The sequence below is a fragment of the Acinetobacter sp. MYb191 genome, from assembly GCF_037572605.1.
In the GTDB taxonomy this organism is placed as follows: Bacteria; Pseudomonadota; Gammaproteobacteria; order Pseudomonadales; family Moraxellaceae; genus Acinetobacter; species Acinetobacter johnsonii.
Genome location: NZ_JBBGZP010000021.1, coordinates 464,050 through 673,997 on the forward strand (window position 1 = coordinate 464,050; position 209,948 = coordinate 673,997).

Annotated in this window: 190 protein-coding genes, 9 tRNA genes and 4 pseudogenes (1 of these 203 running past the window's edge); 88 read left to right on the forward strand and 115 right to left on the reverse strand. The window is 41.8% G+C overall.

Annotation, left to right across the window (positions count from 1 at the left end):
* On the reverse strand, nucleotides 1-449 hold the 5' portion of the coding sequence (locus WH214_RS15940) for a hypothetical protein (RefSeq protein WP_339422511.1). Its footprint begins 226 nt before the window's first position; only the first 449 of its 675 coding nucleotides appear in the window; the start codon lies at nucleotides 447-449; the stop codon falls past the left edge of the window.
* 132 nt (nucleotides 450-581) lie between these two features.
* On the reverse strand, nucleotides 582-1,418 hold the full coding sequence (gene ppsR / locus WH214_RS15945; RefSeq protein ID WP_005400687.1) for a posphoenolpyruvate synthetase regulatory kinase/phosphorylase PpsR: 837 nt from the start codon (nucleotides 1,416-1,418) through the stop codon (nucleotides 582-584).
* Between the two features lie 156 nt (nucleotides 1,419-1,574).
* Between ppsR and ppsA the strand changes: the two genes are divergently transcribed.
* From ppsA to alr, 14 genes are all read left to right on the forward strand, one after another.
* Complete coding sequence (gene ppsA / locus WH214_RS15950) at nucleotides 1,575-3,953, forward strand: phosphoenolpyruvate synthase (protein WP_339422510.1); 2,379 nt, start codon at nucleotides 1,575-1,577, stop codon at nucleotides 3,951-3,953.
* 343 nt (nucleotides 3,954-4,296) lie between these two features.
* Complete coding sequence (locus tag WH214_RS15955) at nucleotides 4,297-5,064, forward strand: RDD family protein (RefSeq protein ID WP_339422509.1); 768 nt, start codon at nucleotides 4,297-4,299, stop codon at nucleotides 5,062-5,064.
* Nucleotides 5,065-5,365: 301 nt separating this feature from the next.
* Nucleotides 5,366-6,439: a ubiquinol oxidase subunit II gene (cyoA, locus tag WH214_RS15960; protein ID WP_004696450.1), complete on the forward strand. Its 1,074-nt coding sequence runs from the start codon at nucleotides 5,366-5,368 to the stop codon at nucleotides 6,437-6,439.
* A 3-nt stretch (nucleotides 6,440-6,442) separates the two neighbouring features.
* The gene (cyoB, locus tag WH214_RS15965) at nucleotides 6,443-8,431 is read left to right on the forward strand and encodes a cytochrome o ubiquinol oxidase subunit I (protein WP_004982033.1); all 1,989 of its coding nucleotides are present in this window, start codon (nucleotides 6,443-6,445) and stop codon (nucleotides 8,429-8,431) included.
* A gap of 4 nt (nucleotides 8,432-8,435) precedes the next feature.
* The gene (gene cyoC, locus WH214_RS15970; protein WP_004696446.1) at nucleotides 8,436-9,056 is read left to right on the forward strand and encodes a cytochrome o ubiquinol oxidase subunit III; all 621 of its coding nucleotides are present in this window, start codon (nucleotides 8,436-8,438) and stop codon (nucleotides 9,054-9,056) included.
* On the forward strand, nucleotides 9,053-9,382 hold the full coding sequence (locus tag WH214_RS15975; protein WP_026056475.1) for a cytochrome o ubiquinol oxidase subunit IV: 330 nt from the start codon (nucleotides 9,053-9,055) through the stop codon (nucleotides 9,380-9,382). Before cyoC ends, WH214_RS15975 begins: the two co-directional genes overlap by 4 nt.
* Nucleotides 9,383-9,392: 10 nt before the next feature.
* A complete protein-coding gene (gene cyoE / locus WH214_RS15980; RefSeq protein ID WP_339422508.1) occupies nucleotides 9,393-10,271 on the forward strand; it encodes a heme o synthase in 879 nt (292 codons plus the stop codon).
* Between the two features lie 105 nt (nucleotides 10,272-10,376).
* The gene (locus tag WH214_RS15985) at nucleotides 10,377-12,491 is read left to right on the forward strand and encodes a hypothetical protein (RefSeq protein ID WP_445206376.1); all 2,115 of its coding nucleotides are present in this window, start codon (nucleotides 10,377-10,379) and stop codon (nucleotides 12,489-12,491) included.
* Nucleotides 12,492-12,498: 7 nt separating this feature from the next.
* Nucleotides 12,499-13,254 (forward strand): DUF3142 domain-containing protein, encoded by a 756-nt coding sequence (locus WH214_RS15990; protein WP_339422506.1) that lies wholly within the window; start codon nucleotides 12,499-12,501, stop codon nucleotides 13,252-13,254.
* A 144-nt stretch (nucleotides 13,255-13,398) separates the two neighbouring features.
* On the forward strand, nucleotides 13,399-13,785 hold the full coding sequence (rpsF, locus tag WH214_RS15995; protein ID WP_004696436.1) for a 30S ribosomal protein S6: 387 nt from the start codon (nucleotides 13,399-13,401) through the stop codon (nucleotides 13,783-13,785).
* A gap of 11 nt (nucleotides 13,786-13,796) precedes the next feature.
* Entirely contained in the window at nucleotides 13,797-14,024 is a 228-nt protein-coding gene (gene rpsR / locus WH214_RS16000; RefSeq protein ID WP_004278792.1) for a 30S ribosomal protein S18, read from the forward strand.
* A gap of 9 nt (nucleotides 14,025-14,033) precedes the next feature.
* Nucleotides 14,034-14,480: a 50S ribosomal protein L9 gene (gene rplI, locus WH214_RS16005; RefSeq protein WP_004696433.1), complete on the forward strand. Its 447-nt coding sequence runs from the start codon at nucleotides 14,034-14,036 to the stop codon at nucleotides 14,478-14,480.
* Between the two features lie 271 nt (nucleotides 14,481-14,751).
* The gene (gene dnaB / locus WH214_RS16010; protein ID WP_339422505.1) at nucleotides 14,752-16,197 is read left to right on the forward strand and encodes a replicative DNA helicase; all 1,446 of its coding nucleotides are present in this window, start codon (nucleotides 14,752-14,754) and stop codon (nucleotides 16,195-16,197) included.
* Nucleotides 16,198-16,244: 47 nt separating this feature from the next.
* Nucleotides 16,245-17,315: an alanine racemase gene (gene alr, locus WH214_RS16015; RefSeq protein ID WP_339993750.1), complete on the forward strand. Its 1,071-nt coding sequence runs from the start codon at nucleotides 16,245-16,247 to the stop codon at nucleotides 17,313-17,315.
* Nucleotides 17,316-17,347: 32 nt separating this feature from the next.
* On the opposite strand, the gene WH214_RS16020 is transcribed toward alr, so the two are convergent.
* Genes WH214_RS16020 through WH214_RS16040 form a run of 5 tightly spaced genes read right to left on the reverse strand, consistent with a single transcriptional unit; the run spans nucleotide 17,348 to nucleotide 21,534 of the window.
* The gene (locus WH214_RS16020; protein ID WP_087012283.1) at nucleotides 17,348-17,773 is read right to left on the reverse strand and encodes a BLUF domain-containing protein; all 426 of its coding nucleotides are present in this window, start codon (nucleotides 17,771-17,773) and stop codon (nucleotides 17,348-17,350) included.
* Between the two features lie 47 nt (nucleotides 17,774-17,820).
* Nucleotides 17,821-18,555 carry a proteasome-type protease gene (locus WH214_RS16025; protein WP_004696423.1) on the reverse strand — a complete coding sequence of 245 codons (735 nt, stop codon included), beginning with the start codon at nucleotides 18,553-18,555 and terminating at the stop codon, nucleotides 17,821-17,823.
* Nucleotides 18,556-18,579: 24 nt separating this feature from the next.
* Nucleotides 18,580-19,359, reverse strand: a complete 780-nt coding sequence (locus WH214_RS16030) for a transglutaminase family protein (RefSeq protein WP_224468865.1) — start codon at nucleotides 19,357-19,359, stop codon at nucleotides 18,580-18,582.
* Nucleotides 19,356-19,958, reverse strand: coding sequence for an alpha-E domain-containing protein (locus tag WH214_RS16035; protein ID WP_004696419.1), 603 nt, complete (start codon nucleotides 19,956-19,958; stop codon nucleotides 19,356-19,358). Before WH214_RS16035 ends, WH214_RS16030 begins: the two co-directional genes overlap by 4 nt.
* A 25-nt stretch (nucleotides 19,959-19,983) precedes the next feature.
* Nucleotides 19,984-21,534 carry a circularly permuted type 2 ATP-grasp protein gene (locus WH214_RS16040; RefSeq protein WP_339422503.1) on the reverse strand — a complete coding sequence of 517 codons (1,551 nt, stop codon included), beginning with the start codon at nucleotides 21,532-21,534 and terminating at the stop codon, nucleotides 19,984-19,986.
* A 239-nt stretch (nucleotides 21,535-21,773) separates the two neighbouring features.
* On the opposite strand from WH214_RS16040, the gene WH214_RS16045 reads away from it, so the two are divergent.
* A complete protein-coding gene (locus WH214_RS16045; RefSeq protein WP_339422502.1) occupies nucleotides 21,774-22,775 on the forward strand; it encodes a helix-turn-helix transcriptional regulator in 1,002 nt (333 codons plus the stop codon).
* 438 nt (nucleotides 22,776-23,213) lie between these two features.
* On the opposite strand, the gene WH214_RS16050 is transcribed toward WH214_RS16045, so the two are convergent.
* Together WH214_RS16050 and mnmG are read right to left on the reverse strand one after the other, a co-directional pair.
* A complete protein-coding gene (locus WH214_RS16050) occupies nucleotides 23,214-25,022 on the reverse strand; it encodes an SEL1-like repeat protein (RefSeq protein WP_339422501.1) in 1,809 nt (602 codons plus the stop codon).
* A gap of 94 nt (nucleotides 25,023-25,116) precedes the next feature.
* Nucleotides 25,117-26,997 carry a tRNA uridine-5-carboxymethylaminomethyl(34) synthesis enzyme MnmG gene (gene mnmG / locus WH214_RS16055; RefSeq protein ID WP_062033597.1) on the reverse strand — a complete coding sequence of 627 codons (1,881 nt, stop codon included), beginning with the start codon at nucleotides 26,995-26,997 and terminating at the stop codon, nucleotides 25,117-25,119.
* 253 nt (nucleotides 26,998-27,250) lie between these two features.
* On the opposite strand from mnmG, the gene WH214_RS16060 reads away from it, so the two are divergent.
* The 8 genes from WH214_RS16060 to purD all read left to right on the forward strand — a co-directional run bounded on the left by WH214_RS16060 (nucleotide 27,251) and on the right by purD (nucleotide 35,216).
* Nucleotides 27,251-27,601 carry a hypothetical protein gene (locus tag WH214_RS16060; protein WP_004696401.1) on the forward strand — a complete coding sequence of 117 codons (351 nt, stop codon included), beginning with the start codon at nucleotides 27,251-27,253 and terminating at the stop codon, nucleotides 27,599-27,601.
* A 139-nt stretch (nucleotides 27,602-27,740) separates the two neighbouring features.
* Nucleotides 27,741-28,628, forward strand: a complete 888-nt coding sequence (locus WH214_RS16065; protein ID WP_005400669.1) for a bile acid:sodium symporter family protein — start codon at nucleotides 27,741-27,743, stop codon at nucleotides 28,626-28,628.
* A 44-nt stretch (nucleotides 28,629-28,672) separates the two neighbouring features.
* The gene (locus tag WH214_RS16070) at nucleotides 28,673-29,554 is read left to right on the forward strand and encodes a bile acid:sodium symporter family protein (RefSeq protein WP_259233281.1); all 882 of its coding nucleotides are present in this window, start codon (nucleotides 28,673-28,675) and stop codon (nucleotides 29,552-29,554) included.
* Nucleotides 29,555-29,668: 114 nt separating this feature from the next.
* Complete coding sequence (gene prmA / locus WH214_RS16075; RefSeq protein WP_184118251.1) at nucleotides 29,669-30,571, forward strand: 50S ribosomal protein L11 methyltransferase; 903 nt, start codon at nucleotides 29,669-29,671, stop codon at nucleotides 30,569-30,571.
* Nucleotides 30,572-30,589: 18 nt separating this feature from the next.
* On the forward strand, nucleotides 30,590-31,489 hold the full coding sequence (locus tag WH214_RS16080; RefSeq protein ID WP_078425886.1) for a DUF3426 domain-containing protein: 900 nt from the start codon (nucleotides 30,590-30,592) through the stop codon (nucleotides 31,487-31,489).
* A gap of 380 nt (nucleotides 31,490-31,869) precedes the next feature.
* Nucleotides 31,870-32,139 carry a DNA-binding transcriptional regulator Fis gene (gene fis, locus WH214_RS16085; RefSeq protein WP_001086304.1) on the forward strand — a complete coding sequence of 90 codons (270 nt, stop codon included), beginning with the start codon at nucleotides 31,870-31,872 and terminating at the stop codon, nucleotides 32,137-32,139.
* Between the two features lie 90 nt (nucleotides 32,140-32,229).
* Nucleotides 32,230-33,804 carry a bifunctional phosphoribosylaminoimidazolecarboxamide formyltransferase/IMP cyclohydrolase gene (gene purH / locus WH214_RS16090; protein WP_339422500.1) on the forward strand — a complete coding sequence of 525 codons (1,575 nt, stop codon included), beginning with the start codon at nucleotides 32,230-32,232 and terminating at the stop codon, nucleotides 33,802-33,804.
* A gap of 128 nt (nucleotides 33,805-33,932) precedes the next feature.
* On the forward strand, nucleotides 33,933-35,216 hold the full coding sequence (gene purD, locus WH214_RS16095; protein ID WP_339422499.1) for a phosphoribosylamine--glycine ligase: 1,284 nt from the start codon (nucleotides 33,933-33,935) through the stop codon (nucleotides 35,214-35,216).
* 40 nt (nucleotides 35,217-35,256) lie between these two features.
* Here the strand turns inward: purD and WH214_RS16100 are convergent, their stop codons facing one another.
* A complete protein-coding gene (locus tag WH214_RS16100) occupies nucleotides 35,257-36,345 on the reverse strand; it encodes an AraC family transcriptional regulator (RefSeq protein WP_339422498.1) in 1,089 nt (362 codons plus the stop codon).
* 203 nt (nucleotides 36,346-36,548) lie between these two features.
* Between WH214_RS16100 and WH214_RS16105 the strand changes: the two genes are divergently transcribed.
* The 14 genes from WH214_RS16105 (at nucleotide 36,549) to WH214_RS16170 (ending at nucleotide 55,188) form a co-directional block, all read left to right on the forward strand.
* Nucleotides 36,549-37,442, forward strand: a complete 894-nt coding sequence (locus WH214_RS16105) for a 3-hydroxyacyl-CoA dehydrogenase (RefSeq protein ID WP_339422497.1) — start codon at nucleotides 36,549-36,551, stop codon at nucleotides 37,440-37,442.
* 697 nt (nucleotides 37,443-38,139) lie between these two features.
* Nucleotides 38,140-39,012, forward strand: a complete 873-nt coding sequence (locus tag WH214_RS16110; RefSeq protein ID WP_004982088.1) for a MetQ/NlpA family ABC transporter substrate-binding protein — start codon at nucleotides 38,140-38,142, stop codon at nucleotides 39,010-39,012.
* A 73-nt stretch (nucleotides 39,013-39,085) separates the two neighbouring features.
* The gene (locus tag WH214_RS16115) at nucleotides 39,086-40,111 is read left to right on the forward strand and encodes a methionine ABC transporter ATP-binding protein (RefSeq protein WP_126037103.1); all 1,026 of its coding nucleotides are present in this window, start codon (nucleotides 39,086-39,088) and stop codon (nucleotides 40,109-40,111) included.
* Nucleotides 40,108-40,803, forward strand: a complete 696-nt coding sequence (locus WH214_RS16120; RefSeq protein WP_004696373.1) for a methionine ABC transporter permease — start codon at nucleotides 40,108-40,110, stop codon at nucleotides 40,801-40,803. Before WH214_RS16115 ends, WH214_RS16120 begins: the two co-directional genes overlap by 4 nt.
* 86 nt (nucleotides 40,804-40,889) lie before the next feature.
* A complete protein-coding gene (locus WH214_RS16125; protein ID WP_339422496.1) occupies nucleotides 40,890-41,519 on the forward strand; it encodes a hypothetical protein in 630 nt (209 codons plus the stop codon).
* Nucleotides 41,520-41,703: 184 nt separating this feature from the next.
* On the forward strand, nucleotides 41,704-45,273 hold the full coding sequence (gene dnaE, locus WH214_RS16130) for a DNA polymerase III subunit alpha (RefSeq protein WP_339422495.1): 3,570 nt from the start codon (nucleotides 41,704-41,706) through the stop codon (nucleotides 45,271-45,273).
* Between the two features lie 33 nt (nucleotides 45,274-45,306).
* Nucleotides 45,307-46,155, forward strand: coding sequence for an RNA methyltransferase (locus WH214_RS16135; RefSeq protein WP_195728086.1), 849 nt, complete (start codon nucleotides 45,307-45,309; stop codon nucleotides 46,153-46,155).
* Nucleotides 46,148-46,957 carry a serine O-acetyltransferase gene (gene cysE, locus WH214_RS16140; protein ID WP_004696365.1) on the forward strand — a complete coding sequence of 270 codons (810 nt, stop codon included), beginning with the start codon at nucleotides 46,148-46,150 and terminating at the stop codon, nucleotides 46,955-46,957. Before WH214_RS16135 ends, cysE begins: the two co-directional genes overlap by 8 nt.
* Nucleotides 46,958-47,080: 123 nt before the next feature.
* Nucleotides 47,081-47,983 (forward strand): ABUW_2363 family tetratricopeptide repeat lipoprotein, encoded by a 903-nt coding sequence (locus WH214_RS16145; protein ID WP_339422494.1) that lies wholly within the window; start codon nucleotides 47,081-47,083, stop codon nucleotides 47,981-47,983.
* A 132-nt stretch (nucleotides 47,984-48,115) separates the two neighbouring features.
* The gene (locus tag WH214_RS16150) at nucleotides 48,116-50,122 is read left to right on the forward strand and encodes an esterase/lipase family protein (protein ID WP_114836576.1); all 2,007 of its coding nucleotides are present in this window, start codon (nucleotides 48,116-48,118) and stop codon (nucleotides 50,120-50,122) included.
* Between the two features lie 252 nt (nucleotides 50,123-50,374).
* Nucleotides 50,375-53,008, forward strand: a complete 2,634-nt coding sequence (gene mutS, locus WH214_RS16155) for a DNA mismatch repair protein MutS (protein WP_339422493.1) — start codon at nucleotides 50,375-50,377, stop codon at nucleotides 53,006-53,008.
* Nucleotides 53,009-53,215: 207 nt separating this feature from the next.
* On the forward strand, nucleotides 53,216-53,539 hold the full coding sequence (gene fdxA / locus WH214_RS16160) for a ferredoxin FdxA (protein WP_004696359.1): 324 nt from the start codon (nucleotides 53,216-53,218) through the stop codon (nucleotides 53,537-53,539).
* A 132-nt stretch (nucleotides 53,540-53,671) separates the two neighbouring features.
* Nucleotides 53,672-54,391, forward strand: a complete 720-nt coding sequence (locus WH214_RS16165; protein ID WP_004982106.1) for a D-Ala-D-Ala carboxypeptidase family metallohydrolase — start codon at nucleotides 53,672-53,674, stop codon at nucleotides 54,389-54,391.
* Nucleotides 54,392-54,522: 131 nt separating this feature from the next.
* Nucleotides 54,523-55,188, forward strand: coding sequence for an O-methyltransferase (locus WH214_RS16170; protein WP_010327063.1), 666 nt, complete (start codon nucleotides 54,523-54,525; stop codon nucleotides 55,186-55,188).
* Nucleotides 55,189-55,329: 141 nt separating this feature from the next.
* Here the strand turns inward: WH214_RS16170 and WH214_RS16175 are convergent, their stop codons facing one another.
* The 23 genes from WH214_RS16175 to WH214_RS16285 all read right to left on the reverse strand — a co-directional run bounded on the left by WH214_RS16175 (nucleotide 55,330) and on the right by WH214_RS16285 (nucleotide 78,401).
* A complete protein-coding gene (locus tag WH214_RS16175) occupies nucleotides 55,330-56,172 on the reverse strand; it encodes a universal stress protein (RefSeq protein ID WP_004696353.1) in 843 nt (280 codons plus the stop codon).
* 128 nt (nucleotides 56,173-56,300) lie between these two features.
* A complete protein-coding gene (locus WH214_RS16180) occupies nucleotides 56,301-56,912 on the reverse strand; it encodes an acyltransferase (RefSeq protein WP_125273462.1) in 612 nt (203 codons plus the stop codon).
* Complete coding sequence (locus WH214_RS16185; RefSeq protein WP_339422492.1) at nucleotides 56,905-57,501, reverse strand: IMPACT family protein; 597 nt, start codon at nucleotides 57,499-57,501, stop codon at nucleotides 56,905-56,907. Before WH214_RS16185 ends, WH214_RS16180 begins: the two co-directional genes overlap by 8 nt.
* A gap of 262 nt (nucleotides 57,502-57,763) precedes the next feature.
* Nucleotides 57,764-58,510 (reverse strand): LPS export ABC transporter ATP-binding protein, encoded by a 747-nt coding sequence (lptB, locus tag WH214_RS16190; protein ID WP_004696348.1) that lies wholly within the window; start codon nucleotides 58,508-58,510, stop codon nucleotides 57,764-57,766.
* Nucleotides 58,510-59,076, reverse strand: a complete 567-nt coding sequence (gene lptA, locus WH214_RS16195; protein WP_004696346.1) for a lipopolysaccharide transport periplasmic protein LptA — start codon at nucleotides 59,074-59,076, stop codon at nucleotides 58,510-58,512. The genes lptB and lptA overlap by 1 nt, the downstream gene beginning before the upstream one ends.
* Nucleotides 59,066-59,608: an LPS export ABC transporter periplasmic protein LptC gene (gene lptC, locus WH214_RS16200; RefSeq protein WP_339422491.1), complete on the reverse strand. Its 543-nt coding sequence runs from the start codon at nucleotides 59,606-59,608 to the stop codon at nucleotides 59,066-59,068. Before lptC ends, lptA begins: the two co-directional genes overlap by 11 nt.
* Before the next feature lie 34 nt (nucleotides 59,609-59,642).
* Nucleotides 59,643-60,182, reverse strand: coding sequence for a KdsC family phosphatase (locus WH214_RS16205; RefSeq protein WP_125273464.1), 540 nt, complete (start codon nucleotides 60,180-60,182; stop codon nucleotides 59,643-59,645).
* 3 nt (nucleotides 60,183-60,185) lie between these two features.
* A complete protein-coding gene (locus WH214_RS16210) occupies nucleotides 60,186-61,163 on the reverse strand; it encodes a KpsF/GutQ family sugar-phosphate isomerase (RefSeq protein ID WP_151835936.1) in 978 nt (325 codons plus the stop codon).
* 271 nt (nucleotides 61,164-61,434) lie between these two features.
* Nucleotides 61,435-62,178 carry an adenosylcobinamide-GDP ribazoletransferase gene (locus tag WH214_RS16215; protein WP_151835937.1) on the reverse strand — a complete coding sequence of 248 codons (744 nt, stop codon included), beginning with the start codon at nucleotides 62,176-62,178 and terminating at the stop codon, nucleotides 61,435-61,437.
* Nucleotides 62,178-62,780 carry a histidine phosphatase family protein gene (locus tag WH214_RS16220; RefSeq protein WP_195728090.1) on the reverse strand — a complete coding sequence of 201 codons (603 nt, stop codon included), beginning with the start codon at nucleotides 62,778-62,780 and terminating at the stop codon, nucleotides 62,178-62,180. Before WH214_RS16220 ends, WH214_RS16215 begins: the two co-directional genes overlap by 1 nt.
* Before the next feature lie 2 nt (nucleotides 62,781-62,782).
* Complete coding sequence (gene cobT / locus WH214_RS16225) at nucleotides 62,783-63,835, reverse strand: nicotinate-nucleotide--dimethylbenzimidazole phosphoribosyltransferase (RefSeq protein ID WP_151835939.1); 1,053 nt, start codon at nucleotides 63,833-63,835, stop codon at nucleotides 62,783-62,785.
* On the reverse strand, nucleotides 63,832-64,350 hold the full coding sequence (cobU, locus tag WH214_RS16230) for a bifunctional adenosylcobinamide kinase/adenosylcobinamide-phosphate guanylyltransferase (protein ID WP_151835940.1): 519 nt from the start codon (nucleotides 64,348-64,350) through the stop codon (nucleotides 63,832-63,834). Before cobU ends, cobT begins: the two co-directional genes overlap by 4 nt.
* A complete protein-coding gene (locus WH214_RS16235; protein ID WP_195728091.1) occupies nucleotides 64,341-64,988 on the reverse strand; it encodes a 2'-5' RNA ligase family protein in 648 nt (215 codons plus the stop codon). The genes cobU and WH214_RS16235 overlap by 10 nt, the downstream gene beginning before the upstream one ends.
* Nucleotides 64,989-65,134: 146 nt before the next feature.
* A tRNA-Gly gene (locus WH214_RS16240) sits at nucleotides 65,135-65,210 on the reverse strand.
* A 64-nt stretch (nucleotides 65,211-65,274) separates the two neighbouring features.
* On the reverse strand, nucleotides 65,275-66,696 hold the full coding sequence (gene cysS, locus WH214_RS16245) for a cysteine--tRNA ligase (protein WP_004696330.1): 1,422 nt from the start codon (nucleotides 66,694-66,696) through the stop codon (nucleotides 65,275-65,277).
* Nucleotides 66,697-66,885: 189 nt separating this feature from the next.
* On the reverse strand, nucleotides 66,886-67,383 hold the full coding sequence (locus tag WH214_RS16250; RefSeq protein ID WP_339422490.1) for a molybdenum cofactor biosynthesis protein MoaE: 498 nt from the start codon (nucleotides 67,381-67,383) through the stop codon (nucleotides 66,886-66,888).
* Between the two features lies 1 nt (nucleotide 67,384).
* A complete protein-coding gene (locus WH214_RS16255; protein ID WP_339422489.1) occupies nucleotides 67,385-67,651 on the reverse strand; it encodes a MoaD/ThiS family protein in 267 nt (88 codons plus the stop codon).
* Nucleotide 67,652: 1 nt separating this feature from the next.
* Nucleotides 67,653-68,681 (reverse strand): GTP 3',8-cyclase MoaA, encoded by a 1,029-nt coding sequence (gene moaA / locus WH214_RS16260; protein ID WP_339993766.1) that lies wholly within the window; start codon nucleotides 68,679-68,681, stop codon nucleotides 67,653-67,655.
* Between the two features lie 345 nt (nucleotides 68,682-69,026).
* Nucleotides 69,027-69,653 carry a molybdenum cofactor guanylyltransferase gene (mobA, locus tag WH214_RS16265; protein ID WP_339422487.1) on the reverse strand — a complete coding sequence of 209 codons (627 nt, stop codon included), beginning with the start codon at nucleotides 69,651-69,653 and terminating at the stop codon, nucleotides 69,027-69,029.
* Nucleotides 69,650-72,442 (reverse strand): molybdopterin-dependent oxidoreductase, encoded by a 2,793-nt coding sequence (locus WH214_RS16270; RefSeq protein WP_339422486.1) that lies wholly within the window; start codon nucleotides 72,440-72,442, stop codon nucleotides 69,650-69,652. The genes mobA and WH214_RS16270 overlap by 4 nt, the downstream gene beginning before the upstream one ends.
* Before the next feature lie 291 nt (nucleotides 72,443-72,733).
* Nucleotides 72,734-74,344 carry a nitrite reductase small subunit NirD gene (gene nirD / locus WH214_RS16275; protein WP_339422984.1) on the reverse strand — a complete coding sequence of 537 codons (1,611 nt, stop codon included), beginning with the start codon at nucleotides 74,342-74,344 and terminating at the stop codon, nucleotides 72,734-72,736.
* A 95-nt stretch (nucleotides 74,345-74,439) separates the two neighbouring features.
* Complete coding sequence (nirB, locus tag WH214_RS16280) at nucleotides 74,440-76,986, reverse strand: nitrite reductase large subunit NirB (RefSeq protein WP_339422485.1); 2,547 nt, start codon at nucleotides 76,984-76,986, stop codon at nucleotides 74,440-74,442.
* Nucleotides 76,987-77,051: 65 nt separating this feature from the next.
* Nucleotides 77,052-78,401 (reverse strand): MFS transporter, encoded by a 1,350-nt coding sequence (locus WH214_RS16285; RefSeq protein WP_339993769.1) that lies wholly within the window; start codon nucleotides 78,399-78,401, stop codon nucleotides 77,052-77,054.
* Between the two features lie 612 nt (nucleotides 78,402-79,013).
* On the opposite strand from WH214_RS16285, the gene WH214_RS16290 reads away from it, so the two are divergent.
* The 3 genes from WH214_RS16290 to WH214_RS16300 all read left to right on the forward strand — a co-directional run bounded on the left by WH214_RS16290 (nucleotide 79,014) and on the right by WH214_RS16300 (nucleotide 81,149).
* Nucleotides 79,014-79,601: an ANTAR domain-containing response regulator gene (locus WH214_RS16290; protein WP_339422483.1), complete on the forward strand. Its 588-nt coding sequence runs from the start codon at nucleotides 79,014-79,016 to the stop codon at nucleotides 79,599-79,601.
* Nucleotides 79,602-79,604: 3 nt separating this feature from the next.
* Nucleotides 79,605-80,588: an ABC transporter substrate-binding protein gene (locus WH214_RS16295; protein WP_339422482.1), complete on the forward strand. Its 984-nt coding sequence runs from the start codon at nucleotides 79,605-79,607 to the stop codon at nucleotides 80,586-80,588.
* 282 nt (nucleotides 80,589-80,870) lie between these two features.
* Nucleotides 80,871-81,149, forward strand: a complete 279-nt coding sequence (locus WH214_RS16300) for a hypothetical protein (RefSeq protein WP_004696307.1) — start codon at nucleotides 80,871-80,873, stop codon at nucleotides 81,147-81,149.
* Nucleotides 81,150-81,172: 23 nt separating this feature from the next.
* Here WH214_RS16300 and WH214_RS16305 read toward each other — a convergent pair whose 3' ends face one another.
* Genes WH214_RS16305 through hrpA form a run of 3 tightly spaced genes read right to left on the reverse strand, consistent with a single transcriptional unit; the run spans nucleotide 81,173 to nucleotide 87,013 of the window.
* Entirely contained in the window at nucleotides 81,173-81,946 is a 774-nt protein-coding gene (locus tag WH214_RS16305; RefSeq protein WP_339422481.1) for a 1-acyl-sn-glycerol-3-phosphate acyltransferase, read from the reverse strand.
* 6 nt (nucleotides 81,947-81,952) lie between these two features.
* Entirely contained in the window at nucleotides 81,953-83,065 is a 1,113-nt protein-coding gene (locus WH214_RS16310) for a beta-ketoacyl-ACP synthase III (RefSeq protein ID WP_339422480.1), read from the reverse strand.
* 30 nt (nucleotides 83,066-83,095) lie between these two features.
* Nucleotides 83,096-87,013, reverse strand: coding sequence for an ATP-dependent RNA helicase HrpA (gene hrpA, locus WH214_RS16315; protein ID WP_339422479.1), 3,918 nt, complete (start codon nucleotides 87,011-87,013; stop codon nucleotides 83,096-83,098).
* A gap of 344 nt (nucleotides 87,014-87,357) precedes the next feature.
* Here hrpA and ahpC point away from each other — a divergent pair, with 344 nt between their 5' ends.
* The 3 genes from ahpC (at nucleotide 87,358) to WH214_RS16330 (ending at nucleotide 89,549) form a co-directional block, all read left to right on the forward strand.
* A complete protein-coding gene (gene ahpC / locus WH214_RS16320; protein ID WP_004982189.1) occupies nucleotides 87,358-87,921 on the forward strand; it encodes an alkyl hydroperoxide reductase subunit C in 564 nt (187 codons plus the stop codon).
* Between the two features lie 204 nt (nucleotides 87,922-88,125).
* Complete coding sequence (gene gloB, locus WH214_RS16325) at nucleotides 88,126-88,857, forward strand: hydroxyacylglutathione hydrolase (RefSeq protein ID WP_339422478.1); 732 nt, start codon at nucleotides 88,126-88,128, stop codon at nucleotides 88,855-88,857.
* 488 nt (nucleotides 88,858-89,345) lie between these two features.
* The gene (locus WH214_RS16330) at nucleotides 89,346-89,549 is read left to right on the forward strand and encodes a hypothetical protein (RefSeq protein ID WP_004696295.1); all 204 of its coding nucleotides are present in this window, start codon (nucleotides 89,346-89,348) and stop codon (nucleotides 89,547-89,549) included.
* Between the two features lie 130 nt (nucleotides 89,550-89,679).
* Here the strand turns inward: WH214_RS16330 and WH214_RS16335 are convergent.
* From WH214_RS16335 to WH214_RS16380, 10 genes are all read right to left on the reverse strand, one after another.
* A tRNA-Leu gene (locus WH214_RS16335) sits at nucleotides 89,680-89,764 on the reverse strand.
* Nucleotides 89,765-89,797: 33 nt separating this feature from the next.
* Nucleotides 89,798-89,871 (reverse strand) — tRNA-Trp (locus WH214_RS16340).
* 35 nt (nucleotides 89,872-89,906) lie between these two features.
* Nucleotides 89,907-89,991: transfer RNA gene (locus WH214_RS16345), tRNA-Leu, on the reverse strand.
* Nucleotides 89,992-90,180: 189 nt separating this feature from the next.
* Nucleotides 90,181-90,265, reverse strand: a tRNA-Leu gene (locus WH214_RS16350).
* Between the two features lie 189 nt (nucleotides 90,266-90,454).
* Nucleotides 90,455-90,539 (reverse strand) — tRNA-Leu (locus WH214_RS16355).
* Between the two features lie 189 nt (nucleotides 90,540-90,728).
* Nucleotides 90,729-90,813 (reverse strand) — tRNA-Leu (locus WH214_RS16360).
* A gap of 33 nt (nucleotides 90,814-90,846) precedes the next feature.
* Nucleotides 90,847-90,920: transfer RNA gene (locus WH214_RS16365), tRNA-Trp, on the reverse strand.
* Nucleotides 90,921-90,955: 35 nt separating this feature from the next.
* Nucleotides 90,956-91,040, reverse strand: a tRNA-Leu gene (locus WH214_RS16370).
* A gap of 107 nt (nucleotides 91,041-91,147) precedes the next feature.
* On the reverse strand, nucleotides 91,148-91,972 hold the full coding sequence (locus WH214_RS16375; RefSeq protein ID WP_339422477.1) for a protein kinase domain-containing protein: 825 nt from the start codon (nucleotides 91,970-91,972) through the stop codon (nucleotides 91,148-91,150).
* A complete protein-coding gene (locus WH214_RS16380; protein WP_259233311.1) occupies nucleotides 91,947-93,458 on the reverse strand; it encodes a DUF3336 domain-containing protein in 1,512 nt (503 codons plus the stop codon). The genes WH214_RS16375 and WH214_RS16380 overlap by 26 nt, the downstream gene beginning before the upstream one ends.
* A 204-nt stretch (nucleotides 93,459-93,662) precedes the next feature.
* Between WH214_RS16380 and WH214_RS16385 the strand changes: the two genes are divergently transcribed.
* On the forward strand, nucleotides 93,663-94,535 hold the full coding sequence (locus WH214_RS16385) for an ATP-binding protein (RefSeq protein WP_010327089.1): 873 nt from the start codon (nucleotides 93,663-93,665) through the stop codon (nucleotides 94,533-94,535).
* A 160-nt stretch (nucleotides 94,536-94,695) separates the two neighbouring features.
* Here the strand turns inward: WH214_RS16385 and WH214_RS16390 are convergent.
* Nucleotides 94,696-95,363, reverse strand: a pseudogene (locus WH214_RS16390) (isochorismatase family protein).
* A 548-nt stretch (nucleotides 95,364-95,911) separates the two neighbouring features.
* Nucleotides 95,912-96,928: a tRNA (adenosine(37)-N6)-threonylcarbamoyltransferase complex transferase subunit TsaD gene (gene tsaD / locus WH214_RS16395; protein ID WP_339993771.1), complete on the reverse strand. Its 1,017-nt coding sequence runs from the start codon at nucleotides 96,926-96,928 to the stop codon at nucleotides 95,912-95,914.
* 145 nt (nucleotides 96,929-97,073) lie between these two features.
* Between tsaD and rpsU the strand changes: the two genes are divergently transcribed.
* Both rpsU and WH214_RS16405 read left to right on the forward strand, forming a co-directional pair.
* Complete coding sequence (gene rpsU / locus WH214_RS16400) at nucleotides 97,074-97,289, forward strand: 30S ribosomal protein S21 (RefSeq protein ID WP_001136722.1); 216 nt, start codon at nucleotides 97,074-97,076, stop codon at nucleotides 97,287-97,289.
* A 33-nt stretch (nucleotides 97,290-97,322) separates the two neighbouring features.
* Complete coding sequence (locus WH214_RS16405; RefSeq protein ID WP_004982206.1) at nucleotides 97,323-97,769, forward strand: GatB/YqeY domain-containing protein; 447 nt, start codon at nucleotides 97,323-97,325, stop codon at nucleotides 97,767-97,769.
* 158 nt (nucleotides 97,770-97,927) lie between these two features.
* Here WH214_RS16405 and WH214_RS16410 read toward each other — a convergent pair whose 3' ends face one another.
* From WH214_RS16410 to WH214_RS16465, 12 genes and pseudogenes are all read right to left on the reverse strand, one after another.
* Nucleotides 97,928-99,367: a M48 family metalloprotease gene (locus tag WH214_RS16410; protein WP_339422476.1), complete on the reverse strand. Its 1,440-nt coding sequence runs from the start codon at nucleotides 99,365-99,367 to the stop codon at nucleotides 97,928-97,930.
* 84 nt (nucleotides 99,368-99,451) lie between these two features.
* Nucleotides 99,452-100,420, reverse strand: a complete 969-nt coding sequence (locus WH214_RS16415) for a 2-hydroxyacid dehydrogenase (RefSeq protein WP_339422475.1) — start codon at nucleotides 100,418-100,420, stop codon at nucleotides 99,452-99,454.
* A 2-nt stretch (nucleotides 100,421-100,422) separates the two neighbouring features.
* The gene (locus WH214_RS16420; RefSeq protein WP_339422474.1) at nucleotides 100,423-101,088 is read right to left on the reverse strand and encodes a hypothetical protein; all 666 of its coding nucleotides are present in this window, start codon (nucleotides 101,086-101,088) and stop codon (nucleotides 100,423-100,425) included.
* Between the two features lie 120 nt (nucleotides 101,089-101,208).
* Nucleotides 101,209-103,095: pseudogene (locus WH214_RS16425) on the reverse strand (M48 family metalloprotease).
* 87 nt (nucleotides 103,096-103,182) lie between these two features.
* A complete protein-coding gene (gene purF / locus WH214_RS16430; protein WP_004696272.1) occupies nucleotides 103,183-104,718 on the reverse strand; it encodes an amidophosphoribosyltransferase in 1,536 nt (511 codons plus the stop codon).
* A 24-nt stretch (nucleotides 104,719-104,742) separates the two neighbouring features.
* Nucleotides 104,743-105,327 (reverse strand): CvpA family protein, encoded by a 585-nt coding sequence (locus WH214_RS16435; protein ID WP_004696270.1) that lies wholly within the window; start codon nucleotides 105,325-105,327, stop codon nucleotides 104,743-104,745.
* Nucleotides 105,324-106,334, reverse strand: a complete 1,011-nt coding sequence (locus WH214_RS16440; protein ID WP_339422473.1) for a quinone-dependent dihydroorotate dehydrogenase — start codon at nucleotides 106,332-106,334, stop codon at nucleotides 105,324-105,326. The genes WH214_RS16435 and WH214_RS16440 overlap by 4 nt, the downstream gene beginning before the upstream one ends.
* A gap of 90 nt (nucleotides 106,335-106,424) precedes the next feature.
* Nucleotides 106,425-106,904, reverse strand: coding sequence for a type II secretion system protein GspM (gene gspM / locus WH214_RS16445; protein ID WP_062033862.1), 480 nt, complete (start codon nucleotides 106,902-106,904; stop codon nucleotides 106,425-106,427).
* Nucleotides 106,904-108,043, reverse strand: coding sequence for a type II secretion system protein GspL (gspL, locus tag WH214_RS16450; protein ID WP_339422472.1), 1,140 nt, complete (start codon nucleotides 108,041-108,043; stop codon nucleotides 106,904-106,906). Before gspL ends, gspM begins: the two co-directional genes overlap by 1 nt.
* A 29-nt stretch (nucleotides 108,044-108,072) precedes the next feature.
* Nucleotides 108,073-108,528: a phosphoglycerate mutase family protein gene (locus tag WH214_RS16455; protein ID WP_339422471.1), complete on the reverse strand. Its 456-nt coding sequence runs from the start codon at nucleotides 108,526-108,528 to the stop codon at nucleotides 108,073-108,075.
* Nucleotides 108,529-108,630: 102 nt separating this feature from the next.
* Entirely contained in the window at nucleotides 108,631-109,704 is a 1,074-nt protein-coding gene (locus WH214_RS16460; protein WP_339422470.1) for an NAD(P)H-dependent glycerol-3-phosphate dehydrogenase, read from the reverse strand.
* Between the two features lie 23 nt (nucleotides 109,705-109,727).
* A complete protein-coding gene (locus tag WH214_RS16465; RefSeq protein WP_339422469.1) occupies nucleotides 109,728-110,303 on the reverse strand; it encodes a nitroreductase family protein in 576 nt (191 codons plus the stop codon).
* A 232-nt stretch (nucleotides 110,304-110,535) separates the two neighbouring features.
* On the opposite strand from WH214_RS16465, the gene WH214_RS16470 reads away from it, so the two are divergent.
* Entirely contained in the window at nucleotides 110,536-110,916 is a 381-nt protein-coding gene (locus WH214_RS16470) for a hypothetical protein (protein WP_339422468.1), read from the forward strand.
* A 60-nt stretch (nucleotides 110,917-110,976) separates the two neighbouring features.
* On the opposite strand, the gene rhlB is transcribed toward WH214_RS16470, so the two are convergent.
* Both rhlB and WH214_RS16480 read right to left on the reverse strand, forming a co-directional pair.
* Entirely contained in the window at nucleotides 110,977-112,128 is a 1,152-nt protein-coding gene (gene rhlB / locus WH214_RS16475; RefSeq protein WP_005400612.1) for an ATP-dependent RNA helicase RhlB, read from the reverse strand.
* Nucleotides 112,129-112,225: 97 nt separating this feature from the next.
* Nucleotides 112,226-112,438: a cold-shock protein gene (locus WH214_RS16480; protein WP_004648643.1), complete on the reverse strand. Its 213-nt coding sequence runs from the start codon at nucleotides 112,436-112,438 to the stop codon at nucleotides 112,226-112,228.
* A gap of 391 nt (nucleotides 112,439-112,829) precedes the next feature.
* On the opposite strand from WH214_RS16480, the gene WH214_RS16485 reads away from it, so the two are divergent.
* The 6 genes from WH214_RS16485 (at nucleotide 112,830) to WH214_RS16510 (ending at nucleotide 116,491) form a co-directional block, all read left to right on the forward strand.
* A complete protein-coding gene (locus WH214_RS16485; RefSeq protein ID WP_004696251.1) occupies nucleotides 112,830-113,063 on the forward strand; it encodes a sulfurtransferase TusA family protein in 234 nt (77 codons plus the stop codon).
* Nucleotides 113,064-113,201: 138 nt separating this feature from the next.
* Entirely contained in the window at nucleotides 113,202-114,071 is an 870-nt protein-coding gene (rpoH, locus tag WH214_RS16490; RefSeq protein ID WP_004982243.1) for an RNA polymerase sigma factor RpoH, read from the forward strand.
* 129 nt (nucleotides 114,072-114,200) lie between these two features.
* A complete protein-coding gene (locus WH214_RS16495) occupies nucleotides 114,201-114,566 on the forward strand; it encodes a DUF423 domain-containing protein (protein WP_286406526.1) in 366 nt (121 codons plus the stop codon).
* A 19-nt stretch (nucleotides 114,567-114,585) separates the two neighbouring features.
* Entirely contained in the window at nucleotides 114,586-114,783 is a 198-nt protein-coding gene (gene thiS, locus WH214_RS16500) for a sulfur carrier protein ThiS (RefSeq protein ID WP_004696245.1), read from the forward strand.
* A gap of 12 nt (nucleotides 114,784-114,795) precedes the next feature.
* On the forward strand, nucleotides 114,796-115,581 hold the full coding sequence (locus WH214_RS16505; RefSeq protein ID WP_005400610.1) for a thiazole synthase: 786 nt from the start codon (nucleotides 114,796-114,798) through the stop codon (nucleotides 115,579-115,581).
* A gap of 184 nt (nucleotides 115,582-115,765) precedes the next feature.
* The gene (locus tag WH214_RS16510) at nucleotides 115,766-116,491 is read left to right on the forward strand and encodes a hypothetical protein (RefSeq protein WP_339422467.1); all 726 of its coding nucleotides are present in this window, start codon (nucleotides 115,766-115,768) and stop codon (nucleotides 116,489-116,491) included.
* A 40-nt stretch (nucleotides 116,492-116,531) separates the two neighbouring features.
* Here the strand turns inward: WH214_RS16510 and WH214_RS16515 are convergent, their stop codons facing one another.
* The 3 genes from WH214_RS16515 to WH214_RS16525 form a co-directional block, all read right to left on the reverse strand.
* Nucleotides 116,532-116,843, reverse strand: coding sequence for a putative quinol monooxygenase (locus tag WH214_RS16515; protein WP_339422466.1), 312 nt, complete (start codon nucleotides 116,841-116,843; stop codon nucleotides 116,532-116,534).
* Nucleotides 116,844-116,858: 15 nt separating this feature from the next.
* Nucleotides 116,859-117,440 (reverse strand): NAD(P)H-dependent oxidoreductase, encoded by a 582-nt coding sequence (locus WH214_RS16520; RefSeq protein WP_339422465.1) that lies wholly within the window; start codon nucleotides 117,438-117,440, stop codon nucleotides 116,859-116,861.
* Between the two features lie 157 nt (nucleotides 117,441-117,597).
* Complete coding sequence (locus tag WH214_RS16525) at nucleotides 117,598-118,209, reverse strand: glutathione binding-like protein (RefSeq protein ID WP_339422464.1); 612 nt, start codon at nucleotides 118,207-118,209, stop codon at nucleotides 117,598-117,600.
* A gap of 219 nt (nucleotides 118,210-118,428) precedes the next feature.
* On the opposite strand from WH214_RS16525, the gene WH214_RS16530 reads away from it, so the two are divergent.
* A complete protein-coding gene (locus tag WH214_RS16530) occupies nucleotides 118,429-119,871 on the forward strand; it encodes a SulP family inorganic anion transporter (RefSeq protein ID WP_339422463.1) in 1,443 nt (480 codons plus the stop codon).
* 60 nt (nucleotides 119,872-119,931) lie between these two features.
* Here WH214_RS16530 and WH214_RS16535 read toward each other — a convergent pair whose 3' ends face one another.
* Nucleotides 119,932-122,382 (reverse strand): ExeM/NucH family extracellular endonuclease, encoded by a 2,451-nt coding sequence (locus WH214_RS16535; protein ID WP_339422983.1) that lies wholly within the window; start codon nucleotides 122,380-122,382, stop codon nucleotides 119,932-119,934.
* 192 nt (nucleotides 122,383-122,574) lie between these two features.
* Between WH214_RS16535 and trmB the strand changes: the two genes are divergently transcribed.
* A complete protein-coding gene (trmB, locus tag WH214_RS16540) occupies nucleotides 122,575-123,291 on the forward strand; it encodes a tRNA (guanosine(46)-N7)-methyltransferase TrmB (RefSeq protein WP_005400603.1) in 717 nt (238 codons plus the stop codon).
* A gap of 54 nt (nucleotides 123,292-123,345) precedes the next feature.
* On the opposite strand, the gene WH214_RS16545 is transcribed toward trmB, so the two are convergent.
* From WH214_RS16545 to WH214_RS16575, 7 genes are all read right to left on the reverse strand, one after another.
* The gene (locus WH214_RS16545; RefSeq protein WP_339422462.1) at nucleotides 123,346-124,131 is read right to left on the reverse strand and encodes a fatty acid desaturase family protein; all 786 of its coding nucleotides are present in this window, start codon (nucleotides 124,129-124,131) and stop codon (nucleotides 123,346-123,348) included.
* Nucleotides 124,132-124,253: 122 nt separating this feature from the next.
* Complete coding sequence (locus tag WH214_RS16550; RefSeq protein ID WP_339993778.1) at nucleotides 124,254-125,027, reverse strand: Rossmann-like and DUF2520 domain-containing protein; 774 nt, start codon at nucleotides 125,025-125,027, stop codon at nucleotides 124,254-124,256.
* 90 nt (nucleotides 125,028-125,117) lie between these two features.
* Nucleotides 125,118-125,915: a thioesterase family protein gene (locus WH214_RS16555; RefSeq protein WP_339422460.1), complete on the reverse strand. Its 798-nt coding sequence runs from the start codon at nucleotides 125,913-125,915 to the stop codon at nucleotides 125,118-125,120.
* Nucleotides 125,916-125,968: 53 nt separating this feature from the next.
* Nucleotides 125,969-126,643: a class I SAM-dependent methyltransferase gene (locus WH214_RS16560; RefSeq protein ID WP_224468762.1), complete on the reverse strand. Its 675-nt coding sequence runs from the start codon at nucleotides 126,641-126,643 to the stop codon at nucleotides 125,969-125,971.
* Between the two features lie 70 nt (nucleotides 126,644-126,713).
* A complete protein-coding gene (bioB, locus tag WH214_RS16565) occupies nucleotides 126,714-127,706 on the reverse strand; it encodes a biotin synthase BioB (RefSeq protein ID WP_339422459.1) in 993 nt (330 codons plus the stop codon).
* Between the two features lie 74 nt (nucleotides 127,707-127,780).
* A complete protein-coding gene (locus WH214_RS16570) occupies nucleotides 127,781-129,469 on the reverse strand; it encodes an AMP-binding protein (protein WP_339422458.1) in 1,689 nt (562 codons plus the stop codon).
* Between the two features lie 100 nt (nucleotides 129,470-129,569).
* Entirely contained in the window at nucleotides 129,570-130,196 is a 627-nt protein-coding gene (locus tag WH214_RS16575) for a TetR/AcrR family transcriptional regulator (RefSeq protein ID WP_029575068.1), read from the reverse strand.
* Between the two features lie 148 nt (nucleotides 130,197-130,344).
* Here WH214_RS16575 and WH214_RS16580 point away from each other — a divergent pair, with 148 nt between their 5' ends.
* From WH214_RS16580 to WH214_RS16615, 8 genes are all read left to right on the forward strand, one after another.
* Nucleotides 130,345-131,517 carry an isovaleryl-CoA dehydrogenase gene (locus WH214_RS16580; protein ID WP_234304752.1) on the forward strand — a complete coding sequence of 391 codons (1,173 nt, stop codon included), beginning with the start codon at nucleotides 130,345-130,347 and terminating at the stop codon, nucleotides 131,515-131,517.
* A 36-nt stretch (nucleotides 131,518-131,553) separates the two neighbouring features.
* Complete coding sequence (locus WH214_RS16585; protein ID WP_339422457.1) at nucleotides 131,554-133,155, forward strand: carboxyl transferase domain-containing protein; 1,602 nt, start codon at nucleotides 131,554-131,556, stop codon at nucleotides 133,153-133,155.
* A 10-nt stretch (nucleotides 133,156-133,165) separates the two neighbouring features.
* Entirely contained in the window at nucleotides 133,166-133,960 is a 795-nt protein-coding gene (locus WH214_RS16590) for an enoyl-CoA hydratase/isomerase family protein (protein ID WP_339422456.1), read from the forward strand.
* 20 nt (nucleotides 133,961-133,980) lie between these two features.
* The gene (locus WH214_RS16595; protein WP_339422455.1) at nucleotides 133,981-135,972 is read left to right on the forward strand and encodes an acetyl/propionyl/methylcrotonyl-CoA carboxylase subunit alpha; all 1,992 of its coding nucleotides are present in this window, start codon (nucleotides 133,981-133,983) and stop codon (nucleotides 135,970-135,972) included.
* Nucleotides 135,973-135,986: 14 nt separating this feature from the next.
* A complete protein-coding gene (locus WH214_RS16600) occupies nucleotides 135,987-136,871 on the forward strand; it encodes a hydroxymethylglutaryl-CoA lyase (protein WP_339993803.1) in 885 nt (294 codons plus the stop codon).
* 26 nt (nucleotides 136,872-136,897) lie between these two features.
* On the forward strand, nucleotides 136,898-137,602 hold the full coding sequence (locus tag WH214_RS16605) for a CoA transferase subunit A (RefSeq protein WP_339422453.1): 705 nt from the start codon (nucleotides 136,898-136,900) through the stop codon (nucleotides 137,600-137,602).
* A gap of 3 nt (nucleotides 137,603-137,605) precedes the next feature.
* The gene (locus tag WH214_RS16610) at nucleotides 137,606-138,235 is read left to right on the forward strand and encodes a CoA transferase subunit B (protein WP_336955695.1); all 630 of its coding nucleotides are present in this window, start codon (nucleotides 137,606-137,608) and stop codon (nucleotides 138,233-138,235) included.
* A gap of 134 nt (nucleotides 138,236-138,369) precedes the next feature.
* Entirely contained in the window at nucleotides 138,370-139,779 is a 1,410-nt protein-coding gene (locus tag WH214_RS16615; protein WP_339422452.1) for a short-chain fatty acid transporter, read from the forward strand.
* A 102-nt stretch (nucleotides 139,780-139,881) separates the two neighbouring features.
* Here the strand turns inward: WH214_RS16615 and WH214_RS16620 are convergent, their stop codons facing one another.
* The 5 genes from WH214_RS16620 to WH214_RS16640 all read right to left on the reverse strand — a co-directional run bounded on the left by WH214_RS16620 (nucleotide 139,882) and on the right by WH214_RS16640 (nucleotide 145,538).
* Nucleotides 139,882-140,904 carry a DUF1311 domain-containing protein gene (locus tag WH214_RS16620; RefSeq protein WP_339422982.1) on the reverse strand — a complete coding sequence of 341 codons (1,023 nt, stop codon included), beginning with the start codon at nucleotides 140,902-140,904 and terminating at the stop codon, nucleotides 139,882-139,884.
* A 114-nt stretch (nucleotides 140,905-141,018) separates the two neighbouring features.
* Nucleotides 141,019-142,476: an OmpA family protein gene (locus WH214_RS16625; RefSeq protein ID WP_339422451.1), complete on the reverse strand. Its 1,458-nt coding sequence runs from the start codon at nucleotides 142,474-142,476 to the stop codon at nucleotides 141,019-141,021.
* Between the two features lie 160 nt (nucleotides 142,477-142,636).
* Nucleotides 142,637-143,872: a dihydroorotase gene (locus tag WH214_RS16630; protein ID WP_339993783.1), complete on the reverse strand. Its 1,236-nt coding sequence runs from the start codon at nucleotides 143,870-143,872 to the stop codon at nucleotides 142,637-142,639.
* A 10-nt stretch (nucleotides 143,873-143,882) separates the two neighbouring features.
* On the reverse strand, nucleotides 143,883-144,899 hold the full coding sequence (locus WH214_RS16635) for an aspartate carbamoyltransferase catalytic subunit (RefSeq protein WP_125281294.1): 1,017 nt from the start codon (nucleotides 144,897-144,899) through the stop codon (nucleotides 143,883-143,885).
* A gap of 285 nt (nucleotides 144,900-145,184) precedes the next feature.
* Nucleotides 145,185-145,538, reverse strand: coding sequence for a hypothetical protein (locus WH214_RS16640; RefSeq protein WP_339422449.1), 354 nt, complete (start codon nucleotides 145,536-145,538; stop codon nucleotides 145,185-145,187).
* Between the two features lie 231 nt (nucleotides 145,539-145,769).
* Between WH214_RS16640 and rlmKL the strand changes: the two genes are divergently transcribed.
* A complete protein-coding gene (gene rlmKL / locus WH214_RS16645; RefSeq protein WP_339422448.1) occupies nucleotides 145,770-147,974 on the forward strand; it encodes a bifunctional 23S rRNA (guanine(2069)-N(7))-methyltransferase RlmK/23S rRNA (guanine(2445)-N(2))-methyltransferase RlmL in 2,205 nt (734 codons plus the stop codon).
* A 122-nt stretch (nucleotides 147,975-148,096) separates the two neighbouring features.
* Here rlmKL and WH214_RS16650 read toward each other — a convergent pair whose 3' ends face one another.
* From WH214_RS16650 to WH214_RS16660, 3 genes and pseudogenes are all read right to left on the reverse strand, one after another.
* Nucleotides 148,097-149,383, reverse strand: a complete 1,287-nt coding sequence (locus WH214_RS16650; RefSeq protein ID WP_339422447.1) for a DUF945 family protein — start codon at nucleotides 149,381-149,383, stop codon at nucleotides 148,097-148,099.
* Between the two features lie 228 nt (nucleotides 149,384-149,611).
* Entirely contained in the window at nucleotides 149,612-152,191 is a 2,580-nt protein-coding gene (gene clpB, locus WH214_RS16655; RefSeq protein ID WP_087012140.1) for an ATP-dependent chaperone ClpB, read from the reverse strand.
* A 390-nt stretch (nucleotides 152,192-152,581) separates the two neighbouring features.
* Nucleotides 152,582-153,004, reverse strand: a pseudogene (locus WH214_RS16660) (OsmC family protein).
* Nucleotides 153,005-153,151: 147 nt separating this feature from the next.
* Here WH214_RS16660 and crp point away from each other — a divergent pair.
* Together crp and WH214_RS16670 are read left to right on the forward strand one after the other, a co-directional pair.
* Nucleotides 153,152-153,859 (forward strand): cAMP-activated global transcriptional regulator CRP, encoded by a 708-nt coding sequence (gene crp, locus WH214_RS16665; protein ID WP_004696183.1) that lies wholly within the window; start codon nucleotides 153,152-153,154, stop codon nucleotides 153,857-153,859.
* Nucleotides 153,860-154,044: 185 nt separating this feature from the next.
* Nucleotides 154,045-155,094 carry an NADP(H)-dependent aldo-keto reductase gene (locus tag WH214_RS16670; RefSeq protein WP_339422446.1) on the forward strand — a complete coding sequence of 350 codons (1,050 nt, stop codon included), beginning with the start codon at nucleotides 154,045-154,047 and terminating at the stop codon, nucleotides 155,092-155,094.
* A gap of 125 nt (nucleotides 155,095-155,219) precedes the next feature.
* On the opposite strand, the gene WH214_RS16675 is transcribed toward WH214_RS16670, so the two are convergent.
* From WH214_RS16675 to WH214_RS16690, 4 genes are all read right to left on the reverse strand, one after another.
* On the reverse strand, nucleotides 155,220-155,993 hold the full coding sequence (locus tag WH214_RS16675) for a M48 family metallopeptidase (protein WP_004696181.1): 774 nt from the start codon (nucleotides 155,991-155,993) through the stop codon (nucleotides 155,220-155,222).
* Nucleotides 155,994-156,179: 186 nt separating this feature from the next.
* The gene (locus WH214_RS16680; RefSeq protein WP_279693301.1) at nucleotides 156,180-156,485 is read right to left on the reverse strand and encodes a hypothetical protein; all 306 of its coding nucleotides are present in this window, start codon (nucleotides 156,483-156,485) and stop codon (nucleotides 156,180-156,182) included.
* 199 nt (nucleotides 156,486-156,684) lie between these two features.
* Nucleotides 156,685-158,004, reverse strand: coding sequence for an adenylosuccinate synthase (locus WH214_RS16685; RefSeq protein ID WP_004696178.1), 1,320 nt, complete (start codon nucleotides 158,002-158,004; stop codon nucleotides 156,685-156,687).
* A 69-nt stretch (nucleotides 158,005-158,073) separates the two neighbouring features.
* Complete coding sequence (locus tag WH214_RS16690) at nucleotides 158,074-159,240, reverse strand: ATP phosphoribosyltransferase regulatory subunit (RefSeq protein WP_339400156.1); 1,167 nt, start codon at nucleotides 159,238-159,240, stop codon at nucleotides 158,074-158,076.
* A gap of 428 nt (nucleotides 159,241-159,668) precedes the next feature.
* On the opposite strand from WH214_RS16690, the gene WH214_RS16695 reads away from it, so the two are divergent.
* A complete protein-coding gene (locus tag WH214_RS16695) occupies nucleotides 159,669-160,181 on the forward strand; it encodes a hypothetical protein (protein ID WP_336955709.1) in 513 nt (170 codons plus the stop codon).
* An 88-nt stretch (nucleotides 160,182-160,269) separates the two neighbouring features.
* Here WH214_RS16695 and WH214_RS16700 read toward each other — a convergent pair whose 3' ends face one another.
* A complete protein-coding gene (locus WH214_RS16700; RefSeq protein ID WP_125273521.1) occupies nucleotides 160,270-160,725 on the reverse strand; it encodes an Lrp/AsnC family transcriptional regulator in 456 nt (151 codons plus the stop codon).
* A gap of 163 nt (nucleotides 160,726-160,888) precedes the next feature.
* Here WH214_RS16700 and WH214_RS16705 point away from each other — a divergent pair, with 163 nt between their 5' ends.
* Both WH214_RS16705 and WH214_RS16710 read left to right on the forward strand, forming a co-directional pair.
* Complete coding sequence (locus tag WH214_RS16705; RefSeq protein WP_062033748.1) at nucleotides 160,889-161,635, forward strand: AzlC family ABC transporter permease; 747 nt, start codon at nucleotides 160,889-160,891, stop codon at nucleotides 161,633-161,635.
* Complete coding sequence (locus WH214_RS16710) at nucleotides 161,632-161,931, forward strand: AzlD family protein (protein ID WP_151836042.1); 300 nt, start codon at nucleotides 161,632-161,634, stop codon at nucleotides 161,929-161,931. The genes WH214_RS16705 and WH214_RS16710 overlap by 4 nt, the downstream gene beginning before the upstream one ends.
* A gap of 9 nt (nucleotides 161,932-161,940) precedes the next feature.
* On the opposite strand, the gene WH214_RS16715 is transcribed toward WH214_RS16710, so the two are convergent.
* Both WH214_RS16715 and WH214_RS16720 read right to left on the reverse strand, forming a co-directional pair.
* Nucleotides 161,941-162,246, reverse strand: coding sequence for a hypothetical protein (locus WH214_RS16715; protein WP_126037229.1), 306 nt, complete (start codon nucleotides 162,244-162,246; stop codon nucleotides 161,941-161,943).
* Nucleotides 162,247-162,359: 113 nt separating this feature from the next.
* Entirely contained in the window at nucleotides 162,360-163,394 is a 1,035-nt protein-coding gene (locus tag WH214_RS16720; protein WP_339422445.1) for a type I glyceraldehyde-3-phosphate dehydrogenase, read from the reverse strand.
* A 392-nt stretch (nucleotides 163,395-163,786) separates the two neighbouring features.
* Here WH214_RS16720 and alaS point away from each other — a divergent pair, with 392 nt between their 5' ends.
* The 3 genes from alaS to csrA all read left to right on the forward strand — a co-directional run bounded on the left by alaS (nucleotide 163,787) and on the right by csrA (nucleotide 168,355).
* The gene (gene alaS, locus WH214_RS16725) at nucleotides 163,787-166,480 is read left to right on the forward strand and encodes an alanine--tRNA ligase (RefSeq protein ID WP_339422444.1); all 2,694 of its coding nucleotides are present in this window, start codon (nucleotides 163,787-163,789) and stop codon (nucleotides 166,478-166,480) included.
* A gap of 66 nt (nucleotides 166,481-166,546) precedes the next feature.
* The gene (locus WH214_RS16730) at nucleotides 166,547-167,827 is read left to right on the forward strand and encodes an aspartate kinase (protein ID WP_005400573.1); all 1,281 of its coding nucleotides are present in this window, start codon (nucleotides 166,547-166,549) and stop codon (nucleotides 167,825-167,827) included.
* 273 nt (nucleotides 167,828-168,100) lie between these two features.
* Entirely contained in the window at nucleotides 168,101-168,355 is a 255-nt protein-coding gene (gene csrA, locus WH214_RS16735) for a carbon storage regulator CsrA (protein ID WP_004982340.1), read from the forward strand.
* Nucleotides 168,356-168,403: 48 nt separating this feature from the next.
* Here the strand turns inward: csrA and rnhB are convergent, their stop codons facing one another.
* The 3 genes from rnhB to WH214_RS16750 form a co-directional block, all read right to left on the reverse strand.
* Nucleotides 168,404-168,991, reverse strand: coding sequence for a ribonuclease HII (rnhB, locus tag WH214_RS16740; RefSeq protein ID WP_087012125.1), 588 nt, complete (start codon nucleotides 168,989-168,991; stop codon nucleotides 168,404-168,406).
* A 62-nt stretch (nucleotides 168,992-169,053) separates the two neighbouring features.
* Nucleotides 169,054-169,416: a hypothetical protein gene (locus WH214_RS16745; RefSeq protein ID WP_004696154.1), complete on the reverse strand. Its 363-nt coding sequence runs from the start codon at nucleotides 169,414-169,416 to the stop codon at nucleotides 169,054-169,056.
* Between the two features lie 137 nt (nucleotides 169,417-169,553).
* Nucleotides 169,554-169,931: a hypothetical protein gene (locus WH214_RS16750; RefSeq protein WP_339422443.1), complete on the reverse strand. Its 378-nt coding sequence runs from the start codon at nucleotides 169,929-169,931 to the stop codon at nucleotides 169,554-169,556.
* A 239-nt stretch (nucleotides 169,932-170,170) separates the two neighbouring features.
* On the opposite strand from WH214_RS16750, the gene WH214_RS16755 reads away from it, so the two are divergent.
* Nucleotides 170,171-170,725 carry a cytochrome b gene (locus WH214_RS16755; protein WP_445206377.1) on the forward strand — a complete coding sequence of 185 codons (555 nt, stop codon included), beginning with the start codon at nucleotides 170,171-170,173 and terminating at the stop codon, nucleotides 170,723-170,725.
* Between the two features lie 26 nt (nucleotides 170,726-170,751).
* On the opposite strand, the gene WH214_RS16760 is transcribed toward WH214_RS16755, so the two are convergent.
* The 4 genes from WH214_RS16760 to WH214_RS16775 form a co-directional block, all read right to left on the reverse strand.
* On the reverse strand, nucleotides 170,752-171,114 hold the full coding sequence (locus tag WH214_RS16760) for a hypothetical protein (RefSeq protein ID WP_339422441.1): 363 nt from the start codon (nucleotides 171,112-171,114) through the stop codon (nucleotides 170,752-170,754).
* A 54-nt stretch (nucleotides 171,115-171,168) separates the two neighbouring features.
* A complete protein-coding gene (locus WH214_RS16765) occupies nucleotides 171,169-172,170 on the reverse strand; it encodes an adenosine deaminase (protein WP_178927684.1) in 1,002 nt (333 codons plus the stop codon).
* Between the two features lie 67 nt (nucleotides 172,171-172,237).
* On the reverse strand, nucleotides 172,238-173,560 hold the full coding sequence (locus tag WH214_RS16770) for an NCS2 family permease (protein WP_004696144.1): 1,323 nt from the start codon (nucleotides 173,558-173,560) through the stop codon (nucleotides 172,238-172,240).
* A 369-nt stretch (nucleotides 173,561-173,929) separates the two neighbouring features.
* Nucleotides 173,930-174,169, reverse strand: coding sequence for a hypothetical protein (locus WH214_RS16775; RefSeq protein ID WP_228740215.1), 240 nt, complete (start codon nucleotides 174,167-174,169; stop codon nucleotides 173,930-173,932).
* 228 nt (nucleotides 174,170-174,397) lie between these two features.
* Between WH214_RS16775 and WH214_RS16780 the strand changes: the two genes are divergently transcribed.
* Nucleotides 174,398-175,825, forward strand: a complete 1,428-nt coding sequence (locus WH214_RS16780) for a cryptochrome/photolyase family protein (protein WP_339422440.1) — start codon at nucleotides 174,398-174,400, stop codon at nucleotides 175,823-175,825.
* On the opposite strand, the gene WH214_RS16785 is transcribed toward WH214_RS16780, so the two are convergent.
* Nucleotides 175,822-176,448: an HD domain-containing protein gene (locus WH214_RS16785; RefSeq protein WP_339422439.1), complete on the reverse strand. Its 627-nt coding sequence runs from the start codon at nucleotides 176,446-176,448 to the stop codon at nucleotides 175,822-175,824. The genes WH214_RS16780 and WH214_RS16785 overlap by 4 nt on opposite strands.
* Nucleotides 176,449-176,463: 15 nt before the next feature.
* Entirely contained in the window at nucleotides 176,464-177,243 is a 780-nt protein-coding gene (gene yaaA, locus WH214_RS16790) for a peroxide stress protein YaaA (protein WP_184118312.1), read from the reverse strand.
* Between the two features lie 126 nt (nucleotides 177,244-177,369).
* Between yaaA and WH214_RS16795 the strand changes: the two genes are divergently transcribed.
* Together WH214_RS16795 and WH214_RS16800 are read left to right on the forward strand one after the other, a co-directional pair.
* A complete protein-coding gene (locus WH214_RS16795) occupies nucleotides 177,370-177,999 on the forward strand; it encodes an alpha/beta hydrolase (protein WP_010327145.1) in 630 nt (209 codons plus the stop codon).
* A 392-nt stretch (nucleotides 178,000-178,391) separates the two neighbouring features.
* Nucleotides 178,392-178,832, forward strand: a complete 441-nt coding sequence (locus WH214_RS16800) for a DUF2147 domain-containing protein (RefSeq protein WP_010327146.1) — start codon at nucleotides 178,392-178,394, stop codon at nucleotides 178,830-178,832.
* A 113-nt stretch (nucleotides 178,833-178,945) separates the two neighbouring features.
* On the opposite strand, the gene WH214_RS16805 is transcribed toward WH214_RS16800, so the two are convergent.
* The 4 genes from WH214_RS16805 to pheA form a co-directional block, all read right to left on the reverse strand.
* Nucleotides 178,946-179,311, reverse strand: a complete 366-nt coding sequence (locus WH214_RS16805) for a hypothetical protein (RefSeq protein WP_178928518.1) — start codon at nucleotides 179,309-179,311, stop codon at nucleotides 178,946-178,948.
* 108 nt (nucleotides 179,312-179,419) lie between these two features.
* The gene (locus WH214_RS16810) at nucleotides 179,420-181,669 is read right to left on the reverse strand and encodes a bifunctional prephenate dehydrogenase/3-phosphoshikimate 1-carboxyvinyltransferase (protein WP_339422438.1); all 2,250 of its coding nucleotides are present in this window, start codon (nucleotides 181,667-181,669) and stop codon (nucleotides 179,420-179,422) included.
* A 3-nt stretch (nucleotides 181,670-181,672) separates the two neighbouring features.
* Nucleotides 181,673-182,764, reverse strand: a complete 1,092-nt coding sequence (hisC, locus tag WH214_RS16815) for a histidinol-phosphate transaminase (RefSeq protein ID WP_339422437.1) — start codon at nucleotides 182,762-182,764, stop codon at nucleotides 181,673-181,675.
* A gap of 67 nt (nucleotides 182,765-182,831) precedes the next feature.
* Nucleotides 182,832-183,941, reverse strand: coding sequence for a prephenate dehydratase (gene pheA, locus WH214_RS16820; protein WP_339422436.1), 1,110 nt, complete (start codon nucleotides 183,939-183,941; stop codon nucleotides 182,832-182,834).
* Nucleotides 183,942-184,397: 456 nt separating this feature from the next.
* Here pheA and WH214_RS16825 point away from each other — a divergent pair, with 456 nt between their 5' ends.
* Nucleotides 184,398-184,916 (forward strand): DJ-1/PfpI family protein, encoded by a 519-nt coding sequence (locus WH214_RS16825; protein WP_004982371.1) that lies wholly within the window; start codon nucleotides 184,398-184,400, stop codon nucleotides 184,914-184,916.
* A 49-nt stretch (nucleotides 184,917-184,965) separates the two neighbouring features.
* Here the strand turns inward: WH214_RS16825 and WH214_RS16830 are convergent, their stop codons facing one another.
* Both WH214_RS16830 and WH214_RS16835 read right to left on the reverse strand, forming a co-directional pair.
* On the reverse strand, nucleotides 184,966-186,108 hold the full coding sequence (locus WH214_RS16830; RefSeq protein WP_339422435.1) for an acyl-CoA dehydrogenase family protein: 1,143 nt from the start codon (nucleotides 186,106-186,108) through the stop codon (nucleotides 184,966-184,968).
* A gap of 144 nt (nucleotides 186,109-186,252) precedes the next feature.
* The gene (locus WH214_RS16835) at nucleotides 186,253-187,596 is read right to left on the reverse strand and encodes a dicarboxylate/amino acid:cation symporter (protein WP_087012100.1); all 1,344 of its coding nucleotides are present in this window, start codon (nucleotides 187,594-187,596) and stop codon (nucleotides 186,253-186,255) included.
* Between the two features lie 410 nt (nucleotides 187,597-188,006).
* Here WH214_RS16835 and WH214_RS16840 point away from each other — a divergent pair, with 410 nt between their 5' ends.
* Nucleotides 188,007-189,002, forward strand: a complete 996-nt coding sequence (locus WH214_RS16840; protein ID WP_279733964.1) for a glycosyl transferase family protein — start codon at nucleotides 188,007-188,009, stop codon at nucleotides 189,000-189,002.
* Nucleotides 189,003-189,030: 28 nt separating this feature from the next.
* Here WH214_RS16840 and WH214_RS16845 read toward each other — a convergent pair whose 3' ends face one another.
* The 3 genes from WH214_RS16845 to WH214_RS16855 form a co-directional block, all read right to left on the reverse strand.
* The gene (locus WH214_RS16845) at nucleotides 189,031-189,471 is read right to left on the reverse strand and encodes a hypothetical protein (RefSeq protein ID WP_339422434.1); all 441 of its coding nucleotides are present in this window, start codon (nucleotides 189,469-189,471) and stop codon (nucleotides 189,031-189,033) included.
* Nucleotides 189,472-189,564: 93 nt separating this feature from the next.
* Nucleotides 189,565-189,831, reverse strand: a complete 267-nt coding sequence (locus WH214_RS16850) for a YeaC family protein (protein WP_058869973.1) — start codon at nucleotides 189,829-189,831, stop codon at nucleotides 189,565-189,567.
* A 3-nt stretch (nucleotides 189,832-189,834) separates the two neighbouring features.
* On the reverse strand, nucleotides 189,835-190,773 hold the full coding sequence (locus tag WH214_RS16855) for an NAD(+) kinase (protein ID WP_004696112.1): 939 nt from the start codon (nucleotides 190,771-190,773) through the stop codon (nucleotides 189,835-189,837).
* Nucleotides 190,774-190,926: 153 nt separating this feature from the next.
* Here WH214_RS16855 and mrcB point away from each other — a divergent pair, with 153 nt between their 5' ends.
* Both mrcB and WH214_RS16865 read left to right on the forward strand, forming a co-directional pair.
* Nucleotides 190,927-193,323 (forward strand): penicillin-binding protein 1B, encoded by a 2,397-nt coding sequence (gene mrcB, locus WH214_RS16860; protein ID WP_339422433.1) that lies wholly within the window; start codon nucleotides 190,927-190,929, stop codon nucleotides 193,321-193,323.
* Nucleotides 193,324-193,344: 21 nt separating this feature from the next.
* Nucleotides 193,345-193,893: a tetratricopeptide repeat protein gene (locus WH214_RS16865; RefSeq protein ID WP_339422981.1), complete on the forward strand. Its 549-nt coding sequence runs from the start codon at nucleotides 193,345-193,347 to the stop codon at nucleotides 193,891-193,893.
* A 12-nt stretch (nucleotides 193,894-193,905) separates the two neighbouring features.
* Here the strand turns inward: WH214_RS16865 and WH214_RS16870 are convergent.
* Nucleotides 193,906-194,805 (reverse strand): annotated as a pseudogene (locus tag WH214_RS16870) (NUDIX domain-containing protein).
* Between the two features lie 150 nt (nucleotides 194,806-194,955).
* On the opposite strand from WH214_RS16870, the gene hemP reads away from it, so the two are divergent.
* The gene (gene hemP / locus WH214_RS16875) at nucleotides 194,956-195,123 is read left to right on the forward strand and encodes a hemin uptake protein HemP (RefSeq protein WP_339422431.1); all 168 of its coding nucleotides are present in this window, start codon (nucleotides 194,956-194,958) and stop codon (nucleotides 195,121-195,123) included.
* 122 nt (nucleotides 195,124-195,245) lie between these two features.
* On the opposite strand, the gene WH214_RS16880 is transcribed toward hemP, so the two are convergent.
* From WH214_RS16880 to WH214_RS16895, 4 genes are all read right to left on the reverse strand, one after another.
* Nucleotides 195,246-196,583: a sensor histidine kinase gene (locus WH214_RS16880; protein ID WP_339422430.1), complete on the reverse strand. Its 1,338-nt coding sequence runs from the start codon at nucleotides 196,581-196,583 to the stop codon at nucleotides 195,246-195,248.
* On the reverse strand, nucleotides 196,583-197,245 hold the full coding sequence (locus tag WH214_RS16885; protein ID WP_339422429.1) for a response regulator transcription factor: 663 nt from the start codon (nucleotides 197,243-197,245) through the stop codon (nucleotides 196,583-196,585). Before WH214_RS16885 ends, WH214_RS16880 begins: the two co-directional genes overlap by 1 nt.
* Before the next feature lie 146 nt (nucleotides 197,246-197,391).
* Nucleotides 197,392-197,754, reverse strand: coding sequence for a NirD/YgiW/YdeI family stress tolerance protein (locus WH214_RS16890; protein ID WP_125274723.1), 363 nt, complete (start codon nucleotides 197,752-197,754; stop codon nucleotides 197,392-197,394).
* A gap of 101 nt (nucleotides 197,755-197,855) precedes the next feature.
* Nucleotides 197,856-199,613: a GspE/PulE family protein gene (locus WH214_RS16895; RefSeq protein WP_078389484.1), complete on the reverse strand. Its 1,758-nt coding sequence runs from the start codon at nucleotides 199,611-199,613 to the stop codon at nucleotides 197,856-197,858.
* A 208-nt stretch (nucleotides 199,614-199,821) separates the two neighbouring features.
* Between WH214_RS16895 and WH214_RS16900 the strand changes: the two genes are divergently transcribed.
* The gene (locus tag WH214_RS16900) at nucleotides 199,822-201,078 is read left to right on the forward strand and encodes an MgtC/SapB family protein (protein WP_339422428.1); all 1,257 of its coding nucleotides are present in this window, start codon (nucleotides 199,822-199,824) and stop codon (nucleotides 201,076-201,078) included.
* Here the strand turns inward: WH214_RS16900 and tsaA are convergent.
* Nucleotides 201,075-201,794, reverse strand: coding sequence for a tRNA (N6-threonylcarbamoyladenosine(37)-N6)-methyltransferase TrmO (gene tsaA / locus WH214_RS16905; protein WP_339422427.1), 720 nt, complete (start codon nucleotides 201,792-201,794; stop codon nucleotides 201,075-201,077). The two genes, WH214_RS16900 and tsaA, sit on opposite strands and share 4 nt — an antisense overlap.
* Nucleotides 201,795-201,896: 102 nt before the next feature.
* On the opposite strand from tsaA, the gene WH214_RS16910 reads away from it, so the two are divergent.
* Together WH214_RS16910 and WH214_RS16915 are read left to right on the forward strand one after the other, a co-directional pair.
* On the forward strand, nucleotides 201,897-202,676 hold the full coding sequence (locus WH214_RS16910; RefSeq protein ID WP_004982408.1) for a ferredoxin--NADP reductase: 780 nt from the start codon (nucleotides 201,897-201,899) through the stop codon (nucleotides 202,674-202,676).
* Between the two features lie 108 nt (nucleotides 202,677-202,784).
* On the forward strand, nucleotides 202,785-203,582 hold the full coding sequence (locus WH214_RS16915; RefSeq protein ID WP_339422426.1) for a DUF2071 domain-containing protein: 798 nt from the start codon (nucleotides 202,785-202,787) through the stop codon (nucleotides 203,580-203,582).
* 391 nt (nucleotides 203,583-203,973) lie between these two features.
* On the opposite strand, the gene WH214_RS16920 is transcribed toward WH214_RS16915, so the two are convergent.
* Nucleotides 203,974-204,540 (reverse strand): TetR/AcrR family transcriptional regulator, encoded by a 567-nt coding sequence (locus WH214_RS16920; protein ID WP_339422425.1) that lies wholly within the window; start codon nucleotides 204,538-204,540, stop codon nucleotides 203,974-203,976.
* Between the two features lie 251 nt (nucleotides 204,541-204,791).
* Between WH214_RS16920 and WH214_RS16925 the strand changes: the two genes are divergently transcribed.
* Nucleotides 204,792-205,634: a hypothetical protein gene (locus WH214_RS16925; protein ID WP_339422424.1), complete on the forward strand. Its 843-nt coding sequence runs from the start codon at nucleotides 204,792-204,794 to the stop codon at nucleotides 205,632-205,634.
* 142 nt (nucleotides 205,635-205,776) lie between these two features.
* Here WH214_RS16925 and WH214_RS16930 read toward each other — a convergent pair whose 3' ends face one another.
* Nucleotides 205,777-206,415, reverse strand: coding sequence for a cation transporter (locus WH214_RS16930; protein WP_339422423.1), 639 nt, complete (start codon nucleotides 206,413-206,415; stop codon nucleotides 205,777-205,779).
* Nucleotides 206,416-206,491: 76 nt separating this feature from the next.
* Here WH214_RS16930 and WH214_RS16935 point away from each other — a divergent pair, with 76 nt between their 5' ends.
* The 3 genes from WH214_RS16935 to WH214_RS16945 all read left to right on the forward strand — a co-directional run bounded on the left by WH214_RS16935 (nucleotide 206,492) and on the right by WH214_RS16945 (nucleotide 209,043).
* The gene (locus WH214_RS16935) at nucleotides 206,492-206,920 is read left to right on the forward strand and encodes a Cd(II)/Pb(II)-responsive transcriptional regulator (RefSeq protein WP_339422422.1); all 429 of its coding nucleotides are present in this window, start codon (nucleotides 206,492-206,494) and stop codon (nucleotides 206,918-206,920) included.
* Between the two features lie 453 nt (nucleotides 206,921-207,373).
* Nucleotides 207,374-208,774 (forward strand): prephenate-dependent tRNA uridine(34) hydroxylase TrhP, encoded by a 1,401-nt coding sequence (gene trhP, locus WH214_RS16940; protein ID WP_339422421.1) that lies wholly within the window; start codon nucleotides 207,374-207,376, stop codon nucleotides 208,772-208,774.
* A gap of 14 nt (nucleotides 208,775-208,788) precedes the next feature.
* Complete coding sequence (locus tag WH214_RS16945) at nucleotides 208,789-209,043, forward strand: YfhL family 4Fe-4S dicluster ferredoxin (RefSeq protein ID WP_339422420.1); 255 nt, start codon at nucleotides 208,789-208,791, stop codon at nucleotides 209,041-209,043.
* A gap of 287 nt (nucleotides 209,044-209,330) precedes the next feature.
* Here the strand turns inward: WH214_RS16945 and WH214_RS16950 are convergent.
* Nucleotides 209,331-209,948: FAD-dependent oxidoreductase (locus tag WH214_RS16950; RefSeq protein ID WP_339993792.1), on the reverse strand; the 618-nt coding region annotated here is incomplete at its 5' end.

The following is a 209,948-nucleotide window of genomic DNA, read 5'->3' on the forward strand; positions in this document are numbered from 1 at the left end:
AAAGCTTGGGCGTGCATTTTAAAGGCTTGAATTTGATAGAGACCGTGACAACTATCGCCTTTGTAATAACTTTGAATCAGATAAATCGGCTGTGCACCCAATTTTATTTGGTCAATCTTTAAAATATAGCCTGTTTCTAAAGGCTGAAGTTTAGCGGACTTGCTCGATTTCATCTGCACATAGGATGAAAATTCACCCATAGTACCGCCACCGCCTACATCAAAGGTATAGAATTTAAGCAGTTGGTCCGGTGAGGCATTAATCTTTAGTCTAAGACTTTCAGTCAATTTAGGGAAAGAATAAGCATAACTTTCTGCATTTTCACGGATTAAATCAATCACATCATTTTCGATCTGTTGATTCACCGCATAAAAATCTAGCGCTGCATATTTTTGATCAATCGCCTGCTCAGCCTGTTGAATTGATATATTTTGCGCATATAAAGCCATATTAAAAAGAGCACAACAAAATACACCTAATAGGCATTTTGATATTATTTTCATTTGATCTAATCTGTATTTTTATATTGATCAATATTATAAAGCATCATCAATATGACGCTTTATAATGTAATGACAATATCAACCAATGCGACGTTTTAAACCCGTCATTTGCAGTACACGAGTTGAAATTTCTTCAATCGACATTTCCGAGACATTTAAGTATTTAATCCCTTCAGAGATATAAATCCCTTCAATTGCGCGAAGCTCCATTTGGCACTGGCTGAAGCTTGCATAACGGCTATTGGCTTTACGTTCAGAGCGAATAGCAACAAGACGTTCAGCATCAATCATCAAACCAAAAAGCTTCTGTTTGTGCGCGCGAAGTACCGCAGGTAAACGGTTGTCATCCAAGTCTTCCTCAGTCAATGGATAGTTTGCAACACGAATACCAAACTGTAATGACAAATAAATTGACGTCGGTGTTTTACCCGAACGTGACACCCCAATCAGAATCAGATCGGCCTTGTCATAATGGCGTGTACGTGCACCGTCATCGTTATCTAAAGCAAAATGCACCGCATCAATACGTGCTTTATAAGACTCCGAATCGGTCACCGCATGAGTCTGTCCGACTAAAGTTGTAGGCGGTGTTCCTAACTCTTCAGACAATTTACTAATAAGCCCTTCAAATACATCAAGATTTATAGCATTTGCAGTATTAATAATGTCACGCACGTACGGGTCGACTAAAGTGTCAAAAACCAGTGGCTTTTGTCCGTCTTGTTGCGCCCTTAAATTGATCTCAGCAACCACATTTGTAGCTGCTTCTTCAGAGCTAATATAAGGAATAATATGAATGTCAAAGTCAACATTTGGAAACTGCGCCAATAGCGAGTGCCCAAGGGTTTCAGCGGTAATTGCAGTACCATCAGATACAAAAAAAACACTCCGCTTAAATTGTTTACTTCCCGACATTAAAATTCTCCTCAAAAATTTGTCTTAGTGCTATATAATCTTTATAGTAAACCGATCTTACATGACTGTCGCTTAGTAAAATCAAAAAGCTAAGTAGATTTGTTATAATCTGATGCCAAGATAGTGATTAAATACTGCAAAAGTGGAGTAACAACTTTGGAAGCGCGCGTAATTGGTCTAGAAAAATTAGGGAAACACGACGTTGAACTTGTAGGTGGGAAAAACTCATCTTTAGGTGAAATGATCAGCCACCTATCAAATGCAGGTGTATCTGTACCAGGTGGCTTTGCTACTACAGCTCAAGCATATCGTGAATTTCTCGAGCAAAGTGGCCTAAACGCTAAAATCAATGCAGAGTTAAAAGTCCTCAATGTTGATGATGTAAATGCTCTTGCTGAAACAGGCGCGAAAATTCGCCAATGGATTGTAGATACTCCACTTACGGCAGAACTCGAACAAGAAGTTCGTAAAGCATTTGCAGAGCTTTCAAACGGCAACCCAGACATCGCGGTTGCCGTTCGTTCTTCTGCGACAGCAGAAGATTTACCAGATGCTTCTTTTGCAGGCCAACAAGAAACCTTCTTAAACATTCGCGGTATCGACAACATATTGATCGCGATCAAAGAAGTATTTGCATCACTGTATAACGACCGTGCAATTTCTTACCGCGTACACCAAAACTTTGCGCATGATGTTGTGGCTTTATCTGCTGGTATTCAGCGTATGGTCCGCTCTGAAATTGGTGCAGCGGGTGTAATGTTTACACTCGACACTGAATCAGGTTTCCGTGACGTAGTCTTCATCACTGCATCTTATGGTTTGGGTGAAATGGTCGTTCAAGGTGCTGTAAACCCTGACGAATTCTACCTCTCTAAACCCCTTTTAAATGCAGGCAAACACGCTGTCCTCCGTCGTAATCTGGGTTCTAAACACCAAAAAATGATTTATGGCGAAGAAGCATCTGCAGGTAAATCAGTTGTTGTGGTGGATGTTGAAAAACAAGAGCGTCAACAATTCGCATTAAACGACCACGAACTACAAGAACTTGCAAAACAAGCGCTGATTATTGAAAACCATTATGGTTCTCCAATGGACATCGAGTGGGCAAAAGATGGCGATGACGGTCAAATTTATATCGTTCAAGCGCGCCCTGAAACAGTAAAGAGCCGTGAAAACGTCGGCACCATGGAACGCTACCTTTTGAAGCAAAAAGGTACAGTCATTTGTGAAGGTCGTTCAATCGGTCAACGTATCGGTTCTGGTAAAGTACGTATTGTTACGTCTATTAAAGAAATGGACAAAGTACAAGACGGTGACGTGCTTGTATCTGACATGACTGACCCAGACTGGGAACCAGTAATGAAACGTGCGGCTGCAATTGTCACTAACCGTGGTGGTCGTACTTGTCACGCAGCGATTATTGCACGTGAATTGGGTGTTCCAGCAATCGTTGGTTGTGGTAATGCAACTGAAGTTCTAGTAGACGGTCAGGAAGTAACAGTTTCATGTGCTGAAGGTGATACAGGTTTCATCTACGAAGGTTCTTTAGATTTCGAGATTCAAACCAATTCAATCGAATCTATGCCAGAGCTTCCGTTCAAAGTGATGATGAACGTCGGCAACCCTGACCGCGCATTTGACTTTGCACAAATTCCAAATGAAGGGATTGGTCTTGCACGTCTTGAATTCATCATTAACCGTATGATCGGTGTCCACCCTAAAGCATTGTTGAACATTGACAGCTTGCCACGTGAAACTCGTGCTGCGGTCATGGCGCGTACAGCGGGTTATGCATCACCAATCGAATTCTATGTTGAAAAACTGGTTGAAGGTATTTCTACCCTTGCTGCCGCATTTGCAGACAAACCTGTGATCGTTCGTATGTCTGACTTTAAGTCAAATGAATACGCAAACTTGATCGGTGGTAAGTTATACGAACCTGAAGAAGAAAACCCAATGTTGGGCTTCCGTGGTGCAAGCCGTTATGTGTCTGACAACTTCCGTGACTGTTTCGAATTAGAGTGCCGCGCGTTGAAAAAAGCACGTGACGAAATGGGCTTAACCAACATTCAAATCATGATTCCTTTCGTACGTACTGTACATGAAGCGAAACGTGTAATTGAATTATTGGCGTTAAACGGTTTGAAACGTGGTGAAAATGGTCTGAAAGTGATTATGATGTGTGAGTTACCAACGAACGCATTATTAGCTGAACAGTTCCTTGAACACTTCGATGGCTTCTCTATTGGCTCAAACGACTTAACTCAGTTAACGCTTGGTCTAGACCGTGACTCTGGTATTGTGTCTCACCTATTTGATGAGCGTGATCCAGCCGTAAAAGCACTTCTTTCTATGGCAATTCATGCATGCCGTAAAGCAGGCAAATACGTCGGTATCTGTGGTCAAGGCCCATCAGATCACCCAGATCTTGCGCAATGGCTTATGGAACAAGGTATCGAATCTGTATCACTTAACCCTGACTCAGTATTAGACACTTGGTTCTTCCTTGCAGAAGAAAAAGTTCAAAAAGCTTAATTTTTTGATCCGATAAAAAAGACCCTTTCATGGGTCTTTTTTTATATCCACTCTTTCAACGCATCCGCATTAAAACAAGCATATTGATACAAAAATTTAGACTAAGTTTGGCATTCATCCATCAACATCTCGATTGAGAAAAGATCGCATTGCGATAAAGCTAGAAGAAGCAGCATAATCCTTGCTACACTGTCCTGCATTTTGTGTAGTTTTGGTTAATTTCAGCTTGAAATTCTCTAGACTATCCGCATGTTTTACCATAGATTTTTTATTTGTTTTTAATCTAAAAACAAATACATTTATTATTTGAATATCCCAACTTATATTTTGAGATTAAGTTTATATGCAGATTTACTTGGCACGAAATAATCAACAAGCCGGTCCATATACCTTAGAGCAATTGAATCAGATGCTCGCAAGCCAACAAGTTTTATTGACGGATTTAGTTTGGCATCAGGGTATGCCTGAATGGAAAGCTTTAGGTGAACTCACCCAAGGAAAACTGGCGTATGAACCTGTAGGTTATCAACCTCAGCCCCCTATTCCTGAGCCAATACATACGCCAAATCAATTTTCACAGCCAAACCGCACAGCGGCGAAAGTTGCTCAACCTGAACTGGCATCAATAGGCGCACGTGTCTTAGCCAAAGTCATTGATTTACTTCTTTGGCTCCCTGCCGCTGCTATTCCCTCGTTCTTTTTACAAGCAGATAAATTTGGTGAACTCACTGAAATTCAGCAAAAAATGCAAGCGGCTACTACAGCAACTCAGGCCAGTGAACTACAAGCACAACTGTTCAGTTTGATTCCTACTGAAGCATGGACCACCATGGGAATTTACCTGCTGATTATGCTCGGTATCCAGGCCTTTTTCTTAGCAAAAAATGGTCAAAGTATTGGCAAAAAAATTACCAAAATTAAAATTGTAGACGTTGAAACCAACGAAAAAGTCAGCCTTTTGCGTGTATTCACATTACGCAGCGTTGTCTTTATTGTGCTCAATATGCTGTTCATGCCGTTTATTACCATCATCGATCACGTCTTTGGTTTAACTTCAAAGCGTCAAACTTTGCACGATAAGCTGGCGAAAACCAAGGTCATTAAGCAGTAATTTGACCATATTTAAGCTGAGGTTTGGCGCACCTCAGTTTTCCGCAGTTTATTGATATTCAAAATAAATCCATAAATAAATTATAAAATTCCGAGTGAAAAAATCGGTTTTTATAACAGTCATTTAAAGCATCTTTACGTATAGCTTAGTTTGTCGATATGAGGCATAATGCCCTACAACGTAGCGGTGTCTTATGATTGAGAAGTGTTTTTAGACTTAAAAAGAAACTTTTCAATCATGCGACACTTTAATCGCTATCCCAATTTTATTAGGGAATGGGACTCTTCACCGAGGTTGTAAAATGAGACAAACGATTTTAGCTGTATTGTCTTTATCTGCGATTGCCGCGCTCTTAACTGGGTGTGGTGGTGATATGGTACTTCTAAACTCAAAAGGTCCAGTTGCACAAGGTCAATCTGACTTAATGATGACTGCGATCTATTTAATGCTATTGGTGGTTATTCCATCAGTCGTAATGGCATTATGGTTTGGTTGGAAATATCGCGCGTCGAATAAAGATGCAGACTATAAACCTACATGGGCACACTCTACTGCAATTGAAATTGTAGTTTGGGGTATTCCTGTCATTATTATTGGTATTCTGGCTTGGTTAACTTGGTGGGGTTCACACAAGTATGACCCTTACCGCCCGCTCGAATCTGATAAAGCACCTGTAAATATTCAAGTCATTGCAGAACAGTTTAAATGGATCTTCATTTACCCTGATCTTAACATTGCGACGGTTAACGAAATTCGTTTCCCTGAAAAAACTCCAGTTGCACTTAAAATTACCTCTAACTTCACGATGAACTCGTTCTTCATCCCTGCGTTAGGTGGTCAAATTTATGCAATGGCAGGCATGCAAACGCACTTGAATTTGTTAGCAGATGGAACTAGCCCAGCTGAAGGCTACCGCGGTTTCTCTTCGAACTATTCAGGCTACGGCTTCTCGCAAATGCGCTTCCGTGCTCACTCTGTAACTGACGCTCAATTCGCTGAATGGGTTGCTGCAGTTAAAGCAGGTAACGGTACAAGCATTAATCCTAAAGCTGTACAAAAAACAATTTTAGATCAAGCTGAATTTGAGTCTTTACGTGACGGTAACCGTGGTAAACACCAAATTGAAGTTTTGATTTCAAAAGCAAAAACTCCTGAAGAGAAGGCTGCTGCTGAGGCAATGAAGCCTTATCCAACTAAGCCACACCCTGTGACTTACTACTCTTCTGTAGAGGAAGGCTTGTTTAAGTCAGTCATCAGCAAATATATGAGCAACTATCACGGTGCTGATCACTCAGCGACTGCGGGTGCTCACGGGGCTGCTTCATCTGAAGCACATGCCGCTGTTGAACCTGCTTCATCAGTTGTAGGGGAATAAGACATGAGCTTCTTAGGTAAGTTAGGTCCGGACGTTATTCCGCACGATCCAATTGTACTGGTCACAGTTGCAATGATGATCTTAGGTGGTATCGCAGTTGTTGCTGGTATTACCTACTTTAAAAAATGGGGCTACTTGTGGAACGAATGGTTCACATCAGTCGACCATAAAAAAATTGGTATCATGTATCTTTTCGTATCGATCATCATGCTTTTGCGTGGTTTCGCCGATGCGATTATGATGCGTCTTCAACTGTTCCTTGCAAAAGGTGGCGGTGAAGGTTATTTACACCCAGAGCACTACGATCAGATCTTCACCGCACACGGTGTAATCATGATCTTCTTCGTAGCAATGGGTCTAGTTGTTGGCTTAATGAACATCTCTGTACCACTTCAAATTGGTGCACGTGACGTTGCCTTCCCATTATTAAACTCTCTAAGCTTCTGGCTATTTGCTGGTGCTGCAGGCTTAATGATGGCATCTCTTGCAATTGGTGAATTCGCTGCAACAGGTTGGATGGCTTATCCTCCTCTTTCAGGTATCGAATACTCTCCAGGCGTGGGTGTGGACTACTATATCTGGGCACTTCAGATTTCAGGTTTAGGTACGCTATTAACGGGTGTTAACTTCTTCGTTACCATCATTAAAATGCGCGCGCCTGGTATGTCACTTATGGACATGCCGATCTTTACTTGGACATCTTTGTGTACAGCTGTATTGATCATTGCGTCATTCCCAGTGTTAACAGCAACAATTGCGATGTTAACGCTTGACCGTTACTTCGGTTTCCACTTCTTTACAAATGACATGGGTGGTAGCCCAATGTTGTATGTAAACTTGATTTGGACATGGGGTCACCCAGAAGTTTACATCTTAGTATTACCAGCATTTGGTATTTACTCTGAAGTTGTATCAACGTTCTCTCGTAAAACGTTGTTCGGTTACAAATCAATGGTGTATGCAACAATTGCGATCACAGTACTTGCGTTCGTAGTATGGCTTCACCACTTCTTCACCATGGGTGCTGGTGCGAACGTGAATGCGTTCTTCGGTATCATGACCATGGTTATTGCGATTCCTACTGGTGTGAAAATCTTCTCTTGGTTATTCACGATGTATAAGGGTCGTATTACCTTCACTACTCCTATGTTATGGACGCTTGGCTTCCTTGTAACATTCGGTATTGGCGGTTTAACTGGTGTATTAATGGCTGTTCCACCTGCAGACTTCCTTGTACACAACTCATTGTTCTTGATTGCTCACTTCCATAACGTAATTATCGGTGGTGTGGTGTTTGGTATGTTTGCCGGCATCATTTTCTACTGGCCGAAAATGTTTGGTTGGAAGCTCAATGAAGCATGGGGTAAAGCTGCGTTCTGGTTCTGGTTCTTCGGTTTCTACTTTGCATTCATGCCACTTTATATCCTTGGTTTCATGGGTATGACTCGTCGTTTGAATACATATGACAACCCTGAATGGGATCCGTACATTGCTATTGCATTCTTCGGTTCTGTGTTAGTCGCGATTGGTATTGCATGTTTCGTTATGCAGATTGTTGTTGGTTACTTACAACGCAACGACAACCTCGACCTTACAGGCGATCCATGGGATGGTCGTACACTTGAATGGGCGACTTCGTCTCCTGCTCCGTTCTACAACTTTGCTCACCTTCCAACAATCAATGGTATTGATACGTTCTGGAATGACAAAGAGAATGGCGTAGCATATGCGAAACCTACTTCATACGAAGACATTCATATGCCAACGAATCGTGCTGCTGGTGTTGTGATTGCCATGTTCATTACTGTTATGGGCTTTGGTTTAATCTGGCATATCTGGTGGTTAGTTGTTGTGATGTTCATCGCTGCTATTATCAGCTTCATCGCATCTTCGTTTACGAAGAAAGTGGACTACTATGTTCCTGCTGCTGAAGTTGAGCGTATTGAAAATGAACGTTACGCGATTCTTGAAAAACATTTGAAGAAGGACTAAGACAATGGCTGACGTACTTCATCACGAAAACCACGGACACGATGAGCATCATCACCACGATGATACTGACATCACCGTCTTTGGTTTTTGGACTTATTTGATGAGTGACTTGATTCTATTCGGTACACTCTTCATTGCATTCGCTGTTTTAAGTAGCCATGTGCCTATGGGCACACCAAGTGCAAAAGAATTATTCGGTGAGTCTTTAGGTTTCGTTTTAACTGAAACTTTCGCTCTCTTGATCTCTTCTGTAACTTTTGGTTTTGCGGTTCTTGCTGCATACAAAAAGAACGTCAACCAAGTTTTAACTTGGTTAGCGATCACTTGGTTATTCGGTGCTTCATTCATCGGCATGGAACTATATGAGTTTAATCACTTAGTTCATGCTGGCCACGGTCCAAGCGTAAGTGCGTTTTTATCGTCGTTCTTTACTTTAGTAGGTACGCACGGTATTCACGTAACTTCAGGTTTGGTATGGATGATCATTTTGATGATTCAGATCAAGAAAAATGGTTTGACTCTTCCAAACACTCGTCGTCTTGCTTGCCTAAGCTTGTTCTGGCACTTCCTTGACATCGTTTGGATCTGTGTATTCAGCGTAGTTTACTTAATGGGAGTTCTATAATGAGTCACGATCATAACTCAGCTGGTGCTTCACACGGTAACACCAAGCAATACACGATCGGCTTTATCCTTTCAGTTATCCTGACCGTAATTCCATTCGGTATGGTAATGGCTGGTGGTTTTGGTCGCGGTATTGTTATGGCGGTTATCGCAATTACAGCGGTTGCTCAGGTTCTAGTTCAATTAGTTTACTTCTTGCACATGAACTCATCTTCAGAGCAACGTTGGAACGTGATTGCATTTATCTATACAGTACTTTGTATTGCCGTACTTCTAGTCGGCTCTGTATGGATTATGAACTACTTACACTACAACATGATGATCTAAACTGATCGTCATGTTGAAAAAGTATTTATTCCTGACTAAACCAGGAATTCTCTTTGGTAACTTCGTTACCACTCTGGGCGGCTTCTTTTTAGCCGCTCAGGGGTCTGTAGATTTCCTCCTCCTTCTCATCACTCTACTCGGTACAACACTGGTTGTTGCTTCTGGCTGTGTCGTCAACAACGTCATTGATCAAGATATTGATCAAAAGATGGAACGGACGATGAACCGTGCATTAGTTAAAAAAACCATCAGTCCTTCCGTAGCTTTGACATTTTCTGCTGCGCTCGGAATATTAGGTTTCGCCCTGCTCTGGTTCTTTGTTAATGCTTATGCCTTTGGCTTTGCTGTACTTGGTTTTGTGGTTTATGTGATTTTTTATAGTCTATGGAGCAAACGCACATCCATTCACCAAACTGTGATTGGAAGTATTTCTGGTGCTAGTCCACCAGTGATCGGCTATACAGCTGTGACCAATGAATTTGATGTTGCCGCATTGTTGCTTTTCTTAGCATATGCACTTTGGCAAATGCCTCATTCATGGGGAATTGCGGTATACCGCTTTGACGACTATAAAAATGCAGGCATTCCAATTTTACCTGTAGCACGTTCAATTTTCCGCACGAAAGTTGAAAGCTTGATTTATGTCTTGCTGTTTGCTGCGGTGTTAAATGGTTTGTATTGTTTTGGCTATACCAATATGTTTTTTCTTATCACCTTTAACGCACTCTGTGCTTATTGGGTATATTTATCAATCATTGGTTTTAAAGCTGAAAATGATCAGGTTTGGGCAAAACGCTATTTCTTATATTCAGTGATTTTAATTACTGCATTAAGTTTTAGTTTTAGTTTTAGCTACGTCTCACCTGCGCCACATTTGCCGCTGTTTTAAAAAAGATAGAGTTCTCTCTATCTTTTTTATTTCAACTTATTCAATATTTAAGTCTAGTCTTTAAATTGTTACCATAGCAGACACAACAATAACTCATGCTCTGCAATGAAAATGCCATCACAATTTTTTAAAAAATCTATTTTTATTAGTCTATTCCCTATTACTCTTGCTTATAGCACGCACAGTTTTTCTGGTTTCGATGTTTATTGCTACCCATCGACCAACATTCAAACCAATGCCTATACAGCCTGTGACAATTTGCCTGCGCTCACGCCCGCAAATGACAACCAAACCAATATGCTCTTACTTCTGAGCGACATGGGTTTGGCCAAATTGAATTTTAATCAGCCAAATACTCCGCTTTGGGAAACTGAATATAGCAATGTACCATTTGCGGCTAAAACATTGTTTCAAAGCGTAACCAATAAACGACCAAATGCCCGATTAAAACCAAACAATGAAAAGACGCCTTACCAAGAACATTGTAGTAGCCTAGACAATGGTGCGGATCAATTTACCCAGCAGGTAAAAGCCGACAAAAATCTTAGCAAAGCGGAAAAAAATTTACTGATTCAAGAAAGACAAAATATTTCAGCCTGTGACCGTGATCTTGCTCTCATCCAAATCAATCCAAACTGGTCTCTACAAGCACGTCAGTATGCGTCTTATTTAAATGCGACCATTGCCTTTTATAATAGCAACTTTTCCATAGCTACTAAAATTTACTCAGTATTAACTACGGTTGATCAGCCTTGGATCAAAGAAACATCGCAATATATGTTGATTCGTAGCAGCCTCAATGAAAGTTATCAGTCAGGTGTCGGTAAATATGGCGACTTAAAAATCGATAAAGTAGATCAGACTTTACTCAAAAATACCTATGAGCATATTACTACCTACTTCAAACGCTTTCCTGAGGGAAAATATGCAGCAAGTGCACGCGGTTTACTACGCCGTTGTTATTGGCTGAGTGGAAATACCGAACTCCTGACCAACGAACTCGCATGGCAAATCAATCATCCTGATTCTAAATACTACAATCTAGAGCTCGATAATCTAGCCTTTGAAATGGATCGCCATGTTTTTCAAAGCCGCTCATTCAATGCAAAAAATTTAAAAGATCCCTTCTTTCTGACCATTTCAGATTTAATGCAAATGCGTCAGGCAACATCAGCAGAAGATAAAGTCTTAAGCTGGTCTGAACTCAACAACCAAAAAACACTATTTAAGAGTCAGCCAGAACTGTTCCAATACCTACAAGCCAATCACTTATTCTTTGTGCAGAACAAACCAGCCGAAGCTTTAAAATATTTGCCAGAACATTCCTCTAATTCAATTAATAGTTACCTTCAACTCAGTCAAATATTGTTAAAAGGGCGTATTTTAGAAAAACTCGGACAAACTCAAAATGCGCAGCAGTATTGGGAAGGTTGGCTTAGTCGATCAAAGTCCATCGAACAGCGTGGCTTATTTGAACTGATGCTATATCCACATTATACCCAACAGCAAAGCGCGAACCTATTCATCGGTTCAGATGCTAAAATCAAACAAGCTGCATTGCAAAAAAGCTTTATTGAAAATGAAGCCAATGAAAAAAGCCTAATGCAAATTGTACAGAGCAAAGCATCAAATACAGATCAAAAAAATTTAGCTTTATATAAAACTTTGCAGAAATCATTGGTACATCAAAATTTTAAACTGTTTAATCAAGCCTTTGTACTGCTACCACAAGATGCCGCGAAGTATAAATATGACTCAGAAACATATAAAAATTATAAAAACCAACCCCCTTTCAGTGATTTCATTTGGGCAGGAACAAAAATCACGCCACAAATGCAATGCCCTGACTTATTCAGCCTGACTCAAAAACTTGAAAATTCACCTCAAGATTTAAAGCTCCGACTTTGTTTGGGAGAATATGCACGCTCGCCTCAAGGCTACAACATAAGCTATGTCACTGCTTTAGAAAAAGAAACTGCTAGCTTCCAAGGTTCAATTTTTACCCGTGGCCAAGTGTATAAAGACATCATCAAATCCAGTTCTGTACCCGATTTAAAAGCGTATGCACTTTATCGCTCAATCATGTGTTATTCACCAAGCGGGATGAATGACTGTCAGGATGCAGAAGTTGAAAAATCCACTCGTAAACAATGGTTTGACCACATTAAACGCGACTATCCAAGTACCTCTTGGGCACAATCCTTAAAGTATTACTGGTAAGACATATATGTTGAAGCAGATTTTTTCCGTTGTTATGACGCTGATCTGTATGCTGAGCATCATGGCTTGTCAGCCGAGTCAGTCAGCTTCAACATCTAGTCGGGTAAATGCCGAAGACTATGATGCATTTTGGATTTGGGGCAATATTTCATCAGCCCCTTACCTAAATGCGGCTAAAGAAATTTATGTTTTACAAGGTGAAATCCGTTTAGACTCCCAAACACGTCACTCTAAGCTCATACCGCAAGGCGTAAGCGTTTTAACGATTCCTCAGCAAAAGGTGTGGCTGGTTTTTCGTAATTATCATTTAGCCTGGCAAGGCCAAGAGCTTACACATATTTTAAAACGCGTTCAGCAATGGGAAAATGCAGGGAATCATATTCAAGGCATACAAATTGATTTCGATGCCAAAACCAAACACATTCACCAATATGCCCTATTCTTAAGTCAATTAAGAAAACAATTGCCTCAACACTATCAACTCAGTATCACGGGCTTAATGGACTGGACCAATGTCACAAATCAGGAGACTTTAAACCTCCTGAATAACACCATCGACGAGTTGGTCATTCAAACTTATCAAGGTTCAACCACCATACCCAACTATGCAGCTTATCTAAAAAAAGTTTCAGCACTGAAACTGCCTTACAAAATTGGCATTGTTCAACACGGTCAGTGGCATAAACCATCAAAGCTTGAAAATGATACAAACTTTAAAGGCTATGTCGTCTTCCTTTTACGCTCAAAACCTCAAAATAATTAGGGCTTTTTAAGAGAAGTTCTTGAATTTGGCGAGCAAAGTCTCTAAAATTCCCCCTTCGCATCTAATGCGACACAACCTTGGTTGTGACTCCTTGCTTCTAACAACTTTTTTGTTAGGGGCTGTTTAAACCGTAAGGAGCTGACAATGCGTCATTACGAAATCGTACTTTTAGTACACCCTGATCAAAGCGATCAAGTCGTTGGTATGGTAGAACGCTACCTAACTCACATCAAAGAAGCTGAAGGTCAAATTCACCGTCTTGAAGACTGGGGCCGTCGTCAATTGGCTTACCCAATCAACAAGATCCACAAAGCTCACTACATTCTTATGAATGTTGAGTGTGGTCAAACTACTCTTGATGAGTTAGAAGAATTGTTCCGTTACAACGATGCAATTATTCGTAGCCTTATCATCCGTCGTGAGAACGCTATCACTGAAGAGTCACTATTGGCTAAGAGTGCTGAAGAAAAACGTGCGCGTAAAGCTCAACGTGAAGAAGCACAACAAGCTCAAGACTCTGCTGAAGCATAAGGAGAACATCAATGGCACGTTTTTACCGTCGTCGCAAGTTCTGCCGCTTTACAGCTGAGAACGTTACGTACATCGACTACAAAGATATCGACACTTTAAAACAGTACATCACTGAAAACGGCAAGATTGTTCCTAGCCGTATTACAGGTACTAAAGCTCGTTACCAACGTCAATTAGCGCTTGCTATTAAACAAGCTCGCTACTTGTCTTTGATCCCTTACACTGACAATCATAAGTGAGGTTGAGCTGTGGATATTATCTTATTACAACGCATTAAAAACCTTGGTAAATTAGGCGATAAAGTTTCAGTTAAAGCTGGTTACGGCCGCAACTACCTTATCCCTCAAGGTCAAGCAGTAGCTGCTACTGAAGCTAACACTGCTGCTTTTGAAGCTCGTCGCGCTGAACTTGAGAAAGCTGAAGCTGATGTTTTAGCTGCTGCTCAAGCACGTGCTAGCCAATTAGACGAAGTTAACATCGTAATCACTGCGAAAGCTGGTGACGAAGGTAAACTATTCGGTTCTATCGGTACTCGTGATATCGCTGACGCGTTAACAAATGCTGGTCTTGAAGTTGACCGTGCAGAAGTTCGTTTACCGAACGGTGCACTTCGTCACACTGGCGAATTCAACATCGCAATCCAATTGCACCATGATGTTGTTGCTGAAGTTCTCGTTACTATCGTATCTGAGTAATTTCTTGCAAAAAAAAGAGCATGCTTTTGCATGCTCTTTTTTTATCTCTATGAAAAAGTAGTTTCTTCGCTCAGCTTAAACTTCATCAGTCTGCCCCGCAAAATGCCAAATTTGAATATTATGGGTTTTATCCATAAGCCTTGAATTCAGCACACAGCAGCTGCATTTTTTGATAAAGTGCATAGAGCTAAATGACTGTATTTTTTCCCAAATTTACAGTGAAATTTATCTTAGGTTATCCCTCTTACTGTATTAAAAATCAGGGCGTTATATGTCACAGGCGAATGCCACTGCTCAAAAGAGCTCATCGAAACAAGACAATAAACCGAATGAGTCAGGGCAACTGAAAGAATTCCGTACACCTCCGCATAACTTAGCATTGGAACAAGCCGTACTTGCCGCTTTAATGACGGTTGCTGAATCCTTTGAACAAGTTGGCGATGTACTGACTGAAAATGACTTTTATGCGACGCGCCATAAATATATTTTTCGTGCGATTGCGCAACTCTCCAAAGACAGCTCACCCTATGATGCGGTTTTAGTCCATGACTGGCTCACCACACAAAACCTACTCGATGCGGTTGGTGGTGAAGAGTACCTGATGCAATTGATGGCAGACTCCCCGTCTAGTTTCTATAACATGGAAACTTATGCCACCAAGATCAAAGAATTTTCAACTTTGCGTAACATGATTAAGGTCAGCTCTGAAATTTTACAAAATGCCTATGACACCAAAGGTCGTAGTGTCAGTGAAATTTTAGATTTAGCAGAAACTAATATTTTCTCGATTGCAGAGCAACATAATAATAATGCCAAAGCACAAGGCCCAAAACCGATTGCGAGTGTGACTGCAGACCTAATCACTAAACTTGATGAGCTATCGCAAATGGAAGGTAGCATCACAGGTTTAACTACAGGTTTCCTTGAACTCGACAATAAAACATCAGGCATGCAAGCGGGTGACATGATTATTGTTGCTGCCCGTCCATCAATGGGTAAAACTACACTTGCAATGAATTTAGTTGAAAGTGTCTTATTTAACAATAACCTACCCGCTCTTGTTTTTTCCATGGAGATGCCCGCCGATTCAATTGCTATGCGTTTAATTTCTTCTTGGGGGCGCGTACATCAAGGACATTTACGTTCAGGTAAAATGGATGGTGATGAATGGTCTAAAGTCACGGGTACTATTCTACAACTTCAAGATAAGCATCTATATATTGATGATTCTTCTGCGCTTCCACCTACAGAATTACGTGCACGTGCGCGCCGGATTGCAAAGCAACATGGTGGAAAACTGGGTTGTATTATGGTCGACTATTTACAGCTAATGAAAGTACCAGGCATGGGGGATAACCGTGTCGGTGAAATTGGTGAAATTTCACGAAGTTTAAAAGCACTAGCCAAAGAAATGAGTTGTCCCGTCATTGCATTGTCTCAGCTTAACCGTTCCCTCGAAAATCGTCCAAATAAACGTCCCGTGATGTCAGACTTACGTGAATCCGGTGCGATCGAACAGGACGCCGACTTAATCATGTTTATTTACCGTGACGAAGTCTATAACAAAGAGTCCAAAGAAGCGGGCACTGCCGAAATTATTATTGGTAAACAACGTAACGGCCCTATTGGTACCGTTCGACTTGCTTTTGAAGGCCAATACACCCGCTTTAGCAACTTATCCCCTGAGTTTTATGCTCAGTACGATGATGAGGAATAATTAAAACCTCATCGTCGCCCTTCCATGACCCTGTAGGAGTAATTAGGGTGCGTCAAGCAACAGTTTATATTGATAGCCAAGCGCTGCAATATAATTTAAACCGTGTCAAACAACTTGCCCCAAACGCGAAAATCGTCAGCATGGTCAAAGCCAATGCTTATGGACACGGAGTCAAAGACTGTTTAGCAGCCTTAAGTGAAACCGATGCCTTTGGCGTCGCCTGTTTAGAAGAAGCACTAGAGATTCGTGATCTCGGCTTTAAACAGCCGATCACCCTGATTGAAGGTGTTTTCTCATCAGATGAAATGCCAACCGTCATTGAGCAAAATATCGAGTGTGTGGTTCATCAGCAACAGCAAGTCGATTGGTTGATCGCACATAAAACCGCATATATCGCACAAAAGCTCAAAGTGTGGGTCAAACTCAATAGCGGTATGAACCGTTTAGGCTTTAAAGTTGCTGAAATCATTGATGTCATCAACACATTGAAAGCACAAGGCTTTACATGTGTACTGGCAATGCACTTTGCCAACGCCGATGCTGACCACCCACTCAATGAGCAACAACGTGCGCAATTCCTACACATCAAAGAAGCGTGCTCACCGATTCTAGCCTCATGTTGTAACTCAGCTGCTATTTTTAAATGGCCTGAACTTCATTTTGATTTTGTTCGTCCCGGCATCATGCTTTACGGCGCATCACCTTTTGCCTATAAAAATGCACACGACTTAGACTTAAAGCCAGTTATGACCTTCACGGCGGAAATTATTGCATTAAATACCATTCAAGCAGGTGAAGGTGTCGGCTATGGTTCGCATTTTGTCGCGAACCAAGAAACTGAACTGGCCATTGTTTCGATTGGTTATGGAGATGGCTATCCACGTGCATTTCCAAAGCAAAACCATGTTGCTATAAATGGTCAGGCAGTAGCTGTTGTGGGCCGAGTAGCAATGGATATGATTGCTATCGATGTGACGGGTTTAAACGCCGGCCTGGGTACAAAAGTTGAGCTCTGGGGTGAAAATCGCTTAGTTGACGATGTTGCGGAAGCCAATGGAACCATTGGTTATGAGCTACTTTGTCGGTTAAGCAATCGTCCTACACGTAAGCAAATCTAGCAATAAAAGCCCAAGTAGAACTTGGGCTTTTTTCAACCTAGACTCTCATCAGACTGGGCATCGTAAAGGTCTTGCAACAACTGATCAATTTGTTGTTGACTCATACTCTGCGGTTCAAATGTTGCAAAACCCATCTCACGCATTTTGGTATGTACGCTACTCATACGTTGCACATACTTCATGCCCCAAGCTCTAAAATGTGCCGCGTGAATCGTTTTCGCCTCAAAGACTTTGATATCTTTATGTCTAGGGTCTTTCAATAATTTCGACATTAATAATTCTAAAGCAGCTTCATCCCCTTCTAAGCACTGGAAATAATGCTGATCAGCATAATAAAGAACACCTGAAATATTATGTACTGCATTAAAATCACGTGCTTCGCTTAAAATGTCCCGAACATCTTGAAGAAGCTGCACCTGATCCGAAGTTGAAGTACTTGCATAGCAAATTTGCCGCATAGACTTCCCCAATTTATTGATTTCATTATTTTTAGCATCTAACACGTTTATACTAAATAGTCATCTGTCGGCTTTGCCAATTCTTGCAATCCTTTTCTTAAGGTATCCGACCATTGTTTACTAATGCTTGAAAAATACGGATCTTCTTCATCAATCCGCTTACCCACTGGAATATGTAAACTATCTCTTGTATACACCAAAGCATCTAAGGGCAAACCAACAGAAACATTGGAGCGTAAGGTTGAATCAAAAGAAATCAAACTACACTTCACCGCTTCATCTAAGGGCATGTCATACCGTAATGCACGATCTAGAATCGGCTTTCCATATTTACTTTCACCAATTTGAAAATACGGCGTATCTTTGGTCGCACAAATAAAATTCCCCTGCGGATAAATATTATAAAGTTGCATTTCTGCCCCTTTAATTTGGCCACCGACCAATAAGCTACAGTAGTAATTACTTTGTTCTTGCGTGTCTGGTGCCATATCCGCCAAGACTTTTTTCAAAGTATGCCCGACCAACTCAGCCGCTTCGAACATGGTATTGACACTATATAAATTCGGTTCTTGGCTTAACTCCAGATGATTTTTTAAATGTCCAATCACCGCTTGGGTCGTTGCTAAGTTTCCTGAGGTTTGAATCGCAATAAAGCGCTCACCCTCCACACCAAAGGTATACAGCTTTCTAAACACGGATATATGGTCTACACCTGCATTCGTACGCGTATCACTTATAAAAACCAAACCATCTTGAAGACGAAGTGCACAACAATAGGTCATAGAACATCCTTTTTCAGCTAAACCTTAACAACTTAAAACTTGTACCATGGAATGCATCGATTCCACCCCACCTTTTTCACGTACGCCACGAACGGGAGCTACATCCCAATAATCGCGCCCAATAGCTACATAGATATGTGACTGTGGTTTGAACAATTGATTACTGGTATCAAAACAATACCATGCATCATCAATATACACCTCGGCCCACGCGTGACTGGCGAGGTGTGAAGTTTCAGGCACATGCAAATACCCTGATACATAACGTACCGGTAAGCCAAGATGCTTACACATGGCAATAAAAACATGACTATGGTCCTGACATACGCCTTGCTGCCCATTGAATGCATCGATTGCCGAAGTGAGCACCGAGGTTTCGGCAGATACATAAGGAATATGCGCTAAAACGGCTTCTGACAGTTTCATCAAATTTTCCCGATTCAGCTCAGGCACATACTGATGTGCAAATGCCTTCATTTCGGCATTGCACTGGGTATTGGGCGTCGGCTGTAAAAATAAATTGGGATTCAGTCGATCTTGGATGCCATGTTCTGCCAAGCTATTAATTTCAACAATGCCCTGCGCCATTATGGTCAGCTGTTGATACGCTTCACGTTGTGAACTGGTAATCCAAATATTTTGGAAGGCATCCCGTTTTTCTTCTCGCTCTCCTGGCACACTCACATGCCAGTGACATACCTTTTGGTGTGAATTATTCGTAGGTGTCATTTTGATATATTGAATGCTATTCAGCGCCAATTCACTGTATTGATAATGCGTTTGATGATTGATCATAAGTTTCATACATCAACCTCAAACAATTGTTGAATATAATCACTAAAATGATAAAAATTCATCGCATCAGGTTGCGATTTGAGCTCTAGCCAAGCTTGTGCCAAATTTAGCCAGCCCATTTCTTTTAACAAGATGACGATGTTTTCTATTTCAACTAAAGTATTTTGTGCATCTTGTTTTAGGCGAATTTGACGGTCGAGCTGCTCAATCATTTGCCCCAAACTAAAGAATAAAAAGACATCACTGGCTTCAGACTCAAGTACATCCTGACACTCTCCAACTACATCACAAATATAGGCGGTGTTTTCAGTGGCATTTTTGATAAATTGATTCAGTTCCGCATATGCCTTTGCAGATAAAATCCCGCGCAAGTCTTGAACATTACTCTTAGCGCTTTGAAATTGCTGGTTAAATGAAGCAGGGTTGTTTGGGTTTAAAATCAGCTCATTCAGTGAGCACGCATCAAAAGCAGGCAAACAAAATGCATGCGCATAATCCATTGCAGGCTGGTCTTGGGTAAAAGGAAACTGAGCACACAAATATTGAGTACGTGTTAAATAACGCCCTAACCAAAAAATATTTTCAGCATTGGTGCTTAATAAAATCATAGTTCTACCCTCATATTTGTTTATTTTATGAATGTAAGTTTTCCACGACCCAAGTGTCTTTAATTCCTCCTCCTTGGGATGAGTTGACCACCAACGAACCTTCTTTCATCGCAACACGTGTTAAACCGCCAGGGACAATTTCGGTACGATAGGGTGAACTGAGCACAAACGGTCTAAGATCAATATGACGCTCAGAAACACCCGATTCAGTCATGGTTGGACTAACTGAAAGCTCTAAAGTAGGCTGGGCAATATATAAATGCGGCGTCGCCATGAGCTTATCTCTAAATTGCTCAATTTGGCTTTTACAGGCTTGCGGTCCAATCAGCATACCATACCCACCCGAACCTTGCGCCTCTTTGACCACTAACTGCTCAAGGTTCTCCAGTACATAAGCCAAGTCCTGCTTGTCACGGCATTGATATGTCGGAACATTTTTTAAGATAGGTTTTTCACCTAAATAAAACTGAATCATTTTATCGACATAAGGATAAATCGATTTATCATCCGCAACCCCTGTGCCTGGTGCATTCGCAATAACCACGTTATGACTCAGATAAGCGGACATCAACCCTGCGACACCTAAAGTGCTATTCGGCATAAAGCACAGCGGATCAAGATAAGCATCATCCAAACGTCGGTAAATCACATCTACTCGTTGACGGCCACGAATGGTTTTGACATAGACTTTATCATGCTCCACAAATAAATCGCGCGATGTCACCAAAGGCACATTCATTTCACGGGCTAAAAAAGCATGTTCATAATAGGCACTATTAAAACGTCCCGGTGTCAATACCACGATGAAAGGCTGATCGACATAAGCATTTTCAGCCAGGATTTGTTTAAGTAATTGTGGATATTGTTCTATGCCTAAAATATGGTTCTTCTGCATCAAATCTGGCATGAGTTTTTCACTAATCTTACGACTTTCAAGCATATAAGACACGCCCGACGGCGTTCTTAAATTATCTTCGAGCACATAAAACTCACCCTGCCCATCACGGATAATATCAATTCCACTAATTTGGCTATAAATCTGACCTTTTAAACGGTGTTCATACATATGCGGTTGATAAGCCTCATGCGTCAACACTTGCAGTTCTGGAATAATTTTCGCTTTGAGAATGTCTTGTTGATGGTAAATATCATGTAAAAATAGATTTAGAGCCCGTACACGTTGTGCAGAGCCAAGGGAAATTTTATTCCATTGTTGTTTGGCGATCACACGTGGAATTAAATCATATGGAATGGTGCGCTCAATGCCCTCAGATTCACCATATACAGTAAACGTAATACCTTCATATAAAAAATGCTGTTTGGCAATTTGGTTCAGTTCTTCGAGTTCTTCTACACTATGCTGTGACAACCAGTGCTCAATACGCGCACAAGCCTCACCCGACATCGCTTGGTCATCTGTCATTTCATTAAAGAAATTCGAGGTCATTTGATGAAACAATCCAACAGACTGGCTCGATAGACGAACATGAGAGTGAATCGGATTTAATACAGGAGAGTTAAGCTTATATCCGTCCAACATCGTATTTACATTTGTATCTTTATCTTCTTTAAACATACAAACCTCTCAATTGTTATCGATATGTAACCCATACGTAGCAATATCTATGCCATGGATTTCTAAAGATGCTTTGTTTATTAATCGATAAAAAACGCATTGCTTCAATTCTATTTCGCATTAAGTTGTGTCAAAAAATATAACTGAAAAATTTCAAGCAAAGCTTGCTTAAACGAATGAGTTTTCTTATTGTGTTCACATTCAAGTAAGTAATTTCGACTCCTATATTTTATTAAACTATGTCTATACAAGAAAAAGAAACGTCCAATAGTCTCTATCGCCAATGGCAAATTTTGTCTCGCCTTTCCACTGGAAAATGGATGGGCACTCGAGAGCTGCAAGAGATTTTACAACGTGAAGGCATCGATATTACTTTGCGAACCATTCAACGTGATTTAAACCAAATCTCTCAACGCTTTCCGATTGAAAACAATGGCGCTGTGCCTCAAGGTTGGCGTTGGCGTTCTGATGCTCCGATTCAAAGCTTACCGCACATGACCAGCTCTCAAGCGGTGACGTTTATGATGGTTGAAGAACACCTTAAACATCTTCTTCCTCCCAGCTTAATTGAAGAAATGAACCCGTGGTTTGACTTAGCACGTCGTAGCCTCTCTACTCAAAACAATGTGCGCCAATGGATTAACCGCGTACGCATTGTCCCTGCGACACAACCGCTGATTCCCCCAATTGTGGAGAAAACAGCACAGCAAGCCATCTATGAAGGACTGCTCCAAGACAAACAACTGGAATGCGTTTATCAAGGTTTAAACCAAGCGGCTGAAGCAAAAACCTATACCCTCAACCCTCTGGCACTGGTTCAAAAAGGTGCAATTATTTATCTGATTTGTACCCGCCACGACAAAACTGATATTCAAACCTTTGCACTGCACCGTTTCAAATCAGCGACGGTTTTAACCACTCGTGCCTTACACCCAGTCAATTTTGATATCGATGAATACATCGAATCGGGTGCATTAGGTTTCCGTGTAGACTTTTCAAAACCTACAGAAACCGTTGCACTTACCCTGACTATGACTGAAATAGATGCACTGTATTTGGAAGAAACCAAACTCAGTACCAATCAGGTTTTAGAACCGCTTGGAAATGGGCAAATCTTGGTTCATGCGACCGTCCCTTTTACCAATCAACTGGTGTGGTGGTTACGTAGTTTTGGGCATAAAATTAGTCATATTGAACCCAAAGAAGTTCGTGATGCAGTTAATCAGACCATCACCTACTAAAATAAAAAAAGCCCCAAGTATTCGGGGCTTTACAGTCTTTTTGGTATTAGATATTTGAATTGCTTGGGTTTCTCGTTTTCATTGCTCATCTTGGTTTAATGCCTCCCCTAAACCAAGATAAGTGCGCTGTTTTTGGTGATTGATACAAACTAGCATTGGCATGCAAGCTCTCCACTGTTAAAACGGATCGATTTCATTGTCATAGTGTTGACCTCATGTTAAGAACGTAAAATCAATTTAAAAGACGGCGATACTTTTGTGAAATAACATGATTGGCTATTTTTATCTGTTTTTATCTTAAACAACTATTTTGCTTTGTTTATCTGCCAAAACAAAAAGCAGGCCTTATGGTCAGCAGGCTTATGATTAGCCTTCTGCATTTCCAAATGCCGATCGCAAAAACCCTCCTCATCAGCAATCGTTACAAATCATCCGCGTTTATTTCTTCCAAAATTGCCACTTGCTACGTTTAGGCCGCTTGTCTTCAATACGCACTAACCCTTTGAGGGCTTCATTATTGATTCTGTCATACATTTTTAAATACTCAGGATTCAACTGCTCTCCGATATATTCAGGCGTATACGATGTACAAGGTTTTCGTAATGAGCGCTCATACCATTTTTGTGCAACGTCTAAATCGGCATTAAAATAGAGCCCTTTTTCATACAAATAGCCAATTTTACATTCCGCATATTGGTCTTTTTGATCAGCCGCTTTTTGAATCCAATATACGGCTTCTTCCAAATTTTTCTCAGTGTACAAGCCATTTAAATACCAATAACCCACTTGGTACTGTGAGGAAGCTTCTCCTTTTTGGGCATTCAGTAAAAATAGTTTGAAGAATAGTTGTTTGGCTTCATCCATATGCAGAAATGAATCAATCTTTCGGATCTGTTCATTAATCTGATCAATTGAGTAGTCCCGTGCATTTTTGAGAACGTGTTGAGCCAGTTGCAGCGGACTTTCTTCGGTAAAGGATGCGATTAATTGCATCGCATCTGCCTGCATTTCATCTATACCCTCAATGCGTGCATCCAGTACGACATTTAAATATTTTCGAGCCAATTCGAAGTCTTGCTCAACACCTCGTCCTTCTAAATACATACGACCCAAACTTAAATCTGCCGCTATGACCTGACCTGCTACTTGTTGATACAGTCCAATAGCCATATCTAAATCCAGTGGTACACCTAAACCATGCTCATACTTATCTGCTAAATTATTGATCGCAACGGGATTACCCAGATCAGCAGATTTTTGATACCAGAATACGCATTGCTCGTAGTCTTGTTGAGTCCCAATACCATCTTGATACATCCAGCCTAAATGATAATAAGCATTTGCCAAAACACCTTTTTCAGTTTCAGGTGCTTGTGACGAAATTCGATGATAAAGATAAAATGCTCGTGCCGAGTGAATCACATGTTCGCTCACCACACCATAATTTGGATAAACTGAATTGACCAAGAAACAGGTTAACCAACCAAAACGATAATAAGCCGCCAACCCCAATGTGGCTGCCCAACAACCTTGTTCAGAGGACTGCTCCAAGAGCTGCAAACTTTTTTGTAAATCTTGTTCGGTGCCATGACCTCGTGCATAACATCCCGCCAACTGATATAGCGCAATGCTATCCATTTTGGCTGCGGCTTCTCGATACCAGTTAAAACTTCCTTCCAGACTTTTTTGTAAAATTCCACCAATGAATAATTGCTGCGCTAACTGACACATCGCAGGGCTATAACCCGACTGAGCAGATTGACGTAGTAAATCAATATAGAGCTGAAACTCACGCTCTTGGTAGGCTTGATCTGCCAAATAATATTGATAAATACCCCGATATTGCTCGGCTTTACCTCGAATGAGTTGAAGGATTAACGCTCCATGTCCAGTTTCATGCTCAGAAAAATACTCAATACGTTCAATCAATCCCAAACTTTTAGACACTTGCTCCAAGGGTAGAAACCATCGTGTAATGGTATAGAGTCCCGGAACATCTTGCATTTTCACAATGTCAGAAGATGGCTCAGGATCTTCGGGGCGAACCAAAGCTCTCAGCATCTGCATAGGAGATTCAGCTTCTGGTGGCATTAAATTTACCCCAACCAGTTCTCCATCATTGGTTTTAGCAACCTCCCAAACTTTCATAATGGCTTGATCAAATTGATAAAATTCACTACTTTGATTGAGCCAGATAACCACATCACCCGCGCGAATCTCTTCTCCGCTTTTATAATGTAATGACATAATTCACCTTATTTTTTATTGTATATTTCCCCTGCACAGATTTTACCCAAAAAAAAGCCCGCATAAAGCGGACTTTTTCAATAACTTTCAAATATTAAGCAGATTTTTTCGCTTGTGCATTCTTACGGATCGTAATCATGATCAATTGCACTGCTGCAGGTGTTACCCCCGGAATACGATTTGCTTGTGCCAGTGTCTCAGGGCGTACATCTTTCAATTTTAAAGTAATTTCACGAGATAAACCTGAAACCACATCATAATTAAAATCGGCTGGAATTTTAGTTTCTTCCAAACGCTTCATTTGCGCAACGTCTTCATGCTGACGGTTAATATAACCTGCATATTTCACCGCGATTTCAATTTGATCGCCCACTTGCGCAGAGACTTCAGAACCTGTGAGTTCCGCAATTTGAGCAAAAGAAATATTCGGACGTTTTAACAAATCAATCGCAGAGCATTCTTTCGATAAATCTGCACCCGTCATTTCAACAAATTTTTTGCCCATTGGGTTGTTTGGTGCCGCCCAAAGGTGTTGTAAGCGACCTGTTTCCAGTTCAACCGCTTCCATTTTTTCACAGTAAGCTGCCCAACGCTCGTCATCCACCAAGCCCATTTCACGACCCACTGGGGTTAAACGTTGATCCGCATTGTCTTCACGTAGCATCAAACGATATTCGGCACGTGAAGTAAACATACGGTACGGTTCTTTCGTACCGAGCGTAATCAAGTCATCCACCAATACGCCCATATAGGCTTCATCACGTTTTGGTGTCCATTGCTCTTGATCCCACGCACGACGCGCAGCATTTAAGCCGGCAAGCAAGCCTTGCGCACCCGCTTCTTCATAACCTGTCGTACCATTAATCTGACCCGCAAAGTACAAGTTATTGATGGCTTTGGTTTCTAAAGTAAACTTCAACGCTTGCGGGTTGAAATAATCGTATTCGATGGCATAGCCCGGACGTAAAATGTGCGCATTTTCCATCCCGCGAATTGAACGAACCAATTCAAACTGCACATCAAACGGAAGTGAAGTTGAAATACCATTTGGATAAAGCTCATGTGTATCTAAACCTTCAGGCTCTAAGAATACTTGGTGTGAGTCTTTATCAGCAAAGCGGTGAATTTTGTCTTCAATGGATGGGCAGTAACGTGGCCCCACACCTTCAATAACACCAGTGTACATCGGTGAACGGTCTAAACCGCCGCGGATGATGTCATGGGTTTTTTCATTGGTATGTGTAATATAACAATTCACTTGTTCAGGGTGCATAGATGCATCACCCATGAATGACATAGTCGGTGATGGGAAATCACCTGGCTGTGGAATCATCACAGAAAAATCAACTGAACGCGCATCAATACGTGGTGGCGTACCTGTCTTTAAACGACCTACTGGCAAATTCAATTCACGTAAACGGTGTGCCAGTGAAATTGAAGGTGGATCACCTGCACGGCCACCGCTTGATTTTTCAAGCCCTACGTGGATTACACCACCTAAGAACGTCCCTGCGGTGAGTACAACTGTTTTCGCATCAAAGCGAATACCCGTTTGAGTTACAACACCCTTTACAGTATCACCCTCAACAATCAGGTCGTCTGCGGCTTGTTGGAAAATATCGAGATTTGCTTGGTTTTCTAAAGTGTCACGAATCGCGGCTTTATAGCGAATACGGTCTGCCTGTGCACGTGTTGCACGAACGGCTGCACCTTTACGTGAGTTTAGGATACGGAACTGAATACCACCTTTATCGGCAGCCAATGCCATTGCACCGCCCAAGGCATCAATTTCACGCACCAAATGCGATTTACCAATACCACCAATTGCTGGATTACAGCTCATCTGCCCTAAAGTCTCAATATTATGAGTTAAGAGTAAAGTCTGTCGCCCCATACGTGCCGCAGCCAATGCTGCTTCTGTACCTGCGTGACCGCCGCCGATAACAATGACATCGTAAACTTTAGGATAATGCATAGTGGTAAAGGAGATTAAAAAATGATAACGAAAGATTATAGCAAATTTTCGATTGTAAGTTGACAGATTCCGTGGAATTTATTGTATATGCGGTGCTATGCTTACTGCGCCAGCGCTAAGTTTATGTAATTTCACTTGCAGAGCAATAGCAAAAACTCAACAAAGGATGCGTTTTGTTACCTGAAAAGCCTTGTATTAATTTGATCATTTTTTATCCTATAAGTTGATCATACAACAACCAAAGGTAAGCATTATGAATAAGAAGATTCTTTTTTCATCCATTCTCTGCGGTTTATTTTTTTCGCCTTTTGTATCAGCCAACGACAAAGTTGAAAAGGTCTATGATAGTCAACGTTATCAACAAGTCTGTAAAGGCAAGTCACAAGGAACAGCGGTTAGTTTTGCCTATCGAGGCATTATTTGGAATGGTACCTGTGAACCTCAATTTTTCCCAAGCTCAAAAAATGCCAATATTCATGGTGATGAAGCTGAGTTAGCCAGCATTTGCCAAGGCGACTCAAAAGCGACATCAATCAATATCGAAGGTAAAGAAATTAAAGGCAAATGTGCCCTTGGTTTTGTAGCACCTAAACCAAGAATGTAAGCAAAAAAATCTAAAGTTCATGCTGTATTGAGGGTAAAAAATAGTCCATTTTTTACCCTTTTTTCGACCTTGTAAATTATTGAATTCTGTATACACTCAAAAAACACAAAAGATAAAAAACGAATAAAAAAGGTATTCCATGGATTCGGAATTGTTTACAGTTTTTTTGCCTTTGACTTTGGCATTGATGATGATGGGTCTTGGTTTACACCTACGCCCAGCCGATTTTTATCGCCTCACACTGCACCCCAAAGTCATTTTCATCGCGTTATTTTCACAGTTGGTGCTACTGGTGGGCATTGCCTTCCTGATTTGCCAATTTTTAAATTTAGCGCCTATTTTCGCGATTGGTTTGATGCTCGTTGCAGCCTCACCGGGCGGACCAACGTCAAATCTATTGACCTATTTATTTAAAGGTGATGTTGCGCTCAACATTACTCTCACGGCTACAAACTCCATCATTTCAACACTAACCCTGCCTTTTATTATTAATTTTTCACTGATGTACTTTCTACAAACATCACAACCCGTTGACATGCCCGCCATGAAAATGATGAAGGTATTTTTCATCACTCTACTTCCAGTCAGTATGGGCATGTTTTTACGTTATTACTTTCCAAAACTTGCCGACAGATTAAACCGCCCAATGCGTATTTTGTCTGCAAGCTGTCTTCTTTTTATCTTTTTTCTCGCACTGTACTTAGAGCGACATAATTTTGTCGAATATGTGTTTGAGATTGGGCCAGCCGTAGCTTTATTCTGCTTCTGTAGCATGTTTATTGGTTTTTTTGTGCCACATCTGGCCAATATTCCAGAAAAACAAGCCTTAACCTGCTCCTTTGAGATCACCATTCACAACACCGCACTTGCCATCACGGTTGCCTTGTCAGTCTTAGGCAACACCGCCATGGCCATTCCTGCCGGTATTTATTCTATTTTCATGTTTGTATTTGCTGCGTTATTAGGCCTATTAATCTCACGAAGAAATGACAGTTTATTTTTGAAGAAAGTGACCGCAGCTGAATAATTTCACGGTCATGATTTATATAATTTTAAGGAGAATATGTACCTATGGATTCAGGAATTATAACTATTATGTTACCCCTAGCTCTGGCCATCATCATGATTGGTTTGGGCTTAGAGTTAACCCCGAAGGATTTTGCACGCGTCAGCAAACATCCCAAAGCAGTATTGGTTGCTTTATTTTGTCAATTGGTACTTCTTGTTGGGATTGCCTTTGTAATTTGCAAAGTACTCAACTTACCGCCACTGCTTGCCGTCGGCTTAATGCTCTTAGCAGCGTCTCCAGGTGGGAGTACTGCAAATTTATTTAGCTATTTGTTTAAAGGTGATATTGCGCTCAATATTACCTTAACAGCCATTAACTCCGTTATTGCAGCGTTTACCTTGCCGCTAATTGTCAACTTTGCCATTCAGTACTTTATGCAGGATGGACAACATGTCAGTATGCAATTTAGTAAAATCTTACAGGTTTTCTCAATTATTCTTATCCCCGTCTGCATTGGTATGTTGATTCGCCACTATGCACCCTCTTTTACCAAGAAGCTGAATAAGCCATTACGTATTTTTTCTGTTGTATTTTTGGTCTTAATCATTGTTGGAGCAATAGCCAAAGAACGCGCACATATTCTGGAGTATCTGACTCAGGTCGGTTTAGCCACAATCATTTTCTGTATTTGCAGTTTAATGATTGGTTATTTTGTACCGCGACTACTGGGGATCAACAGTGCTCAAGCACGGGCTTGTGCCTTTGAAATTGGCATTCATAACAGCACCCTTGCCATGACCATTGCACTCACCGTGATGACCAGTACTACCATTGCTATGCCCGCAGCGGTATATTCTATTTTTATGTATATTTTTGCTGCCATCTTTGGGACATTACTCAACCGTTATGCCCCATCGGTTCAAACCAGTACAGAACAAGCCTAGAACAGATGTAGATCTAAGGATGCTGCGGCATCCTTTTTTATTTTGAGGAATGCTGTCGAACTGCCCCCCGTTCCGCTACAATATTTATTTATACATAAATATTAGGTTATTCCTGTGAAGTGGCTACAAATTCATATTACGGTTGATCAAGCGCAAGTCGATTTTACTGAAACCCTTTTAGAATCTTTGGGTGCAGTCAGTGTCACATTAGATGATGCAGAAAACCAAGACTTACTTGAACCACTTCCAGGTGAAACGCCACTTTGGAATAAAGTCATTGTGACGGGTATTTATGCGCAAGAAGACGATGAAGAAATTGATGTCAATGCATTAGAAACGTTTATTCGCACTCAAATGCCTGATGCACCGATGCGTAGCGAATTTCTTGAAGACCAAGAATGGGAACGTACATGGATGGATGCCTACGAACCGATTCAAATTGCAGACAAATACTGGATCGTTCCTGAATGGATGCAAGCACCAGAACCAGATGCAGTGAACATTAAACTTGATCCAGGCTTAGCTTTTGGTACGGGGAACCATGCATCTACTTTTCTTTGCCTGCAGTGGTTAGGTAAAACTGATGTTAAAGATAAAATCGTGATCGACTATGGTTGCGGTTCAGGTATTTTAGGTGTTGCTGCTCTACTTCTAGGTGCAAAAAAAGTCTATGCCACAGATATTGATCCACAAGCAATTTTAGCCACTGAACAAAATGCGGCACTCAATGGCGTGGCTGAGAACCTGTATGTCGGCTTACCAGATGAGTTCAATTTAGAGCTGGCTGACCAAAAAGCAGATGTCTTTGTAGCAAATATTTTGGCAGGCCCACTTATGATGTTAGCGCCGGAATTCGCAACTTTGGTCAAATCTGAGGGAGAGTTCGCACTTGCAGGTGTAATTGAAGAGCAAGTTTCTGATGTTTCTAGTGTTTATTCTGAGTTTTTTGATATATTAGAGGTCGAGAAACGTGATGAAAACTGGTGCCGAATCTCGGGTAAACGCCACACCCTTTAAATGAACTCTTAATACACTATGAGCGACAAACAAACCTCTTGCCCTAAATGCCTAACCATCTACAAAGTAAGTGTTGCACAACTCACTGTTGCGCAAGGTATGGTTTGTTGCCCAAAGTGTTCGATGACCTTTAATGCGCTCTCGCATTTAACCACGGGTCATACTTTTGACACAGGTGAGGAAAGATCGTCGAATCAGAATGACATGAGCATGTCTTCAAATTCAGCATTTTCCTCTCCTCGTGTAGACAGCATTCATTTTGATTTATCACAATCTGCTGCACTTTCAATGTCGACATCAAATTTGCTTGATATTTTCAACCTGAAAGTTGAGCACTCCAACATTGACCTTAAAACCTATTTAAACAATTTAAACTATTTTAGTACCGACCCGATTGGTAACTATCCTGCCATGAATTTGGCAGACAACAATCCAGCGAAACCGCAAAAAAGCCCGATGTACTATATGCTTTGGGGTGTAATTAACTTCAGCTTATTGGCTTTATTGTGTTTCCAATACTTATGGTTTAATCCACATATCCTCAATAACAGCCCCGCATTAGGTGCAACCTATAATAAAATTTGTCTCGTACTGAACTGTAGCAGCCTACAAGAACGTTACAGTCTGATCAGCATTAATAAATTAAAAGTAAAACGTGTAGACGCACAAAAAACTCAATTTTCAGGTGAACTGATCAATTATCATGACACCAGCCTTCCCCTACCAGATCTTAAGGTCATTTTAAAAGTGGATGGTGAAGTCGATTCAACCTATCAACTGCATGCAAATGAATATTTGATTGATAGTCTGGTTGGAATTAAACGAATTCCTAAAAATAGTCCATTCAAATTCAAATTTAGCCTGCCAGTAAGCCGTAAAAGCTTCAATCATTACAGTTTAGAAATAGTCCAGCCCTAAAATTTAAAAAAAATGTAAAAAAAGTGAAAAAAAATGCAGTTTTCTTGCTCACTTTTTCTTAGACAATGGTATGATACGCGCCACAAAAGCTTAGTGCTGCAATCTCCTCAGTCTTTTAATACAAATAGAACATCAGCAAAAATGCGCGTTATCGAAATATCGCGTATTGAGCAGATTTTTTTGTTTAAAAAAGGTCGGTAACAAATATTTAACTATTGTTACGCTTATATTTCGACCAACTTGGCGATATTGTGGCATGCTAAATGTACAGTTTTAGAACTAGTCGTTTTAGGATCTAAAACGAAGTTCATTTTAATTTTAGACCACTTTATATATGTCACTTTACCCAAGTGATATTTAGATTTTTCGGATTACTTCGCATGAATAGCAAATCTCCTATTTTTACTGCACAGTCTGATGTCGCTCTTCGTATTCACGTAGATCGCGCAGTTCGCCACTATTTTGCACAACTGCAAGGCGAGCAACCATCTCAGGTCTACGACATGGTGCTGGCAGAAATGGAGAAACCTCTTCTATCTGTAGTTTTAGAATATACCCGCGGTAACCAAACACGTGCTGCGGAGATTCTAGGACTTAACCGTGGAACTTTACGTAAAAAGTTAAAAGCTCACGGTTTAATGAGTGAATAAATGATAAAATGCTTGCGGCTTCCGCGGGCATTTTTTTTACCTGCTATTTTTGGCTTTTTGTTTTAATTCTTGATAACTGTGACGAAGATCATGACCATTAAACGCGCTTTAATCTCTGTTTCCGATAAAACTGGCATTGTTGAGTTCGCTCAAAACCTTGTTGCTCTAGGGGTAGAAATTTTATCTACTGGCGGTACATATAAGTTGTTAAAAGACAACAATATCGCTGTAGTTGAAGTTTCAGAGCATACTGGTTTCCCAGAAATGATGGATGGTCGTGTAAAAACGCTACACCCGAAAATTCATGGTGGTATCTTAGCTCGTCGCGGTCTAGACGAAGCTGTGATGGCTGAACACAATATCGATGCGATCGATCTTGTGGTTGTAAACCTTTATCCATTTGCTGCAACTGTAGCTAAACCAAACTGCTCACTTGCGGATGCGATTGAAAATATCGACATCGGCGGCCCAACTATGGTGCGTGCTGCTGCGAAAAACCATGCCTCTGTCGGTATTGTGGTCAATGCTACAGACTATGACACTGTTGTTGCTGAACTAAAAACAAATGGTGCTTTGTCTTACGAAACTCGTTTTGACTTAGCAGTTAAAGCATTTGAACATACAGCACAGTATGATGGCATGATTGCTTCTTACCTAGGCGCTCGCGTAGGCAAAGAAGAAGGTCAAGCAGACAAGTTTGCACGTACCTTCAATACACAATTAAATAAAGCTCAAGATTTGCGTTATGGTGAAAACCCGCATCAGTCAGCAGCATTCTATGTAGAAAGCACAGCAACTGAAGCCTCTGTTTCAACAGCGAAACAACTTCAAGGTAAAGAACTTTCTTATAATAATATTGCAGATACAGATGCCGCACTTGAATGTGTCAAATCATTTGCAAAACCTGCTTGCGTGATCGTTAAACACGCGAACCCATGTGGTGTTGCGGTGTCTTTAGATGGTATTCAAGCAGCATATGACTTGGCTTATGCAACAGATCCTGAATCAGCTTTCGGCGGCATCATTGCATTCAACCGTGAACTAGACGTTGCAACTGCACAAGCGATTGTTGACCGTCAGTTTGTGGAAGTGATCATTGCACCAAGCATTGCTGAAGGTGTGCTTGAAGTCACTGGAGCGAAGAAAAATGTTCGTGTTCTGGTTTGTGGTGAATTACCGGCACTTGATGAGCGTGCGCCACAACTTGACTATAAACGCGTCAATGGTGGTTTATTGGTTCAAGACCAAGACTTAGGTATGATCACCAAAGATGATTTAAGAGTCGTGACAAAACGCGCACCAACGGATGCTGAAGTTGATGACTTAATTTTTGCATGGAAAGTTGCGAAATACGTGAAATCAAATGCCATTGTTTATGCTAAAGGTCGTCAAACCATTGGTGTAGGTGCAGGTCAAATGAGCCGTGTTAACTCAGCGCGTATTGCTGCGATTAAAGCGGAGCATGCAGGCTTAGTGGTTGAAGGTGCTGTCATGGCCTCTGATGCATTCTTCCCATTCCGCGATGGTATTGATAATGCAGCGAAAGCAGGCATTAAATGTATTATCCAGCCGGGTGGTTCTATGCGTGATGAAGAAACTATTGCAGCAGCTGATGAAGCTGGTATTGCAATGGTCTTCACGGGCATGCGTCATTTCCGTCACTAAGTGATATATGCAGACCGTAATGACAAAGTCATACATGTGGTTTAAAACAGATTTCTAAATCTTACATAAAGTCCTCTCCTTCTTAGGCTGAGGACTTTATGTCATTTCGATTCATGGAGTATGAACCGATGAACATTTTAGTTTTGGGTAATGGCGGTCGTGAACATGCGTTGGCATGGAAAATCGCGCAAGATGAAAAAGTTGCAAAAGTTTTTGTTGCGCCAGGCAACGCAGGAACTGCAACAGAAAACAAATGTGAAAATGTTGCACTCAACATTTTAGACAATGCTGCAATTATCGACTTTGCAAAAAATAATGCAGTAGATTTGATTATTGTGGGTCCAGAAGCACCGCTGGTAAATGGTGTAGTTGATGCTTGCCGCGCGGCAGAGCTTCAAATTTGGGGCCCAACTCAATTTGCTGCCCAGCTAGAAGGCTCGAAAGCTTTTGCTAAGCACTTCTTAAAACGCCACAACATTCCTACTGCGTTCTACGATGTATTTACTGAAGTCGATGCAGCGAAAGCATTTGTTGAAAAAAATGGCGCGCCAATCGTGATCAAGGCCGATGGTCTTGCTGCGGGTAAAGGCGTGATTGTAGCCATGACCAATCAAGAAGCTTTTGATGCGATTGATGACATGTTGGCGGGCAACAAGTTTGGTGATGCTGGTTCACGTGTTGTGATTGAACAGTTCCTTGCGGGTGAAGAAGCGTCTTTCATTTGTATGATTGATGGCGACAATATTTTACCAATGGCAACTTCGCAAGATCATAAACGCATTTTTGAAGGTGACCAAGGTCCAAACACGGGTGGTATGGGTGCTTATTCACCTGCTCCAGTGGTTACAGCTGAAGTATTTGATCGTGCAATGACTGAAATTATGCGTCCAACTGTGGAAGGCATGAAAAAAGATGGTCATGTTTATACAGGCTTCTTATATGCAGGCCTCATGATTGATGAACAAGGTCAACCTCGTGTAATCGAATTTAACTGTCGTTTTGGTGACCCTGAAACACAACCGATTATGATGCGTTTAAAATCATCATTGGTCGATCTGGTTGAAGCTGGTATTGCAGGTAATCTTCCAGCAGAAGCTGAATGGGATGAACGCAAATCAATTGGTATTGTTCTTGCTGCAGAAGGCTACCCAGAAACTGTTCGTCAAGGTGACGTAATCTCTGGTCTTGGTCAATCTCCTGAAAACACAAAAATCTTCCATGCAGGCACAACAATGAGTGCTGACGGTCACATCTTGACTGCGGGTGGTCGTGTTTTATGTGTCACAGCTCTTGGCGATACCGTACTTGAAGCACAAATCAATGCTTTAGAAGTTTGTGGTCAAGTTACATTTACGGGTATGCAATATCGTACAGACATTGGTTATCGTGCTATTGCGCGTGAAAATGCTTAAAAACATTCATACCGTAAAAACCCGCTAAATGCGGGTTTTTTTATTGCAAACCGCTGCGAAGCTTTTTTAGCTGTCGCGGTGTTACACCAAACCAATTTTTACAGGCACGGCTTAATGCTGACTGCTCGGAAAAACCCAGTACAGAAGCGATTTGACTCATCGATGCTTTTGAGTCTGCTAAATATTGCAACAGCAACTGTTGTCTGAGTTTATCTCGAATCTGCTCAAAGCTGGTCCCTTCTTCATCTAATTTACGTTGTAAGCTTCGAGGATGCATCGCAAGCATATTTGCAATATCTGTTTTATTGGCCTTTGGACCCGATAAATGAATGCGTATCGCATGTCGAACACGATCACTAAATGAACCTTGATGACTCCTAAAACTCCGCTCCAGATAACTATCGACAATTTCACGTAAGCCATGATCAATACTATCTAAAGTAATATTCAACATATCTTTGTGAAAATACAAAGCTGCATGCTGTTGATCTATCATGATTTCCGCATGGAAAAACCGTTTATACACATTTAAGGGCGCAATTGGACTGTGCGGTAGTGCAACTCGGAGCGGCTGATAACGCTCACCACTCAAATAACGTAGAACCCGATGACACACAGCAAGTCCCAAATCCATGGTTTGTCGTTTACTCAAAATATGCGTAGCGTCATGGAGCTGAATATCAAAAATAAGCTCTACAATATCCGAGCTGGGTTCAAATGCATCTGTGCTAACACGATCATTGATATATAAACGTAGTGCAGAACCATGTAAAAACAGTAAATCTGAACTGTATTTAATCACTTCATGAAGTGTCGATGCACTTTGTAAGATCAGCCCAAGTACACCCAAAATGCCAATATCTTGATACTGTGAGATCCGTAAACCTAAATCGGCACAGTTGGCCTGTTGCGCACTTTCTTCTAGAAGTTGGATTAGTGCTGTATGTGAAATCCATGCATTGTCATCTTGTAATTGTGCAAGTTGAATTCCATGCTTGGCCAACAACGGCATTGGGTCGATGCCCAAATGTTGCATTACCTCTAGATAGCCACGTAGCCCTGAACTATGCACCATATCCTCATGGATATTTCTCGGGTACTCAACTGCGATCGAATCATCCTGATTCATTTCCACAATCCCTGTCTCAATACGTCAAAAAATTGACTCATTACGTCAAGTTAGCATAAAAAAGCCACGGCAGAATAGCCCTATGAGCAATTTATTTGTTCATCAATTTTACGCTTCAAACACATAAAACGCTGGCGCGAATAAATGTAGCACATGGATATGAACACTACATTTTTCATCAAGGATAAAACAAGGAATACAAAATGAATTTTAAGAATGTAACTGTTGCTGGCAGTGGTGTACTCGGTTATCAAATTGCATTTCAAACCGCTTTTCATGGCTTTAAAGTGACTGTTTACGATATTAATGATGAAGTTCTTGATAAAGCCAAAGCTAAATTTTTTGAATTATCTGAATGCTACAAACAGGAAATGAATGCTACTCAAGAGCAACTCGATAACACATTTAACAATCTAAGCTATCAATCAAACCTTGCTGAAGCAGTCAAAGATGCAGATTTGATGATTGAAGCTGTACCTGAAGATCCAGCTATCAAGCGTGAGTTTTATGAAAAACTGAGTCAAGTGGCGCCTGAAAAAACAGTCTTTGCAACCAACACTTCGACATTGTTACCAAGTCAGTTTAAAGAAGTGACTGGACGCCCTGAAAAATTCTTAGCATTGCATTTTGCCAATAGAATTTGGGCACACAATATGGCAGAAATCATGGGCCATGACTCAACTGATAAAAAAGTATTTGATGACTTAGTTGAATTTGCCAAAGCCATCGACATGTTGCCAATTCCAATTTACAAAGAACAGCCGGGTTATGTGCTTAACAGTATATTGGTACCGTATTGCATCTCTGCATTGGAACTTTGGGTGAACAAAGTTTCTGATCCAGAAACCATTGATAAAACATGGATGAAAGCCTACATCTCTCCGAAAGGGCCTTTTGCAATCATGGATATGATCGGAATTACCACCGTCTATAATGTTGCAAAACTGTATCAGGATGCCAATCCAGCCATGATCCGTATCATGGAAAAACTACAAGCTGAATTTATTGATCTAGGCCATTTAGGTATGCCTACAGGTAAAGGGTTTTATAATTACCCAAATCCAGCATATGAGTCAGCTACCTTTTTAAAGGGCTAATGGCTTGAGATATCAACCTTACTATCAGTATTTTTGATATTTCAGCCTTTCCGCATACAGCTCAAACTAAAGCATCACTCTTTTTAGTGATTGCTTTAGTTTGTTCTCACAAGCATCAAAAAATAACTAAGACTTTAAGTTGCTTTAAAAAAATAGAACATACACCTTATAATAACTATTTCTCCTATCCCCGAATGCATTAAGCCCATGCCGTTCTTTTAAGAGCGTTAGGATGACTACTCTGCATACATTAATTTTTGCACTTTATACTCGTTATATCTATTTTTTGTATTTAGTTTAGATAAAATCTTATAAAGCACAAAATTTATGCAAATTATTATTTTTAAATAGATTAATTAAAAATAATATATTGTTTTCATTATAAAATTATAAACAAAATGCAAATTACTAATCTTTAAATAAGATAAGTATTGAACTTTTATGCTCTATATCGAATATTACTTTGTTGATATGATGTGCAAAATTTAACGATTGAGCAGAGATGTTTCTAGTGAGTTAAAAAAGTTAATCTTTTCCAAAGTGAAAGTACATATTCGACTGATATCGAATTGCACACTTGCAAAACTCACATTACAGTCATATGCATCAAATCAGGAATACCTGATTTAAAATCAATTGATCTCTCTATTGTTCAGCTAAGTTAAGCCTCGTTTGGATGCTTAATCGGGAAGAAAAAATGAAAAAAATTCTAGGAATTGCGCTGGGTTTATCTGTTGTTTTAACGGGTTGTAGCAAACCTGAAGCACCTGCAACAGATGCGGCTAAAACGGATACTGCAGCAGCTGAGCAAACAGTAACCATCGCATCGACTGGTTCTGATGCTGATATTTGGCGCCACATTGCAACTTTGCCAGAAACTAAAGCAGCTGGCTTAAAGTTAGACATTAAGAACTTCACTGACTATGTTGCAATGAACACTGCTGTTGCAAACAATGAAGTCGATGTCAACGCATTCCAATCTTATGCTTACCTTGTAGCATATAACGAAGCGAACACAGCGAAGATTGCCCCTCTTTCAACGACCTACCTAGAGCCAATGGGCATCTATTCAAGCAAAGTCAAAACACTGGCTGAATTTAAAAATGGTGCTACGATTGCAATTCCAAATGATGGTGCGAACGAATCACGTGCATTGTTATTATTACAATCTGCGGGTCTTGTGAAGTTAAAAAATGACTTTGACTTCGTGAAAGGCACTTCGAAAGACATCGTTGAAAACAACAAAGCTCTCGTCATCAAGCCTATTCAAATGGCAACGGCTGTACGTGTGAAAGACGAAGTTGATGCAATTGTTTTGGGTAATACCCTTGCAATGGAAGGTGGTCTAAACGTATTGAAAGATGCGATTTACTATGAACCAATCGATCAAACCACAAAAATGAACGTAAACGTTCTTGCGGTGGCTGAAGCGCGTCAAAATGACCCTGTACTGAAAAAAGTCGGTGAGCTTTACCATGTTGCTGCAGTAGGCAAATATGTTCAAGAACATTTTGGCGGCACAAAAATTGATGTGAACAAGCCAGTAAGCTACCTTACTCAAGCTAAATAGTAATATAATCAAATCAACGAAACAGGCAAAGTCTCTTTGCCTGTTTTTTCATTTTTGTGTAGTTTTTGACGATATGATTCAATTTAAAAACATTTCAAAGCACTATCAGTTGAAGGGCCAAACCATTCCTGCACTGGACCAAATCAATTTGGACATTCCAGAAGGCAGTATTTTTGGCGTTATTGGCTATAGTGGTGCAGGTAAAAGTACCCTCATTCGTTTGATCAATTTACTTGAACGCCCAACTCAAGGCCAAGTGATTATCAATCAAAAAGACTTTACTGCATTAGATGCAAAAGCATTACGTCAAGAACGTGCAAATATTGGCATGATTTTCCAGCATTTTAATTTACTGCAAACCAAAACCGTTGCAGCCAATATTGAAATGCCCATGAAACTTTTAGGTTATAGCAAAGCTGAACGTGAAAAACGTTTGAATGAGCTACTTGAGTTTATTGATCTCAAACACAAAAAAGAAGCTTATCCAGACGAGCTCTCGGGTGGTCAAAAACAACGTGTCGGTATTGCACGCGCGCTTGCCAACCATCCTAAAATATTACTTTGTGACGAAGCGACTTCTGCACTAGATCCACAAACCACTAAGTCAGTTTTAGACTTGCTCAAAAAAATCAATCAAGAGCAAGGCATTACCATCGTCATGGTGACACATGAAATGGATGTGATCCAAAGCATCTGCTCACATGTAGCCGTAATGGAACTTGGTAAAGTAGTTGAAACTGGAAAAACAGTGGACCTGTTTAGTCGTCCGCAACATGCAACGACACAGAATTTTATTCAAACGATTTTGCATCAACAACTACCGATTAAACTTCTGAATAACCTCGAACATAAGCATCATCATAGTATTTACCGCTTACAATTTCTTGGTAACTCTGCACACGAAACCGTTATTCAAAACTTAATTAAACAGTTTGATATTAGTCTCAATATCCTGTTTGCCAACATGATTGAAATTGATGGCAATGTGATTGGACAAATGTTTGTTCAGCTCTTGGGCGATGAAAGCCTGATTGCTGAAGCGGTTGAGTTTTTAAAACAACATGGTGTGGCTGTTGAACAATCAGGAGAGCTGGCATGAGAGATTTAATTGTCCAGTGGTTAACTCAAATCACAGCGCCTTTTTGGAAAAGCTCTTTATCGATTGACCAGTTTATTACTGCATTGCAAGAAACATTTCATATGGTGTTTTTTGCAATGCTGTTTGGCTGTATTTGGGGTTTTATTCAGGCCATTATTTTATTGGTCACACGTCCTGATGGTATTTTGCCAAACAAAGCGATTTATCACAGCCTGAACCCGATTGTGAATGCCTTACGCTCTCTACCCTTTATTATTTTACTGATTGCGGTTTTACCTTTAACCAAACTCATCGTCGGTACATCGATTGGTACGTGGGCTGCGATTGTTCCGCTCACCATTTATGTCGGACCATACATTGGTCGTTTGGTGGAAACTTCATTACTGGAAGTGAATGAAGGCATTATCGAATCTGCACAAGCAATGGGTGCAACTCCGCTACAAATCATCTTCAAATTTATTCTACCTGAAGCACGCAGTTCACTGATTTTAAACTTAACCACAGCCACGATTAGCTTAATTGGTGCAACCGCGATGGCCGGTGCAGTGGGTGCAGGCGGTATTGGTGACCTTGCTATTTCTTATGGTTATCAACGTTTTGACACCAGTGTCGTGATCCTCACGGTGATTGTGCTGTTGATCATGGTGCAAATTGTACAATCCGTTGGCGATTGGCTATCTAAACTACGCTAACAAAATTAAGCTCTCAATATTGGGAGCTTTTTTTCAGGTCTAAGTTTTATATAATCTGGCAAACAAAACTTTTAAAAGCTATAACGATGAAAATAACAACTCTATTGATCAGTCTAAGTCTTTTGCCGATGCTCAGTCATGCAGCTTCAAATCCCTATAACTACGTCACCAGTGTGAAAGTGAATCAGGTTGAACTCAATGCACCCGTGTCAGCACATCAAGTCAGTCAATTACTCGCTCATCCGAATGGAAAAACCAGCAAACTATATGCCGAATGTACAGGCAACTATGAATACAGTATTACAAGTACCCAACCCAAAAGCCTAAAGTTTGAGATTTTTAACGAAGATAATCCAAAGATTCAGACTGAAAAATTCTATAAAGACAAAACGAATTTCAAACAACTCGGTCAAACCAAAGGCCGTGTTTGGCTTGACTGGAAAAGCACTCAAGCCATGAGCGAAAATATACGCGTGCAAAATATTCAGATCACACCAAATTATACTTTACAGCAGTTTAAACAAGACTTTAAATACAGTGCACAAGGTATGGCAGCATCAGTTGAAGCCCAATTTTTGCTCTTGCAGCCCAAAGAAATCAAAGCCTTTCTAAAAGAACCGCAAGACTTTGCCCCACCCTACACGGCTTATCTCAACTTTGGTTTTAAAAATGGACGGTTAAGCAGCTTTGCCATTCAGCAAGCTGTGGCCTGCTAAAGGCTTTTATGCCAAGAAACAATGCGACTGACATTGCCTTTTCTAAGTCGTTTAGAACTTACTGACAATAAAATAAACAGTCCAAACACTGTGGCCTATTAAATTTTGCCAATTCATTTGAATCGCACTCAGAATGAAGGCAGAGCATGTTAAACTATTCAGCGGTTTTTGCAGGGACTCACTTATGCACTTTGTACATCTTGGTATTCATACAGAATTTTCAATCACAGAATCAATTGTACGTATACCTGATTTAGTCAAAGCTGCTAAGGCAGAAGGTATGCCAGCCCTTGCCATTACTGACTTATCTAACTTACACGCTGCTGTAAAATTTTATGGTAAATGCTTAGATAATGGCATCAAACCGATTATGGGTTCAGAAGTTCGCTTGAACGATGCTGAACATCGCGTGACATTATTGGCGATGAGCAATGTTGGCTGGCGTAATCTAACCGAACTGGTTTCAGAAGGTTTTATCCGAGGTCAACAGCTTGATATTCCTTGCGTTGCAAAAGACTGGATTTTAGAACAAAACCATGACCTGATTGCGCTACTTGGCATGCGATCTGATGTCGGCAAAATGCTCTGTACATCGAATCCGCAAAAAGCCGAACCTTTACTCGAAGAATGGATTGCAAAATTTGGCAATCGTGTTTATTTGGCTCTATGTCGAACAGAACGCTCAGGTGAAGATGACTTCAACTATGAAGCCTTAAAACTGGCTAAAAAATACAATATTGGTGTAGTTGCGCACAATGATGTGCACTTCATGAAAGAAATCGACTTTGAAGCACACGAAGCCCGAGTCTGTATTGCCGATGGTTATGTATTAGGGGATAACCGCCGACCAAAAAATTACTCTCCAGAGCAATATTTTAAATCTGGCCAACAAATGGCGGAATTATTTGCAGATATTCCATCTGCAATTGAAAATACTTATCAGATCGCGAAGCGTTGTAACGTTACCCTGCAATTAGGTAAATACTTCCTGCCTGACTACCCTATTCCTGAAGGCCATACCATTGACACCTACTTTGCACATTTATCCAAAGAAGGTTTAGAAGAGCGTTTAGACTTTTTATATCCACCAGAAACGCGTGATGAATACTGGCCTGAAAAACGTAAAGAATACGATGATCGTTTAGAGTATGAAATTGGGACCATTCTTAAAATGGGTTTTCCGGGCTATTTCTTGATTGTCATGGACTTCATCCAATGGTCCAAAGGTAATGGCGTTCCCGTTGGTCCAGGTCGTGGTTCAGGTGCAGGTTCACTTGTTGCATACAGCTTAAAAATTACGGACTTAGATCCTCTCCCATACGGGCTACTCTTCGAACGCTTCTTAAACCCAGAACGTGTTTCAATGCCCGATTTCGACGTCGATTTCTGTATTGCTGGTCGTGATCGTGTGATTGACTATGTGGCGCGTACATACGGACGCGATGCAGTATCACAAATTGCCACTTTCGGCACCATGGCAGCCAAAGGTGCCATTCGTGACGTGGCACGTGTCTTGGGTAAATCCTATGGTTTGGCAGACCGAATCTCAAAAATGATTCCGACCAAGCCTTTAGGTCTAAGCCTTGAAGAGTCGATTGAAGCAGAGCCACAGCTTAAAGATATTGTCACCAACCCATCCAACCCAGACAATGACGATGCTGCTGAAATTTGGGAAATGGCATTAAAACTCGAAGGCATTACCCGTAACACAGGTAAACACGCAGGTGGCGTGGTCATTTCCCCAACTAAAATTACCGACTTTTCTGCCGTCCTATGTGACGCAGATGGTACAGGCCGTGTTGCGCAGTACGATAAAGACGATGTTGAATCTGCAGGTCTAGTAAAGTTCGACTTCTTGGGTCTGCGTAACTTAACGGTCATTGAAGATGCCGTGAAGAATATCAATAAGCGCATTCAGTTAGATGTGCCTTTAGACATTGCGTTCATTCCGCTTGATGACAAAGATGCATACCTCATCTTTGCCAATGCCAACACCACAGCGGTCTTCCAGTTTGAATCCGTGGGCATGAAAAAAATGCTCAAGGAAGCACGTCCAAGCAAATTTGAAGAAATTATCGCCTTCGTATCCCTTTACCGTCCGGGTCCGATGGACCTGATTCCAGACTTTATCCACCGTATGCATGGTGGCGAGTTTGAATATCTCCATCCCCTACTTGAAGGTGTACTTGAGCCGACTTACGGCATTATGGTTTACCAAGAACAGGTAATGCAGGCAGCACAGTATTGTGCGGGCTATAGCTTGGGTGGTGCGGACTTACTACGTCGTGCTATGGGTAAGAAAAAGCCCGAAGAAATGGTCAAACAGCGCCAAATTTTTACGGAAGGTGCAGCGAAAAAAGACATTGATGCAGCCACTGCCAACCATATCTTTGACTATATGGAAAAATTCGCAGGTTATGGCTTTAACAAATCGCATGCCGCAGCTTATGCCTTAGTGGCCTATCAAACGGCATGGCTCAAAGCGCATTATCCAGCTGAATTCTTAGCAGCGGTGATGTCATCGGAAATGCAAAACACCGATAACGTGGTGTTCTTGATTGATGACTGTCGACACAATGATATAGAGGTATTGCCGCCTTCGGTTAATATGTCTATCTATCAATTCCATGCTTCGGACGACAAAACGATCGTTTATGGGCTCGGCGCAATTAAAGGTGTCGGTGAAGCGGCGATGCAGTCGGTCATTGACTCTCGTATTCAAGATGGGCCTTATCGTGATTTGTTTGATTTCTGCCATCGTATTGATCTGAAAAAAATCAATAAACGGACTTTAGAAGCATTGATTCGCTCAGGCGCTTTAGACTGTCTCGGCATTGAGCGCTCAAGTCTAATGGCACAGCTACCTGAAGCGGTACAAGCGGCAGATCAAGCTCGCTCAAACCGTGAAACAGGCATCATGGACTTGTTCGGTGAGGTTGAAGAAGTACAACGTAAACCTGCCAAACCTGTTAAACCTTGGTCAGATGAAGTCCGTCTCAAAGGTGAAAAAGACACTCTAGGGTTGTATTTAACCGGTCACCCAATTGATGTCTATCGCACTGAGTTGAAAGCGTTTATTCCAAACAAAATTAATGAACTTACCCCAACCCGTCGTGGTGTCACTACGGTTTTTGCAGGTCTCGTGGTCGATGTAGCCAACTTCCCGAACCGAATGATGGTGACCTTAGATGATGGTACCTCACGGATTGAAGTCTCTGCGAATCATGAACGCTTTATGCGTTTCAAAGACATCATTCAAAATGAAAAAGTGGTGGTAATTGAAGGTGAAATTTACGAGCGTGAAGGTTTTGACCGTCCAATGGGTCGCTTAACCAAAGCATTTACCCTAAATGAAATTCGTCAAAAACGCGCCAACTGTATTCAAATTCGTCTCGACCCAACACACAGCACAAAAACACTGAGCCAAGATTTAAAAAATATTCTTGCACCCTTTTGTAATGTCGATATGTGTAATCACATCCCGCTGCAATTGCTGTTGGACTACCCGTATGCCACGGCTGAATTGCACTTAGGGATTAATTGGAAAGTGGCACCGCAGGATGAACTGCTTTCTAAACTCCGTGACTATTTTGGTAAAGAAAATCTTCATGTGGAATATCAAGTCAAATCCAAAGCAGCCAAAGCGGTGAGCTATGAAGAAGCCAAACCGATAGATGTACCACCGCCACCTGCGGATATGAGCATGGATGATGCCATGGACTTATATCAAGCTGAAGTCGGTCAGTTCTCTTAATTATTTAAATTTTAAAGATTCATTGGAAAAATCATGAGCCAATTTGACAATGCCGCTGTTTCAGCGCATCTCTCCCATGTGCGTATTGTCATGGTCAATACTACACTCCCTGCGAACATTGGTAGCGCACTGCGTGCTATGAAAACGATGGGACTCTCAAAACTGGTTTTGGTTGCGCCAAAAACCTATCCGCATCCCAATATTGATGCTTTGGCAGCGGGTGCAACTGATTTAATCGAGCAGATTGAAATCGTTGAAACCCTTGCAGATGCCATCAAAGACTGCCATTTAGTGTTTGGTACCAGTGCGCGTAGTCGTACCATTCCTTGGCCTTTGCTTGACGCACGCCCTGCGGCTGAAAAATCAATTTCAGCAGTGGTGAATGATCAGCAAGAGGTTGCTGTTGTATTTGGCCGTGAAGACCGCGGACTGACCAATGAAGAACTGGCGATGGCCAACTACCACGTTACTATTCCAGTCAATACAGACTATGGCGTACTGAATGTAGCTCAAGCTATTCAGGTCATCTGTTATGAAATGCGTATGGCAACTTTGGCCGCTGTAGAAAGTGGTGAAGATGAAACTGCAACCATGCCTGTGACAGATACAGAGTCCATGCAGTGGGATGAGCCTTTGGTCACACATGAGCAAATGGAACAGTTCTATCCACACATTGAAAAAATGTTGGCTGAAATTGAATTTTTAGATCCAAAAAATCCACGATTATTGCCTTTACGCTTGCGTCGCCTTTTTGGACGTATACAATTAGATCGTATGGAATATCATTTACTTCGTGGTATTTTTAGTCGTGTACAAGCTTTAAATAACGGCACATGGAAAAAGTCAAATACGGATCAAACAGAGGATCAATCTAATGCTTAAACAGCTCAAAGAAGATATACAAGCTGTATTCGCGCGCGATCCTGCGGCACGAAACACTTTAGAAGTTCTAACCACATATCCAGGCATTCATGCCTTGATCATGCACCGTATGGCGCATGAGTTATGGAAAAAAGAATGTAAAGGCTCAGCACGTTTATTGTCTTCTTTTAGCCGTTTTGCAACAGGTATTGAAATTCACCCAGGTGCTAAAATTGGTCGTCGTTTTTTTATTGACCATGGCATGGGCGTCGTGATTGGTGAAACCGCTGAAATTGGTGACGATGTGACCCTATATCACGGTGTCACTTTAGGTGGAACCACATGGAATAAAGGCAAACGTCACCCAACCTTAGAAGACGGCGTGGTGGTTGGTGCTGGTGCTAAAATTTTAGGCCCTTTTACTGTCGGTAAAAATGCGAAAGTCGGCTCAAATGCAGTCGTCACCAAAGCTGTTCCAGCCGACACGACCGCAGTTGGTAACCCTGCACGCTTTATTTCTAAAGATAAACCGAAAGATGAAGCAGAAACACGTCGCCGCGATTATGCAGAAAGTATTGGTTTCCAACCTTATGCTGCAACGCAAGACCAGTCTGATCCAATTCTTGAAGGTATGCGTGTTCTACTTGACCGCATTCAGCTGAATGAGAAACGGATGAACACCCTATGCCAACGTTTGTCTTTGCTTGATCCAACTTTTAAAAAGCAACAACAAAATGAACAACCCTTTAGTGCTGAAGAATTGAAAATTTTGGAAGATGTACGCCGCGAATGTGAAGCTCAAAGCCTGCCATCCAATGACTAAACATGAAAAGTGTTAGTTTTTGAAAACCTGCCTATAGCAAACCTTGCATGTTCATCAGAGTTTTTTTAGACTGACGAACATGCCTTTTATACCACTTCTTAAAATAATGAATGGATGAACCTTATGATGCTTAAACCCTTAGCGGTTGCTGTTCTTGCTGTCTCGTTTTTAACAGCGTGTAGCTCAAACCCAACGAAGAACAATAGCGATACCATCGTTTTTACAGAGCCTGAATTAACTGCACCATTTTATGCACTCAATCCATTTAATTATGATGCGCCACCTCCATTTGAAATTAACTTAAAAAAAGCAGCGGCTCAACCCGTAACTAAAATGGAAGTGACTCGCTCTGACGACCCAACTAAAAAACTGGTTTTAGACACCAATAAACTGATTATTCCAACCGTAAACAGCAAAGACCGTCAGTTGAAGTTTGCCGTACTGGCGGGCGACAATGAAGTCGACATTACTGAAATTGATGACTTCTTACAGTTGGTTGAAGGCAAAGCACGCCACTACCCACCACGCTTTACAGAACGTCAGGAACGGAAAGGTTTTGAGTTAAAACTAAAAGAAGTAACACAACAGCTCGATACGTTAGCATCAAAAGACAATGCTTCATTTGATGTATTGGTTCGTGCATTCAAAGCCAGCGTTATGGCACGTAATTTAGACCTTGGTTCAGTCTATACCACCAAGTCTTTGGCTTATGCACAGCGTATTTTAAAAATTAACCAAGAAGACCCTGAAGCAAACTTCTGGTTCGGTTTTGCTTTGTCTGAAGGTGGTGGTCAACGTGAAGCAATGCCATACCTCGATAAAGCAATGAAATCTGGTGTTCAAGAAGCCTATTTAGCGACAGCAAATAACTACATCGCGATGGAACAAAAGAAAAATGCGGTACAAACCTTGAAAAACTACAAGCTGAAATATCCGCAAGAAGCTGAAGTTGCGGATCGCTTGATTAATGAAATTGAAAAACAAGGTCGTTGGAATGTTTGGCAAGTTCTAAATACTGCAAAATAATCCCATCATTTATGATGCATCTAAAAATAGACCGAATTTTCGGTCTATTTTTATTTTAGGCGAATTGATAAATCCGAGAATTATCGTATGATTTAAAAAATTCAAAAGAATAAACGGTAGTCGACGCTTTTTATGCCTAAATACATCCGTAGCACCTTGATGATGACCACTCTCGTTTCGCTTTTGAGTGGTTGCCAAGTGGTCAGTGTGAAAAATCAATCACTGAACGTCACGATTACCAATGAGCGTGAGAGTATTTTAACGCGGGATAAGCTCAGTGAAGCGAGTCTAAACGTGCTGTCTATGACAGGCCGAGAAGCAAAAATCTGTTCAGAGCAACCTGAAGAATGTGTCAGCGAACTCAAACAAATTCCACAAATTCAAGATGAACAGCTCCTCTCTACTGCCAGCGAACTCTATCTCGCTAAAGCACTTTCCTTAGAAAAATCATCAGCCTGTAAAGTGAGTATTTTAGCCAAGACCCAGTCTGAAGAAAAACAGGCGCTGCAAAAACAAAACTACCAAAACTGCCTAGATCAACAACTTGGTATGCTGGATAAAAGCATTCGCTACAGTTATGCCTACATGTTTAACACCAAACGTGGTCCCCAAGACCGTATTTTTGATAACCGACAAGTCCAACTGCGTGACTTTTATAACCAAGCTATCGCTAAGCTTGTAAATAGTTATGGCTTACGCCATGGGCCATCTGAAGTCGGCAATCAAATAAAAGTGGGGCAAAGTATTTACCGTATTAATTATGACAACTACCCACTTTTAAAAAACCGTCAAGTTGAACAACTGATGTCAACTTACAATATGAACTTTTCAGGCCTACGCTCTATCACACGTCGCGATGGTTTTGGGTCAGAGTTTCTGATTGTCCTCCCACCCGAGCACAACGATACCTCACCCGAAAAAGCCAAATATATTGTCGATCCATTACATTATCAGTATACCAATGGTCGTAATCCTAACATTCACAATGCTCGTTATTTGGCGGCAACCATTACCGCACAGCCACGCTCTGCATCCAGTATCGATGAGATCTTAAACAACCCTGAGTTTGAAATCTCAGCTTATGATCCCTATAAGTTTGAATCTGCGAAAATTGCAGGCAAAAGCTATCCTCTTGCTGCGAACTTTTCTGCACCTTATGGCTTATGGTTAGCACAGAACAACTTAGGCAAAGCCGCGTATTTATCACTGATTGATCGTGACGCACGTCTCACCATGCCGCACCTATACATGCTTGAGCCGTACAACCCAAATAAAAAAGTGGTGGTACTCGTTCACGGACTAGCCAGCAGCCCAGAGGCCTGGATTCGTCTGACGAATGATGTCATGGGCGATCCCGTACTACGTGAGCACTATCAAGTCTGGCAAGTGTTCTACTCGACCAATATGCCAATTTTAGAAAGTCGTTTCCAAATCTATGCAATCATTCAACAAAGTTTTAATTTGGTCGATAGCAAAGCGCCTGCCAAAAAGGATGCCGTGCTAGTGGGTCATAGTATGGGCGGTATTATTGCGCGGCTTTTGGTGAGCGATGCTGACTTAACCCCTGCGGCAATGAAACTGCTACCCAATCGACGTGTGCAACAATTTAAAAATGACCCTCTGTTTAAATCCCGCCTCGATATTCAACCGATTCCAAACTTTAGTCGGGCCATTTTCTTGGCAGCGCCACATCGTGGGACAGAGTTTGCTGACCGCTGGTTTACCCTTGCGGCACGTAAAGTCATTCGTCTACCAGGTGCGTTTTTGGGGGCACTGACCGATGTTATACAAAGTAGTGACCCTGACCTACAAGCCTTCATTAAAGATGTCGATAATGGACTCATTCAAAATGGGCCAAGTGATCTCAGTAAAAACTCTAACTTTACTCGGTTAACTAAAAATGTCGTTCCATACAAAGGCATGAAATTCCACAGCATCATGGGGAATGCGACCAAAAGTGATGACCTCAATATCATTACAGACGATGTCGTGCCTTATACGAGTGCCCATCTGGATGGTGCATTGTCTGAGAAAATTATTAAAGGTGGACATTCTATTCAAGAAACGCCTGAAGCCGTTCTTGAGTTACGTCGTATCCTGCGGTTGCACCTGACTGAACTCGGTTTGTATAAGCCTTAAATCTTAAAAAGCCTAAACAGATGTTTAGGCTTTTTTATTTTTGCTTTACGCCTAACGCCTACAGCAATAATCACTTAGCTGTTTAACAACTGTTCGCTTTATAGATGATTTATTGTTTAGTCGTTTTCAATTTTGCTAAGATATTGCCATTCATACAATAGCTGTTCATAGCGCATAAATACACACGGTAAGCGGTGTCGCTCGGTCTATTTTTATATTGTGCATTTTCAAAGATTTAAGGATTTCACCTACATGAGCAATTCGGGAATCATAACTGATTTGTCCACCCTCACTCCCATGATGCAACAGTACATGGGCGTCAAAATGCAACATCCGCACTCTTTGATGTTCTATCGTATGGGTGACTTCTACGAGCTATTTTTTGAAGATGCACACAAGGCCGCTAAACTTCTCGGAATTACCCTGACCCATCGTGGCAAAGCCAATGGTCAACCCATCCCTATGGCAGGTGTTCCTTACCATGCAGCTGAAGGCTACCTTGCTCGCTTGGTGAAAAAAGGCGAAACCGTCGTTATTTGCGAGCAAATTGGTGAAGTTACAGGTAAGGCCCCTGTTGAACGTGGCGTTGTCCGGATTATTACACCAGGTACGCTGACTGACGATGCCTTACTGACTGCACATCAAAGTTCAAACCTTGTGGCGCTTTGCGTACAACAAAATGAAATTGGTATTGCGCTGTTAGATTTAAGTGCAGGTTTATTCAAAGTTCAGCAACAAGAGTTTCAGCTTGAGCAACTCGGTATTGAACTATCTCGCCTCATGCCAAGTGAAATTTTGGTCGATGAAAATATTGTCGACCCCAATATCATTGAACACATTAAAAAACTGCTCGACTGCCCTGTGACACGCCGTCCGAATGTCGACTTTAACCTAAACAATGCACAAAAAACTTTATGTGATCAGTTTGCAGTATCGACTTTAGCCGGTTTCGGTATTGACCATTTGCCACTTGCCAAAGCAGCAGCAGCATCCCTGATTCATTATGCCAAAGAAACGCAAAAAACAGCCTTACCGCATATTCGCTCTATTCAGCTTGAACAAAGCGGTGATTTCATTGCGCTTGACCCTGTGACACGTAGAAACTTAGAGCTAGTTGAGCCTCTGTTTGAACACGGCACGTCATTATTCCAACTCATCAATGACTGTCAAACGGCAATGGGTGGACGTTTACTTAGTCGTACACTGATGCAACCGTTACGTGATACCAAGCTCTTAGACGCACGTTTAGATGCCACCAAGAGTCTTGTGGATGGTTACCATGAATCACCAGTCCGTTTAGTATTAAAAGAGATTGGAGACATTGAACGTGTTCTCAGCCGTGTGGCTTTAGGAAGTGCCCGTCCACGTGACTTAGTGCAGCTGCGTCAAGCCTGTGCGCAAGTCCCTTATCTACGTCATGCCATTCAACCCGTGATCCAAAGCAAACAGTCCGCACTCATTACCCAATTGAATGAGGAATTGGGTGATTTCCATGGCTTACATCAACGTTTAATGTCTGCCATCGTTGAACATCCACCTGTGCTTTTACGAGATGGAAATGTAATAGCGGAAGGTTTCGATCATGAACTCGATGAACTGCGTAAAATCCGCGATCATGCAGGACAGTACTTGATCGATCTTGAAATTCAAGAACGTCAAAATACTGGAATTTCGACCTTAAAAATTGGCTACAACCGTGTCAGTGGGTACTACATTGAACTGACCCGTGCACAAGCCGAGCAAGCGCCTGATCACTACATTCGACGTCAAACCTTGAAAAATGCTGAGCGTTATATCACGCCTGAGCTGAAAACCTTTGAAGACAAGGTGCTTTCAAGTGAATCCCGTGCATTAGCTCGCGAAAAAATGCTGTTCGAAATGCTTTTAGATGAACTCCGCGCCGACATTGGTCATTTACAAATGATGAGCAGCGCTATTGCGCAAATCGACCTCTTAGCCAACTTTGCACATCAGGCTCGCTTACGCAATTGGTCACGTCCTGAGTATAGCCCAGAAATTGGGGTTAAAATTATTGCGGGACGTCATCCAGTGGTTGAGGCTTTGAACAAAGCTACATTTACACCGAATGACACGACACTTGATTTCAACCACCGTATGGCCATTATTACTGGTCCTAACATGGGCGGTAAATCAACCTTTATGCGTCAAACGGCTTTAATTAGCCTATTGGCCTATTGTGGCTCATATGTACCTGCCCAATCGGCAGTATTAGGTCCAATTGACCGAATCTTTACCCGTATTGGCTCTGCAGATGACCTATCTACAGGCAAATCGACCTTTATGGTGGAAATGACTGAGACCTCGCAAATCCTGCATCATGCAACCAATCAGTCACTGGTTCTGATGGATGAAGTTGGTCGTGGCACCAGTACCTATGATGGTTTATCTTTGGCATGGGCTTGCGTACTCGACTTAACCAAACGTATTAAATGTTTATGTTTATTTGCCACACACTACTTTGAACTGACCGAGCTGGCCAAAGAAACTGCTATTGATAACTACCATGTCACCGCAAAAGAACTCAACGGTAATCTCATTTTGTTACATAAAGTCCAGCATGGGCCTGCAAGCCAAAGTCACGGCTTACAGGTAGCAAAATTGGCGGGTATTCCTGCCAGTGTGATCAAAGAAGCACAAAATCGTCTGAAAATTTTAGAGAAGCAACAACTGCAAAAACCTAAAGTCGTTCAAAATGATTTGTTTGCTGCAATAGAAACGCCTGAACTTGAAATCATTGAACGTGTGGTCGAAATTGAAAAGCCTTCTGCCGCACTTGAACTACTCAAAAGCATTGATGTCGATAACTTAAGCCCACGTGAAGCTTTACAGCAGCTTTATGCATTAAAAGATCAGTTACATTCATAGTGGTTCTCTATTTTTGTAATCCATCTAGACCGTCAAAATGACGGTCTTTTTTATTGTCAAAAGCAGTTTTCAGCAGAATGTTCAGTTTTTATCAAATTTAACAGCCGTGCATATAACAAATATCAATAAAAGCAATTGTTAGTTGGTGCTGTTTTTGCCTAAAATACACATTAGTTATTAGAACCATATTTTTAGGTAGCCTTCGCCATGACCTTTGTTGTCACTGAAAATTGTATTAAATGTAAATATCAAGACTGCGTAGAAGTTTGCCCAGTAGACTGTTTCTATGAAGGTCCAAACTTTCTAGTGATCAATCCAGATGAATGTATCGATTGCGCACTTTGTGAACCTGAATGTCCAGCAAATGCAATTTTCTCTGAAGATGAACTGCCAGAAGGTCAAGAAGTATTTATTGAACTAAATGCTGAGTTATCACAAACTTGGCCGAACATTACCCAGATTGGTGACCAACCTGCTGACCGTGAAGAATGGAACGGTAAAGCAGATAAGTTACAATACTTAGAAAAGTAAGCCAGAAAAAGATCAGCATAAGCTGATCTTTTTTTATACCTAAAACACACATTTGATTGCAATATTTCCAATTTTTCCTCACAAATTTGGATTAAAATAATAGGCGTATTTTTTAAATATTTGATTTCTATAATGAAGAAATTTTTAAAGGGATTATTTGCGGTTAGCATAATCCCCTTGGTGATGATTGGCTGTACGACTTCATCTCACAAAGGCCAGACCATCACAACTCCTGATGGAAAACGTATTTTTATCCCACAAGAGAAAATTAGTTTTGACCGCCCTGCTCCACCTAAAATTATTCCTTATACCTACAATGCTTGGATGTCTGTCGGTGACACGCTAGCACGCGTACGTGAGTATGAAGTTTTTCTTGAACGCAATGGTGTGGGAAATATCATCCCAAGCTTTGAACTGCTCAGAACAGCACGTGACTGGCAAAAATGTGGTCGTTCACAATATATGATCCCAAACCGTGAACTTTGGAAAAACCAAATTGCGACCTTAAAAGTATTTAAATATTTAGTTGCAGCCAAAGTACTAACCGATTTTGAAGTCACTTCTGTTTATCGTGATCTGCCTTTAAACCAATGTGCTGGCGGTGCAAACTCGTCACGCCACTTATTCAATTCTGCCATCGATTTTCGAATTGGGTCTGAAAACCCACAACCTGAAGATTATGCTTATATTGAAAATACAAAATATCGACTATGCCAATTTTGGACCCAACATGGTCAGAGCTTGAACATGGGCTTAGGTTTATATGCTTCTGGTCAGATTCACATTGATACCCAAGGATATCGTACATGGGGCCCAGACCTCAGTCGCAATTCTTCGATGTGTAGTTACTAGTTTTTAAAAATGAAAAGAGGTCAATATGACCTCTTTTTTTGAGCATTGATTTCAACAAATATGGTCGGAAAAATTGCACTCTGAAAATAAAAGTTTAAAATGCTCCACATCGCAACCAAGGTGAACATGCTATGCAACAAATGTGGACAGAGATTGATAACTATATCGATGCACATTTAATTCCTGAAGACCCCATTCTACTGCAAACTTTAGAAAATACAGAGAAGCATGGTTTTCCAGATCACTTAGCTGTTGCACCGAACCAAGGCATGCTTTTACAAATGTTGATTCAAATGAATCAATGTAAACGTGTGTTGGAGCTCGGAACTTTTGCTGCCTATAGCACCATGTGGTTAGCGCGCGCTTTACCTGAAGATGGTTATATTTTAACGATTGAAGGGCGTGATACGCATGCCGCAATGGGTCAAGAAAATATCGACAAAGCTCAGCTCAAACAAACCATTGAACTCAAATGTGGACGTGCAGCAGATATCCTTAAATCACTGCCCGCAGACATTGAACCTTTCGACTTTATTTTCATTGATGCCGATAAACAAAGCTACCCAGAGTATTTGGAATTAAGCCTGAACCTATCTCATTCAGGTACTTTGATTTTTCTCGATAACGTAATTCGTGCAGGCGATATTATCAATCCTGAAAATCATAAACCAAGTATTGAAGGGATTCGAGATATGTTCAAAGCGATGCAAAACCATCCAAAAATTTTGTCGTGCACAGCACTTCAAACTGTCGGCAGCAAAGGACATGATGGCTTTGCCTTAGCCATTGTAAAATAAGCTAAAACTTAGATTAAAAAACAATCGATTAATTTAAGCTTATATAAATTATAAACTTACATTTACTGTCCATATAGTTATCCACAATTAATGCGGATAACTATGGATAAAACAGTTCCAATTTAGAGAAATCACTCTAAATTAACGGGCCACCAGTAAGGGAACTTTAGCATTCCTAAAAATGGTGGTTGCAATGCTGCCCAAGAAGAACTGATGAATTTTACTGTGGCTAAATGCACCGAGCACGATCAGTTGTATACCATGTTCATTTTGGTATTCCAGAATATTCTCAGCCACGTCGCCATAACGATATTCTGTAATCACATCCAAATTCGCATCTTTCAAATACTGTTCAGGCTCTCTTAAAATTTCAGGGTGGTCACCGACATAGACCAAATGGCATTGTAAGAGGCGCAGTAGATCACTTTGCGCAATCCGCTTCATCATCTTCACACACGTCGGTGAATACTCATAAGCAAAAATAAAGCGCGTAGGTGGTTTAAAGCTATCGCCTACTGTCATGACGGTACAGTTTGCGCCACGGATAAAGTTCTCAACATTACTGCCCAATGGTTTATTGCGTTCAGCCGATTTCTCACCCACACGGCCAATCACCACAATGTCATCTTCATGCAATAAGTTAAAACTTTGCTCTAGAAAGTCACCCTTTTCTTGAATATGCGTTGTATGCAGGCCATGCGTTTCAAGAATGAGTTTAGAAATATGATCGAGTAAATTATTGCTATAACTGAGCGCAAGTTCACTTTGTTTTTGCTCTAATTCAGCCAGCTCTTTGAGCAACATTGCATTGCTTTCAAATCCAATTACCCCGCTAATTTCACCTAAGTGATAACTTGCAGGATAATAATCCAAAACTTGTAAAAGGACCAATTCCCGCCCCGTCTGTTTTGCAATCCATGCCGCAGCTTCTGCTAGGGCATTGATACAAGGGGAAGAATCAATACATGCAATGACTCGTTTCATTATCGCCTCTCATTACACCGCATTTGGTATAAGGTCTCATTGTTGTTCTAAACTTAGCATATCTTTTTTTTTGATGGCAGGTTTTTATGTAATTAAGTATTGATAAGTGTTCACTTTTCTTTGATATCTTAATCACGTAAACGAATAAACTGAGCAGGATTGCCAGCAACAATCGATTGTTCAGCTATATCTTTAGTCACCATGCTATTCATCCCCACCACAGCATGTGCACCAATTTTCACCCCATCTTTCACGCCCACATGCGCACCCAACCAAACATCCCGTCCAATTTCTATCCCTTGTGAGCGCACAGGCTGTTGATAAATCGGATCGCTAAGTGCCATACCATGATCAAAGGCATATAAGTGACAATAAGCCGCAATACGCACTTGATCATGTAACTTAATCCCCACACGACCACCATCCAAAATACAATGATGGTTAATCGCAACTTCGCTGCCGATCTCTAGAGGCCCATGCAAAGTACAATCGGCAGCAATAAAAGTGTTGTCCCCAATGACAATTTTGCGGCCAGGCTCTGCAAAAATGTGTGCCAATGGAGAAATAAAACAGTTTTGACCAATTTCAACGGTTTCCATTTCCATTAAATAAGCTTGGTATTCTTGCTGCCATGCTTCAGCCCACACACGGTTTTTAGGCTTGAGCGACCAATATAACCAGGGCATATAGTTTAAGCGGTGCTTATGCTGCTCACGATATTTTAATAAGGGATCAGTCATGATGGCCATCCACAATTTTTAACGCTTCACGTCCACGGGTCACATCTTGTATTTTAAGTGCGAGCGCTTCAATCTGATGCACTTGTAATAATGCTTCTACAAGTACGCCATCCGCAGTATATTGCTCATTAAACTCAATCTGCTGGCTATTCAGCTCGTACTGGAAAATTGCCCATTCATTAAATTGGCAGGCAAAATGCACTTTTTTCTTTTCAATGAGTTCAATTTTTTCAGCCAACAGTAAACACTGTCCTGCTGTTCCACCATAAGCACGTACCAGCCCGCCTGTGCCTAACTTGACGCCACCATACCAACGATTGACTAAAACCAAAACATTGGTCAGTTCATTGCCTTCAATGGTCGCTAAAATAGGGCGACCTGCAGTACCCGAAGGTTCACCGTCATCATTAAAACGAACATTATGACCAATTTTCCATGCCCAGCACTGATGTGTGGTGCTGATATCTTTATATTGCTCTAGAAAATCTTTAACGGCTTGTTCATTTTCTACAGGCACAGCAAAAGCTTGAAAACGACTTTTTTTAATGTCTTCTTCATAGCTCACTAAACTAGAGATGGCAAATGGCATAGCGTAATTTTTAAAAGTTTCACAAAAAATTATAACGTATTTTCAATCAGCTATCGTATGAAAATGGCTTTTCGCTTTAAGCCCATACAAAATAAACAGATATGCATACTGTGGAACATGCTGAAAAAGCGATTTCAAAAGGATGATAGAGCACACAGTTTGAATATAAGGGAATGCCCTATTCTTAATTCAATACAAAGCGATGGATTAAAAATATGAGAGGGAAATCTGCGCCAATTATTTTCATTGGCGCAGAAAAAGCTTATACAGTGAAGTCATCACCAAGGTAAACTTGACGCACGGTTTCATTGGCTAAGATTTCATCTGGAGAACCTTCAGCAATCACCGCACCCTCACTCACGATATAAGCACGTTCACAAATCGCCAAAGTCTCACGAACGTTATGATCCGTAATAAGAACTCCAATACCACGGTCTTTTAGAGTACGAATAATATCTTTAATGTCACCCACTGAAATTGGGTCAACCCCAGCAAAAGGCTCATCGAGCAACATAAATTTTGGATCGGCTGCCAGTGCACGTGCAATTTCAGCACGACGACGTTCACCACCAGACACACTCATACCCAATGAATCTTTAATATGGCTAATTTTGAAATCGGCCAGCAACTCATGCAAACGCTGTTTACGTTGTTCTTTGTTCAGGTCTTTACGCGTTTCCAAAATCGACATAATATTTTCAGAAATGGTGAGTTTTCTAAAAATTGAGGCTTCTTGAGGTAAGTAACCAATACCTTTACGCGCACGTTCATGCATGGCCAAATCAGACATGTCTAGGTCATCAAGATGAATTTCACCTTTGTCCATACGCACCAGTCCAACCACCATATAGAAGCTGGTGGTTTTCCCTGCACCATTGGGGCCAAGTAAACCTACGATTTGTCCGCTTTGCATGCTAAAAGATACATCTTTCACTACCCAACGCTTACTGTAGTTTTTCGCGAGATGCTTAATACATAGTGTTTGTGGCTGATTGAGAGTTTGCTCCATTAGTCACGCGCTCCCGGGAAGGATTGAGAACCTGAAGGTGGAATCACAATTTGAACACGACCACTCGACGAACCACTGTTGTTTGGTGTGCCAATCGCTTCAATGTCACCTTTATTCATACTATAGCGCAATGTATTACCGCGAATACTGGCACCATCTTGCTCTAGAAGAGCACTGCCCGATAAGGTAATAATGCCTGTTTCCGCATTATAAATAATCTTTTGCGCCTGACCTTTGGCAATACCTTTATTGGTACTGACTTGCTGCTGGAAACGTGCAGGCTTACCATTGGCCGTAATGGTACTAATTTGGCGAGTTTGATTTAAATTGGCAACAATCGAATCCGCTTGTAGTTTCATCGTGCCTTGTTCAATGATGACATTGCCGGTGTACGTCGTTACACCCGTTTTTTCATTAAAAGTTGCACGATCTGCCACCAGCGAAATCGCTTTACTACGGTCACTTGGCAGCGCCAAAGCAAAAGTTGAAACAGCCACACCTAAACTCAGTGCAAGTGTTTGCTTGAGGAAAGTTTTCGAAATAGAAAATTTTGGATTATGGTTCATACTTCCCTCGAATATGGAAAAAGTCATATTGACCCGTATTTAAATTCGCTTTTAAGCCCTGACTGACAAATTCTGCTTGTGGTGTCGTGACAACCACTTGATGCTGAGATTCCAATTCACGCGTATTTGGAAACGCGGTCAGTTCTGCAGTCTCAAACTGCATCTGACCTTGATCCAACATTTTCTTTGCAACCACTTGATTTGTCAGAACGACTTTTTCGTTGTCGTTGATACCATTGGCTTGCTTGGCATAGAAAGTCGCATCCACTTTTCCATCTTTATAGGTCTCAGCATTTAAGTTCTCTAACTTAGAGGTCTTCTTTTGCATATCCTGCTCAAGACGGTCTACTTTTGCGCGGACGTATAAATTACCCTGCTCATCTGTTTGAGTCAGTTGGATCTGCTCAGCAGAATAGGTCATGCTTTGAGCACCATCGACCTCGAGCTTTTGCCCTTTTCCGCTGTAATAGTAATAACCACTACTGATAGCCGCAATGGCTACAGCAGTGATATATAAAACTTTAGTATCCATAAATGTTAACTAAACTCTCATGCATGCATACAGATTAATGCGGGACTGTGGTGTACTTTTCAAGTAAAGTTTCGTATACACCTTTGGCTTGTAAAATCATATCGCAGATTTCACGTACCGCGCCACGTCCACCCATCGCTTGAGTCACCAAATCGGCACGGCGACGTACTTCTAAATGACCATTTGGTACGGTCACTTTCATGCCTGCAATGGCAAATGCAGACAGGTCAGGCCAGTCATCACCCATGTATAAACAGTCTTCGGGTGAAATACCAAATTTTGCACAAGCCTCGCGCAGTGCAACACCTTTGTCTTCACGGCCCTGATAAACAAGGTCCACGCCCAAATCAGACATGCGTTTTTCTACAATCTGACTTTTACGCCCCGTGATGATAATCACCTTCACACCAGCTTGCTGAACCAGTTTCATGCCTAAACCATCACGAATATCGAAAGATTTGATTTCGTCCCCTGAGTTGGTCAAAGTCACAAAACCATCACTTAAAATACCATCAACATCCAAAACTAGAGCTTCTACATAACGCGCTTGTTCTAACAAAATATAAGAAGCCATTTTTTAATTTACCCCAGCTTGAATCAGGTCATGCATACTCAAAACACCAATGACTTTATTGCTCTCATCAACAACGACAAATTGGTTAATTTTCTTTTCATTCATTCGCTCTAATGCTTCAACAGCACGTGCTTCCGGTGAAATCGTCAGCGGGCTCTTAATCATCACATCAGACACCGCCAAGTTCACATCAAAACCTTGCTGTTTATCAATCAAACGGCGTAAATCACCATCAGTAAAAATCCCCAATAGATGATCATTGTCATCCACAATTGTGGTTAAACCTAGGCGTTTGTTAGAGATTTCGTACAGAACTTTGTTCATTGCTGTATCTGGAGACACTTTCGGTAGTTCGTCTCCAGTGTGCATTAAATGCTTCACATGTAATAACAAGCGTTTACCCAAAGCACCCGCAGGATGCGAGCGTGCAAAGTCATCTGAAGTAAACCCGCGTGCATCTAACAGTGCAACAGCTAATGCATCACCCAAAGCTAAAGTCGCCGTTGTACTCGATGTTGGTGCTAGACCTAATGGACAAGCTTCTTGAATATTGCCCAACGTCAGCGCCACATCAGCATTCTGTGGCATCGGCCCACGCTCATCACCACTGATGGTAATTAAAGGCACACCTAAATACTTAATCAAAGGCATCAGCATCATGATTTCATCACTCTTTCCCGAGTTTGAAATCGCAATCAGCACATCACCTGCAACCAACATCCCTAAATCACCATGCCCCGCTTCACCTGGGTGCATAAAGAATGATGGCGTACCTGTAGAGGCAAATGTGGCTGCCATTTTTCGGCCAATATGCCCTGATTTACCCATGCCAGTAATGACTAAGCGACCTTTGCACTTTAAGATAACTTCACAAGCACGACTAAAACGATCATCGATTTGCTTAGCAAGTACCGAGAGTGCCTGACGCTCTATCTCTAGTGTTTCTAAAGCAACTTTTTGGAAATCAATGGGATTTGACATATTTTCAGAATTCAACGTTGTTTTACCTGAACCGTGTGACGAAATGAAACGTCAGCACATAAAAAATAATTTTCGCAATTTTATCATATCTCTGTAGACAACTAGCGCGGAAATCTTTGGATTTTCACAACATATCTACAAATGTGTTTTGCTGATGATAGAAGACCTTTGTTTCAAGTGCATATAGCTCGCTCCCTTTTCATTATTTCTTCTTTCGGCCACATATGACTGCACAACCTTCACACTAAGAGGCTCTTATTTATTCCCTAACTTAAGTGAAATAAAAAGTAGCCATCACAAAACTAAACAATGTCGCTAATTCAATTATTTCAATACTGGCACCAATGGTATCTCCCGTCACACCACCAATACGCCGTATAAATTTATACCGCAAATACCACAGTACCAGATAAAATGTGGCAATCACCACAGCACCAATCCATGCCCAATACAAAGCCACCAAAGGTATCAGCACTAAAAGTGCCATTGCCATCGGTCGTGCTAAATGTTGGCTCAACTGGCTGCCGAGTCCTTGAGCACGCACATAGTCTGTGCTTAAAAAGAAAAATAGCGGCACGAGACGCCCTAAGACAGGAAATAAAATGAGTGTGCTATAACACTGCTGCTGCAATAACACATACAATGCCGACCACTTTAATATGCATACAATAACAAGACTGAGTACACCTATCGGCCCACAACTCGGATCTTTCATGATCTCAAGTGTGCGTGCTTTATCGCCAAAACCACCGACCCAAGCATCGGCAGTGTCGGCTAAACCATCCAGATGCAAACCACCCGTCAACCAAATCCATAACACCAGAACCACACTGCTTAACAGCACAAGTGGAAAAGCATGCAATAACAGGGCGATCCCATACAGAATGCCGCCTATGAGCAAACCCACCACAGGATAAAATAACAGTGCTTGCGCATTTTGCTGAGGCGTTGGCATTGTGCTTAAACGAACTGGAAAGGTCGTTAAAAACTGCAGTGCAATCCAAAAAGGCGTCATTACACATCCTCACTTTGAATAAACTGAAGTTGTCCTTGATCGAATACAAAGCGGTTCAATTGTCCCAACTCTGCTGACATTTTTAAAAGATCGTTATCATTTTGCTTCAGCGCTTGGCATTTTAAGAGTTTAATCACTCCACCATGGGAAATAATCAACGCCCGTTGCCAGCCCTGCTTATGCATTTGCTGGGTTAACGTCTCTACAGACTCTAGAACACGGCTTTTAAATGCCAATAAGCTTTCTGCCTGAGGCGGTGTAAAACTTAACGGCGTTTGCCAAAATTGAGCCAATTCATTAGGAAATTGTTGGTAGAGTCGTTCGGTCGGCTGAGCCTCCCATTCTCCAAAATCCATTTCTTGCAAATTCGGTTTTATAGACAAAGGGAGCTGTTTTTGCTCCGCCCACTGCTCTGCAAATAGACGGCAGCGCTGTAGTGGTGAGCTATAAATGACATCCCACGCCGGCCTAACCTGCTCAGCCTGGGCGATAGTAGACCGCATTTGCGCCCATCCTTTCTCCGTCAAAGCATCGTCCGTTTTACCCCGTAGGGTATGACTTAAGCAGGTTTCGCCGTGGCGCAGAAAATCTAAATACAACATCTCTAAACTTTCTCACCAATCACTGCTGCTTCAGCAAATGTTGCCATCTCATTGTGTAAACGACAGGCTAGCTTGATCAACCCCAGTGCAGCCCCTGCACCACTGCCTTCACCTAAACGCAGATTCAGCTTCAATAAAGGCATCGCTTTAAGTTCTTCTAGCAAACGGACATGACCATATTCAGCCGACTGATGCCCAAAGAGCATCCAAGCACGAACCTTTGGATTTAAGCGTACTGCGAGCAATGCCGAAACAGTACTGATAAACCCATCCACCACTATCGGTAGACCCAATTGCGCACAGCGAATATACGCAGCTGTCATGGCTGCAATTTCAAGTCCACCCACGGCACATAAGGCTTTAAACGGATCGTTGCCGACATATTGGGCATGCCGTGAAAGTGCTTGATCGATCACCTGTTTTTTATGTGTCAATTGTTCAGTACGGATACCCGTTCCAACACCCGTGAGCTTTTCAGCTGGCTCAGCCAATAAAAAGCAAGCGACAGCTGAGGCTGAACAGGTATTTCCAATGCCCATCTCCCCCGCGACATAGATATCTGCCCCATAAGCAATGGCATCTTCCACACTTTTTTGCCCCAAAGCAAAAGCAGCTTCACATTCAGCCTCAGTCATGGCTGGAGTTTGAGCAAAGTTAGCCGTCCCAGCGCGGATGCAGTGGCGTTCAACCCCGACATATTCATACGCTTCACCGACTGAACCACAGTCGATGACTTGTAACTTGGCTTGATACTCTTTGGCAATCACACTAATACACGCCCCGCCAGTTGCGAAGTTCTGCAACATTTGACGTGTCACCGCTTGTGGGTAGGCAGAAATATTTTCCTCCATCACCCCATGATCACCTGCAAAAATTGTAATCCATGGGCGGTCAATCTTGGGTTTTACAGTGTTTTGCAAACTGGCTAAAGTCACTGCAACCGATTCAAGCTCCGACAACGAGCCTGTCGGTTTGGTCAACTGTGACTGGCGTGCTAGGGCTTGAGCCAATACAGACTCACTCGGACTTTGACATGCTTCTAACCACCAACTCACACTTGTTCTCCTTTTAAAATCATTGGAAATCCTGCTACGCAGAACACCACTTTATGAGCGATTTGACCTAACTGCTGATGCAACCGCCCTGTTTCATCGACAAAGCGACGGCTGATTTGTCCCATTGGAACCACACCTAAGCCTGTTTCATTGCTCACTAAAATTAGCTCGGACTGTAAACTTCCTACAACCTCTAACAACTTCTGGCATTCTTGAACTTGCAAATCGGGGTCAGTATGCATCAGTAAATTACTCATCCATAAAGTCAGACAATCGACCAAAATGGTTTGGTTTAAGCGATCTAATTTGACCAACTGCTCTGCAAGATAAATGGGTTCCTCACACAGCCTCCAATCTTCGGGTCGTTGTTGCTGATGGTGTTGAATACGCACTTGCATCTCCCCATCCAAGGCTTGTGCAGTTGCCACATAAACCACAGGCTGCGCCAACTGTTGTGCAATCTGCTCCGCCAAGCGGCTTTTCCCCGAACGTGCACCACCTAAAATCAGCTGCATTGCGCATTCCCCAACTCAATTTGTACATGTGAAAACAATGGCCCTTGTAGGACATGTGCCTGATAAAAACCAAACGTGAGCTTTGAGATGTTTAAGCTAGAGTTGATAGCTTCAATTTCAGCCATACGTTCCAATACATGATCACTGCACACTGCTTCACGGTATAGACCTAATGTAATATGTGGACAATAACTCAATGCCGCGACTTCCTGCGAGGTTTGCAGCAATGTTTTTCTAATTTTATCCAACATGCCTGCGGTATCATCCACTTTTAAAAATAAGGCACTTTCAAAACTATTTAATGCACCCATCTGTAACTGAAAAGATTCTAGTTTTAAATTTTTAAGGCGTTCAAGCTGCTGATTCAGTTGCACTCGACTAAAGTCATCCGACTGTGTTGCCTGTTCTACCCAAAAACCTGCAACAAATAAAGTGATATGAAACTGCCGTTGATTTGGTTGATAAAGTAGATCTGAAAACTGCTCACGAAGCTTTGTTAAATAGCTGATCAAAACGGGATCATCCACTTCAATATACCAAAGTGCATAGCGCTCTCGTCCCAAATGCCATTCAGGATAGTCTCGAGCTTCGGTCGGTACTACAGTGCTATGGGGTTGAAGAAACACAATTTTATTCACAAATTAGGATGAATAATTTAAGCATATTTTTGTCAAAATTATGGGCTGAAACACCGAGATAATTTCACATTTAAATGAATTATTTTCAACACACTCAAATTACAGGCATAAAAAAACCCCAAGTTAAACTTGAGGCTTTTAAATTTTGGAGCGGGAAACGAGACTCGAACTCGCGACCCCAACCTTGGCAAGGTTGTGCTCTACCAACTGAGCTATTCCCGCAATATGGATGTGCATTATAGAGAGTTTCATCAAACTGTCAACACTCTATAATGCAATTGCTGAATTAATCAGCACGGCGCCAGATTGTCCCTTGGCGAGTGTCTTCCAAAACTACACCCTGATCTAACAAGGACTGACGAATTCCATCCGCTTTGGCAAATTCTTTGGCTTTTTTCGCATCTTGACGTTGTTGAATCAAATCTTCAATTTGCTCTTCAGACAAAGCCAAAGCCTCTTGCCCAATATCAGACTTCAGGAACTCTTCAACATTGTGCTGAACCAAACCTAAAATATTGGTTAAATGACGTAAAGTTGCATAGTAAATCGCAGCTTGTTCCGCTTGTTGCTCTTTCACGGCACGGTTCAATTCTTTGTTCACTTCAAACAATACCGCAATGGCTTCAGCGGTATTGAAGTCATCACGCATGGCACTATTGAAACGCTCAAGCAATGTTTCATCTAAGGTATCGACTTGTGTATCGCCATAGGCTTGTTGATAAGCTTTGAATGAATGATAGAAACGTGACAGTGCTGTTTTTGCTTCTTTTAAGGCAACATCAGAGAAGTTCACAGGGCTACGATAGTGTGATGACACAATGAAGTAGCGAATCACTTCAGGGTGGAACTTATCCATCACATCGCGAATGGTAAAGAAATTGCCCAATGACTTCGACATTTTCTCGCCATCAACGTTGATGAAACCGACATGCATCCAGTAGTTAACATACTGCTCGCCGGTTGAAGCCTCAGACTGTGCAATTTCATTTTCATGGTGCGGGAACATGAGGTCTGAACCACCACCATGAATGTCAAAATGGTTACCTAGGCAGCATGTCGACATTGCAGAACATTCAATATGCCAGCCCGGACGACCTTTGCCCCACGGGGAAGCCCATGCAGGTTCATTTTCTTTGGCATGTTTCCAAAGTACAAAGTCAAAGGGATGTTTTTTCTCAACTTCAACATCGACACGTTCAGATGCACCCGCTTGCATATCTTCCAGTTTACGTCCTGAAAGACGACCATATTTAGCGAATTTTTCCACTTGGAAATACACATCACCATTGGCAGATGGATAAGCTGTGCCCTTTTCAACCAGATTACCAATCATGCTTTGCATTTGATCAATATAATCCGTTGCACGCGGTGCTTCGTCTGGATGTAGGCAGCCTAGATTTTCAGCATCTTCATTCATCGCTTGAATAAAGCGGTCTGTCAGTTGAGTAATCGACTCGCCATTTTCATTGGCACGTTTAATGATTTTGTCGTCAATGTCGGTAATGTTACGTACATATTTCACGCTCCAACCTTGGCTACGCAGGAAGCGAATAATATAGTCAAATGCAACCATCACGCGCGCATGTCCAATATGACAGTAGTCATACACCGTCATACCGCAGACATACATATCAATATGCCCCTCAACACGAGGTACGAATTCTACTTTTTTGCGTTGCTCTGAGTTATATAGAACAAATGGTTGCATAGCGATTCAAAAGACTTCAAATATAAGAATGGATCATCTTAACCTAAGCATTATTTTTCATAAAGTTTTCAGAAGATTTTTCTTTCAATTATCTCGCCACTTTTCATTCATACGCAACTGTTACTAAATTTCCTTCATTCAGGTCTTAAAGGGATTATTGGTAAATATTGGCAGTGCATGATGCATTTGTTAGGGATGAACATGTTCATGCTCGCAATGCTGATGGCTATGAGGTTCTGGCGCTTCATGATCTGTTCGAATACAGCAACCCTCGACATACTGACTGGTACCGTCCACATAAAATTCCTCTTTCCACACAGGAACTTCATGTTTCACCCGTTCTACTGCTTCCTCACAGGCTTGAAAGGCTTCACGGCGATGCGCGGCGTACGCCATCGCAATAATGGCTGTATCACCAATATCTAAAGCACCAATGCGATGCACCACCCGAACGTAGGACACGCCATATTTTACTTGGATCTCTTGTTCAATTTGACGAATCATTTTTTCAGCGACAGGTGCATAAGCGGTATATTTTAACGCTTTTACAGCTTTACCTTGATGGTGATTCCGCACCGTACCAATGAATATGCCTATACCGCCACATTCAGGAAAATGCTGGATGCCATCAAAGTCATTTTGGCTAAAAGTCACTGTTTGAACCCGCGGAAATTGTTTTAATTCCATATCAACCTCCTGCCACAGGGGACAACAACACCAAAGTACAATCTCGACTTAAAATAGTCTGCCTTGGAACAATGTCTTCACCGACTGCACAGGCACAGCGCTCCAATAATGTGTGGACAGCTGGGTATTGAGCAACGAGATCCTTTAATACCGCTGCAACCGATGAATCAAGCTCACATTGCAGCATTAAATTGGGAGGTAACTGGCGTTCAATCGCACCAAAAGCTTCGATCTTCACTCTAATCACGTTGTTTAATTCCTGAGTCATCCTAACCTCCAATCATATGCATACTGATTTTTCGTACTGGCTGATTCAATTGCTGTTTTTGAATAGCATGAAAGCCTTGCTCTTTATGCCAAACATAAGTTGAAAGTTTCCCCTCTAGAACAAAGGGTTCATGCTGATTGATTTGGGCAAGTTGCTGAATGTCTGACTTTAAATTTAAGCCTTGCTTGGCAAAAAGACAATTATAAAACTCACCCTGTGCATTCAACCGTAGTCGGTCACACTCCCCACAAAACGAGTTGCTAATGGTAGAAATAATCCCAACCTTCTCACCATCTACTCGATAACTACGCGCTGGATTGGCACCTTGTCCTTCAAGCACTTGCACCGTAAATTGCGAGCTGAGTTGGGACAAAATCTCTTGTTCAGTGACGACATCGGCTTGCGACCAATTTTGATCGCCATCTAAAGGCATAAACTCAATAAAACGCAGTTCTACCTTTTGCTGCTTTGCCCACTGCACCAAAGGGACAATTTGATTGTCATTGATGCCTTTCATCAGCACGGTATTGATTTTGATGTTAAAACCAAGCTGTTGTGCGGCCTGAATGCCTTCTAGCACTGTATGTAGTTGTTTTTTTGTGAGGTGTTGAAATTGCTCGGCATCTAGACTGTCTAGACTAATGTTTAAATCATCTAACCCTGCTTGCTTTAAAGCAGCGGCATATTGTTTTAAATAATGACCATTGGTGGTCATGGAAATACGCTTCAGCCCCTGTTTTTTTAGGCTTTGTAGCTGTTCGATAAAATGCACCACACCTTGACGCATCAACGGTTCACCACCCGTGATACGAATTTGCTCAATGCCATGCTGCACCATAAATTTGCAAAAATGATAAAGATCTTCAAAACTGAGCAAGTCGTGTTTTTTCATACATTCGGGATGTTCGGGCATGCAATAGACACATTTAAAATTACAACGATCCGTCACCGAGATTCGTAGTTTTCGCTTTTCACGTCCAAACTGATCTTGGAATACTCTAACTGCGGATACATGGGTCATGCTGTTCATCTGTCTTGTCTATGCGTCCTTTGAGCGATGTGGGTGCAGTTCATATTTCACGCCCTATTTTCTGAAGTATATTTTGCAATAACTGTTCCAACTTTGTGCACTTTCTAAATTTTGAGTATTTTCAGTTCAGCGCCGACATGAGTGATCACTGCTACATACGTTTATAATCTAAATAAAATAACGACCCCCATAAACATATTATAGATTGTTGTTTTATAATAAATTTAATATCAAAATGAATACTTATTTGGTTCTTTTATAGATTTTTATTTAAACAGTCAAATCGGTTTATGGCAACATCTTCTACTCTCGACACAAACCTCCTCTCTTCAATATCTGAGGTATTTATAAAAAATTGAGTTGCCGATGCTGTTGTAACTCATCCAACGAGTTAATGCTGTGAAAAAACAGTGCATGATTTTTAAATCGTGCCACTTGTGGGTGCAAATCTGCAAAACACTGCCTTAAACTGCGCTGATTTTGCTCAAGGTGCTGAATCAATGTCGGTAGACTGCTTCGTTTTAACAAACAAAACGGATACAGTGCACGGTCATTGATTTCTACAATAACGACACCACAGTTCGGATCTTGTTGCATCGCTTGATGTAACCGTGAAAACACTTTTTTCGGAATAAAAGTTACATCACAGGGTACGAACAGCACATAGTCTGATTGCACATGTGTCCATGCACTTTTCATCCCCATCAAGGGCCCTTGAAAGCCTGTTGCCTCATCTTCAAAAAAACCAATCGACGGAATCAACCGCTCATAAATGGAATGATCCCGATGGCTGTTGACCCATACCTTGGTTGCTCGTGATTTTAGCTGCTGATGAATTTTGATAAGTTGAATTTCATCATCAAATTTTTGCAAGAGTTTATTAATGCCATTCATACGGCGCGCCTGACCACCCGCCAAAATAACAACTTCAGTTTCTGGGTAGCTCACGGGTTTGAGTATTTTTCTTTTCATTCTACATCCTCCGTTTGACACGCTTTGATCAGACCTCGAATTTCAGGTAAGCAAGAACCGCAATTGCCTCCTGCCTTTAAGCATGCAGTGACTTGTTTTTCATGGGTGATATTTTTTTCTTTAATGACATCGATAATACGATTTTTCCCAACTTTAAAACAGCTACAGACCAGTGGGCCATCACTATTAGTCATTGACATGGCTTGCCCTGCCAATAAAGCCTTCCGATGCATAGCACTTAAGCGTTCGCGCTTAAACAGACTTGCCACCCAGTCTCGATCTGGCAATAACGCTTTGGGCGCAATATACAGACTTGCAACGAGGTGTCCATCTTGTAACACCACACTATGACTGATATGAGCGGTTTGATCTTCTACATTGAGCCATTCAAAACTTTCATCATCAAAAGGCAATAAAGCTTTGAGTTGTTCCGTCGTTTCCGTAAAACGTCGACGGTCTGCCAACTCATAACGAATAGCTTTGGGCGTTTTGATTTTGGTCCACCAAATGCTTTGTTCAATACTTTGTTGCACCAAATGCTCAAAGCCCGTTCTGACATAAAATACACCCTGCCATTGCGTATAGAATGGATGAATCATCACAGGGGTATGTTTGAACTCAGGTTCTCCCGAAATAGCATCCACTACAGGATTCACCACTTTGCCAATCCGTGCATCAGATGCGAATTGATCACTCCAGTGAATCGGTGCAAAAATCTGTCCACGGCGGATATTGTCACTGACTGTGGCTCGTAACACACAATTTCCCCAAGCCGATTTGATCTCCACCAGTTCCCCATCTTTCAAACCATATTTCAAGGCATCATTCGGGTGAATTTCACAATAAGGTTCTGCTTTATGCGTACTTAAATTAGCTGATAAACCTGTACGCGTCATGGTATGCCATTGATCGCGGATACGTCCTGTATTAAGTACCAATGGATATTCACTGCTGGTTGGATTTACTGCACCAACTGCTGTTGTTGCAATAAACTTGGCTTTACCATCTGGGTGACTAAACTGACCATCTTTAAATAATTGGGCAAAAGTGTTTGGCTTGGTTTGGCCATTTTTCAAAGGTGCAAGCACAGGCCATTGCGTCGGTTCAAGTTCTTGGTAGTCGTCAAGTGAAAGATTCGTCAGACCTGCCAAATTGAAATAGCGGAATGTTTCAGTCGATGAACGTAAAGCAATTTCTGCATTTTGATAAGCTGAAAGCTGGGCATGTTCTTTGAAAATGTCATGACTACTTTCAAAGTCAAAGCCCTGAAATCCTAATTTTTTCGCAACTTGTGAAACCGACCACCAATCGGCTTGTGCTTGTTCTGGAATGTCTAAAAAAGCACGCTGTCTTGAAATACGGCGTTCAGAATTGGTCACCGTGCCGTCTTTTTCACCCCAACCTAATGCAGGCAGCAACACGTCGGCATATTGCGTGGTATCGGTATCTAGACAAATGTCTGACACTACCACAAACTCACAATTCTCTAGTGCGCGTTTGACCTGATCAGCATTGGGTAAACTCACCACAGGATTGGTCGCCATAATCCAAATGGCTTTAATTTTTCCAGCTTCGACCGCTTCAAAAAGGTCGACAGCCTTTAAACCCACTTGCTTGGCAATGGTTGGACTGTGCCAAAACTGCTGTACCAATTGTTGATGCTTGGGGTTATCCAAATCCATATGGGCAGCCAACATATTGGCAAGGCCACCCACTTCACGCCCGCCCATTGCATTCGGCTGGCCCGTCATGGAAAAAGGCGCTGCGCCCAATTTCCCAATTTTGCCAGTTAACAAATGACAGTTGGTAATGCTATTGGCTTTGTCTACCCCACGTGAAGACTGATTCACACCCATTGAAAATAAGCTCATCACTTTTTCTGTTTGTGCAAATTTTTCAAAAAAGAGTGCTAATTTTTCAACAGAAATCCCCGTCCGTTCGCTTACATTCGCTATTGATGCTTCCGATGCACTGCTTGCCAGCGCTTGCTCTAGCCCTTGAGTATGCTTTGCAATAAAATCGGTATCGGTATAATGATTGGTTGCTAAATACTGTAATAGACCATTGAACAGCGCAACATCTTGACCCGGTAAAATCGGTAAATGTAAGTCAGCCGCCTCACAAGTGGCTGTAAAACGTGGGTCAATCACGACAACAAAAAGATCTCGCTCCTCTTTGGCTTTCATGATGCGTTGATACAGCACAGGATGACACCAAGCTGTATTTGAACCGACTAAAACCACCATATCGGTATGTTCAAAATCACTATAACTGGCTGGAACTAAGTCTTCCCCAAAAGCACGTTTATGCGCAGCAACGGCTGACGACATGCACAACCGTGAATTGGTGTCGATATTGGCCGTACCCAAGTAGCCTTTAACAAATTTATTGACCACATAATAGTCTTCAGTCAGCAGTTGACCTGAGACATAAAAAGCTATACTTTCAGGCCCATATTGATCGATATAATGTTGAAATTTGTTGGCGATTAAATCTGTTGCGGTATCCCACGAACTTACCTCACGTTGCGGTTTACGCCCCAACATGGGATGTAAGACGCGCGTTTCTAAACCTACCGTGTCGGCTAAATTACTGCCTTTAATGCACAACTTTCCGAAATTAGATGGATGCTGAGCATCACCCACCACAGAGACTTTTTGCCCTAAAGCCGTTTCTTCAACAGTTGCTGTTACCCCACAACCCACCCCACAATATGGACAGGTGGTTTGTGTAGTTGTAATCATTTTTTCTGTGGAGCTATGCAGTTCCATTACAGGGATACTATTCATTTCTGCTTCGCTCCTATTTGCCTTTCATTTATTTTGAATCACTCACAACAGCGTCTTTTCTTTTGTGTTTAGATTTAGGATTAACCTTCGGTTCGACCTACTTTTCTTTTGGGAAAAGTAGGCAAAACCATTGTCATTCACAAAACTCGTCCCATACCACCTTCATCCCAACTTACTCGCAGAAACATTAATTTTCATAAGTAACCCTGCCTCAAACAAGTCGTGAATGACGTTTCCGCGTATCAAATTAACTATTAGAAAATCCATCCCCCTCCTTTCAAGAGGAGATTTTTACCCTGCTTTTTTTAATGCAAAATCTTTACCAAATAGCAATTTATTGCGGATCGAAGAAATTGGGGTTTGATCCGAAATAAGTTCTGCATACCAAACTCCATCTTCAGTATCCCCAAACAACACCGCGCCAACGACCTTATCCTTTTGAATAATAATGCGTTTATAAATCTGACGTTTTTCATCATTTAAAATGATGTCTTCAAAGTCATCCTTCGGTTCAAAATTACCCGCTGAGAACACATCACAGCCACTTACCTTTAACTGTGTCGGAACAGTTGGTGCTTTGAACGTTAAGCTGCCATGCTCCGCCAAATGTGAGGCACAAATGAACGCCTGCCCCCAAAGTGGCTCAACCAAGCCAAAAGTCTGGCTACGATGTTCAATACACTCCCCCACGGCGTAAATACTTGGGTCAAAAGTCTGCATGGTGTCATTCACCAACACACCACGGTTACAGCGCAGTCCTGCACTTTGTGCAAGTGCCATGTTCGGACGAATACCAACTGCAAATACCACAAGATCCGCCTCTAGGACTGTACCGTCTTTCAAGCGAATTTGAGTGACGTGACCATCCACACCCACCAATGCTTCAGTATTGGCCTCAGTGATAATGGAGATACCCTTTTGTTCAATACTATGGCGTAACATTTGGCTAGCTTTACTGTCTAATTGACGCTCCATAATGCGATCCATCAGATGTAAAACGGTGACATTCATCCCGCGTTGTTTGAGGCCATATGCAGCTTCAAGTCCCAACAAACCACCACCGATTACCACGGCATTTTTCTTGGTCTTGCAGTAATCCAACATAGTGTTGATGTCGTAGATATCTCGGAAACTAATGACACCTTTCAAATCCGCTCCAGCAATTGGAGGAATGAACGGTTTCGAACCTGTCGCCAGGATCAAACGATCATAATCGACCACTTCGCCTTTTTCGGTATAGACCTGCTTACGAGGACGGTCAATACGTACCGCAGGATCACCCGCAATAAAACGAATGCCTTTGTCGCTATACCACGCATGTGGATGCAACATGATGTCGTCAATGGTTTTATCTCCTGACAACACTGGCGATAACATAATACGGTTATAGTTCCCCCAAGGCTCTTCACCAATCACCGTCACTTCATAACGGTCTGGTGCCATGTCGAGTAAATCTTCCAAACAACGCATCCCCGCTAGGCCATTGCCAACCAGCACCAACTTCATTTTTTCCTGAGATGCACCCGTGTTGGTGATATAGGTTTTTTGTGGTGTCGGACTAATCCACACTCGGCCATTTTCAATTTTGCTTGGAAAAACTAAAAGTTTTTGGTCTTTATCTTCCAAACAGCGTCCTGTTGCTAAACTAAAATGCTGTTTGTAAATCGGGGATGCCACCACACGCTCACCTTGTAAATCACCAATAATGCCGCGCGACATCACAAAAGCTTGGCTAAATGGGTCTTGATTGCTCAAGGCATATACCCGCTTTTCCGCGCCGACACGAAAAATAGCAATTTGCTGATGTTCAATAAGTGCACCTGCGCCAGTATTTGGCGTTAGATCATCTAGCGCACAGACATCAACCCAATCTAGCTCATTCATTTCTTTTAAAATTGTCATCATCTTGATCCTTTTTAAACTTTTTCATTCATTTAGCCCCTCTGCCTTTCCTATTAAGAGAGCACTGAAGAAAGAAGTTTGAATACCCTAATTTGTTAAGCTTCAACCACTGGAATACGGCTACGATCTCGTTCAGCCTCAGTTTTAGGACGAATCTGTCCACGAACTTCTGCAAACTGAATATGCGGATCTTGTTGTTGCTCAGCTTTGGCATTGATGAAAGTCACGAAGCGTTTACGTACTTCTGGGTCTTCAACAGCCGTACGCCATTCATCTTGATAAGTCCCCACCACATGGCTCATACGACGTTCAAGTTCTGCTGCGACACCTAGTGAATCATGAACAATCACATCTTTAAGATAATCCAAACCACCTTCCATATTGTCACGCCATACCGAAGTACGTTGTAAACGGTCTGCTGTTTGCACATAGAACATAAAGAATCGGTCGATGTATTTAATTAAAGTTTGGGTGTTAAGATCCGAAGCCAATAACTCGGCATGGCGAGGCTTCATCCCGCCATTACCACAGACATACAGGTTCCAGCCTTTTTCAGTGGCAATCACACCAACATCTTTACTTTGCGCTTCGGCACATTCACGGGTACAGCCTGAAACAGCCATTTTTAATTTGTGCGGTGAGCGCAATCCTTTGTAGCGGTTCTCTAGGAAAATAGCTAAACCAACCGAGTCATCCACACCGTAACGACACCATGTACTGCCGACACAAGACTTCACTGTACGCAACGATTTCCCATACGCATGGCCTGACTCAAAGCCCGCAGCGATGAGCTTTTCCCAAATTTCAGGAAGTTGATGAATTTGCGCGCCAAACATATCGACACGTTGTCCACCAGTGAGCTTGGTATATAAACCATATTCTTTAGCAATTTGCCCCACAGCAATCAAACCATCAGGGGTCACTTCACCGCCTGCCATCCGTGGAACTACAGAATAAGAACCATCTTTTTGAATATTCCCTAGGTAGTAGTCGTTACTGTCTTGTAGACCTGCATGGCTTGGTTTTAAAACAAAGTCATTCCAACACGACGCTAAAATATTGGCTGCTGTTGGCTTACAAATATCGCAGCCCAAACCATGACCATGTTGTTGAATCAAGTCATCAAAAGTTTTGATTTCATTGACCCGTACCAAGTGATACAGCTCTTGACGTGAGTAAGCAAAGTGCTCACAAATATGGTTATTCACGGTCACGCCTTGGCGTTGTAATTCAGACTTCAATACTTGAGTGACCAGTGGCGCACACCCCCCACAGGCAGTGGCTGCTTTGGTACATTTTTTTAGGGCACCTAGAGACGTTGAGCCCTCGGCGATTGCACTGCAAATATCGGCTTTAGAGACGTTATTACATGAGCAAATGGTTGCACTATCTGGCAATAAATCAACTCCACTGCCGCCAGATTTACTTGAGGATTGTGCATAACCCGGCATGATTAAACTTTCAGGATTTTCTGGAAGCACTAATCCATTCAGCATCATTTGTAGTAAGTCATTGTACTCTTTTGCACAGCCCACTAAAACTGCGCCAAGTAACTTGGTCTTTTCGCCGTTCACCACAATTTTTTTATAGACTTGTGTATCTTCGTCGGCATAGAAATAACTGAGTGCATTCGGTGTCATCGCATGTGCATCACCGACGGAAGCCACATCAACGCCCATCAGTTTCAACTTGGTGCTCATGTCTGCACCTGCAAATTCAGCACAAGCTTGTTCAGTGACATGTTTTGCTGCAATACGTGCCATGTCATAGCCCGGTGCCACCAGACCATAAATTTTGTTTTGCCACAGTGCACATTCACCAATGGCGTAAATATCTGGATTTGACGTTTGGCAATAATCATTAATCATGATCCCGCCACGCTCCCCGAGGGCTAAACCACTTTGACGTGCCAACTCATCACGTGGGCGAATACCCGCTGAGAACAAAATGATGTCTGTTTCAAGCTCAGAACCATCACCAAATTTCATCACATGCTTCGTCGTAGCACCTTCCTCAATTGATGAAGTCGCTTTTTGGGTATGGACTTTTACGCCTAAGTTTTCAATTTTTGCACGTAGAACCTTTCCGCCCAAGTCATCAATTTGAACCGCCATAAGACGCGGTGCAAACTCAACGACATGGGTTTCCAAGTTTAGATCCCGTAGCGCCTTAGCGGCTTCTAGGCCCAATAAACCGCCACCAATTACCACACCTGATTTCGCATTAAGACTTGCAGCACGAATCGCATCTAAGTCTTCAATGGTTCGGTAGACAAAGCAGTTCTCACGGTCATTACCCGAAATAGGCGGAACAAAAGCATATGAGCCTGTTGCCAAGATTAATTTGTCAAAACTAAGAACATCACCATGATTCGTCGTCACCGTTTTATGGCTTTGATCAATTGCAACTGCTTTGGTATTCAAACGTAAATCAATGCCATAAGCATCAGCAAAATCTGCACGACAAAGGGTTAAATCCTTTGCTGATTTACCACTGAAATATTCAGTCAAATGTACGCGGTCATAAGCCAAGCGCGGTTCTTCGGCCAAGATGGTAATTTCAACATCATCACCCACATGTTCGAGTACTGATTCGATAAATTTGTGGCCGACCATGCCATGACCAATCATGATGATTTTCATATTCTTTCTCCGCAATATTTCATTTGTTCTGCCTGAGCCTTGAGGCTTGGGTTTAATCTCTATATTTAGTTTTGCGCTTCAGCAATGCTACGATCATGTACCGCTTGTTCGAATAAGCGCTGTTCCTTTTCTTTATGCTCAACAGAGAAACGAATCATGAGAACAAAACTTGCAGCGATGACCACCAAGCCACCTAAAATCATCAGTGTGGTTTGAATATCCAACATACCTTTGAGTAGGAAACCTGCTGCCACTGCACCCACATTACCCCCTGCGCCAATAATGCCTGCCACACCACCCAAGGCATCACGATCAATGAAAGGCACCAAAGCGTAAGTTGCACCACATGCCATGTGCGTGAACAATGCAAAGACTGTCATTGCGAGAATCGCAAAGATAGGGGTATTCATTTGAGAAAATAGGACGAGGAAGAGACCTTCCAGCAAAATCATGCCGAACAACACTTTGGTACGACCATCAAGCCCTTTTTTGGTTGCAACTTTGTCTGACACAATGCCGCCCAGAGCACGAGCGAACAATGCCAGTAAACCGAAAATACCTGCCGCCATCCCTGCTTCTTTTAAACCAAAGCTAAAGTGGTCAACGTAGTACATCGCGACAATGTTATGAATAAAAATTTCAATCCCGAAACACGCGGCATAGGCACCAAATAGAATCCAAACACGGTAGTTTTTCGCAGCATGCATCAGAATTGCTACACCACCTTTTTTATCTGAACCAACACTTACACCCTCTGCACGAAGTTCTTTGAAGTTGCCTTGTGGGCAGTCTTGGGTAAATTTCCAATACATCAAACCCACGATCAGCATCAAGACACCCGGAACGATCAGTGCAATTCTCCAGCCCATTGCTTGCTCTACACCAAACATCACCAAGGCACCGAGCATCAATGGCATAAGCACTTGTGTTGCGCCACCGCCTGCATTACCCCAGCCTGCTGTCGCTGCGTTTGCAGTCCCGACTACGTTTGGTGCAAACATAATGCTGGTGTGATACTGAGTGATGACAAAGCTTGCCCCAATCGCACCAATCAATAGACGCAACAACAAGAAGGATTCATAGCTATTTGCACACGCGACTCCAAAGACTGGAATGCTGCCGAGTACAAGAAGTGCGGTATAGGTTTTACGCGGGCCGTATTTATCACACAATGGCCCCACAATAAGACGAACTAAAATGGTGATGGCTACAGCAGCAATATTAATATTGGCAATTTGATCTTTGGTTAAATGAAATTCACCCGCAATCACTGGCATCAGCGGAGCACAAGCGAACCAAGCAAAGAAGCAGACAAAAAAGGCGAGCCAACTCATGTGGAAGGCTCTCATTGCTGCGCTGTTAAAACTGAAAAGACTTATTTTTGTTGCTTTTTTAGCATGTAAATTTGAAGACATAACCTTCTCCAGACTGAACTGAGCGTATAGTTTTTCTACAGCACAAACACTTGGGATGTAGAAGCGATCAGAACGGACGTCGTTGGCCGTCTTACAAATTTGATTTAGAGTCGTCTTTGACTCATCCGGGATAATGCAACGAGTGTGCCAACACTTGCAATTAAATCTTAACCTGTTGTATTTTAATATTTTATTTAAAATACAATTCTATATTACGATATAAGCAGCTCTTTTTATTTTTAAAGCACAACAGCTAATTTTTCCGACTTTTTAAAACCCTGCTACCTCTTGGTGCATTTTGCATTATCGATGAGCATCTGTTTTCTCAAATAAACGACATTGCTTTGTTCTAAGCACGACATCTAGAAATTCGCCCTTAGATGTACAAATCGACTGAGAACATCAACACTTCAATTTACTGAATCCATATCCGTAAACTCTTTCATTAAAACTCCGATCACAACATATGCAACATGCATACTTTGTCTGTAATCGCGACCATAAAGATTGACTGCCTGATTCGAGATAAAGCTGGCATTTTTTAAGTTTGGCATTTAAATTGCTTGTACACTTTTAGATCTCATTTTCAGGTTTTCCTGAGCACTGTACAGTATGCCTAAACTGAAAATTGCATTGATTGATGACAATCAAGAACGCGCACAATATATTCGAAGTTCCCTCATCGAACATGATTTTGATGTTGTTGCCTGCCTGATTATCGATCACATCAATATTAGCCGTCTTAAACAATTAAGTGCTGACGTCATTTTGTTAGATATGGACCATCCGCAACGTGACATTATTGAAAGCTGTGTAAGTCAATTTAACCTACCCACTGTTTTATTTACAAAAAATAGCCATAAAGACACCATTAAAAGTGCCATAGATGCTGGAGTGACGGCTTATATAGTGGACGGGATCGATCCTTCAAAGTTAGAAAATATTTTAGAAATCTCGATCGAGCAGTTTCGTAAACACAAAAAGTTGCTCACAGACTTACAAGACACTAAAAATAAACTGGCTGACCGTAAAGATGTGGAGCGTGCAAAAGTCTTGCTGATGCAATTACATGGACTATCTGAAGATGATGCTTTTCAATTGCTGCGTAAAAATGCCATGAGCCACCGGATGACCATCGGTGAAATGGCAAGACGTCTGTTGGATGCTCAACAGCTTTTACAATCTCAACTCAAGGACTAAGTCATGGCTCAACTCGAAAAGTCACAACTTCATCTGGGCTATATTCCACTTTTAGACTGTGTTCCTTTACTGTGGGCTAAACAACGCGGTTTTTTTGAGGAAATAGGCTTAGACGTAAGCTTAGTGAAAGAAGCGTCTTGGGCAAGCTTAAGAGATCGTTTGGCTTTTGGTTTCCTAGACGCCGCACATTGTTTGTCTGCCATGTTGCCTGCTGCTGCACTCGCTCAAGATCAACTCGGTATTCCGCTACAAACCCCTCTCGTATTAAGTTATAACAGTGCTTTTATCAGCTTAAGCCAAAAACTATGCTATGCGCTCGATATCAAAAAAACTGACGAAGCAGCCACCACTGCACTGAAATTTTTTAGCGCCATGCAGCATGAACAGTATCTTCCGATTGCCCATGTGTTTAAGCAGTCTATTCATCATTATTGTTTACGTGAGTGGTTGGCGTTGGCCAATACTGAATTTGCCAAACGCGTACATCTCCGCACTTTACCGCCGCCCTATATGGTGGAAGCCATTTCAAATCAATTGATCGATGGTTTTTGTGTTGGGGAACCTTGGAACACGCAAGCGGAAATTCAAGGCTATAGCCAAATCATTGCGACTGGCTCAGAAATTATTCCTCGCGTCGCAGACAAAGTACTGGCTGTGACTCAAGAATGGGCTATCTCCAATCCCAATACACTTGCAGCCCTCGTCCAAGCCATCCAAAAAGCACAAGTTGAACTTAAACAGATGCAGGATCTTGAACCGGTTTGGCAAGTCTTGGTCGATTACAACATCATTCGCTTTGCGTGTTCAGCAAGTGTTCACGTCGAAAAATATCATCTGATTCAGAACATCATTCGTGGTTTTATTCCAGAACAAGCCCAGCCTCAAGTTTCGGATTTTGTTTGGCTCACACAGCAAATGCAAAAATGGGATAATATAAATTTAGATAGTGATGAAATTCACAGCATTAGTGAAAATTGCGTCCTTTAAACAAATACTTGATTTTTAAATTATTACTATATGTTACTTGATACGTAATTACGCACCATTTTAAAACATTTATTCTGAAAAATATTTTGAAGTAAATCTATGATCTAACTTTACTGCCACTTTATTGGGCATTTTTCTTTAGCTTCCATTTATCTGAGCGTGCTATTTACTCATGCGAAAAGCACGCTAATATCTTTTAAAACATGAAAACAATAGATAAATAATATTCATCACAACTTCTTTTTTAAACGTCAAACTAACCCAAGGACAGCGGGGTGTATTATGTTTACCGAGGAAAATCGACATGTTTCTTTATTACATGCGATTAACAAAATACTGATTAAAGACTGGGATCCACTGCGGATCTATCGTAATCCTGCACTACAAGATGAATATGAGGAATACTTACCCAGTTTATTTCGGTTCATTTGTGAACAAGCCAGTGAAACTGAAATTTTTGAATATTTATGGTGGGTGGAAAATAAGGTTATGGAAGTCAAAGGGAATAAGACCCATACTTTAAAAATTGCACATTTGTTGAAAGATCTACAGGAAGACTAAGCTGATTTTACGCCTATAAATGCTCAATCAAATCGGTCACCATGTTGCTGTTGACGCAATACTCTTAAGTCTGCAAGCCCGGTATAAATTTCTGCTGCAATCAGGTCTCGGAACTGCTGTAGTTGTTCTAGGTTTTCAATATGCATCAAACTTTGTTTAGGCATAAACTTGAAATAAAAAGGCAAGCGTTTCGGAATCAAATGTTTCGGCAAAGATGGAATCACCTCCCCTTTACGCAATAAGCGATTTAACTGCGGCACTTGTAGCAACTTTTGAAAATATTGGTGCTGAACCACTTTATTTGCATCAAACCCAATATCAAAGACTTCATCTCCACCCAAAGCGGCAAAGGGTACAATGTCATAGCCAAATTCTTGAGCGAGTTTTAAAAAGCCGTAGCGCTGTTTCCAAATCAGTTGGTACTGTTCGCCCTCACGTTTTAGAACTTCGCGTCCGCCACCAGGAAAAACCAAAATGGAATAGCCTTGTTGCATAGCTTCACGTACATAGGCTGGAACGCCATCGACCGCACCAAATTTTTTCACCACACTGCGCCACAGTGGCAAATAAAAATGGCTATGATCAGCAATACTGACCACAGCCACTTGATGTTCATTGTAGAGATAATCAATCAACAGAGGTGAATCGAGTACACCATATAAGGAATGATTTCCTACATACATTGCAGGTTGTGATGCATCTAACCGTTCGGCACCGATAAATGTCGGTGTGAAATAAACTTTGGATAAAGCACTCAGGCGTTTAATCCATTTTGCATCATGTTCAACCTGCAACATACGGGCTTATGCGACGTGTTTTTTCACAAGCACAGCACCAACAGAGTAACCTGCGCCGAATGAACACAAGACACCGTATTCACCATCATTGACTTGGTCTGCTGTGCGGTGCAACGCAATAATGACACCTGCTGAAGAGGTATTTGCAAATTCATCTAAAATGATTGGCACTAAATCAGGCTGAGCATTTTCTTTGCCTACGACCAGTTTCAGAATCAACTCATTCATGCTGGCATTGGCTTGGTGTAACCAAAAACGCTTCACATCAGTCGGTGCAATGTTGTTTTTCTCAAGTTGCGCTGTAATCATTTTGGCAACCAGTGGACAAACTTCTTTGAACACTTTACGACCGTCTTGAGCGAAACGATTATTTTCAATGTCTGCATCGACTTCACTTAAGTTTAGGAAACCAAAGTTATTGCGAATGTTGTTTGAGAACTGTGTGAATAAGTTAATGTCTTCTATTTCAAAACCAGTTTTGCTGTCGGTTTCTTCAATGATTGAAGCCGTTGCAACATCACCAAAGATAAAGTGACAATCACGTGAACGGTAGTCGGTATGACCAGAGGTGATTTCTACATTCACCAATAATACACGGCGTCCGCCCGCTTTGATCGCATCATAGGCTTGTTTAATGCCAAAGGTTGCGGCCGAACATGCCACGTTCATGTCGTAGGCATAGCCTTGAATACCCAATGCTGTTTGGATTTCAATTGCAACAGCAGGATAAGCACGCTGTAAATTAGAGCACGATAAAATTACGACATCGATATCTTCTGCAGTCACGCCTGCATTTTCCATCGCTTGTTTTGCAGCGATCACGCCCCATTCGGCTTGAATCGAGAATTCATCATTTGAACGCTCATGTAACAATGGACGTAAACGCTTCGGATCTAAGATCCCTGTTTTCTCAACCACATAACGACGCTTTACACCAGATGCTTTTTCAATAAACTCTGCGCTTGACCCACGACGGGCTTCCAACTCGCCCGAAGCAATTTTGTCAGCATTGTCTAGGTTATACTGTTCCACATAAGCATTTAAACTTTCAACTAACTCTTCATTGGTAATGATGTCTTCAGGATGATAAAGACCCGTACCTGTAATGCGGATGCCCATGTAAAACTCCTTCTTTAAATTACCTATATCTTAACTGATTCCAAGTTTTTCCCATACTTTTTGCAAGCGAGTCGGAGAAATGGGCATCTTTGTTTTCATCGGTTGAGAGAATAAAGAAATCCGAAACTCCTCAACCATGAAATACAATTCTTTAAGGCGAGTGTCATTTTTAAACTTAAATAATTTTTCCATCCACGGGTCAACTTGATCAATGGCAGAATTATCCCTCTGTAGGTTATTGGGCAGGCGCTCCAAACGCAAGACCAATGCTTTCAAATATCGAGGAAATTCAAGCCAAATGTCGGAAGATTTTACATAGACAAAGTTTGATAAGCACATCAAATCTAGCTGATCTTCAACATCATCAATATTTTTCCCAAACACAGCATCATCTAAGACCAACAGTTTTCGACGTATATCCTGCCATTGAATATAGATCTCTGTCACATCTGCCAGTGCTTTTTGCCCATGGGTCAGAAAAGTTTTTTTGACATTTGCAACCAAGTTTTCAAACTCTTGTGCATTAACAGGCAGTTCATTGATCGACATTTGCAGTGTGGCATAAACTAACATTTGCTCTAGCTGCGCCTTATCACCCAAAGGTGAATACGCCAATGCCAAAGGTTTGGAAATTTGCTTTTTCAACTGACGGACCAAATCCCCCAGTTGTACATGCACCAAACGAAGTACACCCTCACGGTGCTGTTTAATCGCCTCAGCTTGATCATTAAAGGTCTGAATCACGACACCAGACTCATCCTTTTGTTCCAATGCTGCAAATGTCTTGGTTGGCACCAAAGCTTGATACTGCTTCACCACCACACCCGTCACTTTTTGTGATGCTTCAAACACAAAATTTTCAGGGAAAATTTGGAACTCACCTTTAAGCTGTTTGACTGGACTATGAGTTTCTGTTCGACAACGCGCTTTTAACTCAGACAAATCACGACCTTGTTCAATTACACGGCCTTTGTCATCTATCACTTTAATCAGCGGCAACAAATATTGTTCAACCCGCTCAAAGCTAAAGTCTTTTTCAGTGATTTGTTCGCCACGTAACTGGAAAGCTAAAAAACTAAAAATATGCTGTTGCAAATGCATCGCATCTACTTTCGCCATTAGCTTTGCAGCCGTATCAGGAATTGGTACCAAGTGACGACGTTTATCTTTAGGCAGTGCTTTGAGTAAAGCTTCCATTAAATCCTGACGCCAGCCGGGAATGCCCCACGACCATAAGTTTTCATCCACCTGAGGCAAGGCTTGCAACGGAATTTTTACTGTTGCACCATCTTCATCATGGCTTGGATCAAAACGGTAACTGGCCGCAAGGCGCAGTTCGCCATTGCGTAAAAAATCGGGAAACTGCTGCGTGGTTGGGCGGTCGTTCATCCAAAGCGCATCATCATCGATAAATAAATAACGTGGGTTTTGCGGTTCAACCGTTGCGCGCCAGTCTTCAAAACTACGACGGCTTGCCACCTCTTCAGGAACTTTAGCCGCATAAAACTGGTAAATAGTCTCTTCATCCACCACCAAATCACGGCGGCGTAGCTTATCCTCGACCCGCTCTACTTCTTCAAGTTTAAGCAGGTTGTGTTTTAAAAATGGTGGCGTAATGCCCAAATGCCCTGTCGTCAGTGCATCTCGAAGGAAAATTTCATGTGCTGCAACATGGTCGACTTTTTCATAGTTGATTTGACGTTTCGGCTCAATAATTAAGCCAAACAATGAAATTTGGTCATAGGCATTGACCACACCTGCTTTTTTCGACCAGTGCGGCTCAAAATAGTGGTGCTTCAGCAAATCACCTGCTGCAAGCAAAATCCACTCAGGTTCAATTTTTGCCAGTGTACGAATGTAGACCTGTGAAGTTTCTACCATCTCAAAAGCCATGACCCAAGGCGTATTGGTCTTATGTAAAGTAGATGCTGGAAAAATGCGGGCCTTTTGCTGACGCACCGCCATAAACACATTGCGTTCATCGGTTTTATTGGCAATAAAAGACAACAAACCTGTTAAAAGTGCACGGTGTAAATTTTCATAACTGGCTTTTTTCTCATTAAAAGAAAGCTTTAAGCCTTTTGCCAAATCGACCAATTGCTCATGAGTTTTCTTCCACTCACGTAAACGCAACCAGCTTAAAAAGTGATTACGCGCAAAAGTACGGCGTTTGTTTTCACTCATGTCTCGGTTGGCAACCAGTGCTTCCCAAAGTTTGATATAAAATAAAAAGTCAGAGTCGGCTTCACGGAACAACGCATGTTTCTGATCCGCCTGCATTTGTTTATCTGCAGGGCGTTCACGTGGGTCTTGTACTGCCAAAGCGGCAACAATCACCAAGACTTCATTCAACACTCCAAAATGTGCCCCACCCAAAATCATACGGGCCAAACGTGGATCAATTGGCATTTTGGCCATTTGTTGACCGATTTTGGTTAATCCACCTTGTATGCCTCCTTTACCTACAGAAGAAGATGTTACGGACTGCTTTTCATCTGTAACTTTTGGCGGATTCTTATCAGACATTGCCCCAAGTTCAACCAACAACTTACGACCATCGTTGACTAAACGATGATCTGGCGGCTCAATAAAATCAAAATCTTCTAAAGCACCCAGCCCTAAACTTTGCATCTGTAAAATCACTGAAGCTAAGTTCGTTCGCTTAATTTCGGGTTCGGTAAACTCAGGGCGACTTTGAAAGTCTTCCTCAGAATACAAACGAATACATACACCTGGGGCAATACGACCACAACGGCCTTTACGCTGATTTGCCGCTGCTTGCGAAACTGCTTCAATCGGTAAACGCTGTACACGTGAACGATAGTTATAGCGAGAGATACGCGCAAAACCACTGTCAATCACATAACGAATATTGGGTACAGTCAGCGCTGTTTCTGCAACGTTGGTGGCGATAATAATACGTCGCTCACCACCCGATGGATTAAAGATTTTTTGTTGTTCAGCCAAAGCCAAACGTGCGTATAAAGTCAGAACTTCGGTATGTCGAGGCCCATGCTTTTGCAAAGTTTCTTGTAACTCTCGAATCTCTTGTTCAGTGCTGGCAAAAATAAGAGTATCTGCATGTTCAGGATGGCCTTTTTCTTGTGCATCACGAAAACATTCCTCCACAGCTTGTACGACAGCACGAGGTAGATTTTCTTCAAAGTCATCAAACTCATCATCATCACTACCGCCGATGCTCATTTCAGATACAGGACGATAACGTAGTTCGACTGGAAAGCTACGACCTTCTACTTCAAAAATAGGCGCATTGTTAAAGTACTGACTAAAACGATTTACGTCTAAAGTTGCCGAAGTAATGATGACTTTTAAGTCTTTACGGCGGGGTAAAAGCTGTTTGAGATAACCCATGATAAAGTCGATATTAAGCGAACGCTCATGCGCTTCATCAATAATAATGGTGTCATATTTATTGAGATAACGGTCATTGGTCAGTTCTGCCAGCAAAATACCATCCGTCATTAAACGGACGATAGAGTCCTGCGAACCTTGCTCATTAAAACGAACTTTAAAAGAAATTGACTCGCCAAGTTTCTCACCAACTTCTTCCGCAATACGCTGAGACACACTACGCGCAGCCAAACGACGTGGCTGTGTATGACCAATCAGACCAGTTAAACCACGACCTGCCAACATTGCAATTTGCGGTAGCTGTGTGGTTTTACCCGAACCCGTCTCCCCTGCAACGATAATCACTTGATGCTCTTGAATGGCATCAATTAACTTATCTGCATACTGCGTAACAGGCAGGTCTTGGTTAAGTTTAATATTTGGAATGCGTTCAATACGCTCTAGAACTTTTAAATGCGACTGTTCAAATAATGCTTGATATTGCTTTTCGTTGGCATCTTTTCCTTTTTTGAGTCTGTTTAAACGATGACGGTCTTTGACCATCACCAATTGCTCTATATTTAAAGGACGCTGCACAGAAAAAATACCTACATCAAAAACATCAATCGCTTAGTTTACGTGGTAATACAGCGAAGCGAAAGTACAGCATAATTTTTTAATTTTAAATTTTTTTCAAATATCCCCTTGAATTTTAAGCCTAGGGACATCATGTCTGTAAACGAGTTGCGGAATAGATGATTTTGTCATTTGGTCATCATATTTATCATGCTAAATGAACAGAATGATCACATTCGCTGAAATAGTCTGGAGTAAGATTCGGTTTTTCCGATTCTTGTAATGTAAAAATACTGTTTCAGCAATAACAAAAATTTCGATACCCTATTCAACATTAAATACAAACCCCAATCATGGAGACAATGATGAGCTTGATTAATACTGAAGTAAAACCATTTGCAGCTACTGCATATCACAACGGTCAATTTGTTGACGTAACTGAAGCAGATCTTAAAGGCAAATGGTCTGTAGTATTCTTCTACCCAGCTGACTTCACTTTCGTTTGCCCAACTGAACTTGGTGACCTTGCTGACAACTACGCTGAATTCCAAAAATTAGGCGTGGAAATCTACGGTGTTTCTACTGACACTCACTTCACTCACAAAGCTTGGCACGACACTTCTGAAGTTATTGGTAAAATCCAATACCCATTAATCGGCGACCCAACTTGGACTCTTTCTAAAAACTTCGACGTTCTAATCGAAGCTGCTGGTCTTGCTGACCGTGGTACTTTCGTAATCGATCCAGAAGGTAAAATCCAAATCGTTGAAATTAACGCTGGTGGTATTGGTCGTGATGCTCAAGAATTACTTCGTAAAGTTAAAGCAGCTCAATACGTTCACGCTCACCCAGGTGAAGTTTGCCCAGCTAAATGGAAAGAAGGCGAAGCAACTCTTGCTCCTTCAATCGACCTAGTAGGTAAAATCTAATCTAAATTAGATTGAACACATAAAAAACCACGCTTTTTAGCGTGGTTTTTTATGGCCAAGATAACAGCACAATATGACAAGAAAGAGAAAAATACAGAACAATAAAGAACTCTCCTTTATGCACTACACATAATTCATGACTGGAATTCAGTGCGTGTACCCGCTACAGTAGAATGAATACATGCAGCTCTTTGAAGAAGAAAAATGACTTATCAAGTTCATATGATTGATGTGAAAAACCAACTCCAAAACTATATTTGGCTACTGGAACACACCTCATCAAAGCAAGTCGTGGTGGTTGATCCAACTGAGGCTGGATTAGTTGAAGACTATTGCACTGAACATGGCTTAAGCATTGCTCAAATTTGGCTGACTCATTGGCATAAAGACCATATTGGCGGTGTCTCTGACCTGATTGCGAGTCGGAATATTCCTGTGTATGGGCCACGTGAGGAATTATCTAAAATTCCATTCATCACCCATGCATTGATGGATGATGACTATTTCTCGTTTCATGATTTACATGTCGACGTTTTAGCAGTTCCTGGCCACACACTGGGCCATATTGTGTACTTTATTGAATCTATCCAGACTCTATTTTGCGGTGACACTCTGTTTGCTATGGGCTGTGGGCGAGTGTTCGAAGGTACACATGAGCAGATGTACCATTCGCTCAATCGTTTAGCAGCTTTACCTGCCGAAACCAAAGTCTATTGTACGCACGAATACACGCTCTCTAACGCGAAGTTTGCCATCCATATCGAACCAGACAATATCGCCATTCAAGAACGCCTAGACCGCGTGGAAACCATGCGCTATTTGGGCCAATGTACCCTTCCTAGCAGTATTGAGATTGAACTTGAAACCAATCCTTTTTTACGTACAGAAAATGTTCAAGAGTTTAAACGACTGCGTGATCTGAAGGATCAATTTTAATTGGTCTCCCCCTTCTAGAGACTGCTGACTAACGCAGTCTCCTATTATGTATGTATGCTTCTATTGAGTTAAAACGATCAGTTGGGGCTTCTACCCTTAACCTTTGAGCTCTCAAAATTTCAACCAATACAGTTTCAAGCCACACGATGCCAGAATCGAATGATCACGACCAGACTGGGTGATAATTCTGTCTCAAAACACCCAGACTTTGAAAAAAATCATTACATTTCTATTTACTACAAAATATTTCTCTACCACGAACGCACATAATTCTAAAGTATTGAGACTCATCTCAAAATATTATTATTTTTCATCATGATAAAATTATTTTAAACAATGAAAGACTATGGTTTATGCTTTCTACACGTTTTCACCTTAGTTTAGATTGCTTTAAAAAGAGGCAAAAACAAAAATATATAAAAAAATCCCCTTTAAAAAAGCGTGAAATATCCCTATTAATAATATATCAGTGAAAAAGGAATATCCTCGTGAAAAAAGTAGTGAAAGCAAAAAACCTCATCGCCTTTCGTATTTGGCTAGAGAAATTAGGTTATTCAGTTAAAACCTTAGCAGACAACCGTGGCTTTACTTTTAGCTTTAAAAAAGAATATGGACTGGTGACTTGCGACCTAGCGGGCAATAACTTAGCCATGCAGCTCGGTGAAGAATTCGAAGACCATTTGAAAGCCTAAAATTGCTCCATACTTACTTCGCGTGATGAATCAAAATTTAGCCCCTTAAAGGGGCTTTTTTTATATATAAAACATCTATTAAATTTTAGGCAATAAAAAAGCAAGGCTTAATACCTTGCTTCATTACTGATGGTGGGGACGGAGAGACTCGAACTCTCACACCTTGCGGCGCTGGAACCTAAATCCAGTGCGTCTACCAATTTCGCCACGTCCCCATCAGGGTGCTAACTTTGCGTTAGACTTTAAGTTGGCAGAGGATCAAGGACTCGAACCTTGACGAACGGTTTTGGAGACCGTCATGCTACCATTACACCAATCCTCTATTGCCTTATAAACCATCTTAATTCAAATGATTTATGGTGGGGACGGAGAGACTCGAACTCTCACACCTTGCGGCGCTGGAACCTAAATCCAGTGCGTCTACCAATTTCGCCACGTCCCCAATGGCTGTGTATATTATAGCGATAGACACTATATGACAAGCGCTTTTATAAGCAATCACCCGCTTTTCTGTCATAAAATCGGCAGTTGAATCTATTTTTATGTTCTATCTGTATAAAAAGACTATTCAGTTCTTCACTAAATTTTAGGCAATAAAAAAGCAAGGCTTTATACCTTGCTTCATTACTGATGGTGGGGACGGAGAGACTCGAACTCTCACACCTTGCGGCGCTGGAACCTAAATCCAGTGCGTCTACCAATTTCGCCACGTCCCCAATGGCTGTGTATATTATAGCGATAGACACTATATGACAAGCGCTTTTATAAGCAATCACCCGCTTTTCTGTCATAAAATCGGCAGTTGAATCTATTTTTATGTTCTATCTGTATAAAAAGACTATTCAGTTCTTCACTAAATTTTAGGCAATAAAAAAGCAAGGCTTTATACCTTGCTTCATTACTGATGGTGGGGACGGAGAGACTCGAACTCTCACACCTTGCGGCGCTGGAACCTAAATCCAGTGCGTCTACCAATTTCGCCACGTCCCCAATGGCTGTGTATATTATAGCGATAGACACTATATGACAAGCGCTTTTATAAGCAATCACCCGCTTTTCTGTCATAAAATCGGCAGTTGAATCTATTTTTATGTTCTATCTGTATAAAAAGACTATTCAGTTCTTCACTAAATTTTAGGCAATAAAAAAGCAAGGCTTTATACCTTGCTTCATTACTGATGGTGGGGACGGAGAGACTCGAACTCTCACACCTTGCGGCGCTGGAACCTAAATCCAGTGCGTCTACCAATTTCGCCACGTCCCCATCAGGGTGCTAACTTTGCGTTAGACTTTAAGTTGGCAGAGGATCAAGGACTCGAACCTTGACGAACGGTTTTGGAGACCGTCATGCTACCATTACACCAATCCTCTATTACCTTATAAACCATCTTAATTCAAATGATTTATGGTGGGGACGGAGAGACTCGAACTCTCACACCTTGCGGCGCTGGAACCTAAATCCAGTGCGTCTACCAATTTCGCCACGTCCCCAATGGCTGTGTATACTATAGAGATCATTTTCGCATGACAAGCAATTTTTAAGAAAAACACACTCATTTGATTAAATAAGAAACAAAAATCATATACTTGGCTTTTTCTCATTCAATTTCAGTCATTAAGCATCGTTTTGCAGCCATGATATTTTGCCATCTTTGGCTTTTTTGCTTGGCCAAAAGTCCATGTAATAGTGGACTAAAACCCTGAAAAGGTTCTGGAAGTGCTATCTTCAAAGACTGACAGTGTAAATACGCCCAATCTTGGTAGCTTGCTGCTTGCAAACGTTGATCAGACAGCCACTCAAGTAGAATGATCCCAAGTGCATATAGATCGGTTTGTACGGTCTTTGCTTCACCATGAAATAATTCAGGTGCCATATAGCGCGGTGTCGCCGTTAGAGCCTTTTGACAGCTTATTTCACCAATTCTTTGGCTCTGCTCAAAATCAATTAACTTACATACAGAACCATCTAGCAAAAAATGCGAAGCTTTTAAATCAGCATGAATCCAACCCATCTGATGTAATTCTTCAACTGCATTCAGCATTTTAAAGATGATATGAATGACATGATCTCGACTTAACTGACGGGGGTTCGCCATAAGTAATGATGGAACATTTTTTAAGATGAGTGCGACTTTCACTTGCTCTGAGTGAAACTCAAAATTTTCAAGGATTTGCACTTCAGACAAAAACTTCGGCAGTTGCAGCATCGCAAGTGCATGTTGATAAAAACTAAGTTCAGCGTCAAAGCCGTTAATTAGCGCTGCATGCTCTGATAGCGACTGATATTTTAACCAATACCTCTGCCCTGCAACATCAAAGCGATAAAGCCTTCGCCCCCAACCGAAACGCTGAGTCGGAGTATGAAGCGACAACGCAAGAGTATTCAATTCTTGACGATTAAACTGCCAAGAATTCGGATTCATTCATCCCTGCCGTATCCAATGCAGTTAAGACCTCTAAACAATGTTGTATAGTTTTCCCAACACGAGCATGTGTTTCAATCATTGAGATTTTTGGCCAAGTTGCACGTTCACCTTCACGTTGTAAGAGCTTAAACAAGTGTGGTCTTGGATTTTGCAGCATATAACTATAATGGCGCAGGCCATATTTCCCCACAATGTTTACATCGCCATAATAACGCTGATCGACCACGCCATAGCCATGATCCAGTAAACGGCGGATCGGTGGAATCATCCCCACACGCTCACGGGCAAAGTCCATCACCCCTTTACTAATCACTTTACCCTGTCTGCGTACAATCCGTTCAGGCCAGCTCAACATGTCTTTACGAAACCGCGCTTCATCCGACTGCATAAATGGCACCACATGCGGGTTCACTTGACTGGCAATGGTGTAGTTTAAATTATATAAACGCGCCATTTTTTCCTGCGGGAAATCACTACGCACGCTACCATCAACCCAGCGAGTAGAAGACATATAGGGAGTATATAAGCCATCATGTCGTTTACTGGTGAGCTTGACTGGTGGAAATAGAATCGGTACTGCACAAGACGCGAGCACCGCACTCCACACCAATAAGTCAGGTGAAGTAAAGGTATTCATAATGCGCGGATTTTGTGAGGCATCATAAGGCGCAACCGCGACATTGTTATACAAGCCTGACTGCTTAAAGGCCTCTTCAAAGGTGACATCACCCAAATTTGCAATTAAAAAGTTTTTTAAATGCTTTACATCCGCTAAGCCGCCGTTGCCCTTTAAGACCTCACGAAAGCCTCGAAACTGAAAGGCATCAGTGAAAAAGTTTTCACCATTTAAGATGCTCAGCATTTCTGCAGGCGTTGCTCGCCCCAGCATCGCTGTCATAATGGCACCTGCACTTGAACCAGACAGCACTTTCGGCATCAGGTCTTGCTCAAGCAAAGCCTTGCACACCCCTGTATGAAACAGTCCTAATGTTGCACCGCCTGAAAACATCATGGCCGGTTGCCCAAAAGCCTTTTGGCAGTGCTGAAAAAATTCAATTTTTTGCTGTTTATCTAAACACTGGCAATCCGTAGATGCTACAAATGCCAAACCTCGACTAACTTCTTCAATATAGTCTTCAATAATTTTCTTGGTGCCGACATAGGTTGCGGTAAACAGCATGGGGTGAGCAATATTGGCAATGTCGTAACTCAGACCTTCACGTAGCAGGTACATTAAATCGGTCGTACGCTTTTGTTGGCGATAACGCTTCAACAACCCCAAACGATGGGTAATCACTTCTGCATCGAAATAAGGTGAACAGTTGTCATACTTCCACTCTTGCGCCCCTGACTCTTCATCAATTTTAAGCGCAATGCTTTTCCACTCAGTATAGTTGTCTGCCTGAGCCAATTGGTTTTTCAGTTTTTTGATTCGATAGGCTTGGTGCGGGTTGATTTCCCGTGTGAAATCTTTAAACAACATATTCATCCTCACCCACTTTTTTTGTTTTCCTAAAATTTCACTGACACGTTCAACCGTCAGTCTAACTGACTATGTGCAAATTATGTGAGCATTACAATTGCCATTTCAACCCTAAAATTGGCAAATCTGCACCACGTTAAGGGTTTGATGCGGCTAGATCGGATGTTAAGATCAACGACAAGTGTAATTATAAGCTGATTAATCATGGCGACCATTGACCTACCGAACAATATCTTAGAAGCACTATCGACTGTACTCCAACAACTACAGCAAAGCCTACCAGAAGTTAAACAAGCACCTGATTTTTCAGCGATTGCCTTTAAATGGGAAAATGGCGAGTTAAAAGCGATTCATCAGCTCAAACGAATCGAATTAAATGATTTAAAAGGCATTGAGCGTCAAAAAGAAAAAGTACTGCAAAATACAGAACAGTTTCTTAATGGTTTACCTGCCAATGACGTCTTGCTTACTGGCTCTCGCGGGACAGGCAAGTCCTCTATTGTGCGTGCTTTATTAACGGAATACGCAGAGCAAGGCTTAAGGCTGATTGAAATTGAACGTGATGATTTATCCGAACTGCCTGAAATTCAAAAGCTGATTGCAGAACGTCCTGAAAAGTTTATTGTGTATTGTGATGACTTGGCTTTTAACGCCGAAGATGAAAACTATCGCAGTTTAAAAAGTGTACTGGATGGATCTTTGCAGTCAGGTTCAAGTAATTTTATTATCTATGCCACCAGTAATCGTCGTCATTTACTGCCTGAGTTTATGCATGAAAACACACCTGTGACTCGAGTCGACGTACCGCAGTACACTGAACTGCATCCACAAGAAGCGATTGAAGAAAAAATTTCACTCTCCGATCGTTTTGGATTATGGCTGTCTTTTTATCCAATGGATCAAAACTTATATTTGGACATTGTGCAGCACTACTTAGCAAAAGCTCAAATCGCCATGGACGATATGGTACGAGCCGAAGCGCTTCGTTGGTGTCAAGCACGTGGACAACGCTCTGGACGTGCCGCGTATCAATTTTCTAAACACTGGGTCGGTTCACAACAATTAAAGCAGCTTTAGGATAAAAATACTGATCGGCACTTAAGCATTTATTTTATCTAATTTTCTACGACTAACAGTTCAGCCTAATCAAAGAAATCACCCAAATTCCGCATTAGAATTTGGGTGATTTCTTTGAAAAAATGCGGGATGAATATCAGTTCAAATCGGTTTGATCTGATTATTGATATTTATCTAAGTTTGTTTCTGGCCCATCTTTAACCACAGCTTGTGCTTTTGCATAACTCTCCATTAAGCATTTATATTCTGGGCAGACATGATCTGAAAGAATTTCGGCAAAACGGGAGCCTTCAGGACGGTTCCAAGTACGCATTAACTCGGCCACGATTGCAAAAGTATCGGTTGGAATCGCACCTGCTTGGGTCACACGAGCAATTGATGTATCTGTAGCTAATTTGCTCCAGTTGCCTGATGCATCCACAACACAATAGACGTTATAACCTTCTTTACGAGCGCTTACAGCAGGGAAAGTCATACATACACTGGTTAGTGTTCCCGCAATAATCAGTGTCTTCCTACCCGTTTTTTTAACTTCATCTACAAATAAGGGATTGTCCCAAGTATTAATTTGTCCAGTCCGTGGTACATAAATGCGTGCGGAGCAAAGTGGTGAATTTCAGGGATTAGAGGGCCATTGGGGCCGTCAGGTACAGAAGCAGTAGTAATTACAGGTATATTTAATAAAGTTGCCGCTTTTGCAATTGCAATCACATAATTGCGTAAGTCGGGTACAGGTACATCGCGTACGGTATTAAAAAGTCCACTTTGATGATCAATCAGTAGAATTATCGAATCATCAGGGTCTAGCATTCCATTAGTAGCCGCCATGGGTAACACCTCTAAAATTTTCTTCTAATTATGTACTTCCATTGTTGTAATGAAAGTTCCTAAGACAGACCGTCATAGCTTTGTGATTTATACGACCAAGATATTTTTTTAAGAAAATCTATATCTGTCTTTCATATAAACTAAAGAATATCCTTAAGCTCAGGAAGCTAAATCATGTTACGTGTTGTAATTGGCCTTCGTGGCTTTGAGTTTTATCCTTGTATAGAAAGAAAAACTTAAGAAACATACAAACTCTTAATATTAATCAATACCTTAAAACCATATAAAATAGAATTTCAATTGAAGTCAAAATACTCAAAGTTTTAATCTTTTGAGATCAGTCAAAAATCACGCTAGGCATACTTATCCCCAATTTCTATGGATAAACCTATGGGTAAATAGTTTTAACTTGATGCTAAGCTACATTTAAGTGAGTCAAAAAATATTTTTAAAGTCTAAGCAGCACATTTTTAACAGCCCTTTGGTAAAGACCTAAATGTAAAAAAGCCCAACATTTAGTCGGGCTTTAAGCTTATCAAATGAAAGTCTTAGACTTCACTGGGATTGGTCAACTCAGTCATTGGCCAGCGAGGTGTTGTCGTTACAGCCAAACCGTCATGCTGCCCTGCTTTTAACCGCTGATAACCAGCAAAAGCAATCATAGCGCCATTGTCCGTACACAGTGCAGGTTCGGCATAATAGACCTGAGCACGAATCTTGGTTAAATCTGCTTCCAAACGTTCGCGCAAACGTTTATTGGCACTGACACCACCTGCGATCACTAAGCGTTTTAAACCTGTTTGCTTCAACGCTTTCACAGATTTTTTAACTAAAGTATCCACGATGGCTTCTTGGAAACTCGCTGCAATATCCGCATCACGGTTTTCGTCACCGAGTTTTTTCATTTGCACAGATACGGCTGTTTTTAAACCACTGAATGAAAACTCCAAACCTTGATGCAGCATTGGGCGTGGGAAAGCAAAGGCATTCGGATCACCTTGCTCAGCCAGTTTTGAAATATTTGGGCCACCTGGATACGGTAACCCCATCATTTTCGCAACCTTATCAAAGGCTTCACCTGCAGCATCATCAATCGACTCCCCCAAAAATTCATACTGCCCAATCACATAGGCAGCCATCAGTTGAGAATGTCCACCTGAGACCAAAAGTGCTACAAAAGGAAATTCTGGCGGTGTTTCCGATAAAAGTGGCGCCAACATATGCCCTTCCATATGATGCACACCAATTGCAGGTTTATTTAAAGCAAAGGCCAAAGTTCGACCAAACAACGCGCCTGTCATCAGCGCACCCATCAACCCTGGGCCACGCGTATATGCCACGGCATCAATTTCAGATTTTTTTACACCACTTTCTTCAAGCAGTTGATTCATCAATGGAATCAGCTTACGCACATGGTCACGCGATGCCAACTCTGGCACCACACCACCATACTCTGCATGCAGTTTAATTTGGCTGTACAGCACTTGCCCACGCAAACCCAACTCGCTGTCATAAAGGGCAAGTCCTGTTTCATCACAAGATGTTTCTAAGCCTAAAACGATCATTAAACTGCCTATAACCTGTATCAAATCTATTGCGTGAACCATTATAGACTTGTGGTATGAGATGTAAATGAGTAAAATACTGACCTTCACTTGTGATCAGGGCAATATCGCCCAGATCTTATCCATAACTTAATGAGGATTCTTCATGCCACAAGTTAAATTGAAAGAAGGCGAACCAGTAGACGTAGCTATCCGTCGTTTCAAACGTTCATGCGAAAAAGCGGGCGTTTTAGCTGACGTACGTAAGCGCGAATTCTACGAGAAACCAACTCAAGAACGTAAGCGCAAAAAAGCTGCTGCTGTTAAACGCTACCAAAAGAAATTGGCGCGTGAATCAGTACGTACTACTCGCCTTTACTAAGATTAATTTGTGATTGACTGTCTGGACTAAATAATGACTACTTTAAAAAGCCAAATAACTGAAGTTTTGAAAGCCACTATGCGTGCTAAAGAAATGGATAAGTTAACGGTAATTCGTGGTCTACAGGCGGCAATTAAGCAAATCGAAGTCGATGAGCGCAAAGAACTTGACGACGCTCAAGTTCTTGCGGTCATTGAAAAACAAATTAAACAACGTAAAGAATCGATCAAAGCCTTTGAAGGCGCTGGTCGAGAAGATTTAGCTAGTAAGGAACAAGCCGAACTTGAGGTTTTATCTCAATTTCTACCAGAAGCTATGACTGAGGAAGAACTTGATTCCATGATTGCGCAAACGATTGCAGCGCAAGAAGCTACTAGCATGAAAGATATGGGTAAGGTGATGAATTCTCTGCGTCCGCTCATAGCCGGGCGCGCCGATCCTTCTCAAGTTTCAGCAAAAATTAAAGCAAAACTGGCTTAATTTAAAAATCTTTAAATCGATTACGTTGAACTGACCTTAAAAAAGGCAGTTCAAAGTTTTAGTTTCTATAAAAATTATTATTTTATCTATTCATTCTCAGCTTTAAAACAATTCCTGACTCATCTCTGTTTTATCCCTCTATTTGCAATACCACTTTTCTAAGCTCTAAATTGTCGATCCTTTTGCATTTGGGTTAAACGCGTTTTAATGGTCGCTGACATTGATTCATTATCTTTCGCTAAACGCTGAGCATGCAATAAAGATTTAATCGCCTCTTCTTCAAAGCCCGACCAAAACTGCACTTCAGCCCGATAGCGCAAAACATTAATGGTATGCATTGGCGACTTTTTATCTAAACTCGCGGCTTGTTGCATCAGTCTCCACGCATTCACATCACGCGGATTATTTTTCAAAAACCGATTGAGTACAGGCTGCGCAAGCTCAGGTCGATTCTGACGAATATAAACTTCAGCCAATTTATAATTTAAAGCCCGATTTTCAGGCATGATGCTCGCAGGTGATTGGATCACGGTAAGAGCTTCATTCACCCGATTTTGTCCAAGTAAAATATCAGTTTGAATCAAGGTTTGTAGGTTATGTAATTTCTGATGCGACTTGGCCTGATCTAACACTTGTTGAGCAAGCTTATAGTCACCTTGTTTAAGGTAAAAACTGGCCAAAGCCAGTTGTGCTGCATAGCTGTTACGACTCACCAACATCTGTAGTTGCTGTTCTGTCGCCTGATTCGAGATCACCGCGGTATACAGCTTCAAGATTTCAAAGTCTTCATCACGCCAAGTAGATTTCACTTTAGGCAACTGATTCGCTCTAAGTCTCGCTTCACTCATTCGCTCAGTCGTGAGTGGGTGTGTGAACCAAAAGTCAGGTAAAAAACTCACTCGACTGGTTGCACGGTGCATCACTTCAAAAAAATCAGCCATACTTTGTGGATTATAACCAGCGCTATACATGTACTGCATCCCTATACGGTCAGCTTCACGCTCTTGGTTACGACTATAAGACAGCTGCTTGTCCATGAGTGCGGCTTGCGTACCAACCATGACCGCTGAACCGACATCACCATCGGCTTGAGATGCAACCAAAGCACCAACCAAAATCCCTGCCAGCGCGAGTAATCCCTGCCCCTTAAACGCCTCTTGCGAACGACTGTAGTGGCGCTGTGTGACGTGCGCAATTTCGTGCGCCATTACGCCGGCAACTTCATCCATATTATTGGCATTGGTAATCAAACCAGCGTTTAATGCAAACAATCCTCCCGGGACTGCAAAGGCATTAATTTGCGGGTCATTAATAACCACCAAACCAATCGGTTGACCAAGCTGGGTTTGACTCAAAATGCTTGAAAAAGCATTCATCAGTTGGTCTTCTAGCCATGGATTTTGCGTAACAGGTAGCTGACGCTGTACTTCACGATAAACTTTTTCACCAATATAGTGCTCATTATATTGATCAATAAAACCTATACCTGAACCAATCTCAGGCACATTGAACTGTGGAGCATTCGTAAGAAATTGACCTTCTGCAAAACCAACAGTCGAAATAAGACTTAAACTGCACGCACACAGAAAACGCTTCAACCCTCACCCCGACTTTATTTAAAGGAATCGAATGACTATAACATTGATAATTGAATGAAAATGCAATGAAGTGTTATCAATTCTTTATCTAAATTCAGGATTCACCACATATTGAGGTTGACCACCTTCCAATGCTTTCACCAAGTTTTGGTAAGCCAACTCTGACATTTTTTTACGTGTTACAGACGTTGCAGAACCAATATGCGGCAGCGTTACCACATTATGCAGCTGGAACAGTGCTGAATCTTGCAAGGGTTCTTTTTCATAAACATCCAACCCAGCTGCAAAAATTTGCTTTTGCTCCAAGGCCTGAATGAGTGCCTGCTCATCTACTACGGCACCACGCGAAATATTTACAAAAACAGCATGCGATTGCATTTTCTTAAAAGCTTCTGCATCAATCAAATGCTGCGTGTCCGCGTTCAGATCAACCGCCACGACAATGAAGTCCGATTGCTCCAACAGCTCATCTAATTCGCAAAAACGTGCATTTAAGGGTTGTGCCAATTCTAATTTTTCTCGGCGCCCGTGATACAAAATATTCATATTGAAACCATGAAAACCACGTCGTGCAATTGCCGCACCAATATTCCCTAAACCAATAATACCCAATGTTTGACCAAAAATTTCCTGACCAAATTGTGCCTGCCCGACAGTACGCGACCACTGACCTGTTTTGGTCCATTGATCCAAATAAGGCACTTGACGCGCCGCACTCATCAACAAAGTAAAGGCCAAATCGGCAGTCGTTTCAGTTAGCACATGAGGGGTGTGGCTGAGCCAAATTTTTGCTTGGTTTAAGTAGTTCAGATCATAGTTGTCATAGCCAACACTAACACTAGATATAATTTTGAGCTGTTTCGCAGTTTCTAGGTTGTTTTGATTAAGTAAACGCCCTGCACCAATCATGGCATCCGCATCCGCAACTTGCTCACGGATTTGCGTATTTACATCACCTGCTTTCGGGTTGATGACCACCACATGATAACGCTGCTCTAGGCGCTGTAATACTTCTACATCTATTTGACTAAAAACAACGACTTTCTGCTTCATACCTATTCCATATTTTGTTGTTTTGCTCGCATCATGTGCCACAGGGCTTTTTTAAGTAATGGCTGATCAAGCATTTCTTGTAAGCTTGCTGCTTGTGTGACTTTTATACCATTAGCATTTGGTATAGGGCCCAATGCAATAACAGTTTTATCCTGACTTAAACCATCAAAGAAACCTTGAATATAACTCTGAACACCACGTCCATCTTGTAAGTTCAACAAAGGAAAAGGCCAATTCAGCGCATACTTTTGCGTAGGTAAAGCTTGCACAATATTTTGCCACAGCTGTTGCTGCTCCACGCTCAATTGTGTCGCTTCAATCACTAAGGCGCAGTGCTCCAAGGCAACAGCTTGCAACTGAAAAGCATCAACATGGATTGCCTCTCGGACAATCTCTTCTTTTAATGTTGCAACAGTTTCTTGTTCAATCGGCTGTGCCACGATTTCAGCAGGAGGCGCAGGATGTGGAAGCTTATGCTGTGCAGGTGGATGTTCAGGAATACTTTTGGCTTCGGGCTGAGACTGAGGTCGCACAATTTCAGAAATAATCTCAGTCGTGCTTTGATCTCGCCAGATCGATGTGGCTACATTTTGTTGAGACAGCAAAAAATCAGGAACCCACAAATCAATTCCTAAACTCGCCAAAACCTCACGCTGATGCCCGATCATCTTTTACCTTCACACTTTATTCAGTGCATATTCTATCGAGAAATGCTTAGAGATGCTGTTCTTTTCACACTTTATTCGCATAGACAGTATGTAAATACTAAGAACGCATTAAACCCTCAATTAAACAATCATCAAGCGATTCTTCTTTTGCATTTGCTCAACGATCTCTTCACTGTCAAAACCGAGACGCCAATAAAGCAACTCCAAAACATCCTGCTCATCTTGGGTAATAATGCGGTCGTTCCATAGACAAATTTCAGCCACTCCCAAAATACTCAAACGATCCCGCAGCAGCAGCCCCGCCATATCATTTAAAATTTCGGCCAAATCAATCGGCTCATCTGAAATTTCCGCATACTGCTCCAACTCTTGCACAGTTAAAACTCGACGTAAAATTTTCTCTCGTACTTCCAGCTGTGTTTCACTATTGATTTGTTGCACGTGTAACAAAGCATCAATTAAACGCACAATCTGCGGTTTAACTTCATCTAGGGCCGCAGGTGTATGTACAGGCAACAGATTCAGTTCAAACTTGACTCGTTCGAGTAACAGCGCATCCAACAGTCCAATTTCACCGTCTTCTTGAATAATCCTCGCCAACTTTAATAAGAACTGGCGTGCAATTGTCGCTGGCATGCCACAAATATTTCGGCATGCCTCATGTAAAATTTAAATATCAACACGACCATCTAGATTTAACAATGAATCAACAATGGCACGACTGACCTCAGCCTCAGCAGGAATGAACTCACGAAATTGGCGAATCATTAAAATCGCGACCATCAGCTCGCGTGAACCTGTTGCGGTTTGTAAAGCACGCTGAATTAGCTCTGGACGTTCAATATGCGCACGTACTTCAGGGTTAAGCGGTTTAATCGCATCTTTAATGGCAAAACTAATCGGAGACAGTCGTAATAAGGGCAAAGGCTGCGGTGAAGTCCAAGGTGCTTGGAAATCCGCGTACTGCTCTTCTAAGGAGCGAAATAAGCCAAATAGCGGACGGTTGCGCAGTTTCTCTAGGTTTTCTAACTGTATATCCTGAACCAAATTCGGATTCATTTCATAAATACGCTCTTCAATGCTTGGATGAATATTCATCCAACTTTGCGCACTTAATGAATTGGCAAAACACATGTGTGCTATCGACTCAGAATATTCGCTGTGAATTTGCGAACCTGCGTGATGCACATAGATACGCATCAGGGTTTGAATATTGGCATCATTTTGCATCAGACGACGTGTTTTCATATCATTTTTTAAAGTACGCCCCCCCAAAGTCAAAAACTTAATACAGCGTGTAACCAGCACCCCCAAACTACCAATCAGCCAGATCACACCACCTGTTGCGACAAAAGTAGTTTCAAAACTTTGCGACTTTTTATGATGAGTTGAAAATCCCAATTTAGCAATTTTACTGCCCCACTGACTGAAGGTGGTGAGAGCACTATATAAAATTTTTAGCCGTGTATTTTCAGCGGTCTCACCTGATAAAATTTGATTAAACTCATGATTCAATAACCCCGTCAGCTCAAGTTCATCAAGATTTTGCAGGGCGCCCCACGTTAAAATAATCGCAATATCTTTGGGATAAAAACCAGCAGTTAAGGCATTCACCCCCACTTCATCGGGCAAAACATAGACAGCAGGTGTTTCAATTAAAAAAGTATCAGCTAGTTTTTCTGTAATTTTCAGTGCAATACTTTCTTCTGGTGTACTTTCAATCAAACTTAAACGTCGTGCACGCAGTTGCTTGGCCAGACTATGTCCACCCGAACGGAACACATACAGCTCATATACCACGGAATAACTCATCACCAAGAGCAATAAACCAATGATATAAATACTCAAGCTATGCCAAAAAATGCTTTGACTCGAATCAAAATAAAAAACCAGCAGCCCAGCCACAGTATTTAAAATAAATAGCGACAAAAGTACCGCAAGCAAACAGATGCTGGCAGACCACAACATGTTTTTATTCTTTATGATTGAATAACTTACACCCTTCAATGTAAATCCCTTTTCTTACATTGTTTGAATCAATCCATCATAAATGAAAAAAGCGGGAAACTCCCGCTTTTCTCAAATCTAAATCAATTAGACTTCTTTCACACCCGTCAAATCAACGGAAGCTGCATCAATATTGACATCAATATAGCTGTCTTTCTTTTTCGATGTTTCACGGCGTTTCGCCTGTAATTCATCTAAATAAGCTTCATCGATACCACCAGCAACATATTTACCATCAAATACCGAGCAATCAAACTCTTGTAAATCTGGTACTTTGCTAGTGCGCACAGCTGCTTTTAAGTCTTCCAAATCTTGGAAAATTAGACGATCTGCACCAATAATTTCACGAATTTCTTCAACGGTACGCTCAGATGCAATCAACTCTTCTTTTGCTGGCATATCAATGCCATACACGTTTGGATATTTCACCATCGGCGCAGCAGAAGCAAAGAATACTTTTTTCGCACCCGCATCACGTGCCATTTGGATAATTTCATTACACGTAGTACCACGCACAATCGAGTCATCCACCAAAAGTACATTTTTACCTTGGAACTCAAGTTCAACAGGGTTCAACTTTTGACGTACTGATTTTTTACGCAATTGCTGACCCGGCATAATGAAGGTACGGCCGATGTAGCGGTTCTTCATAAAGCCTTCACGGAACTTCACGCCCAACATATTTGCCAGTTCAAGTGCAGAGGTACGCGAGGTATCTGGAATTGGGATCACGACATCGATATCGTGCTCTTCACTCCACTCCGTCAGGATTTTCTGAGCAAGCTTTTCGCCCATTTTTAAACGTGCTTTGTAGACTGAAATGCCATCAATAATCGCATCTGGACGCGCAAAGTAAACATATTCAAAAATACATGGGCGGTATTCAGGCGCTTCAGCACACTGCTTGGTAAACATCTGCCCTTGTGAGTCGATAAAGATCGCTTCACCCGGTGCAATATCACGCTCAACTTTAAAGCCGAGTGCCGTAATAGCGACAGACTCAGATGCAATGATATATTCCATACCAGCATCAGTTTCACGCGAACCGTAAATCAGTGGACGAATACCATTTGGATCACGGAAGCCGACTAAGCCATGCCCAGTAAGCATTGCAACCACGGCATAACCACCTTTACAGCGCTCATGTACTTTACTAACCACATGAAAAATGTCGTCTGCTGTAGGCATTAATTTGCCGCGTTTTTGCAATTCATGCGCAAACACGTTTAACAGTACTTCTGAGTCTGAATCCGTATTCATATGACGTAAGTCTGTTTTGAACAGATCGTCATGAATTTCTTCAGCATTGGTTAAGTTACCATTATGCGCCAACGTGATCCCGTAAGGTGAGTTCACATAGAAGGGCTGCGCTTCAGCGCTGCTCGATGAACCCGCAGTAGGATAACGCACATGCCCAATACCATAGTTACCTTGTAATGCACGCATATGGCGAGTGTGGAACACATCACGAACCATGCCATTGTCTTTACGTAAGAATAAACGACCTTCGTGGCAGGTTACTATCCCAGCTGCATCTTGCCCACGATGTTGTAACATCGTTAATGCATCAAACAACATTTGGTTAACAGCTGATTTACCAGCTATACCAACTACTCCACACATAGCAACCTCGCAGACAAGCTAGGATTAATAAAAAGGATTATTTGTTGACTCACCCTGTCCCTCAGCATTTTTCGAGGAAATTTTCGGTGAAGAATCTGAAGATACATGCGTATCTTTAGACTTGATATGTGACATCGCCTCGCTTGCAGCCTCTTTAGAAAGCTCCATCGCCCAAGGCGCGTAAGGCAAAAGTGTTTGGACAAACTTGGATTGTCTCCAATATGGAGAGCTTTCAACCCAAGACCCGACACCTTGCATCGTAATCAGAACAATTAACAACCCTTTTAATGAACCAAAAGCACCGCCGGCTAATCGATTCAAAGGCCCGAGTTTTAAACTCTTCAATATGTTATTCAGTAATGCCGTGACAATCCACGTCAAAACCACAATAACCAATACAATAAATGCAAAAGCTGCAATTTTTTGAACCACTGGATCTTCACTGAGTGAGACCATCGAAGGTGCTAGGACGCTTGCAAATTTAGCACCAACAATCAGCGCTAAAATCCATCCTATCAAGTTCGCAAAGGCTTTAACAAATCCTTGACGCAAACCGTTGAGCCCTCCAATGAGCAATACAATCAATATGAAGATATCAATGGCATTCATGTTGTTTTCATTGCAGAGACGCAGTCTTGAATTAAGGTTGGTCCTGTATAGATGAGGCCACTATAAACTTGTACAAGGTTTGCCCCTGCATTTTGTTTTGCAAGCGCCTGCTCACCCGACAAAATCCCACCCACACCAATCAAAGGAATCTGACCTTTTAAAGCCTCAGCAAAGGCTTTTAAACACGCTGTACTTTTTTCAAACACAGGCGCACCAGATAAACCACCCGCTTCATCACCAAAAGGTAAGTTTTCCACCCCTTCACGAGACAAAGTCGTATTGGTCACAATCAACCCATCAATTTTAAACTGAAGCAGTTGTTTCGCAATAAATTGAATATCTTCCGCTTCCAAATCCGGCGCAACTTTCAACACCAAGGGTACATAATGCTGCTGCTCTTCAGCCAACTCTAACTGACGTTTTTTCAGCGTCTCTAGTAGCTCGGTTAAAGCATCACCACTTTGCAAACTACGCAGGTTTTTAGTATTTGGAGAAGAAATGTTAACGGTAATATAAGACGCATAGTTATAGACTTTTTCTAAACAAATGAGATAGTCATCTACTGCTTTTTCGACTGGGGTATCCGCATTTTTGCCGATATTAATCCCTAAAACACCTTTGAACTTTGCCGCTTTGACATTTTCAATCAGTTGATCCACACCAGCGTTGTTAAAACCCATACGGTTAATAATGGCTTTAGCTTGTGGGATACGGAATAAACGCGGTAGAGGATTGCCTTGCTGTGGACGTGGAGTAATGGTTCCAATTTCAATAAAACCAAACCCTAGACCTGCCAGTGCATCAATATAAGCACCATTTTTATCTAGACCAGCAGCCAAACCTACAGGATTGGGGAACTCGATGCCCATACATGTCACCGGTTTAGCCGCTATATTTTGACGCATTAAGCCTAGCTTATGCGTTGATTTCAATAGCGATAGTGTTAGCTCATGTGCACGCTCTGGTGCTAAAGTAAACAACAAAGGGCGGGCAAGAGAATACAACATATCTGTAAAAGTCTACTGCTTTTTAAGTCGCCATATTATAGGCATAGCCTAGCTAAAACACCATGCTTCGTCTGGCTTTATTTTTAGCGATTATTTAACGCTAGCCGATAATTTAATCTGCCCTGCATCTGAGACCAACTCCATTTTTTCAATACTCAAACCATTTTGCGTCAGTTGGGTCAAAAAGTTGGCCAACACCACATAGTTTGCGTGGCTTACCACCAACTGAATTTGTTCAGCATTCTGCTGCGAAGCAACCGACAAACCTTGCTGCTGTGCAATACGTTGGATCTGCTCCATCGGAGTCAGTTGCCCATCTGAGCTCGATTTCATGGTGACTGCATTGCTCTGCATCCATGTCATGGTTTCTTTGAGCTGGTTCACGCGTTTTTGCTGTTTCTCTGCCGCAGCATGGGTATACCAAAGTGCAGCCCCTATCGAGCTCACCAATACGAAAATGAGCAAGAAGATGGCTAATACACGGTCGCGCGGTGTAAGACGATCAAAATAAGTACTGATCAGCTCTAAACGCTGATCCAAAACAGTCTGTAAATTTTGCATGGCTTTCATTATTGTATTTTCACCATTCCAATTGCCCCACCCGTGGTCGGCTGAATATTGCCTAATTCAACCTGAAAACCTTGTTGATTAAGCTGCTGAGTGAGTGTCTGTAAAGCCTCTGCCGAGTTGGCTTTAAGTTGCATATTTAAGCTATTCGCTTCATACACCACCTGATTCGCCACAATTTGCTGTTGCATGAGCACAGGCCCAACGCGACTCAACAAAGACAAAGCTTGCGCATCCGCTTGTTTATTCATCTTCAGTTGATATTCAAACTGGCTTCGCAGGGTTTGCTCGGTCACAGGATAGTTCGCACCAAACCAATATTTAAATTGATCGACCGCCTGAACAGCCACTTGCTCTGCAAGCTTTTTATTTTGATACCAACGGGTCGCATCATAGGTCAATTGCGTCACAATCAATGCAGCCAATACCACTGCACAGGCTTTCCAATAGCCCGTTGAAACATGTTGCTCTTTCACCTTCGGCAAAAGATTCCATGGATGTTGTTTTGCTCTTGGCAATGCCGCCCATTCATAATGGAAAGACTCAAGCTGCTCCTGCGTCACACTGGCGTTTAAGCTATGCATGTGCGAAGCACTAAAGTTACAAATTTTATATTTTTGGTTGACTATTTGATAATCTAAAAATACAGCAAGATCATCAATTGATCCGCCCAACCAAGTATTAGCGCGAAACAGAAGTCGCTCTTCAACATAGCCCAAGATTACCTGTTCTGCGTCAGGTACAGGCAAAATCAGAAAATCAGGCAATAGGCTGACCAGCTTCACAGGAATCAAACTCAAGGCATGCTGTAAAGTCTCTAAACGATGCTTTGAAATACCTAAAACAGTGAGTTGCTCAGGCGCTTGAAAGTGATGTAATACTTTCATCTGATCGATTGAGCTCAATACATATTCTTCGAGCAAATACTTCACACCTTCAGCCCCCAACTGCTTGTATTGAGCCTTAGGCATATTTTGCTGAATAATTTGCACATCACGGCTTGGAAAGAAAACAGTTGCTTCCTCACCATGATGCGCTTGTATATCTTGGATCAATTGCTCAAGTGTATGAGCAGATTGCCATCTTTCCCCTATAGACCAGTGCCATGTTCCATCGGCTTCGGGCATCCAAATTTGCAACATGTATTATATTCTGCCGTTTTAATTGGTTTTTATATGCTAGGTATAAATGCTTTTGTTTGTGTCGACAAGCCTTTCGCGATAACTGCTTGCTCATAAATCCGCGCTTCAGCCAAAGCATAAGGATTAAAAGATTCCGTCACCAAAATCGAGGCCATATGTGCCACCACATTCATATGGCACACCACCACAATAGACTCATACGGCAAATGTGATAACCATTCCACAGCCGCTTTTGCATCATCATCTGGCTTAATAGTATTGCAAATTACAACAGGCACATCCGCAAAGTGCTGTTTAATGTGTGCCAATGTTTCTTGTGCACGCAGCAATGGGCTAACCACAAAGACATCAGGTTGTATCCGTGACTTTAAAAAGTCAGCAGTTTGCTCTGCCTGTGCATGCCCACGTTCGGTGAGTGGGCGTTTAGTGTCATTCCCCATGATCGGTGGCGCAGCTTCGCCATGACGTACCAAAGTCAGTTGCATAAAAAATCCTTATTCAAATCCTGATTATTTTAATTAATTTTTATGACAATTCAGTCATTATACCCACTTAAACGCTCATTTTATTTCGGTTTTTAAGTGACTTTAAACCTCATGATGCGGCAAAACAAACTCCACATCACTGCGGTGTCCATTTTTCATTAAGGATAATGCAATTGTCATTGGTGGCGCATTTTCAAAAATAACACTGTATAAAGCGCTAGTAATCGGCATATACACATCTAGCTCTTCAGAACGTGCTTTGACTTGTACAATGGTGTTAATGCCTTCTGCTGTTTGTCCCAATTCAGTGGTCGCCTGTTCCAAACTCTTGCCTTGCCCCAGTGCAAAACCGACTTGATAGTTGCGACTCAGTGGGCTGCTACACGTTGCAAATAAATCACCGACACCAGACAAACCTAAGAAGGTCAGTGGATTTGCCCCTAACTTCACAGCAAAACGACTCATTTCCGCCAAAGCACGAGTCAAAATCATACTCTTGGTATTTTCACCGACTTTGTATGCAGCAGCCATTCCCATCGCAACCGCATAAATGTTTTTAAGCGCACCGCCGAGTTCTACACCATGCACATCATCACTGGCGAAAACACGGAACAAGGCACTATGTAAAGCTTGCTGTACCGCATAACGCACCAAGTCAGACTGGCTTGCAATGACCGTCCCAGCTGGTTGTCCTGCCACAATTTCCGTGGCCAAGTTTGGCCCAGATAACACGCCATAAGGCACTTCTGGTAGCTCTGAGCGAATAATGTCACTCATAAAACTAAAAGTATTCGCTTCAATACCCTTGGTCAAAGACACCACTGCTTGCGAAGTAATAAACGGTTTAATTTGTTTAAGGACATCACGAAAAGAATGACTCGGAATCGCCACCAAAATAATGTCGCGATCACGAACAGCCTCTTCTATATTTGAAACTGCACGCAAACCATCTTCAAGTTTAAAATCGGGCAAATAGCGTTTATTTATGTGCGTCGCATTGATATCAGCTGCAACGGCTTCATCACGAATCCAAATCATGGTATCGCAGCCATTACGAACCGCGGTATTCGCCATGGCCGTCCCAAAACTACCGCCACCCAAAACGGTAATACGTAGTGCCGTTTTTTGATCTACTGCTACAGGTTCAACCAAATCTGAAAACTTTAACTCTGACATTATTTTTATATCCTAAAGTGGAACTATTGATTCCAATAACTTACATAATCTTGGGTTTGAATTTCGGCACGTGGCGGAATCGCTTTAACTGCCGTACCAATATATAAAATACCTGAGATCAAATCATCTGCGCTGAGGCCTAAAGCCTGTTTGAAATGCACCGATTCCACCACTGACCCACTACGCCACATACTCGAAAAGCCTTGAGCTTGTAAGGACAAAATAAAATTCTGAATAGCAGCCCCACTACTTAAAGTCTGCTCAAAATAAGGAACTTTCGGATGCGATTGAAACTTGGTCAATGCCAAAACCAGTAATGGGGCACGAAAAGGATGATTTTTAACACGCTCTAACTGTGCTGACTCAGTCTCCCCCAAATCTGCCAAGGCTTGTGACAATAACTCACCAAATGCCTCACGTTGATCTTCAGCAATTACGATAAAACGTGTCGGCTTTAAACGATGATGATCTGGTGCAGTCAATGCGGCTTGAAATGCCCGCTTTAATTGTTCTGCATTGGGAGCAGGCTCGACCAAATGGCCAATCGATTGACGTTGATGCATATTCTGGTGAACGATATCTACCGCGAGTTCCGTCATTAGGCTCTTAATCTTTCAAATTAAACAATACGTTTTAGAGTAGCACACTCTGAAAAGTTTGCTCTAGCGCTTCAGTATGAAATACTCAGTTTCGGAAAAACTAATTTTAAAATTCTGAGCACTTTTTAAACTGTTCGATAAGACTGCATTTTTCATACATTTCTTACATGATTCATCCTACAAGCTATGTTCCAATAAACAATGATTTAATAAAACATGACTGGGGTATGAAATGAAAAAGAATATCGCTATTGCTGGAGCAGCAGCACTAACACTACTTCTAAGCGCTTGCGCATCGACACCAAGCAACTCTTTAGCGATCCAAAAAGCTGACAATCAATACGAAGTTACGGGTATTGGTAAAACTGCATTGATTGCAAAAAACAACGCCATTGAAGCAGCATCTAAAACGTGTGGCTCTAAAGCAACAGCGATTGTGAGTGATGAAAAAACCGAATATCAAGGCGCTTTAAAAGGCGTGGTGAGCGATGAAACTGGAAAAATGATCCAAGCAGCCGCTTCAGTACTGGGTTCTATTTCGGGTACAAACTCAGGCATTAACCAAGACAGTGACTATCAAACAATCCTGACTTTTTCGTGTAAAGCAAAATAAAGATACCATCAAAAAAACCGCTCATCTGAGCGATTTTTTTACACCAATCACGTCAAACGATTAGCAATAGCCTTCTAAACGTGTCAGTGGTAGTTTTTGCCCAATGGCTTTTTCAATTTCAGGTAGATAGAACGCATCATCTTCAGATAAGAAACTAATACTCACACCACGTGTACCTGCACGGCCTGTACGACCAATACGGTGTACGTAGTCATCCGACTGTTCAGGTAAGGTGAAATTCACTACATGCGATACACCATCCACATGGATACCACGCCCTGCAACATCGGTTGCAATCATGATGTTATGTTGACCATTTTTAAATTGATCCAACATTTTCAAACGTTTGTCTTGTGCAATTTCACCTGATAACATTACCACCTTATAGCCATCACGCTTTAAGTTGTCATAGAGCTTACGCACTTGATCGCGACGATTTGCGAAAATCATCACTTTTTCAATGGGCTCATCACGCAGAATGTCTTGTAGCAATTTATATTTATCAGACTTTGCGACCATGTACACACGTTGTTCAACGTCTGCATTGGTCTTCTTCTCTGGTTCGATTTCAACAGTTACAGGTTCAAACAACCACTGCTGCGCAAGGTTTAAAACATCGTAACTAAATGTTGCAGAGAACATCAAAGTCTGACGTTGTTCCTTACGCGGTGAGAAACGAACAATGCGTTTGACTGAAGGAATAAAGCCCATATCCAATAAGCGATCGGCTTCATCAATTACCAAAAACTCAATCTGGTCGAGCCAAACTTCTTTTTGCTCAACAAAGTCAATTAGACGACCTGGCGTCGCCACCATAATATCGACAGGTTTTTTATCAAGTTGTGCTTTTTGTTTATCAAAGTCAACGCCGCCTAAAAGCGTCACGACATGTAAATCTGAGAATTTTGTGAGTTCTTTCGCATCGCTTTCAATTTGCAATGCAAGCTCTCGGGTCGGTGCTAAAATCAAGGCACGAGGTTCACCGCGGTAGCGCTGCTCTTGAATTGGGTTATTCAGCAAGTCGTTAATCACGCTCACCAAAAATGCCGCTGTTTTACCAGTCCCTGTTTGCGCACGACCAATTGCATCGTGTCCCGCCAAAGTGAATTTTAAAACCTTTTGCTGAATAGGCGTCATATCCTTAAAACCTAAAGCATCAATAGCTCGTTTAAGTTGAGGATGTAAATTTAAGGTTTCAAAACCTGATGACATATAAGTGCGCTCTGACGAAAAATCACGAAAGTTGATCTGTAGTATAAACAAAAACGCCCCAATTTACATTGGGGCGTTTTAAAGTACGTTCAGACAATTAGTCTAAAGGTTGTACTTCTTCAGCTTGGAAGCCTTTTTGACCTTTTACAACGCTGAATTCAACACGTTGGCCGTCACGTAGTGAACGGTGGCCGTCGCCTTGGATTGCACGGAAGTGAACGAATACATCGTCGCCGCCATTGCGTTGGATAAAGCCGAAGCCTTTAGTGTCGTTGAACCATTTAACTACGCCTTGTTCACGAGCTGTCATAAGTTAATCCTCATTGTATCTAAAAGAAGGACCACCCGGTGTTGCAAACAGCAGACCAAACAAGGTTTAAAAATATTTATTATTTCTAAGCTTGTAATCATTCTGTATAACTATTAACAAAATCCCGGTTACATCCATTTGTAAAATAGGATTTAAAACAATTTATGGTTGTGTTAAATCCCAGTACGCGACGAGCTTAACATGGGTTAAAAACAATTCATACCCTTTTTTTTGATTAATCGTCTTTTTAATTCAGCATATTTTTTAACTAGTTATTTGTAATTTTGGATATAGCGACTATAGGCCTATAACACATGAAATATTTGGGTTTTGGCACTGAATTTGCTACTATTTCTATCACCCTGAATGTTGTGAAGCCTTACTAAGCTATATGAGTGATATCGAACAAAATACCAACATTATTGATGCAATGGGGCAACCATGTCCTATGCCTCTGTTGTTGCTTAAACGCGCACTTAAGAAGAGTCCGGCGCAGCATTTTCTATTAAAATCGTCTGATCCGCACAGTCAGATCGATATCACGCGGTATTGCGAAATCCATCATTTAACTTGTGTTTTGAAACAAATTAATGAACATGAATTTCACTACTTCATTGAATCTTAATTCATTTCAACTACACTAAGTCTATTCACATTTGCATAAAAGTTTACATTTCTATACCCAATTTTCCATTATTCAGTGGAAGATTGGATTAAGATAAATTCAATTGTTGGGTAAAAATGAAATCCCTAAGGAGAACACATGAGTGACAGCAGCAATCAATTGATGCCCCTGTCATTATCGGCACCAGGTGTAAACTTGGGCGCTTATATTAGTACTGTCAACCAAATCCCGATTTTGACAGCGGAACAAGAAAAAGAGTTAGCTGAACGCTACTATTATGACCAAGACCTAGATGCCGCTAAACTTTTAGTCATGTCGCATCTGCGTTTTGTGGTTCATATTGCCCGCAGTTATGCAGGCTACGGCTTACCTCAAGGTGACCTCATTCAAGAAGGTAACTTGGGCTTAATGAAAGCCGTTAAACGCTTCGACCCAAACATGGGCGTACGCTTGGTTTCTTTTGCGGTGCACTGGATTAAAGCAGAAATTCACGAATATGTGATTCGTAACTGGCGTATTGTCAAAATTGCGACGACTAAAGCACAGCGTAAACTGTTCTTTAATTTACGTAGTCTAAAAAAATCGTCTAAAAAGCTCACTCTAAAAGAAGCTCAATCGATTGCAAATGACCTCAATGTAACACCTGAACAAGTGTTAGAAATGGAAGGTCGTTTAACTGCTTATGATGCAGCGTTTGAAGCTCAGGGCGATGATGACGATGAAGGTTCAACCCATGTTGCACCTGCGCTCTATCTTGAAGATAACCGCTACGACCCAGCGCGTTTGGCTGAAGAAGAAGATTACGAAGAACAGAGCACCAATGCTTTGCATGATGCGATGGAACAGCTTGATGACCGTTCGCGTAATATTTTACAGCGCCGTTGGTTAGATGATGAAAAATCGACGCTGCACGAACTAGCTGCTGAATATAATGTTTCGGCCGAACGTATTCGTCAGCTTGAAAAAAATGCCATGGAAAAAATTAAAGTGGCAATGTCATCAAACTAAGATGATACAGATACAGAAAAGGGCGAAATGCCCTTTTCTTTTTACCAATAAATGAGGCTTTTTGTCTTTTAACCTTTCTTCAAAATATGCTACTTTGTTGCGCACAGTGATATAAGTAAAGCATTGCATATGTGGATTGCGATTTCAGCGCTGAATTTAGCGTTTGCCGTTATATTAGGTGCCTTTGGCGCACATGGTCTCAAAGCACGTGCTACTGAAGCCCAATTGGCTTGGTGGCAAACTGCAACTGATTACTTTTTTTACCATGCGCTGGGTTTACTGGCGCTCGGCATTTTGGCCAAAGTTATTCCCCAACTTCCCATTAAAACCAGCTTTTTACTGATTCAAATCGGCATCTTCTTTTTCTGTGGTTCCCTCTATATCATGGCATTGGGCTTACCGCGTGGCCTAGGTGCGATTACCCCGATTGGTGGTGCATTGATGATTGCTGGTTGGTTGGTTCTGGCATGGAATGCCATGAAATATGCCAAGTAAACAACTAGAGATGAGCACGATGCAGATTTATTTAAACGGCGAACTACAGCACACCGAATGTAAAAACCTGCTTGAACTGGTGCAAACCTTCGCACTTGAAGGCAAACGTTTTGCTGTTGAGCAAAATGAAAACATTATTAGTAAAAGTAAATTGGAACACACTCCAATTTGTGCAATGGATCGAATTGAAATTATTCATGCCGTCGGTGGCGGTTAATACGGAGTTCACATGCAAGACAGCCCTCTCATCATTGGTTCTAGATCATTTCAATCTCGTCTACTGGTGGGCACAGGTAAATATAAGGACCTGCAAGAAACCGATTTGGCCATTCAAGCCAGTGGCGCAGAAATCGTGACGGTTGCAATTCGTCGCGTCAATATTGGTCAACACCCCGACCAACCAAACTTATTGTCCGTGGTCCCACCTGAAAAATACACCATTCTCCCGAATACAGCAGGCTGTTTTGATGCCAATAGTGCCGTGCGTACCTGTATGTTGGCGCGTGAATTATTAGACGGTCATAACTTGGTCAAGCTTGAAGTATTGGGCGATGAAAAAACGCTGTATCCAAATATTACCGAAACATTGAAAGCGGCACGTACCTTGATTGACGATGGTTTTGAAATCATGGTCTATACCTCGGATGACCCAATTGTGGCACAAGAACTTGAAAGCATGGGCTGCGTTGCCATCATGCCTTTAGGCAGTTTGATTGGCTCTGGTTTAGGGATTTTGAATCCACACACGATTTCTATTATTAAAGAAAATGCCAAAGTGCCAGTATTAGTGGATGCTGGTGTGGGAACGGCAAGCGATGCAGCCATTGCCATGGAACTCGGCTGTGATGGCGTGTTGATGAATACCGCGATTGCTGCCGCTCAACACCCGATTTTAATGGCTTCTGCAATGAAAAAAGCAGTTGAAGCGGGTCGAGAAGCGTTCCTCGCAGGTCGTATGCCTCGCAAACGTATGGCCAATGCAAGCTCACCAGAAACAGGTTATTTCTTTAAATAATCTCTTAATCTGTTTTAAGCGATAAAAAGGATTCTTCGGAGTCCTTTTTTATTTATTTCAATATAAAGTCAGTATTTTATGCTGACTTAGCTTGTAGGGACATTCCGCCATACTCTTTGATACACTCAATAATATCCATCTTCAAATATCTATAACCATATAAAAATGAGAGGAAACGATGCCCATGCAAAAATGGATCAGACCAACACTCATACTCAACACCCTATTTTTCATAACACTCACAAGCAATGCTTGGGCCAAAGTAGAGGAAAAACCGACTCTCAAAACGAGCTACCAATCTTTTGTGCCAAAAAACTGGAAGGTTTTAGAAAAAGTCCAAGGCGATTTAAACCAAGATGGTCAAGCGGACATTGCCCTGATTATTGAAGATAGCAATCCTGAACATATTGTTAAAAATGATCGCTTAGGGAGTGATGTCCTCAATATCAATGAACGAAAGCTTTTGCTTTTATTGAAGCAAACGCATGGTTATCAACTTGCGGCGACTAATACTACTTTGCCGACAGAAGGTGACATAGAGTCCCCTTGCCTCGCAGATCCACTCGGTGAGACTGAAGCGTTAAGCATTCAAAAAGGCGTGCTCAAAGTTCATCTGCACTACTGGTTAAGCTGTGGTTCGTGGTATGTGACCAATCACACGTTTACTTTCCGATACCAAGACCGTGCATTTAAGCTGATTGGTTATGATGTCGATGATTTCCACCGTGCATCAGGCGACATCACGGCGCGAAGTATTAACTTTATGACAGGTAAAGTAAAAAGTACGACAGGTGAAAATGAGTTTGCTGAAACAACACAACCTGTCAAAGTTCAATGGACAACATTAAAACAGCGCTACGCATTGAAACTCGAACAGGTTCAGTTCAATGAGCCACTGGAGTTTAAATAAACAGAGCAAAGAAAAGCGCTGTCAAACTCATATGCGTAGCTTATTGCGCTTCTAAAATACGAATTTGCACATGAGCAACTGCACCTTCGGTTGCTTGAGCATGTTGCTGCATATTGACACTCTGCATATGTGTTTCTAAATGCTGCATACTTTCCCATTTTTCATACATCATGATTGAAAACTGTACTTTGGTTTGTAATGCACTCTCAACAGCAGGATGCTCGATATGCACATCATAGAGATGGCAACCGGGCTCTTGTAATACTTGCTCACGGATGTTGTTGAATGAATCAAGAACCGTTTTAAAATCTTGCTCTGAATGACAAATAATTTCAGCAATGACAGTTAACATACTCACATCTCCCAATTAAGCAAAAACTTGCGTCAAATGCTCACGGTACTGTGCTATATAGGCTTCAACTTCAGGTGCTTTAATCACATCATTGACAATAAAAGTCGGTAAGGTTTGCATCCCTAAAAATTGATTGGCTTTGTGAAAAGGTAAATAAATCCCGTCGACCCCAACCCCATGAAAAAATTGTTCAGCGTCGTTAAATGCATCCATCGGTGCATTCCATGTCAACGACAGCATATAGTTTTTATCGTGAATCAGACCGCCTGAACCATACTTTTTTGAAGCATCTGCACGTGAGCGACCATCATTGGCATACAGACTACCGTGCCCTTCGGTAAAGACATCATCAATATACTTTTTCACAGTCCACGGTGCACCCATCCACCAACCCGGCATTTGGTAAATCACGGTGTCTGCCCACAGAAATTTCTCCACTTCAACTTTTGCATCATATTCGCTGTCGGCACGGGTCACTTGAACCTGATGTCCTAAGCCTGACAAGACCTCTTGTGCAAATTCAGTTAAGGTATCGTTTAACTGACCATTCGAGTGTGCAAAAGTTTTTGCACCGTTAATTAATAAAATATTTTTCATTGGAAGAGCCTAAAAGCCAAAATCTATGTAGGCACTATAGAGACTCTGTTCTGCGCTAAAAAGTAGTGAATTTGCAAAATATTATTGACTAAATATCAACAATAAACTTTAAAGTATAAAAAAAAGCGCCTTTCGGCGCTTCTTCAATGCATCAAAATTAAGGAATTAGACCTTCATCTCGCATTGCAATTTGTACTGACTGACGTTCAGCCACTTTATTACGGATAAAAATAATATTTTTATACGGCGATAAATCATGTTCGATGCCATTTGACCAATTGGTGAGGACAAATAAATACGCATCTGCGGGGCCAAAATTATCATCGACCAAATAGTCATGATCCGACTCACCAATTTGTTTATCGATATAACTGAGTAAACGATCAATCTCTGCATAAGCTTTTTCTTTGGCAGCTGTATCTAATGGCGCACCAAAGAAAACGGCATAAGCATCGTGCAATTCAGAGTTTAAATAACCTAACCATTCTAAAACTTTGGCACGCCCCAAACCCGATGGCGGAATAAGATCTTGTTTTGGATCATGTTGTGCTAAAAATGGCAAAATGGCTACATTTTCAGTCAGAATCAAACCTGGATTAATTTCTAAAGCGGGTACATATCCTTTTGGATTAATTTCGTAATAATCAGCACCTTTTTCTATTTTATGTGTTTTTAAATCTACTCGGACTAAATCAAAGTCAACATTAATTTCATTGAGGATAATGTGCGCCGCAAGCGAGCACGCACCCGGTGCATAATAAAGCTTCATATCTGATCCTTGTTATAACTCTATTCTCTGTTTTAAATGGCTTCTAACAAACTTTCAAGTGATCAAAACCTGTAAATTGCAAAAAAGCGTAAACGAAAAATCATTCGTTCGCCTATTGAATATTGTCTAATTCACATTTTTTTTCAAGTACAACAACACTGCAATTTGCAACAGAGTTGTTTTAACATAGCGCCCTTGACCCTAAAATGAATTTGATCTGTGATTAGCCTTAAAAAAGATGAATGGTTTTCTAACATTCGTACCGATGTTTTAGCAGGTTTAGTGGTAGGACTTGCACTGATTCCCGAATCTATTGCTTTTTCAGCAATTGCAGGTGTAGACCCTCAAGTCGGACTGTATGCCTCCTTTTGTATCGCAGTGAGCATTGCTTTTTTTGGCGGCCGTCCAGCCATGATTTCAGCAGCAACAGGCGCGATGGCACTACTCATGATCACGCTAGTCAAAGAGCATGGCCTACAGTATTTACTGGCGGCAACCATTCTCACTGGGGTCATTCAAATCATTGCGGGTTATTTTAAAGTTGCCAAACTGATGCGTTTTGTGTCGCAGTCGGTGGTGTATGGTTTTTTAAATGCGCTGGCGATTTTAATCTTCATAGCACAACTTCCAGAACTCAGCCAAATGAATCACTGGGGCTATGCATTTGTCGCACTTGGCCTAGCGGTAATTTATTTGTTTCCCTATCTGCCTAAAGTAGGGAAAAGCATTCCCTCACCACTTATTTGTATTCTTGTCCTGACCGCTTTGGCGCTGTTTTTAGGCACAGACATGCGTATGGTCAGTGACTTAGGTCATTTCCCCGATACTTTACCTATTTTTCTACTGCCTGATATTCCACTAACCCTTGAAACGCTGCAAATTGTCTTCCCTTACGCCATCACATTAGCGACCGTCGGTTTGCTTGAAAGCATGATGACCACCACAGTAGTGAATGAAGTCACAGGTACTGAAGGTGACCGTCATCAAGAATGCCGCGGACAAGGTATGGCAAATATTGTAAGCGGTTTCATGGGCGGTATGGCAGGCTGTGCCATGATTGGACAGTCTGTAATTAATGTCAGCTCAGGTGCACGTACTCGACTTTCAACCTTAGTGGCAGGTGTGTTTTTACTGTGTTTGGTGGTGTTTTTTAAAGACTGGCTGTCCTATATTCCAATGGCAGCTTTGGTTGCCATTATGATCATGGTGGCATTTACAACCTTTCAATGGGACTCGGTTAAAAACTTCTCTAAACATCCGCTACAAAGTAATGTGGTGATGCTCAGTGTCGTGATGATTGTCTTAGCCACACATAATCTTGCTTTGGGTGTCTTTGTCGGAGTTTTACTGTCCGCATTATTTTTCATCAATAAACTAGAAAGTACGGTTCATGTTCAGTCCGAACTGCATAACCATACCCGTCGCTATCTGGTGAGCGGTCAAATTTTCTTTAGCAGTTCAGAGAAATTCTTTCAGTTTTTTGACTTTAACGAACATATTCAGAAGGTTGAAATTGAACTCAGTAATGCACATATTTGGGATATGACTTCAGTCCAAATGTTAAATGCGGTAGTTGAAAAGTTTGAAGTCCACGGTGTTGTGGTCGAGGTGTTAGGCTTAAATGAAGCCAGCAGCACCCTCATTGACCGTATCAGCTCATAAAGTTGAAACCATAAACAAAATAAAAGGGCGATGACGCCCTTTTATTGTCAATAAAGCGAGTTAAGACTGATTCTTGCGACGTCTTAAACTGCCATACAATGCCAAACTAATTAATCCTAATGCAGTCCACAGCCCTGTACTTCCCGCACTGGTTTTATCATCGTTAACCACTGCATCATTTAAGTCTAAATCTACAATCACAGGATCATGGTCAGAAGAACGGTAAGCATCGTCCGCATAGAATGCAACAATTTGCTCCTCAGTTTTATATTCTTCGTTATAGTCCAGTGCAGTCGGTTCATCTGCATTGATATGCCATGCAAATGCTTTTTTCACCAATGGATAAAGTGCTGCATCAGCAATCGCATGATCTAGATTTCCTGCACCACCATAACCTTGAGTATTACTGGCTACACCAAAGACATAGCTATAAGCAGTTTTCCCCTGACCAATTTTTTCATCATTCAACAGCACTTTATAGTTGGCTTGTTCAAGCGCCAAAATTGGATCTTCTTTGGCATAACTGTTCATATCCCCCAACAGTAAGACATTCGGTTTACTTACCTGTGTTGGATTTTTCGCGACCCATTGCATTAACGCTTGGACCGCTTTAACGCGGGTTGGATTCCAGCAACCTTGACCGTCGCCCTGATCTGCCTCTATCGAAATTTTATCATCTGGACAGCTACCTTTAGATTTCAAATGGTTCGGAATAACCGTAAAAGTCTTCCCACCTGATAGAGATTGAAAGGTTTGCGCCATCGTGACTCGGTTTTTCTGACTCTGGTCATCAAAGACCGCTGCTTCATTGATTGGTTTGACGCGCTTAGCATTATAAATAATGGCAACAGCAATCGCATCGGTTCCAAGTTTGTCAGCATTCGGAGGCGTTACATATTTCCAGTCGCTTCCAAGCGCCTGAGCTAAATAAGCAACTGCGCTACGCTCGCCATAACCATTGTTGGCAATTTCCATCAGACCATAAACATCTGCATCAATCGCTTTTAATGCACTGACAATTTTCAGATGTTGCTTTTTAAACTCAGCCTCAGAACTTGCACCACGTTCCGTCGGAAAACCTTGTACCAAACCATTGTCATAATTCAGTACGTTAAATGCTGCAACACGGACTTGCTGTGTAGCCTTTGCGGGAACGCTTGCACGTAGGTTTGTCGCGTCTAAGACTTGTGGCGCTGTTGCCCCAAGCACAGGTTGAATTCGCCATTGGTTATAGCGGTATTCTAAAATGCCTTGTACATTTTGCAGTTGTGCACCTGTACGTAGGGTGTTTTTAGCACTAAAGGTCGTTGGCAACCACGGCGTTCTGTTCTGATTGTTATAGCCATCATCCAAAATGAGTTTAGAACGTAAATTCTGTTGTGCCAGTGCTTTGGCCTCGGTTGAATGGGCAGGATATAAATTGGTTGGAATATATAACCGCGCGGGGCTTAAAGCCAACTGACCATAACGCCCATAATCATAGTTTTCACTAACCGTAAGCGTTTGAGGGATATTGACCAACATGCCTTGATAGCGTTTTGGTGCATGACCTGAAGTTTCAGTCAAATTATCAAAGGGCAAATTGATCGCCATTGGTTTAACCCAATCACTTGCCGAAGGATTACAGACATTAATATCGCTACTTAAATCTTGAAGCTGTAATTGGTTCTGATAGGTTTTCAATTTGCCTTTGAAAATGACTTCCTGCCCGACTTGCCCACCGGTCACGCGACTTGAAGATGGCACATAGACAAACACCGCATTGCTGGTATTGGCTTTGGCTTGAGCATCTGGGGTTTGGACAAAGAAACCTGAAAAACCATTGTTATAACGATAATCAGCCGTGATTACGCCTTTCACTACATATTCCACATCTTGCGCGGCACTTTGCAATGCTGCAATTGGGGTAGCTGTCGTACTACAGCTCACAGTGGCTAGGGGTGGTGCCGTATTTCCAGCAAGATAACTGGAAAAGGCATCTCGATCTGACCACTTTTCCCATGCCGACGCCAAGTCAAATGGTGCGGTAACGTCAATCCCCGTACTAGAAACATTATTGCTTAATAAAGTGCGTTTAAAGCTATTTCCCTTTGCAACACCACCCCATCCAGTGCTTGGGCGTTCACCCACTGTGCCAAAGCGGTCAATCGCAACGCCATTATGATAAAGCACCAAAGCATCGTCACCATTGAAAGCTAAGTTCGCCTGTTGTTGCACCGCATCACCCAGAGCTTCTTTTAAAGCAGAATGCCCGACCAAGTAATGCCCCTTTGCCGCCAATTGACCTGTCAAATTCACTGTCAAATTTGCACTGGTCTCACCATTTGCATATTGCTTGATCTGATATTCTGCCAAGTTGACCGTCGTCGGATCTGGATTATAAATTTCCAACCCTTTCTTATTTTTGCTTCCATCTACATACTGACTCAATAACAGTTGCGCATACGCAGGAAAGGAACAACCCGCCAAAATCAGGCTCAGGCTTAATATCTGTGGCTTAAAATTCTTCATCATTTTTTATCAGTTGGTTAAATCAGCTGGCAGGTTAATTTTTATTCGTTACATCATGATTAATAAATCATGACAGTTTCTAGGCTGCGCAAACATGGTGGTGCTGAATTTAATAAATTCTGAGTAAAAAATTTGACTTGTCCTGCTCAGGACTTACAATACCGCTTTCGAATTTCTACATCTGCAAAAATTATGACGAATGATCAATTAGACCAGCAAGTCGTCGAGCTAGACAACTTAAATGAACACCGCGAAATTGTGACATTTATGCGTCGTTCATCTCCACTGAACACCTCGCAACGTACTGCGCTTGAACAATATGGTCACATGATTTTGGAATACCCTGTAGGTGACTTACGCCAGCAGTTTGAACATCCAGAACGTCCGCTCACGGTTGAAATCGGCTTTGGTATGGGACGTTCATTGGTCTTGATGGCGCAGGCCAATCCTGAACGTAACTATGTCGGGATTGAAGTGCATGTTCCGGGGATTGCGCAATGTGTGTATGAAGCTGGAATTGCAGGTTTAACCAATCTTCGTCTTTTAGATGCAGATGCCATTCAAGTATTACGTGAAATGCCAGATAACAGCATCAACGCTGTGCAACTGTACTTCCCAGACCCATGGCAGAAAAAACGTCACTTCAAACGTCGTTTTGTGTCACATGACCGTATGCCACTAGTTGAGCAAAAGCTAGAAATGGGTGGCACATTCCACGCAGCGACAGACTGGGAACCGTATGCAGAATGGATGATTGATGTACTCGACAACCGTCCAAATCTTGAAAATATGGCAGGTAAAGGCAATAGCTACCCACGTCCAGACTGGCGCCCACAAACTAAATTTGAACGTCGTGGACTAGAAGAAGGTCATAAGATCAACGACTTCTTATTTAAGAAAATTAAATAAATTTTATATCTTCAAAAAATAGGGCTTAGTGCCCTATTTTTTATGCTTAAAATGTTAGAACACATGCCTAATTTCAACCGTTGGATCATGTTCATCCAAGCGTTTTGCTAAAATATGTAAACGACGTGTCGGCACTGCTGGAAACAAATGATGCTCCACATGATAAAACATGTTATAGGTCACGACCCGTTTAAACTCATTACGCACTGTACGCGCCATATACACATGATCTTCTGTATCATGATGTACCGTCCACACCGCAAAAAACGCCGTCATACATTGCCCAATTAACATGGCACTGACATGGTATTTTAAAATACTGATATCCAAGATCACAAAAACCAAAAACAATACAATGACGTTGGCAACCAGTTCAGCAGACATCCATTTTTTCTGGGTTTTAGTCCCAACCTCAAAGGCTTTTTTATGCAACATCCATGGAAAAACAGGGCCAAAAAGTAAGGCTTTCCACCACTTCATGGTTGCACTTTTCGCTTCAATATCCTCTTCTTGCATACAGTGCTGATGGTGGCGGAGGTGATTAATTTGTACTGCATGCATCGAACCGAGCATGATGATGCTCAAAACAAACATGACCCAATGGGTCGCAGGTCGGCTAATCCCTAAGGCAAAATGAAAGGCGTTATGCACCTGTCTGAGCCCTGTTAAGAAAAACATAAATGAGCAAAACAGCGCCAAGACATACCACTGTAAGCTTGCAAAAATGAAAGAAACGATCAACCACGGTAAAGAGATAAATAACTCACTGATCACATCGGTATGGCCTAGCTGAACGAGATCTTTCCACTGCACTTGTTCTAATAATGAATATGAACGCATATACCCTCTATTTGTATTTATTTTAAGCAACACTGTACCGAATCTTAGGGCATAAAAAAAGCCACGTTTTCAGTGGCTTTGCTTGTTCTTGTGACTCGCTTTTTTGTTTATTATTTTAAATGTCAACTGTGACGTTGACTGATCTGCTGACTCATTAGGGCATACACTTCAGCTAGATCTGCTCTTTGAGCTTGCGCAAGCATCTGTTGATGCATCTGTAAAATATTCTGATCTTGACGCATCGCAGGGCCAGTTTGCATCTGCTTCGGATCATTCTGTGTGGCTTTCTGCGCAGTTTCTAAGATCAAGGGTTTCAGCAGAATAAAATCGACCTGCTCTGCATCCACCACTTGTTTTGCCATGTCATAACAATAATTACTAAAATTACAGGCAAAAACGGCCGCTAAATGCAAACTTAGACGCTGCGCAGAGCTGTAGCTATACACGCGTTGGCTCAGGCTTTCTGCCAGTGTATGTAGTCTTTGAAGATCCGTATTTTCAGTGGCTTCTACAAACAACGGTGTATTTGACCAATCAATTTCACGTTCTAAACTAAAGGTCTGTAAGGGATAAAAAACCCCAGCACGTGCATGTTTCGTGGACAAAACTGAAAGCGCTGTACTCCCCGAAGTATGTACAATCAACACATTCGGCAGATATTCAGTCAATGCCGAAATCACGCTTGGAATAGACTGATCACTTACTGCAATCATCACCAAATCCACATCAGCATTTAACTGCTTAAAATGACTGACCGCCTTTGCATGTACGACTTGCGCTAAATCCGCAGCTTTGTCGAAGCTTCGGCTATAAATATTGATGATTTCATGCTGAGACATCAGGGCTTTGGCCAAATGATGAGCCACCCGCCCCGCTCCAATTAAACTGATCCGCATCTTCATTTCACTATTTTAAAGTGCCTACAGCATGCCAATAAAAAAAGGATGAAGCAATTCATCCTTTTTTATTAAATTGACACTGACCAACTAAAACTTACGCAGGGTCAAAATCTGTTCACTACGGCCAAATGGCCCTTGTTCATCGTGCAAAACCGCACTGGTTAAGCCAATACCATCATGACCATATTGCTGAGTCGCTTCCAAACCTAACCATTTCCCTTGGGGTAAACGGTATAAATGCAGTTGTAGATCTAAATTGGGAAAGCCCCATCCAGATGCTGGATTTTGACGTGGGACAATACCGTTGGCTGTATCGACCATGCCCAATAAACGCACAAAACTTGATGTTTCCTGAGCTTCCACCATGTTCAAATCGTTATGTAACCAGACGATGCCTTTACCAGCACGGTGCCCTTCTGCCGCACGTGTCTCAATACTCTGGATATAACCACCCGGCCAACATTTCATCCCATCCCATACTGGCAAAGTTTCAGGATGTACAATCGATTGATCTTCTAGCCCTGCAATTGCACTGGTATCTTGCTTCATCATTTTCCAAGCACGGGCCACAATACAAGTCTTCCCGTTTGCCTGCATTTCCGCCTCGATCAGTTCAATGGTTTTTCCAGCACGAATGACACGGGTATGCACGGTAAACTCACCAAAAGCAATCAGTCCAAAAATATCTAAACTCACGCGTCCAATGCGCATCTCATCGCGTGGTTGAAACTGCTCTAACTCCGCACATAAAACCCCTGTTGCAGGTGCCATGTGCTGTTCATGCGGGTTCCATGCGCCTTGTGCATGAATATTGGAAAGATAAGACGCCGTACAGCTCCCATCACTGTGCTGTTCACGATTTAAAAGTTGATAATAGGCTGCCATGTGTATTCCTTCATTCTTATATTTAAAATGTATCTTTTCACTGCCATTGGTTTTTACTTTTGTGCAAAAAAACCATAATAATTCAACAGTTGACTATAAGTTCGTACTTCATGAAATCCAACTTTAGTCAGAAGCTCTCGCATCTGGCTGGCCGAGACCAAATAAAAATCTTGTTGCAGGCGCTCAATCATTTTTTCACTCTGTACCACCGTCAAACCATTGCTCTGACATAAGGTTTGTAGAACCTTGAGTTCAGTGTCATCACTAGAACGCATCAGGTCATAGCTGAGTAAAATGGCTTGATTTTTAAGACAGCGTAAAATGTCGGCAAAGAAGAATGGCTTTGCTTCAAGTGGAATAAAATGCGCCACCAATATGGCTAAAGCGGCATCAAACTGTGCACTTTCCTGTAATGCCGTCGTATCACCATGCACAAAGCGAACCCGCGTTAAATCACTATGGGTCTCGCTCAATAACTGCTGCGCTTTTTCAATCATGGTCAAAGATGGGTCAACAGCGGTAAAACTCCACGCCGGATGCTGCGCCAACAAATATGAAAGCTCATAACCTGTTCCACATCCCACAATCAATACATGCGCATGTTCTGGTAAATGTGTTTTTAAAATGGCTTGAATTTGCAGATGAACCAACTCATAACCTGGAATGAGCTTACGAATATGTTGATCATAACCATCCACTACAGTTTGACTCTGAAAGTCTTTCGCCATTTTATTGTTCACTCATCTACTTTTATTCGTCGCCCTAAATCTACACTTTCATAACCACATGTTCTAGCACTTAAGCCACAGCCATAGCATCGACCGTTAACTCAGCAAGTTGCGGTTTGGTTTTTTCTGCATGTAGCCCCAATTTTTGAAAGAGTTGTTGGTCTTTGCCTTGTGCTGTATTTGGCGTAGTCAGCAATTTTTCACCCGAAAACAGTGAGTTTGCACCTGCCATAAAAGCCAAAGCTTGGTCGGCATCGGACAACGATTCACGTCCTGCGGACAGACGAATATAGCTTTTCGGCATAATAATGCGCGCTACCGCAATAGTACGAATCCACTCGGTCACATCTAACTTGTCAACTTCTGCCAAAGGCGTACCTTGCATTGGAACCAGCATGTTGATCGGCACAGACTCAGGATGTATCGGTAAGGTCGCCAATTCAAACAATAACCCAATTCGATCTTTGGTCTCTTCGCCTAGGCCAACAATCCCGCCACTACACACTTTTAAGCCTGCCTCTCGAACATGACTTAAGGTATCCAAACGGTCATCAAAACTACGGGTACTAATCACATTTGGATAGTACTCACGAGACGTGTCTAAGTTATGGTTGTAATAATCGAGTCCTGCACCTTTTAAACGTTCGGCTTGTGAAGCATTCAGCATGCCTAGCGTCATACAGGTTTCTAAACCCAATGCTTTAACTTCACGCACCATATCCAAGACATAAGGCATATCGCGCTCATGTGGATTTCGCCATGCCGCGCCCATACAAAACCGTGTAGAACCAGAGGCCTTCGCCTGCTGTGCTTCGCTAATGACCTTTTCAACCGCAATTCTTTTTTCAGCTTCAAGCTTTGAGTCATAGCGCGCAGACTGTGAACAATATTTGCAGTCTTCAGGGCATTTACCTGTTTTGATCGATAGTAAAGTACTGACTTGGATGGCATTCGCTTCAAAGTACTGACGATGAATTTGCTGTGCTTGAAAGACCAAATCTAAAAAAGGCTGTTGGTAGAGTGCTTGTATTTCAGCGCGAGTCCAATCATTTTTCAGGTGCATATGCTATTCCTTTTGCTTTTCACTTCGGACTTTCCTTTGGCTTCAACCCAGCAAAAGAAAGTCCGTCTTCAACCTTATGCGATTTCTTTCAGATCCAGTTCATTACACATAAATTCCTGCAATTTAAACTTCTGCGCTTTGCCCGAAGCCGTCATTGGGAACTCATTAAAAAACCGTACATAACGCGGAACTTTATTGTGTGAAATATGTTCCGCACAGTACTGACGGATCGACTCTTCAGTAATTTCATGATGCTCATGTAAAATAATACAAGCACACAACTCTTCACCATAACGTGCATCGGGCAGACCAATGACTTGGACATCGCTGACATCAGGATGGGTATATAAAAAGTCTTCGATTTCTTTCGGGAATAAGTTTTCTCCGCCACGAATGACCACATCCTTAATTCGGCCTTTAATTTTCACAAAGCCAGCTTCATCCATTTCTGCGATGTCACCTGTATGCATCCAGCGTGCTGAATCAATCACTTCTTGTGACTTCTCATGGTCTTCCCAATAACCCAACATTACCGAATAGCCACGAACACACAGTTCACCCAACTGACCGCGCGGCACAACTTTGCCTTGTTCATCAACAATTTTAATTTCAAGATGTGGATGGACACGCCCTACGGTTCCGACTCGTTGTTCAACTGAATCTGATGTTGAACTTTGTGCACTGACAGGTGCCGTTTCAGTCATACCATAGCAAATGGTAATTTCAGACATGTGCATCCGATCAATGACACGCTGCATAATTTCGCGTGGGCACGGACTACCCGCCATAATGCCTGTACGTAAACTGGAAAGATCAAAATCATCAAACTGTTCATGCTCTAAAATGGCAATGAACATGGTCGGTACACCGTATGCGGCCGTACATTTTTCTTGCTGAATGGCTTTTAACGTTTCTAAAGGATTAAACACCGCCGATGGATAGACCATGGTTGAACCATGCGTAATACAAGCCAAATTACCCATCACCATACCGAAACAGTGAAAGAGCGGTACAGAAATACAGACTCGATCGGCTGGACTTAAGTGAATGGCTTCACCAACAAAATAACCATTATTGAGAATATTATTATGTGTCAGCATTGTGCCTTTCGGGTTACCCGTGGTGCCCGAAGTAAACTGGATATTGATGGTTTCATCAAACTGCGATTCGCTTGCAACGAGCTCTAGTTGATTGAGCTGTCTCTTGCTGGGGGGAGTGAGCAAATCGCTAAAACGATGCAAACCCGTATGCTCTTCTTCATCAATTTTAATAATATATTTCAAATGTGGCAGTCGTTCTGCCTTTAACACTTTATTTTCAGCACCTTTAATTTCAGGTGCAATTTTCATTAGAATATCTTGATAATTCGTGCTTTTAAATTGCGATGCAATGACCAAGCCCTTACAAGAGACTTTATTCAACACATATTCGAGCTCATTACTTTTATAGGCAGGGTTCAAGTTGACTAAAATGATGCCCGCTTTAAACGCAGCAAACTGGGTAATCGTCCATTCCACACAGTTTGGAGACCAAATCGCAAGTCGATCGCCTTTCTTCAAGCCCAGTTTTAGTAAACTACAGGCAAACGCATTGACCTGAGCTTGTAATTCCTTATACGTGAGTCTGACATTTTGATGCAGGCTGACAACAGCATCTTGTTCCGCATACTGCTGACAAGCCTGATCAAATTTCTCACCAATTGTCATGCCTAATAGGGGCTGACTGCTCGTTCCATAGGCATAACTTAACCGTTCTTGTGTCATCGAATCGATCTCCTTGATTCATTGTAATCTTGTTATTCAACTTTAATTGTTCTATGACTACTTCCCTTCAAACACCAAGCCTTTGTGTTCACACCTGCTACTATTTTTCCTCCTGAACCTGAACTGCATTGACACAAAATTCGGCAATTTGTTTCACAAAGTAGTCTTTATAGTTTTGATCAAACATCACATTTCGAGACGGATTTAAAGGCTCAATTACCACAAAAGTCATAGCACCGACCACACAAAGTGCTGCGGTATTTAAATCTTCAAATCCAAACTCACCGTTAATTTTCCCTGCGGCCAGTATTTCTTTGATGCTCTGTTTAATCAGCTGTTTACTGCGAAAACGTTCATGTTCTAACTCAGCATCGACTGGCTCAAACATGAGTGAATACGCAAGTTGGGGGCTATTCATAGCACGTTTCACAAACGTGGTTACCGCCTTGTCCAATTTCTGTTTTGACGTAAGCTCACTTTCAGCAATGTGATTTAAAATTTTCACCTCATGCTGAATGGCCTCAGACAAAACCTCAATTAACACTTGGCTTTTGTTATCGAAGTATCGATACACCAAACCACTCGAAACTCCCGCGCGTTCAGCAATTGCTTGAATTTGCGCGTCTTTAATTCCCCCTTGAGCAATAAGTTCACGAGCAGATTGCAAAATCGCTTCACGATTTTGTTCCATTCGTTCTTGCATCAACGATGATCTTTTATAACTCATAATTCTATTCTCAACCAGATAAAATGAATTGTAAATCAATTTGTGAATTTTAGTTCACTTTTTTAAAAATTCGATGTATTGTAAAAATCAAGCACAACAAAAATGCTTTATCAGGAACAATAAATACACTCATAGGACGAATGAAGAAATGACCCTACAAAGCTTAAATTTCGGTTTAGATGAAACACTCATTGCACTGCGTGATTCCGTTGCGGCTTTTTGTGCCAAGGAAATTACTCCTATTGCTCAACAAGTCGATCAGAACAACGAATTTCCAGCTCAGTTGTGGAAAAAATTTGGCGATATGGGCTTACTCGGTCTGACCGTCAGTGAAGAATATGGCGGTACAGGTCTAGGTTATTTAGCGCATATCATTGCCATGCAAGAAATCTCACGTGCTTCAGCTTCGATTGGTCTTTCTTATGGTGCACATTCTAACCTATGTGTGAATCAAATTAACCGAAATGGCAGCGAGGAACAAAAGCAGCGCTATTTACCGAAGCTAATTTCAGGTGAATATGTCGGTGCACTTGCCATGTCTGAACCAAACGCAGGCTCAGACGTGGTGAGCATGAAACTCAAAGCTGAAGATTGTGGCGATCACTTCCTGTTAAATGGTTCAAAAATGTGGATCACCAATGGTGGTGATGCTGATGTGCTTGTGGTTTATGCCAAAACGGATCTGCATGCAGGCGCTAAAGGCATGACTGCTTTCCTTGTAGAAAAAGACATGGAAGGTTTTAGCCATGGCACACATTTAGACAAGTTGGGTATGCGTGGTTCGAACACTTACCCGCTGTTCTTTGACAACGTGAAAGTGCCAAAAGAAAACGTAATGGGCGGTGTTGGAAACGGCACGAAAGTACTTATGAGTGGTTTGGACTATGAGCGTGCGGTTTTAAGCGCAGGTCCTTTAGGCATTATGGATGCCTGCATGGACACCGTGATTCCGTATATCCATGACCGTAAACAATTCGGCCAAGCGCTCGGTGAGTTCCAGTTGATGCAAGGAAAAATTGCCGATATGTATTCGACTTGGTTGGCATGTAAAGCGTTGGTTTATGCCGTGGGTGCTGAGTGCGACAAGGCCGACCATAGCCGTAGCCTACGTAAAGATGCAGCAAGTGCAATTTTATATGCTGCGGAAAAAGCCACATGGATGGCAGGTGAAACCATTCAGACCTTAGGTGGAAATGGCTATATCAATGAGTTTTCCGCAGGCCGTCTATGGCGCGATGCAAAACTCTATGAAATTGGCGCGGGAACTTCTGAAATTCGCCGTATGTTGATTGGCCGTGAACTGTTTAATGAAACAGCTTAACCCTCCACAACAATAAAAATGACAAGGATGTTCGTGATGAATCAATTACATAGCAAGATCAATATTCGAAGTGAAGACTTCAAAACCAACCAAACCGCGATGCAAAGCTTGGTCGATGACTTAAAGCAAAAAGCAGAACAAATTGCTTTAGGCGGCGGCGAAGCGGCGCGACAAAAGCATTTGGCACGCGGAAAGCTGTTAGCACGTGATCGTATTGATCAGTTAATTGATGCAGGCACGGCATTCCTTGAAATTGGTCAGTTGGCAGCACAAAACGTCTATGCAGACGATGTGCCTGCGGCTGGTGTCGTTGCTGGTGTAGGTCAGGTCAATGGTGTGACCTGCATGATCGTCGCCAACGATGCGACAGTAAAAGGCGGCACGTACTACCCACTGACTGTGAAAAAACACTTACGTGCTCAAGAAATTGCGGAGCAAAACCATCTGCCATGTATTTATTTGGTTGACTCAGGTGGTGCCTATTTACCAATGCAAGACGAAGTTTTCCCTGACCGCGATCACTTTGGCCGTATTTTCTATAATCAAGCACGCATGTCGAGCATGGGGATTGCCCAAATTGCGGTGGTAATGGGGAGTTGTACGGCTGGCGGTGCATACGTACCTGCCATGTCTGATGAAACCATTATTGTGCGTAATCAAGGGACGATTTTCTTAGGTGGCCCACCGCTGGTGAAAGCGGCAACAGGTGAAGTGGTCAGCAGTGAAGACTTAGGCGGTGGTGATGTGCATACTCGCCTGTCAGGTGTGGCCGATCATTTGGCTGAAAACGATGAACATGCAATTGCCATTGCTCGTAACATCGTAGCCAACCTAAATAAAGCACCACATACGCGTACAACAGAGATTGAAGAACCGTTATTTGATGCAACTGAACTGTATGGTGTTGTTCCAAGTGATGCGCGCAAACCATTCGATATTCGTGAAGTAATTGCGCGCATTGTCGATGGTTCACGGTTTGATGAATTCAAAGCTCGCTTTGGCACCACCTTAGTCACTGGTTTTGCCAAAATCTATGGCATGCCCATTGGCATTATTGCCAACAACGGTATTTTATTTTCAGAGTCTGCACAGAAAGGGGCTCACTTTATTGAACTCTGTACGCAGCGCAATATTCCCCTACTGTTCCTTCAAAACATTACTGGCTTTATGGTCGGTCGCCAATACGAAAATGAAGGCATTGCCAAAAATGGCGCTAAACTGGTCATGGCTGTTGCAACTGCGAACGTGCCGAAACTTACCCTTGTGATTGGTGGTTCATTTGGTGCAGGCAACTACGGTATGTGTGGTCGTGCCTATTCTCCACGCTTCATGTGGACATGGCCCAACTCGCGTATTTCGGTCATGGGTGGTGAACAAGCGGCAAGTGTATTGTCGACCTTAAAGCGTGATCAAATCGAAAAACGTGGCGAGTCTTGGTCTGCGGCAGAAGAAGATGATTTTAAACAACCCTTCCGCGATCAGTTTGAACGTCAAGGCCATCCATATTATGCATCGGCGCGTTTGTGGGATGACGGTGTGATTGACCCTGCACAAAGCCGTCAGGTGCTCGGTTTAAGTTTAGCCGCAGCTTTAAATGCACCCATTCAACCGACCAAATTCGGCGTGTTCCGCATGTAGGAGATGAGCGATGAGCTTTCAATATTTACAACTCGAACAACGCGACCAAGTGGCAACGGTATGGATTAATCGTGCAGAAATGCATAATGCCTTCAATACTCAAGTGATTGAAGAACTGCACCACTGCTTTAGCGAACTCAACACGCGTGATGATGTTCGTGTCGTGATTTTAGCTGGTCGTGGCAAAAGCTTCTCAGCGGGCGCTGACCTGAACTGGATGAAAGAAGCAGGACAAGCATCACAGGCTGAAAATGAAGCCGATGCATTGAAACTAGCGAAAATGCTACAAAGTTTAGCGACATTAAAACAACCGACCATCGCCCGCGTACAAGGCATTGCTTTTGGTGGTGGGATGGGACTGGCTTCTGCCTGCGATATTTGTGTCGCAAGCAGCGATGCTAAGTTTGCAACCTCTGAAGTGCGCTTAGGTTTAGCCCCTTCAACCATTAGTCCTTATGTGATTCGTGCGATTGGTGCACGTCAAGCTTCACGCTACTTTTTAACCGCAGAACGTATTTCTGCGGAACAAGCCCTACACATTGGTCTGGCGCATGTGGTGGCCGATGCTGAACAGTTAGATGAAAAAGTCACAGAAATAGTCGATGTCTTACTTTTGGGTGGGCCAGAAGCACAAACTGCTTCAAAACAACTTATCCAAATGGTCGATCAGCAAGTGTTAACCGAAGCATTGTTGTTGCAAACTGCACAACATATTGCCCATGTACGCCAAGGATCAGAGGCGAAAAATGGCTTAAATGCTTTTTTAAATAAACACAGTCCTGTCTGGATCAAGACAACGGCATAACAACAAGAAAGGATATCGATATGTTTAATAAAATCTTAATTGCAAACCGTGGTGAAATTGCTTGTCGTGTGATCCGAACTGCAAAAAAAATGGGCATTGCCACCGTTGCAGTCTATTCAAATGCTGACGCTCAAGCACAGCACGTGCAACAAGCCGACGAAGCCATTTATATCGGCGAATCCCCTGCTGCACAAAGCTATCTACAAATTGAACGTATTATCCAAGCTGCCTTAGATACAGGCGCAGAAGCCATTCATCCAGGTTATGGCTTTCTATCTGAAAATGACCAATTTGCCAATGCTTGCCAAAAAAACAACATTGTCTTTATTGGTCCACCTGTAGATGCCATTTTAGCCATGGGCCTGAAAGCCACTTCTAAATCCTTAATGGAGAAAGCAGGCGTACCGCTGACGCCGGGCTACCATGGCACCAACCAAGATCCTGATTTTTTAAAACAACAAGCCGATGCCATTGGCTACCCTGTGCTGATTAAAGCCAGTGCTGGCGGTGGTGGTAAAGGCATGCGTTTAGTTGATCGCGGCGAAGACTTTTTAAGCCATCTAGCTTCATGTAAAAGTGAGGCGCGTTCAAGCTTTGGCAATGACGATGTTCTGGTTGAACGCTATGTAGTACAACCGCGCCATATTGAAGTACAAGTTTTTGGTGATACGCATGGTAACTATGTGCATCTATTTGAACGCGATTGTTCGGTACAACGTCGCCATCAAAAAGTACTAGAAGAAGCGCCTGCACCCCAAATGGCAGAGCCAAAACTCGAAGCCATGCGCCAAGCCGCTATTGATGCAGCACGTGCAGTGGATTATGTCGGTGCAGGTACTGTTGAATTTATTGTGGAGCAAGACGGCACAGCGTATTTCATGGAAATGAATACTCGCCTGCAAGTTGAGCATCCTGTAACAGAGATGATTACAGGGCAGGATTTGGTGGAATGGCAACTACGTGTAGCTTTTGGTGAACCACTGCCTAAACAACAACACGAGCTCAGTATTCATGGTCATGCGCTGGAAGCGCGTGTCTATGCTGAAGAACCTGAAAAAGGTTTCTTACCTGCAATTGGTAAAATCCACTACCTGCACTACCCTCAGCAAAATGAACATGTCCGCGTAGACAGTGGCATTGTTGAAGGGGATGAAATCACGACCTTTTACGACCCAATGATTGCCAAATTAATTGTTTGGGCAAAGAATCGTGAAGCCGCACTCACCCAAATGCACCATGCACTGAGTCAATTCCATGTCGATGGCTTGGGCAATAACATTGCATTCTTAGACCGTTTGGTCCGTTCAGAGTCTTTTAAAACCGCCAATCTAGACACCAACTTAATTCAACGTGAAGAAGCGTTTTTATTGCAACATAATGAAACAGCCTCTTCAGAGCTCATCATCACGGCGGCATTGATTGAACTCTTATCCCGCTTTGCCAGCAATAAAACAGCTGCAAATCCTGTATGGCAAGCAGAGTCTCTATGGCGTTTAAATATTAATGCCAGCTATGACATTAAACTGGCACTAAACGATGAAGAATATAAAGTCTATTTCAGCCCAACAGCAAAAGGCTTTACAGCGAAGTACAATGGAAAGAGCGTTTTCATTCAGGGTGAATTGTTAGAAGCACATTTAGCTAAAATTGAATGTGCAACAAGCAAAAAGACCTATGCTTATAGTTCAAATGCACAGGGCCTAACCCTGTATGCAGATGGTCAAAGCTATAAGTTTGCACATATTAAGCCTAACTTTAATACGGAAGATGATGCTTCTGATGCCAACAACTTAAAAGCACCAATGCCGGGTGTGATCACGCAAGTCTTGGTACAAAACAACAGCGCAGTGAAAAAAGATGATGTATTACTCACGCTGGAAGCGATGAAAATTGAATATTCAATTCGTGCTCCACATGACGGCATTGTCTCTACGGCTTACTTCCAAGTCGGTGATCAGGTCAAAGCAGGCGATGAATTGGTTGAGTTTTCAAGCTTGGAAGGTGCCGCATGAGTTAATTTGTCAGAATTGTTGAAGTCGGACCGCGAGATGGTTTGAAAAATGAAAAGACACCACTCACTTTGGATGACCGTCGTAAACTGATTTTAGATTTAATGCAGACAGGACTCAGTGCCATTGAAGTGGGCTCTTGTGTCTCTGCAAAGTGGGTTCCACAAATGGCACAGAGTGACGAACTCTTTGCCAGCTTACCCAAAGATCCGAATATCAGTTTTAGTTTACTGACTCCGAACTTAAAAGGGTTTGAATCTGCTTTGGCGGTCGGCTGTCAGGAGGTTGCCGTTTTTACCGCAGCCTCCGAAAGCTTTACCCAAAAAAACATCAATTGCTCGATTGACGAAAGCTTTGAAAAATTTGCAGACATCATGACTGCAGCGAAAGCCTATAACATTAAAGTGCGTGGTTATGTGTCTTGTATTGTGGACTGCCCCTATGAAGGCGCAATTGTACCGAGCAAAGTTGCACAAGTCAGCCAACGTTTGCTGGACATGGGCTGCTATGAAGTGTCCTTAGGTGAAACAATTGGCACAGCAACACCTGACCGTGTAAAAAAAGTCTGGCAGGCGTGTTTAGCTGAAATGGATGCCGCGAGTTTAGCAGGACATTTTCATAATACCTATGGCATGGCCATTGCCAATATTTACCAGTCTTTAGAGCAAGGCATTCGTGTATTTGATTCGTCCATTGCAGGTTTAGGTGGCTGCCCTTATGCCAAAGGCGCATCGGGCAATGTCTCCACAGAAGACCTTTACTACCTACTCTCCAACATGGGTTATATCACAGGGATTGATCTTGATGCACTGATGGTTGCCAGCCAAAACATCAGCCAAGTGCTACAACGCACCAATCCATCTAACTATGCCAATGCCTACTGGCAAAAGCGCTGTGCCTAAGCTATTCAATTCATAACGAGAACACTATGGTCAATAAAGTTTATTCAAGTGCAAAGGATGCACTGCAAGATGTGGTTCAAGATGGTCAAACCTTAGCGGTTGGTGGCTTTGGTTTATGCGGTATTCCAGAAAGTCTGATTGCAGCCTTAAAACAAACGGGCGTGAAAAACCTCACCTGTATTTCGAACAATGCAGGCGTCGATGGTTTCGGCTTAGGTCTTTTATTAGAAAGCAAACAAATCAAAAAAATGATTGCCTCTTATGTAGGCGAAAACAAAGAATTTGAACGTCAGTTCTTAAGTGGTGAGCTTGAAGTGGAGCTTACCCCTCAAGGCACACTGGCAGAAAAACTCCGTGCTGGCGGTGCGGGTATCCCGGCCTTCTTTACCGCAACAGGTGTCGGCACACTCATTGCCGAAGGCAAAGAAGAGCGTGAATTTAATGGCAAACCTTATATTCTAGAAAACTCGCTCACCGCTGACATTGCACTCGTGAAGGCATATAAGGCCGATACCGCAGGTAACTTAATTTTCCGTAAAACCGCACAAAACTTTAACCCTGTATGTGCAATGGCTGGAAAAGTCTGCATTGTCGAAGTTGAGGAAATTGTTGAAATTGGCACTTTAGATCCAGACCAAATCCACCTGCCGGGTATTTATGTCAATCGCATTGTGCTAAATGCAAACCCTGAAAAACGTATCGAACAACTCACATTAAAAGAGGAGGCTTAACCCATGGCTTGGTCTCGTAATGAAATGGCACAACGTGCAGCGCTTGAGCTGGAAGATGGTTTTTATGTCAATTTAGGCATTGGTTTACCCACACTGGTGGCCAACTATATTCCTGAAAACGTCAACGTCTGGTTGCAGTCTGAAAATGGATTGTTGGGTATTGGCGAGTTTCCAACGGCGGAAACAGTCGATGCCGATTTAATCAATGCTGGCAAACAAACCGTTACCGCACGTCAGGGAGCTGCATTTTTCTCTAGTGCAGAGTCTTTTGCCATGATCCGTGGAGGTCATGTCAATATTGCTATTTTAGGGGCAATGGAGGTCTCACAAAATGGTGACTTGGCGAACTGGATGATTCCGGGTAAAAAAGTCAAAGGCATGGGCGGTGCGATGGATTTGGTGGCTGGAGTACAAAAAGTGGTGGTGCTCATGGAACACTCTGCAAAAGATGGTACACCGAAAATTGTCGAGCAATGCAGCCTGCCGCTTACAGGCAAAAATGTCGTACATCGTGTGATTACTGACCTCGGTGTCATGGACATTACACAGGAAGGTGTGAAATTAGTTGAACTGGCGAAAGATGTCAGTTTTGAAGACATTCAAAAAGTGACAGGTGTTGCTCTGATCCGCTAATTCAACACCATTTATACCAATAGAAAAATAATCCAATGCCTTTAAAGCAGCGATCCTGTTTTAAAGGCATTTCTATCAGCACGGATAGGCTGAATCAAAAATTCATACCTCATAGATAAAAATGGAATCAATGCATGGAAAACTCTCAAAATATTTTGCAACGTTTTGCACTACGCGTCAGTGATTGGTCGGAGAAATGGTTCCCAGACTCTTATATTTTTGCCCTATTGGGTGTCGTGATCGTTGCGATTGCCTCTATCAGTATTGGTGCGCCTGCCAAAGATGTCGCGGTTTCCTTCGGAGATGGTTTTTGGAGTCTGATCCCTTTTACCTTACAAATGTGTATGCTGATTGTGGTTGGTTATGTGGTTTCTGTTTCAAAGCCTGTGGAGCTACTGATTCAAAAAATGGCCCGAATCCCCCATAGTGGCCGCAGTGCGATTGTTCTTGTTGCGACAGTCAGTTTATTAATTTCGCTGATTAACTGGGCCATGAGTACAGTACTGACTGCCCTGCTGGTGATTGCTTTAGCTAAACGCAAAGAACTCAATATGGACTATCGTGCTGCTGCTGCTGCCGCGATTATTGGTATGGGGGCGACGTGGGCCTTAGGTATTAGTTCTTCTGCGGCACAACTGCAAGCCAACAAAGCCAGCCTGCCCGAATCGATTTACAATCTAACCGGTGTGATTCCCTTCACTGAAACTATTTTCTTGCCTCAGTCGATGATCATGACGGCTGTATTGATTATTGCCTCGATTGCTATTGCATTTTGGTCTGCACCCAAAGGGCAAGACATTAAAACCATTGATCAATTCCCTATCCAGTTTGAGGAAGAAGCTAAACCGACACCAACCATAAAACGCCCAGGAGACTGGTTAGAGAACTCGCCTTTATTGAGTATCTTGATTGTACTCTTGGGGCTGGTTTGGATGTTCAATGAATTCAGCAAAAGCAATCCGATCTTAGCTATTTCAAGCTTAAATACCTACAACTTTATTTTTCTCATGCTGGGTATTGCACTGCATGGTACGCCACGAAATTTCCTCAATGCCGTTACCAAAGCCGTGCCAGCGGTTTCAGGTGTCCTAATTCAGTTTCCACTGTATGGCAGTATCGCCTTTATGATGACGCAAGCGTTAAACAGCCATGATTTATCGCTATCACATTATATTGCTGAGTTTTTTGTTTCGATTGCCTCCAAAGAGACCTTTGCCATTGTGATGGGCTTATATTCTGCCATTTTAGGCTTTTTCATTCCTTCTGGCGGCGGTAAATGGATTATTGAAGCACCCTATGTCATGCAAGCTGCACATGATTTAAAAGTGCATTTGGGCTGGTCGGTGCAAATCTATAATGCTGCTGAAGCCTTGCCGAATTTAATCAACCCATTTTTTATGCTGCCCATGCTCGGTATTCTCAAATTAAAAGCCAAAGATGTGATTGGCTTTACCGTCACTCAATTGGTTTTCCACCTGCCTTTGGTGCTGTTCCTACTTTGGATTTTAGGCCGTAGCCTGACCTATATGCCACCTACCTTCTAAACGAGGGAAAAAGAACACAATCTAAATAAAAAAGGACGAATCATATTCGTCCTTTTCTCATTCTATAAATACTCAATAAAGCGTATTTTTTACCTAGCCCAATTAATTAAACACATTATTTAAATACACAATGCGCTCATTGGTTTTTTGGTTAAAGCACTTGGTATATTGCAATTGTTGGTCTTGAGCACGTAAAGCTTCATCCCAATATTGCGACTGCTTTTGATAGGTTTCTTTTTCACTATCCGTCATTTGGTAGACACTTTTTTGAGAAATCACTTTACAGTCTACATCACGTTTTTCAAACCACTCGGTTTGGTCTTGTTGTAGCTGCTGTTTTTGCTCCTCAGCGAAATTGTCCCAAGTTTGGTTCAGTCGTTCCACCACTTTGACTTGATCAGCATCCAGTTCCTTCTTACGAATATTCATGGCTTTCTGTGCCAGTTCCATCTGCGCAACTTCTTGCTCATTATATTGTTTTATATTTTTCTGTATTTCGGCATTTTCTTTTTCATACGCCGCAAACTGAACCGCATGCTGAGTCACCAACACTACACCATCAATCACACCATTTTGATTCGGTACATTCAGGCTAATGCCTTCTTTATCCGTTTTAATGATGTTATAGCTAAATGCACCTTGTAGCTGATCATTATCCAAACTAAGGGAATATTCACCCTCTTCTAAGACATCACGCAAAGTACTTTGATAACCGTCCTCACACTCTTCACATGGACGCGCTAAAAACGCATTTTCAGCACGTTTCTGTAAACCTTTCGGGAAAATCACCACCAACTGGCTTTCACAGTCCAATTGCTTCGCAGTTTCAGGCTTTTCTGTGGTGGTTGAAATCCCTTTAATTTCAAAGCGTATGCCTTTATTAATCTGCGCCAATAATTTTTCATCGGCCTCATATTCACGGCTATCACGCAAACGGCGGTCTAGGGCTTTTAAGTATTCAGCTTTTAAATGCGATTGAATTTGTTCGACATTGGCAGGAGCCGTACAACTCCAATCTGACATTTCTTGTGATTCAGCAACCGTTTCTGTTTTATTCTCTGTTCGGTTACAAGCACTTAAAAATAAACTGCTCAAGATTAGACTGGCAAAAATTGTTTTCTTCATCATTGTTATAAAACCATAAGGCTGTTGTTTTTCGCAGCGTATTTAACCAAAAAATAAGCTTTTATGCGAGTATCTAAATAAAAGAACCCTGCCGTAGCAGGGTTAAAGTATCACTTAGTTGACCTTTTCTACACCACGTTCATCTACTTCACGCACCACACCAGAGTCTGTATTTAAAACCTCAAACTCGATACGGCGGTTTTTAAACTTACCTTCATCAGTTTGATTGTCTGCTATTGGCTTTTCTTGACCATAACCAATCGCTCGCAACTGCGCAGGATCGACGCCTTTAAAAATTAAATAATCCACCACCGCTTGTGCTCGATTTTGCGACAAGGTTTTATTGACTGCCGCATCTCCCGTTGCATCTGTATGCCCCATCACGGTTAGTTTGACTTGAGGTGATTTTTGCATCAGTGCTGCGGCCTGATCCAAAATCGACTTATTGACATCAGGTATCGCCGATGAAGCTGTATCAAAGTTAATAATTTGCAAATTCAATGCCGTGGCAACGTCTAGTGCTCGAACTTGCTCACGATTAATTTCTGCCAGCGCACGCTCAGCATCACTAATACTGGTATCCACGGCACGGTTTACATCCAGTGGTTGCTGAGTCACAACTGTCATATTACGCAGTAAAGTTTTAATTTGATCTGCCACTTTAAGTGCATTGGCTGGATCTTGCGATTGAATCGATAACTGATTGCCAAACCATGTTAAATTTACATTCGGCACACCTTTCAATGCACTGATTACACTGGGTATCGCATCTTGGTCGATAAATTCAGTGTGATACATACTCTGCATATCTGCACCACAGCCGATGCTGTTATTAAAAATTTGCTTTACTTCTTTTTGCAAAATTTCAACATAAGCCGCATTGGCTGAGAAAATTTGGCAAGTGACCAAGTCTCCTGTTGCCCCTGTGGTGATTTGAAATTTAGCGGGTTGGCTGGCAGTCACATTTGCAGGAGGTGCTGTTTCAGTTGTGGCTTTTTCGGTACAGGCCCTAAAAATAAAAGCAAACAATGCCGCAAAAATAATTAAAGCCAAAACTGGCAGTAAAAATGACCGTTTCTCATCTACTTTTGTAGCATGTACACTTGCAGGCGCGACATGTGTAGCCTGTCCTTGTAAGGTATTTACCCCTAATCCGGCTAGTAATGCACTTGCCCACTCAGGTAAGGCTCGGCTAATGGGATCCGTGTTGACCTGTAGTAAATGGGAAATCGCTTCAGGTTCTGAAGAGCCAGCCTCTGTGGCTAAAAATGCTAATGCAGGTGTAATCGAACGACTCAAGGTACTTTCAATTTCATCTGCGGGTGCTGCCCCGCGGACATGATCCAAAAACTGCTGCTTGAGACTGACATTCGATGCAAAAGCATCATTGAGACGTGGATTCAACTGCTGTTGAAATGCAGGAATCAGTTCAGACTTTGACTTTAATATAGACAGTAAAATTGGTAAAAAGGATTGAATTGCTTGATTTTTTTCAAGTAAATGTTGTGTATCACCCTCTAAAACAATTGCAGAGACATTTTGTTTTAGTAAATCCATAAAATCGACATTCATGAAGTCTTACCCCACTCTGTCTCATTGTTTTCATCGTCATTTTTCAGTTTATCTGTTCATTTTTTATACTTTGTAAAATATTGTATTTGCATCAGTTTTATCTAGGCCCAATAAAAAAGCCAGCCGAAGCTGACTTTTTAATCCACGTTTAATGCAATGCTTAAGCTGCAAAAGTTTTTAGAACTTTTCCTTTCACCACTTGATTGATCAAAGGTGTATTTTTCCCTTGCGACAAAATATTGTCTTTATTCACAATCCAGTCTAACTCCGGGTCAACCAATACCCAGCCTGCTTCAGCAGTCCAACGTTCAAGCATATTGGCTACCGTGGCTGGTGCAATCGTGACTTTTTCGACCCATTCTAAAGGGCTAAATAAACCTTCACATACTAATTGCACACCGAAAGCTACATAGGTATCAAAAGCAGTGATGCCCGGTTGTGTTTCAGCAAACGGTGCTAGCTTTGCAGAGCTGCTCAGCGGTTCATGATGGGTACAAATCGCATCAATCACTCCACTTTTCACGCCTTGGCGAAGAAGCTCTTTATCCGACTCAGCGCGTAGCGGCGGGCGGACGTGTGCAAGTGAGTTAAAGCCATCAATCAACTGATCTGTTAAATGCAGCTGATGCATTGCCACATCGCATGTGACTGGCAGGCCTTTATCTTTAGCGATTTTGATCAAATCGACAGAAGCGCCTGTAGACAATAAGCCAAAGTGAGCACGAACACCCGTCGCTTCAATCATTAAAAAATACTTGGCAATGGCAATGGTTTCGGCAATCGCAGGGATGGTTGGTAAGCCCTGACGCGATGCCACAAAGCCCTCATGGACACAGCCATCTTTGGCAATTTGCGGTTCTTCGGCATAAAACACCACCGTCATACCAAGGCCTGCTGCGTATTCTAAAGTGCGCAACACCACATCGTCATCTGCAAAAGGCGCATTGGCATTTGAAACGGCTGTACAACCACCCTTTTTGAGACCCGCCATATTTGCAGGTTGCTTACCTTGTAAGCCTTGGGTTTGAGCACCAATCACTTCAAGATAAATGCCGCCATCCAGCATCGCTTTTTCCATCAAACCATGAATCAAAGCACCATTGTCTTGCACAATCGGTTTTGAGTCTGGCGGTGTAAACACATGCAAAATACCATTTTCACGCGCAGCACGACCTTCTGATTTTAATGTCCCGTGCTGTTGCTGACCCGGCTCACGTAGGCGTGCACATAAGTCCACCATGGTTGGCATCAACCACTTGCCTTGACCGTCAATGGTTTCAGTGACATTGGCTGTTTCATCAACCAACTTGCCATTTTCGATATACACTGTTTGAACCGTATCTGTTTGATGAATTGGGTCAAGAACACGTACATTTTCAATTTTTACAACAGTCATGACTTATTCCTTATCCCGCAATCGCGTCTAACAAACCTTGCTCTTGCAGTTGACCTTGCATTGCAAGCGCCAAAACTGCCATACGTACTGCAATTCCGTTGGTCACCTGATTTAAAATCACAGACTGTGGACCATCGGCAATACTGGAATCAATCTCTACACCACGGTTCATAGGCCCTGGATGCATCACTATGCAATCAGGTTTTGCCATTGCCAGACGTTCTTTGTTTAAACCGTACATTTTGTAGAATTCAGCTTGAGATGACAGCGCAGGCGAATCAATGCGTTCATTTTGAATGCGTAAGGTAATAATCACGTCGCAGTCTTGAATCCCTGCTTCCATGTTATTAAATAAACGCACACCTTCACCATATTCATTAAAACCATATGGCAGCAGTGTGTTCGGTGCAATTACACGAATGTCTTTGCACCCCAGTGTTTGTAATGCAGCAACATCTGAACGTGCCACGCGTGAATGTTTAATATCACCAATGATGGCAATTGAAATATCTTCAAATTTCTTTTTGGTTTCACGGCGAATAGTCAGCATGTCCAACATAGCTTGTGTTGGATGCGCATGACGGCCATCACCTGCATTGATAATTGCAACATGCGGACAAACGGTTTGGGCAATAAAATGTGCCGCACCCGACGAAGAATGACGTACCACAAAAATATCCGCAGCCATCGCTTCTAAGTTCCACAAAGTGTCTCTGAGCGTCTCCCCTTTGGAAGTACTTGAACGTGCGATATCAATATTTAATACATTTGCAGAAAGACGTTTTGCCGCTGCTTCAAAAGTGGTACGAGTACGGGTTGAGTTTTCAAAGAAAAGGTTCATTACCGTTCGACCTTCTAAGAGGTTGTTGGTAATCAGCTGATTTTGGTCATTAAAAAAGGACTGCGCGGTGTCCAATATTTTTGTAAGAGTTTCTTTAGAAAGACCTTCGATGGTGAGGAAGTGTTTGAGATGACCATCTTGGTTGAGTTGAATCTGACTCGGAGTATGCAATGCTGCCAAGTGCATGAGAGATTCCTTGTACGTTAAGTTAACGCATTATACAGATTTTCTTTTTGATTTGGACCTTAGTTTAAAACAATTGCCTTAATTATCATCGGCTTCAAAACTAAGATTATAAAATTCTTATCTATTATTTCAACCAGTTAAATTAAACCATCAAAGGCTAAATTAGCTAAATTCAGAGTTCATCAAATTGCTATAGATATCAATTCTATAGAGTTTCTTATCTCATTTATCCAAGCGGACGTTTTAAAAAGCTCTCTTGCGAGAGCGATCCAACTTTAGCGATTCTTATCGTAAAGCGCCAATATAGTGATGTGACACTTGGGCACGGTAGATTTCTTCTTCAGTGACTTCCAACTCATGTCGTGTCGTGTCGACCTGCTTAGGTTTTTCGATCACGGCGGTTTCTTCATAGTTAAAAACATCCATGACACTGTCTAAACGACTCACCAATCGAATCAGTTCAGCATCTTCTGTACTTAAAGCAAGCTCTGCTATCTGACGTGCATAACTTGGATTTTCCACCAAATACATCACATCAATTACACGCCCCGATACACGGCGCAGACGTGCATAAAGTAAAGTTGCAATTGAAAAAGCATCAGCATGACTTACAACACCGCGATCTAACTTGGTCGACATATTCATCCCCTTTCAAGTGAAAAATATTTACTGACGATCTATCAGAAATCAGTCAGCAAATTAAACTTGCAAGGATTTAGCAAAATACGTACCAAAAACGTTATTGTTCACATGGTGATTCATTTATTTTGATATTTCCGCTGAGTAGAGGCATATTTAAAAAACCATTCAGAGGCAAAATACGTTAAACTTTAGCGAGTTTATTTTGTTTTATTTTGGTCTCTCAAATTTATGAAAACCGCTTCGCGTTTAAGCAGCTATTGGGTTACGTGTGCCGATGGCTTAGAAACCTTACTCCAAGAAGAATTAGAAGGTTTAGGTGTTCAAAACATTGAACGTTTTCCTGGGCGTTTAGTTTTCAAAGGTACACTGGAACATGCCTATCGCATTTGTATGTGGTCGCGTCTTGCGTCGCGTGTACTCACACCAATTCATGTCCATGAACTGGAATTTAGCCATGACGCACGTGATGTCGCTGAAGAGCTCTACGAAGGTGCAATGAACTTTGATTGGTCGCTGATTTTTGCACCACAAAGCACCTTCGCCGTTCGTTTACATATTGAACGTGAAATTAAGGTGAACAGCCAGTTTGCAACTCTACGCGTAAAAGACGGTATCGTGGATTCATTCATGGAAGCTGTCGGTAAGCGTCCAAGTATTGATATTAAGCAACCTGAAATTACCATTTATGCACTCGCAGGAAAAACTGAACACACCTACTGTTTAGACTTATCTGGTGATTCATTACATAAACGTGGCTACCGTCGTTATATGACCGATGCCCCAATTAAAGAAAACTTAGCCGCTGCGATTTTACAAAAAGCTAAGCTCCTTGCAAAAAGGCCCGATATTTTCCTTGACCCAATGTGTGGTTCTGGGACGTTCATTATTGAAGCATTAATGATGCTGACTGACCGTGCACCTGGTTTAGTTCGTCGTTTCGGTTTCAATGGCTGGAATGGCCATGATCATGATCTGTGGATGGGCATTAAAGCGGAAGCAGCTGAACGTCATCAAACAGCCTTGGAACAACCTCTTCCTAAGTTCTACGCATTTGATGCAGACTGGGAAGCAGTAAAAGCCACCAAGCAAAATATTATTGCTGCTGGTTTTGAACGTGTACTTGACCAGATCCAAATCGAAGAACGAACTTTAGCCGATTGGCCAAACTTTGAAGCCGAAGGAAAAACAGCTTTTATTGTGACCAATCCACCTTATGGTGAGCGTTTGGGTGATAAAGCCTCAAACCGTGCTTTATATTTAGGCTTATCTGCTTTGCTGCAAAAGAACTTCCCAAATCAAACCGCAGCAGTTATCGCCGCAGCCGTCGAGCAAGCCGATGTATTGGCCCTGAATGACCCGCAAACCATGCGTTTGATGAATGGTAAACTGCCAATTTACGTTCGTTCAGGTTCAGTTAAACCTGTTGCAGTGATCAAGCCGTTCTTGGAAACATGGCAACCGCAACAGTTTGAAGCAATTGAAGGCGCTGAAGACTTTGCTAACCGTTTACAAAAGAACATGCAGACCTTAAAGAAATGGGCAGTGAAAGAAAACATTCACTGTTTACGTTTATATGATGCTGACCTTCCAGACTTTAACGTCGCAGTCGATTTGTATGGTGAACGTTTACATGTCCAAGAATATGCGCCACCGAAAAAAATCGATCCTGAAAAAGCCAAGAAACGTTTCAATCTTGCTTTACAGGCGATTCGTGCGGTGACAGGTTTAGGCCGTGATGCGATCTTTATCAAAACACGTGCTCGCCAAGAAGGTAAAACTCAATATACCAAGCAAAGTACTGCTTCTAAGCGTTTTATCGTGCAAGAAGGCAAAGCAAAAATCTTAGTGAACTTAACTGATTACTTAGATACAGGTTTGTTCCTCGACCACCGTCAAATCCGCTTACGCATTGCACAAGAAGCACGTGGTAAGCACTTCTTGAACTTGTATAGCTATACCTCTACAGCCAGCTTACATGCAGCTTTAGGCGGCGCGGCAAGTACCACCAGTGTCGATCTTTCAAATACATATTTGAACTGGTCTAAAGAGAACTTCGTCTTGAACGGCTTAACGGTCGATCATGCCGATGAACAACATCAGTTCTTTGCTAGTGATTGTTTTGAGTGGTTAAAAGAAGGTCATGAACAGTATGAGCTGATCTTTATTGACCCACCAACCTTCTCAAACTCGAAGAAGTTCTACGGTACCTTTGATGTACAACGCGACCATTTATCATTGCTCAAACGCGCGATGAACCGTTTAACCACGGATGGTACTTTGTACTTCTCGAACAACTACCGTGGTTTTGAAATGGACGAAGAAATTTTAGCGTTTTTTGATGTCGAAGAAATTACCAGTGAAACCATTGGGCCTGATTTCAAGCGCAATCAAAAAATCCACCGTGCGTGGAAAATTACCCATCCAAAAAACTAATGCACTGAAGATGAAATACCCGCTGGCATTTCATCTTCGCTAAATTTGCATTAGACAATTTTCAGATATAAAAAAGGGACGAAATGCGTCCCTTTTTTATATGTTATACCATCATTTTTGCATTATTCAGTCAGGAAATTGGTTTGCCCATATTTGTAATCAACTGACATTTTCATGACATTCCCTTCACGTTTCACCTGCCCTGAACTCTGCATCGTCGAAAGCATGGTTTCGATCTCTTGATCAGACATGCTAATGCCTCCTTTTTGCAGATAATTATTCATGATGCGCGAGATCATATTTTTATCAAACTGAATATCTGCTTTGTATTCCATTAAACTCGGCATCATTTTCGCCATACCCATCACCGTCGATTGATGACTCGGCATAATACGCCCCGTCACACTCGCTTGTGCAACCCCTTCCCCGATAGCAAATTGGTTCTCTTTGGATTCAAAACGGAAACCTTCATTGATCACTGCCAATAAAGCAGGCTCCATATCTTTTTCCATTGCCTCTTTTGCCAAACAACTGTTTTCACTTTTCGCCAAAATATCAAACAGCGTCTGTAATTTTTGTCGGTTTACATCGAGCACATTAAAATTAAACTGTACGTTTTGGACAGCGGGCGCTGAAGGCATTTTCATTTCATCTAGACGCAATAACATTTCAGTGTTTACAACTCGGTCTGTCAGTTCACTTTGCGTTTCTATACTAAAATTCTTCAGTTCGGCATTGGTAGGTTTATTGATATCTCGATCTGACATTTTCAGCAGATCCATCTTAATTTTGGTTTCCCCCGCCTCAAGATATTCACCATTCAGCCCTTGGTTACTTTCTAACTTCAGCCCCACCATTTGCAAATGTATATTTGGATCAGTGACTGTTAAATTCGGAATTTCAAGCTGTAAATCCAGTATTTTTAACTGTTGTTCGATCGGTTTTGCACGAAACTTTAATGTCATCGGGTCTAATCTAGACTGGAGTTGAGCTTCATTGCGGGTAATCACTGGCGTAGTCAAGGTACTATTCAAAGTACCCAACCAATTCACTTTGCTTTGTACTTTAAGTGGTTCCTTCAACAAAGACTGAAGTGCGCCGGGTGCCTGAGTAATATTAATATCTGAACGAATCGCATATCCATTCCAACTCCGTTGAATATGATCCTGCCCCTTCAATTGGATCACTTCTTTCGGTTTACATGGGTCTAGGGCTAATTCAGCGGTCCAGTTCGCACTGCCATTTAAAGCACCCATTTGAAATTGTTGATATTGCAACTTTAAATCATTCGACTGTTTGGTGCTGTGTTGATAATAAGCCTTCAAGCTTTTATCCGCATAAAGATTACCCCCTACTGCGACCACGGCAAGCGTAAGTACGCCTCCAATACCCCACTTCAATTGAGTCATTTCTTCTATCTCAAGTTGTTTGTTTTTTATTAAAATAAATTATAAAGATAATCCTAAAATAAAGATAATAATTTTGCAAATAAAGCACTTATATGTAATATCTATCACATAAATGTGAAAACTTACGTCACATTTTTGCTTAAAAGTGTCATCTTTTAACATTTCTATCACGCAATAAAAAACCCAGCCGAAGCTGGGTTTTTTAGGTTCAATAAACCGTTTAAATGATTAACTCATTTTCACTTTGTCAAAGCTCAACTGACCATCATGTGCAGTGATCATAATATTGTCTCCGGCCACATAGTAACCCGACAATATTTTTTGAGCTAAGTTGTTTTCAACCTGTTGTTGGATGGCACGTTTCAATGGGCGTGCACCGTATACTGGGTCAAAACCAGCGTCAATCAATAAGTCAAAGGCTTGATCATCCACCGTTAAACGCATATCTTTTTCAACCAAACGATCACGTAAACGATCCAATTGGATATCGGCAATACCACGAATTTGCGCTTTTTTGAGTGAATGGAAGACCACTAACTCATCAATACGGTTGATAAATTCTGGACGGAAATGTTGCGTCACGGCATTCATCACCACTGCTCGAACTTCTTCATCCAACGGATTGTCACCCAACTCACGCACATCACTCGAACCTAAGTTCGATGTCATGACGATCACGGTATTTTTAAAGTCAACCACGCGACCTTGCGAATCCGTTAAGCGACCATCATCCAACACTTGGAGCAGGATGTTAAACACATCGGGGTGTGCTTTTTCCACTTCATCGAACAGCACGACACTATACGGTTTACGGCGTACAGCTTCGGTTAGCACACCACCTTCTTCATAGCCGACATAACCAGGAGGCGCACCCACCAAACGGCTGACAGAGTGTTTTTCCATAAACTCGGACATGTCGATACGAATCATGGCATCGTCACTATCAAACAAGAAGTTTGCCAGTGCTTTAGTCAACTCTGTTTTACCAACACCAGTTGGGCCCAAGAATAAGAACGAGCCGCTCGGTCGGTTCGGGTCAGACAAGCCCGCACGCGAACGACGAACCGCATTAGATACTGCAACCACAGCATCATCCTGCCCGACGACACGGTTATGTAAGAACTCTTCCATATGGAGAAGTTTCTCACGTTCACCTTGCATCATTTTAGCCACTGGAATGCCCGTAGCAGCACTAACGACTTCTGCAATTTCATTGTCAGTGACTTTGTTGCGCAGTAGTTTTGGCTCTTCTTTTTCCTCAACGACTTCTTCTTCATTGAGACGTTTTTCCAGCTCTGGAATCACACCATACTGAAGACGCGACATTTCACCCAAGTCATTTTCACGCTGCGCTTTTTGCAACGCAATACGAGCCTGATCCAATTCAGCTTGAACTTGTTTGGTGCCTTCAACTAAGGTTTTTTCAGCTTTCCAAACTTCTTCTAGATCATTGTATTCGTGTTGAACTTCACTGATTTGCTTTTCAAGATGAGCGACTTCCGCACGACTACCTGCATCTTCATCTTTTTTCACTGCTTCAAGTTGTAGTTTCAATTGAATCAAACGACGTTCAAGTTTATCCAAAGCTTCTGGCTTAGAGTCCAGCTCCATTTTAATACGAGAAGCCGCTTCATCAATCAAATCAATCGCTTTATCAGGCAATTGACGGTCGGTGATATAACGATGTGACATTTTCGCTGCTGCAATGATGGCAGAGTCTAAAATTTTCACACCATGGTGCACTTCATAGCGCTCTTTCAAACCACGTAAAATCGCAATGGTGTCTTCCACACTTGGCTCATCGACCAACACTTTTTGGAAGCGACGCTCTAGCGCAGCATCTTTCTCAATGTACTGACGATATTCATCTAATGTGGTTGCACCAACACAGCGTAACTCACCACGTGCCAGAGCAGGTTTCAACATATTACCTGCATCCATTGCACCATCGCCTTTACCTGCGCCTACCAGCGTATGTAATTCGTCGATGAACAAAATGACTTCACCATCCTGTTTAGACAAATCTTTCAGTACTGCTTTTAAGCGCTCTTCAAACTCGCCTCGGTATTTGGCACCCGCAAGCAAAGAACCCAAATCTAAGGATAAAACACGTTTACCTTGTAGGCTTTCAGGTACTTCACGGTTAATAATCCGCTGTGCCAAGCCCTCAACAATAGCTGTTTTACCGACCCCTGGTTCACCAATCAACACAGGGTTATTTTTGGTACGACGCGACAAAACTTGAATGGTACGACGAATTTCGTCATCACGCCCAATCACAGGATCTAACTTACCTGCAAGTGCGCGTTCAGTTAAATCAATGGTGTATTTATTCAGAGAATCACGTTGATCTTCATGATTGTTGCTCATGACTTTCTCATCACCTCGAATTTTTAAAATGACTTTGCGTAAGCTGTCTGCTTGTACGCCCACGCTGTTGAGTAGCGTTTTAGTTGCCCCCACTTCGGCCAAGGCTTGCATCACCCAATCGGTAGACAAAAACTCATCGCCTGCTTTTTGCGCGAAGCTATCTGCCAAATTCAGCGCTTTGACTGCCTCTGAACTTAAGTTGACGTCTCCTGTAGGATTTGTCAGTGTTGGTGCATCAGCTAGCGCTTGTTTTAATTTGCTTTGTAAAGCAGGTAAATTGGCACCTGCTTGTTGCAACAAACTCAGATTAGAGGTTTCTTCTAACAATGTTGATAAAATATGAATACCTTCAATTGCGGTATGGTCTTTCCCCACTGCAAGTGATTGAGCATCTGAGAGAGCTTGCTGTAAACGGTTTGTGAATTTTTCAAATCGCATTCTTGTTTTCCTCACAACAAATTTCGAACTTGATGGATATATGGGAACAATTGCTCAAAATTCAATTCAAATTTAATTAATTTTTCTACATTTTAACTTATTTTTCATTAGTTTATCTTAATAATAAACTCATAAGACTCGGTTATAAGATGGGTCTTCTCCGCCTTATTTTCAAGCGTCACCCCACATTATTTATGTATTAAAGACCACAACGACCTATCAATCAGTGACAACCAAAATCATTTGATCAATTGTTAATCAAACAAGCAACGCATTTTTCTATTTATTCGTGTGATGAATTGTGTCCCAGTTTACGGAATCAAAACAAAAGCGTGAAGCATGAAAAAGGCCGATCACTAGATCAGCCTCAAATGACTTAAAAGTCAGCGTTTAATTTGCTTCAATAATCTCAAAATCATGGGTGATTTCAACCCCACCATCCATCAACATTTTGCTCGCAGAACAGTACTTTTCTGCCGATAATTCCACGGCTTTTGCGACTTGTTTTTCCTTCACCGCATGACCCGTAATCACGAAATGTAAGTGGATTTTTGTGAACACTGCAGGGATGCTATCTGCCCGCTCTGCCTTGAGTTCACAGCGTACATCGGTAATTTCTTGGCGTGATTTTTTAAGTATGGTCACGATGTCAAAAGAGGCACAACCACCCAGTCCCGTCAGGATCAATTCCATTGGTCTTGGACCACGGTTTTAACCACCATATTCTGGCGATCCATCCATGATAACACTGTGACCACTTTGAGTTTTTGCTTCGAAAGCAACATTCTCTAACCAATGAACAGTTGTTTGCATTGCAAGTACCTAAAAAAAGCTATAGATTGACGAAGTGACTGTACACTAACATAAATTGAGTTGATAAGGAATTTCAGCTCTGACTGTGTGACAAGTTCACCCTAGGTCTGTGCGATCTATATTTTATCCATTTTCGGAACCGTTAGCATGACTTCAAGCTTTTCACAATTAAGCACTGATGCGCTGTCTCCAGGTCAACTCCCCGAGTCAGTCAAAGCATTATTAAAACGCGCATATATTAATCGTTATCCTAAGCGTACCACCATCGTAGATGCAGGCTCAGAATCTAAATCTTTATATTTGATTTTAAAAGGTTCGGTCTCCATTATTCTGCGTGAAGACGATGAACGTGAAATCGTGGTCGCTTATTTAAATGCGGGTGATTTTTTTGGGGAAATGGGTCTATTCGAAGCAAACTCACAACGTACTGCAGAAGTGCGTACCCGTGATGTCTGCGAAATTGCTGAAGTGACTTATGAAAACTTCCATGAACTCAGCAAACAATACCCTGACCTGAGCTATGCAGTATTTGCACAGCTGGTACGCCGTCTAAAAAATACCACTCGTAAAGTGACTGACCTTGCATTTATCGATGTTTCAGGTCGTATTGCACGTTGCCTAATCGACCTATCTTCGCAACCTGAAGCGATGATTTTACCAAATGGCCGCCAAATTCGTATTACGCGTCAAGAGATTGGACGTATTGTCGGTTGTTCACGTGAAATGGTTGGTCGTGTTTTGAAAACACTCGAAGAGCAAGGCATGATCGAAACTGATGGTAAAGCCATCTTAATTTTTGATGCATCTTTAGAAGAGTCAAAAGCGAATGCTGATGACTATGAAGACGAAGAATAAGACTTTTCTCCATAGCTGATACAGCCAAAAGCAAATCTTAGGATTTGCTTTTTTTATGTCTTTAAATCTGCTTCTGCTTTGACAAAATCATGACAAACTTTGTAAAAATAGTGATTTAACCTACTGGGCATAACTATGTAACCTAATTCGACCGAAAAAACGCAGTCCATAAAAGGAAATGTTGAATGCAATTTAAACCCTTAGCCAATACAGGCATTTTGCTTCCTGAAATTTGTCTCGGCACCATGACCTTTGGTGAGCAAAACACTCAAGCTGAAGCCTTTGAACAACTTGACTATGCTTTAGCGCAAGGCATTAACTTTTGGGACACTGCTGAAATGTACCCTGTTCCTCCAAAACCTGAAACCCAAGGTGCAACCGAAAGTATTATTGGCCTATGGATTGCCCAGCGCGGCGGTCGAGACAAGCTCTTTCTAGCCTCTAAAATTGCGGGGCCATCTCAAGGTGGTAGTCATATTCGTGATGGACAGACTCGTTTTAATGCAACCGACATTTCTTCTGCCCTAGATGGCAACCTAAAGCGTTTACAGACCGATTATATCGATTTATATCAACTACACTGGCCACAGCGCCCAACCAACTTTTTCGGCAAATTAGGCTATGAAAACAGTGAAGCCCAGAACACGCAAACCGTGACTTCTTTGCAAGAAACACTACAAGCACTAGAAGCAGAGATTCAAAAAGGGCGTATTCGTTATATTGGCTTATCTAATGAGACACCTTGGGGCACCATGAAGTTTCTACAAATTGCAGAACAACTCGGCATGTCTAAATTTGTCAGTGTGCAAAATCCATACAGCCTACTGAACCGTACTTATGAAATTGGTATGTCGGAAATTGCGAAATATGAAGGCGTTGGTTTACTCGCCTACTCCCCACTCGCTTTTGGCTATCTCACAGGTAAATTCCGCAATGGTGCACGCCCAGCGAATGCTCGCGTGACGCTTTTCAGCCGCTTTAGTCGTTATAGCAACCCTGAAAGTGAATGGGCAACGGAACAGTATGCACAATTGGCTGAACGTCATGGTTTAACGCCGACACAACTGGCTTTAGCCTTCATCAAGCAGCAGTTTTTTGTGACCAGTACAATTATTGGTGCGACCAACTTAGACCAGCTGAAAGAAAATATTCAAGCTTTTGAGATTGATTTATCCGAAGATGTTTTACACGGTATTCAAGCTATTCATCAGCAACAACCTAATCCTGCGCCATAGATATTTCTTATATTAGCTGTTCAGGTGAAGCACTACTTCACCTGTCACAAATAATTGATGATTTTCAAAATCATCAACTGACAGTAAAAAAGGACGCCTTAGCGTCCTTTTTTATTCAAAACAAATTAACGTCTTTGATTATAAACCGCTTGAGCAGCGGCTAAGTTCTTACGCATTGCTTCAATACGTTGGCTATTTGACGGGTGTGTCGACAGGAATGAAGAACCGCCTGCTCCATCAAGCTTATTCATTTTTTCCCACAGACTAATTGCGGCTTGAGGGTTATAGCCTGCTTTAGCCATCAACATTAAGCCACCTTGGTCTGCACGACTTTCTAGGCTACGTGAGTAAGGCAAACCAATACCAATTTGACTACCTAGCTGTGCTGCTGCCGAACCCGTTTGACCTACACCTGCTGCACTTAGACCAATTCCCAATGCCAAATCCGTTAATGCCTGCGCACCAACCTTACTCTTCGAGTGCTCTTCTAAAGCATGCACCATCTCATGTCCCATCACCGCTGCAATTTCAGCATCAGTTAGGTTCAATTTATCTACAATACCTGTGTAGAACACCACCTTACCACCAGGGGCAACATAGGCGTTGACCTGATTTGACTTAAGTACTGCCAACTGCCAGTCAAATTTCGTTCCAGTTTGATTCATTTGATCGGCATATGGCTTCAAGCGATTGAATACACCATAAATACGCTTATAGGTCGTAGATGAGGTATCTAGGGTCTTTGTGGTTCGTGCTTCATTCACTGTTTTGTTGAAGCCTTGGGTTGCTGCTGCATTTAATGTCGCAGTGTCCGCACCTGCCACTTCCGCAAAAGTTGCACAACCTGAAATTGTAACCACACTTGCTGCACACAAACTCATTAATATTTTATTTTTCATTATTGCTTAACTCCATCCATCTCAAAGCATTTTACATAATGTGCTGAATTATATTGAATAGATTTAAAGTGTTAAATATCATCACCACGTTTTATCATAGCAATTATGTAAAAATATCTTCACAATTAAGCACAATAAGCCAAATTTCCGCGCTAGAGCTATATCTACACACCACCTTAAACCTAGTTACATAAACTGAATCAAAAGCCAATAAACCAAACACAGGATATTTAAACCCAAATACAGATGGCTTAAGGGTTCAATTTTTTCCTCAAGGACCACACTTTTACGCTTTGCAAACAGAAATGCATTTTGGAGCAGAATGATCGGCACCAAGATACAAGCAATAATCACAGACAATCCAATGAGCGCACTATAAATCACGTCTGGATCGGTGGTTTGCCCTTGAATAATCATCATCGCGATTGTTGGCGCACCACCCATAGCAAAAAGTAGTGAGTAAAAAATAGTTCCCGCGATATTCTTTTGCATCCTGCCTGCTCATCTGTTTATTATGCATTTTATTCTAACAAGCACTTATACATTATGTCGTGCTTATTCATGCAACTTTAGTCGGGAAAATCTTCCAGCTCAGCAGCTTAAATCAACACCAGTAATGCTCATGCACAGATGTACCGCACAAATAAAAAACCCTGTACGAGACAGGGTTTTTTACTCAATGCTTTATCGCTTAGGCGTCAAATGGATGACGTAAAACAATCGTTTCTTCACGGTCTGGACCTGTAGAAATGATATCGATTGGGCATTCGATTAATTGTTCAATGCGTTTTACATAGTTGATCGCCGCTTGTGGCAATTGATCCATTGATTTCGCACCAAAGGTAGACTCAGACCAACCTGGCATTGTTTCGTAAATTGGTTTTAAAGTTTCAAATGCAAGCGCATCAGAAGAACCAACACAACCAGAATCTGCTGCTTCATAACCTACACAGATTTTCACTTCTTCTAAACCATCAAGAACGTCAAGTTTAGTTAAGCAAATACCTGAAAGTGAGTTTACGTCTACAGAACGACGAAGGATTTCAGCATCGAACCAACCACAACGACGTTGACGACCTGTAGAAGCGCCAAATTCAGAGCCTACAGTCCCTAAGTGCTTACCAATCGCATCACCTACGTCATTTGCAGCGTCATAAACCAACTCAGTTGGGAACGGACCTGCACCTACACGCGTGGTATACGCTTTGGTAATACCCAATACATAGTCAAGATGTAATGGACCCAAACCAGAACCTGAGCTTACGCCACCAGCAGTCGTGTTTGAAGACGTTACATACGGATATGTACCATGGTCAACATCTAGAAGTGAACCTTGAGCACCTTCAAACATGATGTTGTCACCGTTTTTACGGTAATTATGCAGCTCTGTAGTGACATCAATCACAAGTGGTGCAACCACTTCACGCCATTGATCACATAGCGCAAGTACATCTTCTAATTTAACTGCTTCTACGCCGTAGAATTGAGTTAATTGGAAGTTATGGTACTCAAGAAGTTCAGTTAACTGAGCTTTAAGATGCTCGCCACCACGAACCAAGTCTGCAACACGAATTGCACGGCGTGCAACTTTGTCTTCATACGCAGGGCCAATACCACGACCAGTAGTACCAATTTTCGCATTACCACGCTTGATTTCACGCGCTTGGTCAAGTGCAATATGGTTTGGCAAAATCAGTGGACAGTTCGGAGAAATACGTAGACGCTCTTTAACTGGCACGCCTTCTTTTTCAAGAATGTCCATCTCTTTGATGAGCGCTTCAGGAGAAAGCACCACACCATTACCAATTAAGCACAGTACGTTTTCACGTAAAATACCAGATGGAATGAGGTGTAATACAGTTTTCTTACCACCAACGACAAGTGTATGACCTGCGTTATGTCCGCCTTGATAACGAACGACCGCAGCCGCTTGATCTGTGAGCAGGTCGACGATTTTACCTTTACCTTCGTCGCCCCATTGGGTACCGAGTACCACAACATTCTTGCCCATAATAGCCTCATTGCATCATGCTGTTAAAATTGAAGAACTTCTCAGGTTTTAGCTTACCTGAAGAAGTGATTAAATTTGTTCTACAGTCCATTGACCTGCAACATTCACCAACTGGTGCGTTGCATATGGAAGCGTAGTTAAATCATCCTGCCCCAAAAGTTGAATCACGCTCATGCCTTGAGCACGCGTGTGTTCAATCGCTTGGATCAAATCTGTTTGGGTACCTTTGGGTGCAACCACAAGACTGTTTTGCTGAAAACGACCTGCACTAAGTGCATATAAGTCACAACTAAAGCCTGTTGCTGGGCGTGCACGCCCAAAGTGCTCACCAATTCCGTCATAGCGTCCACCTTGTGCCAATGGCGCAGCACGGTTTGGTGCATAAACGGCATACATTAAGCCTGTATGGTAGTGATACGAACGTAGCTCAACCACATCAATACCCATCTGAAGATTTGGCCAACGCGCTTGAATCTCAGATTGTGTGGTTTTCAATGCATCAAAAGCGTGCTTAAATTCAGTATCGGCAATGACTTCTGCACTTAAATGCGTTTGCAAGGCAGCTAAGTCACTTGCATAACGACCTAAAGTATAAAAGTCTGCACCAAAATTTAAATCTTGGGTAAATTCAGCCAATTCTGGCAGTGCTTTACGTTGGTATAAATCAGAGAGTTGGCGTTCAGTCGCTTTGTTTAACCCCGCAAACTTCACCATACTACGGAATAAACCCACATGGCCTAAATCCAAATGGATACCGTCTACAAAACCTGTTTTTTCAAGCAGGCTGATCATCACATCAATCAATTCCACATCGGCATCGATGCTGTCTGAACCAAATAACTCGGCACCTAACTGCAAAGGTGTACGCGTGGTATTAAAGCCCTGTGGTTTGGTATGTAGGACTGTTCCTGCATAGCAATAGCGAGCAACGCCTTCAACTGGATGTACATGCGCATCAATACGAGCCACTTGTGGTGTCATATCGGCACGCACACCAAGCAAACGACCAGAAAGCTGGTCAATCACTTTAAAAGTGGCTAAGTCTAAATCTTGATTCGATTCTGATAGAGAAGATAACGATTCGATGTATTCAATGAATGGCGTGTACACCAACTGATAACCTCGAGTTGCGAGGAAATCTAATGCTTGACGACGCAAAGTTTCAATCACTTGCGCCTGTTCTGGTAGTACATCAGCTACACCATCAGGTAATAACCATGTCTCTGAAATGGGCATGTTGTAAACCTAAAATCTTGTCTGCGCGGAACGAATCCGCATAAAAAAATCGGGGCACACCCGATTTCTCTTAGTCTATCACGATACAATGTGCTGTGCATTAGACAATTTCGGAAAATTTAATTTATCGTTTCGATGTCATCGTTAACAACTTTATAAAATCTGACCGATTTTGATTAAGCCATTCCAAACATAGCTTTAGACAATGCCCAAGTATCAGAATAAATAATATTAACTCATCCTAGTGCTCTACAGAGATTGGAAAAATTCATATAAGGCTTTGTTTTATATTTTATTTCCAATAATAACTGTGCTTGCACAAAAGACACATTATTTTATACTTCAGCTCAATTTAACAGCAACAATAAATACAACGTCGTTATACAGATAACACTTTTAATCACATATTTTTACTTGGGGAAAATTCGATGGAAATGCACAGCAACTTATATTACAAGCATCCAGATGCTCAAATCATGTCAAAGTTAGACCGATTATTTCAAGAACATCGCGGCGATGCGAGTCAATTTACAGCTTTGGTCTGTGACATCAACCCAGACCATGGCGCTGAACTGGCCGAAGATATTTTAAATACCGTCGATAATATCGAGTTTGACTTGGGTCCTGAATCACTATACTCCCTCGGGGGTTATTCCATCGCACACTTTGTCCATGGTTCATCAGGTGATGAATTCATGGAAGCGATTTTGTTCTTCCTGAAAGCCTTGCTTCCAGACATCCATGCACAAGCATGGGGTTGCGGTGATGATGATCCTTGGGAATTTTGGTTCAAATTTGAAGGCGATGAACTGGTTCGTGAAGATGATGAACCTTTAAATGACCCTGAAGAAGATGAAGAAATTAAAGCCAGTATTTATGCATGGTGGCACGCAGATCTGCCTAAAGAAATTAAAGAAGGCTTTTTAAACGAAGAGTCATAACATCCTAAGCAGCATGACTAGAGTACAAGTCCTATCACTTTGAGTCATGCTGCCACATTCACAGGCGATTTTGTTATCAACTTTTGATCTACCAAATCGGCAATTCTGTGGTTTGTTTGATATTTTGTAATGGAATTTCTGTTTTAATACTTTGTATATTCGGGATTTTATTTAGACGATGGATTTGAAACTGTCGATAGGCGTCTAAGTCTGCAACCACAATACGTAAAAAGAAATCACAATCCCCTGCCATTAAATGACACTCGACCACTTCAGGAACTTCACGAATCGATTCAACAAATTGGTTCACAGTTTGCGGATCCTGACTTTTTAGCCAAATTCGTGCAAAAACGGTCAATCGCAGATTCACTTTAGCAGGATCAACCAAAGCCACATAAGCCCGAATAATCCCGTCTTCTTCTAGTTGTTTTACTCGTCTTAAACACGGTGAGGCAGACAGTCCGATACGCTGAGCCAACTCATTATTTTGAAGTTTTCCATCAACTTGTAGTACTTGCAATATCCGCTTATCTGTTTGATCCATAAATTCCACCCCTAAAGCATAATTTAGCTCATATTTAATCAATCACAGCATATTATTCCAAACATACTCTATATTAAGCTAAATAAAGCAAAAAATATCTTTGGAAAAAGCCTACACTTATTCACCTACTGCACCAAAACCTAGCACGCATAGGCGATTTAAAATGTTCTCTCTTAGAAATACGACTCAAGAACTCAATGACTCCACCGATTACGTCGAGTTTAAGCGTGGTATTAAAACATCTATCCCCATGCTGCTGGGCATTATTCCTTTTGCTTTGGTCTTAGGAACACAAGCTACTCAAAAAGGCTTTAGCCATTTAGAAGTTCCATTATTTACTGGCCTAAACTTTGCGGGCGGTTCCGAGTTTGCCGTACTCGAAGTCTGGACCAATCCACCAAATTTTCTCGTTTTAATTTTCATTACTTTCCTAGTTAATAGCCGTCATTTACTCATGGGTGCAAGTCTCGTTCCCTATTTACGCCATTTGCCTAATCGACAAGTTTTCCCTGCCCTGTTTTTCATGTGTGATGAAAGTTGGGCCGCAGCCCTTGCCGATGCAGAAAAGAAGAAAAGATTTGGGCTACAACAGGCCTTTAGCATGTCCTACTACGCAGGCATCTGTTTTGCGCTGTACTTGATGTGGGTCAGTTTTACCAGCTTAGGAGCCATTCTTGGTCCTTTGCTAGGCGATGTTCACCGTTATGGATTTGATATGGCTTTTGCTGCAGTATTTCTGGTTTTATTGCGTGGCATGTGGAAAGGATTCAGTGCAGCACGCCCTTGGCTTATCAGTCTCATCAGTGCAGCCATTGCTTATTTATATTTACCGACGGGTTGGTATGTGCCTATTGGGGCAATCTGTGGCATCGCCTCTGCTTTCTTATTTATTCAGGAGGATGAGCTATGATCCACAGCACAACACTTGTCGCAATTTTATTGGTCGCAGCTACCACTTATCTGACGCGTATATTGGGCTATGTTTTGCTGAAAAATAAAACTTTAAGCAACAAACAACGAAAGATTTTGGAAGTTGTTCCGGGCTGCGTACTTATCTCAGTGATTGCACCTTATTTTGTGAAGGACAATGTCGCAGATCTACTTGCCATTGCCATCACTTTAATTGCAGCTTCACGCTTTTCACTCTTACCAACCGTTGTGATTAGTATGCTGAGCGCGGCATTATTACGTACCGCGCTCATCTAAACTGAATTTTTAGCGCTCAGGCTGTACGGCTTTAGCGAGAATATTCACCAACTCAGCGTTTTGTAGTTCAACTTTTTGCAACTTAGAAGTGGTCTGCTCGATCACTTCCTGTTGCACATGCATCTTTTTTGCAAGATCTTGCATAATTTCCAAGGTCTTTTTTAAATTCTCTTCAAGATGATGTACTTTTTCTTGCAGTTGATTTTGCTCTACGCTTGGATCGGTTTTATCTGCCTGATTTTTAAATTGAAACCAAATTAAAAAAATGACAGCGACCGCCAACAACAAAATAAATCCCCAAATTAAGATCAACATAAGCACCGCTCTACATTATTTTCGTTTATGAATTCATGATAACCACAAGTCCGTATTCGGTCTATGCTTATCATCTTGTTTTCAGAGTAAAAGATGCCTAAAAATAAAGAACCTTAGGTGGTTGACGCACTAAAAGATTCACACAAATCTAATAAGCGGTTTGCATAGCCCCATTCATTGTCATACCACGCAAAGACTTTAGCTTGATGCCCCACCACCATAGTTTGCGTTAAATCAACAATGAGTGAATAGGGTGAATGGTTAAAATCCGAAGACACCAAAGGTTCATCCGTCACATCCATAATTTCACGGTAGTCTGACTTCGCCGCCTGAATCAGTACTTCATTAATTTTATGATCGGTAATCGGTGTTTGCGAAATAAAAGTTAAATCAATTGCAGCCACATTAATGGTTGGCACACGAATCGAATAACCATCGATACGATCGGCCATTTTTGGCATGACTTGTTTTAAAGCACCAAGGGCTGACGATGTGGTGGGAATAATATTTTGACCTGAAGCACGAGCACGTCTTAAATCACGATGCGCATGATCCAATACAGACTGATCGGCAGTCACTGCATGAATTTCGGTCATGAGCGCGGTATCAATTCCAAAAGCATCATCAATGATTTTAACCAAAGGTACTAAGGCCTGTGTGGTACATGACACACTGGAAATGATTTGGTCACTGGCTTTCACCTCATGGTGATTCACCCCATACACAATTGCGGCATCAACTGAGTCAAAAGGTGCCGCGCCAATAATGACCCGCTTTGCACCTGCACTGATATGCCCTGTTGCTGCTTCACGCGAGCGAAATAAACCTGTGCACTCTAGAACCACGTCTACATGGAGACTTGCCCAAGGTAAATCTTGCGGGCTTTCCTGACACAATACTTCAACTTTGAGCTGCGCTTGATCTTTAGAAAGATGTAAATAAATCCTTTCATTTTCATAACTTAAATCGACTTTTCCCGGAAAGCGCCCATGCGTGGTGTCATATTTAAATAAATGCAATAAGGTTTCTACATCTGCTACATCATTTACCGCGACGATTTCAAACTGAAAGTTCTTTGGATTTTCAAACCAAGCGCGTAGTACATTACGTCCGATTCGACCAAATCCATTTATCGCCACTCGTTGCATGACTTGCCCTTATTTATAAAATGATGAAAGATAAAGCAGGCCTATATTAATGGATTTATATAGATTTGGTTAAGCTTTCTTTTTCTATCATCCATCAGCGAAGATGATGAATATGAACCCTTAAGTCATAAATTGATCTACCTAACCACCTCGGACCAATCAACTCATTTCCACGAAATGATATAAATATCCAACAATAACAAGCAAAATCTTAGAACTATCGAATACATAGAAATGTCATCAATTCGCCTTAAAGTGATTGGTGCAACATCCTTTTTCCGTTATAATTTGGCGTTTTAAAATTTTTAAGCCAGTATCTGAAGTCAGCGTATTTAGAATAAGACTTTCTTCAGCTACTATTAGCCAAATCGAAATTATGGAGTGACTTGGTTGTGAGTACTCGTTTTATGACATCAGCTGAAATTCGCGAAGCTTTTTTAAGCTACTTTGAATCGCAAGGGCATACACGTGTCGCGTCGAGTTCTCTAGTTCCCGCCAACGACCCTACTTTGTTGTTTACCAACGCGGGTATGAACCAATTTAAAGATTGTTTCTTAGGCCTAGAAAAACGTGATTATGTACGTGCAGTGTCTTCACAAAAGTGTGTCCGTGCAGGTGGTAAACACAACGACTTAGACAATGTCGGTTATACCGCACGTCACCATACATTCTTTGAAATGTTAGGTAACTTCTCATTTGGCGACTACTTCAAACGTGATGCAATCAAATTTGCATGGGATTTTCTCACTGGTGAAGCTTGGTTAGCTCTGCCTAAAGACAAACTCTATGCAACGGTTTACCACACTGACGACGAAGCATTTGACATCTGGAACAAAGAAATTGGTTTAGATGCTAGCCGTATTATCCGTATTGGCGACAACAAAGGTGGCCAATACGCATCAGATAATTTCTGGGCAATGGGTGATACAGGTCCATGTGGTCCATGTTCTGAAATCTTCTTTGACCATGGCGACCATATTTGGGGTGGCTTACCAGGCACACCTGAAGAAGATGGCGACCGTTTCATTGAAATTTGGAACAACGTTTTCATGCAGTTCAACCGCACTGCGGATGGCGTGCTTCACCCTCTCCCAGCGCCTTCTGTTGATACAGGTATGGGCTTAGAGCGTATTTCTGCTGTTTTACAACATGTTAACTCAAACTACGAAATTGACCTGTTCCAGCACTTACTCAAAGCAGCCGCTGAAATTATTGGTTTAGATACCGCTGCACTTGAAGCAGAAGCTCGCGAAAAAGGTACACCAGTTCAATATCCTGCATCACTTAAAGTGGTTGCGGATCACGCACGTTCATGTTCATTCCTGATTGCTGATGGTGTAAACCCATCAAATGAAGGTCGCGGTTATGTACTTCGCCGTATTATCCGTCGTGCAGTGCGTCATGGTAATAAGCTGGGTGCAACAGGTTCATTCTTCCATAAAATGTTGCAACCTTTAATTGAAGTGATGGGTCAAGCTTACCCAGAACTTGAAGCACAAAAGGCACGTATTGAAGCGCAATTACTGAAAGAAGAAGAGCAATTTGCTAAAACCTTAGAGCAAGGTTTGAAATTGCTTGAAGGTGAATTGGCTCAATTGAAAGGTTCAGTGATTCCCGGTGAAGTGGTGTTTAAGCTGTATGATACTTACGGTTTCCCAACTGACCTGACTGCTGACATCGCACGTGAACGTGATTTAACCATTGATGAAGCAGGCTTTGAAGTTGAAATGGCTGCTCAACGTCAACGTGCACGTGATGCAGGTAAATTCGCAATTGACTACAACTCTGTTGTTAAAGTTGAAGGCGAAACTCAATTTGACGGCTATGACGCAACGGTTGGTGAAGGTCAAATTATCGCGATCTATAAAGATGGCGAACAGGTTGACGAAGTCGTTGAAGGTGATGAAGCACTGATTGTATTAAACCAAACCCCTTTCTATGCGGAAAGCGGTGGTCAAATCGGTGATACAGGTATTTTCAAAAACGATACAGGTATTTTTGAAGTCCAAGACACCAAGAAATCTGGCGGCGCTTTTGTCCACCAAGGTATCGTGACTGTAGGTAGCATTAAGCTTGCTCAAAATGTTGAAGCAACAGTCAAAGCAGATATCCGCGCTGCAACTGCGCGCAACCACTCTGCAACTCACCTTTTGCATGCTGCACTACGTCAAATTTTAGGCGAACACGTGCAACAAAAAGGCTCATTGGTTGCTTCAGACATTTTACGTTTTGACTTTGCCAACGATCAACCTGTTTCATTTGAACAACTTCAAGAAATTGAGCGTTTGGTCAATGCTGAAGTGATTGTAAACAGCGCTGTGACCACTGAACTTCTTGACATCGAATCTGCGAAAGCAAAAGGTGCGATGATGCTGTTCGGTGAAAAATATGGCGATGAAGTTCGTGTCCTTTCAATGGGTTCAATCATTGAAGAGAAGAACTTCTCAATCGAGCTATGCGGTGGTATTCACGTTAAACGCACAGGCGACATTGGCTTGTTTAAAATCACTTCTGAAGGTGGTGTAGCTGCGGGTGTACGTCGTATTGAAGCGGTAACGGGTACCAAAGCCATTGAAGTTACTCAAAAAGCTGACCGTGATATCAATACCATCAATGGTTTATTGAAAGCTCAAAAAGACCAAACTTTAGAAAAAGTTGAAGCCTTAGTCGACACAGCATCAAGCTTGCAAAAACAGATTGAGCAACTCAATCAAAAACTTGCCAGCTTCCAAGCTGCTGAACTGCTTAGCCAAGTTCAAACGCTTGCGGGTCGTCAAACGCTAATCACGACTGTTCAAAACATGGATGCGAAATCACTTCGCAACCTACATGACGGTGTGAAATCAAAATTAGAAAATGCAGTCATCGTACTTGCTGGTGTTGAAGGTGACAAAGTTAGCCTGATTGCATCTGTAGCAAAAGACTTTACTGCTTCTATTAAAGCAGGTGACATCATCAAACATCTAGCAACTGAGCTTGGTGGTAAAGGTGGTGGCAAACCTGACTTAGCACAAGGTGGCGCGCCACTAAACGAGAAGTTTGCAACAGTGATGGCAGATTTAACTGCTTGGCTTGAAGCGAAATAAAACTTCACCTTTTGTGTAACTGACCCTGAATGATGCATTCAGGGTCATGGTTTATATGGAACAACTATGGCATTAATCGTTCAAAAATATGGCGGTACCTCTATGGGTACTCCAGAGCGCATTTTAAATGTTGCTCGTCGTGTAAAGCGTTGGCATGACCACGGCCACAAGGTTGTAGTGGTTGTATCAGCAATGAGTGGCGAAACCAATCGTCTACTTGCTTTAGCGAAAGCCATTACCGAAACCCCTGACCCACGAGAATTAGACCAAATGGTTTCTACGGGTGAACAGGTAACGATTTCAATGTTAGCGATGGCGCTCAATTCTATTGGCGTTGAAGCTAAGTCACTTACGGGCCGCCAAGTCGGTATCAAAACGGACAATGCATTTACCAAAGCACGTATCGAGTCGATTGATACTGACACCATGACTGCGCATTTAGATGCTGGTCGTGTGATCGTGGTTGCTGGTTTCCAAGGCTTCGATGCCGATGGTAACACCACCACCCTCGGCCGTGGCGGTTCAGATACTTCTGGTGTAGCACTTGCTGCGGCATTAAAAGCAGATGAATGCCAAATCTATACAGATGTAGATGGCGTTTATACCACTGACCCACGCGTTGCACCAAAAGCGAAAAAAGTAGACCGTATTTCATTTGAAGAAATGCTGGAAATGGCATCACTTGGTTCTAAAGTTCTACAAATTCGTTCGGTTGAATTTGCAGGAAAATACCAAGTGCCTTTACGCGTATTATCAAGTTTTGATAATGACGATGATGGCGCATTCGACGAAGAATTTAAAAAGAACGTCGGAACACTAATCACCACTGAGGCGGAAGACAACATGGAACAACCAATTATCTCTGGTATCGCATTTAACCGTGACGAAGCTAAACTTACGATTCTAGGTGTTCCTGATGAACCAGGTATTGCATCTAAAATTTTATCGCCAATTGGTAATGCCAACATTGAAGTGGATATGATTATCCAAAATGTTGAAGAAGATGGTACAACTGACTTCACTTTCACGGTAAACCGCGGCGAACTTGCAAAAGCAACAAAAATTCTTCAAGAAACTGCTCAAGCCATTGGTGCGCGCGAAGTTGCTACACGTGATGACATTGTTAAAGTGTCAATCGTAGGTGTTGGTATGCGCTCGCATGCAGGTGTTGCAAGTAAAATGTTTACTGCCTTGGCTGATGAAGGCATCAACATTTTGATGATCTCAACTTCAGAAATCAAAATTTCTGTGATTATTGAAGAAAACTACCTAGAACTTGCTGTACGTTCTCTACACACTGCTTTCGGTTTAGACCGTGAACATGGTGAATCAAGCGCACGTGCTTAAGCAATCTTGCGAAAAACTTGTCATTGTCTGACAGTTTTTGCAAAAGACTACAAAAATCAGGAGCCACTATAGTTTTTTCTATAGTGGCTCTGTTATATTAAGCCCGAGGCTTTCTTAAATTTAGATGAATGTTATACCTAATGTCACTAGATATCTAAAAATTCAAGTGTCATGCGGTTGTATTAAACATTTGTTTAAATTTTTTTAAATACAAAAAATTATGTATTTTACTTTAGTACAACTGCAGGTTTAGCGTTTTGCAAGGAGATAAACATGCTGATTTTGACCCGACGCGTCGGTGAAACATTAATGATTGGGGATCAAGTAAGTGTTACTGTACTTGGTGTCAAAGGCAACCAAGTTCGTATTGGTGTCAATGCTCCCAAAGAAGTATCTGTACATCGTGAAGAGATTTATCAACGCATTCAGCATGAACGTGCAATGCATGAACATCTTCAACATCTTGATCAGGACTACCAGCCTGCATTTGAAGATGAAGGTGCACAGCAGAATAATTTCAATCGTTAAGATTGAAACATTCAGATATAAAGCGGCCCGATTGGCCGCTTTAAATTTTTATACAGTCTCTTTTTGCTCAAGTGCCTCGATCACTTTCTTTACAGGCCCAAAACTGCGACGATGCTCGTCAATGACCCCATGTTCAGCAATCGCCTCAAAATGCGCTTTGGTTGGATAACCTTTGTGTTTGGCAAAACCAAACTGAGGATATTTTCGATCCATCTCAATCATTTGATGGTCACGTGTCACTTTGGCCAAAATACTCGCCGCTGAGATTTCAGCATGTAAAGCATCCCCGCCCACAATTGCCTCACAGCTCATACTCAAGCCTTGTGGAATTTTATTACCATCAACCAAGACATGTTCGGGCTGTATTGCAAGCTGTTCAACCGCGCGGCGCATCGCAAGCAAAGATGCTTGTAAAATGTTGATCTCATCAATTTCAGCAGCACTCGCCTCAGCAATCGCCCATGCCAATGCTTTTTCCTGAATTTCGACAAAAAGTTTTTCACGTTTTTTTTCGGTCAGTTTTTTGGAATCATTCAACCCTTGTATCGGGTTATTCGGGTCTAGAATTACCGCAGCAGCGACCACTGAACCCACCAAAGGGCCGCGCCCTGCCTCATCTGCACCTGCAATTTGCATTTTCTACTCTCATAAAAAATGGCTGATCAACAGCCATTCTAAAATTTAACAATTTATTCAGCTTAGTTTAGCATTTCAGAGGCGCATGTGGCTGTTGTTTTTGTTGCTGCTAAAGCGCCATAGGTTGCCTTTGCTTTGGGATCAATTGCCGCCAAAGCTAACTGTTCTTTAGACAACACTTTGGGTGAGTTATCACCCACACAATTACATACTTCACGTTTTTTCTTTTGTTTTTGGTCTTCTGATAACAGCTTACTGCCCATGATCCATGTCGGATTAGTTTCTATTTCATCCATACATTTTGCATGTGAGGCCATTTTAATAGCCGAGATTCCATCATCATCTGAGCTAGATAAAGGATTCGACACACACGCGGAAAGCATAAGCGAGCCAAACAAACAGAGAATTAACTTATCATTTTTCATACAGATACACCCTTTGTTGTAAAAGAAATCAGGCTTCAATTGTTATTATTCACATCAATATAAAAGATAAACGCCAAAAAGTACAAAAAAACCGCAAAGAAGCGAGGCATGTCCCCGCTTCTTTGATATATCACAACTTAATTCACCGCTTCAGCCACACATGCATTGATGGTTTTGGTTACTGCATTGCTAATAATGGTTGTACGCGCCGCAGGGTCAATGGCCGCTGTTGCCACATCGACAGCCGTAACATTTTGCGGGGCGTTGTCACTTACGCAACCACAAATTTCAGTCTGAATATCGGTTTTTTGGTCCGTCGTCATAAATTTGGTTGCTGTTTTCCATGCTGGTAGATTATTCAACTCAGTCGTACATTTTGCATTAATGGCAATTTTAAGCGCCGCTGTACCCAGTTGTTGCGTGGTGGTCGACGTATTGGTCGTTGCCATATCAGTCGCTGTACAAGCCGAAAGGATCAAAGCCAAAGGAGCAAGCACTGCAATCATTTTTTTCACGGAGTTATCCATTTATAACAGTTAAAGTGCGCGTATTTTGCCGAATCTTTGCTATTTACGGAAACACTATTTCCATGCCATTTTAATATCTTTCGCTTATTGCACAGTTTTAGATCAGTCATGCGCCATTGGTCTGTGCAGCGTTGCAGAATATCAACGCTATGTTGCATCTACTACATTTTTGACCTATCTATAGTTCTATAAAATAGCGCAACATAAAAATGGATGTGAAGAATCTAATGAACTCGGCAAATACCCATTACACGCGTACTGCTCAAATCCTGCATTGGCTCATGGCAATTATCTTTATTGCTGCTTGGCTGATTGGGTTTTATAGCGGAAACTTCCTCAGTTATGATGCTGATGGTAGCTTTAAAGGGGATGTCATTACCTTACATAAGAACATTGCAACCACAATTATTTTTCTAGTGGTGATTCGTATCTTTTGGCGTTATACCCACCCTGCACCCAAACTTCCAGACAGTATGTCACCATTAATGCAAAAAATGGCACACCTCGGTCATTTGGCTTTATATTTCATTTTGTTGGCTTTGCCAATTACTGGCTGTTTATTTAGCTGGAGTGCTGGGCACCCTGCGCCTGTATTGTACCTTTTTGAAATTCCCCGTTTAGTACAAGATAACCCTGAATTACTCGCGATCGTAAAACCTTTACATATCTGGATTTCATGGGCAGCAGGATTGCTGTTGGTAGGTCATATTGGAGCAGCACTAAAACACCACTTTATTGATAAAGATAATGTGTTAAATAGCATGACCAAACAAGCAAAGTAAGACCAAGTTGAATCAGCCTAAAAGCATCAATGTGTTGCTTTTAGGACTTCATCTACCACACATCCCTTAAGTGTATTCAACACACCCTGTTGTACCACTTGTTTTTTGACTTGTGCATCAACCACTGCACGTAACAAAGTTGTTGCAGGAATATCCTTTAACGCATTTTCACCCACGCAACCACAGATTTGCGTTTGGAGCTGATTCTTTTTCTCTTCACCAAGCAATGCTGTACTGACTTTCCATAGCCTTGTCGCTTCAAGCTCAATACCGCACTGATACACCACCACTGGCTTTAATAGCTTTTGAGTTAACCCTGTATCCGTTTTGAGCAAATAAACTGCAAAGAGCACAAAAATAACCACAAGCACCGCAATCATTTTTTTCATATCGACCTCACATAAAAAAGACAGAGCGAACTCTGTCTTTAAAAGGACATCAGATTAAGCAATGGCTGCAATTTCAGCCGCCCATTTTTGCTTCTCTTCTGCCGAAATAAACGACGCCTCAAAAGAGTTCAGCGCCAATTGTTTTAGCTCAGCTGCTGTTAAGTCTAACGCATCTGTAATGGCAATAAAGTTATCATTCATATAACCACCAAAGTACGATGGATCATCTGAATTTACCGTCACCTGCACACCTTGTTGCAACAAACGGCGGATATTGTGCTGTGCCATATCGTTAACGACACATAGCTTTAAGTTGCTGAGTGGACAAACTGTCAGTGGCATTTTCTCTGCGATCAAACGCTGCATTAATACAGGATCTTCTTCAGAACGCACACCATGGTCAATACGATTCACTTTAAGCAAATCTAAAGCTTCCCACACATATTCCGCTGGGCCTTCTTCACCCGCATGCGCAACCACTAAAAAGCCTGCTTCACGTGCTTTAGCAAAGACACGTTCAAACTTTGAAGGAGGATGCCCTACTTCACTTGAGTCCAAGCCTACGCCAATGATTTGATCTTTATAAGGCAATGCCTGTGCTAAAGTTTCAAGGGCTGCTTCTTCACTTAAATGACGCAAGAAACACATAATCAAATGCGAACTAATGCCGAATTTTGCCTTGGCATCATCACATGCGCGTTGCAGACCATTAATCACTGTTTCAAAAGCAATACCACGATCTGTATGCGTTTGTGGGTCAAAGAACATTTCGGTATGTACTACACGATCTTCGGCACATTTTTCAAAGTATGCCCAAGCCAAGTCATAAAAGTCTTGCTCATGAATCAGTACATTTGCACCTGCATAATAGATGTCTAAAAACGATTGCAAATTGTGAAAATTATAAGCCTGTTTCACTTCTTCAACCGACTTATAAGGAATGTCTATTTGATTACGCTGTGCGATTGCAAACATGAGTTCTGGCTCAAATGTCCCTTCAATATGCACATGCAATTCAGCTTTTGGTAAAGCACGAATGAGCTCCAATTGACTCATATCTTTTCCTCTTTAAAAATAAAAAAGGGCGTAAACTGAGTTTACACCCTTATCACTATTTGATGAATTAGCCGCCAAACAATGCGAATTTTAATGCCCAAAGCACAGCCACAATCCATACCATGTACGGTACAGTCGCCGCTTTACCAGTGAATAATTTAACCAATGCATAGCTAATAAAGCCCATCGCAATACCATCTGCAATTGAGTAGGTAAATGGCATAAATACAATGGTTAAGAACGCAGGAACGGCTTCAGTAATATCATCCCAATCAATATGGGTAATTCCCTGAATCATTAACACACCAACAAATAACAATGCTGGAGCTGTTGCAAAACCGGGTACAGATTGAGCTAAAGGTGCTAAAAACAAACATAAGATAAATAACACACCGACCACAACGGCGGTTAAACCTGTACGGCCACCAGCAGCAACACCGGCAGATGACTCAATATATGGTGTCGTCGAAGATGTACCTAATGCCGCACCTGCAACAATTGCAGTTGAGTCTGCAAATAATGCTTTTTTCAAACGTGGAAGCTTGCCATCTTTCAGTAAGCCTGCACGGTGTGACACACCAACCAATGTACCTGTTGAGTCAAATAAATCGACCAAGAAGAATACAAAAATGACACCCACTAAGCTTGCTGTAAATAGGCCTTCAAAGTCCATTTGCATGAATGTTGGAGCAATTGATGGAATCTCACCAACAACACCTTTGAACTCGCTTAAGCCCATTGCTGTTGAAATTGCAGTTAAAGCTAAGATGCTGATAATAATGGCACCACGCACTTTAAAGTGATGCAGTACAACCACCATCAAGAAGCCAAATAAAGCCAAAAGAACTGTCGGTTGCTTTAAGTCGCCCAATCCAACCAAAGTCGCTGGATTGTCCACAATAACGCCTGCATTTTTTAAAGCAATCAACGCAAGGAATAAACCAATTCCGCCGCCAATCGCAAGCTTAAGCGACATTGGGATTGCATTCACAATGGCTTCACGGATCTTAAACATACTGATCGCAATGAACACCAAACCTGATACAAACACTGCAGCTAAAGCAGTTTGCCAAGGCACACCCATACCCATACACACCGAATAGGTAAAGTAAGCGTTTAAGCCCATACCTGGTGCTAATGCAATTGGATAATTTGCAACAATACCCATGACCAAACAGCCGATTGCGGCTGCAAGACAAGTCGCTACAAAGACAGCACCATGATCCATCCCCGTTTCGGATAAAATCATTGGATTCACAATAATGATGTAACACATGGTTAAGAATGTGGTTACACCTGCAAGAAGCTCTGTACGAAAACTGGTTTTATTTTCACTCAGTTTGAACATACGCTCGAGCATATTTTCTGAAGATGGATTAGGAGTCGTCATGACCTAGCCCCTGTAAATAAACTTTTAAAACTGTATAACTGCCAAAAAATTTAGACACTCAGTACGATGAAAATCTGATTAAATTTCTGGAAGTTAAAGCAATGAATATGCCAAATTTCCTCAATTCAGGAAAAGTTTATTTAGCCATGAATGGTTCAAACGCAGGGTCGAACCATATATACCTAAACAAAAAAGCCGCATAAACCGTATGCAGCTTTCAACAAAAACGTCATTTTAGACTCAAAATCTAAAATTCAATATATCTTGGCGCGAATTATAACACACTGATTTTTAATTGTTTTAAATTTATTTTTAATTAAAATTCAACATGATAAGTCATTTACACATGATTTTATTCTATCTTAAACGTCAAAGTACTTTAATGGAGACCTGCTCGATTATTGCTTCAGCATCACTTTGAAGCGGGCTATTGACTTTTTCAGGCACGACCTTTGCCTTTGAGAAAGGACTCAACTTTTGCACTTTAGGCTCAGCACTGTTCATGAGTTGATTCAACTGTTGCTGTTTTTTCGTTTCTGTATCCTGAAAAACAACAAACCCAAGCAAACAAACTGCAGCCACAAAAATAGGGATTAGAATTTTTTTCATGACATTCACAATATCCACAACTGCTTTAGCATGATTACAAATCATAACAAATAATACAAAAGGCAACACATTTATCAGATAAAAAGCATCTTCACACTTTATAGTTTTTTCTGATTTAATTATTTCAATAACATAAGATTAAGTTAAACGAGTGAGAAAAAAATATGATCAAAGTGCTCAATTTTGTAATATTTTATATTTCAAAAAATTACAGTTGATTAACCTTTTATGAACATAATTTGGTTTAGACAAGATCTTCGCATACACGACCATGCTGCACTTTGGCATGCAAACCAACATGGACCTATGCTGGCCTTAGTGATCCTATCCCCACAACAGTGGCTATTACATCATGACGCGGCTGTAAAAATTGATTTATATGTCAGACAATTGCACGATTTAAAACAGAGCCTTGCTCAGCTGAATATTCCTTTGGTCATTCTAAATATTCCGCTGTGGCAAGATATTCCACGTCAGCTTTCATCTTTATGTCATACACTGCAAGTACAACAGATCTTTGCAAATATCGAAATGGGCGTGAATGAACTTAAGCGCGATGCCGAAGTTCAACAATGCTTAAATCAGCAACACATTGAATTTACGCTCTTCCAAGATCGAACCCTCTTTCCCTTAAACAGTATTCGTAACCAATCTGGTAAGCCCTATCAAGTCTTTGGCGCTTTTAAAAAAACCTGTTATGAGCGCTTAAATATTGGCTTACCGCAGTGCTACCCTCTCCCTTCTGCACAGCAACCTATACAGCTTCCTGCCGATTTAAATACAACCATTCCACACATTGAATCACTGATTGATGTAAATACGAATGAGTTAAATCAAATTAAAGCCTATTGGCCTGAAACGGAAATATATGCGCTTTCAGTGCTCGATGATTTTATCGATCACAAAGTTAGTGACTATCAAAAAGAAAGAGACTTTCCATTTTTAAATAGCACCAGCCAACTTTCGGCTTATTTAAATCTTGGGATCGTGTCCATTCGCCAGTGCCTCAATGCCCTGTTTCGTGCTCAACACGGTCAATTTATGATTGATAACACAGGCCAGCAGACTTGGTTAGATGAATTACTTTGGCGGGAGTTTTATCAGCATATTTTATTTGATTTTCCACAGGTCTCTAAACATCTGCCATTTAAAGCCAACACACAGCGTATTGTATGGCGAGATTCGCCTGAAGATTTAAACGCATGGCAACAAGGTCGTACTGGTATTCCAATTGTGGATGCAGGTATGCGGCAACTACTTGCGACAGGCTGGATGCACAATCGTGTCCGTATGATTGTTGCAATGTTCTTAACTAAAAACTTGTTGATTGATTGGCGACTGGGCGAGCAATGGTTTATGCAACATTTGGCTGATGGTGACTTAGCAGCCAATAATGGCGGATGGCAGTGGTGTGCCTCCACGGGCACTGATGCTGTGCCTTACTTCCGAGTCTTTAACCCTGTGAGCCAATCTCAGAAATTTGATAGCAATGGTGACTATATTCGACAGTGGCTACCAGAGCTTGCACATTTAGATGCCAAAAGCATTCATGAGCCTTATGCGAAGCAGCCGAATATGGAATTGGACTATCCCCAACCAATCGTCGATTTAAAATCGAGTCGTATTCGTGCCATTGAAGCATTTAAAGGGCTTTAATCACCCAAAGCTTGGGCTAAGTTCTGCTTAGCCAGACGCTCATAGCGCTTTTGGAAAAATGGCGTCTGGTACAGTGGCTGCGTTTCTAAAAAGTGCCTTAACACTTGCTGACGCTTCTTCACATAAAGTGAGGGCTCAACCCAAGCATATTCTTGCTGAATTTGGCGTTCATATTCAGCAAAACGCATAGGATCGCTGGCTAAAATAGCCAGATCAATATCCAATAGATAAGCCAAATCAGTGTCAACTGTCGGTGCATGTATTTTGGTTGCCAAAATCCATGCATAGATCTTTGCAATTTGCTCAGCTCCAAGCACATTTTCAAGCATCTGTTGCATGTAGTCGGCGCTTTGCTGCTCATTGTCATTTGCTTGCGGGTTATAAATGACATCATGAAACCAAATGGCCAACTCAACAGATAAAGTATCGTCTAAGTAGGTTTTGATCTGATGAAAATGCTCAAAACATTCAACAATATGTTGAATGCTATGATAATGCTGCTGTACTTCACTATAGGCGTTATACAGCGAGGCATGGAACTTTTGAGTGGTATCGTCATCCAAACTCAATTGCTTTGCGGTGAGCGCCCAATAGTCCTGAAACTGTTTTGTATACTGCACCATTGGAATGCCCTTTCGTTATGCTGCCTGTTCATCTCGTTTAAAGACCAACTCACCTTTTAATGAGCTGTCGGCATCAAAGTAATAACCATCTGTCTGGAATGATTTTAACCCTTCAATTTGATCAATTTGGTTTTCAATCATATAACGCGCCATCAAACCACGCGCTTTTTTGGCATAGAAACTAATGACTTTATATTTGCCATTTTTCTGATCTAAAAACACAGGTTTAATAATTTCTGCTTGAATTTTGCTTTCTTTCACAGATTTATAGTATTCATCCGAAGCAATATTCAGCAAAATTTTAGAACCTGCCTGTTCTAAATCTTGGTTAATTAAATCGGTAATGTGATTGCCCCAAAACTCATACAGATTATGTCCGCGTGGGTTAGCCAGCTTGGTTCCCATCTCTAAACGATACGGCATCATCAAGTCCAGTGGACGTAGCAAACCATATAAACCTGAGAGCATTCTTAAATGTTGCTGTGCATATTCAATGTTCGACTCTGACAAATGATAAGCATCTAAACCGGTATAGACATCGCCCTTAAAAGCAAACATGGCTTGTCGCGCATTGGCAAAGCTGAACTCTGGCTGCCAATCACGAAAGCGATCGACGTTTAAAGTGGCAATTTTTTCACTGACGCTCATTAAGCTTGCAATTTCACTTGCCGACAGTTTGCGACTAACTTCGATCAATTCTTGGGAATGTTGCAGCAATCTGGGTTGTGTATACGCATCGGTAGGTAAAGCAGTTTGGTAATCTAAAGTTTTGGCAGGAGAAACAAGGGCAAGCATAGATAACCTGATTAAAAAACAATTAAACAGACTATATCAGTAGACTTATTTTATTGCCAATCTGTGTTTTTAATAAGCATAAACGGTTAAACTAGCCCATTCTCCTGTTATATGTATCGATTCTCTATGTCTGAGCAGATGTTCATTCAAGGTCCAGTTGGGCAAATTGAAGTTTTTGTAGATTATCCACAGGGTGAAGTGAAAGGATTCGCGGTAGTTACTCACCCCCATCCACTCCAAGGTGGTACGCCTCAACACAAGGTTCCTGCATTGCTTGCGCAAATGTTCTTAGAACGCGGTTGCATTGTGTACCGTCCAAGTTTCCGTGGCTCAGGTCAAAGTGTTGGTCTACACGACGAAGGTCATGGCGAAACTGATGATGTTCTTGAAGTGATTAAGCATGCTCGTGCAGCACATACAACTTTACCCTTCTATGCAGGTGGTTTTAGTTTCGGTGCGCATGTCATGGCAAAATGCTATGATGCTTTACAAGAAGAAATTCGACCAAAACAAACCATTTTATGTGGTCTACCAACGGCAACTGTTGCAGGTGTGCGCCACTATGTAACACCACAACTTAAAGGTGACATCTTATTCATCCATGGCGAAGCCGATGAAGTTACTTTACTGTCTGACATGATTACATGGGCTAAACCGCAGCGCCATTTAGTGACTGTATTACCTGGTGCAAACCATTTCTTTACCGGTTACTTAAAACAGTTACGTATTGCGATTACACGTTTCCTGTGGATTTAACACATCACTCAGTTCAGGAAAGAAATGGATGTCTAACATTAGCCCCTTTCTTTCTTGAACTTTTTATTTTTAATCTAAACTTCTCTCTTTTCTATTCAAACGCTTAATAAGTCATTTCAAGTAGCTTCATTATTCGTCCCTTATATATCTTCTGTTCCCAAAATAATTTTAAGCTTCCTTTTGAGTGCTAAACTCAATCAGCACTACCTCCATCAAATACCTGTTTTAAAAATAAGTGAGGGTTGAACCCTTCTAATGGTACTTTATGCAACAATCTACGCTTGAACTTGATATATTCTGCACATCATTATTCAAATAATAAATTATACAATCAACATCTTAGCTCGTGAGAGCTATTCATTTAAATAATTTTTAAAATATTCAGGGATTTTATGAAAACAATTCTCGGGGCAGTTTTAGTCACTATAGCCACCACATCTGCCTGTGCTCAGGACATTATAGGAACTTGGCGTTATATCGATGATAAAACTGGAGAACCCAAAGGTCTGGTGAAAATTGAAAAGCAAGCCAATGGGACTTATGCTGGAACTGCACTGAAAGCAACTCCTCGTCCAGGCTATACAGCTAAAGAATTCTGCACCAACTGCCCTGCACCTTACACCGATAAGCCTATTATTGGTATGCAAGTGATTACCGGTTTAAAAACTGAAAATAATATTAATTATACACATGGCAAAATCATTGATCCCGTTTCAGGCAAGCTGTATAGCCTAAAAGGTAAAATTAGCCCAAATGGGAAAAAACTATTCTTAAGAGGTTATTTAGGCGTTTCTGCTGTGGGACGCAGCCAGACTTGGTTACGCGTAGAATAAGGCTTATAGCACATCCAGTTATAAGCGCGTTGACCTATCAAAATATTAAACGTGTTCTGTCCTAAAAAATGCTGAATTATGAAAAACCAATTCAGCATTTTTTATCTATTCAATTAGCCTTTCCACTCAAACTCAGTAAAACTTTTATCTGTTTTTAGCGTATTTTCAACCGCTTGTGCCAATTGATTCAACAAGCTTCGTTCAGCAATTCGGTCTAACCAGTCTTGCTCTTCATCTGGATAAGAGGCAATTTCGCACACCAGATTTCCTTCGCTGTCATGACCTTGGCACGTAATAGACAGTGGCAAAGTATGATTATCGACACTCACAGCCACCTGATCACCACTTTGTGGCAATGTTTCAAAACCAAATTGACCTAACTTTTGAACCAGCAAGTCTTGTACCTGCTTCTGTACCACACCGCTTTCACTTACTTCCTGCTGCTGTCCATGCTGTGCTGTAAATTGTAATTTTCTCATTGATCATCCCAAAGGCTTTTTTGTTATATGGGTTTAGCATAATGGCTTAACACAAAACAGCCAAGCAAAAGCTTGGCTGTTCTCACACAAAATATCTAAGCTTTAGTCTTATTCAGTGACTTGGATCGCTAAACCAGCTTGATTGCTTAATTGCGTAAAGGTCGGGAAACTGGTGGCAACCGTTTCAGTACCAATGATTTTAATTTCACCAGAGGTGCGTAAACCTGCCATTGAGAAACTCATTGCAATACGGTGATCGTGATGTGATTCAATTTCGCCACCGGTGAAAATCGCGCCCCACTCGCCCGAATGACCTTTACCTTCGATGATGATGCCATCGTCAGTCGGCGTACAATCGATACCCATGGTTTTTAAACCATCCGCCATCACTTGAATACGGTCTGATTCTTTCACACGCAGCTCAGCAGCACCCGTTAATACGGTTTGTCCTTCAGCACAGGCCGCAGCAATAAACAATACAGGGAATTCATCAATCGCCAATGGCACTTGATCTTCAGGCATATGAATCCCTTTGAGTGTACGTGTGCCTTGAATACGAATGTCTGCAATCGGCTCTCCGCCTGCAATACGTTCATTTTCAACCGTAATGTCTGCACCCATTTGCTTTAAAATCTCGATCACACCTGTACGGGTTGGATTAATGCCCACAGCTTCTAGAGTAACGTCTGAACCCTCGGTAATGGCAGCACCCACCATAAAGAAAGCAGCCGATGAAATATCTGATGGCACTTGAATCTCTGTACCAACTAACTTACCGCCACCTTGCAGTGAAATACGATTGCCTTCTGTTTTCACGTCATAACCAAATGCACGTAGCATACGTTCAGTATGGTCACGTGTAGGTTCGGGTTCTGTGACCGATGTTTCACCTGCTGCCCACAAACCTGCCAATAAAATCCCAGATTTCACCTGCGCAGATGCCATTGGCAAATCATAGTGAATGCCTTGCAAAGCTTGGTTTCCAGTGATCGAAACAGGAGGTGTACCACGCTCACCTGTGGTTTGAATCTGTGCGCCCATTTCGCGTAACGGTTTAGCAATACGTTCCATTGGACGCTTCGACAGTGATGCATCACCCGTCATGACAGAGTCAAATTTTTGTGCAGAGAGCATGCCTGAAAGCAGACGCATCGAAGTCCCTGAGTTACCCATGTAAAGCGCACTTACTGGTGCTTTTAGGCCATTTACGCCCACACCATGAATCGTCACTTCACCATTTTTAGGACCTTCAATGCTCACGCCCATATCACGGAACGCTTGTAAGGTTGCTAACGCATCTTCACCTTCCAAGAAACCTGTCACATGCGTCGTTCCTTCCGCAATTGCACCAAACATGATTGAACGGTGTGACACAGATTTATCACCTGGCACGCTAAACTTACCTTGGAAACTTTTTTTACCCGGTAATATGGTGAATTGCTGTGTCGTCACTTTATTGTTCTCCATGAAAGGTTTTTGAGCGAGCATATGGTTAAAATGCTGGCGTGCTGCTTGCGCATGTCCGAGCAAGCCCATTAAAGCATGTGAATCTTCATCTTCAATGAGTTTACGAATCGTTGCCAGTTGGTTTTCAAAACCGTCTACGGCATTTAAAATGGCTTTTTTATTGGCAAAAAAGATGTCATGCCACATTTGCGGGTCACTTGCCGCAATTCGAGAAAAATCGCGAAAGCCCCCCGCAGCATAGCGAAAAATATCTAAATTATCTTCACGGTTTGCCAGTTGTTCGACTAAGTTAAAGGCCATCAAATGCGGAAGATGACTGGTATGCGCCAAGACTTCATCATGCTTGGCCACATCCATACAAATCACTTCTGCTTTCGCAGCTTGCCATAGTTGGATCAGTTTCTCTACAGCCCAATTAGCACTGGTCGGTAATGGTGTCAAAATCACTTTATGATTTGCAAATAAATCGACCTTACCCGCATGCACACCCGTGTGTTCTGCTCCCGCAATTGGATGCCCCGGTACAAAGCCAGCAGGCAATGCCTCACCGTACACGGCTTTGGCCGCGTCGACCACATTGCCTTTGGTACTGCCTACATCGGTAATAATCGTATGTTCTTGCAAATATGGTTTGATGGTTTCCAAGACTTTTTGCGTTGCCCGAACAGGTAAGGCTAAAACCACCAAGTCCGCACCTTGAACCGCCTGCACAGGATCGCTATACCCCTGTTGGATTAATCCCAAAGCTTTGGCATCCTGTAAGGTTTTTTCCGAACGTGTAGAAGCTACAATATTTTGGGTTAAACCCTCAGCAATCATGACGCGTGCGAGACTCGAACCAATCAGTCCAAGACCAATAAATGCAACTTTTTCAAACAGTGGCGCAGACATAATTTAAGCGTTCGCCTCTAAACCCAGTACGTTGGCCAAAGCCGTTAAAAATTTCGTATTTTCAGCTTCAGTTCCAATCGATACACGTAAATGATTGGCGATGCCCACAGGACGAACAATCACCCCTTCTTTTAATAAAGCATTAAAAGTTTGTGCAGGATCGGCTTGTATATCGACCAAAATGAAGTTAGCACGAGAAGGCTCATAGTTTAGGCCTAACGCTTTAAACCCTGTTTCAAGTTGCACCATGCCCGCTTTATTGACCACACGTGATTTCTCAATGAAATCTTCATCTTTCAGTGCAGCAACTGCTGCCACCATGGCTAAATGGTTGACGTTAAACGGCTGACGAATACGATTTAAGAAATCTGTCACTTCTGCCGATGCTAAAGCAAAGCCAACACGGAGTGCCGCTAAACCAAAGCACTTCGACATGGTACGGCTAACAATCAGGTTTGAATACTGTGCTAAAAACTTTAAGCTGTTAAAGTTTTCTGGGAAATATTCCACATAAGCTTCATCTAAAACCACAATCACATGACTTGGTACTTTTTGCATGAAGCGCTCAAATTCAGCCTCTTCAAACCAAGTGCCTGTCGGATTATTGGGATTCGCAATAAACACCAATTTGGTATTGTCTTTAATTGCTGCTGCCATCGCGTCAAGGTCATGCGAAAAACCTTGAGCAGGTACTTCAATCGCTTCGGCATTGATGGCTTGTGTGACCAAAGCATAGACTGCAAATGCGTGTTGGCTATACACCACCGAATCTTTTTCTGAAACAAATGCACGAGCAAAAATTTCTAGCAGATCGTTTGAACCATTGCCTAAAGTAATACAATCATGTGCTACACCAAACTGCGCATGAACTTGATCCTTCAAGATAAAACCACCACCGTCTGGATATCGTCCAATTTCCGCCAATTCAGCAGCAACTGCTTCTTTTACTTTGTCCGAACAACCCAAAGGGTTTTCATTTGAGGCAAGCTTAACAATATCGGTCATTCCCAATTCACGCTCTAATTCGCTGATTGGCTTACCCGGTTGATATGGTTTTAACTTCGCAATACCTTCATTGGCTGGAGCAAACGACATGTGACCTTTCCATTCTTACAAGTGGTGTACATGGTTGAGTTTGGAGTAAACCCAACCACCTTAGAGATTACAGTACTGCAATCGGGTATGAACCCAATACTCGAACTTCTTTCACCAGTGGACGAATCTCTTCAATCGCCGCTTTAACATTGTCTTGTTCCACATGCCCTTCTAGGTCGATGAAGAAGACATAAGCCCATTTTTCAGGCAATGCAGGACGCGTTTCGATACTGGTCAAACTAATGTTGTGCTTTGCAAATGGTGCAAGGATTTCCAATAATGCACCTGCGCGATCATGTGCAGAAATCAGCAATGACGTTTTATCATTACCGCTTTGCGGGATTCTTTCACGACCAATCACCAAGAAACGTGTAGTGTTCTCAGGATTATCTTCAATATTGCTGTGTAAAATTTCTAAATCATAAATACTTGCTGCAACATCAGATGCAATAGCAGCCGAATGCCATTCAGTACGAATACGACGTGCCGCTTCAGCATTCGAGCTTAAAGCAACACGTTCCACACCTGGATAGTGTGCGTCCAACCATGCACGACACTGCGCCAAAGTTTGCTGATGTGCATAAATTTGTTTAATACTGTCTTTACGCGTGTTTTCAGACACAAGAAACTGGTGATGAATACGCAATTCAACTTCACCAATCACATTTAAGTGTGAGGCTTTAAAACAATCCAAAGTATGGTTAACCACACCTTCTGATGAATTTTCTACCGGCACTAAACCATAGTGTGCACTGCCTGCTTCCACTTCACGGAACACTTCATCAATGGTCGGTAAAGGACGAACCACAGCATCATGACCAAAGTGCTTTAACACCGCAGAGTGCGTATACGTACCAACAGGGCCTAAAAATGCAATACTTTGTGGTGCTTCTAGAGCCAAACATGCAGACATGATTTCACGGAACAAACGTGCCATGGTCACATCAGACAAAGGGCCTTCATTACGCTCCATAACATTCCGTAAAACTTGCACTTCACGTTCTGGACGGTAAAACATTGGATTCTCTTCAGAAGCAAATTTTGCTTTTGCAACAGCTTCCGCCAGTTTCGCTCGACGGTTAATAAGTTGTTGAATCTGTTGATCAACAGAGTCGATATCCTGACGGATTTGGTTGAGGTCAAGAGAAGTCGTTGTGTTTTGATCGTCTTGGATCATTGTTATGTCGCCCTTCATAAACATTGTGCAAACAGTATAACAATAGTTAGCTTTGAAATCTTGCGCAATAAGACTTTGTATGTTTCAGTGCTAAAAACATACAGTTGATTTAATCATCAAGTTTATCAATAAACTGCCCCAATAATAGACATCAATAAAACCACTGAGCCCTGCCTATTTTCTTCTTGCCAATATGCATAGAACAGCGCTCAAGCAAAATACCACGACGATGTTTTGCGAGTCTTAACTCTTCGCTTTTAAAACTGCGTCTAGGTTTTGAAAAATTTTGCTACACCTTCACAAAAATCACCATTCATCCGTATTTCAGTGCGTTAGAATATCTTTTAAAATATGCTTTACTTAAGTTGACGTATTCATAACAAAGAGAGTATGCAGCAGTAGCGATTGCTCTATAGTCTCAATAAAACAAAACAATAATGAACTGTAGGTACTGTCATGCACAAAAAAATTGCAGTCTTGGTCACCTATGACTTTGAGGATGCCGAATATGCTGAACCCGTAGAAGCATTTCGAGCAGCTCGGCATAGTATTATTAACCTTGAAAGTCAGGCTGGAAAAATCATTTATGGCAAAAAGCGTAAAGCCTTTGTCACCATCGACCAAAGTATCGATGATGCCTCCGTGCATGACTTCGATGCCTTACTCATTCCTGGCGGTTTTTCGCCAGATAATCTGTGCCAAGATGAACGCTATGTCTTATTTGTCAGGCACTTTGCAAACACGCAAAAACCTATTTTATGCAGTGCAGACGCTCCGCAAATTTTAATGCATGCTGGGGTTGTGAAAGGTAGACGCATGACGTGTATCCATCACCTTCATCAAGACTTAAAAGATGCAGGTGCCGTGCTGTATGACACAGGTGTTATGAATGACAATAATTTATACATTTCATCGCAAACCCAATATGACCTACCCGCCTTTATTCAAGAAAGTTTATTGGTACTGAACCGATAAAAAAGAGCCTACTTGAGGCTCTTTTACGCATGTCTATATCAACACAGGCTTAGCGCCCAAGTAAGCTACGTGCGACAATTTCTTTCATAATTTCATTGGTCCCGCCGTAGATGCGTTGAATACGCGCATCGACAAAGAAACGTGAAATTGGATATTCACTCATATAGCCATAGCCACCAAAGAGCTGTAATAAATTATCAGCCACCTTCATTTGCATGTCTGTTGAAAAACTTTTCAATGCTGCTGCGGTTTCTACATCCAGCTTACCTTGCATATAAAGCTCAACGTTTTGATTATAAAAAGCAGCTGTGGCTTGTTCATCAATCTTGGCTTGAGCCAAAACAAAACGTGTATTTTGGAACTGCGAAATATGTTGACCAAAAGCTTGACGCTCTTTGACGTATTGGATAGTGACATCTATCGAACCGCGAATTGCACCTATAGCCGTTGCTGCAATTGCCGTACGCTCACGTGGTAGCTCTTGCATCAGATAGGCAAAACCTTGACCTGCTTGTCCCAACAATTGATCTTTCGGGACTTTTACATTGTCATAAAACAACTCAGAAGTGTCTTGCGAATGTAGCCCAATTTTGTCGAGGTTGGTGCCTTTTTTAAACCCGTCTAAGTGGGTATCGACCAACATCAGTGAAACACCCTTTGCTCGGGCTTGCGGATCAGTTTTTACTGCCAACACCACAAGGTCGGCATGCTGCCCATTTGAAATAAAGGTTTTAGAGCCATTTAAAATATAATGCTCCCCTTGCAAAATGGCATTACTTCGCATGGCTTGTAAGTCTGAACCCGCACCCGGTTCCGTCATTCCAATCGCACCGACCACTTCGCCTGACACCATTTTCGGTAACCAGTATTGCTTCTGCGCTTCACTTCCAATATGCAAAATATAAGGTGCAGCAATTTCGGAGTGACAAGAAATCCCTGTTGATAAAGCACTGAAACCTGCACGTGCCGACTCTTCCACCAACATCAGTGAATAATGCGTTGGAACACCATAACCGCCATATTCCTCTGGAACATCGACACATAAGAAACCATTTTCACCCAATGCATTCCAGACTGAGCGCGGCATTAAGCCTTCTCGTTCCCACTGTTCATAGTGTGGTGCAATGTGTTCATTCATAAAACGGCGAAAGTTATCGCGAAATAGTTCTAGGTCTGCATCGTAATTCAACATATTTCTTCCTTGTAGTGACTTAGTTTTATTATTCAGCCCACATGCTAGCCATTTTTAACGCAACTGTCATGACCGCATCAGGCCATTTTTTTTATGTCAATAAAAAAGGAAGCTCTTAGGCTTCCTTTTTAAGATGAGCTGAAATTATGCGTGAGCATTTTCTTCAACAGCCATTTGGCGGTCTACTTCATCTGGATTTGCTAGTGCAAAATGTAATTTCTCTTGGTCTAACTGACCGACCCATTTCGCGACAACAATCGTTGCCAATGAGTTACCTACCAAGTTGGTTAAGGCACGTGCTTCAGACATGAAACGATCAATACCTAAGATGAGCGCAAGACCCGCTACTGGAATGTGCCCAACGGCTGACAAAGTCGCTGCCATCACAATAAAGCCAGAACCTGTTACACCCGCAGCACCTTTCGATGAAATCAATAACACACCTAATAAAGTCACTTGGTGCATAAGATCTAACTGAGTATTGGTCGCTTGTGCAATGAAGATTGCTGCCATTGTCAGGTAGATTGAGGTACCGTCTAAGTTAAATGAATAACCTGTTGGAATAACCAAACCAACCACTGACTTTTCACAACCTGCAATTTCAAGCTTTTTCAGCATACGCGGTAAAACCGACTCTGAAGATGACGTACCCAGTACGATCAACAACTCTTCGCGAATCATACGAATCATTTTCAAAATACTGAAGCCACAAAGACGTGAAATTGTGCCTAAAACCAAGAAAATGAAAAGTAAACAGGTAATGTAGAAACAGATGATCAATTGAGCAAGTTGCGCCAAGCTACCAATACCATATTTACCGATGGTATATGCCATTGCACCAAAAGCACCAATTGGAGCAAGTTTCATGATCATGTTTACAATGTTAAAGAACACATGAGAAATTTGATCGATGAACTTCAGTACAGGTTTACCTGCATCACCCAACTTGTGTAATGCAAAACCAAACATCAAGGCAAAGAGCAGCACTTGCAGGATTTCACCTTCAGCAAATGCACCAACCACAGTGTTTGGAATAATATGCATAAAGAAGTCGACAGTCGATTGCTGCTGACCAGATTCAACAAACTTTGAGATACCAGAAGTATCTAATGTTGAAGGGTCAACGTTCATGCCCACACCTGGCTTCCAGATGTTAATGACCAGTAAACCGATCAATAGTGCAATAGTCGATACAATTTCAAAGTAAAGTAGCGCAACACCGCCTGTTTTACCCACAGACTTCATACTTTCCATACCCGCGATACCACTCACAACGGTACAGAAAATTACTGGCGCAATAATCATCTTGATCAGCTTAATAAAGCCTTGACCTAGAGGATAAAAAAGCTCGCCCCAGCCGGGTACATATTTTTCAACGCCATTGATAACTTGCGTACCACTAGGGAAAAAATGTCCTACTAAGATACCCGCAATAATCGCGACAATAACTTGAAAATATAGTGACTTATAGATTGGTTTCTTAGTCATAACGAATACTTCTGTAAATCAAAAGACTGAAAAAATCGGTATACCTATACTTCCTCATAGGTAGTTGGCTTTCTGATAAACACAAAAAAGCCCACAGTTTGGACCGCATCCAAACACCGGGTAAAAAAATCATGGTGTACAAACAACAGCACTGTGACAAAAATCACAGTTCATTCACATTTACTGCAATGGGAGAGACTAAAAACTAGCGAGTCACAATTATTGGGTAAATTTTACCTAACATTCTTTAATCAAAGTAAACTGATTTTAATCATAATGTATAAAATCTAAACAATATGACTCATACTTTAGTCTAATGGTGGAAAATTTATTTAAAATTAAAAGTGCTGTTTTTTTTGATTGTTCCACTAAAATAACACAACACAGCCTTCACTTACTTTGGTTTTTTCATGAACAACAAAAGAAATATTTATAAAGATGCTGAGCACCCTTTTGCTCAGTTTGTTCGCATTATTGGCAAAGGAAAAAATGGTGCACGCTCACTCAGTTATGAAGAAGCTTACCAAGCCTTTGATATGATCCTGAAAAATCAAGTGTTGGATGTACAACTCGGTGCATTCCTAATGCTACTTCGGGTTAAGGAAGAGTCTGTAGATGAACTGGCAGGCTTTGTTCAAGCCACACGAGATCAACTGCCGTTCACGCCTTTAGAGGTCGATTTAGACTGGTCGTCTTATGCAGGCAAACGTAAACACTATCCATGGTTTCTTTTAGCGGCGCTGACTTTAGCCAAAGCAGGTTATAAGGTCGTGATGCACGGTGCATCAGGTCATACCATTAACCGTATTTATACTGAACAGGTATTGGAATATCTTGATTTTAATATTTGCCAAACTCAAGCAGATGTAGAACAGGAATTAGCGACGCGTAATTTTGCTTATCTACCGCTGCACGCCATCTCCCCGATTTTAAGTGACTTAATTTCCCTACGAAATGTTATGGGTCTTCGTTCACCCATTCATACTCTTGCGCGCTTGATCAATCCATTTAATGCCAAAGCAACCTTGCAAGCTATTTTCCACCCTGCCTATCGTGGTTCGCATCAGCAAGCAGCATTTAAACTGGGCTATAAAAATAGCGCTGTCATTAAAGGTGAAGGCGGCGAATTTGAACGTAACCCAGATGCCAAAACACTGATCTGCGGCATCAAAAATGGTGAACTCTACGAACATGAGCTACCTAAACTCACCGACAACAGAAGCCCAATTGAAGAAGAGTTAGATTTGGCTGAGTTTAAAGCAGTTTGGCTGGGTGAAAAACAGCATGAATATGGTGAAATGGCAGTGACTGAAACCATTGGCATTGCGCTCTATACCATGGGAGTGTGCGATACATATAGCGATGCCATGCAACAGGCCAACCAGCTTTGGCACACTCGTTTCTAAGCAGAGGGGACGAACAAAAGCGTGAACGTTATTCGTCACGCTTTTCGATCCAATAAAAGTCAGCCCAGTAAGGATAACGCTTTCCTGAAGAATGAATATTTCTGAGAATCAACTGATCACCAATATGAATGTCGATTTTTTGAGATTCATGAGGACCAGATAAATAAACATCTTTTTGTTGTCCAATGAGGCGTGAACAATAGATTTGATGGCTTTTTATCTTTTTCGATGCTTCACCTGCATGGGTGTTATGGATCTTTATTCCAATCAATAACATCGGATAACCATCATTTTTCATTGATGTGTATTGTGTGACGGGATTTTGAAAATTTTGACTCGGTAACACAGAAACATCTAATAAACATTCAATTTTTCTTGCATCACTTGTTCGCTCAGCAAATACATTGGTCGAAATTACAGTAATGAAGAATAAACTGAGTCGAGTGAGCTTTATTATTTTTATAAGCATAATGATTGAAACAGTTTGAAGGTATTCTTGTTAGATTGAGTTGTTGAATCACCAAGCATCTATTGCTAAGCGATTCAACGCATTTTTAATCAATTAAATAAAACGAATAGGTTTAAATTCTGGTTCAGGCACATGAGAATCACACTCCTCACCTTCTTCTTTATGCCCTTTATCGATATAACCCGTACGTTCTTTTTCAGGAGTATTCTGATGCTCCCAAGCAATAACGGCTTGCATACAAGTTTGGCGTTGTTCAGCAGTCAACGCAACGCCATTTGGCCATTTACCAATTTCTACAGCTGTTTTTAAACGCTCAACAATATCGGCATCTAAAATAGAAAGCATCTGTTCAATATTCATGATTTAATCCTGTTGAAAAGAGTCAAAATCTTGGTTCCAACCGAGTTTAGTACGGCATGACATATAAAAATCATAACCCGGTGGATGTAATAAATTCAGTTTAAAGGGGTGCTTACGAATATGTAAGCTATCACCCACATTGAGCGAAACACTGTGTTGACCATCGGCACTGACCATCGGCAAGACACGGTTTTCACGAATCAGAAGCTTAATTTCACTATGCCCACCCACTACGATCGGGCGTGAAGACAAGGTATGCGGATGCATCGGTACCAAAGCAATCGCATCCATCCCCGGATGCACGATTGGGCCACCACCTGACAACGAATAGGCTGTTGAACCCGTTGGTGTCGATACAATCAAACCATCACTGTGTTGACGGTAGACATATTGGCCATCGATATTGAGTTCGAAGTCAATCATATGCACCGACTTACCCGAGTGTAATACCACATCGTTTAGGGCAATCGCATCATAAATCGTCTCGCCCTTTGAGCGAATTTCCATTTCCAATAAGAAACGACGATCTAACTGAAACTCACCTTTTAAGACTTGATCGAGCTTAAAAATCACTTCAGTCGGCTTGATGTCGGTTAAAAAACCCAAACGCCCTCGGTTTACACCCATTACAGGGGTATTGAATTTGACCAAGGCACGTGCAGCATGCAGAAGTGAGCCATCTCCGCCCACCACAATCACCAAATCGACCACTTCACCCAGAAGTGCACGACTCACCGTTTGTGTGTTTTTATAAGGAACCAGTTCAGCGGTTTGCGCATCAAAAACGGGATGTAACCCTAAGCTGAGTAGATGATCATGAATAAGACATAAGGTTTCGACAACTGAAGACTTATCTGGACGTCCAATTAAGCCTATGTTTCGAAATGTTTTATGTGAAATTTGCACCTGCAACATCGCTCCGCTACGATTCCCGCCTATCATAACATTATTTATTTAAATTGATTCAAAAACTAAAGTGACTGCTGCTACACACGGAATTGTCTCTATATTTAAGTTTGTTCACAGTTTAATTATTGCAAATTAGCGAAAAGCTTCGCATGATTAGCACAATTTCTCAGGATCTTATTCGTATTTATGAAGTCAGAACGTGGCATAGGTTTAATTGCACTGATCTTCTGCATCTTAGTCATTGCAGCATTCTTGGTGTTTAGTATTTATTTAATAAGACTCGACTCCGTTGTACGTGACAAGTTTGAAGGCAAGCGCTGGGACATTCCTGCGAAGGTATTCGCACGCCCGCTCGAAGTGTATACCAATGCCCCTGTCAGTCAGGCTGACTTCACTCAAGAGTTAAAACTTTTGGGCTATAAGTCCTCGGAAAACTATACCAAATCAGGGAACTTTGTCAGTTCTGGCAATGAGCTATATGTACACACCCGTGGCTTTGACTTCGGTGATAGTGTCGAGCCTGAACAAGTACTTAAAGTCACCTTTGCCGATGAGCAAGTGGCTGAAGTCAGTGCAACTAAACCCTCTTCTACAGGGATTGCACGTTTAGAGCCAATGCTGATTGGCGGGATTTATCCGCAGCATAACGAAGACCGTGTCCTGATTAAACTCGACAAAGTACCTAAGCCTTTAATTGAGGCTTTAATTGCAACAGAAGATCGTAATTTCTATAGTCACCACGGCGTTTCGATTCGTGGTACGGCACGTGCGATTGTGAGTAATGTCACGGGTGGAAAACGTCAAGGTGGTTCAACACTGACCCAACAGTTGGTGAAAAACTTCTACCTCACCCCTGAAAAAACCATTAAGCGTAAAGTCAATGAAGCATTTATGGCTTTATTGGTCGAATTTCACTATGACAAAGATGAAATTTTAGAAGCCTATCTCAATGAAGTGAACCTCGGGCAAAATGGCAATTATTCTATTAATGGCTATGGTTTGGCTTCGCAGTTTTACTTCGGCATGCCTTTGCGTGAGCTAAATATTGCGCAACAAGCTTATTTGGTGGGTCTAGTACAAGGTCCAACCTTATATAACCCTTGGCGTAACCCAGAAGCTGCAAAAAAGCGTCGTAATATTGTTTTAAACAACATGTTGGTCATGGGCTATCTGACCCAAGAACAATATGAAACTGAAACAGCTCGCCCTTTAAATGTGATTGCCAAACCGACTCTCGGCCCTTCACGTTTCCCAGATTTCTTGGACATTGTACGCCGTCAGTTACGTACCGAATACCAAGAAGGTGATTTGACCAACCAAGGTCTACGCATCTTTACGACGCTCGATCCAATTGCCCAAACCAAAATTCAAGACGCGTTTAAATCGACTGTTGGTCGCTTAAGCCGTGGCGCAAGCCGTCTAAAAGAGCTGCAAGGTGCGGTATTGGTTGCACATCCTGAAAATGGTGAATTGGTTGCAGCTGTTGGTTCAACCCAAGACTTTACCGGTTTTAACCGTGCACTCGATGCCAAACGTCAAGTCGGTTCATTACTTAAACCGGTGATTTACCTCAGTGCGATTCAGTCGGGACGTTACAACTGGGCCAGCCCAATTGAAGACAGTAGCATTAGTATTCAAGCCAATGGTAAAGCATGGACACCTAAGAACTATAGCGGTGGCGAACACGGCGTTGTACCAATGGTACAAGCACTGTCTAATTCATATAACTTGTCAGCAGTTCGCCTTGGTCAAGAGTTTGGTTTATCGACGTTTAGTAACCACCTAAAACGTTTTGGTGTGACCAGTAACATCCCAACCTATCCATCCATTTTCTTGGGTGCGGTAGACATGTCTCCGATGGAAATGCTCAGCATTTATGGCAACTTTGCCACAGGCGGTTTTAAGTATCCGACTAAATCCATTCGTACTGTTGTCGATCAAAATGGTCGCTTGCTAACCCGTTATGGTTTAAATGTCCAACAAACCATTGACCCTGCTTCGGCCTATGTCCTTAATTATGGTCTACAACAAGTGATGACCTCAGGTACAGGTCGTTCGGCTTATAATACTTTACCGAACTCGCTTCAGCTTGCAGGCAAATCTGGAACCACCAATGACACCCGTGACTCGTGGTTTGCAGGTTACTCGGGCAATTATGTTTCTGTGGTTTGGCTAGGTTTAGATGACAACAAACAAACTGGCTTAACAGGTTCTTCAGGCGCGTTGCCAGTGTGGACCAATGTGATGAGCCAGCTACGTCAAAAACCAGTCAACTTACGCCAACCGGATGATGTGCAATGGCATTGGATTGATCGTGGCACGGGTTATCTTGCTGCTCAAGGTTGTGAGGGCGCAATGTATATTCCTCTCTTGCGAAACACCGTACCACGCAAAGCAACCGCATGTGGCTTACCGCATTATCAAGTTGAACCCACTTACAATCCTGAAACAGATGGTTACCAAGCTACACCTGAACAAGGCGACAGCATAGACAACTATATTCGTGAAAGTGAATCGAACATGCAGCGCAACTTAGAAGATGAGACGCAAGTCATTTCGAGTGGTAGCTATCAACCTGAATAAATAGGACGGATTTAAATTTTGATGTGGTTTAAACGTTTAAGTATCTTAGCAACCATCGCGACTGTGGCAGGCTGTCAAAGCCTCCCACAGCCATCTGAAAAAAAGATACCTGAAAAGCCGACACAGACGGATAAAGAGCAGAAATCACCCTCAGGGGTCACAATTCACCCTTATGACCGCGAAGAAATTCAACGTCAGAAGATTGTGATTCCTGAACAGAAAAGCAAACAACAGTTTGATGATGGGCGACAGCTTCCTGCTTTTAAAAATCTGATGCAAAAAACACAAACGGCCTATCGCCAAGGCCAGTGGAGTCAAGCACAAAGCTACGCCATGCAAGCACAGCGTTTAGCGCCACAGTCGAGTGAGACCTTTTTGTATTTGGCTTTAATTGCCAATCAACAAAAACAACCTGCAAATGCGGAATCGCTTGCACGTCGCGGCTTGAGTTATGCCCAAAGCAATGCCATGAAAAAGCAGCTTTGGAGCGTTATCTTAAAAGCAGGTCAAATGCAGAAGAATCAGAAAACCATTCAACAAGCCCAAACAGCAATCAAAAGTCTGTCTTAAAAGCACGCTCCGTTAGATGGAGCGCTGCCCTGCTATACCATAAGCGCCATAACTTTGCGCTTTGGCTAAATCGGCTAACTGTAAGCCGCCTAGAGCAAAAATTGGGATATGAATCTCTTCTGCAATCAAACTCAATTGCTCCCAACCCAAAGTTTCACTATTTGGGTGGCTGAGTGTATCAAGTACGGGACTGAGTAAAAGAGCATCACAGCCAATTTCTTGTGCATGTTCAGCACTGCTACGGTCATGACAGGCCGCAATATAACGCTGCCCAACATTCAGCTCCCCTTTACTCAATTGCATCAGTTGAGATTGTTTCAGGTGTATGGCCGCAACTGCCTGCTGTTGTAGTGGATTTAAACCTTTCCATAGTTCTATATTGACAATCACCCGTGCCAATTGTTCTACACTCAGTTCTGCAATTTTTAAAATATGGTCAGGACTGGCAGGCACTCGCCAATACAGCACTTGTTGTTCAGGCAAATCCTTCAACACATCGATTTGATCTGAAATTTTAATCACGGGTGCAGCATAGAGTCGCTTCAAAATGGCTTGATTGGCTTTTGGAAAGTTAAGATCTTGTAATTAGGCACGCTTGAACCACGCCCATGGTGAGTGAATGTCTGCCAATAGATGATTTGATACTACAGCATGAAATAAATGCAAATTGACAATCACATCGTCATATTCAAACTGAATACAGTCAAAAGCATGCCAATCTTGTATATCAATTCCGACCTCTTCTAACACTTCACGGCGACAAGCTTGCTCAGGCGTTTCACCTGCTTCCACCTTCCCTCCAGGAAATTCGTGCTTATTGCCCTGATGCTGTTCCGCCTGGCGCCAGCCCACCAACACTTTGCCTTGATGTAAAAGGATGGCTATAGCAACTTGAACCAAAGGTTTTGACATAATCAGATTCCATTTCAGATGTGTAGTGTATTGAGTGATTGCATGTAACGATATTGAAGTTTTTTATATTTTCAGCGAGAAAATGTTGACAGCCTCATTCGATAATGATTATCATTTAAATCGTTCAACATATACCACGGAGTCGCCAGAATGAACGCACCATTTAGCTTATTTACTCGTAACGAAACAGCCCATTCACTACCAATGCTATACTCAAACAACTTATTTGCCCTAGGCCGTGAAATTCGCATTATGCATGCTGGAGAAGAGTATCGTCTACGACTCACTCGCAATAATCGACTCATTCTTACCAAATAAGAACTATAAAAACCCAATAACAATAATCGTGGAAACAAGCAGTATGTCAGCGCGTACTGCTTTTTAATGTCTTTATGTTTGATCATTTATGCTGTTTTTATCACAGATCACAATCTGCATATCTAAGTCTCAACCCGATTCAACAGCAGCTCCACTTTTAAACCGCCTAAGTCGGATGAACTAAATAACAACTGCCCTGCGTGTAAATCGACAATTTTCTGACAAATCGATAAGCCCAAGCCTGAACCTTGTGTTTTTGTACCTAAAGCCCGATAGAAGCGTTCACCCAAGCGCTGGATAACCGCAGAATCGACCCCATGTCCACTATTTTCAATCCTCAGTCTGAGTTGCTGTTCTTCAATCGTGAGCTTGACAAAAACTTGTGTCTGCTCGGGGCTATAGCGAATGGCATTGTCGAGCAAATTGCGAAGTGCGCTAAATAAGAGCTGCTCATTGGCCAAGACACAGGCTTGCTCTGCAAGCACCACGTTAATTTTAATCTGTTTTGAGTCCGCAAACGGCTGTAAAGCTTTAATCACGTCCTGCATTAGCAGACTGAAGTCAAACTTAGTCTTCGCTAAGCTTTCCTTTTGCTCAGGGTCTAGACGTGCCAGCAACAACAAATTATCCAACACCTGCACCCCACGACTGACATCTTGTTGGATCGGTTTGAACTCACTTTCAAGTTCAGGAAACTTGCGCTTGAGCACCTGAAGTCGCATTTGTATCGCAGACAGTGGAGAACGTAACTCATGTGAAGCATCCGCGGTAAAGCGCTGCTCTGCCACTAAAGCTTGGTCTAAACGCGCCAATAAGGCATTCAGCTGCGATAACATCGGTTGCAACTCAATCAGCTCAGGTTCTGGCATAGAAATAGGTGCTAAATCATTGACTGATTTATTTGAAATCTGCTCTGAAACTTGGTATATCACCCGAAATTTACGTCGAATGACAAAATGCATCAACAACCACTGTACACACCAGACTAAAAACAACATACCGCTGAAAACTAGGATGCTTTGCCAAAATGCATGGAAACGTTCGGACATCGACTGGGTCACTTGAACCTGTAAACCATGATTATCCTGCGCATTATAAATACGCCACAGTTTGTGCTCTGACCAATAAAAACCATAAGGTGCATCTGAAACCAAACTCAAATGATCCACGGTTATTTTTTCAGGAACATCTTCGGATGCAGTCAAAAGTTGCTGTGCATTATCGAGTCGATAGCGAATATCAAACTCATCACTAAGCTCTGCCAAAGCTTGACCATTGCTGACCGTTAAATCATCTGCCAGCAACATATCGGCCATTTCATCCATGATTTCATCTTGCATAGACATGGTCTGATAAACCGACACCCCAATAAACATCAGCAATGCCAAAAGCCCCGCCAGTATCGAACTGAGGAGCGAACTTTTAACGAGCTGACGCTGGAGTGAAATTGGCTGAGCCATTATGTGTCCTGATTCATTCTGTAGCCCAAACCACGAATGGTTTTAATACACTGACTACCGAGTTTTTTTCGCAATTGATAAATAAAGACCTCAATCGCATTACTTTCGATCTCACCACCCCATGCATAAAGACTTTCCTCAAGTTGTTCCCGCGTAACGACATATTCGGGCTTGAGCATCAATTTATGCAAAATTTGAAACTCTTTGGCGGTTAAATTAACAGCTTGACCATTTTGAGTCACACTTTTGGCTTGTGGGTCGAGTTGGATATTGGCATAGCTCAATACTTGCGAGCTACTATGCTGTTGCTGTCGAAGTTGTAAGCGAATTCGAGCAGATAATTCCTCTAGACTAAAAGGTTTGACCAAATAATCATTGGCGCCCAAATCTAGCCCTTCGACTCGATCTCGAATACTGTCACGCGCTGTTAAAAAAATCACAGGAGTCGATAGGTTCTTGCCACGGACTTTCAGCAAAATGTCATCACCTGTGGCATGTGGCAAACCTCGATCTAAAAGCACACAGTCATACTGATGCTGTTCAATGGCTAAAATGGCATGGTCGCCCCGTTCCACCCAGTCCACACTGTAGCCATCCATTTCAAGCCAAGTTTTAATACTCTCAGCTTGAGAGGCATCATCTTCTGCTAATAATATCCGCACTGCTTAACCTGCCTTATTACGATTGTTTAGATCATGCCGTGAAATGGCTCAAAATACAAAAAACCACAGGGCTAATATCCAATCAAAGCCCTGTGGTTTTTTTAAGAAAGCCCGATCAAATTTGGATTGAGATTGGACTAGCGTGTTTAGAATTTCACCTGATCTACATCAATTTCAACGCGTTTTGCTGGTTTGTAGTCAATATCCACTTCACCGATAATGGTTACAGGTGTTTTAGCTGAAATCGCTTTGCCACCCCATAGTTCATCATCAATGTCGACAGTGATTGAACCTGTTTGGTCACGGAATTCATACTTCTCATCCCCAATGGCTTTGACCACATAACCTTTTAACTGGACGTGACTGTCATCTTTTAATGTTAGCGCATGCTTAACCGTAGTTGGTGTTGAAGCAGCAACTGCCGCTTGGTTCACTGCGGTGTTTGCTACAGCGACAGTGGTTGAACCAATAACACCAGTAACCAATAACGCTTTCATCATCATATTCATATCCAGTACCTCTATTTAATTGTTCATCTATTTGATGAAGTGATTAAACCAAAACTAGATGAGTTGAATCTTAAGAAAGCTTCAAGTAAAGCATTAAAGGTTTAGTTGAGTGGGACAACACGTAACACTTCCTCTAGCGTGGTGACGCCTTCTAAAACTTTACGTGCCCCTGCGATTCTTAAAGGCTCAATGCCTTCTTTTTTGGCTTGTTGACGCAGTGCAGTCAAGTCACCATTGGCACCAATCAGTTGCTTCGCCTCTAAACTCACAGGCATAAATTCATAAATACCGACTCGTCCTTTATAACCCGTTTGCCGACACTCTTCACATCCTACTGCGGTAAAGACTTTTTCAGGCATTTCCATGATGTAATCAAAAGTCAGATGCTCCCATTCTTGGCTGTTGATTTGCTTTTCAACTTTACAATGTGGACATAAACGACGTACGAGACGCTGTGCCAATACCCCTAAAATGGTTGCCGCGGTTAAGAACGGCTGTACGCCTAAATCATGCAAACGCGTTAGGCTGGAGGGCGCATCATTGGTATGCAGAGTTGACAGCACTAAATGTCCTGTAAGTGCTGCTTGAATCGCCATATTGGCCGTATCATGGTCACGAATCTCACCGACCATAATAATGTCAGGGTCTTGACGCATCAGTGCGCGAACACCATCAGCAAACCCAAGATCAATGCCTGTATTCACCTGCATTTGGTTAAAACTCGGCTCTAACATCTCAATTGGGTCTTCAATGGTACAGACGTTCACTTGTTCAGTAGCTAATTGTTTCAAAGAAGAATAAAGCGTGGTGGTTTTACCTGAACCCGTTGGCCCTGTCACTAAAATAATGCCGTGACTATGCGAAGTCAGCGCTTGCCAATCACTGAGCAAATGCCCTTCAAAACCCAACTGCTGAAAGCTACGCACTAAAACTTCAGGGTCAAAAATACGCATCACCAACTTTTCACCAAAAGCGGTCGGTAAAGTCGAAAGACGCAGTTCTGTTTCTTGTCCTTTCGGTGTCCGTGTTTTTAAACGTCCATCTTGTGGTTTACGTTTTTCCGCCACGTTCATTCGACCTAAAATTTTAATCCGTGAAATCACCGCGGTTAAAGTATTGGCAGGCATGTTATAAATCGTATGTAATACCCCATCAATACGGAAACGAACTTTGCCGTTGTCTTTACGTGGTTCTAAGTGAATATCACTGGCACCTTGCTCAAAAGCAAACTGTAAAACCCAGTCGACTAATTTAACAATGTGTTGGTCATTGGCATCAGGGTTTTGACTATCGCCCAACTGTAAAAGTGCTTCAACGCCTTTATTATCACGGTCATAACTCCCAGACTTCTGGGAGTTACTGACAGCACGGCTCACCTGATAATACTCGACCATATAGCGCTGTAATTGTTCAGGACTGAGCAATACACGCTGGATTTTTTTCGGTGCAACATTCTGCTCCAAATTTGCGATCCAATCTTTCATATACGGCTGATCTGTTGCAATCAACACTTGATTGGCCTGAACTTCAACAGCCAAGATTTTATTGCGGAAGGCGAATTCTTGAGACATCACCGAAGTCAAAGCTTGCACATCGGCTTTGAGTGGATCAATCACATAAAACGGTAATTGGGTCTTTTCGGCTAACCACTGACAGAGCCGATTTAATGTCAGTCTCGACTGAGGATGCGACTGATCCACCAGATTAAAATGAGCAATCCACTGTAATGGATGCCACTTCAATTGATCGCGTTGACGGTGCGAGGTTTGTACTAGATTTTTTTCTTTTTCAGTAATTCGCCCATCTTTAAACAGTTGATCTAAGCACCAAGTGGTATCAATTTCAAAATTAAAATTCATTGTTATACGTCCCCAAACATAACCCCACTATAGCAAGATTTTCTGTATTCATTCGCACAAAGCATAAGCAAATCCTACAAATATCGAGGAGTAGCCAAGCTCATAAATATAATCACGAATTTACTCACAAATCTTGCTCTTTTAACTTGAATCCACCTTCAGCATTCGCCTATATTTTAGACAGATCATTAGCTTTTGTGAGGTAGGCTTGGACTTCAGCGCAGTTTTCATCAACAGCTTTGCTTTATCTGAGGTCCTCATCACCTTGGCTTCAGCATTGGGCTGTGGCCTCTTGATTGGTCTAGAGCGCGAACGAAGCAAGCAACGTGAAAACCAACAGAGCTTTGCAGGACTACGCTCCTTTGCCATTTGTGCCCTTCTCGGTGCTATTTGTTTTTTATTTGGTGTCAATATTGGCATTGTCGGTGCGCTCATCATCGGCGGCATAGTTATATTCTCAATGAAAAACCAAACAGAAGATGTGGGTTCAACCACTGAACTTGCCTTTGTCATGACCTATTTTATCGGGGCGATGTGCTTATGGAATACACCACTTGCTGCAGGTTTAGCCGTGCTCCTGACCATTATTTTAATGACCAAACATCCAATGCACAGCATTGCAGGGAAATGGATTACTGAGGCTGAGTTTAAAGACGGTATCTTTCTTCTAGCACTGATTTTAATTGCCTTGCCCTTAACGCCGAATACGCCTTTATGGGGTGCTGTGCTGAATCCCTATATTATTTTAAAATTAGTCACGCTCATCCTTGCTGTTCAAGCGCTTGCACATATTGCCAAACGACTGCTGAACACTAAAAATGCCATGATTTTATCGGCAATCGCATCAGGTTTTGTATCCAGTACAGCGACTGTTGCTAGCTTAGGCATGGAAGTACGTGCAGGTCGAGCACTCGCCAAACCCAATGCAGGTGCAGCGCTCATGTCCTGTATTGCGACTTTATTGCAACTGCTGATTATAGTCGCAGGTGTGAGTATACTTTGGCTCAAAACCATACTGCTTCCGACCCTTGTAGCAAGTGTCCTTTTAGGGATCTGTGCTTATGCCTTAGTACGATCTGCCCCTGCACAAGAACAACATCAACCCACTGATTCACGCATGTTTAGCTTAAAAGAGGCTGGCATTATTGCCCTGACTTTGACGCTCATCCAAGCCGGAGTGTATGGACTCAACCTTTGGCTGGGAGATGCAGGTTTAATCGCTGGGACTTTGCTGGCTTCTTTGTTTGAGATTCATGCAGCGATGGCAACAGTGGTCATGCAAGGGGCACCGACAGACACGGCAGCAATGTCTGCATTTATATTAGGTTTGGCTGCACACGCTGTTGCTAAATCCGTTAATGCCGCCTTAACAGGTGGTAAGCAATACTTTATTGCTTTTGCCCCGATTCAGATTTTGCATATGGTGGTTTTGATTGGGCTGTTGTACTGGAGCTTATCTCTTTAAGACTCTAATTCTACGGCCGTGATACTCACTGTAGTTTCACCCACTGTAAAAGCGATATCAACAGCAGCAAATTTCATTTTATATACCCGTGCTTCATCATCCTGATACGCAGGTCTGGGATCTAAAGATAAAACGGCTTCAAGCTCTTGTACGGTCTGTAGTGAAAGTTTTTCACTCATCAAAAGCTGCTGCTTCTGTTCGATCGCCCGATCCGACCATATCACCGATTTACGTTTAGGTTCATCTTGCGCATAGCCACTTTCCGCTTCTATAACGGCATCTGAGTAGTATATATAAGGTTTAATATCCACAATCGGAGTGCCATCTAGCAAATCACTTCCTGTGACATACACTCGAACTGACTTCCCTTCTTTTTTGACACACTTGAGCCTTACCACCGATAGACCAATCGGTGAAGGCCGATACATGCTGCGCGTAGCAAACACCCCTATTTTTTTATTCCCTCCTAAGCGTGGCGGACGAACTTGTGGACGAAACTGGTTTTTTTCTGGATTTTTATTGTCATGAAACTGCCACACCAACCATAAATGACTAAATGCTTCAATCCCTTCAAAGGCCAGAACATCATTATAAGGTACTGACATTTCAATATACGATTCCACTTGAACCAAATTAGGCTGACGAGGAATACCAAACTTTTCCTTATAGGAAGAGTGCATATAGCCAATAATCGGTAAGGTTAACTCAGTCATCATCACTTTTTCTAATAAGCTCAATTAAATATATTCAGTTTATCGAGAATGATTTTAGATTAGAATAGCAACCTGTTCTAATTTGATAATTTATTGAGACCTTTAATGGCTGCTTTCAACGTCGAAAAGATTACTCACGTCCACCATTGGAATGATACTTTATTCTCTTTTAAAACGACGCGCGACACTGCTCTACGTTTTAAAAACGGTCAATTTGTGATGATCGGCCTTGAAGTAAATGGCAAACCGTTAATGCGTGCTTATTCTATTGCTAGCGCAAACTACGAAGAAGAACTTGAGTTTTTCTCAATTAAAGTTCCTGATGGCCCGTTAACCTCTATTTTACAAAAAGTTAAAGTGGGTGACGAAATTCTGGTATCTAAAAAACCAACTGGAACTTTAGTACTTGATGACTTAAACCCAGGTAAAAACTTATACCTACTTTCTTCTGGTACAGGTCTTGCGCCGTTCTTAGCAACCATTCGTGATCCTGAAACGTACGAACGTTTTGAGAAAGTGATTGTGGTTCATGGTACACGTTTCATTTCTGAGTTGGCTTACCAAGACCTCATTTTAGACGAACTTCCGAACAATGAGTTCTTTGAAGAGTTAGGCATTAAAGACAAATTGGTTTACTACCCAACGGTTACTCGTGAAGACTATCCAAACCAAGGTCGTGTAACAACAGTAATTGAAACTGGTGAGATTTTTGAGAAGATCGGTTTACCACGTTTCAACCCAGAAACAGACCGTGCAATGCTTTGCGGTAGCCCTGCATTCCTTGATGACGTTGCTGCACTTCTAGACCAACATGGTTTAAAAGAGTCGCCGCGTATGGGTGTACTCGGTGACTACGTGATTGAACGCGCATTCGTTGAAAAATAATATCGTATAAAGATATTAAAAAACCGAAGCTTAGGCTTCGGTTTTTTATTTACTCTACGTATAGTTTTATCTAATATTAAAAAAATAACAAATCTAGAATTTAAACCAATGACCTTTCCAGAACTCAAATTTAAAGACTATTTACATCCGAAACCCAAGCCCAGCGGCCTCGATGTACAGTGTAAACTCCAGCATTTTGCCCTCATTACTTATGCCGTTGACCCTACTCGTTTTAAAGAAATCATTCCAGCACGATTTAAGCTAGACACGGTACACTACCAAGGCAAACAACATGCACTAATGTCGGTAGTCCCCTTCATCGATGTCGATTTCAGCCCTGCGGTTTATCCTTTTCCAAAATTCACGATGGGGCAAACCAATTATCGGGTCTACGTGATTGATCAGGAGACACAGGAACGTTGTGTTTGGTTTTTAGGAACGACTTTGGACTCTTGGACATTGATCGTTCCTCGTTATGTTTGGCAACTACCGTGGCATCCTGCACAGATTGAGTTTGATTGTCAGCAAGATGTAGAGGGTCGATATACACAATATAGAATGCGTACCCAATCGGCATGGGCCACTTCAAATGTACATTTGTCTCAGTCCGAACATGACCAATGGCATTTTGAAGGCTTTCCCAATTTAGAAAGCTATCAGGTCTTCTTGACTCATCCTTTGGCAGGATTTTACCATCGCCGCGATGGAAAACTTGGCAGCTATCGCGTGTGGCATGGTCGCTTAAATCCGAAACCCGCAACACTACACTATGCTCGCTTTGAACTTCTAGCAAGGCTTAATCTTGTATGCTATGAAGATCAGCTCAAACCCTATAGTGTTCTGATTGAACCAATCAATGAATTTACCATTTATTTACCCCCCAAGGTGCTTAAATCATTCGGCTGAATAACACAATAAATAATGAATACCCTACAGTTTTTAAGGAATATTAAGCATAATGAATAAATTTCAGCCAAAATAATGAGAGATTGGTTGTTTTTCTCCACAAAGTCTCTATAATTCAACAAAACAGACAAGTCTGTCTATTTTTGCTGAAATACTGAATGACCGAAAACATTCAGAGGGTACAAAAAATATAAGAAGGCACATTAAGTTGCTCATATTCATATCATGCATTATTGTCAAATAATGTGCGATATGGAACATAATCATTATCAGCAAAGCGCGATAACTTAACCGTTATCGCGCTTATTTATTTGTACTTGATTTATTTTAAACTCATTTAAGCCAGCAATATAATGTGTATTGAGTTAACTCTAAGATTAAAGTTGATACATTAGACAGCTGAAAGTTCCATTTGGATTAAAGTATTTACACGCTTCCAATAATCTTCCAAATGCACTTGGTTCGGATCGATTTGCGCCTGTATGGTCATGCCATCCAAAATACTGGATAAAAAAGCCGCCAACTGTTCATCCTGCTTCACACCTAGACGATTCAAAGCCTGACATAACTTGCCTTTTAACCATTCTTTATAATCAATTGCAGGCTGTAGCGAAGAAGGATAAATTTTTGAAATTTCTTCAACTGCCTTTTGGAACATACAACCGTTAAAATCCGTGCTATGAAACCAAGCATGGTACCATTCAAAAATTGCACGAATATGGGAGAGATAATCACTTGGGTCACATGCAGCAATCGTCGCTTCAAGCGACTGCTGTAAATTTTGGTTTCTTGTCACTAAGCATTCTTCAATTAATTTAGCTTTAGATGGGAAGTATTTGTAAAACGTCATTTTAGCAACGCCAGACTCGCTAATAATCCGATCCACACCGATAGAATTATAACTATGTGAGTTAAAGAGATTAAGCGCTGTGTTAATGATGTCTTCTTTTTTTGACATTTATTTTACCTGATGCACAAAACTTTAAAATTAAGCCATTAACCCAAAAGAACAGCACATGAAAACGAAATACATCGATTGAAGACGATATTATATATCAAATTTAGATCAACACCGTTTTTTTATAAGAAACAATATCAATATTAAAATAAGCATTTGAAATATATAGTTTTTAATATAAATAAAACACTAGAAGAATCGAGTCGTTTTCACTATGATAAAAATGATGACAATTAAAATTTACCTCGTATATGAATGCTCGCTCCTTCACCCAGTCTGAACATACCCGCGCAGAAGTTTTGCGCTTTATTGAACGATCCTTAAGCCCAGCATCATGGGCAACCAACACTCAAGCGATCAGCCATTTAAAGCAAACGACAGCTGAACATATTTTATTCCAACATCCGATACTGACACGGCTGCATCAATGCCAAATGAGCCTTGAACAGCTGAAATTTATTCATCTGAATTATTTTACCGCCATTGTTAAAATTTTCACTGATGCTTTGAGTATGGCTATGTATCAAGCGCTGCAACTTGAGCACGACAGTAATATCGTGGAGCAAGACCGCATTGCAGCCAAGATATATGCACGTTATTTGTTGTCACTAAATCTTCTAGATGAATTGGGTTTTAATACCCACCAACTTGAGAAAAGCTCGCCCTCTAAATCGCATTTGGTCTATTTCCTTCAACTGATGCAGCAACTTGAACTCAATGCCACCGATCAAAAACAGACCGAGCCTGAAGCATTTGCAATCTCACAATTTATTCAAGAACATATTCATTCTTATGCAGACTTGCTGCTCATTTTGGCTTGTACTGAACTACAAGTGATTAAGTTTAGTGAAGCACTCAGAACTAATCTCGCAGCCTATGATCCTTTATTTACCCAAGGCTACTATGCATGTCATGGGCTTGCAGAAACATCTGATACAACCCTTGCTAACGATGACAATCATGAAGACGACATTTGGGTGCTATTCACACAATGCTATAAACCTGAACAAGCTCTGAATTTCCAGCAACTTCAAGCTGAGTATTTAAGTCTATGGAATAATTTTTGGAGCAAGGTGAATTTACGAACTCATTAATTCACCTCAGTAGTTAAACGTCCTTGTACACTCACGTATCCAACTCTTGAATATGGAGTGAATTCACATCTTATGAATGCCAAGCATTAATTTCCAGCAGTAATATTAAATCTAGAATTAAACCGTAGAAGCACTCTCACTTTTATTGTGCAGTCGAATTTTCTAATACACTTTTTCTGCGCTCAGATAATGCTTTGCTCACCACTTGATAACCCGCAGTCATACCTAAAGTCGCCATAATGCCTGCCACGATTATGTCTGGCCACAAACTGCCTGTACCAAATACACCTATTGCAGCAAAAATAACCGCCACATTTCCAATCGCATCATTTCGACTACAAAGCCAGACCGATTGCATATTAGAGTCACCTTCTCTAAAGGCATATAAAATGACGGCACAAACCACATTCGCGAGCAAAGCAATCACACCAATCACCCCCATGGTCATAGCTTCAGGCGAAATTCCCAAAACATAGGCATAAATCACTTTACCAATCACCACCAAGCCAAACAACGCCATGGTCATGCCTTTGAGCAGTGCCACTGTCGCCCGCCAATATAAACTCGCACCAAGCACCGCTAGGGAAATACCATAGTTGACTGCATCACCAAAGAAATCTAAAGAATCGGCCCATAAGGATGACGAATGTGCATAAGCTCCACCAATAAGCTCCACCACGAACATAGCTAAATTGATAAATAAGGCTATCCACAATGCCGTTCTAAACTTACTATTTGGCTTTTGCGGTGCAGGTGCACAACTGCAAGAAGAACATGCCATATATACAACCTCTATCCAGACGTAATCATTTTCTATTATGATTAAAAACTATGGAGTCGCTCTAAGGTCAAGCAAAATGAATCAACAAAACTCATCTCCTGTTTATTTGATGAAAGACTTAGTCCATAAAACAGGATTAAGTGCCGATACCATTCGTTTCTATGAAAAAAAGCATTTATTAGAGCCTTCTTTTCGCGGGGACAATAACTATCGCTATTATCAAGATGATGCGCTTAAACGACTCATTTTTATTAAACGTTGCCGTGCGCTGGATATCTCACTCAAAGAAATTGAATACCTGATTGAACTGGAACAAAAGCCTCAACAAGACTGTAGTGCGGTCAATCAACTGATCGATGAACATTTAAAACAAGTCGAACAAAAAATCATTGAATTGCAAAAATTCCAGATACAGCTACAACAGCTTCGACAATCTTGCGCAACTCAATCAACCATTGATGATTGTCAAATTTTAAGACATCTTGAAGCAGGGCTAGATGTATAAAACACATCAATACAAAATTTAGACTGTGGGTATTACTCCATTTTGCGATACATTTGCCCGAACGTTGCATGGTCAATCTAGGACTTTTATATTTAATTTTTTCATAATTTCAGAAATAAAAAATCTAGCCTAACCTCAAATCTAATAAAAATGATCCCTAATTATTTCGGATAAAAGGCCGCAAAGAACTCTAGCTTTTTGATGATTAGAACCTCAGGTAAGTTTTATATAACCGATCTTTTACTTTATAAAACAAGGATATTTAAATTCACTTCTATTCTCACCCATATAAAACTATCTATCTAGATACTTATCATTAAGCACTCACATCCAGCGTTTGAACATGTAATTTTCGCGTCTATAACCGTTTAAATTCCGAGTTGTTTACTAGGTTGAATCTATTTTTTAAAGCCCTACAATAAACCCATATTTTTTTTATGCCTTAGTTTAATCATGAGCATTCATCACGTTACTGAACTTCTTTCTCCTGCAGGTTCGCTTAAAAATATGCGTTATGCATTTGCCTATGGTGCAGATGCAGTCTATGCCGGACAACCTCGTTACAGTTTACGTGTGCGCAATAATGAATTTGACCATGACAATCTGGCTATCGGCATTCAAGAAGCGCATGACTTAGGAAAAAAGTTTTATGTGGTCGTCAACATTCAACCGCATAACTCGAAACTCAAAAACTTTATTCGCGACCTCACACCTGTGGTTGCGATGCAACCCGATGCCCTGATCATGTCGGATCCAGGGCTAATTATGATGGTACGCGAACATTTTCCAGACATGGATGTGCATCTTTCGGTTCAAGCTAATGCCATTAACTGGGCTACAGTGAAATTTTGGAAGAACATGGGCCTGACTCGTGTCATTTTGTCCCGTGAATTATCTATTGATGAAATTGAAGAAATTAAGCAGCAAGTGCCTGACATGGAAATTGAGGTTTTTGTGCATGGTGCGCTATGCATGGCGTACTCTGGACGTTGCATGCTTTCAGGCTATATGAATAAACGTGATGCCAATCAGGGGGCATGTACCAATGCTTGCCGTTGGGAATACAAAGTACACGAGACTCAGCAAGATGAAAATGGCGATGTGATCCCAGTCCAAAATCTGAATACAGGCTCCAACTGCTGTTCAAGCTCTGATGCTGATGAACTGCATATGCAAGCACAGCATCAGTTTGATGAACCCGTATTACTACAACGTCATGAAGAAGACATGTTTGCTGCTGAAGAAGACGAACATGGTACTTACTTTATGAACTCAAAAGACTTGCGCGCGGTGCAACATGTTGAGCGCTTAACCCAAATGGGGATCCATTCTTTAAAAATTGAAGGACGCACCAAGTCTTATTTTTACTGTGCCCGTACTGCTCAAATTTATCGCAAAGCCATAGATGATGCGCTCGCAGGTAAACCTTTCGATTCCTCACTCATGACACAACTCGAAGGTCTGGCCAACCGTGGTTATACCGAAGGTTTTTTACGCCGCCACGTGCATAGCGAATATCAAAATTATGAAAATGGTTCATCCAGTTTTGACCATCAACAATACTGCGGTGAAATTTTGGAACGAAATGGCGATTATCTGAAAGTCGATGTCAAAAACCGTTTTGTAGTGGGCGATGTGCTCGAACTCATGACCACTTCAGGCAACATCACTTTTAAACTAACAGAAATCCTCGATAAAAAAGGCAATCCAACCCTTGAGGCGAAAGGTTCAGGGCATGTGGTTGCAATACCTGTTCCTGCTGATGTCGACATGCGCTATGCCCTACTCATTCGTAACTTACCGCATTCAAGCACTGACATTTCAGCGCCTGCATTGGCCTATGTTGCAAACTGACTGGGGATATTGCCATGGCACTACGAATAACGGATGCTTGTATTAACTGTGATATGTGTCTTCCTGAATGTCCCAATACCGCTATTTTTGAAGGTGATAAAATTTATGAAATAGACGTCAACCGCTGCACCGAGTGTGTTGGTTTTTATGATACCCAAACCTGTGTCGATGTTTGCCCAATTGCCTGTATCGAGCCACATCCAGAACACGTTGAAACACAACAACAACTGTTAGAAAAATTTAAAGGATTGAACTTATTTAGCGTCTAACCTTGGGGAAAGTAGAAAAGAAACCGAGTACTGACCACACTCAGAGTTTCAAAACAAAAACTGGGCAAAGAATAACAATAAACAAAAACTAAATGAAAAAGCCAAAGTGACTGGGGAGCACTTTGGCTTTTTCTTTGTACAAGATATTTGCTTTAAACGAAAAAAAAAGGAACTGAGCTGTTAGCGACTCAGTTCCTATCAAGGGTAAAACCAAAGATCAGCGATACAACATAAAGGGGAAAAGCCAACGTATATTTTGGGAGAGCGTTGGCTTTTTCATTTCACACTTACAGCCCAGAACGAATAATATAATCAAAAGCAGACAGAGATGCTTTTGCACCTTCACCTGTGGCAATGATGATTTGCTTGTAAGGCACTGTCGTACAGTCACCTGCGGCAAATACACCTTTGACATTGGTTTCGTTGCGATCATTAATCACAATCTCACCACGGTTTGAAAGCTCAACCGCTGTTTCTTTGAGGAAATCGGTGTTTGGCAATAAACCAATTTGCACAAAGATTCCTGCAAGCTCAACCGAATGTTCTACATCAGTTGCGCGATCTTTATATTTCAATGCTGTCACTTGCTTACCATCACCCACAACTTCGGTTGATAGGGCGTTCAGGATTACTGTGGTATTAGGCAAGCTATGCAATTTGTCTTGCAACACTTGGTCCGCACGTAGTTTGGTATCAAACTCAACCAAAGTCACATGTTCTACAATCCCAGCAAGATCAATCGCAGCTTCGACACCTGAGTTCCCTCCACCAATCACAGCAACACGTTTGCCTTTAAACAGTGGACCATCACAGTGTGGGCAGTAGGCAACACCACGAGTACGGTATTCTGCTTCACCAGGCACATTCATTTCTCTCCAACGTGCACCTGTTGAAAGGATTACCGT

What these genes read in the sequence shown, in the direction of transcription:
- ppsR (WP_005400687.1), bottom strand. Translation starts at nt 1,418, where the DNA reads ATGTCGGGAAGTAAACAATTTAAGCGGAGTGTTTTTTTTGTATCTGAT.
- WH214_RS15955 (WP_339422509.1), top strand. Translation starts at nt 4,297, where the DNA reads ATGCAGATTTACTTGGCACGAAATAATCAACAAGCCGGTCCATATACC.
- cyoA (WP_004696450.1), top strand. Translation starts at nt 5,366, where the DNA reads ATGAGACAAACGATTTTAGCTGTATTGTCTTTATCTGCGATTGCCGCG.
- cyoB (WP_004982033.1), top strand. Translation starts at nt 6,443, where the DNA reads ATGAGCTTCTTAGGTAAGTTAGGTCCGGACGTTATTCCGCACGATCCA.
- cyoC (WP_004696446.1), top strand. Translation starts at nt 8,436, where the DNA reads ATGGCTGACGTACTTCATCACGAAAACCACGGACACGATGAGCATCAT.
- cyoE (WP_339422508.1), top strand. Translation starts at nt 9,393, where the DNA reads ATGTTGAAAAAGTATTTATTCCTGACTAAACCAGGAATTCTCTTTGGT.
- WH214_RS15985 (WP_445206376.1), top strand. Translation starts at nt 10,377, where the DNA reads ATGAAAATGCCATCACAATTTTTTAAAAAATCTATTTTTATTAGTCTA.
- WH214_RS15990 (WP_339422506.1), top strand. Translation starts at nt 12,499, where the DNA reads ATGTTGAAGCAGATTTTTTCCGTTGTTATGACGCTGATCTGTATGCTG.
- rpsF (WP_004696436.1), top strand. Translation starts at nt 13,399, where the DNA reads ATGCGTCATTACGAAATCGTACTTTTAGTACACCCTGATCAAAGCGAT.
- rpsR (WP_004278792.1), top strand. Translation starts at nt 13,797, where the DNA reads ATGGCACGTTTTTACCGTCGTCGCAAGTTCTGCCGCTTTACAGCTGAG.
- dnaB (WP_339422505.1), top strand. Translation starts at nt 14,752, where the DNA reads ATGTCACAGGCGAATGCCACTGCTCAAAAGAGCTCATCGAAACAAGAC.
- WH214_RS16020 (WP_087012283.1), bottom strand. Translation starts at nt 17,773, where the DNA reads ATGCGGCAAATTTGCTATGCAAGTACTTCAACTTCGGATCAGGTGCAG.
- WH214_RS16025 (WP_004696423.1), bottom strand. Translation starts at nt 18,555, where the DNA reads ATGACCTATTGTTGTGCACTTCGTCTTCAAGATGGTTTGGTTTTTATA.
- WH214_RS16030 (WP_224468865.1), bottom strand. Translation starts at nt 19,359, where the DNA reads ATGAAACTTATGATCAATCATCAAACGCATTATCAATACAGTGAATTG.
- WH214_RS16035 (WP_004696419.1), bottom strand. Translation starts at nt 19,958, where the DNA reads ATGATTTTATTAAGCACCAATGCTGAAAATATTTTTTGGTTAGGGCGT.
- WH214_RS16040 (WP_339422503.1), bottom strand. Translation starts at nt 21,534, where the DNA reads ATGTTTAAAGAAGATAAAGATACAAATGTAAATACGATGTTGGACGGA.
- WH214_RS16045 (WP_339422502.1), top strand. Translation starts at nt 21,774, where the DNA reads ATGTCTATACAAGAAAAAGAAACGTCCAATAGTCTCTATCGCCAATGG.
- WH214_RS16050 (WP_339422501.1), bottom strand. Translation starts at nt 25,022, where the DNA reads ATGTCATTACATTATAAAAGCGGAGAAGAGATTCGCGCGGGTGATGTG.
- mnmG (WP_062033597.1), bottom strand. Translation starts at nt 26,997, where the DNA reads ATGCATTATCCTAAAGTTTACGATGTCATTGTTATCGGCGGCGGTCAC.
- WH214_RS16060 (WP_004696401.1), top strand. Translation starts at nt 27,251, where the DNA reads ATGAATAAGAAGATTCTTTTTTCATCCATTCTCTGCGGTTTATTTTTT.
- WH214_RS16065 (WP_005400669.1), top strand. Translation starts at nt 27,741, where the DNA reads ATGGATTCGGAATTGTTTACAGTTTTTTTGCCTTTGACTTTGGCATTG.
- WH214_RS16070 (WP_259233281.1), top strand. Translation starts at nt 28,673, where the DNA reads ATGGATTCAGGAATTATAACTATTATGTTACCCCTAGCTCTGGCCATC.
- WH214_RS16080 (WP_078425886.1), top strand. Translation starts at nt 30,590, where the DNA reads ATGAGCGACAAACAAACCTCTTGCCCTAAATGCCTAACCATCTACAAA.
- fis (WP_001086304.1), top strand. Translation starts at nt 31,870, where the DNA reads ATGAATAGCAAATCTCCTATTTTTACTGCACAGTCTGATGTCGCTCTT.
- purH (WP_339422500.1), top strand. Translation starts at nt 32,230, where the DNA reads ATGACCATTAAACGCGCTTTAATCTCTGTTTCCGATAAAACTGGCATT.
- purD (WP_339422499.1), top strand. Translation starts at nt 33,933, where the DNA reads ATGAACATTTTAGTTTTGGGTAATGGCGGTCGTGAACATGCGTTGGCA.
- WH214_RS16100 (WP_339422498.1), bottom strand. Translation starts at nt 36,345, where the DNA reads ATGAATCAGGATGATTCGATCGCAGTTGAGTACCCGAGAAATATCCAT.
- WH214_RS16105 (WP_339422497.1), top strand. Translation starts at nt 36,549, where the DNA reads ATGAATTTTAAGAATGTAACTGTTGCTGGCAGTGGTGTACTCGGTTAT.
- WH214_RS16110 (WP_004982088.1), top strand. Translation starts at nt 38,140, where the DNA reads ATGAAAAAAATTCTAGGAATTGCGCTGGGTTTATCTGTTGTTTTAACG.
- WH214_RS16115 (WP_126037103.1), top strand. Translation starts at nt 39,086, where the DNA reads ATGATTCAATTTAAAAACATTTCAAAGCACTATCAGTTGAAGGGCCAA.
- WH214_RS16120 (WP_004696373.1), top strand. Translation starts at nt 40,108, where the DNA reads ATGAGAGATTTAATTGTCCAGTGGTTAACTCAAATCACAGCGCCTTTT.
- WH214_RS16125 (WP_339422496.1), top strand. Translation starts at nt 40,890, where the DNA reads ATGAAAATAACAACTCTATTGATCAGTCTAAGTCTTTTGCCGATGCTC.
- dnaE (WP_339422495.1), top strand. Translation starts at nt 41,704, where the DNA reads ATGCACTTTGTACATCTTGGTATTCATACAGAATTTTCAATCACAGAA.
- WH214_RS16135 (WP_195728086.1), top strand. Translation starts at nt 45,307, where the DNA reads ATGAGCCAATTTGACAATGCCGCTGTTTCAGCGCATCTCTCCCATGTG.
- cysE (WP_004696365.1), top strand. Translation starts at nt 46,148, where the DNA reads ATGCTTAAACAGCTCAAAGAAGATATACAAGCTGTATTCGCGCGCGAT.
- WH214_RS16145 (WP_339422494.1), top strand. Translation starts at nt 47,081, where the DNA reads ATGATGCTTAAACCCTTAGCGGTTGCTGTTCTTGCTGTCTCGTTTTTA.
- WH214_RS16150 (WP_114836576.1), top strand. Translation starts at nt 48,116, where the DNA reads ATGCCTAAATACATCCGTAGCACCTTGATGATGACCACTCTCGTTTCG.
- mutS (WP_339422493.1), top strand. Translation starts at nt 50,375, where the DNA reads ATGAGCAATTCGGGAATCATAACTGATTTGTCCACCCTCACTCCCATG.
- fdxA (WP_004696359.1), top strand. Translation starts at nt 53,216, where the DNA reads ATGACCTTTGTTGTCACTGAAAATTGTATTAAATGTAAATATCAAGAC.
- WH214_RS16165 (WP_004982106.1), top strand. Translation starts at nt 53,672, where the DNA reads ATGAAGAAATTTTTAAAGGGATTATTTGCGGTTAGCATAATCCCCTTG.
- WH214_RS16170 (WP_010327063.1), top strand. Translation starts at nt 54,523, where the DNA reads ATGCAACAAATGTGGACAGAGATTGATAACTATATCGATGCACATTTA.
- WH214_RS16175 (WP_004696353.1), bottom strand. Translation starts at nt 56,172, where the DNA reads ATGAAACGAGTCATTGCATGTATTGATTCTTCCCCTTGTATCAATGCC.
- WH214_RS16180 (WP_125273462.1), bottom strand. Translation starts at nt 56,912, where the DNA reads ATGACTGATCCCTTATTAAAATATCGTGAGCAGCATAAGCACCGCTTA.
- WH214_RS16185 (WP_339422492.1), bottom strand. Translation starts at nt 57,501, where the DNA reads ATGCCATTTGCCATCTCTAGTTTAGTGAGCTATGAAGAAGACATTAAA.
- lptB (WP_004696348.1), bottom strand. Translation starts at nt 58,510, where the DNA reads ATGGAGCAAACTCTCAATCAGCCACAAACACTATGTATTAAGCATCTC.
- lptA (WP_004696346.1), bottom strand. Translation starts at nt 59,076, where the DNA reads ATGAACCATAATCCAAAATTTTCTATTTCGAAAACTTTCCTCAAGCAA.
- lptC (WP_339422491.1), bottom strand. Translation starts at nt 59,608, where the DNA reads ATGGATACTAAAGTTTTATATATCACTGCTGTAGCCATTGCGGCTATC.
- WH214_RS16205 (WP_125273464.1), bottom strand. Translation starts at nt 60,182, where the DNA reads ATGGCTTCTTATATTTTGTTAGAACAAGCGCGTTATGTAGAAGCTCTA.
- WH214_RS16210 (WP_151835936.1), bottom strand. Translation starts at nt 61,163, where the DNA reads ATGTCAAATCCCATTGATTTCCAAAAAGTTGCTTTAGAAACACTAGAG.
- WH214_RS16215 (WP_151835937.1), bottom strand. Translation starts at nt 62,178, where the DNA reads ATGACGCCTTTTTGGATTGCACTGCAGTTTTTAACGACCTTTCCAGTT.
- WH214_RS16220 (WP_195728090.1), bottom strand. Translation starts at nt 62,780, where the DNA reads ATGTTGTATTTAGATTTTCTGCGCCACGGCGAAACCTGCTTAAGTCAT.
- cobU (WP_151835940.1), bottom strand. Translation starts at nt 64,350, where the DNA reads ATGCAGCTGATTTTAGGTGGTGCACGTTCGGGGAAAAGCCGCTTGGCG.
- cysS (WP_004696330.1), bottom strand. Translation starts at nt 66,696, where the DNA reads ATGCAACCATTTGTTCTATATAACTCAGAGCAACGCAAAAAAGTAGAA.
- WH214_RS16250 (WP_339422490.1), bottom strand. Translation starts at nt 67,383, where the DNA reads ATGGAATTAAAACAATTTCCGCGGGTTCAAACAGTGACTTTTAGCCAA.
- WH214_RS16255 (WP_339422489.1), bottom strand. Translation starts at nt 67,651, where the DNA reads ATGACTCAGGAATTAAACAACGTGATTAGAGTGAAGATCGAAGCTTTT.
- moaA (WP_339993766.1), bottom strand. Translation starts at nt 68,681, where the DNA reads ATGAACAGCATGACCCATGTATCCGCAGTTAGAGTATTCCAAGATCAG.
- mobA (WP_339422487.1), bottom strand. Translation starts at nt 69,653, where the DNA reads ATGAAAAGAAAAATACTCAAACCCGTGAGCTACCCAGAAACTGAAGTT.
- WH214_RS16270 (WP_339422486.1), bottom strand. Translation starts at nt 72,442, where the DNA reads ATGAATAGTATCCCTGTAATGGAACTGCATAGCTCCACAGAAAAAATG.
- nirD (WP_339422984.1), bottom strand. Translation starts at nt 74,344, where the DNA reads ATGACAATTTTAAAAGAAATGAATGAGCTAGATTGGGTTGATGTCTGT.
- nirB (WP_339422485.1), bottom strand. Translation starts at nt 76,986, where the DNA reads ATGAAAATCATCATGATTGGTCATGGCATGGTCGGCCACAAATTTATC.
- WH214_RS16285 (WP_339993769.1), bottom strand. Translation starts at nt 78,401, where the DNA reads ATGTCTTCAAATTTACATGCTAAAAAAGCAACAAAAATAAGTCTTTTC.
- WH214_RS16290 (WP_339422483.1), top strand. Translation starts at nt 79,014, where the DNA reads ATGCCTAAACTGAAAATTGCATTGATTGATGACAATCAAGAACGCGCA.
- WH214_RS16295 (WP_339422482.1), top strand. Translation starts at nt 79,605, where the DNA reads ATGGCTCAACTCGAAAAGTCACAACTTCATCTGGGCTATATTCCACTT.
- WH214_RS16300 (WP_004696307.1), top strand. Translation starts at nt 80,871, where the DNA reads ATGTTTACCGAGGAAAATCGACATGTTTCTTTATTACATGCGATTAAC.
- WH214_RS16305 (WP_339422481.1), bottom strand. Translation starts at nt 81,946, where the DNA reads ATGTTGCAGGTTGAACATGATGCAAAATGGATTAAACGCCTGAGTGCT.
- WH214_RS16310 (WP_339422480.1), bottom strand. Translation starts at nt 83,065, where the DNA reads ATGGGCATCCGCATTACAGGTACGGGTCTTTATCATCCTGAAGACATC.
- ahpC (WP_004982189.1), top strand. Translation starts at nt 87,358, where the DNA reads ATGAGCTTGATTAATACTGAAGTAAAACCATTTGCAGCTACTGCATAT.
- gloB (WP_339422478.1), top strand. Translation starts at nt 88,126, where the DNA reads ATGACTTATCAAGTTCATATGATTGATGTGAAAAACCAACTCCAAAAC.
- WH214_RS16375 (WP_339422477.1), bottom strand. Translation starts at nt 91,972, where the DNA reads ATGAATCCGAATTCTTGGCAGTTTAATCGTCAAGAATTGAATACTCTT.
- WH214_RS16380 (WP_259233311.1), bottom strand. Translation starts at nt 93,458, where the DNA reads ATGTTGTTTAAAGATTTCACACGGGAAATCAACCCGCACCAAGCCTAT.
- WH214_RS16385 (WP_010327089.1), top strand. Translation starts at nt 93,663, where the DNA reads ATGGCGACCATTGACCTACCGAACAATATCTTAGAAGCACTATCGACT.
- tsaD (WP_339993771.1), bottom strand. Translation starts at nt 96,928, where the DNA reads ATGATCGTTTTAGGCTTAGAAACATCTTGTGATGAAACAGGACTTGCC.
- rpsU (WP_001136722.1), top strand. Translation starts at nt 97,074, where the DNA reads ATGCCACAAGTTAAATTGAAAGAAGGCGAACCAGTAGACGTAGCTATC.
- WH214_RS16405 (WP_004982206.1), top strand. Translation starts at nt 97,323, where the DNA reads ATGACTACTTTAAAAAGCCAAATAACTGAAGTTTTGAAAGCCACTATG.
- WH214_RS16415 (WP_339422475.1), bottom strand. Translation starts at nt 100,420, where the DNA reads ATGAAGCAGAAAGTCGTTGTTTTTAGTCAAATAGATGTAGAAGTATTA.
- WH214_RS16420 (WP_339422474.1), bottom strand. Translation starts at nt 101,088, where the DNA reads ATGATCGGGCATCAGCGTGAGGTTTTGGCGAGTTTAGGAATTGATTTG.
- purF (WP_004696272.1), bottom strand. Translation starts at nt 104,718, where the DNA reads ATGTGTGGAGTAGTTGGTATAGCTGGTAAATCAGCTGTTAACCAAATG.
- WH214_RS16435 (WP_004696270.1), bottom strand. Translation starts at nt 105,327, where the DNA reads ATGAATGCCATTGATATCTTCATATTGATTGTATTGCTCATTGGAGGG.
- WH214_RS16440 (WP_339422473.1), bottom strand. Translation starts at nt 106,334, where the DNA reads ATGTTGTATTCTCTTGCCCGCCCTTTGTTGTTTACTTTAGCACCAGAG.
- gspM (WP_062033862.1), bottom strand. Translation starts at nt 106,904, where the DNA reads ATGAAAGCCATGCAAAATTTACAGACTGTTTTGGATCAGCGTTTAGAG.
- gspL (WP_339422472.1), bottom strand. Translation starts at nt 108,043, where the DNA reads ATGTTGCAAATTTGGATGCCCGAAGCCGATGGAACATGGCACTGGTCT.
- WH214_RS16455 (WP_339422471.1), bottom strand. Translation starts at nt 108,528, where the DNA reads ATGCAACTGACTTTGGTACGTCATGGCGAAGCTGCGCCACCGATCATG.
- WH214_RS16460 (WP_339422470.1), bottom strand. Translation starts at nt 109,704, where the DNA reads ATGTCAGAGTTAAAGTTTTCAGATTTGGTTGAACCTGTAGCAGTAGAT.
- WH214_RS16465 (WP_339422469.1), bottom strand. Translation starts at nt 110,303, where the DNA reads ATGACGGAACTCGCGGTAGATATCGTTCACCAGAATATGCATCAACGT.
- WH214_RS16470 (WP_339422468.1), top strand. Translation starts at nt 110,536, where the DNA reads ATGAAAAAGAATATCGCTATTGCTGGAGCAGCAGCACTAACACTACTT.
- rhlB (WP_005400612.1), bottom strand. Translation starts at nt 112,128, where the DNA reads ATGTCATCAGGTTTTGAAACCTTAAATTTACATCCTCAACTTAAACGA.
- WH214_RS16480 (WP_004648643.1), bottom strand. Translation starts at nt 112,438, where the DNA reads ATGACAGCTCGTGAACAAGGCGTAGTTAAATGGTTCAACGACACTAAA.
- WH214_RS16485 (WP_004696251.1), top strand. Translation starts at nt 112,830, where the DNA reads ATGAGTGATATCGAACAAAATACCAACATTATTGATGCAATGGGGCAA.
- rpoH (WP_004982243.1), top strand. Translation starts at nt 113,202, where the DNA reads ATGAGTGACAGCAGCAATCAATTGATGCCCCTGTCATTATCGGCACCA.
- WH214_RS16495 (WP_286406526.1), top strand. Translation starts at nt 114,201, where the DNA reads ATGTGGATTGCGATTTCAGCGCTGAATTTAGCGTTTGCCGTTATATTA.
- thiS (WP_004696245.1), top strand. Translation starts at nt 114,586, where the DNA reads ATGCAGATTTATTTAAACGGCGAACTACAGCACACCGAATGTAAAAAC.
- WH214_RS16505 (WP_005400610.1), top strand. Translation starts at nt 114,796, where the DNA reads ATGCAAGACAGCCCTCTCATCATTGGTTCTAGATCATTTCAATCTCGT.
- WH214_RS16510 (WP_339422467.1), top strand. Translation starts at nt 115,766, where the DNA reads ATGCAAAAATGGATCAGACCAACACTCATACTCAACACCCTATTTTTC.
- WH214_RS16515 (WP_339422466.1), bottom strand. Translation starts at nt 116,843, where the DNA reads ATGTTAACTGTCATTGCTGAAATTATTTGTCATTCAGAGCAAGATTTT.
- WH214_RS16520 (WP_339422465.1), bottom strand. Translation starts at nt 117,440, where the DNA reads ATGAAAAATATTTTATTAATTAACGGTGCAAAAACTTTTGCACACTCG.
- WH214_RS16525 (WP_339422464.1), bottom strand. Translation starts at nt 118,209, where the DNA reads ATGAAGCTTTATTATGCACCGGGTGCGTGCTCGCTTGCGGCGCACATT.
- WH214_RS16535 (WP_339422983.1), bottom strand. Translation starts at nt 122,382, where the DNA reads ATGAAGAATTTTAAGCCACAGATATTAAGCCTGAGCCTGATTTTGGCG.
- trmB (WP_005400603.1), top strand. Translation starts at nt 122,575, where the DNA reads ATGACGAATGATCAATTAGACCAGCAAGTCGTCGAGCTAGACAACTTA.
- WH214_RS16545 (WP_339422462.1), bottom strand. Translation starts at nt 124,131, where the DNA reads ATGCGTTCATATTCATTATTAGAACAAGTGCAGTGGAAAGATCTCGTT.
- WH214_RS16550 (WP_339993778.1), bottom strand. Translation starts at nt 125,027, where the DNA reads ATGCGGATCAGTTTAATTGGAGCGGGGCGGGTGGCTCATCATTTGGCC.
- WH214_RS16555 (WP_339422460.1), bottom strand. Translation starts at nt 125,915, where the DNA reads ATGGCAGCCTATTATCAACTTTTAAATCGTGAACAGCACAGTGATGGG.
- WH214_RS16560 (WP_224468762.1), bottom strand. Translation starts at nt 126,643, where the DNA reads ATGGCGAAAGACTTTCAGAGTCAAACTGTAGTGGATGGTTATGATCAA.
- bioB (WP_339422459.1), bottom strand. Translation starts at nt 127,706, where the DNA reads ATGCACCTGAAAAATGATTGGACTCGCGCTGAAATACAAGCACTCTAC.
- WH214_RS16570 (WP_339422458.1), bottom strand. Translation starts at nt 129,469, where the DNA reads ATGACACAAGAACGGTTAAGTTATGCCTATGGAACGAGCAGTCAGCCC.
- WH214_RS16575 (WP_029575068.1), bottom strand. Translation starts at nt 130,196, where the DNA reads ATGAGTTATAAAAGATCATCGTTGATGCAAGAACGAATGGAACAAAAT.
- WH214_RS16580 (WP_234304752.1), top strand. Translation starts at nt 130,345, where the DNA reads ATGACCCTACAAAGCTTAAATTTCGGTTTAGATGAAACACTCATTGCA.
- WH214_RS16585 (WP_339422457.1), top strand. Translation starts at nt 131,554, where the DNA reads ATGAATCAATTACATAGCAAGATCAATATTCGAAGTGAAGACTTCAAA.
- WH214_RS16590 (WP_339422456.1), top strand. Translation starts at nt 133,166, where the DNA reads ATGAGCTTTCAATATTTACAACTCGAACAACGCGACCAAGTGGCAACG.
- WH214_RS16595 (WP_339422455.1), top strand. Translation starts at nt 133,981, where the DNA reads ATGTTTAATAAAATCTTAATTGCAAACCGTGGTGAAATTGCTTGTCGT.
- WH214_RS16605 (WP_339422453.1), top strand. Translation starts at nt 136,898, where the DNA reads ATGGTCAATAAAGTTTATTCAAGTGCAAAGGATGCACTGCAAGATGTG.
- WH214_RS16610 (WP_336955695.1), top strand. Translation starts at nt 137,606, where the DNA reads ATGGCTTGGTCTCGTAATGAAATGGCACAACGTGCAGCGCTTGAGCTG.
- WH214_RS16615 (WP_339422452.1), top strand. Translation starts at nt 138,370, where the DNA reads ATGGAAAACTCTCAAAATATTTTGCAACGTTTTGCACTACGCGTCAGT.
- WH214_RS16620 (WP_339422982.1), bottom strand. Translation starts at nt 140,904, where the DNA reads ATGAAGAAAACAATTTTTGCCAGTCTAATCTTGAGCAGTTTATTTTTA.
- WH214_RS16625 (WP_339422451.1), bottom strand. Translation starts at nt 142,476, where the DNA reads ATGAATGTCGATTTTATGGATTTACTAAAACAAAATGTCTCTGCAATT.
- WH214_RS16630 (WP_339993783.1), bottom strand. Translation starts at nt 143,872, where the DNA reads ATGACTGTTGTAAAAATTGAAAATGTACGTGTTCTTGACCCAATTCAT.
- WH214_RS16635 (WP_125281294.1), bottom strand. Translation starts at nt 144,899, where the DNA reads ATGCACTTGGCAGCATTGCATACTCCGAGTCAGATTCAACTCAACCAA.
- WH214_RS16640 (WP_339422449.1), bottom strand. Translation starts at nt 145,538, where the DNA reads ATGTCGACCAAGTTAGATCGCGGTGTTGTAAGTCATGCTGATGCTTTT.
- rlmKL (WP_339422448.1), top strand. Translation starts at nt 145,770, where the DNA reads ATGAAAACCGCTTCGCGTTTAAGCAGCTATTGGGTTACGTGTGCCGAT.
- WH214_RS16650 (WP_339422447.1), bottom strand. Translation starts at nt 149,383, where the DNA reads ATGACTCAATTGAAGTGGGGTATTGGAGGCGTACTTACGCTTGCCGTG.
- clpB (WP_087012140.1), bottom strand. Translation starts at nt 152,191, where the DNA reads ATGCGATTTGAAAAATTCACAAACCGTTTACAGCAAGCTCTCTCAGAT.
- crp (WP_004696183.1), top strand. Translation starts at nt 153,152, where the DNA reads ATGACTTCAAGCTTTTCACAATTAAGCACTGATGCGCTGTCTCCAGGT.
- WH214_RS16670 (WP_339422446.1), top strand. Translation starts at nt 154,045, where the DNA reads ATGCAATTTAAACCCTTAGCCAATACAGGCATTTTGCTTCCTGAAATT.
- WH214_RS16675 (WP_004696181.1), bottom strand. Translation starts at nt 155,993, where the DNA reads ATGAAAAATAAAATATTAATGAGTTTGTGTGCAGCAAGTGTGGTTACA.
- WH214_RS16680 (WP_279693301.1), bottom strand. Translation starts at nt 156,485, where the DNA reads ATGCAAAAGAATATCGCGGGAACTATTTTTTACTCACTACTTTTTGCT.
- WH214_RS16685 (WP_004696178.1), bottom strand. Translation starts at nt 158,004, where the DNA reads ATGGGCAAGAATGTTGTGGTACTCGGTACCCAATGGGGCGACGAAGGT.
- WH214_RS16690 (WP_339400156.1), bottom strand. Translation starts at nt 159,240, where the DNA reads ATGCCCATTTCAGAGACATGGTTATTACCTGATGGTGTAGCTGATGTA.
- WH214_RS16695 (WP_336955709.1), top strand. Translation starts at nt 159,669, where the DNA reads ATGGAAATGCACAGCAACTTATATTACAAGCATCCAGATGCTCAAATC.
- WH214_RS16700 (WP_125273521.1), bottom strand. Translation starts at nt 160,725, where the DNA reads ATGGATCAAACAGATAAGCGGATATTGCAAGTACTACAAGTTGATGGA.
- WH214_RS16705 (WP_062033748.1), top strand. Translation starts at nt 160,889, where the DNA reads ATGTTCTCTCTTAGAAATACGACTCAAGAACTCAATGACTCCACCGAT.
- WH214_RS16710 (WP_151836042.1), top strand. Translation starts at nt 161,632, where the DNA reads ATGATCCACAGCACAACACTTGTCGCAATTTTATTGGTCGCAGCTACC.
- WH214_RS16715 (WP_126037229.1), bottom strand. Translation starts at nt 162,246, where the DNA reads ATGTTGATCTTAATTTGGGGATTTATTTTGTTGTTGGCGGTCGCTGTC.
- WH214_RS16720 (WP_339422445.1), bottom strand. Translation starts at nt 163,394, where the DNA reads ATGCAACGAGTGGCGATAAATGGATTTGGTCGAATCGGACGTAATGTA.
- WH214_RS16730 (WP_005400573.1), top strand. Translation starts at nt 166,547, where the DNA reads ATGGCATTAATCGTTCAAAAATATGGCGGTACCTCTATGGGTACTCCA.
- csrA (WP_004982340.1), top strand. Translation starts at nt 168,101, where the DNA reads ATGCTGATTTTGACCCGACGCGTCGGTGAAACATTAATGATTGGGGAT.
- rnhB (WP_087012125.1), bottom strand. Translation starts at nt 168,991, where the DNA reads ATGCAAATTGCAGGTGCAGATGAGGCAGGGCGCGGCCCTTTGGTGGGT.
- WH214_RS16745 (WP_004696154.1), bottom strand. Translation starts at nt 169,416, where the DNA reads ATGAAAAATGATAAGTTAATTCTCTGTTTGTTTGGCTCGCTTATGCTT.
- WH214_RS16755 (WP_445206377.1), top strand. Translation starts at nt 170,171, where the DNA reads ATGAACTCGGCAAATACCCATTACACGCGTACTGCTCAAATCCTGCAT.
- WH214_RS16760 (WP_339422441.1), bottom strand. Translation starts at nt 171,114, where the DNA reads ATGAAAAAAATGATTGCGGTGCTTGTGGTTATTTTTGTGCTCTTTGCA.
- WH214_RS16765 (WP_178927684.1), bottom strand. Translation starts at nt 172,170, where the DNA reads ATGAGTCAATTGGAGCTCATTCGTGCTTTACCAAAAGCTGAATTGCAT.
- WH214_RS16770 (WP_004696144.1), bottom strand. Translation starts at nt 173,560, where the DNA reads ATGACGACTCCTAATCCATCTTCAGAAAATATGCTCGAGCGTATGTTC.
- WH214_RS16775 (WP_228740215.1), bottom strand. Translation starts at nt 174,169, where the DNA reads ATGAAAAAAATTCTAATCCCTATTTTTGTGGCTGCAGTTTGTTTGCTT.
- WH214_RS16780 (WP_339422440.1), top strand. Translation starts at nt 174,398, where the DNA reads ATGAACATAATTTGGTTTAGACAAGATCTTCGCATACACGACCATGCT.
- WH214_RS16785 (WP_339422439.1), bottom strand. Translation starts at nt 176,448, where the DNA reads ATGGTGCAGTATACAAAACAGTTTCAGGACTATTGGGCGCTCACCGCA.
- yaaA (WP_184118312.1), bottom strand. Translation starts at nt 177,243, where the DNA reads ATGCTTGCCCTTGTTTCTCCTGCCAAAACTTTAGATTACCAAACTGCT.
- WH214_RS16795 (WP_010327145.1), top strand. Translation starts at nt 177,370, where the DNA reads ATGTCTGAGCAGATGTTCATTCAAGGTCCAGTTGGGCAAATTGAAGTT.
- WH214_RS16800 (WP_010327146.1), top strand. Translation starts at nt 178,392, where the DNA reads ATGAAAACAATTCTCGGGGCAGTTTTAGTCACTATAGCCACCACATCT.
- WH214_RS16805 (WP_178928518.1), bottom strand. Translation starts at nt 179,311, where the DNA reads ATGAGAAAATTACAATTTACAGCACAGCATGGACAGCAGCAGGAAGTA.
- WH214_RS16810 (WP_339422438.1), bottom strand. Translation starts at nt 181,669, where the DNA reads ATGTCTGCGCCACTGTTTGAAAAAGTTGCATTTATTGGTCTTGGACTG.
- hisC (WP_339422437.1), bottom strand. Translation starts at nt 182,764, where the DNA reads ATGTCGTTTGCTCCAGCCAATGAAGGTATTGCGAAGTTAAAACCATAT.
- pheA (WP_339422436.1), bottom strand. Translation starts at nt 183,941, where the DNA reads ATGATCCAAGACGATCAAAACACAACGACTTCTCTTGACCTCAACCAA.
- WH214_RS16825 (WP_004982371.1), top strand. Translation starts at nt 184,398, where the DNA reads ATGCACAAAAAAATTGCAGTCTTGGTCACCTATGACTTTGAGGATGCC.
- WH214_RS16830 (WP_339422435.1), bottom strand. Translation starts at nt 186,108, where the DNA reads ATGTTGAATTACGATGCAGACCTAGAACTATTTCGCGATAACTTTCGC.
- WH214_RS16835 (WP_087012100.1), bottom strand. Translation starts at nt 187,596, where the DNA reads ATGACTAAGAAACCAATCTATAAGTCACTATATTTTCAAGTTATTGTC.
- WH214_RS16840 (WP_279733964.1), top strand. Translation starts at nt 188,007, where the DNA reads ATGAACAACAAAAGAAATATTTATAAAGATGCTGAGCACCCTTTTGCT.
- WH214_RS16845 (WP_339422434.1), bottom strand. Translation starts at nt 189,471, where the DNA reads ATGCTTATAAAAATAATAAAGCTCACTCGACTCAGTTTATTCTTCATT.
- WH214_RS16850 (WP_058869973.1), bottom strand. Translation starts at nt 189,831, where the DNA reads ATGAATATTGAACAGATGCTTTCTATTTTAGATGCCGATATTGTTGAG.
- WH214_RS16855 (WP_004696112.1), bottom strand. Translation starts at nt 190,773, where the DNA reads ATGATAGGCGGGAATCGTAGCGGAGCGATGTTGCAGGTGCAAATTTCA.
- mrcB (WP_339422433.1), top strand. Translation starts at nt 190,927, where the DNA reads ATGAAGTCAGAACGTGGCATAGGTTTAATTGCACTGATCTTCTGCATC.
- WH214_RS16865 (WP_339422981.1), top strand. Translation starts at nt 193,345, where the DNA reads ATGTGGTTTAAACGTTTAAGTATCTTAGCAACCATCGCGACTGTGGCA.
- hemP (WP_339422431.1), top strand. Translation starts at nt 194,956, where the DNA reads ATGAACGCACCATTTAGCTTATTTACTCGTAACGAAACAGCCCATTCA.
- WH214_RS16880 (WP_339422430.1), bottom strand. Translation starts at nt 196,583, where the DNA reads ATGGCTCAGCCAATTTCACTCCAGCGTCAGCTCGTTAAAAGTTCGCTC.
- WH214_RS16890 (WP_125274723.1), bottom strand. Translation starts at nt 197,754, where the DNA reads ATGAATATGATGATGAAAGCGTTATTGGTTACTGGTGTTATTGGTTCA.
- WH214_RS16895 (WP_078389484.1), bottom strand. Translation starts at nt 199,613, where the DNA reads ATGAATTTTAATTTTGAAATTGATACCACTTGGTGCTTAGATCAACTG.
- tsaA (WP_339422427.1), bottom strand. Translation starts at nt 201,794, where the DNA reads ATGATGACTGAGTTAACCTTACCGATTATTGGCTATATGCACTCTTCC.
- WH214_RS16910 (WP_004982408.1), top strand. Translation starts at nt 201,897, where the DNA reads ATGGCTGCTTTCAACGTCGAAAAGATTACTCACGTCCACCATTGGAAT.
- WH214_RS16915 (WP_339422426.1), top strand. Translation starts at nt 202,785, where the DNA reads ATGACCTTTCCAGAACTCAAATTTAAAGACTATTTACATCCGAAACCC.
- WH214_RS16920 (WP_339422425.1), bottom strand. Translation starts at nt 204,540, where the DNA reads ATGTCAAAAAAAGAAGACATCATTAACACAGCGCTTAATCTCTTTAAC.
- WH214_RS16925 (WP_339422424.1), top strand. Translation starts at nt 204,792, where the DNA reads ATGAATGCTCGCTCCTTCACCCAGTCTGAACATACCCGCGCAGAAGTT.
- WH214_RS16930 (WP_339422423.1), bottom strand. Translation starts at nt 206,415, where the DNA reads ATGGCATGTTCTTCTTGCAGTTGTGCACCTGCACCGCAAAAGCCAAAT.
- WH214_RS16935 (WP_339422422.1), top strand. Translation starts at nt 206,492, where the DNA reads ATGAATCAACAAAACTCATCTCCTGTTTATTTGATGAAAGACTTAGTC.
- trhP (WP_339422421.1), top strand. Translation starts at nt 207,374, where the DNA reads ATGAGCATTCATCACGTTACTGAACTTCTTTCTCCTGCAGGTTCGCTT.
- WH214_RS16945 (WP_339422420.1), top strand. Translation starts at nt 208,789, where the DNA reads ATGGCACTACGAATAACGGATGCTTGTATTAACTGTGATATGTGTCTT.